The sequence below is a fragment of the Enterobacter cloacae complex sp. HYC042_NIDB genome (genome assembly GCF_056673315.1).
Genome location: NZ_CP109650.1, coordinates 3,257,748 through 3,488,433, shown reverse-complemented (window position 1 = coordinate 3,488,433; position 230,686 = coordinate 3,257,748). Strand labels below are relative to the sequence as shown.

The window sequence follows — 230,686 nt, the reverse complement described above, 5'->3', positions numbered from 1 at the left end:
CGAGCGCGGCGAAGGCCAGCCGGGCGATATCGAGACACTTGAGCAACTGTGTCGATTCTTAGGGCCAGGTAAAACCTTCTGCGCCCACGCACCGGGTGCCGTCGAGCCGCTGCAGAGCGCGATTAAATATTTCCGCGACGAATTCGAAGCAGGCATCAAGCAGCCGTTCAGCAATACCCATTCGATCAATGGTATTCAGCCGAACCTGCTGAAAGCGCGCTGGTAACGACAAGAATTTTGATTAACGCTCGGTTTCGACTGAGCCAACTGGAAGCATGCTAATGGCTACGATTCATGTAGACGGCAAAGAATACGAAGTCAACGGGGCGGACAACCTGCTGGAAGCTTGTCTGTCTCTTGGCCTCGATATTCCGTACTTTTGCTGGCATCCGGCGCTGGGCAGCGTCGGTGCTTGCCGCCAGTGTGCGGTGAAGCAATATCAAAACGCGGAAGACACGCGTGGTCGCCTGGTGATGTCCTGTATGACGCCAGCCACCGAAGGCACCTTTATTTCGATTGATGACGAAGAAGCCAAACAGTTCCGTGAAAGCGTGGTGGAGTGGTTGATGACCAACCACCCGCACGACTGTCCGGTTTGTGAAGAGGGCGGTAACTGCCACCTTCAGGATATGACCGTGATGACCGGTCACAGCTTCCGTCGCTATCGCTTTACCAAGCGTACCCACCGTAACCAGGATCTGGGGCCGTTCATCTCTCACGAAATGAACCGCTGCATCGCCTGCTACCGCTGCGTGCGTTACTACAAAGACTACGCGGATGGTCAGGATCTGGGCGTGTATGGCGCACACGACAACGTCTACTTCGGCCGTCCGGAAGACGGCGTGCTGGAGAGCGAATTCTCCGGTAACCTGGTAGAAATCTGTCCGACCGGCGTATTCACGGATAAAACCCACTCCGAGCGTTACAACCGTAAATGGGACATGCAGTTTGCACCAAGCATCTGCCAGCAGTGTTCCCTCGGCTGTAACACCAGCCCGGGTGAGCGCTACGGCGAACTGCGTCGTATCGAAAACCGTTACAACGGTACCGTTAACCACTACTTCCTGTGCGACCGCGGTCGTTTCGGCTATGGCTATGTGAACCTGAAAGACCGTCCGCGTCAGCCGGTTCAGCGCCGTGGCGACGACGTTATTACCCTGAACGCTGAACAGGCGATGCAGGGCGCGGCAGATATCCTGCGCCAGTCGAAGAAAGTGATCGGCATCGGCTCCCCGCGCGCCAGTATCGAAAGCAACTTCGCGCTGCGCGAGCTGGTCGGGGCGGAAAACTTCTATACCGGAATCGCCCAGGGCGAGCAGGAACGTCTGCAGCTGGTACTGAAAGTGCTGCGTGAAGGTGGTATCCATACCCCTGCGCTGCGCGAAATTGAATCCTATGATGCGGTTCTGGTGCTGGGTGAAGACCTGACGCAGACCGGCGCCCGCGCGGCCCTGGCGGTTCGTCAGGCGGTGAAGGGTAAAGCACGTGAAATGGCAGCGGCGCAGAAAGTGGCTGACTGGCAGATTGCGGCAATCCTGAACATCGGCCAGCGCGCGAAGCATCCTCTGTTTGTGACTAACGTCGACAATACCCGTCTGGATGATATCGCGGCGTGGACCTACTGCGCGCCGGTGGAAGACCAGGCGCGTCTTGGCTTTGCCATTGCCCACGCGCTGGACAACAGCTCACCGGCCGTTGAGCTGGATCGCGACCTGCAAAACAAGGTCGACGTGATTGTTCAGGCCCTCGCAGGTGCGAAGAAACCGCTGATTATCTCCGGAACCAACGCCGGTAGCGCTGAAATCATTCAGGCCGCCGCGAACGTTGCCAAAGCCCTGAAAGGCCGCGGTGCAGACGTCGGCGTGACCATGATTGCCCGTGCGGTAAACAGCATCGGTCTCGGCATGATTGGCGGCGGCTCGCTGGAAGAAGCGTTAAGCGAACTGGAATCCGGTGCCGCTGACGCCGTGGTGGTGCTGGAAAACGATCTGCATCGTCATGCGTCTGCCGCTCGCGTTGACGCCGCGCTCTCCAAAGCGCCGCTGGTAATGGTGATTGACCATCAGCGCACCGCGATCATGGACAAAGCGCACCTGGTGCTCTCTGCGGCAAGTTTCGCAGAAAGCGACGGTACCGTTATCAACAACGAAGGCCGCGCCCAGCGTTTCTTCCAGGTTTATGACCCGGCGTACTACGACAGCAACACCGTGATGCTGGAAAGCTGGCGCTGGTTGCACTCCCTGCACAGCACCGTGCAGAGCCGTGAAGTGGACTGGACGCAGCTCGACCACGTTATCGACGCGGTAGTCGAAAAACTGCCTCAGCTGGCAGGCATTAAAGATGCCGCACCTGAAGCAAGCTTCCGCATCCGCGGCCAGAAGCTGGCGCGTGAACCGCACCGCTACAGCGGCCGTACCGCCATGCGCGCCAATATCAGCGTGCACGAACCGCGCCAGCCGCAGGATAAAGACACCATGTTCGCCTTCTCCATGGAAGGGAACAACCAGCCGTCTGCCCCGCGTTCGCAAATCCCGTTCGCATGGGCTCCGGGCTGGAACTCCCCGCAGGCGTGGAACAAGTTCCAGGCTGAAGTGGGCGGCTCCCTGCGCCACGGCGATCCGGGCGTGCGTCTGATTGAAGCTTCCGAAACCGGTCTGGACTTCTTCACCACCGTACCGGCGAGCTTCCAGGCGCAGGACGGTAGCTGGCGTATTGCCCCGTACTACCACCTGTTCGGTAGCGACGAGCTGTCCCAGCGTTCACCGGTCTTCCAGACCCGTATGCCGCAGCCGTACATCAAGCTCAACCCGGCGGATGCCGCGAAGCTTGGCGTTAACGCGGGCGCGAACATCGCCTTTAGCTATGACGGCCAGACCATCAGCCTGCCGCTGATTATTTCTGAAAATCTGACAGCAGGGCAGGTCGGTCTGCCGATGGGTATGCCTGGCATCGCGCCGGTTCTGGCGGGTGCGCGTCTTGATAATCTGCAGGAGGCAAAAGCATGAGTTGGTTAACGCCGGATCTTATCGACATCCTGCTGAGCATTCTGAAAGCGATTGTTATCCTGCTGGTGGTGGTCACCTGCGGCGCGTTCATGAGCTTTGGTGAACGTCGTCTGCTCGGTCTGTTCCAGAACCGTTACGGACCGAACCGCGTGGGCTGGGGTGGTTCACTCCAGCTGGTCGCGGACATGATCAAGATGTTCTTTAAAGAGGACTGGATCCCTCGCTTCTCTGACCGCGTGATCTTTACTCTGGCACCGATGATCGCCTTCACCTCGCTGCTGCTGGCGTTTGCTATCGTTCCGGTCAGCCCGACCTGGGTGGTCGCTGACCTGAACATCGGCATTCTGTTCTTCCTGATGATGGCAGGTCTCGCGGTTTACGCGGTCCTGTTCGCAGGCTGGTCCAGTAACAACAAATACTCGCTGCTGGGTGCGATGCGTGCTTCCGCGCAGACCCTGAGCTACGAAGTGTTCCTGGGACTCTCCCTGATGGGCGTGGTGGCGCAGGCCGGTTCATTCAACATGACCGACATAGTCAACAATCAGGCCGACATCTGGAACGTTATCCCGCAGTTCTTTGGGTTTATTACCTTTGCTATCGCGGGCGTGGCCGTGTGTCACCGTCACCCGTTTGACCAGCCGGAAGCCGAACAGGAACTGGCCGACGGTTACCACATTGAATATTCCGGCATGAAGTTCGGTCTGTTCTTTGTGGGCGAGTACATCGGTATCGTCACCATTTCCGCGTTGATGGTAACGCTGTTCTTTGGTGGCTGGCATGGCCCGTTCTTACCGCCGTTCATCTGGTTCGCGCTGAAAACCGCGTTCTTCATGATGATGTTCATTTTGATTCGCGCAGCGTTACCGCGTCCACGTTATGACCAGGTAATGTCCTTCGGCTGGAAAGTGTGCCTGCCGCTGACGCTCGTCAACTTGTTGGTAACGGCAGCTGTCATTCTCTGGCAGCAGCCATAAGGGGCTATAGACCATGACCTTAAAAGAATTACTGGTAGGTTTCGGTACCCAGGTACGCAGTATCTGGATGATCGGCCTGCACGCGTTTGCTAAACGCGAAACCCGGATGTACCCGGAAGAGCCGGTATATCTGCCGCCGCGCTACCGTGGCCGTATCGTGCTGACGCGCGACCCGGACGGTTCCGAGCGCTGCGTTGCCTGTAACCTGTGTGCGGTAGCGTGTCCGGTCGGCTGTATCTCTCTGCAGAAAGCCGAGACGGTAGACGGCCGCTGGTACCCTGAGTTCTTCCGCATCAACTTCTCACGCTGCATCTTCTGCGGTCTGTGTGAAGAAGCGTGCCCAACCACGGCGATTCAGCTGACTCCAGACTTCGAGTTGGGTGAGTACAAGCGTCAGGACCTGGTGTACGAGAAAGAGGATCTGCTGATTTCCGGTCCGGGCAAATACCCGGAATATAACTTCTACCGGATGGCGGGTATGGCAATCGACGGCAAAGATAAGGGCGAAGCAGAGAACGAAGCTAAGCCTATCGACGTCAAGAGCCTGTTACCGTAAGGAGAGGGCAATGGAATTCGCTTTTTATATCTGTGGCCTTATCGCCATCCTGGCTACGCTGCGAGTGATTACGCACACCAATCCGGTGCATGCGCTGCTGTACTTAATCATTTCGCTGCTGGCTATTTCCGGGGTGTTCTTCGCACTGGGCGCGCACTTCGCCGGTGCGCTGGAGATCATCGTTTACGCCGGGGCCATCATGGTGCTGTTCGTGTTCGTCGTGATGATGCTGAACCTGGGCGGCTCTGAAATTGAGCAGGAACGTCAGTGGTTAAAACCGCAGGTGTGGATTGGCCCGGCAATTTTGTCGGCCATCATGCTGGTGGTGATCGTTTACGCCATTCTGGGCGTGAACGATCAGGGCATCGACGGCACGCCAATTGGTGCGAAAGAGGTGGGTATCACGCTCTTTGGCCCATACGTTCTGGCGGTGGAACTGGCCTCAATGCTGCTGCTGGCAGGCCTGGTTGTGGCTTTCCACGTTGGCCGCGAAGAGCGTGCTGGCGAGGTGCTGAGCAACCGCACTGACGACCGCGCGAAAAGAAAAACGGAGGAGCGCGCATGATCCCCTTAACACATGGACTGATCCTCGCTGCGATTTTATTCGTTCTGGGTCTGACCGGTCTGGTTATCCGCCGCAATCTGCTGTTTATGCTGATCGGCCTGGAAATCATGATTAACGCCTCCGCGCTGGCCTTCGTGGTCGCCGGAAGCTACTGGGGCCAGACCGATGGTCAGGTGATGTACATTCTCGCCATCAGCCTCGCGGCTGCTGAAGCGAGTATTGGCCTGGCGCTGTTGCTGCAGCTCCATCGTCGCCGCCAGAATCTGAACATCGATTCAGTAAGTGAGTTGCGTGGATGAACATGCTTGCCTTAACCATTATTTTTCCGCTGATTGGCTTCGTGCTGCTGGCGTTTTCTCGCGGCCGCTGGTCTGAGAATCTGTCCGCGACCGTTGGCATGGGCTCTGTCGGCCTGGCTGCGCTGGTCACGGCGTATGCGGGTATCGACTTCTTTAACAACGGACGCCAGCCTTTCAGCGTGCCGCTGTGGACCTGGATGTCGGTCGGTGATTTCAACATCGGTTTCAACCTGGTGCTGGACGGCCTCTCGCTGACCATGCTCTCCGTGGTCACCGGCGTCGGCTTCCTGATCCACATGTTTGCCTCCTGGTATATGCGCGGTGAAGAGGGTTACTCCCGCTTCTTCGCCTACACCAACCTGTTTATTGCCAGCATGGTGGTTCTGGTGCTGGCCGATAACCTGCTGCTGATGTATCTGGGCTGGGAAGGCGTGGGCCTGTGCTCTTACCTGCTGATCGGTTTCTACTATACCGATCCGAAGAATGGCGCAGCGGCCATGAAAGCGTTCGTCGTGACCCGCGTGGGTGACGTCTTCCTCGCGTTCGCGCTGTTCATTCTCTACAACGAACTGGGCACGCTGAACTTCCGCGAGATGGTGGAACTGGCGCCAGCACACTTCGCCGCAGGCAATAACATGCTGTGGTGGGCAACGCTGATGCTGCTGGGCGGTGCCGTGGGTAAATCCGCGCAGCTGCCGCTGCAGACATGGCTGGCCGACGCGATGGCGGGTCCAACCCCTGTCTCCGCGCTGATCCACGCCGCGACCATGGTTACCGCCGGTGTTTACCTGATTGCGCGTACCCATGGCCTGTTCCTGATGACCCCGGAAATTCTGCATCTGGTGGGTATCGTCGGTGCGGTCACGCTGGTGCTGGCAGGCTTTGCCGCGCTGGTTCAGACCGACATCAAGCGCGTTCTCGCGTACTCCACCATGAGCCAGATTGGTTACATGTTCCTGGCGCTGGGTGTTCAGGCGTGGGACGCGGCCATTTTCCACCTGATGACGCACGCGTTCTTCAAAGCGCTGCTGTTCCTCTCATCCGGTTCGGTGATTCTGGCCTGCCATCACGAGCAGAACATCTTCAAGATGGGCGGACTGCGTAAGTCCATCCCGCTGGTCTATGTCTGCTTCCTGGTGGGCGGCGCGGCGCTGGCGGCACTGCCGCTGATCACCGCGGGCTTCTTCAGTAAGGACGAAATCCTTGCGGGTGCCATGGCGAATGGTCATATCAATCTGATGGTTGCGGGTCTGGTCGGTGCGTTCATGACCTCCCTGTATACCTTCCGTATGATTTTCATCGTATTCCACGGTAAAGAACAAATTCACGCTCACGCAGGGAAGGGGATTACCCACCACCTGCCGCTGATTGTGCTGCTGGTACTGTCCACCTTCGTTGGCGCGATGATTGTGCCACCGCTGCAGGGCGTACTGCCAGACACCACCGAGCTTGAGCACGGTCGCGTTCTGACGCTTGAAATCACCTCCGGTGTGGTCGCTATCGCGGGTATCCTGATTGCGGCATGGCTGTGGCTGGGCAAACGTACGCTGGTCACTGCCGTGGCCAACAGTGCGCCGGGCCGCCTGCTGGGCACCTGGTGGTACAACGCGTGGGGCTTCGACTGGCTGTACGACATGATCTTCGTTAAGCCGTTCCTGGGCGTTGCGTGGCTGCTGAAGCGCGACCCGCTGAACAGCCTGATGAACATCCCGGCGATCCTCTCCCGCTTTGCAGGTAAAGGCCTGCTGTACAGCGAGAACGGTTACCTGCGCTGGTATGTGGCATCCATGAGCATCGGTGCGGTTGTGGTGCTGGCGCTGCTGATGGTATTGCGTTGATCGTTAAGTGAATTTTATTCGAATTCGTTGAAAATCAGGCCCCTGCTGGGGGCCTTAAAAAGGAATGTAAATCGCCATGTTACTACCCTGGCTAATATTAATTCCCTTCATCGGCGGCTTCCTGTGCTGGCAGACCGAACGCTTTGGCGTGAAGATGCCGCGCTGGATCGCGCTGATCACCATGGGATTGACGCTCGCGCTTGGCCTGCAACTGTGGTTGCAGGGCGGTTACTCACTGACCCAGTCTGCGGGCATTCCGCAGTGGCAGTCTGAGTTCATCCTGCCGTGGATCCCGCGTTTCGGCATTACGATCCACCTGGCGATTGACGGTCTGTCGCTGCTGATGGTGGTGCTGACCGGTCTGCTCGGCGTTCTGGCGGTACTCTGCTCCTGGCGAGAAATCGAAAAATACCAGGGCTTCTTCCACCTGAACCTGATGTGGATCCTGGGCGGCGTGATCGGCGTGTTCCTTGCTATCGACATGTTCCTGTTCTTCTTCTTCTGGGAGATGATGCTGGTGCCGATGTACTTCCTGATCGCGCTGTGGGGCCACAAGGCGTCCGACGGTAAAACGCGTATCACGGCGGCAACCAAGTTCTTCATCTATACCCAGGCGAGCGGTCTGGTAATGCTGATTGCCATTCTGGCGCTGGTGTTCGTTCATCACAACGCAACCGGCACCTGGACCTTCAACTACGAAGACCTGCTGAAGACCCCGATGTCACACGGCGTTGAATATCTGCTGATGCTGGGCTTCTTCATTGCCTTCGCGGTGAAAATGCCGGTGGTTCCTCTGCACGGCTGGCTGCCAGACGCGCACTCCCAGGCACCAACGGCGGGTTCCGTTGACCTGGCGGGCATCCTGCTGAAAACGGCGGCCTACGGTCTGCTGCGTTTCGCACTGCCGCTGTTCCCGAATGCCTCCGCGGAGTTCGCACCGATTGCCATGTGGCTGGGTGTGATCGGTATCTTCTACGGTGCCTGGATGGCCTTCACGCAATACGACATCAAGCGTCTGATTGCTTATACCTCCGTTTCCCATATGGGCTTCGTGCTGATTGCTATCTACACCGGCAGCCAGCTGGCGTACCAGGGCGCGGTGATCCAGATGATTGCGCACGGTCTGTCCGCAGCTGGTCTCTTCATCCTGTGCGGCCAGCTGTACGAACGTCTGCACACCCGCGACATGCGTATGATGGGTGGTCTGTGGAGCAAAATTAAATGGCTGCCAGCGCTCTCCATGTTCTTCGCGGTGGCTACTCTGGGGATGCCGGGTACCGGTAACTTCGTCGGCGAATTCATGATTCTGTTCGGCAGCTTCAAAGTGGTACCGGTGATTACCGTGATCTCCACCTTTGGTCTGGTGTTCGCTTCCGTGTACTCGCTGGCGATGCTGCACCGCGCTTACTTCGGTAAAGCGAAGAGCGAAATTGCTGCACAAGAACTGCCGGGGATGTCGCTGCGTGAGCTGTTCATCATCCTGCTGCTGGTCGTACTGCTGGTGCTGTTGGGCTTCTTCCCGCAGCCGATTCTGGATACCTCGCACAGCGCGATGGGCAATATCCAGCAGTGGTTTGTTAATTCTGTTTCTACTACAAGGCCGTAATTCGCCATGACAATAACTCCACAACAACTGATCGCGCTGCTACCGCTGCTGATCGTCGGATTGACGGTGGTGGTTGTGATGCTCTCCATTGCGTGGCGACGCAATCACTTCCTGAATGCCACGCTGTCGGTCATCGGCCTGAATGCCGCGTTAGTCTCACTCTGGTTTGTTGGCCAGGGCGGGGCGATGGACGTCACCCCGCTGATGCGCGTTGACGGTTACGCCATGCTGTATACCGGGCTGGTGCTGCTGGCGAGCCTGGCAACCTGTACCTTTGCTTACCCGTGGCTCGAAGGCTACAACGACAACAAAGAAGAGTTTTACCTGCTGGTACTGATTGCCGCGCTGGGCGGCATTCTGCTGGCGAATGCCAACCATCTGGCCGCGCTGTTCCTCGGTATTGAGCTGATCTCTCTGCCGCTGTTCGGCCTGATTGGTTACGCCTTCCGTCAGAAGCGCTCTCTGGAAGCGAGCATCAAGTACACCATTTTGTCTGCTGCCGCGTCGTCCTTCCTGCTGTTTGGTATTGCGCTGCTGTACGCACAGTCCGGTAACCTCTCCTTCATGGCGCTCGGCAAGAGCCTCGGCGACGGCATGCTCCATGAGCCGCTGCTGCTGGCGGGTCTGGGCATGATGATCGTTGGCCTCGGCTTCAAGCTCTCTCTGGTTCCATTCCACCTGTGGACACCAGACGTATACCAGGGGGCGCCTGCTCCGGTGTCGACCTTCCTGGCGACGGCGAGCAAAATCGCTATCTTCGGTGTGGTCATGCGTCTGTTCCTGTACGCGCCGGTGGGTGATAGTGAAGCCGTTCGCGTGGTGCTGGGCATCATCGCGTTCGTCTCCATCATCTTCGGTAACCTGATGGCGCTGAGCCAGACCAACATCAAGCGTCTGCTGGGTTACTCGTCCATCTCTCATCTGGGCTACCTGCTGGTGGCGCTGATTGCGCTGCAGAGCGGTGAGATGTCGATGGAAGCCGTAGGCGTGTATCTGGCCGGTTACCTGTTCAGCAGCCTCGGCGCCTTCGGCGTGGTGAGCCTGATGTCCAGCCCGTACCGTGGTCCGGATGCCGATTCACTGTTCTCCTACCGTGGTCTGTTCTGGCACCGTCCAATTCTGTCCGCGGTAATGACCGTGATGATGCTCTCTCTGGCGGGTATCCCGATGACGCTGGGCTTTATCGGTAAGTTCTACGTGCTGGCCGTTGGTGTGCAGGCGCACCTGTGGTGGCTGACTGCCGGTGTCGTTATCGGCTCCGCGATTGGCCTCTACTACTACCTGCGTGTGGCCGTGAGCCTGTACCTGAGCGCGCCTCAGCAGCTCAACCGTGATGCTCCAGGCAACTGGCAGTACAGCGCCGGTGGTATCGTGGTGCTTATCTCCGCGCTGCTGGTGCTGATCTTCGGTATCTATCCGCAGCCGCTGATTGATATCGTGCAGCGAGCGATGCCATTAATGTAAAAACAAAAAACCCGCCTCGGCGGGTTTTTTATGGTTTGCGCCCTCTCCCTGTGGGAGAGGGATGGGGTGAGGGCACCAGCTCGCACAGGACTTAAGCCAGCTGCTTCCTGCTTATAAGCGGCCCGCCAATCTTCTTCATCGAACGATCCAGCACTTCCTCAATCACCGACGACAGCTCGTTCAGCTCAAACTTCGCCACGTACCCGTCCGCCTTCACCTTGCGAATATGATCTTCGTTGGCGTTGCCGGAAAGGGAGGAGTGGATCACTACCGGAATATCCTTCAGAACCGGGTCGGTTTTGATTTTGCGCGTCAGCGTAAATCCGTCCATCTCCGGCATTTCGAGGTCGGTCAGCACCAGAGCGATCTTATCGGTGATCGGCACGCCCTCAGCCTGCGCCTGCGCGGCCAGAACGCCAATTTTTTCCCACGCGTCTTTGCCGGTGATGTGCAGCTGCGCTGGGATCTCCATCGCCTGCAGACCTTTCTCCAGCATCGAACGCGCCACTTTGGAATCTTCCGCCACAATCGCGACTGCGCCCGGCTTAATGTTGAACTTGGTGGTTTTCAGATTGGTGGCGTGCAGATCGTGGTTGGCCGGGGTGATGTCATACAGGATCTGCTCAACGTCCAGCACCATCGCCAGATCGTTGGTATCCGTTTTCTCATCCAGGCAGGCAATGCTGGTGATATAGCGGCCGCTGACGGCGGTTTCCGCGGCGTGCACCTGCTTCCAGTCCAGACGCATGATGTTCTCAACCGACTCCACGGCAAAGGCCTGCACGCTGCGGGCATATTCGGTGATAAGCAGGATGTTCAGCCCGGTGGTAGGCTTACAGCCCGCCACGGCGGCCAGGTCGATCACCGGGATCACCTGATCGCGAATATTCACCATCCCCATCAGCGGTGATTTCATCCCGGCGGGTTTTGTGAATTCCGGCATCGGCACAATTTCACGCAGCTTAAAGACGTTAATGCCAAACAGCTCGGATTTATTTTCGTTCAGAGAGGTGCCAAGACGGAACAGCAACAGTTCAAAACGGTTCGACAGGGTGAGATTCGCCCTGTCATCAATATCTTTCTGGAAATTATCCATTCTACCCTCGAGAGAAATGCTGACCTTTTAATCGTTATCGGCATTCTGAGAGAAAAATGAAGGGCTAAACGCTGACCTTAGCGAAATCTTCGGCCAGCTCGCACGCCGGGAACACCGCCAGGCACTCTGCCAGCAGGCTTGCACACCCCCGCGCGTCGTAGCGGGAACTGACGTGAGTGACGATCAGCCTCCCGACGCCCGCGTCGCGGGCAAGCTGCGCCGCCTGACGCGTTGAGCTATGGCCGCGGCCGTTGGCTTTCTCTTCCATCGCCGTTTCCAGTGTGGCTTCGTGCACCATCACGTCAACGCCCCGGGCAAGCTGAAGGGCGGCAGGGCACGGCGCCGTGTCGCCAAAGATAGCCAGCTTCTTGCCCGGCTCGGGCGCGGCGAGATAATCCTGACCGTTGATGACGCGACCGTCCTCCAGCGTGACGGTCTCGCCGTGCTTCAGGCGCTGGAACAGCGGTCCGGGTTTTACGCCCGCGGCCATCAGCGCGGCGGCGTCCAGCGCGCCGGGTTTGTCATGCGCTTCAATGCGATAGCCATAGCACTCAACGGGATGATTCAGCGGCTGAGCGCTCACCTTATAATCACCGTCATCGAAAACCAGGCCTTTGCTAATCTCAACGATCTCCAGCGGATAATCCGTCCATGATCCGCTCAGGCGCAGCGCGGTTTCAACAAATTCACGCACCCCCGCAGGCCCGTAAATCGTCAGCGGATTGGCGTTGCCGGCCATGGAGCGGCTGCACAGCAGGCCCGGCAGGCCAAACAGATGGTCGCCGTGCAGGTGAGTAATAAAAATTTTATCCAGCTTGCCGGGGTGATACGCGGTGTGCAGCAGCTGATGCTGCGTCCCTTCACCGCAGTCAAACAGCCACAGCCCGCCGCGGGTGGGGTGCTTAAGATCCAGCAGAATTGCCGTCACGTTTCGTGAGCGGGTTGGCACGCCAGCGGACGTACCCAGAAAAATCAGTTCCATAACGCAATCAGCCCTTTGCCGAACGGGGAGGGGTTTAGTATAACGTGATGAACCCCAGGAAGGAGAAAGAGATGATCCAGTGGCAAGATTTACATCATAGTGAGCTCACCGTTCATTCGCTCTACGCGCTGCTTAAACTGCGCTGCGAAGTGTTTGTGGTTGAACAGACGTGCCCGTATCAGGACATCGACGGCGAAGACCTCGTTGGCGAAAACCGCCATATCCTCGGCTGGAAGGATAACCAGCTGGTGGCGTATGCGAGGATTCTGAAAAGTGAGGACGATGTCGAGCCCGTGGTAATAGGCCGGGTCATTATCAGCGGTAACGCTCGGGGTGAAAAACTGGGCTATCAGCTGATGGAAAAAACGCTGGAGTCATGCCAGATACAGTGGCCGGACAAGGCGTTATACCTGGGCGCGCAGGCGCACCTGCAATCCTTCTACGGTCATTTCGGTTTTATGACGGTCACCGACATCTACGATGAAGACGGTATTCCGCACATCGGCATGGCGCGGGAAGCGAAACAGGCGTAATGGCGCGTCGTTGTCTATAGTTAGCGGACTGGTGTACTAACATGGAGAAAAATATGTCATTTCAATCCTGGGATACCCGTATCGACGACGACCTGACCTTACTGAGCGAAACGCTGGAAGAGGTATTACGTTCCTCGGGCGACCCTGCCGATCAGAAGTATATCGAGCTGAAAGCCCGTGCCGAGCAGGCGCTCCACGACGTTAAAAACCGCGTCAGCCATGCGTCTGATACTTACTACTACCGCGCCAAAAAAGCGGTTTATCGTGCCGATGATTACGTCCATGAAAAACCGTGGCAGGGCATTGGGGTGGGCGCAGCCGTAGGGCTGGTGCTGGGTCTGCTGCTGGCCCGTCGTTAAGCCGTTTAACCACTCCCTATACGTGGGTACTGATATTTCTTATGGTACCCCGTATAATATGAGGTTTTAACAGGGAGAGGTTCGCGTGAATTCGATTTTCCTCGCGCTGGAACAATTGCGTAGCCATCTTTCGCAAGCGTTACCTGCCACATCCGGCCTGCGTCATTTCGACGTCTCTTTCCCGTTAAACGATGCCTTCGATCCCCTTGCCTGGCTGGGCGAGCAGCAGTGCTATCCCCAGTTTTACTGGCAACAGCGTAACGGCGATGAAGAGCTGGCCGCGCTGGGAGCGGTGGTCCAATTCTCCTCTCTGGCGTTAGCCTCGCAGTTTTTAAGTGCGCAACACGCCCCTGAAGATACCCGAATCTGCGGCCTGAACGCGTTTAACCCGGAGCAGGGCAGCCTCTTTTTACCGCGTCTGCTGTGGCGACGTACCGCTGGCAACGCCACGTTGCGTCTGCAGCTGTGGAGCGACAGCTCGCTTGAGGACGATGCTGACACCGCGCGGGCGTTCTTACAGCAACTGCTTCCCGCCAGACCGATCCGTCCGCTCTCCGTGCAGGTTGAGCGCGAAACCAATCACCCGGAAAAACCGCAATGGCTTAGCCTTATCGGCAAAGCGACAGAGACGATTGCACGCGGTGATTTCGAAAAGGTCGTTCTCGCCCGAGCAACCGACCTGCAGTGTAAACAGCGCGTTAACCCCGTCGCGCTGATGGCCGCCAGCCGCGCCCTGAATTTAAACTGCTATCATTTCTGCATGATATTCGACGCCAGCAACGCGTTTCTCGGCTCCACGCCCGAGCGTCTCTGGCGGCGGCGCGGCAAGCTGCTGCGCACCGAAGCGCTGGCGGGCACCGTCGCCAGCCATACTGACGATAAACAGGCGCAGCGTCTGGGCGAGTGGCTGCTGAATGACGATAAAAACCAGCGCGAAAATATGCTGGTGGTGGAAGATATCTGCCAGCGTCTTCAACACCATACGCAGACGCTGGAGGTGTTGCCGGCTCAGGTCGTCCGCCTGCGCAAAGTGCAGCACTTACGCCGCTGTATCTGGACCGAGCTCAAGCAGGCCGACGATGAGCTGTGCCTGCACGTGCTACAGCCGACGGCGGCGGTTGCTGGGCTTCCGCGACAGCCAGCGCGCGAGTTTATTCAGCACGTTGAACCCTTTAACCGCGAGTGGTACGCCGGTTCGGCCGGGTATTTATCCCCCGAACAAAGCGAATTCTGCGTGGCGCTGCGCTCGGCGCGCGTACAGGAAGACGCTCTGCGGCTTTACGCCGGAGCGGGCATTGTCAGCGGTTCTGACCCGGAGCAGGAGTGGCAGGAGATCGAAAACAAAGCCGCCGGATTGCGCTCTCTGCTCCTAAGGGATTAATACTGATTCGCGCAATCCCGATTCATATCAAAATTCCAATTTTTTCTATTATTTATACTGTGTCGCATTCTTGATACCGGACAATCTCATGTCAGTAAGTTCTTTTAACCGACGCTGGGCGGCGGTGATCCTTGAAGCCCTGACGCGCCATGGCGTCAGGCACGTGTGTATTGCACCGGGTTCTCGCTCAACGCCGCTGACGCTGGCGGCGGCTGAAAACCGGGCGTTTGTTCACCACACCCACTTTGACGAGCGAGGTTTGGGACATCTCGCGCTCGGGCTGGCGAAGGTCAGCAAAGAACCCGTGGCGGTGATTGTCACTTCCGGTACCGCCGTGGCGAACCTCTATCCGGCCCTGATTGAAGCCGGGTTAACCGGTGAAAAACTGATCCTGCTGACGGCCGACCGTCCGCCTGAGCTAATCGACTGCGGCGCCAATCAGGCCATTCGCCAGCCCGGACTTTTTTCTACGCACCCTTCGCAGACGGTTTCGTTACCGCGTCCCACCCAGGATATTCCTGCAAGCTGGCTGGTCTCCACCGTCGATCACGCCATGGCGACATTGCGCAGCGGGGCGCTGCATATCAACTGCCCGTTTGCCGAGCCGCTGTACGGCGAGCTGGACGATACCGGCCTTGACTGGCAGCGGCCGCTCGGCGAATGGTGGCAGAGCGAAAAGCCGTGGCTGCGCGAGCAGACGCATCTTGAGAGCGCGAAACAGCGCGACTGGTTCTTCTGGCGGCAGAAGCGAGGCGTGGTCATCGCCGGGCGCATGAGCGCCGCCGAAGGCAGGCTGGTCGCCGAATGGGCGCAAACCCTCGGCTGGCCGCTGATTGGCGACGTGCTTTCCCAGACCGGCCAGCCGCTGCCGTGCGCCGATCTCTGGCTGGGTAACGCGAAAGCGGTTACTGAGCTTTCGCAGGCGCAGATTGTGGTCCAGATCGGCGCAAGCCTGACCGGAAAACGTCTGCTGCAGTGGCAGGCGACCTGCACGCCGGAAGAGTACTGGGTGGTGGACGCGCTGGAAGGGCGGCTCGACCCGGCGCACCATCGTGGCCGTCGTCTGGTGAGCAAAATTGATAGCTGGCTGGAACTGCACCCGGCGGAAAAACGTCAGCCCTGGGCGGTGGCGATCCCTGAGTTGTCGCGTCAGGCGTGGGAAATCACCAAAGCGCGCTGTGAGACATTCAGCGAGGCCGGGCTGGCGCACCGTATTCGCCAATACCTGCCAGAACAGGGGCAGCTGTTTGTCGGCAACAGCCTGGTCGTGCGGCTGATCGATGCCTTTTCGCAGCTGCCGGTGGGCTACCCGGTGTACAGCAACCGCGGTGCCAGCGGCATCGACGGGCTGATCTCGACGGCGGCGGGGGTGCAGCGCGCCAGCGCGAAATCGACGCTGGCGATCGTGGGCGATCTCTCCGCGCTCTACGATCTCAACGCGCTGGCGCTACTGCGTCAGGCGTCCGCGCCGTTTGTGCTGATTGTGGTCAACAACAACGGCGGGCAGATTTTCTCCCTGTTGCCAACGCCCCAGAGCGAGCGCGAGCGCTTCTACCTGATGCCGCAGAACGTGCAGTTTGAACACGCCGCGGCGATGTTCAGCCTGAAATACCATCGCCCGGAAAGCTGGGAACAGCTGGAAGCGGCGTTAAGCACCGCCTGGAAGCAGCCGGGCGCGACGCTGATTGAGCTGGTGGTGAACGAGGCCGATGGCGCGCAGACCCTGCAAAGCCTGCTGGCGCAGGTGAGCCAGCTGTGATCCTCTCGGGCGTGCAGCAGGCCGGAAAACCAGGCTATCCCTGGCTGGTCTTTTTGCACGGTTTTTCCGGCGACTGCCGCGAGTGGCAGGCTGTCGGGAAGCAACTCGGCGAGTATTCCCGGCTCTATCTTGACCTGCCGGGCCACGGTGCGTCCGGGGATATTGCCGTGACGGGGTTCGACGAAATGAGCACGTTACTTACCCGAACTCTGCTTAGTTACAACATACTGAACTACTGGCTGGTGGGGTACTCCCTCGGCGGCCGCATTGCGATGTTTCATGCCTGCCAGCAGCCAAAGGGGCTGCTGGGGGTGATCGTTGAAGGTGGACATCCGGGCCTTCCGGTTGAGGATGAGCGTCACGCGCGGTGGACATCCGACCGCCGCTGGGCGACGCGTTTTCGCACCGAACCGCTGGAAAAGGTCTTTACCGACTGGTATCAACAGCCGGTATTTGCTTCCCTCACTGACCACCAGCGCAAGGCGCTTATCGCCCTGCGCAGCCAGAACAACGGCGCGACGCTGGCGAAGATGCTCGAAGCAACGTCGCTGGCCGTGCAGCCCGATTTGCGTGCCGCGATTAGCGTATGCAATTTCCCTTTTGACTATATCTACGGTGAACGTGACCAGAAGTTCGCGGCCCTGGCCGCTGAACTGGACGCCGTTCGCCATGCGATTCCAAACGCCGGACACAACGCCCACCGGGAAAACCCCGACGCGGTTGCCGCGAGTCTGGCTCAGATACTGCGTCTTCGAATAAAGGACACTCTATGATCTATCCTGATGAACACATGCTTTATGCGCCGGTTGAATGGCAGGACTGCTCCGAAGGCTACACCGACATTCGTTACCACAAATCCGCCGACGGCATTGCCAAAATCACCATCAACCGTCCGCAGGTGCGTAACGCCTTCCGTCCGCTGACCGTCAAAGAGATGATTCAGGCCCTGGCGGATGCGCGCTACGACGACAGTATCGGCGTGATCGTGCTGACCGGTGAAGGCGAGAAGGCCTTCTGCTCCGGTGGCGATCAGAAGGTGCGCGGCGACTACGGCGGATACCAGGACGATACGGGCACGCACCACCTGAACGTCCTCGATTTCCAGCGCCAGATCCGCACCTGCCCGAAACCGGTGGTGGCGATGGTGGCGGGCTACTCCATCGGCGGCGGCCACGTGCTGCACATGATGTGCGACCTGACCATCGCTGCTGAAAACGCCATCTTCGGCCAGACCGGCCCGAAAGTGGGCTCCTTCGACGGCGGCTGGGGCGCTTCCTACATGGCGCGCATCGTCGGGCAGAAAAAAGCCCGCGAAATCTGGTTCCTGTGCCGCCAGTACAACGCACAGGAAGCGCTGGATATGGGCCTGGTGAATACCGTGGTGCCGCTTGCCGATCTCGAAAAAGAGACCGTGCGCTGGTGCCGCGAGATGCTGCAAAACAGCCCGATGGCGCTGCGCTGCCTGAAGGCGGCCCTGAACGCGGACTGTGACGGTCAGGCGGGTCTGCAGGAGCTGGCGGGTAACGCCACCATGCTGTTCTACATGACCGAAGAGGGTCAGGAAGGACGCAACGCGTTTAACGAAAAACGCCAGCCGGACTTCAGCAAATACAAACGGAACCCGTAATGCGTCGCGCGCAGGTTTACCGCTGGCAGATACCGATGGACGCGGGCGTGGTGCTGCGTGAACGGCGTTTAAAAACCCGTGACGGCTTCTTCGTGCATTTGCAGCAGGACGAGCAGGAAGGCTGGGGCGAGATTTCGCCTCTGCCGGGCTTTAGCCTGGAGTCGCTGGATGAGGCGCAGTCTGCATTGCTGACGTGGGTAAAGGCGTGGCGTGAGGGCGCAAACCCGGCATTACCGGACGCGCGTTCCGCCGCCTTTGGCATCAGCTGCGCGCTGGCGGAGCTGGACGGTAGCCTGCCGGAAGAGGCTAACTATCGCGCGGCACCGCTCTGCACGGGCGACCCGGACGAGCTCTTCGCGCTGCTCGCCGCCATGCCGGGCGAGAAAGTGGCGAAAATCAAAGTCGGTCTCTACGAAGCGGTGCGTGACGGCATGGTCGCCAACCTGCTGCTGGAAGCAATTCCCGATCTGCACCTGCGTCTGGATGCCAACCGCGCGTGGACGCCGCTTAAGGCGCTGCAGTTCGCGAAGTACGTTAACCCGGCGTACCGCAGCCGCATTGCCTTCCTCGAAGAACCGTGCAAAACCCGCGATGATTCGCGCGCCTTTGCCCGCGAAACGGGGATCGCCATCGCCTGGGATGAAAGCCTGCGCGAGGACGATTTTGAATTTGTCGCCGAGCCCGGCGTCAGCGCGGTGGTGATTAAGCCGACGCTAACCGGCAGCCTGGCGAAGGTGCGCGAGCAGGTCTCGGCGGCGCACGCGCTGGGGCTGACGGCGGTGATCAGCTCGTCGATAGAGTCCAGCCTGGGGCTGACCCAGCTGGCGCGCATTGCCGCCTGGTTAACGCCGGACACGGTTCCCGGCCTCGACACGCTGAACCTGATGCAGGCTCAGCTTCTCCGCGAGTGGCCTGCCAGCACGCTGCCGTGCCTCGACGCAGAGGCGCTGGAGCCGTTGCTATGAGTTTTACCGACTGGCCCTGGCGTCACTGGCGCGCGCTTTTTGCCGATAAACCGGCCCTGAGGCTGAATGATGAAGCGCTCACCTGGCAGCAGTTGTGTGTACGCGTCGACCGCCTTGCGGCAGGGTTTCACCAGCAGGGCGTGGCGGAGGGCGACGGCGTACTGCTGCTGGCCTATAACCACCCGCAAACGCTGCTGGCATGGCTGGCGCTGCTTCAGTGCGGGGCACGTATTCTTCCCGTTAATCCGCAGCTGCCGCGCCCGCTGCTCGACGTGCTGATCCCGCAGATGACGCTGCGCTTTGCGCTGGTGCTGGACGGCAGCTACGACGGCCTTCATGGCCTGAGCATGTGCGAGCCAGCGGATGCGTACTGCGCTGCGTGGCAGCCGGCGCGGCTGGCCACCATGACGCTCACCTCCGGATCCACCGGGCTGCCGAAGGCGGCGGTGCATACCTGCGCCGCCCATCTTGCCAGCGCCCGCGGCGTGCTGTCGCTGATGCCCTACGGGGATAACGACGACTGGCTGCTTTCGCTGCCGCTGTTTCACGTTTCCGGCCAGGGGATTTTATGGCGCTGGCTGCAGGCCGGTGCGCGCTTAACCGTGCGCGAGAAGCAGCCGCTGGAGCAGGCGCTACGCGGCTGCACCCACGCCTCGCTGGTGCCGACCCAGCTCTGGCGTCTCCTCAATAGCGAAAGCCACATCGCACTGAAAGCGGTGCTGCTCGGCGGGGCGGCCATTCCCGTGACGCTGACGCAAAAGGCCCGGGAACAGGGCGTTCGGACGTACTGCGGCTACGGCCTCACCGAGTTTGCCTCTACCGTCTGCGCAAAAGAGGCTGACGGCGATCCGGACGTGGGCCGTGCGCTGCCGGGCAGAGAGGTGCAGGTTGTTAACGGTGAAGTCTGGATCAAAGCGCAGAGCATGGCTTCCGGCTACTGGCGGGACGGCGCGCTGATACCGCTGACCAACGCGCAGGGCTGGTTTGCCACTCGCGATCGCGGGGAATGGCATGGCGACCGTCTGACGATTTTAGGCCGCATGGACAATCTCTTTTTCAGCGGTGGAGAGGGGATCCAGCCGGAATCGCTGGAGCGCGTTATCGCCGCGCATCCGCAGATTAACCAGGTGTTTATCGTCCCGCTGGATGACGCCGAGTTTGGACAGCGTCCGGTGGCGGTGGTGGAGTGCGAGCCGGGAACGGATATCACCCGTTTTCCGACCTGGGTACAGGGCAGGCTGGCGCGCTTTGAGCAGCCCGTTCACTGGCTGGTGCTGCCGGCTGAGCTAAAAAATGGCGGGATTAAGATCTCCCGCCAGGCGTTAAAGCAGTGGGTCAATGCCCAGCTGTCCGTATAGTTAGCCGATATCCGGCTCCGGTTTGCGCTGGCGACGACGCAGCAGGCGCAACACCGGCGGCACCACAATCACCATGACCGCGAGCGCTAACAGAACCTTCGCGACGCTGCTGTCCCACAGTATCGACACATTACCGTTGCTGATGGACAGGGCGCGGCGCAGGTTCTGCTCCAGCATCTCACCCAGCACAAAGCCCAAAATCAGCGGAGACATTGGGAAGTGCATTTTTCGCAGGATGTAGCCGAACACGCCGAGGACCACCATCAGCACGAGGTCAAACGTGGTGCTGTGCACCGCGTAAACCCCCACCGCAGAGACGGCGGCAATGGCGGGCACCAGGAACCACAGCGGAATCGTCAGCATGCGGGTGAACAGCCCAATCAGCGGGATATTCATCACCAGTAGCATGACGTTGGCGATCAGCAGCGCGGCAATCAGCCCCCAGACAATATCAGGCTGCTCGGTAAACATCGCCGGGCCGGGCGTAATGTTATAGAGCGTCAGCGCGCCCATCATCACCGCCGTGGTGCCGGATCCCGGCACGCCCAGGGTCAGCATCGGGATAAACGAGCCGCAGGCCGAGGCGTTATTGGCCGCCTCAGGCGCGGCGACGCCGCGAATATCGCCTTTACCAAAGCTGTCGCTATTGCCGCTGAGCTTCTTCTCGGTCATGTAGGTGATGGCGCTGGCGATAGTGGCCCCGGCGCCCGGCAGGATGCCGACGAAGAAGCCAATCACCGACGAGCGCAGCGTGGCGCCGATGCACTGCGCGCCCTCTTTAGCGCTAAAGAGCATCCGACCGGTTTTGCGCACCAGCGTCTGCCCGCTGCTGGTATGCTCCAGCATCAGTAAGATCTCAGAGACAGAGAACAGGCCGATCACGACGACAATGAACTGCACGCCATCGGACAGGTGAACGCTGTCGAAGGTAAAGCGATAGACCCCGGTGTTGGCATCCACGCCGACGGTGGCTAACCCTAAGCCAATCAGCGCGGATAAAAACGACTTCAGCGGATTTTGCGCCATCATGCTGCCGAGGCAGGCAATGGCGAACACCATCAGGGCAAAATATTCTGCCGGACCAAACGCCAGCGACCACTGGGCCAGCGCAGGAGCGAACAGAATGATGCCGCCAATGGCAATCAGTGAGCCAAAGAATGAACTGACCGCAGAGATGGAGAGCGCCACGCCGCCGCGTCCCTGCCGCGCCATTGGGTAGCCGTCCAGCGCAGTCATGATCGCCGCCGCATCCCCCGGCACGTTAAGCAGGATCGACGAAATGCGTCCGCCATATTCACAGCCGATGTAGACCGTTGCCAGCAGGATCAGTGCCGATTCCGCAGGCAGATGCAGGGCAAACGCCAGCGGGAGTAAAATCGCCACGCCGTTGATCGGCCCAAGGCCCGGCAGCAGGCCGACAATTGTGCCCACGAAACAGCCGATCAGGGCGATCACCAGGTTTTCCGGGGTCATCGCCACGGCGAACCCCTGCGAGAGGTAAATCCAGGTATCCATAGCGTGCTCCGTTAATTAAGCCAGGCGCCGAGCGGTAATGTCACGTCCAGCAGGCGGTCAAAGGCGTACCACAGTAAAATCCCCATCACCACGCCAGAGATCCCCGCCGCGGGGAGGGTGGCGTTAAACAGCATGCCGATGACCATCGTCAGAATGGCGGTCGCCACCGGGAAGCCGAGCCACTCAAAGCCCCAGGCATACATCAGCAGGACAATCACCATCACCAGCAGACGCTGCAGAATGCGACGCGGCGGCCACTCGACGGTATCCGGGTGGCGAAGCAGCAGCGCCACCGAGCAGAGCAGCATCAGGCCGACGATGCCCATCGGGAAAGGGCGGGGTCCCACGGGTTCATAGCTGTATTCGCTGTGGATCTGCCAGGCGACAAACATCCCGCCAACGCAGAGCAGCAGCCATATCCCGGCAAAAATACGATCGCTCATAGCGCCTCCGGTTATTTCGCCAGGCCAAAGGCTTTCGCCTGTTCGCGGTAGTCATTCACCTGTTTTTTTACGTACTCATCCAGTGGCTTACCGGTCAGGTTGAACTCAAACAGTCCGCGCAGATCGCGCTGTTTCTTAAACTCTTCGGTCTGCTGGAGTTTGTTGAACGCGTCGACCCACCACTGGTACTCGGCGTCGGTCACTTTTGGCCCGACGAAGAAGCCGCGGATGATCGGCCAGACCAGGTTATAACCCTGCTCTTTGGCGGTCGGGACGTTCGCCAGCTGGCCCGGCAGACGGTTTTCCGAGAAGACCGCCAGCACGCGGATTTTATCCCCGCTCAGGTACGGCACCATCTCGCTGAGATCGCCGGAAACGGCCTGAACGTGGTTGCCCATCAGCGCAGTGACCGGTTCGCCGCCACCCTCAAAGGCCACGTAGCGCATCTTGTGCGGGTCAACCTTCGCCTGCTGGGCGAGAAGGGCCGCTTTCATCCAGTCCTGGCTGCCGATAGACGCCCCTGCGCCAATCACCACGCTGTTCGGATCTTTTTCCATAGCGGTCAGCAGATCTTTCAGGGATTTCCACGGGGAATCGGCACGCACGGCAATCATTCCGTAGTCGGTGCCGACGGTCGCCAGCCAGCGCACGTCGTCCACACCGTAGCGGCCAAACTTGCCCTGCGACAGGTTCAGCAGCGAGCCGCCGGAGAAGGCCACCACCGTTCCCGCTTCCGCCGGACGTTGCGCGACAATCGCGTTATAGGCCACCGCGCCCACGCCGCCTGGCATGTAGGTGACGCGCATCGGTTTCTCAATGGCCTTCGTCTCCAGCAGGCTGACCTGAATAAGCTTGCAGGTGAGATCGAAACCGCCGCCCGGTTTGGCCGGGGCGATACATTCGGTACGGGACGGAGCGTCCTGGGCCTGAACGACAGAGGTACTTAACAGCAATACGCTTGCAGCAAGGGTAGAAAGTAATTGTTTTTTCATCGTTTATCCTCACGCCGGGGGTACGGGTCTTTTTTCTGATTATGTGAACCACCTTGTAGCGGTTCCGTTGCGTGATTGTTAAAACAATAACCTTTCATTTCCCTTTCAACGGGACACCAACTTTACAGGATGTGACATGCGTCTCTTACTCGCAGAAGATAATCGTGAGCTGGCTCACTGGCTGGAGAAAGCGCTGGTGCAGGAGGGCTTTGCCGTGGACTGCGTCTCCGACGGACGTGCCGCCGACCATCTGCTGCAGGGTGAAAACTACGCGGTCGCTATTCTGGACATCGGCATGCCCGGTTTTGACGGCCTGGAAGTGGTCCACCGCCTCAGAAAACGGGGGCAGACGCTGCCGGTGCTGTTTCTTACCGCCCGCAGCAACGTGGCGGATCGGGTGAAGGGACTGAACGCCGGGGCAGATGACTATCTGCCAAAACCATTTGAGCTGGAGGAGCTTGACGCGCGTTTGCGCGCTCTGTTGCGCCGAAGCGAGGGTCGAACGCAGGAGCGCCAGCGCCTTGGGGAGCTGGAGTATGACGACGAGGGCTTTTTCCTGCTGCGCGATGAACCGCTTTCCCTGACGCCGCGGGAGCTCTCCCTGCTGAAAGTGCTGATGCACCGCCGGACCCGTCCGGTTTCACGACAGCAGCTTTTCGACCAGGTGTTCAGCCTGAACGACGACGTCAGCCCTGAAAACATCGATCTCTATATTCACCGGCTGCGTAAGAAGCTGACCGGCAGCGGCGTGCGGATCACCACCCTTCGGGGGCTTGGGTACGTGCTGGAGTGCGGCGATGAGGTGGGTTAAGCCGCAGTCGCTCTATCTGCAGCTGTTGCTTTTCCTGGGTCTGCCGCTGCTGCTGCTGTGGGGATTGTCGGCCTTTAACAGCTACGTTAGCGCACTGCAGGCGGCCACGCAGGCCTACGATCGCACGCTGTTATCCTCTGCCCGCACCATCTCCGAGCGGCTGGAGGTGCGCAACGGCAGGCTGGCGGTGGACGTGCCCTGGGTGGTGCTCGACAGCTTTGAGCTCAACATGAACGACCGGCTCTACTATAAGGTGGTCGACCCCGACGGACGGGTGATCTCCGGCTATGACGATCTGCCGAAGATGCCGCCTGCGACGTCGCGCACCACGCTCTATCCGGCGCTGGCCTGGTTTTACCACACCGAATATCGCGGCCAGGCGATTCGGGTGGCGCGCCTGCTGCAGCCCGTAAATGAAGATAATGTTTTTGGCATGGCGGAGATTTACGTCGCCGAGACGCTCCAGTCCCGCCGCTATCTCGCCAGCCAGCTGCTCTTTTCATCCTGGGTTTCACAGGGGCTGCTGGTGCTGCTGACGCTGGTGCTGACCGCATGGCTGCTGCGCCGCGTGCTGCGCCCAATGCGCCAGCTTTCGTCACTGATGGTGCGGCGCGAGCCGGGCCTGCTCGCACCGCTGCCGGAGCTGCTGCCCTGGTCGGAGACCCGGTTGCTGATAGTCGCCTTTAACCGCTATATTGACCGGCTGCGCGGCGTGCTTTCGCGTCAGGAACGCTTTAACGCGGATGCGTCGCACCAGCTCAAAACGCCGCTGGCGGTGCTTAAAACCCAGGTCTCCGTCGCCCTCGCGCGTCAGGATCCCGCCCTGTGGCAGGAGAGCCTGCGGGCAATGAATGTCACCCTGGACGACACTATCGTGCTCACCGAGCGGCTGCTGCAGCTTTCAGCGGTGAAGGGAAAAGAGCAGGGGGATCGTCATTTTACGCCTGTGGATCTGGTTCAGGTGGTGCAGAACTGCTGCTTTTCCAGGCTGGCGCAGGCGCGGAGCAAGGCGATTGATTTAGGATATGACGGTGTACAGCAGCCGGTCACGATCGAAGGCGATGACGTTCTGCTGGGCGAGCTGTGTGCCAACCTGCTGGAGAACGCGATTAAATATACGCCTGCAGGCGGGACCGTGACCGTATTCCTGCGCGTGGATGGCGGCGCCGTTGAGCTGAGCGTTGAGGACAGCGGCCCCGGCATTGAAGAGGATCAGATCTACCAGGCGATGCAGCCTTTCCACCGTCTGGACAACGTCGGGAACGCCGCCGGTTCCGGGATTGGGCTGGCGCTGGCGGGGGATATCGCCCGGCTGCACCGCAGCCATTTGCAGCTGACTCGCAGCGAAACGCTGGGTGGCCTTTGCGTCAAAATGCGCTTTCTGCTGCTTACGTAAAAAAGCCGGGGGTTTCAAATCGTTACAATCTTCCTGTCCGCCGCACGCAGAGTGCTTGATCCCCCGCAGACTCAGGTTAAAATCTCGCGGTTTTGGGGACTTCTCTATAATTATGCAGGATCGCGATAATGAAAAAAGTGGCATTACTGGGCCTCGGCCTGATGGTTGTATCTGCGGCGGCTAACGCCATTAGCATTAATGGTTCGGCGGGTCAGGACTATACCCACCTCGGTTTTGGCATGGGTACTGACACCTCCGGTCTGGCAATGACCGGCGGCTGGACGCACAACGATGACGACGGCGACGCGGCAAGCCTCGGCCTCGGTCTGAATATTCCTCTTGGCCCATTCCTGGCCACCGTTGGCGGTAAAGGTATCTACACCAACCCAAATGACGGTGATGAAGGGTACGCAGCGGCAGTGGGCGGCGGCCTGCAGTGGAAAATTGGCGACAGCTTCGGCCTGTTTGGTGAGTACTACTACTCTCCGGATTCCCTCTCCAGCGGCATCGACAGCTATGAAGAAGCCAACGCCGGCGCGCGCTGGACCATCATGCGTCAGATTACCATCGAAGCGGGCTACCGTTATCTGAACCTGGCCGGTAAAGACGGCAACCGTGATAACGCGCTGGCTGACGGCCCGTATGTGGGCGTGAGCGCAGGCTTCTAATCGTTCCGGCGCGGCGTTCCGTCGCGCCAGTTTCTCTCATCTCCACCCCGCGTTTGCGCTATAGTGTTTTGACCAAATAAGCGGGAGAACACAATGATTAACGTGGAGATGTTATCCACCGGCGACGAAGTGCTGCACGGACAGATTATTGATACCAATGCTGCCTGGCTTGCCGATCTTTTCTTTGAGCAAGGATTACCGTTAACGCGCCGCAATACCGTGGGCGACAATCTGGAGTCACTGGTCGCTGTTCTGCGCGAGCGCAGTGAAAAGTGCGACGTGCTGATCGTGAACGGCGGGCTCGGCCCCACCGGTGACGATCTCAGCGCGCTGGCTGCCGCGACCGCAAAAGGCGAAGGGCTGGTGCTGCACGAGGCGTGGCTTTCGCAGATGGAACGCTTCTTCTCCGAACGTGGACGCGTTATGGCTCCCAGCAACCGCAAGCAGGCTGAAATTCCCGCCAGCGCCGAGCTGGTTGATAACCCGGTCGGTACCGCATGCGGGTTTGCCATGCAGCTGAACCGCTGCCTGATGTTCTTCACGCCGGGCGTGCCCTCCGAATTTAAGGTAATGGTCGAGCAGCAGATCCTGCCGCGCCTTCGCCAGCGTTTTACTCTGCCTGAACCTCCGCTGTGCCTGCGCCTGACCACCTTTGGCCGCTCGGAAAGCGATCTGGCCCAGAGCCTTGACCACCTTCCTCTGCCGCCGGGCGTCTCCATGGGCTATCGCTCCTCTATGCCGATCATTGAACTCAAATTAACAGGACCGGCCACGCAGAAAGAGGCGATGCTGGCCCTGTGGCCTGAGGTGCAGCGCGTGGCGGGCGAAAGCCTGATTTTTGAAGGGACGGAAGGGTTGCCTGAGCAGATTGCAAAACATCTGCAGACTCGCCAGCTCAGCGTGACCTTAAGCGAGCAGTTCACCGGTGGCCTGCTGGCGCTGCAATTGTCGCGCGTCAACGCGCCGCTGCTCGCCAGCGAAGTGGTGCCGTTTCAGCAGGAGACCCTGGCGCAAACCGCCCGCTGGGCTTCCGAAAGAAGGGTGAAGCATTTTGCCGGTCTGGCGCTGTTTGTCGGCGGGCTGGATGAGGATTACCTCAACTTCGCGCTGGCGACGCCGGAAGGCACCTGGGCGCTGCGGGTAAAAATGAGCATCACCCGCCACAGCCTGGCGGTGCGTCAGGAGGTGTGCGCCATGATGGCGCTGAATATGCTGCGCCGCTGGCTCAACGGCAAAGAGGTCGCCAGCGAGCACGGCTGGATTAACGTTGTCGAGTCGCTGTTCGTTGAGTAATGCCTGTGCCGGGGCCTTTCGCCCCGGCAACGTTCAGCCCAGCGCTTTCGCCAGCAGGGTAATCGGATGTTCGCAGCGCTTGCTGGTGGACATCTCAATCTGCCATTTACAGGTTTCGCAGTCCGTCACCACGATATCCGCGCCGCTCTCTTCAATCTGGCGGAACAGCGGGGCACCAATTGCCTGCGAGGTTTCGTAGTTTTCACGCTTAAAGCCGTAGGTGCCTGCGATGCCGCAGCAGCGCGAATCCAGTACCGTCAGCTCCAGCCCCGGAATTAACCGCAGCAGCTCCAGCGTATAGAGCGACCAGCCCATTTTCTCCATATGACACGGGGTGTGATAGACCACCTTCAGCGGCAATGTTCCCAGCGGCAACGTCTGCCCGCTGTCCAGCTTGCGCCAGAGGAAGCGTGTCGCCAGCTCGATGTGCTCGCGCAGTCCGGCGTTATCCACGTCCAGCAGGTGCGGGTACTCATCGCGCAGGGTGAAGGTGCAGGTGGACGACGTCGCCAGCACCGGCATGCCTTTATCGACAATCGCTTCGCGCAGGGAGGTGACGTTGCTTTTGGCCTGCCTGCGCGCTTTATCGGTAAACCCGTTGGCAATCAGCGGCACGCCGCAGCACTTCTCTTTGCTAAGCAGCTGTACGCCGGTTCCCATGGCGTTCAGCACCTTCAGCAGGTCTTTTCCCAACTGCGGGTGGTTGTAGTTCACATAGCAGCCGTGGAAAAAGGCTACCCGATCGTCGTACTGCGCCTGCTGCTCCGCGACGGTTTTATACCAGCGACGGAAGGTGCCGTGAGAATATTTTGGCAGGCTGCGGTGATGGTCTATTTTAAGCGTGGCATCCAGCAGCTGACGCACCGGCTTGAGTGAGGTTGCGGCATTCACCAGCGGGGCAAACGGCGTGGAGACGCAGCCCATCAGATCGGTATGGCTCAGGATCGCATCGCGCAGTGTCGGCTTTTGCGTGCTGTAGCGCGCCCGGGCGCGCTGGATGATGTCGCCGATTTTCACGTCCGACGGGCAGGCGACCTCGCAGCGCTTGCAGTTGATACAGTATTTCAGCGCCTCGTCGTACAGCCTGCCGTCCTTCAGGCGCAGGCGCTCGCCGTCCGGCCCGGCCTGCTTTGGCCCAGGGTAGCGCGGGTTTACGCCGCTGACCGGGCAGACGGTAGTACAGACCGTGCATTTAATGCAGCTTTCGAAACGGGTGTCGTTCATTGTTCAGCCTCCACGCGCTGGATAATCTGCTCGGCTACATACACCGCCGTGACGGCGCAAACCCCGCCGCCGCATCCCTGGGGGATCGGATCGTATCCGCCCAGCAGCGAGCCGATGGCAAAAAGATTACCGACGGGCATACCGGAAAGCTGCGGATGTAGCCGGTTATCGACAATTACGCCAAACTGCTGCCAGGGCTGCGGCGTGAAGAAATCACACTGATACCAGTCCGCGCGGGAAGCGGTTTGCCGCACATCCAGCCCCATAATCGCTTCCCGGATGCCCTCCCGGCTGCTCAGCAGCCCGTTGCTGAAGAAGCTCCCGCTCGCCAGCACCGTATAGCGGGCGTGAAGCGGAATATCCTCATGGTTGCGCGTCCAGATTTCGCTCACCGCGCCGTCGGTCAGGGTGATTTTTTTCACCTCGTCACCCGCCATCCATACGCCGCCCTGCGCAACAAACTGGCGCTGAAGCTGGGTGTGCAGACGAATGCCGGGTACGGAAGGGGGAAGCGTCGGCAGTAAACCGAGCGTGCAGGGCAGACGATCCGAGAGCCAGCGCCAGAGCCGGTTGTCGTTTAAACCAAAGCAGGCGGGCATTAACAGGGCATCGCAGGTTTCACCGAGCGGCCTGAGCGCCTCATACAGCAGCGGCCATTTGTCCTCGTTATCCAGAAAACGGGCGATATTCACCGCGCGAAACTCGCTCGGGTTATCGCGCAGGATATCCAGCTCGGGCAGCTCTATTTCTGCCGTGTCGGCGTTGATGCCCTGGCGACAGAGCGAGGCCGCCGCGAGATGGGGTTGAAAATCCAGAAAGCCGCTAATACCCACCACCCGCACTCGTCCTGCGCTGACGGGGGCCACGGGGACTTCCTCCGGGCTGAGCCACGCGGAGCGCAGGGTGCCGAGCGGCGTGATGCGCTGGTGATTTTGCCTGGCGCTTCCCTTCAGACGCGCGCCGCAGCCCGCCAGCAGCGCTTCGGCTTCCAGCGCAAAGCGGTCAATATGCTGCGCGCCAACCAGGTGATAGGGGTGCTCCGGCGGCAGCCTGTCGCGGTACGCTTCGTCCACCAGATCCAGCGATCCCGACGAGAAGTGCAGGGCGCTCTGGCCGCGGGTGATAATGGCGCAGCGCAGCCCCTGCTTCGTGAGTTTGATGCCGCAGAGCAAGCCTGCCAGCCCGCCGCCGACGATTACGGTATCAAATTTCATCGTGTTGCTCCTTCTCCAGGCCGCAAAGCCCCTGATAGACCCAGCGGGTAAATTCGCTTTCGCGCAGGGCATCGCCCCAGGCGACAGGCTGAATACCTTTCCAGCGCTCGTTCAAAAACGCGCTGAGCTGATCGAGCGACTGGGTGGCGGTGGTGGTATGAAAACGCTGCAGCAGCCCGGCGGCACGGCAGGCGCACAGCTCGCCCTGACAGGTCCCCATTCCGACGCGGGTGCGGCGGCGGAGATCCAACAGGCTGTTGACCGTCAGGTTCTCTACCGCGTACTGCACTTCGCCTGCGGTAACGGCTTCGCACTCGCACACCAGGCTGCGGCTCAGTCGTCCTTCACCGAGCCACTGCGGCGTCCTGTCGCCGTGGCGGTAGATGGCCGAACCGCGCAGCGGCGCGGGCAGGGAGATGATTTTTTGCAGCGTTTTTTCGGTAGACTGGCGCGATCCCGGCAACGGCTGTTCTGCGGTAACGCACGGTTCGGTATTTCCGAGCTTGCGGCAGACAGCATCGGTCGCCCACTCGGCCATCAGCCGGTAGGTCATCAGCTTGCCGCCGGTAATGGTGATAAACCCGTCCATGCCGTCGCGCCCGGCGTGATCGAGCAGCACGATGCCCCGGCTGACGTTACGTCCGCTCGGATCGTTATCGCTGGCGACAAGGGGACGCACGCCCGCGTAGGCGCGCAGGATACGCGTCTGCGCCATCACCGGCGCCAGCTTTTCCCCTTCGCGCAGCAGAATATCCACTTCTTCGGCGGTGACCCGGTTGACGTCAATGTCGCTGTAGTCAACGTGCGTTGACGTCGTACCGATGAGCGAAATGGTGTCGCCCGGCACCAGAATGTCGGCGTCAGACGGTTTGCGGCAGCGGTTGATGACGTGGTTATTGATGCGGTGGTCAAGGATCAGCAGCGAACCTTTGGCCGGGAACATGCGGATGGATAAATCGGCGTATTCCGCGATGCGCTGGCCCCAGATCCCCGCCGCGTTGACCACCACGGCGGCGTGCAGCTCGCTGTGCTCGTTATACTGCGTATTAAACACCCGCACGCCGCAGATGCGATGACCCTCGCGGATAAGCCCGGTCACTTCATGTCCGGTCAGAATGCGCGCGCCATGCTCGCGGGCGTCCAGCATGTTGGCGGCGGTCAGGCGGAACGGATCGACGGTGCCGTCAGGCACCTTCACCGCGCCGATCAGCGTCGGGTTCACCGATGGCTCCAGCCGCCGGGCCAGAGCCGGATCCATGGCCTCAGCCTGAATGCCCGCTGCAGTACAGGCGGTTATAAAGATTGACTGAAAGGCGAGGTCATCTTCAGGAAGGGTAATAAAGAGGCCGTCAGTTGGCTCTATGCAGTGTCGGGCGATACGCTTGAGGATCTGGTTTTCAGCGATGCATTCGCGCGCGGATTCACCGTCGGTGACCGCATACCGCGCGCCGCTGTGCAGCAGGCCGTGGTTACGCCCCGTCGCGCCGGTGGCGATATCGTGGCGCTCCAGAAGCGTGACGCTTAAGCCGCGAAGGGCGCAGTCGCGTGCGATGCCGGCGCCGGTTGCGCCACCGCCAATGATAATCACATCGCTGTAGCGTGGATCGTGAATTGTCATTGCCTTTCCTCTATGTTCGTTTTTTAGCATTTAGCCACATAGAACGTGTGGTTTGTTTGATTTCGAACATAAACGCGCGAAATTCGAAACTGAAACGTGATTTCATGCGCTTTTTTGCGCATTCTGTCATATTTCTGTAACAATTTGTGCGTTGATTCACAGTAACAAACCGCATGTTTTTTTAACATCCCCGCCTCTGTAACCGGGCGCGAGATGCCTGGTCATTTTTTGAAAGGCCACGGAGGCTGTTATGCTCAGTATCTTCAAACCTGCGCCGCATCGGGCGCGACTGCCAGAGGCAGAGATCGATCCTCTCTACCGCCGTCTGCGTTGGCAAATCTTCCTCGGGATCTTCTTCGGGTATGCGGCGTACTATCTTGTACGTAAAAACTTTGCGCTCGCCATGCCGTATCTGGTGGAGCAGGGCTTCTCTCGCGGCGACCTGGGCTTCGCGCTGTCGGGGATCTCCATCGCCTACGGTTTTTCTAAATTCATCATGGGTTCCGTGTCGGACCGTTCGAATCCGCGCGTGTTCCTGCCCGCCGGTCTGATCCTCGCGGCAGCGGTCATGCTGTTCATGGGCTTTGTGCCGTGGGCGACGTCCAGCATTGCCATCATGTTCGTGCTGTTGTTCCTCTGCGGCTGGTTCCAGGGGATGGGGTGGCCGCCGTGCGGACGTACCATGGTGCACTGGTGGTCGCAGAAGGAGCGTGGCGGCATTGTGTCGGTGTGGAACTGCGCGCATAACGTCGGGGGCGGGCTTCCACCTCTGCTGTTCCTGCTGGGGATGGCCTGGTTCAACGACTGGCACGCGGCGCTCTACATGCCTGCCTTTGGTGCTATTCTGGTGGCGATTATTGCCTTCGCCCTGATGCGCGACACGCCGCAGTCCTGCGGGCTGCCGCCAATCGAAGAGTACAAAAACGACTATCCGGATGACTACAGCGAGAAGCACGAAGAAGAGCTGACCGCGAAACAGATCTTCATGAAGTACGTGCTGCCGAACAAGCTGCTGTGGTACATCGCGGTGGCGAACGTGTTCGTATACCTGCTGCGCTACGGCATCCTCGACTGGTCCCCGACCTACCTGAAAGAGGTGAAGCACTTCGCGCTGGATAAATCCTCCTGGGCGTACTTCCTGTATGAATATGCCGGGATCCCGGGCACGCTGATTTGCGGCTGGATGTCGGACAAAGTGTTTAAAGGCAACCGCGGCGCAACGGGCGTGTTCTTTATGAGCCTGGTGACTATCGCGACTGTCGTTTACTGGCTTAACCCGCCGGGTAACCCATCAGTAGACATGGCCTGTATGATCGTTATCGGCTTCCTGATTTACGGCCCGGTGATGCTGATCGGTCTGCACGCGCTTGAGCTGGCGCCGAAAAAAGCGGCGGGCACTGCGGCAGGCTTTACCGGTCTGTTTGGCTACCTCGGCGGTTCCGTCGCGGCGAGCGCTATCGTGGGCTACACCGTTGACTTCTTCGGCTGGGACGGCGGCTTTATGGTGATGATCGGCGGCAGCGTGCTGGCGGTTCTGCTGCTGGTTGTTGTGATGATCGGCGAGAAACGTCACCACGCGGAAGTGCTGGCGCGTCGTCAGTAAGGAGCATTGCGATGAAATTAACTCCATTAACCACCGGCCTGCTGCTGGCAGGCCTGATGACAGGCTCTGCCCTGGCGGCGGATAAAATCGTTATCGCCCACCGCGGTGCCAGCGGCTATCTGCCGGAGCATACGCTGCCGGCGAAAGCGATGGCCTATGCCCAGGGCGCGGATTATCTGGAGCAGGATCTGGTGATGACGAAGGACGTCCAGCTGGTCGTCCTGCATGACCACTATCTTGACCGCGTCACGGACGTGGCGGAGCGTTTCCCGGACCGCGCGCGCAAAGACGGTCGTTACTACGCCATCGACTTTACCCTGGATGAAATTCGCTCTCTGAAGTTTACCGAAGGCTTTGAGATTGAAAACGGCAAGAAGGTGCAGGTCTACCCGGGACGCTTCCCGATGGGCAAATCTGACTTCCGGATCCATACCTTCCAGGAAGAGATTGAGTTTGTTCAGGGGCTGAACCACTCGACCGGTAAAAACATCGGTATCTACCCGGAAATCAAAGCGCCGTGGTTCCACCATCAGGAAGGGAAGGACATTGCCGCGAAGACGCTGGAGGTGCTGAAACAGTACGGCTACACCAGCAAGAAGGACAAAGTTTACCTGCAGTGTTTTGACGCAGCCGAGCTGAAGCGCATCAAAACCGAGCTGGAGCCGAAGATGGGGATGGATCTCAATCTGGTGCAGCTGATTGCCTACACCGACTGGAACGAAACCCAGGAGAAACAGCCGGACGGGAAGTGGGTGAACTACAGCTACGACTGGATGTTCAAGCCGGGCGCGATGAAGCAGATTGCGCAGTACGCTGACGGCATCGGGCCGGATTATCACATGCTGGTGGCGGAAGGCTCAACGCCTGGCCACGTGAAGCTGACGGCGATGGTGAAAGAGGCGCACGCCAGCAAGATGCAGGTGCATCCGTACACGGTGCGTGCCGACCAGCTGCCGCCATATGCCACCGATGTGAATCAGCTTTACGAGGTGTTGTATAAGCAGGCGGACGTGGACGGGCTGTTTACGGATTTCCCGGATAAAGCGGTGACGTTCTTAAAATAGAAAAAGGGCCGTAAGGCCCTTTTTTACATCTCGATCTCAATATCGCCTTTTGCCCGGCAGCAGCAGGGCAAAATTTCCCCTTCACTGATAAAGGCCAGCGGTTCGGTCAGCCAGTCCACCTGGCCTGCGACCAGACGGCAGCGGCAGGAGCCGCAATAGCCTTCACGACACTGGTACTCTACCTCCACCTGATGCGCTTCAAGCGCCACCAGAAGGGAAGGGTGCTCATCCTGGCACAGCACTTCGGTGCCAGAAAGGCTCAGCGTTACGCGCGTCATCAGAGCTGGAAGTCGCTCAGGTCGTCGGTGTTGACTTCAGAATCAATCTGACCGACCAGATAAGAGCTCACTTCCACTTCCTGCGGCGCAACCTGCACGTTATCGGATACCAGCCAGGTGTTGATCCACGGAATCGGGTTAGAGCGCGTCTGGAACGGCAGGTCCAGACCAACCGCCTGCATGCGGATGTTGGTGATGTACTCCACGTACTGGCACAGAATATCTTTGTTCAGGCCAATCATGGAGCCGTCGCGGAACAGGTAGTCTGCCCACTCTTTCTCCTGCTGAGCCGCCAGCACGAACAGGTCGTAGCACTCCTGCTTGCACTCTTCGGCGATTTCCGCCATCTCCGGGTCATCCGTACCGCTGCGCAGCAGGTTCAGCATGTGCTGGGTGCCGGTCAGGTGCAGGGCTTCGTCACGAGCGATCAGACGGATGATTTTGGCGTTGCCTTCCATCAGCTTGCGCTCGGCAAAGGCGAAGGAGCAGGCGAAGCTCACGTAGAAGCGGATCGCTTCCAGGGCGTTAACGCTCATCAGGCAGAGGTACAGCTGCTTTTTCAGCGCGCGCAGGTTCACGGTAACGGTTTTGCCGTTCACGCTGTGGGTGCCTTCGCCCAGCAGATGCCAGTAGCTGGTCATCTCGATCAGCTCGTCGTAGTAGTGCGCAATGCCTTCCGCGCGCTTCTGGATCTGCTCGTTAGTGACGATATCGTCAAACACCACCGCCGGATCGTTCACGATGTTGCGGATGATGTGGGTATAAGAGCGGGAGTGGATCGTCTCGGAGAACGCCCAGGTTTCCACCCAGGTTTCCAGTTCAGGAATCGAGATCAGCGGCAACAGCGCCACGTTCGGGCTACGGCCCTGAATGGAGTCCAGCAGCGTCTGGTACTTCAGATTGCTGATGAAAATATGCTTTTCGTGATCCGGCAGCGACTGGTAATCAATACGGTCGCGGGAAACGTCAACTTCTTCCGGACGCCAGAAGAAGGAGAGTTGCTTTTCAATCAGCTTTTCGAAGATGTCATATTTTTGCTGATCGTAGCGTGCCACGTTGACCGGCTGGCCGAAGAACATTGGCTCTTTGAGCTGGTCGTTTTTCGTCTGTGAAAAGGTGGTATATGCCATGAGTGTGTCCTGTCTTACGAAATAAAGGCGGGGATATCCCCGCCCTTCATTAGATCTTACATGCGCCGCTTTCGCAGCCATCGTCCTGAATTGACGGTACCAGGTCGTCCTGCGCGTCTTCTGCACCGTCACGGGTGTTGTGATAGTACAGCGTTTTCACGCCAAATTTGTAGGCGGTCAGCAGGTCTTTCAACAGCTGCTGCATTGGTACCTTGCCGGACGGGAAGCGCGTCGGGTCGTAGTTAGTATTGGCAGAGATCGACTGGTCGATAAACTTCTGCATGATACCCACCAGCTGCAGGTAGCCGTCGTTGTTTGGCATCTCCCACAGCAGCTCGTAGTTGTTGCCCAGCGTTTCGTAATCCGGCACCACCTGACGCAGCACGCCGTCTTTCGACGCTTTAATGCTGACGTGGCCGCGCGGTGGCTCAATACCGTTGGTGGCGTTGGAGATCTGCGAAGAGGTCTCGGACGGCATCAGGGCAGAGAGCGTGGAATTACGCAGGCCGTGCGTTTTGATGGACTCGCGCAGGCCTTCCCAGTCCAGGTGCAGCGGCTCGCTGACGATCGCATCCAGGTCTTTCTTATAGGTGTCGATCGGCAGAATGCCTTTTGCATAGGTGGTTTCGTTGAACCACGGGCACGCGCCTTGCTCTTTCGCCAGCTCGTTAGAGGCTTTCATCAGGTAGTACTGAATCGCTTCGAACGTCTGGTGCGTCAGGTTATTAGCGCTGCCGTCGGAGTAACGCTTGCCGTTTTTCGCCAGCCAGTAGGCGAAGTTGATCACGCCGATACCCAGGGTACGACGGCCCATTGCGCCGCGTTTAGCGGCCGGGATTGGGTAATCCTGGTAGTCCAGCAGGGCATCCAGCGCACGTACCGCCAGCACGGCCAGCTCTTCCAGCTCGTCCAGGCTCTTAATCGCACCCAGGTTGAACGCGGAGAGCGTACACAGGGCGATTTCGCCGTTTTCGTCGTTCACGTCTTCCAGCGGTTTGGTTGGCAGGGCGATCTCCAGGCACAGGTTAGACTGGCGCACTGGCGCAACCGCCGGATCAAACGGGCTGTGGGTATTGCAGTGGTCAACGTTCTGGATGTAGATACGGCCGGTAGAGGCGCGCTCCTGCATCATCAGGGAGAACAGGTCTACCGCCTTCAGGCGCTGTTTACGGATGCTGTCGTCTTTTTCATATTTGGTGTACAGACGCTCGAACTCGTCCTGATCGGCGAAGAACGCGTCGTACAGGCCCGGGACGTCGGACGGGCTGAACAGGGTGATGTCTTCCCCTTTCAGCAGACGGGTGTACATCAGCTTGTTGATCTGCACGCCGTAGTCCATGTGACGCACGCGGTTGCCTTCCACGCCGCGGTTGTTTTTCAGCACCAGCAGGCTTTCCACTTCCAGGTGCCACATTGGGTAGAACAGGGTCGCTGCGCCGCCGCGCACGCCGCCCTGAGAGCAGGATTTTACCGCCGTCTGGAAGTGCTTATAGAACGGGATACAGCCGGTGTGGAACGCTTCACCGCCGCGAATCGGGCTGCCCAGCGCGCGGATGCGACCGGCGTTGATGCCGATACCGGCACGCTGCGAGACGTATTTCACGATGGCGCTGGAGGTGGCGTTGATGGAATCCAGGCTGTCACCACACTCGATCAGTACGCAGGAGCTGAACTGACGGGTAGGGGTGCGCACGCCAGACATGATCGGCGTTGGCAGAGAAATTTTGAACGTCGATACCGCATCGTAGAAACGCTTCACGTAGTCCAGACGGGTGTCGCGCGGGTAGTTTGAGAACAGGCAGGCAGCCACCAGAATATAGAGGAACTGGGCGCTTTCGTAGATCTCACCGGTCACACGGTTCTGAACCAGGTATTTGCCTTCGAGCTGCTTCACCGCCGCGTAGGAGAAGTTCATGTCGCGCCAGTGATCGATAAACCCGTTCATCTGCTCGAACTCTTCTTCCGTATAGTCTTCCAGCAGATGCGTGTCGTATTTGCCCAGCTCAACCATTTTCACCACGTGATCGTAAAGCTTCGGCGGCTCGAACTGGCCGTAGGCTTTCTTACGCAGGTGGAAAATCGCCAGACGCGCAGCGAGGTACTGATAATCCGGTGCGTCGCGGGAGATCAGATCCGCCGCTGCTTTGATAATGGTTTCGTGGATATCAGACGTTTTGATGCCGTCGTAGAACTGAATGTGAGAACGCAGTTCAACCTGGGATATAGATACGTTATTCAGTCCTTCTGCTGCCCAGTCGAGAACTCGATGGATTTTGTCCAGATTGATACGCTCGGTAGTACCGTCGCGCTTTGTCACCAGCAGACTCTGATTCATGTGGGTTTTACCTGTCCGTGAAATAAAAAATATCCCCCGCTTATCCACAGATCCGTCTTGTGACTAACTCTGTGGATAAATACTACATATAGGGGGTTTGCGATAAGAAAAACGCTATATGGTGAGTATTCTAGTATCGAATCTTTTCAGCACAAGGGTTGATTTTGAGGTTAAATTGAGGTTGTGAAAGGGTAAAAAAGCGTAAGTCCTCGTACCGTAAGGCCTGGAAGAGATGTCAATAATTTAGAAAAAAAATTCAAAATTTGATCGAGTGCTGATTTCTTCAACGGGAGGTCAGAATTGCGCAACATGATGTCGCGCAATCATTATAAGAATAACGGATGACGTTAGTCGTTTTTGGCGGTTGTATGCAACATATAGTTAACATCCACGCCCGGGGCAAGTTTGAATTTATCCGTTAGCGGGTTGTAGTGCAGGCCCGTGATGTGCTGCTCCTTAAGCCACGTCTGGTCAACCCAGCCCAGCAGTTCGGCAGGCTTGATAAACTTCTTCACGTCGTGCGTCCCTTTCGGCACCATGCGCAGCACATATTCTGCGCCGACCACGGCCATCAGCCAGGCTTTACCGTTGCGGTTAATTGTCGAGAAGAAGACCTGGCCGCCCGGCTTCACAAGTTTTGCACAGGCGTTTACCACGGACTGCGGATCCGGAACGTGCTCCAGCATCTCCATGCAGGTCACCACGTCGTACTGGTGGGCATGTTTTGCCGCGTGCTCTTCCACGGTTTCCTGCACATATTCCACCTGTATACCGGACTCCAGCGCATGAAGACGGGCAACCTGTAGAGGCTCGAAGCCCATGTCCAGGCCGGTCACGGTGGCCCCTTCGCGCGCCATGCTCTCCGCCAGGATGCCGCCGCCGCAGCCGACGTCGAGCACTTTCTTACCGAACAGACCGCCGGAACGCTCCGCGATATAGCCCAGACGCAGCGGGTTAATGCGATGCAGCGGTTTGAACTCACCTTCGAGATCCCACCAGCGGGACGCCACCGCTTCAAATTTGGCAATCTCTTCGTGGTCAACGTTGTGTGCCACCGGGGATTTTTCGGCATTCATGGGCGCTTTTACTCCTTATTTAGCAAGACAAATGAGTATATCAGGCAATCCCTGTGAATAAAGCGTATAGGTTTACCTGTATCACCGCGGCTGTGTTATAATTTGCGACCTTTGAATCCGGGATACAGTAGAGGGATAGCGGTTAGATGAGCGACCTTGCGAGAGAAATTACACCGGTTAACATCGAGGAAGAGCTGAAAAGCTCCTATCTGGACTATGCGATGTCGGTCATTGTTGGCCGTGCGCTGCCGGACGTCCGCGATGGCCTGAAGCCGGTACACCGTCGCGTACTATACGCCATGAACGTATTGGGCAATGACTGGAATAAAGCCTACAAAAAATCTGCCCGTGTCGTTGGTGACGTAATCGGTAAATACCATCCCCATGGTGATTCCGCGGTGTACGACACCATTGTCCGTATGGCGCAGCCATTCTCGCTGCGTTACATGCTGGTAGATGGTCAGGGTAACTTTGGTTCTATCGACGGCGACTCCGCCGCGGCAATGCGTTATACGGAAATCCGTCTGGCGAAGATTGCCCATGAGCTGATGGCCGACCTGGAAAAAGAGACGGTTGATTTCGTTGATAACTACGACGGCACGGAAAAAATTCCTGACGTCATGCCAACGAAGATCCCTAACCTGCTGGTGAACGGCTCGTCCGGTATCGCCGTGGGTATGGCGACCAACATTCCGCCGCACAACATCACAGAAGTGATCAACGGCTGCCTGGCCTATATCGACGATGAAGACATCAGCATTGAAGGGCTGATGGAACACATCCCGGGCCCGGACTTCCCGACGGCGGCGATCATCAACGGTCGTCGCGGCATTGAAGAAGCGTACCGCACCGGTCGTGGCAAGATTTACATCCGTGCCCGCGCCGAAGTGGAAGCGGACGCCAAAACCGGCCGTGAAACTATCATTGTTCACGAGATACCGTATCAGGTGAACAAAGCGCGTCTGATTGAAAAAATCGCCGAGCTGGTAAAAGAGAAACGCGTTGAAGGCATCAGCGCGCTGCGTGACGAGTCTGACAAAGACGGTATGCGCATCGTGATTGAAATCAAGCGCGACGCGGTGGGTGAGGTTGTGCTGAACAACCTGTACTCCCAGACTCAGCTTCAGGTCTCCTTCGGTATCAACATGGTTGCGCTGCACCATGGTCAGCCGAAGATCATGAACCTGAAAGAGATCCTGAGCGCGTTCGTGCGTCACCGCCGCGAAGTGGTGACCCGTCGTACCATCTTCGAACTGCGCAAAGCGCGCGATCGCGCTCATATCCTTGAAGCACTGGCGGTTGCGCTGGCGAACATCGACCCGATCATCGAGCTGATCCGCCGTGCGCCGACGCCGGCAGAAGCGAAAGCGTCGCTGGTTGCGCGTCCGTGGGATCTGGGCAACGTGGCGGCGATGCTGGAACGTGCGGGCGACGACGCCGCGCGTCCTGAGTGGCTCGAGCCTGAATTCGGCGTGCGTGACGGTCAGTACTACCTGACTGAACAGCAGGCCCAGGCGATTCTGGATCTGCGCCTGCAGAAGCTGACCGGCCTTGAGCATGAAAAACTGCTCGACGAGTACAAAGAGCTGCTGGAGCAAATTGCTGAGCTGCTGCACATCCTGGGTAGCGCCGAGCGCCTGATGGAAGTGATCCGCGAAGAGCTGGAACTGGTCCGCGATCAGTTCGGCGACGAGCGCCGCACCGAAATCACCGCGAACAGCTCTGATATCAACATTGAAGATCTGATCAACCGCGAAGACGTGGTAGTGACCCTGTCTCACCAGGGCTACGTGAAGTATCAGCCTCTGACCGACTACGAAGCACAGCGTCGTGGCGGTAAAGGTAAATCTGCGGCACGTATTAAAGAAGAAGACTTCATTGACCGTCTGCTGGTGGCTAACACCCACGATACGATCCTCTGCTTCTCCAGCCGTGGCCGTCTGTACTGGATGAAGGTCTATCAGCTGCCGGAAGCGAGCCGCGGTGCGCGCGGTCGTCCAATCGTCAACCTGCTGCCGCTGGAAGCGAACGAACGTATCACCGCCATCCTGCCGGTACGCGAGTACGAAGAGGGCGTGAACGTCTTTATGGCGACCGCCAGCGGTACCGTGAAGAAAACCGCGCTGACCGAGTTCAGCCGTCCGCGTTCTGCCGGTATTATTGCGGTAAACCTGAACGAAGGCGACGAGCTGATCGGTGTGGATCTGACCTCTGGTTCTGATGAAGTGATGCTGTTCTCTGCGGCCGGTAAAGTGGTGCGCTTCAAAGAGAACGCCGTGCGCGCAATGGGTCGTACGGCGACCGGCGTGCGCGGTATCAAGCTGGCGGGTGAAGACTCCGTTGTTTCCCTGATCGTTCCACGTGGCGAAGGCGCAATCCTGACCGTCACCCAGAACGGCTACGGTAAACGTACGGCGGAAAGCGAATACCCGACCAAGTCACGCGGCACGCAGGGCGTTATCTCCATCAAGGTCACCGAGCGCAACGGTTCCGTTGTGGGCGCGGTGCAGGTGGACGATGCCGACCAGATCATGATGATCACCGATGCCGGTACGCTGGTGCGTACGCGCGTATCCGAGATCAGCGTGGTGGGCCGTAACACCCAGGGCGTTATCCTCATCCGTACGGCGGAAGATGAAAACGTGGTCGGTCTGCAGCGCGTTGCTGAGCCGGTGGACGACGAAGAGCTCGATTCCATCGACGGCAGCGTCGCGGAAGGTGATGATGAAATCGCACCGGAAGCAGAGAGCGACGACGACGCAGCGGATGACGCTGACGAGTAATCTCTTCTGACGCATAAAGGGCCGGATTCCGGCCCTTTTCTTTTGCAGATGCAGATACGTGAACGTTGCGACAAGCCGCGTTTACCGCTACCTTAACCACATTCTTTTGACCCCGATGGCGGAGCCTCGCCCCTTTGAAATACCTCGTCTCCTTTCGTACCACGCTGAAAGTTTCTCGCTATCTGTTCCGGGCGCTGGCGCTCCTGCTTTGGCTGCTGGTGGCCTTGCTGTCGGTGTTTTACATCGTCAATGCGTTGAACCAGAAAGAAGCGGAGATCCGCCAGGAGTTTAATTTAAGCTCCGATCAGGCCCAGCGCTACATTCAGCGAACGTCTGACGTGATGAAGGAGCTGAAGTATATTGCCGAAAATCGGCTGACGGCAGAAAACGGTATCCTTGCCCTGCGCGGGCGCAATGACAAAACCGAAGTGCCGGACTTCCAGCCGCTGTTCCCGGACTCGGATTGCTCCACCATGAGCAGCACCTGGCGCGGGTCGCTGGAATCCCTCGCCTGGTTTATGCGCTACTGGCGCGACAACTTCTCCGCCGCTTACGATCTCAACCGCGTATTCCTGATTGGCAGCGAGAATCTCTGCATGGCTGACTTTGGCCTGCGCGATGTGCCCGTCGAGCGCGATGATGCGCTGAAAAGCCTGCACGAGCGTATTGTGAAATATCGCAATGCGCCGCAGGACGAGCGCGGGAACAACATTTTCTGGATTAGCCAGGGGCCGCGCATGGGCGTAGGCTATTTCTACGCGCTGACGCCGGTCTACCTGGGCAATCGTCTGCAGGCGCTGCTGGGGATTGAACAGACCATCCGCATGGAAAACTTCTTCACGCCGGGCAGCCTGCCGATGGGCGTGACCATTCTGGATGAAAACGGGCATCAGCTGATCTCACTCGCCGGGCCGGATAAAAGTTTGAACGTCGATCCGCACTGGATGCAGGAACGCTCATGGTTTGGCTACACCTCCGGCTTCCGCGAGCTGGTGCTGAAAAAAAGCCTGCCGCCATCGTCGCTGAGCATTGTTTACTCGCTGCCGGTGGATATGGTCCTTGAGCGGATACGCATTCTTATTATGAATGCGATCCTGCTGAACCTGCTGGTGGGCGGGGCGCTGTTTACGCTGGCGCGGATGTATGAGCGAAGAATCTTTATTCCCGCCGAAAGTGACGCCCAGCGTCTGGAGGAGCACGAGCAGTTCAACCGCAAGATTGTCGCTTCGGCTCCGGTGGGGATCTGCATTCTTCGTACCCAGGACGGGACCAACATCCTGAGTAACGAGCTGGCGCACAACTACCTGAACATGCTGACGCACGAGGACCGGCAAAGGCTGACGCAAATCATCTGCGGCCAACAGGTGAACTTTGTCGACGTGCTCACCAGCACCCACACTAACCTGCAGATCAGCTTTGTTCATTCCCGCTATCGCAATGAAAACGTAGCGATTTGCGTGCTGGTGGATGTCTCCGCGCGCGTGAAGATGGAAGAGTCGCTGCAGGAGATGGCGCAGGCCGCGGAGCAGGCCAGCCAGTCGAAATCCATGTTCCTGGCTACCGTCAGTCACGAGCTGCGTACGCCGCTGTACGGGATTATCGGTAACCTCGATCTGCTGCAGACGAAGGAATTGCCGAAAGGCGTCGACCGGCTGGTAACGGCGATGAACAACTCCTCCAGCCTGCTGCTGAAGATCATCAGCGATATTCTCGACTTCTCTAAAATTGAGTCTGAACAGCTGAAAATCGAGCCGCGCGAGTTTTCGCCGCGTGAGGTCATGAACCACATCAGCGCCAACTATCTGCCGCTGGTGGTGCGTAAACAGCTGGGGCTCTACTGCTTCATTGAACCGGACGTGCCGCTGACGCTGCACGGCGACCCGATGCGCCTGCAGCAGGTCATCTCTAACCTGCTCAGCAATGCCATCAAATTCACCGATATCGGCTGCATTGTGCTACACGTCTGCCGGGCGGGAGATTACCTCAGCATCCGCGTGCGCGACACGGGGGTGGGCATACCGGCCAAAGAGGTGGTGCGTCTGTTCGATCCGTTCTTCCAGGTCGGCACCGGCGTGCAGCGTAACTTCCAGGGCACCGGTCTGGGGCTGGCGATTTGCGAGAAGCTCGTCAGCATGATGGACGGTGACATTTCCGTGGATACCGAGCCCGGCATGGGCAGCCAGTTCACCATCCGCATTCCGCTCTATTCGGCGCAGTATCCGACAAAAGCCACGGTTGACGGGCTGAACGATAAGCGCTGCTGGCTGGCGGTCAATAATGCCTCGCTGAATGACTATCTGACGGCGTTGCTCGCCCATAGCGGCGTGAGGGTCTGCCGCTATGAAGGCCAGACGCCGGACGTGGACGATGTGCTCATCGCCGACGAGATGCCGGAACAGCCGTGGCAGGGGAGAGGAACGGTGCTCTTCTGCCGTCGCCACATTGGCATACCGGTTGAACGTGCGCCGGGGGAATGGGTGCACAGCGTCGCAACGCCGCATGAGCTGTTGAGCCTGCTGGCCCGTATCTATAAAGTCGAGCTGGAAGAGAACGACGGTGCAGTCGCGCTGCCGTCACCGGAAGGTCTGGCGTCAGTGAATGACGATATGATGATTCTGGTGGTGGATGACCATCCGATTAACCGCCGCCTGCTGGCTGACCAGCTTGGATCGCTGGGCTACCAGTGCAAAACCGCCAATGACGGCGTGGATGCGCTGAATGTGCTGAGTAAAAATCATATTGATATCGTGCTGAGCGACGTCAACATGCCTAACATGGACGGCTACCGGCTGACGCAGCGCATCCGACAGCTTGGCCTGACGCTGCCTGTCGTGGGCGTAACGGCGAACGCGCTGGCGGAAGAGAAACAGCGCTGTCTGGAGTCGGGCATGGACAGCTGCCTGTCGAAACCGGTGACGCTGGACGTGCTCAAACAAACGCTGTCTGTTTATGCGGATCGCGTGAGAAAAACCAGAATATAAAAAAGGCCCGTAAGGGCCTTTTTAATTTGCCCGGCGGTGCTGCGCTTGCGAGTGCCTACGGGTTCTGTAGGCCGGGTAAGCGTGAGCGCCATCCGGCATTTACAGTGGGGGATCAATCCTTATCCGATGCGCTCAGCGTAACGGAGGAGAGATAGTTCAACAGGGCAATATCGTTGTCCACGCCCAGCTTCATCATTGCTGATTTTTTCTGGCTGCTAATGGTTTTAATGCTGCGGTTCAGCTTCTTGGCAATCTCGGTCACCAGGAAACCTTCGGCGAACAGGCGCAGAACTTCGCTCTCTTTCGGCGACAGGCGTTTGTCACCGTAGCCACCCGCGCTGATTTTTTCCAGCAGACGAGAGACGCTCTCAGGCGTGAACTTCTTGCCTTTCTGCAGCGCAGCCAGCGCTTTTGGCAGATCGGTCGGGGCGCCTTGCTTCAGCACAATTCCTTCGATATCCAGATCCAGCACGGCGCTCAGGATCGCCGGGTTGTTGTTCATGGTCAGAACAATAATCGAGATGTCAGGGAAGTGACGTTTAATATATTTGATGAGCGTGATCCCATCACCGTATTTGTCTCCAGGCATAGAGAGATCGGTAATGAGCACGTGCGCATCAAGCTTTGGGAGGTTATTGATCAGTGCTGTAGAGTCTTCAAATTCACCGACTACATTCACCCACTCGATCTGTTCAAGTGATTTGCGAATACCGAACAGTACAATCGGATGGTCATCGGCAATAATTACGTTCATATTGTTCATGTATAAGGCTACCTTGCTACAGCAAGCTTTTGACGTAGGCGTCAATGTCGCTGATGTATTTTTCAATGCCAGAGGCATCTTTCTCACGAATTAGATGTTCCAGCGTTTCACATAACTGCTTGCCGGGAACCAGATTAAGCATGGCAAACACCCCTTTAAGCCGGTGTGCTGTCTGTGCCAGCGCTGCAAAATCATTCGCAGCGGACTCAGTATACAACCGCTTCACATCATCTGGTACTGTATCAACAAAGAGGGAATAGTATCCGCTGGCGTGAAGCTCGGCATTTTCATTACCGCCTAACGGGGATTCCGTTATCTCTTCCTGCGCCAGCTGCTCTTCTATTAGTTGTAGTACAGCTTCCTGCATCGCATTGCTTATATTAAAGTTGACGCGCAGCTGGCCAGGGCCGATTTTCCGCACGCGTGACTCATCATCGCTTAAAAGCAAGCCCGAGGCAGTAAGATTAGACGGATTATCAGTTAAAAACAGATCAAATTCTTGACTTGCCAGCCTTTCATCCGGCGTGATGCAGGCCGCGCCCCAGTTTTCGAGCTGACGAACCACAATATTGCGGATCTCGTTTGAGGTCACATCCACCATCACCACAACGTCATCCAGCAGGCGTTCTTCATCTTCTTCCTGCGGATTGGCGGCCATTTTCACGTGGAGAGAGTAACGGGTGCCGAGCGATTCACGGGCCTTGATATTCAGATGGCCGCCGAGCTTACGCGCCAGCTGATCGCACAGCCAGAAGGTCAGGGCGTTAGCCTTGCCGTAATGATCGCTTTGCGTGTCATTCAGGAACGGGAAGTGCAGATTATCAATTTCACTCGCCGTCACGCCTTCCCCGGTGTCCAGAATGCGGAACGTCAGGCGATCTTCCGCCGACTCGTCGGTGCTCACTTCAAGGGTGATCTTGCCGATCTGCGTGGTGGTCACGGCGTACTGAATAATCATCAGCAGAATACGACGCAGCGCCTCGCGGTCGCCGTGACGTTCGTCATTGGCGGGTAAATGGTTATTGATTAGCAGCTGCAGCCCTTTGCGCTTAATTACGGGCAGGACTTCGGGAACCACTTCATCGATCAGATCCTGAATGGAGAAGAGAGAAGGGGTGCCTTTCCAGAAATCATTCTCCAGCATGTTTGCCAGTTGGATCTCATCCACCATGCGGACCAGCGAGTCGGCCTGGCAGGCGAGCTGGTGGCTTTCAGACGTGTTTAACGCTGCCGCCTGGGTCGCCAGCGTTTTTAACGGCTGCTTGAAGGCATCGCCAATATTCTGCATGAATGCCGCGCGCCCCTGCTGGTTCTTCTCATACAGCCTTTGCGCCTGCTTGAGCTTTTTATTCACCAGCACTTCGCGATCCTGATCGCGAATGATGAAGATTTGCGTACGCGGTGCCACCTGGCTGCGGAACTGACGGATCTCGTACAGTTCATTGTTAATCGTGGCCTGAATAACCCCCTGGTGCTGATCCGCCATAGTGGTGATGTTCTGCAGGTTAAGGTGCGGCAGCAGATGGTCAGCAATTTTATTGCTCATCACCGTGCGATTCGATTCCTGATCGTGAACTAACACCCCTAGCGGCAGCACGGAGACAATCTCTTCATTGAGCGCGCGCAATACGCGCAGCTCGTTGGTGTTGCCCGCGGAGACCGCAGACGCGTCGCTCTGGCGTCCCGGCTGGAAGCGGAAGGTGCTGTAGCCAAACAGGGCCAGCGCCAGCAGACCAATATTCAGCAGCAGCGGCAGCAGAATATTTTGCAGGGTATCAAGCAGCAGCGTGCCAAACGGTACCTGCCACACCAGACGCATGCCGGTTGAGTTCAGCGACGAGGCAATTTCAATTTTCGAGCCGTTAAAGGAAATGGTGACGCTCTCTGCGGCCTCTTTATCGGACGCCGCACGCATGTTCTGGGTGCTGCTGTCCGGCTCCAGACGGAAGCTGTCGAGCGGCATATCCGGCGGGATCAAATCATTAATGGGTAAATCGAAGGCCACGACCGTCGCCAGATGACCCGGCTGGTTAAAGGTGGTACGCAGTGTAAAATAGTGACCATTCTGCCAGGCCAATCGGCGCAGCGATGAGAAGCTCTCACGTTCATCAAGGGCGTTGGCCTGCTGCAGCATTTCTGCCCGGCGGGAGTCGACAATGCTGCCGACCGTCGTCTCTTTAAATCCGGAAGAGAGATCTTTCAACGGCAGCGTCGAGATCAGGATCATGCTGTTGTCCTGACCGTTCAGATAGTACATTGACCACGGCACCGTTTCGGCGCCCCAGAGGGTATCCAGGTAGGTCGAAATACGCTGCGTCATCTCAAGGGTCGCGCTGTCGTGAGAGCCAAAGATAAGCGCTTCAGTCTTACGCTGCGGTTTTTCGAGATAGTAGACATCCTGCTTCAGCCGCGTTTCCTGAAGCCCATCTCCGGATGAGCTGGCAGGTGCTGCCGCAATGTTGTCGTAAATCTGCCAGGTGGCGTAGCGCCAGGTATCAATGCGCTTGTGTACGGCGTGGGTAATATCCACCACCTGATAGCTCTTATCCTTCAGCCAGGCGTTAACCGCGCTCTGCACCATCACGCCCATTGTGACTAACAGCACCACGATCAAAAGAAGAAAGAAACGGGTGATGCTCCCGGGCAGAAGGGAGAATTTACTTTGGGCGGTAGTTTCAGTCTGACTCATTGATATCTTTAACCCGTGATGGTCGTGCTCTGTGGCGATAGGGCAGTATAAAGGGTAATAACTGAATTTCCAGCGCCACTGTCCTTGAACAAGCGACTTTTTCGATGACCCGTGCGAGAGAGGAAATACGCCTTAAATGTGTACAAGTACATAATGCATGTACAAATAAAAAATGCATTTCGTCAGAAAATAGCACGAATTAACAAGAAATTAAGTTTTGAGCGAATTTTCCCGCTATGCACAGGGGCGAGCGTGAATTTAGTTAATAGTCGTTACAATTACGCGGCGGTAGCACAAAAAAGGAAAAGTTACGTAAAGAAGGGTAAAAAAAAACCGAATGCGACGCATCCGGTTGAATTAGGGATAAACAGACATTCAAAGCTGAATGACGGTAATAAATAAAGTTAATGATGATAGCGAGAGTTATTTTAGAGACTGGAGTCGATCTTGTTTTGTCATTCAGTGCGGTAACGTTTTTTATTTTAACTCTTTGATATGTATTGGGTAATTTATCGTTTTGATTATAAGTGCTAAATTTCTAAGCTTTTTGTGCTTTGTAAAAGTTCCTTTTCATTTACATCTTGAAACATGTTGATGGATAAATGAAACATCTTCAAAGTTTTCGTATCATATTCGCATTGGATTATTCTGTAATTTTGCGGAGAATGAATTTGCCGACTGGTTAATGAGGGTTAACCAGTAAGCAGTGGCAATTATAAGGCATATAACAGAGGGTTAATAAAATGAAAGTTAAAGTACTGTCCCTCCTGGTACCAGCACTGCTGGTAGCAGGCGCAGCAAATGCGGCCGAAATTATAACAAAGATGGCAACAAATTAGATCTGTACGGCAAAGTTGATGGTCTGCACTATTTCTCTGACGACAAGAGTGCTGACGGCGACCAGACCTACATGCGTCTTGGCTTCAAAGGCGAAACTCAGGTTAACGATCAGCTGACCGGTTACGGCCAGTGGGAATACCAGATCCAGGGCAACACGACTGAAAGCGACAACCAGTCCTGGACGCGTGTGGCGTTTGCTGGTCTGAAATTCGCTGAAGCGGGCTCTTTCGATTACGGTCGTAACTACGGCGTGATCTACGACGTAACTTCCTGGACTGACGTTCTGCCAGAATTTGGCGGCGATACCTACGGCTCAGACAACTTCCTGCAGTCTCGTGCTAACGGCGTGGCGACCTATCGTAACCAGGACTTCTTTGGTCTGGTGGATGGCCTGAACTTTGCGCTGCAGTATCAGGGTAAAAACGGTAGCGTAAGCGGCGAAAACGTCGGTGGACGCAGCCTGCTGAAACAGAACGGCGACGGCTACGGTGCATCCGTAACCTATAACCTGGGCGAAGGCTTCAGTGTGGGTGGTGCGATGTCCTCCTCCAAACGTACCGCTGACCAGAACGCACCGGGCGTTTACGGTAACGGCGATCACGCAGAAGTCTATTCTGGCGGCCTGAAATATGATGCCAACAACATCTACCTGGCTGCGCAGTACTCTCAGACCTACAACGCAACCCGCTTCGGTACCTCTAACGGCAGCAGCCCGACTACCGCTTACGGTTTTGCTAACAAAGCGCAGAACTTCGAAGTGGTTGCTCAGTACCAGTTCGACTTCGGCCTGCGTCCATCCGTGGCTTACCTGCAGTCCAAAGGTAAAGACATCGAAGGTTACGGCGATCAGGATCTGCTGAAATATGTTGATGTGGGTGCGACATACTACTTCAACAAAAACATGTCCACCTACGTGGACTACAAAATCAACCTGGTTGATGAAAATGAGTTCACCCGTCAGGCCGGTATCGGCACTGATGATATCGTCGCGCTGGGTCTGGTTTACCAGTTCTAATCGCGTCATCGTGTGACTAAGGGGCCTGAAGGCCCCTTTTTTGTGCTTTTTTTTGGCCTCACAACGCAACCGTTTTGGTGTACTCTTGCCGCCCTGGCATGAGGATAATAATGAATGGACATGACTTTTTTACGCGCCAGCTTTCTGGCTATGCTTTTTTTCCTGACCGCGTGTGACGATTCCGCGCCCGTGGCGAAAACCGATGCACCCGCCGCGACGGTGCTCGAAGGCAAAACGATGGGCACCTTCTGGCGCGTCAGCGTGATGGGCCTGGATAAAACGCGCGCTGATGAACTTCGCGGTAAAATCCAGTCTCAGCTGGACGCCGACGACCAGTTGCTCTCAACCTATAAAAATGACTCGGCGCTGATGCGCTTCAATCTTTCCACCAGTACCTCCCTGTGGCCGGTGAGCGAAGCGATGGCCGATATCGTCACCGAATCAATGCGCGTGGGATATAAAACCAACGGCGCGATGGATGTCACCGTCGGGCCTCTGGTCAATCTCTGGGGGTTTGGCCCGAACAAACAGCCGGATACCACACCCGATCAGGCGGCTATTGATGATGCCCGCGCCCGGACAGGGCTAAAGCATCTGACGGTGATCAACCAGTACGGCCAGCAGTATCTGCAGAAAGATATCCCCGATCTGTTTGTCGATCTGTCGACGGTAGGTGAAGGTTACGCGGCGGATCACCTTGCCGCGCTGATGACGCAGGAAGGGATATCGCGCTACCTGGTCTCCGTGGGCGGCGCGTTAGTCAGCCGGGGCATGAACGCCAGCGGTAAACCGTGGCGCGTGGCGATTCAAAAACCGACCGATCGGCAAAACGCCGTACAGGCCATTGTGGATATTAACGGGCACGGCATCAGCACTTCCGGGAGCTACCGTAACTATTACGAGCTCGACGGGAAGCGTATTTCGCACGTGATCGATCCGCTGACCGGACGTCCCATCACGCATAACCTGGTCTCGGTGACCGTGATTGCGCCGACTGCGCTGGAAGCCGACGCCTGGGATACCGGATTAATGGTTCTCGGCCCGGAAAAAGCCAAAGAGGTGGTTCGTCAGGAAGGACTGGCGGTTTATATGATCACTAAAGAGGGCGACGGGTTCAAAACCTGGAGCTCGCCGCAGTTCAACAGCTTCCTGGTGAGCGACAAAAATTAAAAAGCAAGGTTGCGGGTTTTTTATCAGTGGCACTCGGGCACGCTAAAGGTATGCTTGTAAGAGGAGCTGATGATGAAAAATCCAACCTATATGAATGATGAGGATCGCTGGCAGGCCGTTCTGGCTCGCGATCTGCGCGCTGACGATCGGTTTGTCTTTGCCGTGCAGACGACGGGGATTTTCTGCCGCCCGTCATGCCGCGCCCGTCACGCGCTGCGTAAAAACGTCTGCTTTTATCCCGATGTCCAGCATGCCGTTCAGGCAGGGTTTCGCCCGTGCAAGCGCTGCATGCCGGACAAACGCGATCCGAATCAGCAAAAGCTGGCGAAAGTGGAGCACGCCTGTCGCCTTCTGGAGCAGGATCCCGCGCTGACGCTTGAAGGCCTGGCGCAGCAGGTCGCCATGAGTCCTTTCCATTTCCACCGGCTGTTTAAGTCCGTCACCGGGATGACGCCAAAAGCCTGGCAGCAGGCGGCGCGGGGGCAGCGTCTGCGCGCGGCGCTTGCGCAGGGAAACAAAATTACCGATGCCGTGCTGGCGGCAGGGTTTCCCGACAGCAGCAGCTATTACCGCAAAGCCAACGATGCGCTGGGCATGACGGCGAAGCAGTACCGCAAAGGCGAGGTGGCAGTGCGTTACGCCATCGGCGACTGTTCGCTGGGACGCTGCCTGGTTGCGGAAAGCGAGCGGGGGATTTGCGCGATACTGCTGGGCGACAACGATACCAAACTGGCAGAAGAATTTGCGACGCTGTTTCCAAACGCGGAGCATGCCCCGCAGGAAGATGCCTTTGCCCAGCGTATCAGCCAGGTCATTGCCAGTATTGATAACCACACGGTACCGCTGGCGCTGCCGCTGGATATACGCGGCACCGCGTTCCAGCAGCGGGTCTGGCAGGCCCTTCGTGACATCCCCTGCGGGAAAACGGCCAGCTATCAGCAGGTGGCGAAGGCGATTGGCCAGCCCAACGCGGTGCGTGCCGTCGCGGGTGCCTGTGCGGCAAACAGGCTGGCGATTGTGATCCCCTGTCACCGCGTGGTCCGCACCGACGGCGCGCTGTCGGGCTATCGCTGGGGGGCGGCGCGAAAAGCGCTATTACTGAAACGTGAGGCGAAACGCCGGGAGGGATAATGCTCGATCTTTTTGCGGATGCTGAACCGTGGCAGGAGCCGCTTGCGCCCGGGGCAGTGATCCTGCGCCGCTTTGCACTCTCCCGTGCGGCGGCATTGCTTGCCGGTATTGAAGAGGTCACGGCGGTTTCACCGTTTCGCCATATGGTGACGCCGGGCGGCTACACCATGTCGGTGGCCATGGCCAACTGCGGCGAACTGGGGTGGGCGACGAACGAACGTGGGTATGTGTATGCCCCGAACGATCCCACGACCGGCCGGCCGTGGCCTCCCATGCCTGCGGTGTTTCAGGCGCTTTGTCACGAGGCTGCCGTTGCAGCAGATTACCCTGACTTCCGGCCGGATGCCTGCCTGATTAACCGCTACGCCATCGGCGCGAAGCTCTCCCTGCATCAGGACAAGGATGAACCCGATCTGCGCGCGCCCATCGTCTCGGTATCGTTGGGTCTGCCCGCCGTCTTCCAGTTTGGCGGATTGCGCCGCAACGATCCGCTCAGGCGCATTATGCTGGAGCACGGCGACGTGGTGGTGTGGGGCAGGGAGTCACGGCTGTACTATCACGGCATTCAGCCCCTGAAGCCCGGGGTTCATCCCCTCACTGGCGAGTACCGCTATAATCTGACTTTCCGTCAGGCGGGATTGAGCAAACAAAAATAAGAATTATTCTTGATGTCCGCGCCGGGCAGTTTACACTGCTGGCTGATTTTTATTGTCCGGATTGCCTGCATGCAACTACTTCTTCTTGTCTGGCGTCAGTACCGCTGGCCCTTCATTGCCGTAATGGCCTTAAGCCTTGCCAGCGCGGCGCTGGGTATTGGCCTGATCGCGTTTATCAATGTGCGGCTGATCGAAATGGTCGATACCTCACTCTCGGTTCTGCCGGAGTTTCTCGGCCTGCTGCTGCTGTTGATGGCGGTTACGCTCGGCTCTCAGCTGGCGCTGACCGCGCTCGGCCACCATTTCGTTTTCCGCCTGCGCAGCGAGTTCATCAAGCGGATCCTCGACACGCAGGTTGAGCGCGTGGAGCAGCTCGGCAGCGCCTCCCTGCTGGCGGGGCTGACCAGCGACGTGCGCGCGATTACCATCGCGTTTGTCCGCCTGCCGGAGCTGGTGCAGGGGATCATCCTGACCTTTGGCTCGGCGGCCTATCTCGCCTGGCTTTCGACCAAAATGCTGGCGGTGACCGCGGTGTGGATTGCCATCACCATCTGGGGCGGTTTCGTGCTGGTGTCGCGCGTCTATAAACACATGGCGGTCCTGCGCGAAACGGAAGATAAGCTCTATAACGATTACCAGACGGTGCTGGAAGGGCGCAAAGAGCTCACCCTGAACCGCGAGCGCGCCGAGTACATCTTTAACCATCTCTATATTCCGGACGCGCGCGAATACCGGCACCACATCATTCGCGCCGATACCTTCCACCTGAGCGCGGTGAACTGGTCCAACATTATGATGCTGGGCGCCATTGGCCTGGTATTCTGGATGGCGAACAGCCTGGGCTGGGCGGATACCAACGTGGCGGCGACCTACTCGCTGACCCTGCTGTTCCTGCGTACGCCGCTGCTCTCGGCCGTCGGCGCATTGCCCACCTTGCTGAGCGCGCAGGTGGCGTTTAACAAGCTTAAGAAGTTCGATCTGGCGCCATTTAAGGCTGAATTCCCGCGCCCGCAGGCCTTCCCGAACTGGCAGACCCTGGAGTTGCGCGACGTGACGTTCCGCTATCAGGACAACGCCTTCTCCGTGGGACCGGTCAATCTGACGATTCACCGCGGCGAATTGCTGTTCCTCATCGGCGGCAACGGTAGCGGAAAATCCACGCTGGCGATGTTGCTCACCGGACTTTACCAGCCGCAGTCGGGCGAGATCCTGCTGGACGGTAAGGCGCTGAGCGCGGAGAAACCCGAGGATTACCGCAAGCTTTTCTCAGCGGTATTCACCGATGTCTGGCTGTTTGACCAACTGCTGGGGCCGGAAGGTCAGCAGGCCAATCCGGCGCTGGTTGAGAAATGGCTTGCGCAGCTGCAGATGTCGCACAAGCTGGAGCTCCAGGACGGCAAAATCCTGAACCTCAAGCTCTCTAAGGGGCAGAAGAAGCGCGTGGCGCTGCTGCTGGCGCTGGCGGAAGAGCGTGACATCATCCTGCTGGATGAATGGGCGGCGGATCAGGATCCGCACTTCCGTCGCGAGTTTTATCAGGTGCTGCTGCCGCTGATGCAGGAGATGGGCAAGACCATTTTCGCCATCAGCCACGACGATCATTACTTCATTCACGCCGACCGTCTGTTGGAGATGCGCGACGGCAGGCTGAGCGAGCTGACCGGCGACGAGCGCGATGCGGCGTCGCGTGACGCGGTGGCGCGCACGGCCTGATGCCCTCACTCTAACCCTCTCCCACGGGGCTGAGGGTTCCCCAGAAAAATGAAAAGCACGATGAAGTGTGATCTACTGGTTGCGCTAACAAATCAGAAGAGACCTCATCGTGCCTTTACAGACAGTCTGCCAGAAATTTTTCTCCGCGTCTTTATCTGACATTCACAGCTTCCGGGTTAATGTCCTTGTTTCCATGGCCGTCGCGCTCACCCACGGCGCATCCCTGACCCTGACCAGCCTGGGGCGAACCCTTCCCGGCAGGGCGCACGTCAAAAATAAAATTAAACGTGTTGACCGTGCCCTGGGTAATGCCGCCCTTCACCGTGATATTCCCCGCATTCAGCACCTGCTCACACATACCATCACCTCCCTGATGCCCTTCTGCGTTATCGCTGTCGACTGGACCGGCTGGCATGACAGGAACTGGCATCTTCTGCGGGCAAGCCTGGTCTGTAATGGTCGTTCACTTCCGCTTATGAGTGAGGTTGTCCCCGCAGAGCTGGCGCAGAACAGTGATGTCCAGTGCCGCTTCCTTGACCGCCTGCATGCTGCCATCCCGAAAGATAAAGCCATTACCATCCTTACGGATGCCGGCTTTCGGACAGACTGGTTCCGGCATGTAAGTCAGCTGGGCTGGAGCTTCACTGGCAGAGTCAGGGGCTGTATCAGCTTCCGGCTGGACGGAGATAAAAAGTGGATGAAAATCAGCGAGCTTGAGGCTACCGGGCAACCGGTCTGCGTGGGTTACGGTGTCCTGTCCCGTAAACACCGTATCCCCTGTTACGGCCGGTTTTATCTGCACAAACGCCCGGAGGCAGGGCGTCGCGGAAAGGGAGGCATGCCAAAAACACAGCGGGAACACCGCAGCAGTGCGCGGGAGCCCTGGCTGCTGTTCAGTAATGCAGAAGGGCTGGAACCGCACCAGATAATGGCCCTGTACAGCCGACGAATGCAGATAGAACAAAACTTCCGGGACGACAAAAGCCCACGCTTCGGGTTCGGTCTGAGGCTGAGCCGGAGCCAGGGAAAAGGGCGACTGGAAGTGCTGAATATGGTCGCGGCGATGGCAAGTCTGGTGATGTGGCTGGCAGGTTACAGGGCAGAAAGGCAGTGTTTACACTGGCATTATCAGGCAAGCAGTATCAGGCACAGGCGGGTGCTGTCTTACCTGAGTCTGGCAGAAGAAGTGCTCCGGCATGAACCTGGAAAAGTGAGGCGGCTGAATATAGGTAACGAGATGAAAAAGCTGGGAAAAGAGTACAGTAATATGGTCATGGAGGCATGACCATATTACTGGGGATCCCTCAGCCCACGGGGAGAGGGGATAATCGTGGCCTTAATGCCGCTTTTTTCTCCATCCCGCCTCGCTGTTTATTCTTATTTACATATCCTCGCGCTATGCTTAGTCTCAACTCATTTAATGGATTTATGATTGATGTCGGTATTAAAGAAAAACAGCGCCAGGCAGCGTGACCAGGAACGTGCGCGACTCATCTGGCTTCTCACGACCGATAAAGCGGTCACGTCTACGCTATTAGGCAAACTGACCCTGGCTGAGCAATATGATGTCGGCACCTTAGCCGACGATATTGCTGAGGTAGGTGCGCTGGTTGCTCATTTACCGCCGCCGGATCTGGCGGATACCCTGGAAGCGCTTCCTTCGGAAGAGCGTCACGCCCTATGGCGCCTGGTACAGGATCACGAGCGCGGCCAGGTTCTGCTTGAAGCCTCCGAAAACGTCTGGGATGACCTGATCGACGAGATGAGCGATCGGGATATCCTCGACGCCCTGCAAACCCTGGATATCGACGAGCAGATTTACCTTGTACAGCATCTGCCGCGTAACCTGACCGGCCGCCTGCTGGCCTCTCTGCCTGCCGATGAACGCGCGCGCGTGCGCCAGGTGATGCACTACGAGAAAAACAGCGTCGGCGCGATCATGGAGTTCGGCGTTATCACGGTACGTCCGGACGTCACGCTCGGTACCGTGCAGCGCTACCTGCGCCGCCTGGGCAAAATGCCGGACAACACCGATAAGCTGTTTGTCACTTCGCGGGATAAAACCCTGCTTGGCGAGCTGGAGCTGAAAACCATCCTGCTCAACAGCGCCCAGCAGCGGGTGAGCGAGGTGATGGAAAACGAGCCGATGGTCTTCTCCCCGGAAGACGATGCGGAAAAAGCGGCGCGTACCTTTGAACGTGATGACCTTGTGAGTGCGGCGGTCGTAGACTCCGTTGGCAAGCTGATGGGCCGTCTGACCATCGATGAAATCGTTGACGTGGTTTATGAAGAGACCGATAACGACCTGCGCGCGCTAGGCGGGATCAGCGCCGAAGATGACGTCCACGCCTCCGTCGGTAAGGCGGTGAAAACCCGCTGGGCCTGGCTGGCTATTAACCTGTGTACCGCCTTCATCGCCTCCCGTGTGATTGACGGCTTTGAACACACCATCTCGCAGCTGGTGGCGCTGGCCTCGCTGATGCCGATTGTGGCCGGAATTGGCGGCAACACCGGAAACCAGACCATCACCATGATCGTCCGCGCGCTGGCGCTGGAAAATATTCAGCCCGGTAACTTCGCCTTTCTGATCTTCAGGGAAATGGGCGTGGCGCTGATTAACGGCCTGGTATGGGGGGGCATTATGGGCGGCATCACGTGGTGGCTGTATGACGATATGGCCTTAGGCGGCGTGATGATGCTGGCGATGGTGCTGAATTTGCTGGTGGCATCGATGATGGGGGTCATTATCCCGCTGACGATGACCAAACTGGGGCGCGACCCCGCGGTGGGGTCGAGCGTGATGATCACCGCCATCACCGATACCGGCGGTTTCTTTATTTTTCTTGGGCTGGCAACGATTTTTCTGCTTTAACCCGACGCTTAATGCGGGCGGGGATCAGTGCCATGACGATAATCCCGCCCAGCACGCCAACCGCCAGATTGCCGGTTGATACCGTGGCGGCGACCGTCACCAGCATCACCACCGTTTCGGCAACCGGGGCATTTTTTATCGTGGCGGGCTGAAGGCTGTGCCAGCTGAAGGTTTTGACGGCAACAATCGCCATAATCCCCGCCAGCACCGCCATAGGGATTTTGGCCATCACTTCGCTGAGCGCCGTTACCAGGAGCAGCAGCACGATGCCCGCCGCAATGGTTGAAATGCGGCTTCGTCCTTTCCCCATCTCCACGTTAACGATGGTTTGTCCGATCATCGCGCAGCCCGCAATGCCACCGTAGAGCCCGGCCATGATATTCCCCACGCCCAGTCCGATGCTCTCGCGACGCTTGCTGGAGGGCGTAACCGTCAGTTCATCCACCAGTTTTGCCGTCAGCAGGGACTCCAGCAGACCGACGAAGGCAATACTCAACGCGCACGGCCAGATAATGTTCAGCGTCTGTAAATTAAGCGGCACCAGCAGCTCAGTAAATCCAGGCAGACCGCCAGTCATTGAGCCTTCATCACCGACAGTCGGCAGGATCTGACCGGTGGTGACGGTGAAAAGGGTTAACAGCACAATCGCAATCAGCGGGGAAGGGACGCTTTTAATATAGCGCGGCACCCACAGCACAATCAGCAGCGTCAGCACGAACAGGCCCACAATCAGCGGGCTTCGGCTCCAGAAATGCGGCACCTGAGCGAAGAAAATCAAAATGCCAAGGGCGTTAACAAATCCGGTCATCACCGACTGGGGAATAAAGCGCATCAGCCTTGCCATGCCCAGCACGCCAAACAGAATCTGGATCACGCCAGCCATCAGCACGGCGGGAAGAATGTATTGCACCCCGTGCTGATGCACCATCGGGCCAATCACCAGCGCTACGGAACCGGCCGCAGCCGTGACCATCGCCGGACGACCGCCCAGCACGGAGAGAGCAAGACACAGCACCACGGAGGCGATCAGGCTGACCTTCGGGTCAACGCCCGCCACCACGGAAAATGAGATCACTTCGGGGATCAGCGCCAGAGCGGTAATCACGCCCGCCAGCGTTTCACGCGCCAGTTGTTTAGGGGAGTGCAGCACGCTGGCTACACTGTCTTCAGGGGATACGGCAGAATGAGGTAAGGACATAACAGTTCGCTGGTTAGGGCAGGCTTCCGTGCGCGCGATCACAAAGTGCAGCATAGTAGCCATAAATTCCTCCTTATACCAGTTGCGCGCCGCAATCCCCTACAAACAATCCATCATTAAATTTCACAATTACAATAATTTCGTAACCTTTAAACAATATTTAAAAGTTGTTACCGTGCCCACGCAGCTTTTTTCACCTGCAATTTCCACGCATCAAGCACTTTTACACTAAGGCATAAATTATGAAAAAAATGACTGCCATGCTCTTTTCTCTGGCCGTCGGGCTCAACGCCGTCTCAATGGCAGCGAAAGCAGACGCACCAAAAGAGCAGGAAACGGACGTCCTTTTAATTGGTGGCGGCATCATGAGCGCCACGCTGGGAACCTATCTGCAAGAACTGCAGCCGGACTGGTCCATGACCATGGTCGAGCGCCTCGATGGCGTGGCGCAGGAGAGTTCGAACGGCTGGAATAACGCTGGTACGGGCCATTCGGCACTCATGGAACTGAACTATACGCCGCAGAAAAAGGACGGTTCCATTAGTATCGAGAAGGCGGTAGAGATCAATGAAGCGTTCCAGATCTCGCGTCAGTTCTGGTCTCACCAGGTCAACAGCGGCGTGATGCACGACCCGCACTCCTTCATCAATACCGTGCCGCACATGAGCTTTGTGTGGGGCGAGCAAAACGTGAATTTCCTGCGCGCGCGCTACGCTGCGCTGCAGCAGAGCACCCTGTTCCGCGGGATGAAATACTCCGAAGACCACGCGCAGATTAAAGAGTGGGCGCCGCTGGTCATGGAAGGCCGTGACCCGAACCAGAAAGTGGCGGCGACCCGTACCGAAATTGGCACCGACGTGAACTACGGCGAAATTACCCGTCAGCTGGTGGCGTCCCTGAAGAAGAAAGATAACTTCAATTTGCAGCTCAGCACCGAAGTGCGCGGCTTTAAGCGCAATGCGGACAACAGCTGGAGCGTGACGGTTGCCGATCTGAAAAACAATGAAGCCGAGCACGTCATTAAGGCTAAATTTGTCTTCATCGGTGCGGGCGGCGCGGCGCTGAAGCTGCTGCAGGAATCCGGTATTCCTGAAGCTGACGACTACGCGGGCTTCCCGGTCGGCGGCCAGTTCCTGGTGTCCGAGAACCCGGAAGTGGTGAACCGTCACCTGGCAAAAGTGTACGGTCAGGCTTCCGTCGGTGCGCCACCGATGTCCGTCCCGCATATCGATACCCGTATGCTTGACGGTAAACGCGTGGTGCTGTTCGGACCGTTCGCGACCTTCTCAACCAAGTTCCTGAAAAACGGCTCCCTCTGGGATCTGCTGAGCGCGACCACCACCTCTAACGTCAAACCGATGATGGACGTGGGCCTGGATAATTTCGACCTGGTGAAATACCTGATTAGCCAGGTGATGCTTTCTGATGAAGAACGCTTCGAGGCGCTGAAAGAGTACTATCCGCAGGCGAAGAAAGAAGACTGGCGTCTGTGGCAGGCGGGTCAGCGCGTGCAGATCATCAAGCGCGATCCGAAAGAGGGCGGCGTGCTGCGTCTGGGTACCGAAGTGGTGAGCGATAAGGATGGCACGATTGCCGCGCTGCTGGGTGCGTCACCGGGTGCATCTACCGCTGCGCCAATTATGCTGCACCTGATGGAAAAAGTGTTTAAAGACAAAGTTGCCAGCCCGGAATGGCAGGCGAAGCTGAAAACCATTATTCCATCCTACGGCACGAAGCTGAACGGTAACGTGGATGCGACGGAACAAGAGCTGGAGTACACCAGCCGCGTGCTGCAGCTGCAGTACGTGAAGCCGCAGGCTGCGGATGCTGCGCCGAAGGCGGAGCTGAAGCCTCAGCCGGAAAACAAGCCGGTTGCGGATATCGCGCTGTAAGGTAAAAGCAAAACGGTAACATCTGTTACCGTTTTTAGTTTAGCAGGTCGGGTAAGGCGAAGCCGCCACCCGACTTGTTTTTAACGTACTACCGCTTGTCCGACCGTCTCTTCTGCCTTCCAAACGCGATATTTTACTTCCACGTTTTCAGGCGTATATACCACGATCGGCAACTTGCTGTTGTAGCGCAGCAGGCTGTTGTCGCCCAGATAGGCCGTCACAAATTTCTTCTCTTTCTTGCCGTCCGGGCAGGCCATCATGGTAGAGACCGGAGAGGTCACTTTATCAAAGACGTAATAGTCATAACCCCAGCCTTCCAGGGTTTTGCTTTCCAGCTGGCCGCCCAGACGATGCTGATTGCAGTCCACTTCCAGCGTCTTGCCAATTAACAGTTCGACTTTGTAATTCGCTTCGTCCTGCTGAACCGGCAGTTGAATCACCTGACGCTTCATGCCTTTTTCCGCTTGCGGATAGGGTGCAACTTTTTCCAGCGGCTGCGCTTTTTGGGCGTCGCTGGCGAAAGCGCTGGTGCTGACGCACGCGGCGGCGAGAAGCGCGATGGCAAATTTAGGTGCGTTTTTCATTGTCATTCCTTTATGTCAAAACGGTCCTGAACAGACTAACATAACGAGTATGAATGATTGGTGTGATTTACTTACATTTTCATTATATGCAGCGTAATAAACTTAATATTAACCGTTTTGGCAGGTGTTTGTACTGGTGTGGAGTGTGACGGGCGTTCGTGTTATTTTAGTCCATCGATAATGTTATTCATCTGTGAAAGGGAAGAGAGATGGTTCGTGCAAAACTGAAAACACCTGAAGGCCGCAAGTTCCTCCTGGCGCTACTCGTCGTGTTTATGATTGCTGCCGCGTGCGTCGGGCGGGCCACCATTGTTGGCGTCATTGAACAGTACAACATTCCTCTCTCCGCCTGGACTACCAGCATGTATGTGCTGCAGTCGGCGATGATCTTCGTTTACAGCCTTGTCTTCACCGTTCTGCTGGCCATTCCGCTGGGCATTTTCTTCCTGGGCGGACGTGAAAAACACTGAGCATTCACCTGCTATAAGAAGCCAGCCTGCGGGCTGGCTTTTTTATATGTGATGATATTTATTCGCATTTCCAGGGTATTCTGTGTCGAACAAGGTCGTTCGACATAAAGCAGGAGATGTTCAATGTTATCCCGGTTTGCAACGCTCAGCCGGATCCCGAAAGGCGTCTGGGTTGTGGGTGGGGTCAGTATGCTGATGGATATCTCCTCGGAGATCATTCACAGCCTGCTGCCGCTGTTTATGGTCACGACGCTGGGAGCCAGCGTGATTTTCATTGGCTTGATTGAAGGCCTGGCTGAAGCCACCGCGCTGTTTATCAAAGTTTTTTCCGGTGCCATCAGTGACTACCTGGGTAAACGTAAAGGACTGGCGGTGCTGGGCTACGGTCTTGGCGCGCTGAGTAAGCCGCTGTTCGCTATCGCCTCTTCGTCGGGCATGATTCTGGGGGCACGCTTAATCGACCGGGTAGGGAAGGGGATCCGGGGCGCGCCGCGCGATGCGCTGGTCGCTGACGTGACGCCGCCGGAACTTCGCGGCGCGGCCTTTGGGCTGCGTCAGTCGATGGATACCGTCGGCGCATTTCTCGGGCCGCTGCTGGCCGTAGGCTTAATGCTGCTGTGGAACGATGATTTCCGCACGATTTTCTGGATTGCGGTGATCCCCGGCGTCCTCGCCGTGGCGCTGCTTTTCTTCGGCCTGCATGAACCGAAAACGCCCGTCGAACATAAACGCACGAACCCCATCAAAAAAGAGAACCTCAGGCGCCTCGGGAAAGGCTGCTGGTGGGTTATTGGCCTGGGCGCCATCTTCACGCTCGCACGTTTCAGTGAAGCCTTTCTTGTCCTGCGCGCACAGCAGTCGGGGGTGCCGCTGGCGCTGATCCCGCTGGTGATGGTGGCCATGAATTTGCTCTATTTCCTTTCAGCCTATCCGTTTGGCAAGTTATCGGACGGGATGAGCCACACCCGACTACTGCAGTGGGGCCTGATGATGCTGATTGGGGCAGATATTGTGCTGGCGCTAAGCACCCACTGGGCTGGAATGCTTCTGGGCGTTGCGCTTTGGGGAGTGCATATGGGGATGACGCAGGGGCTGCTGGCGGCAATGATCGCAAAAACGGCACCTGCGGATCTGCGCGGTACCGCCTACGGCATTTTTAGTCTGGTCAGCGGCGTGGGATTGTTAGTCGCCAGCCTGGGCGCCGGGGCCATCTGGGAAACGTTTGGCGCGGAATATACGTTTTATGCCGGAGCCGTGATTTGTCTGGTTACGCTGATGTACCTGCGCAAAACACCGGACGAGGCAAAATAAAAAACCAGCCGTAATAGGCTGGTTTTCAATGTGTTTTTGGTCGGCACGAGAGGATTTGAACCTCCGACCCCCGACACCCCATGACGGTGCGCTACCAGGCTGCGCTACGTGCCGACGCATAGAAAGAATACTACTCGATTCCGTTTCGAATGCAAGGGAATCCGTCGCTAACTGGTTTATTATTAATCAGTTAGCGATGAAGCGCTTCTCATCCGTCAGAACCTGTAACAGCAGGCTAAGCTGTGGTTTCTGGTCCTTCAGCCGTTCACCCTGCAGATTATAGGTCTGATAGTTCCCGTTGCTGTTCAGCACCAGCGTCAGCTTCGGCGTGGTCACCACCAGCGTGTTGCCGTCAGCTGCAGTGACCCAGTTATGGCGGCGCGTGGCGCTGAAGAGATCCTGCCCCTGCGAATACTCGTTTGCTGGCGTACTGACGTGCAGCAGGCGCTGCATCAGGGTCGTCATGACGTCTTTATGTTCTGTGAGCATATTGATGCGCTGCGCCGGCGTTCCCGGCCAGTGGATCACCAGCGGAACATGCAGGTTTGGACGTGACCAGCTCATGCTCTTCGTCTCGTCGCCTAACGGTACGCCATGCCCCGCGGTCACGATCACGACCGTGTTATCAAGCTTGCCTGATTCACGTAGCGCGTCCAGCACGCGGCCAATCTGTGCGTCAACATCGCTGGCCGCGCGGCCGTAGCGGCGAGCAAAGCCAGCCTGGTTGCTGTCGTTAAGCGTTGTGCCGTTAAAGGCCACCCACGAGAACCAGCGGTTATCTTCCTGCGCGTAGCGCTGCAGCCAGTTTATCCACTGGTTTGCGGTCTGGGCATCAGACTGGCTCTGCGCGGCAGGCAGTGAGAAATCAGAGAGCAGCGCCTGGCGGTACAGTGAACTGTTGAAGCCGTCCGATGAGAACAGCCCTAACTGATAGCCCTGCTGATTAAGCCCGGTGATCAGCGCCGCAGGAATGCGCGCAGACAGCACGCCGTCCATGTATCCGGCAGAAATGCCATAGAACAGGCCAAAGATACCCGCATCGGTTGAGTTACCTGAACTCATATGCTGGGTAAATGATACGTTCTGACTCGCGAAATCGGCCAGCGCAGGCATCTGCTTCTCGTAACGAGAATAGTTGAGGCCATCGACGGTAATCAGCAGGACGTTTTGCCCGCGACCCATATCGCGATAGCGCAGATCGCTCAGTGGATACTGTACGCTAACCGCTTCCGGATTACCCTGTTCGACCAGACGGCGCTGGTACTCCTGGGCATCAAGCAGGCCGTGTTTCTCAAGGAAACGACGGGCCGTCATCGGATAAGAGAGCGGCAGGTTAGCGCGCTGCATGGTAATAGGGCGATAGAAGTTCGCATCCGCCCAGATATACATGAGGTGCGAACTGATAAATGAGACGAAAAAGAGCGCGGCGACGGGCTTCGCGTAATGGCGGCGTCGGGTCAGGCTGCGGAGCTTTTGCCAGCTCCAGGTGGCAAACAGCATCTCGATCAACAGGATCACCGGAACGCTGATGAACATCAGCTGCCAGTCGCGGGCCGTTTCGTTCTGGTCGGGGTTGATCACCAGTTCCCAGACGATAGGGTTGAGATGCAGGTGGAACCGGGTGAACACTTCACTGTCGATAAGCAGCAGCGTCATCCCCACCGTCGCAAGGATTGCGGACAAGAACCGCATCAAACGCTGCGACATGACGATAAACGTCAGAGGAAACAGGATCAGCAGATAGGTGGCGAATACCAAAAAGCTAAAGTGACCAACAACGCTTATCCAGGAGTAGATACGCCCGGTTAGCGTTGTGGGCCAGTCTGCGACAAACAGATAACGACAGCCAATTACCGTCGCTAGCAGAATGTTGAACAGGGCAAACCAGTGTCCCCAGCTGACCATCTGGGAGACTTTTTCACGGTAGCGCTGACGATTCGTCACCATAAACTGTTGTTCGTTTCCCTTAATGGGCCTGGTCGTTGCTGACGGATGACTGTAACGCCTGGGCGAAAGATTTGGCGATCGCCTGACGCTGAGCCGGAGCAACGCTGGTGTTGATAAGGTTGGTGACCATATTTCCCAAAACCATCAGGGAGAGATCGGTCGGCGTTTTATGTTTTTCCAGTACGTTGACCAGCTCACTGAGCAGTTGTTCAACGTGTTCATCACTGTAGCGGGAATGTTGTGGCATAAATCAAAATCAGTTTGTTGATGAAAGGGCAACATATTACCGTAGCAACAGCTTTTTTTCCCCTTTTTTATCTGTTGTTGCACACATGTCCTGGTGGTGGTTGAATACCGCCCGGTCTAAAAGGAGAGTTTATCATGAGTCTGGAAATCAACCAGATTGCCTTGCACCAGCTTATCAAGCGTGATGAGCAAACCCTTGAAGTGGTGCTACGCGATTCGTTACTGGAACCCACGGCAACCGTTGTGGAAATGATGGCAGAGCTGCATCGCGTCTACAGCGCTAAAAATAAAGCCTATGGTCTGTTCAGCGAAGAGAGTGAGCTGGCCGATAGCCTGCGCCTGCAGCGTCAGGGCGAGGAGGATTTCCTGGCGTTTAGCCGCGCGGCAACCGGGCGTCTGTGCGACGAGCTGGCGAAATATCCGTTCGCCGACGGCGGTATTGTCCTGTTCTGCCACTATCGTTACCTGGCGGTCGAGTACCTGCTGGTTACCGTGCTGAATAACTTAAGCAGCATGCGCGTGAACGAGCAGCTGGACATCAGCTCAACGCACTATCTGGATATCAACCATGCGGATATTGTGGCGCGTATTGATTTGACCGAGTGGGAAACTAACCCGGAGTCGACCCGCTACCTTACCTTCCTGAAGGGGCGGGTGGGCCGCAAAGTGGCGGATTTCTTTATGGACTTCCTCGGTGCCAGCGAAGGCCTGAACGCCAAAGCGCAGAACAAAGGGCTGCTGCAGGCCGTTGATGACTTCACGGCGGAAGCGCAACTCGATAAATCTGAACGCCAGACCGTGCGTCAGCAGGTTTACAGCTACTGCAACGAGCAGCTGCAGGCGGGGGAAGAGATTGAACTGGAGTCCCTGTCAAAAGAGCTGGCGGGCGTCAGCGAAGTGAGCTTCCAGCAATTCACCGCGGAGAAGGGCTATGAGCTTGAGGAGAGCTTCCCGGCGGATCGCAGCACGCTGCGTCAGTTAACCAAATTTGCCGGCAGCGGCGGTGGGTTAACCATCAACTTTGACGCCATGCTGTTGGGGGAACGCATCTTCTGGGATCCGGCCACCGATACCCTGACCATCAAAGGTACGCCGCCGAACCTGCGCGATCAGCTTCAGCGCCGCACGTCTGGCGGTAAATAGCAGCCATAAAAAAACCCCGCCGAAGCGGGGTTTTCTCGACAGGTTTGCGATTACGCGCGAACGAAGTCGATGTGAGTCAGTTTTGGCTTGAACGCGTGACGCTGAACAGCCTGAACCTTCACTTTTTCTTCTTTACCGCCAACAACGATGGTCAGAACTTCGCTGTAGAACTCAGCTTTGGTCTGCATGTTCCACACTTTGTCGTGATCCAGTTCGATAGCAACTGGAGCAGCTTCGCCACCGTAAACGATAGCCGGGAACTTGTTAGCGTTACGCAGGCGGCGGCTCGCACCCTTACCCTGCACGTTACGTACTTCTGCTTCGATAGTGAACATTGATTTCTCTCTGTATTTAAAACCCTACTACAGGCGACCCAGCAGCAGGTGAGTGTTCTGCCCCACGGATGTGAAGCGGGCGGCATTTTATACTCAAATGCCCCGCACATCAATGAAAAGTCCCGTTAACCGCGCAATTCATTTGCCCGACGGAAGCGACCTTCATAGTCAAAGACCTTCTCGCGAACCTGCCAGAACTGGCCTTTCTTACGGGCGACCACGAAGTCGGGGTGGCGCAGCAGCACCTGCTGATGCACGATATCCGCCACGGTTATCCAGCGCAGCGGCACGCCAGGCGTGCGGGTATGCGGCCGGATAAACAGCTGCTCAAATGCCGTGCGCTGAGCAGGCGTCTGAACCCTGAACCGTTCGCTGACGTCAGCGCCATCCTCGTCGTAATAGGTGATTTTCAGCCACTCGCCTTTTTCATCCGCGCCGGGCTGCAGCGCCATGCCGGAGCAGCGCAGCACCAGCGCATCTTTCAGCTTCAGCGCCGCTTTCAGCATGTCGTCCGGGTCCACCAGCACCGTGTCGCACTCGCGGCAACGGCGGGCGGCGATGTCATTTTCGGCGTTGCACTGCGGGCAGTTTTTGAAGCGGAAGCGGAAATCGCACTGCTCGCGATGCCCCTCATCATCCTCAAACCAGCCCTGACAGCGGCGGCCAAAGTGTTCAATCAGCGTGCCGTCGGCGGTGGTTTTTCCCCAGAAGGTGTTGGCAAAGCCGCAGGCCGGGCAAAACACCTGTACCGGCACGTTGTCGCTTTTGCCTTTTGGCGCGCCCACTTCCGGGGAGTACAGATCGTGCGGGTTGCCGGCGTAATCCAGTATCAGGCAGTCGGTTTTGCCCGGCGCCAGGCGCAGGCCACGGCCGACAATCTGCTGATACAGGCTGACGGATTCCGTCGGGCGCAGAATCGCAATCAGGTCGACGTGCGGGGCGTCAAACCCGGTGGTTAATACGGAGACATTCACCAGGTAGCGGAACTGCTGGGCTTTGAAAGCCTCAATCAGCCTGTCGCGCTCCGGGCCGGGCGTTTCGCCAGTGATCAGCGCTGCGTCGTCAGCGGGTAGCAGTCCCGTGATTTCGCGCGCGTGTTCGACGGTGGCAGCAAAAATCATCACCCCTTTACGCGTTTGCGCGAACTCTTCAATCTGGCTGATGATATGCGGCGTGATCCGCTTCTGTTTTTTCAGCTCATGGTTAAGATCCGCCTCGCTGAACAGCCCGTTGCTCTGCGCCTGTAAGCGGCTGAAATCGTACTGCACGACCGGCATATCCAGCCGCTCGGGCGGCGTCAGGTAGCCGTGCTTAATCATGTAGCGCAGCGGAAGTTCATAGATACAGTCGCTGAACAGCGCTTTCTCGTCGCCGCGCACCATGCCGTGATAATGAAAGCGGTAGATCCAGCCTTTGCCCAGACGAAACGGGGTTGCCGTCAGGCCGAGCAGGCGTAAGTGAGGGTTCACCTCTTTAAGGTGAGTGAGGATTTGCTGATACTGGCTGTCGTCGTCATCGCTGATGCGGTGACATTCGTCGACAATCAGCAGCGAAAACTCGCTGCGGAACAGATCCAGGTTACGGGCCACCGACTGTACGCTGCCGAAAACCACTTTGCCGTGGCTCTCTTTGCGCTTCAGCCCGGCGGCGAAAATGTCGGCTTCCAGCCCCAGCGCACAATATTTGGCATGGTTTTGCGCCACCAGCTCTTTGACGTGGGCCAATACCAGCACGCGACCGCGCGCCAGGCGCGCCAGTTCGGCAATGACCAGGCTCTTGCCTGCACCGGTCGGGAGGACAATGGCCGCCGGTTCCCGGTGTTTACGGAACCAGGCGAGCGTCGCGTCAACGGCTTCCTGCTGATAGGGACGAAGTGTAAAAGTCATGGGGTCTCTGTTTCGTTAATCCGCATATAGTATGCCACGAAACTTTTTCCCTTGAGTGGCGCAACCAGACCATTATACTGAACCGTTCCTGACTGCTTCTTTTTTCGGACGCACGGTCCGACATCCAGCACCATTAAGGCTAAAAAGATTTCATGCGACTTGATAAGTTTATCGCTCAGCAACTCGGCGTAAGCCGCGCTATTGCCGGGCGCGAAATTCGCGCCAACCGCGTTACCGTGGATGGCGACATTGTGCGAGACAGCGCGTTCAAACTGCAGCCTGACCATCAGGTTGAGTACGACGGCAATCCGCTGACCCAGCAGCACGGTCCCCGCTATTTCATGCTCAATAAGCCGGAAGGCTATGTCTGCTCAACGGACGATCCGGATCACCCGACGGTGCTCTATTTCCTCGACGAGCCGGTGGCTCACAAGCTGCATGCCGCAGGCCGCCTCGACATCGACACCACCGGTCTGGTGCTGATGACCGACGACGGACAGTGGTCGCATCGCATCACTTCCCCGCGCCACCACTGCGAGAAAACCTATCTGGTCACGCTGGAGTCACCGGTTGCGGATGACACGGCAGAGCAATTCGCGAAAGGCGTTCAGCTGCATAATGAAAAGGATCTGACCAAACCCGCCGTGCTTGAGGTCATCACCCCGACGGAGGTCCGTTTGACCATCAGCGAAGGACGCTACCATCAGGTGAAACGCATGTTTGCCGCCGTGGGTAACCACGTTGTGGGCCTGCACCGTGAACGCATCGGTGCGATTGCGCTCGATCCCGACCTGGCGCCCGGTGAATATCGTCCGCTGACGGAAGAAGAGATTGCCAGCGTCGGTCTGCCTTCGCACTAATTTCAGGAGAACCCTGTGACCACCAGGCCACACTCGTCGTTCAAAATTGTCTTCATTCTTGGCCTGCTGGCGATGCTGATGCCGCTGTCTATCGACATGTATCTGCCTGCGCTGCCGGTGATTTCCGCCCAGTTTGGCGTACCGGCAGGCAGCGCGCAGATGACGCTCAGCACCTATATTCTCGGTTTCGCGCTCGGACAACTGCTGTATGGTCCAATGGCCGACAGCCTGGGGCGTAAGCCGGTTATTCTTGGCGGGACGCTGGTCTTTGCGGCTGCAGCGGTCGCCTGTGCGCTGGCGCAGAGTATCGATCAGCTGATTATCATGCGCTTCCTGCACGGGCTGGCCGCCGCTGCCGCGAGCGTGGTGATCAACGCCCTGATGCGTGATATCTACCCGAAAGAAGAGTTCTCCCGCATGATGTCGTTCGTCATGCTGGTGACGACGATTGCACCGCTGGTGGCACCGATGGCCGGTGGTGCGGTGCTGGTGTGGTTTAGCTGGCACGCGATTTTCTGGATCCTGGCGCTGGCCGCGCTGCTGGCCTCGGCGATGATTTTCTTCTTTATTGATGAAACGCTGCCCGTCGAGCGCCGCCAGAAATTTCATATTCGAACCACGATAGGCAACTTTGCCTCGCTGTTTCGCCACAAGCGGGTGCTGAGCTACATGCTGGCGAGCGGGTTCAGCTTCGCCGGAATGTTCTCCTTCCTGAGCGCCGGGCCGTTTGTCTATATCGAACTGAACCACGTTTCGCCGCAGCACTTTGGCTATTATTTTGCGCTCAATATCGTCTTCCTGTTTGTCCTGACCATCATTAACAGCCGCTTTGTCCGGCGGGTGGGCGCGCTGAACATGTTCCGCGCCGGGCTGTGGATCCAGTTTGTGATGGCGGTCTGGCTGGTGGTGAGCGCGTTTCTGGACGTGGGCTTCTGGGCGCTGGTGATCGGCGTGGCGGCCTTTGTCGGCTGCGTGTCGATGATCTCGTCCAATGCGATGGCGGTGATCCTCGACGAATTCCCGCACATGGCGGGAACCGCATCGTCACTGGCGGGAACCTTCCGCTTCGGGATTGGTGCCATCGTCGGGGCGTTACTCTCTATGGCGACCTTTACTACGGCCTGGCCTATGCTGTGGGCGATGGCTTTTTGCGCAACCAGCTCTGTGCTTTTCTGTCTTTACGCCAGCCGGCCGCGAAAAGCGGCGCACTAACGCGCAGATAAGGCCCGAAAGGGCCTTTTTTGTTGACGCATATCAACCAAACTCGCGTTCGTTTATTCCGTGTTTGTTTATTTTATGTAAAATCTATTTATGTAAAAAGTCACATCATTGTATTCAAAAAGGTTGAGTTAGATCGCAGAAACGGGTACATATAGCGCCGACGCGAGCCTCGATACCGATAAAAAAGCGCTGAATAGTGCAGGTTGGCGATGATGTGTTACTATAAATGTAAATAAATTGTGAAGTAAATTTTGCTTCCGGGGAACGAACGTGAATACATTACAACTCTCCATTGTCCATCGCTTGCCCCAGAGCTATCGCTGGTCGGCGGGTTTTGCAGGTTCGAAAGTTGAACCGATTCCGCAAAGCGTCGCGGGCTGTGAGAATTGCCTGGTGGCGCTCAAGCTGCTGAGCCCGAGCGACGAAAATGCGTGGCGGGTGATGGAGCGTCTCAGCCAGGCCCTGACGGATATCGAAGTGGACAGCTCCGTACTGGAGTGCGAAGGGGAGCCGTGCCTGTTTGTCAAAAGCCAGGACGAATTCGCCGCGACCTGCCGCCTGAAAAACTTTGGCGTTGCGATTGCTGAACCTTTCTCCGGCCAGTATCCGTTTTAAGCGCTAGTCTGCCGCGAGCAGCTGGCGCGTGTAGCTCTGCGTTGGCGCAGTAAATACGCGCTGGCAATCACCCTGTTCGACCACCTCACCCTGTCGTAGCACAATCACCTGATGGCATAGCGCCCGCACCACCTGTAGATCATGGCTGATGAAGATATAGGCCAGCCGGTGCTTTTCCTGTAGCCCTTTGAGCAGCGCCAGGATCTGCGCCTGTACGGTTCTGTCCAGAGACGAGGTCGGTTCATCCAGAATAATCAGCTCCGGTTTCAGGATCAGCGCGCGGGCGATGGCGATACGCTGGCGCTGTCCGCCGGAAAATTCCGCAGGGTAGCGGTGGCGAGTGTCGGGATCTAAGCCCACTTCCGCCATCACCCGCATGACCTCCTGTTCCCGCTGTTGCGCACTCAGGCCAGGCTGGTGAACGCGCAGGCCCTCTTCGATAATCTGCAACACGCTGAGGCGCGGGTTAAGCGAGGAGTTGGGATCCTGAAATACCACCTGCATGCGGGGCCGCACGGGCAGCATCTGGCGGCGGTTCCAGCGGTGCAGCGGCATATCGTCAAACAGGATCTCGCCCTGAGAGGCAATTAAGCGCAGCAGCGCCAGACCGGTAGTGCTTTTCCCCGAACCGGATTCGCCCACCAGCCCCAGGGATTCACCCGGTCGCAGCGAGAAGCGGATATTTTTCAGCACCGGGTTCTGGTCAACGATGCGCCGCAGAACGCCTTTGCGGATCGGGAACGAGACGGATAAATCATCGACGCGCAGCAGCGGTGTGCTGTCTGCCGTGAGAGGCACCGGGTCGCCGGAAGGTTCGCTGTCGAGCAGGCGCTGCGTATAGGGATGCTGCGGCGCGTTCAGCAGCGTGGACGCGGTATTCTGTTCAACGCAGCGCCCGTTTTGCATGACCGCGACGCTGTCGGCCAGCTTTTTCACGATGCTCAGGTTGTGCGTGATAAACAGCAGGCTCATGTCCAGCTCGTCACGCAGCTCCCTCAAGAGCGTCAGAATTTGCGCCTGCACCGTGACGTCCAGCGCTGTCGTCGGCTCGTCGGCAATCAACAGTTCGGGGCGCGTGAGCAGGGCCATGGCAATCATTACCCGCTGGCGTTCGCCGCCGGAGAGCTGATGCGGAAAATCATTCAGCCGTTTGGCCGCGTTGCGTATGCCTGTACGTTCCAGACAATCCAGAATTTCGCCCCGCGCGGCCTCTTTGCGCATCCCCCGATGAAGTGACAGCACTTCATAGAGCTGTTTTTCCAGCGTATGCAGTGGGTTGAGCGACACCATCGGCTCCTGGAAGATCATGGCAATCTTATTGCCGCGAATACCGCGCAGGGTATGTTCATCAGCGTGCAGCAGCGAACTGCCGTGGAACAGAATATCCCCTTGCGGATAGCTCACGGGCGGGGAGGGCAGCAGACGCAGGATGGAGAGCGCCGAGACGCTCTTGCCCGAACCGGATTCACCCACCAGCGCCAGCGTTTCACCGCGCTGGATCTGCAGCGACAGGTCGGTGACCACGGTACGGGTCTCGCCCTGCTTCGAGAAGGCAATCGACAGGCGATCAATACTGAGAAGAGGCTGCGTCATCTTATACCGCCTTGTTGGGATCGAAGGCATCGCGCACGGCTTCGCCAATAAAAATCAGCAGCGAAAGCAGCACGGCCACGGAAAGAAAGGCGGTGATGCCCAGCCACGGCGCCTGCAGGTTGTTCTTGCCCTGCAGCAGCAGTTCGCCGAGCGACGGCGACCCCAGCGGCAGGCCGAAGCCCAGAAAGTCCAGCGAGGTGAGGGTGGTGATGGAGCTGCACAGAATAAAGGGCAGGAAGGTGAGGGTCGCCACCACCGCATTGGGAAGCATATGGCGGAAGATGATTGCGCGATCGCTCACGCCTAACGCCTGCGCGGCGCGAATATAGTCGAAATTACGGGTGCGCAGAAACTCTGCCCGCACCACGCCCACCAGCGCCATCCAGCCAAACAGAACGGTGATGCCCAGCAGCCACCAGAAGCCCGGCTGTACCACGCTGGAAAGCAGAATGATCAGAAACAGCGTTGGCATACCGGACCAGACTTCGATGATACGCTGCCCCCACAGGTCAATTTTTCCGCCGTAGTAGCCCTGAACGGCGCCGGCCACTACGCCCATTACGCTGGAGAAGACGGTCAGCATCAGTCCAAAGAGAATAGAAATCCGCGTACCGTAGAGGATGCGCGCCAGCACGTCGCCGCCGTTGGCGTCTGTTCCCAGCCAGTTTTGCGCAGAGGGCGGAGAAGGGAAGGGGGTTGTGGTCGCGAAGTTAATGCTGTTGGCGCCAAAGCGTACCGGAGCCCAGATGGCCCAGCCGTGCTGTTCGATCTGCTGGCGCAGCCACGGATCCAGGTACTCCGCCGGGGTGGCAAACGGGCCGCCGAAGTCGCTCTCACTGTAGTTAGCCAGTACCGGCACGTACCAGCGGTCGTTAAAGTGCACCAGCAACGGTTTGTCGTTGGCGATCAGCTCCGAACACATGCTCAGGACAAACAGGACAGCAAAAATCCACAGCGACCAGTAGCCGCGGCGGTTATGGCGAAAACGGGCCCAGCGGGCCTGGTTAACGGGGCTTAAACGCGGCATCAGCGGCCCTCAAAATCAATTCGGGGATCGACCAGCGTATAGCTGATATCGCTGATGATATTCAGCAGCAGGCCAATCAGGGTGAAAATATAGAGCGTGCCAAACATTACCGGATAATCGCGCGATACGGTGGCTTCGTAGCCCAGCAGGCCGAGACCGTTGAGCGAGAACATCACCTCAATCAGCAGCGAGCCGGTAAAAAACATGCTGATGAACGTGGCTGGAAATCCGGCAATCACCAGCAGCATGGCGTTGCGGAAAACGTGTTTCCACATAATCTGCTTCTCGCTGACCCCTTTGGCGCGGGCGGTCACGACATACTGCTTGCGGATTTCATCGAGAAAGGCGTTTTTCGTTAACATGGTCAGGGCGGCAAACCCGCCGATCACCGTCGCCAGCACCGGCAGCGTGATATGCCAGAGATAGTCGGTGATTTTCTGGTACCACGGCAGCGTGCTGAAATCGGCGGAGACCAGCCCCCGCAGGGGGAAGATGTCGAAATAGCTGCCTCCGGCAAAGAAGACAATCAGCAGAACGGCAAACAGAAACGCCGGAATAGCATAGCCGATGATGATGAAGGTGCTGCTCCAGATATCGAAGCGGCTGCCGTTATGCACCGCTTTTCGGATCCCGAGCGGTATAGAGACCAGATAGATAATCAGCGTCCCCCACAGCCCCAGCGTGACCGAAACCGGCAGGCTTTGCTTGATCAACGTTAATACGGACGCACTGCGGAACAGGCTATCGCCAAAATCAAAGCGGATATAATCCCAGAGCATCTTGAAATAGCGCTCGTGTATCGGCTTATCAAAGCCGTAGCGATGGGTGATCTCGGCGATCACTTCAGGATCCAGCCCGCGCCCGCCGCGGTAGTGGCTTTCACTGATATTCCCCACGCCGGTTCGCGCATGGCTGGCGCCCATGCCTTCTCCGCCGCCGCCGGGCATGCCGCCGCTGTTGCCAAACTCAATGGCGGCAATGGCCTGGTCGACCGGCCCGCCCGGGGCAATTTGCACGATAAAAAAGTTAATGGTGATAATGGCCCACAGCGTGGGAATGACCAGCAGAAGTCGGCGGATTAAATAGGCACCCATGATAATTCCTTATCGCCGCTCGGCGGGCAGTCTGGCGGCTTTATTCACGTCATACCACCAGGTGTCAAAGCCCAGAGAATAGACAGGGCGCACGGCAGGCACGGAGAACTTGTCCCAGCGCGCAAGGCGGTCTTCGCCCATATACCACATGGGCAGCATGTAATAGTTCCAGGTTAACACCCTGTCGAGGGCGCGACCAAGCGGCAAGAGCTTATCTTTATCGCCCTGCGCCGCCACAATTTTCGCAATCAGGGCATCAATCGCCGGGCTTTTTACGCCTGGCGCATTGTACGAGGAGTCGATGTAGCTGGAGGCCCAGGAGATTTGCAGATCCGAGCTGGGCCACGGCTGCGCGGGCCACAGGCGCTGCATCATGTCGTAATCGCGGCTGCGCATGCGGTTGGTGATCTGCGCGTTATCGACCTGGCGAATGTTCATGGTGATCCCCAGCCGCGCAAGGTTGTGCTTAAACGGCAGCACCCACTGATCGTTGCCGCCAGAGGAGAGCAGCAGTTCAAAGCTTAAAGGCTTGCCGGTTTTCGCATTGACGCGTTTCTGGTTCTTCAGCTGCCAGCCTGCCTCATCCAGCAGCTTGCTGGCCTTTAGCAGGTTGTCGCGGTCGTAGCCGTCACCCTTTGAAGCGGGCGGCTGAAACACCATGGTAAACACCTCCGGCGGCACTTCCGCTTTCAGCGGCGCCAGCAGGAGCAGTTCGTCGGCTTTAGGGTAGTCGCGCGCGGCATATTCGGTGTTCTGGAAATAGCTGTTCGCGCGGCTGTACGCCCCGTAAAACAGGGCTTTGTTCATCCATTCAAAATCGAAGGCCAGGGAAATGGCTTCCCGAACGCGGCGGTCGGTAAATACCGGGCGCTGAATATTAAACGCCAGCCAGCGCGTGTCCTGGGCGGATTCGTTTTTGTGCTCGTCTTTGACGATGTAGCCTTTCGTGAAGTTTTTGCCGATATAGCGGGTCGCCCAGTTTTTGGCGCTGTTCTCCACGCGTAAATCGAAGGCGCCGGCCTTGAACGCTTCAAACGCCACGTTATCGTCGAGGTAGTAGTCATAGCGAAGGGTGTCGAAATTCCAGCGCCCGCGGTTTACCGGCAGGTTAGCCGCCCAGTAATCTTTCACGCGGGAATAGACCACGTACTGCCCCATGCGCCAGTCGGTAATGCGGTAAGGGCCACCGGCCAGCGGCGGCGTGGAGAGCGGGTCACTTAACTTATGGTTTTTCCAGAACGATTCAGGCATAACCGGCAGCGAGAACAGGCTAAGCATATTCTCTTTGTTCGGTTCGCTCAGCTCAATGCGTACGGTGAGGGGCGCAATGGCGCGCACCGTTGCGCCTTTATACACAATGCGGAACTGGGGAACGCCTTCGGTCATAAATTTATGAAACGTAAAAGCGACGTCGCTGGCCTTGACCGGCGTGCCGTCGTGAAAGCGGGCCCGGGGGTTTAGGGTAATTTCGGCCCAGGCGAAGTTATCCGCATAGCGCACGTTATCGGCAATCAGCGGGTAATAGCTGCCGGGTTCATCATCCGACGTGACAAAAAGCGTGTCATAGAGCGATTCCGTTCGCGCCGCGGCCACGCCGCGCAGGGCGAAGCGGTTAAAATTGTCGAACGTTCCCGTAGCCGAGAGCGTGACCTTTCCACCCTTAGGGGCGGCAGGATTGACGTAATCGAAGTGCGTAAAATTGACCGCGTATTTTGGCTCGCCAATCACGGCGAACGCGATGTTCTCTTTGATGGTTTGCGCCTGGCTGGACAGGCTCACGACTGCCAACCAAAGCAACATAAAGCGCATAAACATCTCGCGGCGGCTCCCTCTTTTACAGACCGGCTCAGTTAAGCTGAATAATAAGTGACGCCACGGGCAATGTGAAATTATTCCCCGTCAGGCGACACTGTATTTTGCCACGTGCGGAACTGCTCCAGCGGCATCGGGCGGCTAATCCAGTAACCCTGCAGATAATTAACCCCATGCTCGCGCAGCCAGGCCGCCTGTTCCGGTGTTTCCACCCCTTCCGCAACGGTCGACATATTCAGTCGTCTTGCCAGCGTCAGTACGGCATCCAGCACCGGGGAGGTCACGGTTTCTGTGCCAATGGCGTTGACAAAGCCACGGTCGATTTTCAGGTAGTCCATGGTGAAATGTTCAAGATAAATCAGCGCGCTGTGGCCGGTGCCGAAATCGTCGATGGCAATTTCAAACCCTTCGTTATGCAGCCATTCGAAGAGGCTGTTAGCTTCCCGATGGTTCAGCATATCGCGCTCGGTAATTTCCAGTACGATCTGGAAGTAATCAGGCGGCAGCAGGGCTTTGAAGGTGCGCATATCGTCTTTGAAACTTTCCGCATGCAGATGCCCCGGCGCGATATTAATGCCCACTTTGGCACCCGGCGGCAGCACGGTCTGTAGCACTGGCGCATCGTGAATAATCAGGTCAAAAAGATGCAGCGTGAGCGGAACAATCAGCTTCTGCGCTTCGGCAAAATTGATAAAGGCGTCCGGCGGGATCTCACCCATGGTCGGGTGCTTCCAGCGCATCAGCACTTCAAGCCCGGTCATCCTGAGCGATTTGGCGTCGACAACGGGCTGATAAACCACATAAAATTGGCCGCGCTTGATGGCGCTCAGAATCTCTTTGCCCGGATTGAGACGCGTCGTGAGGATGTAGAAGTTAAGCGACCCTGCCGCAATCCCGCACACCAGCCCGAAGAACAGGGCGTAAAGTATCTCATCGGTCGTCCACTCCTCGGCGTACAGGTTGATGGTCAGAGGAACGTCTTTGAGCGTCGCGGTGCGCGCCGGCTTTTCATGTAAATCCTTCGCTTTGACGAGGGCGCTTGAGGTAGTGGATAACGCATTGTCGCCGATGACGATCGCGATGCCTGCAAACTCGTCCTGGCGCGCGGTGTAAAGCAGGTACGGCGTCAGGTTGAGATTCACCGAGGTGAATACGCCGCCGTCCTTCACAAGCGGATTACGATACCAGATGGCAATCGCGGGCTTATTGGGCAGCATGGGCGTGCCGGGGAGCAGTGCGATATCAACCTGCTTGTTGATGTGCAGCTCGGGTATCAGCTCCTCCATCGGGGCATTCATTGGCCCTGTGGCTGACGAGCAGAACGCCATTTTGTCTCTGACCAGCAGGAAGGCGCGTACGTTGAGGCTGAAGGCCGCGCGTGAGGTCAGCTCCGCGTTAACGTCCTGGCAATTATTGAGCGTCAGCGGCTGCAGCACGTCGATGGAGGCTTTCAGCTCGTCAAAATAGCTCTCCATGTAGATGCGCACATCCATAATCAACGTATCGAATCGGATTTCCCGCTTGTGGTAGCTCCAGAAAAATTGCAATGAACCCAGGAGCAGGGCGGCGATCAGGCCGGTAATGATACTGAGGAACAGTATCTTTCGATGACTGGAGAAGTAGCGGGTGAGCATAAACGTCGTGGTTCCTGAATTGCCGCTGATTGTATTCATTGTAACGGGCAAAAAAAAACACCGCCGAAGCAGTGCTTTTTTTTATTGTATCGCCAGCCAAGGGATAACCAACGATACAATTATCATATTAACTGCGGGTCAGTACGCGGCGCGCTTCGTTGTAGCGCTTCTTCCAGTACGGTTCATTCATGCTGGAAATGGTCACACCGCTGCTGGTGGAGGCATGTACAAACTGGTCATTACCAATGTAGATGCCCACATGTCGACCGGTAGAACCTGCACGGAACAGCACTAAATCGCCGGTGCGCAGTTTGGTACGTGAAATCGACTTGCCCATCTCCTGCTGTTCGTAGGTCGAACGCGGAAGATCTAACCCAAATTGCTCGCGGAAGGTACGCTGTACAAAGCCGGAACAATCAATGCCTTTTTTAGTGCTGCCGCCAAGACGGTAACGCACGCCTTTCCAGTCAGCATACTGGTCCATAATGCGGGACTTCACGTCCAGATTACGTACCATATTTTCAAATTCATCCTGAGAGGCTTGCAGTGAAGAGGAATCTTCCATTCCCACAACACGCGTCTCAGGATGCATATTCTTTGCGGTGTTCGATGTACTACATGCAGATAACAGTACCGCGACTGCTATCGCCGGGATCCCCCGTAAGATATATCTCAGAAACGGTTGAGATTTGACCATTTTGTTTATTTTCCCTTGAAGTCCTTAACGACAAATATCGTTATAAAAATGCCAAACGTGACGAGACTAATTATCTGTTCACATTGAGACAATTGTTTCTGGTGACATTTGTGGTGCAGCGCACAAAATTATTCACCATCGAAATAATTATCTCCATGGGGCAAAACGAGTTCGAGATTAACCGATTGCCAGGGCTATTGCGAGTAAAAAGAGCCTTTTTTTTATAAGAAATTGTGATACAGAAAGTAAAAATTTGTCATTGCACAAAATAGCGGCAGATCCGCCGCATAATCGTGCAATTGATTCATTTTTATCACGAATGTGATGACAAGAATATGACAGCGCAGAAAGATCGCGGGAAGGGCATTATCAGGGATCGTGATGATCCCCGATAGTTTACGTTAAAAAACGGTAATTATTTGTTCAATTTTTGTTGCTTTCTACGCGGAAGATAGCGATCGAAAAGGGTAATTAGGCGATCGCTCAAAGGCGTCATCAGAACCCACGGCAGACCAATCAGCACCGCGGAAAGGGAACCCACGACAATATCCGTCAGCCAGTGCGCGCCAATCATCACGCGCGGGAAGGCAAATATCACCACAATAAGCAGGGCGATTGCGAACGCTTTCTTACCGAAATAGCGCAGCATGAAGCCAGAAAAAATAAGCAGCATCATGCCGTGATCGCCCGGGAAACTGTCCTTCGAGGCATCTTTTGTTGGAATATGCAGCAGTTCACTCACGCGATAAATATTCGGGAAAGAGAGCGAAGGACTTGCACGTTTTACCGGCATCAGATGTTGCGCCAGCTGATTAATGATCACCGCAGCCAGAAGCATCACCAGTCCGATAACCAGGATGCGGCGACGCCCCGAGTCATCCTCTTTAAGCCAGAAAGAGAGCATCAGGCAGCCCATGGCCAGCAGGGAAAAGCCGTCGAAGGCGCGGTTATTGGTAATTGCCACCAGCCACAGAAAGGCGTCACTCTTCACCAGCCCCTGGTTGAAGAAATGAAACAGGGATGAATCCAGCGGGAACCAGAAACCGTGATTCACCGGGATATACCAGGAGAAAAAGAGCGCCAGACCGGCGACATTAAGCAGTAGTATCTGGGGAATTCGAGTCGTCATAACGTTCTGCATTGAGTGAAAACTGGGGCAACGTTAGCCGCCCGAACTTAAACGAAGCTTCAACAGGCTGGACTGCAGGGCATTCCAGTCGGCGTTAACCGCACTAATTAACTCTATTCGGCTGTCAGGTGGCGCGACGTTTTGCGTTTCGATAAAGAAATCGTCGCCCTGGCGGTTGATCCGCACCAGTCCGTCTGGCGTGCGCATGATCCCTTTCACGCGGTCGACCGGCGCAAGCCTGGCCCACTCAAGGATGCCAATGGTATCGAAAACGGTATCGGCATCGAAAATCCATCCGCAGGCCTGATACCCCTGACCGCTGTTAAGGTTACGACGCCAGCGCTGGTGTTCCGGCAGGCTAAGCGCGGCCAGACCCTGCTTTGCAGAATGGTGATGCGCATGCTCTGCACTGGCCGGGAGTTGCGTCAGGTTCAGGCGGGGAAGATCCAGCAGGGCGCTATCAATATTCCCCTGCGTGGCCTGCACACGCGTCCGATTGCCGCCGAAATGCTGCCACCACACGTCCAGCGCGGCCCGGCTTTCCGCCGTGGCGCGATCTTCTTTATTGGCGACAATAACGTCTGCTGCGGCGAGCTGATCGCGAAAGTTCTCATTGGCCACCGCTTTTTCATCCAGAAGCTGACGCGGATCGAGCAGGCACAGCGTGGCGCGAAGATCGATCCACGGCTCGTAAACCGGGGCGGTCAGTAAATCGAGGATCTGCTTCGGGTGGCCCAGACCGGTAGGTTCAATCAGCAGGCGGTCCGGTTTGCCCTGACGCAGCAGCGTATTGAGGCCTACCTGCATCGGTAAGCCGTTTACGCAGCACATGCATCCGCCGGGGATCTCTTTAATCATTGCGCCGCTGGATGACAGCAACGCGCCATCAATGCCCACTTCGCCGAATTCATTGACCAGCACGGCCCATTTCTCGGCGGGATCTTTATTCGCCAGCAGATGAAGAATAGAGGTGGTTTTACCGCTGCCGAGAAAACCGGTGATGAGGTTGGTTTTGGTCACGTGCGCTCCGCAAGAGAATTGTGATGCTATAACACTATGCTCTTATCCTGGCGAAAAACGGGCGCAATGAGAAGGGGGAGGGCGAACGGAGGCAATGTCCGTTCGCATTAAGCGCAATAATCGCTAAAGATTTAACGTTTCAATAACAGCCTGGCGTGCGCCACGGCGGGTGATGCGCTGGTAGGCCTGGCTAACAGCCTCAGCGAAAACGCTATTTTGCGCGAGATCGTGACCGAAGACCTCGCTCAGCCCCAGCAGCGCATTGACGCGGTCGGCGTCGCTGCTGGCCTCGACAATCGTGCGGATTTTATCGCTGAGGGGATCGCGAACGTCAATCGCGTTGCCGCGTTCGTCGAACCCGCTGACGTAGCGTATCCAGCCAGCGACGCCCAGCGCCAGCAGCGGCCATTCTGTTTTACGCTCAAGGTGGACGCGGATGCCATCCAGCATTCGCTGCGGCAGCTTCTGGCTACCGTCCATCGCGATTTGCCAGGTACGGTGCTGCAGCGCCGGGTTAGCAAAGCGCTCAATCAGGCTGTCGGCATAGGCAGTCAGGTCGACATCCTTTATACGCAGCGTAGGCGCCTGTTCATCCAGCATTAGCCGCCGGGCGGCTTCGCGGAAGGTGGCGTCCTCCATGCATTCATTAATATGCGCGTACCCGGCGAGATACCCCAGATACGCCAGGAAAGAGTGGCTGCCGTTAAGCATGCGTAATTTCATCTGCTCCCACGGCAGAACGTCCTGCACCATCTGAACGCCCGCCACTTCCCACTCCGGACGCCCGGCGACAAAATTATCTTCCACTACCCACTGAATAAACGGCTCGCAGCTTATGGCGCACGGATCGTCAACGCCGAGCGCGTCGGCGATTTCTGCAAGCGAGGCCTCCGTCGCGGCGGGAACAATTCTGTCGACCATCGTTCCCGGAAAACTCACGTGGCCCTCGATCCACTCCGCCAATGCCGGGGAGCGCTTATGCGCCATGCCAAGCACCGCATTTTTCACCACGTGGCCGTTGTCCGGAATGTTGTCGCAGGAAAGCACGGTAAACGCAGGCAAGCCGCGCTCGCGGCGGCGATTAAGGGCTTCGACCAGGATCCCCGGCGCGGAATGCGGCTCAGCGGGATTTTCCAGATCGTGGACGATCCGGGCGTTTTGTAAATCCAGCTTACCGGTCGCGGGATCGATGCAGTAGCCTTTCTCCGTAATGGTGAGCGACACAATCGCCACCTGCGGCTCGCAAAACTTCTCTATTATCGCGGGCAGAGAGTCCAGCTTTGCATTCAGGCATTCATGTACGGCCCCGACAATAATCGGCTGATTTCCTTCAGCTCCTTTCTCCAGCACGGTAAACAGGTGATCCTGCGCGCGCAGCTGGCTCATCAGCACGTCGCCGCTGAACAGGCTAATCTCACAAATTCCCCAGTCGCCGCCTTTTTCATTCAGCACCCGGTTTGTTAACAATGCCTGATGCGCGCGGTGAAACGCACCGAAGCCGAAATGGACGATGCGGGAGCGCAGTTGATGACGATCGTAGCGCGGTTGTTGAACCTGGGGTGGAAGGGCGGTTGAGGCAATTGTCTTCATGAAATACACACCTGATTAACCATTAATTAACAATGCCAGTCTAAAGTTATATGACAGCAAATAAAATTGGTAAGCCGTAAATATCCCCGTTCTGTGAGTTTGATCAATCAATGTGTGGCGGCGTGTTGACCCTTCACAGTAAACATGTATGGTAGTCGTCATTGCAGTAACCCATATTGGTATAACAACTTGAGAGGATGAGGCAATGGAACAAACCTGGCGTTGGTACGGGCCGAACGATCCAGTTTCTCTTGATGATGTGCGTCAGGCTGGCGCAACGGGTGTCGTCACGGCGCTGCATCACATTCCTAACGGCCAGGTATGGCCGGTTGAGGAGATTCAACAGCGTCAGGCGCTGCTGGCTGAGAAGGGGTTAACCTGGTCTGTGGTAGAAAGCATTCCGGTTCACGAAGATATCAAAACCCATTCCGGGGAATACCGGACCTGGATTGCAAACTATCAGCAGAGCATTCGCAACCTGGCGGCCTGCGGCATTGATACGGTCTGCTATAACTTCATGCCGATTCTGGACTGGACGCGTACCGACCTGGAATATCAGATGCCGGACGGCTCGAAAGCGCTGCGTTTTGACCAGATTGCCTTTGCGGCGTTTGAGCTGCACATTCTGAAACGCCCGGGCGCCGAAGCGGATTACACCGCTGAAGAGCAGCAGCAGGCCCTTGAATGGTTCAATGCCGCCAGTGAAGCGGACGTTGAGAAGCTGACCCGCAATATCATTGCTGGCCTGCCGGGTGCGGAAGAGGGTTACACGCTGGATCAGTTCCGCGCGCGTCTGGCGGAATACGGCAATATTGATAAGCAGCAGCTGCGTGAAAACATGGCGTATTTCCTGCGCGCTATCGTTCCGGTTGCGGAAGAAGCCGGCGTGCGTCTGGCGGTACACCCGGACGATCCGCCGCGTCCTATCCTCGGCCTGCCGCGTATCGTGTCTACGATTGAAGATATGCAATGGCTGAAACAGACGGTCGACAGCATCTATAACGGCTTTACCATGTGTACCGGCTCCTACGGCGTGCGCGCTGATAACGACCTGGTACGGATGATTGAAACCTTTGGCGATCGCATTCACTTTACGCACCTGCGTGCGACCTGCCGTGAAGAGAACCCAAAAACCTTCCATGAGGCGGCGCACCTTGGCGGTGATGTGAATATGGTGGCGGTGGTCGACGCTATTCTGGCTGAAGAGGCGCGTCGCAAGCAGGCGGGCGATGTGCGTCCTATTCCGTTCCGTCCGGATCACGGACACCAGATGCTGGACGATCTGCGGAAGAAAACCAACCCGGGCTATTCGGCGATTGGCCGCCTGAAGGGGATGGCGGAAGTGCGAGGGGTCGAGCTGGCGCTCAAGATGACGAAATATCCGGAGCTTCTGTAACCGGAATTGTCGGGTGGCGAAGCCGCCACCCGACAAATGCCATAATCAGTCAGCACGACCCATATAGCGTTTTTCTTCAATATGGATGCGGATCTTCTCGCCAGCGGAGAGATATTCCGGCACCTGCACAACCAGACCGGTGGTCAGGGTCGCTGGTTTGTTGCGCGCACTTGCTGACGCGCCTTTGATGCCCGGCGCGGTTTCAACGATTTCCAGATCCACGGTCTGCGGCAGTTCAAGCGCCAGCAGCACGCCGTCCCAGGTCAGTACCTGCATGTCTGGCATACCGCCTTCAGGAATGAACAGCAGCTCTTCTTCGATCTGATCTTTGGTGAAGATGTACGGGGTGTAATCTTCTTTATCCATGAACACGTATTCGTTGCCGTCGATGTAGGAGAAATCAACGTAGCGGCGGGTCAGGGTCACGGTATCAACGATATCGTCACCTTTAAAACGTTCTTCCACCTTCAGGCCGGTACGCACATCGGCGAAACGCATTTTGTACAGCGTCGCTGCACCACGGGCGCTTGGTGCCTGAATGTCGATGTCTTTCACAATCAGCAATTTGCCGTTGTAATTCAGTACCATACCTTTCTTAATTTCGTTCGCTCTTGGCATTGCAGTAATCCTGTCTACGGGAGGTAAAAAATATCGCGCCAAATTACTCGCGCGCGGCCTTTCAGGCAAGTGGAATTCGTGGCTTTTGCTATCAATACGCAAAAGGTGTTACTGTGCGCCCGATGCCCGACTGTACGGGTGTTCGCCACCGAGAGAGCATGTATGGATTGTCGTCCAGATTGCGGCGCGTGCTGTACCGCTCCGTCCATTTCAAGCCCCATTCCAGGCATGCCTGAAGGCAAGCCTAACAGTCAATTATTCTCAGTATAAAAAATGACATAGCTAAGCAGAAATGACTTTTTTGCTAAGTGTTTCAATTGAATGTGAAAAGCTTTCTCCATAGCCAGTTTTAGACAGTTGTAATAACTCATTTAGTCCAGAATGACTTGTAAACGAAAGGTTTTCATAAAGACATATAGGAAGTTCTGAATTGTCTTTAAATCTTCTGTCTGGGCCTCCAGACTTGTTCACATACTTCCATGTCCTGCCAACGACTATGGCATCTCCAGGTACACCTTCGCTCTCAATGAATCGACTATCACCTACATTAACGAATAGCTGGTTATAACCAACAGCGCCTACACCTTCACGGTCATAAACCAGTACTCTATCTGGAAAAAAATGCAATGTTTGGCGACCGACATTGATAGCAATCGTCTCAATATTTGTTTTAACAAAGGGAGGCTTTGATTTGCTGATTGAGGTGACTTTTCTGCGTAGTAAGTTACCAGCTCCGGCATGATACTTGGGGTCATAAACGGCTCCAGAAGCTTCTATATGCCATACTTTTGAGCAGCTTGCGAGCTTGGCTCCACTATCATGAAGTTGCTGGTAACATGCCATCATTTGATCATCAAAGTCATAAAAAAGAACAGTAGTCTTTCTTAGCTGATCGTACATGTAAGCAAAAACAGAGATTGCTACCCCTACGATAAAGCCTATAGCGAGGCACCACTCAGGCCATGTCTGTGAAAAACCGTAAAGTAACAGCGCAATCGAAAGGCACATGACCAAGGGCCATATTTGTGACTTCTTACGTTTGTTGTTCAACTCTTCAAGCAGTTCTCGGGAACTTGAATCAACGATTTCCGAGATATGGGATGACTCGATTTCCTCGAGAGGTGCATGTGTAGTGTCATGTTCTATTGGGGATTCATTAGGTACACGTTGGACCTTTTTACCGTTCTCTGGGATCATGCTTGGTGAAAGCGAAGCACGATAATAGACTCCGCCAGCACCAACATGGATGTAATTTCCTCTTGGACCAGTACCGAATCTCAGCCCTTTTATGCCAATAGATGCGCCGACTCCAGATTTGGATAGGTTGAATCTTATCGGTCCAACGCGAATGCTTTTCCTAACGTAAATGCCCATAGTAACTCCATGTAATAGGTAGCATGAGAATGTGAGTCAACGAAAATCCTAACAAATTCTACATCAGAAAATGATGAGGCTAGATGTCTTAAAGACAGCACTGCGTATTTTTATATTTTTCAATTGGTTAGTAAGCATTTCCCATTTTGATTTAGTTGCCTCTAAACAGTGACCTGTCTGTGGAAGTGTCTTTCTGTTATTGTTGACGATTGAGCTAAATTTTGAACAGAAGGCTAAATGGACTGTCGTAGCGATTGTGGGGCTTGTTGTATTGCTCCTTCCATCTCATCTCCAATCCCAGGGATGCCACAGGGAAAGCCAGCAAATGTAAGATGTGTACAGTTATCGGAAGATAATCTATGCAACATCTTTGGGTCAATCCACCGCCCCACGGTGTGTAGCAGTCTGCGCCCTTCACTCGATATGTGCCATAAAAATCGCGAAGAGGCTATGGCTTACTTGATCCATCTTGAAAAACTAACCTCACCATAAAATCGTTGCCATAAATAATTTTGTGGTGTATAGTGAAAGAAATTTACTGTGGAAACTTTTCAGAGTTTCTATTTATCTACTAACACCGCATTTATGCCAGTAGCTGTTGGGCTTGGTCCTCCCCAAGAGTCTCTCCCTCATACTGGTTATTATTAATATCTGCTATGTGGTGTTAGTTGTATGTCCATAGATCTGCCTTTCCCTGCTGTTCAAAAAATAACCAATCATCGTGATGATGGTCGTTACTCACTTATCCATAGCTCTGAATATGTACTTGATGGGCTTGTATACCGTTTGAACTATGATTCGATGAAGAAGGGTTATCATCCGATCAGAAAAGAAATCATTGATGCGTTCATTAAGCAGATCCATGCAATGCAATCGCACTACAGCAAGGTTTTTGCTTTCCGGTTCGATTTGTCAGTACCGGAGGGAATGCCTGTTTCGGAAAGTAATGGATTAGTGAGTGATCTTTTTGAACGATTGAGAGGGCGCTTTAAAAAGAAGGCGTGGAATGGACAACCAATAAAAAAATTTGCTTACGGTTGGGTTCGAGAAAAGGAAAGGGCTATGCAGGTTCATTACCACTGCTGGATAGCATTACCTCATTTCCAAGTTCAAACCGCTGGCTTTGGTAACACAGGCATGATTGGGTTGATAAGTGAGCTTTGGAATGAATTGACAGACGATACCAGCCGTGTGCATTTAGCTGAGAATGGCCGATACTCTATCGTAAGGGGTCATCATGATTCCCTTGCTGATTTTGTTGAGCGTATTTCGTACCTTGCGAAAAACAGCGGTAAATTTTCATCTGGAGAAGGGCACAGGATCTTTTCAACATCCAAGCTCAGAATGAAAGCGGGAAATTAACAAAGACAGTCAAATCTTTCCTGTATCGCTTTAAGAGCCGTTTTTATGGGATGTGAATACATTTTATTGGTTTTCACCTAAAAGTTCTCCGTAGTGGTATTCAAGGCTTTTTTGAGGGGGTATGGAGCACTCTTGGTATAGATTCGGTAACAAACTAATTACGCGCTCTAGAATCTGCTACAAAGATAGATGAAACCCGGAAAATTGCTTTATGAGAGAAATATTTCCGGGTTTACATGTATTTATAGATTAAGTGTGTGAGTGCCTTTAGGATAATAAGGGCCAACACAATATGAAGTGTCGTTTAACTCTGGAGATATCATGGATGTTGTAAATATTAACTGATACTCATCATGTAAATTTTGGCATTCATTAATTATAACGTGTTGGAAATTATGGCTTCGTGCATCAACCATTCCTTTATCTTCAATATTATCCATAATAATGAAATTAGGTAGGCGTGACTCTGGATCGTCAACGCAGTGGAGGAAGATAGCAAGCCGAATACTGTTTTTGAAAATAACCATTGAACTAGCGGAAAATTTACTCATGCCGTCCAAATACATTCTGTCTCGAGCAAAGTCAATAATAACATCGCCAGGGTTATCGAATGCAGGCTCGTTGCCACCATCTGATATTAACAGTCTTTTGGTTATTTGCTCTATATCGGAGTATACAGCCACTTGTCTTTCTGCTTGAAGTTTGTCTAATGAAGCAAGTTTATCTTTAATTTCCAAAATTCTTTTTTGGGCTTGTTGCTTCTCCAGTAAGAGAGCATTTATTTTAGAAATGCCACCTCTGTTTTCTTCAAGAGAAAGAATGGCTCCCTCAATAAATCCGATGCTTTTTCCAATTTCAATAATCAAGCTTTCTTTTTCGGATGGAATCAATGAGAAAGTCTTAAGGCTACGAGATAGCTCATTTATTTTTAAGCTTGTCTTTTCTAGATTAACATTAAGGTCTCTGATCTCACTTTCAAGACTTGCAATAACTTGACTGCTTTCTTTTATTTGAAAGTTCAGGTTGTTGAGTTGTTTGACATAAGCATCATCAGACGAGTTTTTGCTATTTTTACTTTTGCATAATCCACAGCTTTCTAAATCGGTGCTTATCTCAATATGATTTAAACATGAGGGGCAATATTTGAATTCAATACTACCAAGTGAATTATTAACGGACTTAGAATGTAATAGTGCATCTTTCCTTGATTCTAGTGAAATTAAGAAAAGTTTCGTGTCGCTCATTTCTTTTGATAAAGAAATAATTTCTTCCTGTATTTTGAATCGGAAAGATATCAACTCAAGATTTTCATTTTGTAATTTTGCTAAAACGGATTTGTCTTCGCTGCTATCATCCGTGTTTCCACCAGAAAGCAACGTTTGCATCTCTTCATTAAGTTTATCAAGTTCAAGTGAGTATTTTTCAATGCGCTGATTTAATGAATGTTCACTTACTTTTACATCATCTCCGCCAATTATCTTAAATATTGAATTTGCTTCTGAATTGAATTTTTCGAAACGTTTTGTTTCTGATAACTGTTCTTGTCTTAAGTTGTGAGCTTCTAAGTCATCAATGCCAAGAAGGTATTCACCAATAGCTCTTCTTAAGTTAGGATTATCAAAGTTCTTCTCTTCTTTTAAAAGCTTGGTTGTTGCTGATAATTGGTCAACGTACATCAATCGCATTATCTGATGGAGAGTTAAATTTCGGTCATCATCAGTTTTATGTCTTGGAAGACTCAAAAGCTCAAAAAGCTGCTGAGAAAAGCTATGTAATGTATCACTTCTGCGATAAGGATAACCTGTCCAGTGAGAATTGAGTTTGATGGATGAGTCAATAGTACCTTCATGCAAGTACATCTTTGACAGTCCGTTTTCAACAATATCTCTTTTTAATGTGATCCTAATTCCGTTGAGTGAAACTTGAGCAAATACTTTATCACAATATGATTGATGTTGAGTCCAGTCAGTTATAACTGAACCTAAAGCATAAGACAATAAATCTACAATCGTTGATTTGCCCGTCCCATTCCAACCTCTTATTATATTAACGCCTTTGTGGAATTCTTGGTCATACACAAAAATGCCGTTCCTGGATACAGCGAATCTTTCAACAATCAAATGAGGCTTAATCATTTGTATCTACCTCGTCATATCTATATTCCATAAGACCTGTTCTTTTTTTTAGTCCGTTGGAGCCGTAAAATTCAATTTGCTGGAACCCTTTGGATATTAGGGCAAACCATTCACTCTTCCTGTAAGAAACTTCGCTCAAAGAATGTTTTAAATCTTCAGGTAAAACAGTTTTAGTCCTTTTTATCTTTCCATTTGTATAACTTTCCATATCAATTAAATTCTTGGACAAAAGATGATGGAACGCGATAGATTGAATTCGTCTTAGTTCAATGAAAATCCGATTAGGATTCTGAATGTTCTCGTAAGGTTCACTTATCTTTTGTATTGCTTTTTTATAACGTCTTAATTCATTCGGAAATGGTTTTATGAGTTTTAAAAGACTAGGGAAAAGTACATAAAAGTCCATTAGCCTGAATAGTTCAATATCAATTTCACAGTCATTTTGCTCTTCTAATAAAAGCAACGATCTATAGACGCAATGGCTGGTATCGAATATTGGGTGATATATTAACATTTAATCCCCCACGATACATGACATAAGCCAGTCAAAAAATAAAGCATTCCTGATACCAACTCAGTAGTAATCAAGCTATCGTAACGAACAATAGCTTTATGCACTGGTTGAATTATTTCAATATTAACTAGTCTATCGATTTCTACTTTACTTTGACCACTCATTATTGCTGGATAAATACACTGATGCCAGCTCGAACAAATGGCGGAAAGAATCTGAATGTATACTGTTTGTTCAACCAGAGACATTTGATCTTTAGCAACTCTCCGAGCAAATTTATTTTTTAGCCTTGTTGCTCTTTCCACTAAGTCAGATCTGTCACCGCGTAAAAGTTTACCTTCCAGTCCAATGATCTCTCTTCCTGGATAATCATCTAGATACTCTGCTAAATCTTCCATTATGGATATTAATTCGTCATGGCCTAAACAAGACTTTTTAACCTGATCAATGGTCGATTCTAAACTCGACAGTGTATAAAAATTGTTGTCGCCGTCATGCGATGCGCCGTCTTGATATTTAACTTGAGATATAGTCATGAGAAATTGTTATCTCCCTCATGTCTTGCATTATCTTTATATTCAACGGTCTGAATTTTCACATGGGGAGGTGTTGATGACGGCAGCTCTGCCTTGGTCTCATTATTAGTAGCATCTAGAGGACGGGTGTCATCATTTTCAACTGTAGGATAGGTTTTTGCTGTTTTTAATGTAGAATAAATGAAGAATATAGCCAAGAGAACAAGAATGATTAGGATTAAAATGAAGAACCTATTAATTCCTAAAAAATCTGTTATTTTTTCGTCGAAGATTTTATCAATAACAAAATAAAAAACGTAAAGTACGAGCCCGGGAAGACCAACTTTTTTTATTGATTTACTCCAAAAATCGCTCATAAATTTCCCTATACTATAGTTAGCACATTGAAAGTATTGACAATTTACCATTAACTAAGTCTAAAATCCATAAAAAATCAATCAAGATATGCTATAGGTTATTTTATGTTTTTCAATGGGTTATCGAATGAAAGATAGATAGAATACTAAATAGGAATCGATCTGATAGTCTTAGACTTTGCTCATCGCCCAAGCAGCATTGTCAATGCTTACTATAGTAATGGACAGACAGAGCAATGATGGTAAACGTGCCCAAAGCTACGCAGTACTATCCCGATCATTACGTCGTACATCGTGCTAATCCTACAACACTCGCAGGTCCGATATTCTGGCTTTCTTACCTAGCAAAAGAACGCAGGAAGTTGCAAACAGGGAAGGGAACGCGCTTATACTCAACATCAAAGTTGAGTCGTAAAGCACTGGATTCGTAAATATCGCACAGGAAGCCCGTAGAGCGTTTTTCTTTGCAAGGTATCAAATCGTATCAGCCATATCATAAAAATCGCTTACAGCCTCGCTCAGAGCGTTTTAAGGCATGATTTGTAACTGGTTAACTTTATGCTTCGGTCAGATGCATGATAGTTCAACTATAGTTGCTATGCTGATAGATTCATACATCACTTCAAAATTCCTCGCGAAGCGAGGGACACGAACGAAGTGAGTGTCTGTGTACGATGTACTGTTTATAATATTTATATTTTATATATAGAGAAAACAGTACATTTCCGTATGTTTTTTAACCAGCATTAACTATCCGTCTTCGCTTCGCTTGACGGAACTCGCTTCGCTCGCCATTCAGGATATAACTTCAGCGTTTGAAACGATTTTCGCAACCCTTAGAACGTTTTGTTCAATGTTCATTGTCCGGTCAGAATCGAAGATAAAATATTTGATTTGGCCTGACACAGCTTTGGCACAGATCCTCTCCCATTTTGACACTTCCGCCCTGTGACAGAAGCGGAAGTTGAACAACCATCTGTGCGATCAAAATATAACAATATTTTGAAGGTGCAGCGGGTATCACTATCTTAAAACATGATATGTAAGAAGATAGGGGGCTGTGAGGAACCCAGATGGGATTTATCGTTGATGGAGCCAAGCTGAGATATCCGTTATGAAGAGACCAATAGCGCACAAAAATGATCGTCTGCCAGTGCCGAAAACGAATCACTTTACGCTTGAAGCGAGGCAGCGTGTTATCAATGGACTTGTTGCGACGGCTAAAGCTGACTTCGTATCCTTAGTTAACTGGCTGAAAACAGGTAAACAGAATGGTGAACCTATTCCGTTAGATAAATGCGAAAGTCTTCGAACTGCTATTCTTAATCTTGGGACCCTTAAAGCTGGTGTACAAACCGACTGGAAGCAGGTAATCCAGTTGATGGAAAAAGAAATCAAAAAAAGCCATCAACTGAATGCCTCGGTTCCTGCATCCTCGCAGCTTGTTACTGGTGTTCTAAGAAGTCTTAATGATATCAGCGAGAAGATCGCTGCGGGCAAAGCTGTTCCCGAGATGCTTGGCAGGCTCGAGAATATGCAGCAAATGATTGCCAACCTCAAGGATAATGAGGGGCTCATTAAAAGTATCAGCATTCTAACCCGAAGCGCACAGGATGCTTTGCGTGGCTATAGCAAGAAGCAGCCAAAATCAAAAATTAGGAGGCCTGAAAAAGCAAATCCTCTCCTTCGTGAAGAACAATCCTTTCGTGCTGAGTGTGCCCCACTAATCGGGGAAAACGATATTTTCATAATCGCTAGTTGCCTTATTTCAATGTCGGCTCGGTTGGGGCAGTCCCCTGTTAGCCTGGCTAAAAGAGCAGCCGCGTTAAAAGGTGTCATCAAAACTGGGCTTTTGCCCGAACTGCTGGAGTTACTTCAGCAGGATGTGGAGTTGAATGCCTTAGTTCCGCTCAACATAGACAAAGATGACATTACTCGTAGTGATGGTGGTAAGCTTGTGGGATTGACAGGGGTCATTGAGGGGGGCTCCTCTATCGGTGTGGAAGCGCAGCGTATTATTACCGCAGAACTTAAAAAGCTCGCGTATATCTCCGCAGTTCAGCGCGTTTATCTGGATACAGCTCGTTTAGGACTGGCTTTGGTAAACGATACTTTTAAGGTTATCGAGGAGGTAAAACGTATTGCTGAGAAGCACAATTGGAGTCCATTATCGGTTGCGGTGTATGCGACTTCCAAAACGCCTGGCATAAGGCCGGATATCGCCGGAGATGTGATTACTTTACTGGCACAGGATGAGATCCTTTCAGCGACCGTCAAACGATAACTTTATTTGTATTAGCTCAGATTTGACCTGACATAGGTGTGGCCCAGGGCTGGACTTAATCTGACAGTCCGCTCCGTGCCAGGAGCAGATGTTGTTGATATCAGTTTGTGTTGAGTAACGGGGAACATATCAACTGCAAAATGAGGCCTGTGTTTTCTATAAGTTCAGGTGAAAGTACATACCTTAACTAATCACCCCGGTGGCTATCGGGCAAGAGGCAACAATGGCGAAGAAACGCAAGGCGAAAAACTACATAACACCTGAGAAGATTGCAGCACGCAAGCAGGAAGAACAGCGTCATAAGCAAGCCGATGAGGTTATGGCCAACCTCAAGATCGGGAAAAGTCAGTACTTGGGCGTTTCTATTTGGAAGAATATCACCATCCAGCTGGCACGCGGAAAAAACGTCGCTGAAATCACGTACGATATGGAACGAGATACGTTGGTCGGCCAGTGCCGTACTATAGAGGTTAAACGCCTTCGAGCCAAAGAACATCAACAGCAAAGCAGAGCCAGTGCGGAAAAGATTGTAGCATCGCGCGTCCCGCCGCTAGCCACACCGGCTACCGTGGATAACCGCCAGAAACCGGGCAAACTCAGAGCCAAAACTCTTCATCTGCTGAAAAAAAAGCCCGCTAGCAGCAAAGTGGATGCGTGGACGATTGCACGCGACGTGTCACGGTCATCCGCACCTCAAAAGAAATTGACCTTTGGAGCGGTATTACATCAGAACCCAGTAGCTAAGCCTGAAGTTATCAGCTTTAGCGGAAACGAGAAGCGGTTAGAGGGGGCTGACACGCCAGCGGCTGCCATTAAAAGATACGATCTTCCGCTGCCTAAGCCTAGAGAGGCCACCATGAGGCGCAAACTGACGGGTATTGAGAAGGCCATGAAGATGGTTCCCGTTGCAAGCCGTCACGAGTTTGCGATGTTCGTACATAAACACCATGAAAGTGGTTACACAGCAGAACAACTGCTCGCACAGTACTTGGCTGCTGCAATTACTGCACCTGGAGCAAATGATTCAGTTGTTGTCGTGCCGAAGATTATTAACGAAACGGCCGCCGTAGAGTTGACCGCACCATTACCGGTATCTCACGATCCATTTAAAGAAGCGCGCTTACCAAACCTCCGCCAGACGCTGGATATCAGCATCGAAACGCCGAAAGGTATGGACGAGCTGGGAGAGCAGGATATCACTACGGTCAACCCGCTGCGCGATGGCCGCGAGCTGAAAGGCGGCTCCTCCGAACGTCTGGTGCGTCAGCGCGATGCGGCAATCCAGACTGAGTTTAAAGCAGAGCTTTGCTACAACTTCGGTTACCGTTGTGCCGTTTCCGGTAAACATCTGGGCGGTGTACTGGATGCCGCTCACATTGAAAGCGCGGCCAAAGGGGATTACAGCGCGAGCAACGGCATTCTGCTGTCACCTACTCTGCACCGCCTGTTTGACGCGAACAAGATGGGAATTAATCCTGAGACAATGACTGTTCATTTCAAACCAGGCATTGAGTTTGAGGAATATGAAGGCCGTGTGATCACCCCAATGCATTACCGCCTGAACAAAGACAAACTGGCTGCTCGCTGGGGTGAATACCTGAGAGACGCAAATTGAGATACGCCATGCAGCGCTACCTTGAAGCAGGGCATAAAAAAACTGCCGCTGTTGATACCAGTGTAATTTCCGCCACTAATCACCCTTTCCTAGTACTTCCTATATGGCCAGAAGCGGGCGTTACGCACAAACTCTAATGGTTAATGGGCGAGGTATCTAATGCGCTTACAGGACGATGATAAAGTCTTGAGTGTTCTGGCTGCAAAGTAATCTCTTGAGTTACGATTTATAAAGTGGAGTATATTGTTGTTTTAAAGATATCAGATCCAGGGTTCGCAATAGGGATGTAATGTTAGTGGCAAAATATTCAATTGCACATGGTAACAGTCTGCTATTTGCTCAGAGCGGACAGTCAGATTTGATTGTACTTTGTCTACTGTAACTGTCACTTCGAGCTAATACACTTATTTTGAACTAGATTACCAATTCCTTTTTGATCCGGTAGAACGTTGCACGACTGATATCAGCAGCTTTCATTATGTGAGCTGGTTTAACGTTCTGTGCCAACATTTCACGTACCACTTCACGGGCTTCCATATCTTTCTCTTTTCCCGTATACAAACCTGCCTGTTTTGCTCTCTCGATCCCCTGTGCCTGACGTTTACGGCGGGTTTCATAATCTTGTCGTGCCATTGTCGCAAGGATATCGATCAGCATAGCATTGACTGCCCGAAGAATGCCGCTGGTAAGGTCGTTGCCGGACATTTCAACCATCTGCCAGCTTGTTGGCAAATCCATCGAAACAATAACCAGTCCTTTACTGTTCAGCGTAGCTTTGAGTTCAGCCCATTCTTCATGTTGAAGACGACTGAGACGGTCAATCGATTCGATGAGAAGCAGATCGCCGGGTTGTGCTTCCTCAAGGAGATGCATCAGTTCCACACGCTCCAGCTTCGCACCACTGGCATTTTCAATGTATTCTCCGGCTACTTGCCAGTTTTTGCTTTGCGCAAATTCGCGCAGGCTAACTAATGCACGATCAGCATGCTGGCCTTCGGTAGATGCACGGCAGTAAATACGGACATTCATCATGCATTCTCTTTTGAGTGTTAAATGGATACCTATATGATACAGTGCGTGTTTTTGTTGTCAATAGAGTCAAATTCAACCCTATTGAGACTTTGTATCATGGTCTTTATCAGGTATACCCTAAAGAGACCTACAAGATGGAGAAAAACATCGACAATTTTGAAAGGAAGGGGATACCCGATTAGCCTTAACGCAGTAAACCACCCGCACAACGCGCTGAGATATCACTCTCCGAGGGAACTCCGGCGGCAGCGGGCGTTGTTAACTTAAAATACAAAAATTGTCCGGGAATGGCGGATCAAGAGCATCCGCAATATTACTCTTCTGGCGTGCAATTAGGCCAAGAGGGAATTAATAGCCAATTGGGAGTTTCTTGCTTGGTTTGTTTATTTCTTCCCTCAATTTGTATTGATTGTAAGGCTTGTAGCCACGTTCCCAACGACCGTTCGTATATTTCTTGCAGCGTCGCTCAATAACATGCTCCATTTTTTCAAGAATATTTTGTTCTAATTTGAATAACTGGTCATATGTACCATCATGCTGACGGGCGTCTGCTGATGCAACAGTTAGAAGAAGGTCTCTGCTTGGTCCACCGTTTTGGCAAAGAGAGTCATCCGGTACTTTGGACAGGTCTTTTGCAGTTAGCATGAGACCTGGTGACATCGCCCAGGAACTAGCTGATAATGATGCTACTGAAAGAATGGTAGTTACTAATAGCTTCTTCATTATATTATCCTTCTTTGAATTATCATTCCTACTATTAGGAAGTTAAAATATCTATATTGCTTTGAATTTTTTGAATGATTCTGAACTGCCTACTTGAGATGGATGCAAGAAGGTATATCAAAAATGATGACTGAAATTTTAATACAACCTTCGTAAGGTGATTTTGTTTCATTCTTCCATGAGTTCTATTTTTGTTACATGAGTGCCATTGCAGTATATTTTCAAATCTTCAGGCGGGGACTTGACTGCGTTACGGATTTTATTCATTGTATCTATCGTTAAAATATCGCAGCCTTCCATATACATAACCTTGCGAGTATCAATATCTGATATGTTAGTGAAACAGCCACTGACCCATGAATCAGGTATTTCAATTCCATGTATCAGTTTCATATACTCAATGATGAACGACTCTGTCATGTGAAATCGCCCGATCGTGTATTTTCCGATATACGCATTACCAGAAGACGAAGGTACCCAATCATTTTTTAAAACTAGAGTCTGTGCATTATTTCTCATTTTCAGACTCCAGTTCATGAATGCGATTGTTTGTCATGTCAACAAGGCATTTCTGTTCGTTATTGCAGTCGGATTTTTTCTTTATCCATTCTCTTTGAGAAGGGAGTAAGCGTTTTCGTGTTTCAGGGCTAAGGTTTTTCCAGACCGAATTTAGTTTCTCATCGCTTGCTTTATAACTGTGTGTATCGACATTTGAGGTTACTGCATTGTTTTTGGTGGCTTCGCGGTTGTTATTATAGAAAATGGGTGCGCGAACTCCCTGAGCGTAGTCTTTAGCTGCTTTGTCCCACACACCTTGACCATTGGCAGTCAGTATCTTTCTGAATTCTGTAGTGTTGAAACTGTAATTGCGGATCTCGCCATTGAAATCTAGTTTCACGTTGACGATGGTAGACTTCGCAATGCCAGTCAAGAAATCCCCAGCTTCTGAACCAAGTGAACAGACTAATTCCTTCGTATCGTCGTTATTCTTTGGGCGTAGTCCGTGCATCGTGAATCTGCCGTTATCAGTTGTAGCAGTGATATCTACCAGCGGCACGATCGAGGATGATTGCTTTGTTATCGCGAAGCATATTCCCTTCAGATTTACATCCCTGTCCATTCCGAGAAACATCAGGGCGTTTTTGTCGTTGCTGGCGACACCTGCTGATTTCGCTTCTGGCAAGAAATAGACGGTACTGGAGGCGGCGGTTATAGCTGAAATGAGAACAACGCCTGATGCCATGATTTTTAAAGTTTTTATAAGGATAGTCATTCTGGATACCTTCTTTCTATTGCACTCCATCGGGGGCAGATCACCATCCCGTGAGTCTTGCTTGTGAGAAACACTACTCGAAGAATCATGATCTTACATTGATCTATAAAATCTATCAATAACGTAAAATTGATCTATAAAAGCGATCGATTGGGGTGTGTATAATTCCGAGATTGCTTTGATGTAACGGAAACGGAGACATGGCTATTGGGGGCGTTGGTAGGCTTCCCCTTGATAGGTATGCAAGGGGAGAGTGATTTACTGTAAAAGTTTTTCTAAGTCTTCCAGCGAGTTAATCTCGTATTTATTACCGTTGACAGTTGCATACGATTTATTTGTAGTGCTAGCTACCTTGATAGCCAATCCATTACCTTCGCTTTGGTTTACACCATCCTCCAGCTTGGTTATAAACGTCGGGTTTAGAATGCTGACTTCATGCTTGTCCTTAATATGCTGTGCAAATTTTTCAGGTGAAATCAGTTCATCAATGAAGGAGTGCAACACAAGCCCTTGCATTTTTAGTAAGTCATGATCATTAACTGTCTGTGCTTCTACATACGAAACACCAGGTGATCGGTTTCGATTGAACTTAATCACGATTCTCTGTTTTGTCTCGTCGGCGAAGGTTACTTCAAAATGACCATACCGCCCATCAATGTCATAGCAATCAATACGTTTGATAGCTTGCTTTATCTTCAACCTAATTCGCTTACGATCAGGGTTTTTAGTGTCATGAACATCGAAATTTCGGAATTGATCCCAGCCAGTTGTTTGAATTTCTGAGCGGCTGATTTTGTACTGTTGATATTCTCGCTCAAGCGTTATTTTTTTCTGTTTATTGGCATTAATCTGATCTGCCAATTCTTCGAGGTCATCTGTCAAAGTTGCCAGCTTTAGCAGCTTTTTAACAGCTTCAGATGCCTTTTCAATCTCAGATTCGTACCAAGCCGTTTTATCTTCTTGGTGGTTGTTCCAGACGTGATCAGCGATTAGTTGCAAAACAGTGTGCTCAAGCTGGTATGACGTAAAACCTTTTTTACCGCAAGGTTTACCCTGAACGATTTTTGAACCACATATATAACGGTACTTGTTTTCACTTGAACCAGATTTGAACATGAAAGAACCACATTTTCCGCAAAAAAGAATACCGATACCTGAGAGTAGCGGGATTTCTGGTTCAGGGTTACCTGCTGGATATTTTGATGAATTACGAGTGATGGCGCGGTGTCGATCTAATTTCGAAAGTGTCAAGTAGTCCACCTCCGACATAAGAGCAGGGTAGTAATCAGGGATAATGAATGTTTCTTTTAACGGTTCATCTGATTCGGAATCGTATATGATGACACCTGATTCATCGCGTTTATCCAGCTTAAAGGTTTTTTGTCCGTGAACAGTGGGGTTCAAAAATGTCCTGATCAAATGTTTACCCCATTGTTCAGTTTTGGGTGTCAGCGCTTGACCTGTCTGGTCTTTATAAACCCTCTTTTTAGGGGCAGGGTAATGTTCGTTAAGATATCGTTGGATTCCAAGAAGAGTTTCACCGTTTTGTTTAAGTTCGATAATCTTCTGAGCTGCGGTAAAATATAGAGGATGTGGAGTAACGTATCCTGATTTTGTATCTACCCACCAAACATTCTGACCGACGGATTCTATTGCTTTTGCTGGTGTTCCCGATTCTCTTGTCAGGTTGTGTCGTATCAACGAACGGGCCTGGGCTTCAACTCGATTCTTTTTTGTCAACGACTCGTCGTGGGCGCGTGTGAACATCAACAATGAAATGATTAAATCGGTTGGATTATTCTTTACGTCCGCGTACTTATAGACCTTTTCATCCATGCCAGTAACAACGACTATCCCCCTGCTAAGTATGTTCTTGAATATATCCAAAGCGCTCCAGGCATCATCACGACTAATGCGGTCAAGATTTTCGACGACTAGCCACGAGCCAACGGGAACCTTAGCCCCAATCTGCTTGATGAACTCCGATAGCTTCCCTTCATGAGCATTTTTTCCTTTGAACGCAGACATGCCGAGATCGTGGAAAGCCGTTGTATCAAGTTCGAGATTATAACGGGCCGCAATTTTTAGAGCGGTATCTTGCTGACGCTCCAGGGAGTTACCTTCCCGTTGTTTCACAGATGAAAAACGCACGTACGAATACAGCTTGGGTTTCATTGAGTGTGATTCCCTTCGGATGGTATTGATTGATCAGATAGACCTGATGCTAACAGCAGGAATGTGAATTTTAAACAGTGAATAATTATATGTTAGGCAAGCCTGCAAATGTAAGGTGTTTTCAGTTATCTAAAGATAATTTATGTAAGATTTTTGGATCCAACCTTCGTCCCAAAGTTTGCAGTAGTCTACAACCGTCTCTGGGAATGTGTTCAACGAATCGAACAGATGCAATGACCTACCTAATCAAACTTGAGAATGATACTTGCCCTGTAACTGTAAGCATCTCACATAATAGTTTCATTCACATTTAGAGAGCCTCCGGCATAATCAATCAGCTAACAAAGGAGATCGCCATGCGTATAGTCCGTTTTACTGAATAGCAGATCATCGCCATGATTAAGTCGGTTTAAGCTGGACTAAATGCCAAAGGTGTAGGGCTGAAGGCAGACCTTTCAGAAGACACCTGCTACAACAGGAAGCCTCATTATTGCGATATAGACGTTTCTGATACTAAAGATACGGGATCTTAAGGACGAGAACTGACATCTTAAACAGATGATTACCAGTCTTTAAGCCTGAGCTGGTCATTCATCTAGCCAAGACATCCGGACTCAGTATCCGTCAGCCCAGTAGTTGTATGAAAATAAGCTGAGGGGATTTACGATTACCGTCCGGATATCTTACGTGACGAACCCGTTATTGCTGCATTGCAGGCGGTAGTAGAATGATATCCACAATACGATTTTTGCTAGCTGTACTTGATTCTGCGACGACAGGGATACCCGTGGCATCTCAATAAAATCCGCCCTATTTATACTCTGATGAAGCTGAATTATCACCGACAGGGAAAACACTGTTATCGGTGTGTAATCCCTCACCACTGGTCCTTGCGGAAACACTAAACCAAAGATGGTCGATCGATTTTATGCATGATTCCTTAGTCCGTTGTCGCACGTTTAAAGTAGTTCAAGATTGTAACCGGGAGGAGTTGCCGATTTGAATTGGCCTTATTTACCCGCTCCATGAGTGGTCTAGGGATCCGATAGGATTACGGTAAAGTCCGGCTATCCGTCTATGTTGCGCATGGATAATGGTCCGGAGTGTATTTTGCTGGTAGTGACGAATGTGTATGAAACATACTGAAACTGGAGTTTTAACCAGGCGGGTAAATCGATGTAGATTGCTTTTATGAGCATTTTAGCCGGAGATACCATACAGGAGAACCCGATTATTATCTGTACAGAGCACTGAATGAAGCACGAGAAATGACGGAAAAAATTGTTGTCAGAATATAGCCGTGAACGCCCGCATTAATTGTTGAATGATATGATAACGTAGGAATACTGCAAAAAAAATTATCTGGTCGGGATCTCAAAAATGCATGGGACAAAAAGGATCTATTAACAAATTTTAATAGAAAATTCCGCAACGTTACTGACAATCATGTTAAAAGGTATAGAAATGTAAATACATTATCCTATTAAGAAATGTATACTAATTGTTGATGTTAAGCAATTGTCTTTGCATTTCTTCGCGTGTAAAATGTACTAACATATTAATGAAATGTTAGGTCGCTTAAAGGACATATCATTAATAGAAAGTATATTTGGATAATGATTTATAACAAACATGTTGCTAACAAGTAAAGGTTTTATGATCATTCGAGTATGCTTAATTATATTAAGTACACTATCAGTTGGTTGTTCTACAGAGGGGGTTCAATCACTTATTGTTGAGCTTCTTGATGAGTCTAATGTTTGTCCAAGAGGAATTGATAGTGTATCTCGCGAATGTCGATGATATATCAGGTGGAAAATTTTTAAGTATAAACTAACATGATGGCTTATATCCATGATATTAAGCATAGATTATTCATGTCGGTGATATAAACTATATAGAGAGAAATTGCATTCTGTTACAAAAATTGTACTCGAATCAAGGGTTAATTATTCTTATCTGAAGTAAGTTTATAGTTATATCAATAAAGATAATAAATACCAGCAGTTTATCTGCTGGTATTTTATAAAAACTATACAGGATTTACTAGTCCAACACAAACCGTGTAAATACTGCTTTGCTTATCTTTCTGAAAGTCTAAATCTATAATATGATCGATCTTTAGTTGTGGCCATTGAGTTATTGCTTTAGTAAAGCTTGAGTTTTCACATTGTCCTTCTGCATGACCGATAATCAAAGCACCAAATTTCTGAATGTCACTAAACTCGATGTCTTTGTTGTAAATATTAGGTTGGGTATTTTCATCCCAGCGAGTTATGACTTGTGGTCGTGAAGAAGCATAAAAAGTGACCCATTCAGAAAGATAATCGCCTCCAACATACTTGAAAGGAGAATTATAATGTTTCTGCCAAATTGCTTCAACTTTTTGGCTAAAAGTTATTACACCTTGCATTTTATGACCGGAATTGCTGATGTTCAGTGTTAATACTGATATATATCCTATTAGAAAAAGTAAAGCTGTTGCAAATAAAGCTAAAAATGCTTTGCGAAAAGATTGTCCATTATAATTTCTTACGCAAGCGACAACAATAGGAGGTGCTATAATGAAAAAAGGCTGTAGCCACTCTGTTAAACGCCCTCCGTGATGAAAAAGGAACCATAGCCAAATGAAGAATTGTGGTAAGAAAGCGACGTATATAATGACGAGTATAGAAATTTCTGTGGGCCATTTTAAATAGAGTTTATAATGATGTAGAATTAATAGCAAAAACAAAAGTGGGTAAAATATGCTAATTAGTTTTACAATAATTTTAGGATTGAATTGTCTCATGATCTGTGAGTCAACCCAATCTACAGCAGCAAAGTTATGATCCCAAAGCCATAAAATATTAGGAATCACAATGCATACACAGAGAACTATCGCGAGGTAGAAAAAAGTAGAACGATAGCAAGAACGAATTTTTGGCACAACAAGTGTGGCGATGAAAACGGCAAAGACAAATGCAAATGTAGAATATTTAGCCATCATTCCCAATCCAGCTACAAGCGAGAATAATAACCACCACGCCGGATGCCGAGTGATTGAAAAATAAAAAAATAAAAACATCCATGGCCACAGCATAATAAGTAAATAATTATCATTGTAACTTATTATGTCGAAATTTATAATACCAGATAGGTTTAAAGTTAATAATGCTAGCCATGCCAATTTTTCGTTACCACTTAGGTATTTTGCTAAATACCAACAACCAAGCATGCCTATAGCAATTGCAGCAAAATGCGTACTATACCAATATAGGCTCATAGGAAACTCAGTGAGCCATAAAGTCGGTCTCCATATCATACCAACTAACCATGGATTCTTAGGCGAACCCCAATGAGCATTTTGTGCCCAATTGAGAGCCTCAATCGCGTCATAAGGAACAGTTGGATCAAGCCAAGTAGTAGCAATTGTCCAAAAAATAGCATATAGGCTAACCCAAGAGAATAAATATAATCGTTTCATCACTTCTCTATATTTTTAAACAAAATGATAATATTGAATAAAATAACATCATTAGTTAAAGGTAAAATTATTGATAGTCTTAATAAGCTAATAGAATTAGTACGTAAACACTCAGCAGTTTTTTGTAATTCTTACAAGCGATGCTTTATGAATATGTTCTTCATCCGATGAAAATGAAACTACTCCTCTAATTGATTTTCCAAAAATAAGAACACCAGTGCTTAACACTTCGTCAACTGAATCAAGGTCATATTCGTTTTGATCCGTTGTATAAGCTTTAAAGCAGTGTTCAGATAAATCTATAGAGTCCTTACTGAGCTGTGTAACTATCAATTCAAAACTTTTTATAAATAAATGTTTATCTCCTACTGTTATAGCCCATCGGGACTTTTCAGTTGCATGAATAGCAACAGAGTCTAAGTTATTGGCTTGAATAGGCAAGCTGACCATGGATAACATATTTATAAATAGGAATGCATATAATTTCATCATTTTATTTAAGCATATAGTGATAGTGGGTTATGTACTGTTCTTGTTATTTTTTATAGTACAAGATCATAGTTAAACTAAAGTTAAATAGAATTCTTCTTGCAAAAAATAATCACGAGAAATATCTGAAGGATTTGCATATTTAGATTTTCGTAATTGAGCGGTGATAGATAGATTGAATGAAGAAAAAGGACACTGCTTTAAAAGTCATGTTGAAGGGAATATTGTGTTGCTCACATGTATTTTAACAATGAGATTTTAGTGCCACGATAAAATTTACTTTGTGTGGTCTATTTAGTAAACTATTTTGTTATAATGTCGATAATGATTTTTTGAGATTAAGTGCTATAATTATAATTGGTTTATAAAATTACTGTGTAATAAAAAGGTATACAAATGAATAAAATCCATTTTGAAGAAAAGCTTGAGAAATCATTGTCACTTATGAAGGAAAGGAACATGTGGGAGTTAAATTATGCACCACCATTATATAAAAGGTTATGGAAAAAAGGTTATCAAATCCCGCCACCTCCATTTGCATCCGTATGGCTAAATACATTAATATTTGGGATGTATTTTTCGATTGTATGGGGTGGGCTTTTGTTAGCCTTGCTATTATTACTTGATATCTTCGAGGTTAAAATATTTCTAATGTATTCTTTCTCGGCAGGTATTCTTTTTGGTATATCAATGAGTATTTACCATTTATGGCGCAGAGTGGTAAATCAATTGCCTGAATGGGACGATTTATAATGGGTTGTAGATAATATTTGGATATGCAGTTACTTAGGTAGCGAAAATACACTGCATATCCTTTTTTAAACCAATAACTTGTATTTGACTTTTTTATAATATTAAATCATCGTCGACCATTACATCTCTGACAAATCGAACAGGATAAGTCATTTCAATAGTATGGCCATCAATATAATGATTGATCATGTCAAATGTATAATACAAGTAAGGTATGCTTTGAATTTGCGTTGAACTCCAATAAGGCGATGCTCCTTCACCATTATCTTGGGGTATGTCAAAATATGATTTGAAAAGGTCATTTTTAAGACAGCTATTTGAAGATAGTAAAGATAATTCCTCGATATTTGGCAGTCTCCACCCATTCCCTTGTTTTGTTGCTTCTCCAAAAGCTGTACTCAAATTAAGGGGAGTTGGTTCTCCAGTACATCCATTCTCTTTATTCCATTGCATGCCGAAAGTGCAAGCCTGCCATTCTAGGTTGTTTTTAATATCTATCACTGTCGAATTCTCGGTGATGAAATCACACTGAGCATATGTAGACAAACTACTCATAGCTAATGATAAATAGATGAAGATTTTCATTGTTTTCATGATGAAATTTAAGCCATCACAATGAAGTGATGGCTACAGTTAAGTTTATTTAAGGTTATCAATTGCGATTCTTGAAGCTTCTGCGATTACTTTATCCTCATGCTTGGCTTCTTTTTCGTTTTTTGTAGTGTATACAGAAATTATAAGAGGAGCTCGGTTCTTTGGCCAGACTACCGCATAATCATTTGCCGTACCGTATGCACCGCAACTACCAGTTTTATCGCCAACTACCCAATCGCTTGGTACGCTAGCACGAATACGCGCTGCACCGGTTGTGTTACCCTTTAACCATGTCTGATAGGTTTCCTTTTCACGCTCATTGAGTATGTTACCCAGTGCAAGGGTTTTCAGGCTCTTAGCTACTGCTGCAGGTGTAGATGTGTCACGTTCATCGCCAGGAATAGCTGTGTTTAGATCTAACTCCCAACGATCGAGTCTAAAATCTTTATCTCCAATCGACCGCATGAATTTAGTCATACCCTCAGGACCACCGATATATCGTTCAAGGATAATATTAGTAGCACCATTGTCGCTATATTGTAAAGCTGCAGCAGCCATATCACCTAATGACATTCCATTATCTTTATATTTAGTTGTGATGGGTGAATGGAACTCTAAACTTCTTGTATTATAATTCACGATCTGATTAAGATTTAGTTGATTATCTTGAGAGCCTTTTAATACAGCAGCAGCTAAAAAACCTTTGAAAGAACTACATAATGGGAATCGTTCATTTGCTTTGTATGAAAATGATTTGCCTGAGCCAGTGTCTAAAGCGTAGACACCAATTCTACCATTGAAATCTGTTTCAAGGTCTTTAATCTCATCGATGCCCTTTGTATTGGCCTGTGAGAAAAATGATATTGAAACTAAACAAGAGCTAAACAAGATGGCTATTCTACTTGGTTTTACATTAAGTGACATGGTTTTACCTTATATACAATTTTCTATATTAACTAGGACATGGCGGGTATTAACTTTCAACAGAGGGCGATTATACAGTTGTTATTTTTTCTTTGAAGCAATATAATTTTTATACAGCCATAACTTTTTCTTTGGGTTACTATGCGTGCCAGATTACCTTTAAATGCATTACGAGCTTTTGAAGCTTCTGCAAGATATCTAAATTTTACTAAAGCCGGACTAGAGCTTCATGTAAGCCAGGCCGCCGTAAGCCAGCAGGTAAGAACACTTGAACAGATGCTTGGTGTGGCTCTTTTTACAAGAGTACCGCGTGGGTTACAGTTGACAGACGAAGGCCTGCATCTTTTGCCTTCGATTACAGAAGCTTTGCAGATGATGAGTTCTGCCATGGATAAATTCCATGAAGGTAAGATTAAAGAAGTGCTTACTATTGCTGTCGTTGGGACTTTTGCAATAGGTTGGCTTCTTCCTCGGATTACTGAGTTCCTTAATGAAAATCCATGGATTGATATTAGAATTTTAACGCATAATAACGTTGTCAATCTAGCTGCAGAAGGTATTGATGCATCTATTAGATTTGGATCAGGCGGCTGGATTAATACGGAAAATATTTTACTCTTTCAGGCGCCGCATACAGTATTATGTTCCCCGGAAACATCCAAGAAACTGTGCATTCCATCAGACTTAAAAAAAGTTTGCTTACTGCGCTCCTATCGAAAGGATGAATGGAATAATTGGTTTAAAGCTGCTGGGATCGACTCTTGGACTGTTAACGGGCCTATCTTTGATTCTACCAGACATATGATAGATGCTGTAAAATTAGGTGATTATGCAGCATTAGTTCCTTATCATATGTTTCAAAAAGAATTAAATGAGCGCTCCGTAGCAAAACCTTTTGAAATTTATGCCACGCTTGGCGGTTATTGGCTGACTTTACAGAAATCTCGGGTTAATCATAATAGTGAAGCACTTAATGTTTTTAAGGAATGGATTATCGAGCATAGCAGAGAGTTTGTACTTAAATCCTAATCTCTGCTAAAGATATATCAATGCTTATTATTTAAGTAATCGTACCAAAAACTTCTCTTACCTTTATAATTGACTGTTGTAAGACATCTGATGATATGCCGGCTAATTTTTTTTGAATCAATGTTTAAGATTTCACTAACTTGATAATAATCAAGCTGTAAATAAAAATAGTAATAAAGAACTTTTAATCCTAAGAAGTGATGTTTTTTAAATCTCATAAATGATTCAACATATAAACTTCTTAAAACGTTATCTATAGACAAGGTTTCACTTTGAAAGTGAAAAGTAGAGGTTTCATTAAACATTAATGAAATCAAGTCACGATATTTTTTATCATAAATTACAATTAGTTTATAGTGTTTTGAAATAGATAAAATATCTATAAAGTCAATAAACTCCTCTTTTGTATAAACTAATGCATCGCTACGCGATATTCCATCGTATATACCCAATGATAAATAGCTGTTATCACTAAAGATTAAAATTAAGTTTTGTTTATTGTTCATGTAAATTTGTAAGCTTATAAGATTATTTATAGGTTGTGTAAATTTTTTCAGTTTATGTAAATTACAAGTAAATTTTTTGCGAGAGAAATGCTCCTTATGAATTTTATAATTTTCGTTTTATGATGCTATCATTAAATTTATTATTCAAAACTATTAAATGTTAAACGCTTGCTAAACGAATGCATTATTGCATAAAAATTAATTGTAGTTTTTAACTTTTTGTTTATGATGCTTCAAGGGAAAATTGTTTTTAATAAAATGTGTATATCATAAACTTTTTAAAGATAATGCTATGTTAGAAAAGAAGAACGTTTTTTTTAATCATAAGAATTTAATTCTTATTACAGTTATTTTAATGTATCTACCCGTATCTTTAGATGCTACTATTCTACATGTTGCAACGCCATCATTAGCTTTAGATCTTAAAGCTTCTTCCAAGGAAGTTTTATGGATTATAGATATCTATTCGTTGGTTATGGCATGTCTTTTGCTGCCTATGGGGGTACTAGCAGATAAAATTGGTTTCAAAAAGATATCTCTGATTGGCGTGTTATTATTTTGTGTTGCATCATGTTTAGCATATATATCTTCTAATACCATCATGTTAATTTGCGCAAGAACTTTATTGGCCATTGGGGCTGCAATGATCATTCCAGCAACCCTCTTGGCATTAAGACTATCTTTCGTTAAGCCAAAAGAGCGTGCTGTTGCACTCGGCGTATGGTCCGCTATAGGCACTGGTGGAGCTGCATTCGGTCCATTTGTAGGTGGGCTTTTAATAGAAAATTATTCGTGGAACTCAGTCTTTTTTATCAATATTCCTATTTGCTTCATTGTTTTTTTTATGTTAGTGAGTCTTAGAGAATATAAAGTATTAAACACTTCTAAAATTATTAATTTACTAGATCCTTTGCTTTTGATGTTTTCTATATTAATGATTGTGTTAGGTGTTAAAAACTTAGGGGCTTCTGAAGAGTTTATTAAATATTTATCATTCATTATTTTGGGACTAGTTTTGCTATTGATATTTTGGAAAAGGCAGATAAAGCATGTTCATCCAATGATTGATATTGAGCTCTTCAAACATAAGCCTATATTAGCGGGGCTAATACTTGCGTTTATCGCTATGGCCACGCTGGTTGGATTCGAATTTTTTGTTTCTCAGGAATTACAATTAGCATTTGGGTTATCACCTTTTCAAGCTGGATTATTTCTATTTCCATTTATTATAGCGAGCTCTATATCTGGTCCTTTCGTTGGTTTCACACTTACATGGTTAGGAGTTAAAAAAATTGGATTTTATGGTGTTTTATTAAGCTCGTTATGTTTCTTTTTCATGGCGTTTATGGACTTTAGTTCTAATGGATGGGAGGTTTGGCTTACAATGATTATATTGGGGTTTTGCATAGAAGCAGCTCTAATCTCCTCTACATATGTAATTATGAATGCCGCAAAAAAAGAGAAAGCGGGGGAAGCTGGAGCAATTGAGGGAATGGCGTATGAACTTGGAGCAGGAACTGGTATCATATTATTCGGAATGATTATGTCGGCTTCATTCACAGCCAATCTGTCTGTTGATTTTCTTGCTGATATCAAACAAGCTCCTCCATTATCATTAAGTGAGGCGATCAGTATTGCAGATCTATTACCTAACTGGCAAGGACAAGAATTGATTCATGCTTCAAAAATTGCCTTTCTAAATTCTCACGGTAATGTAATGCTTGTTGCAGCGATTTTGTTAATTTTATTATCATTTATTATTTCACATTTACTTAAAGAGTATTCGGACACTCATGAATAGTTTTTTATGTACTACTTTAATCATTATGTGCGTACATTAGCTAAGAGATTGAAATGTTTTATTGAGAACTTCCAATGCATAGAGGTACATCTAATATCAAAGCCAATTTAGTTAGACATTCATCTCGACTTAGTTCTAAGAATATCGGTCTGATTAGTATTTTTATTGGTTTTTAGATGTTAATTATTAGCTGTTGTTGACTAACTTAAGCTATGCTTTATTTTTTTTATACGCTAATTATAAACTAAAGGTTTGGTATTACATAATGCATATTCTAGAACAATATCTCCGAACAGTGTTATTGCAGGAAGATAGAATCACAGATTATGAAAGGGAACAATACCCCTATAACATTCCAGCTTTGAAAAATTTTCATTGTATGGATCTGCATCCGCGGGTAACTTTTCTCATGGGAGAAAATGGTAGTGGAAAATCAACTTTGGTTGAAGCTATTGCAATAGCCGCAGGATATAATGCAGAAGGAGGGTCACGTAATTTTAACTTTCATTCAAATGAAAGTCATTCTTCACTTCATCATGCAATTCGACTAGTAAGAGGAGTAAGGCGACCAAAAGATGGATTCTTTTTCAGAGCTGAAAGTTTTTATAATGTTGCAACAGAGATTGATAGTTTAGGTGTGCAAGGAGCCTATGGTGGACGTTCCCTTCACGAACAATCGCACGGGGAATCTTTTATGTCATTATTATTGAACCGCTTTGCACCGAATGGCCTGTATATTTTAGATGAACCTGAGGCAGCTTTATCACCTACCAGACAAATGGCTGCGCTCGCTCATATCCATCGCTTGGCTCAGAGCAATTCACAATTTATAATAGCAACCCATTCTCCTATACTAATGTCATATCCAGATTCGAAAATATTGCATTTTAGTGAAAACGGGATTGAATCTATTAAATTAGAGAATACAGATCATTACATTGTGACTCGTCGGTTTGTAAATAATCCTCAAGCTATCTTAAATGAGCTCTTAGACTATGATTAAAAAGCGTTTGTTGAAAAGGAACATAAACAATTGCTTAGTACCTTTTAATGTGTTTTTTTTAAACGGTAAATTAACAATATAACATTGGTAAATAGAGATAATAACTCATTGAATACGATTGCTATTCTCGAATTCTTTTTTATCGTTAGTTATGATAGCTGTTTTCTTATGTTTTGAACACGGAATTAATTAACTATCATTTCTATTCCTATTTTTGTGTCGTTATTTTATTAATGATAAATTACGGGAGGGATATATTATCTTTATATCCAAAATAACCATTTTCATAATCATACAAAATGTCATATCTATTTAAAAAATTGAATCCTGTATTAACGAATATTTGTTGCCTTGTCGTGTTTAAAAATATCTCTTTGGGAGAAATGTTTGTTTTGTGTCCCCCGGTAATAATTTCATATTCTATTCCTTCTGCTAGTTTAATATTTAATGTTGTTCCGTTAGGTAATTGCCCACCATTAACACTATAGTTAGGTATTGTTAAAAACATACTTTTTACTCCTGTATCAATAAGGACAGTACCACATTGATACCCTTGCCAACCAGTTATTTTGATACAAGCTGGCGGTGCGATCCATTCGTGTTTATTTTCATTTGAAGGTTGTAATTTAATAAAGGAAAATCCTTTGGCTGTATCCTTATTAATTCCAACATATATGCCATTGCGCGTTAGTGTATATCCATTGTTGCTTCCTGATTTTGTATTTAAAAGGGGGTTTGTATTTGGAGTGCTTTCGCTCTGCAAGCTACTTTCTCGATCAAAACCGATGCCCATCATTGATACATGCTCAGGGTTTAGTTCAGGTTTACAATTTCTTGCCTTAGCAAGGCACTGGATTTCGTTAACAGCCAATACTGGGATAATATTCGTAGATACGAATTTTTCCCCATCACCAATTGTGAGAGTAGTATTGAGCCAAGAACCTATCATAATACGTCCGGAACTATTGTACGTGATTTTACCTGGTCTAGCTGATAAATTATTTGCATTTGGTATTGCTGAAGATGAAATCACTAAACCTGTAGAGCCAGTATCAACTACTACCTCTCGTTCAGCACCGTCAGGAAATGAGACAAACAACTTCGGCGCAGTCTCATCACCACTTAAATTGTCGTTGTTTATAAATTTTAAATATACTGAATCATTGTTTTCTGAAAAAATCGGCTTACTTATTTCTGCATCAGATACTGCAGCATAAGAAGCTATTCCAAACGGAAGAATTACACAAATAATGGCTAGGATGTTTACTTTTATCGCTACTGGGTGTATTTGCATGTTAACGGCCTATAAAGATTCAGAAAAAACGTGAAATTTGTACCATGTATTATGCATGATATATCGCGTCCTTTTTCAATATTCTTATCCTATACAAATATTCAAAGTAGCAGACATCTAATTTTTTTCAAGAGAAATTCAAAAAACAAAGTATGTGTGATCTCGATCTGATTTTTCGATTATACAATGTAATTTTTTAGGTGCGTCTTGACATAATAGTACTAATAACTAATATTTAATATTACTGAATCTAATACTGTGCAAGTGTTATTTTCTGTCGATTAAAAAATAGTTTGCTCTAACCCGTTACGCGTAAAGTTTAAAGTACCGATTTTTCTTCTATGAAATTATTACCTACTACTACAATACTTGGAGTAATCGAATGAAACTCGCAAAATATTTCTGCTGTTTTATGGTAATGTTTAATACTACTGTATTTGCTGCTGAGGAAATTGATGCGGAAAATGCAAGTAAATATACCAAAATTGGAACGTTATCAGTGACTGAAGATGGTTTTACAATGTCTGACGATGATCTTTCGCAAAAGGTTGATGAAAAGGGAGGAAAGTACTACGTTATTACTTCGAAGGAAGGAAAAGAAGAGCATAAGACTATTAACGCTGACATCTACAAGTGATGCCTTAGAAGGTGGCGATTGTTTTTGCCACCTTCATTGATAGTCTTAAAAAATGAATTAACCAATTCCAATTTTATATTTTTTTTCGTGGCGTGCGGCATTGTGTGAATGTTTGTATTTTATTTGTGCTTTCTATTCGTTTGTCAAATGATTAGATGATTCTTGTTGTTTTTGTTATTTTTTTTAGTTCTTAAATTGTTGCTTCCAATCAAACTGTTTTTCCTGTGTATGCTGAAAATACTAAGAATGTGGTACATGGTTTATGAAGTTTATGTTGTTTTGGAATTTAAGATTCAAACGGTGTTGATGTTCGATTAGGTTGACTTTATATATTTCGATAAATTAGTAAGTTACAGCCGAATAAAGGCTGGGAAACATATAATACGATCAACTTAGCGTGGCATAGAATAGATTAATTAAACCAGATATGAACTGCAGCAATGTTAATCATAAACTATGAATAATGGTTCATTAGGCAAGCCCGCCAATACCCGCTGCGTTCAGCTCTCTGAATCCAACCTGTGTATGATCTTTGAGTCTCCCCTGCGCCCGAAGGTCTGTTCCGGGCTTCAGCCATCAGCTGAAATGTGCGGCAGCACGCGCGCGCAGGCAATGACATGGCTGCTGGAGCTGGAAGCGCTCACCGCGCCTTAAACGTCTTTGATCCTCGCCAGACAGCCAATCGTCAGCGTACACATCACCAGTGCAATCCAGAACACCGTGTGGTAGTTCCAGATCTCGGCAACGATACCGGCCATCGAGCCCGCGATAATCCAGCCCACGCGGGTGGTATTAGTATAAAGGGTGGTGGCGGCACCTGCCTGCCCCGGCATCAAATCCTGGAAGTAGAGCATGCCAATCCCCGCCAGGATGCCGATATACACGGCGTTCAGCAGCTGTAAAGCAAGAAGCAGGGCTGGCGTATGGACCGTCAGCATGCCAACGTAGAATAGCAGCCCGGCGACGGCCGCGATGCGCATTAAAAAACGCTTTCCAAAACGCTTCGCATAATAGCCTGCAATCAGCATGGTTGGGATCTCAAGACCCGCGGCGGTGCCCATCATAATGCCGGCCAGCTTCTCCGGCAGGTGTAGCTCATCAATAATAAACAGCGGCATGTTAATGATATACAGGCTGTTGGTGCCCCACATCAGCGTGCAGATAACAAACAGGAGCAGGGCATCGCGGCGGTTACGACGCGGCGCTTCCAGCACGCCCGTTGCCACTTTGGGCTCTTTGCGCATTGACGGCAGAAAAAACCATACCATTGCGCCGCACGCCACAAACGCGACCGCCGCGCTCAGGTACATCACCGTAAAGCCAAACCCCATCGCCAGCGCGTAGGCCAGCGGCGGGCCAATTACCCATGCCAGCGACACCTGAGCGCGCAATATCGAGCTGAACATCACCGCTTCCCGCCCGGTATGGTCGGCATGTTCGCGGGCAAGGGCAAACAGCTGCGGGTTGGCGGTTGAGCCAAAGCTGCTCAGAAAAACGCCGATGAACAGCAGAATGAAATAGTTACGGTTCCAGGCAAACAGGACGCAGGCCAACACCCCCATCAGACAGCAGAAAACGATCAGGCTTTTACGATCGCCTTTGCGGTCGGAACGACCGGCGAGAAACTGGCTGACAAGAATGCCGATGATGGCGCTTCCGGTAAAAAAGAAGCCAACCATCGCCGGACGGGCGTGAACTTCGTTGGTCAGGAACAGGCTCAGCGTCGGGGTTTGCAACGCACCGGCGATGCCCGTAAAGAAGGCAACAATCAGGAACGCCGTTGACGTCAAATCAAAGGGCTTCGGCGCGGTGGCCGCAGGGGTGTTATGCATGTTTTATAATTAGCGAGTAACAGAGAGGGGCGGAGTTTACGCCGTCAGTTAAAAAATAAACAGAGGGTGAAGTCAATTACCCCACGAAAAATCAAAATGGCATTTCAACTTACTCCCCACCTGGCTGAACTTAGCTGAAACTGGTTTGCTGAAGTTCAGCAAAATTTAGCTGAACGCAGAAGAAATGTGCAGTATCTCTAAATTCTGATATCGGAAATACGACATTTCTTGCAAGCCAATGCAGAAAGCGCAAGACTTTTTGAAACGTTTCAGCGCTATCTTGTTTTAACAAACGGAGCAGGCTAGCGCATTTTTTCTCATGTAAGCTGAAACGATTCACTTTCAGCAGGAGAGGAGAACCATGTTCCAGTTATCTGTTCAGGATATTCACCCGGGCGCTCAGGCCGGGGATAAAGAAGAGGCTATTCGTCAGGTTGCCGCTGCCCTTGTGCAGGCGGGTAACGTTGCGGACGGCTACGTAAACGGTATGCTGGCGCGCGAGCAGCAGACATCCACCTTCCTCGGCAATGGCATTGCCATTCCGCACGGCACAACCGACACCCGCGACCAGGTGCTCAAAACCGGCGTTAAGGTCTATCAGTTCCCGCAGGGCGTGCTCTGGGGCGACGGCCAGGTGGCTTATGTTGCTATCGGTATCGCGGCGAGCAGCGACGAACATTTAGGCCTGCTGCGTCAGCTGACGCATGTCCTGAGCGATGACTCCGTGGCGGAACAGCTGAAGTCTGCAACAACCGCTGAAGAGCTGCGGGCGTTGCTGATGGGCGAAAAACAGAGTGAAGCGCTGAAGCTGGATAACGACACGCTGACGCTGGATGTTGTGGCCTCCAACCTGGTCACGCTGCAGGCGTTGAACGCGGGTCGCCTGAAAGAAGCGGGTGCCGCTGATGCCACCTTTGTGACGCGCGTGATTAACGATAAACCGCTGAATCTCGGCCAGGGCATCTGGCTGAACGACAGCGCTGAAGGCAACCTGCGCAGCGCAATTGCAGTGAGCCGCGCCGCCACCGCGTTCGACGTTGAGGGCGAGACAGCAGCCATGCTGGTGACCGTGGCGATGAACGATGAGCAGCCGGTTTCGGTGCTGAAGCGTCTGGGCGATCTGCTGCTGAACAATAAAGCTGAAAAACTGCTGAACGCCGATGCGGCGACCGTGCTGGCGCTGCTGACCAGCGACGACGCGCTAACGGACGACGTGCTGAACGCCGAGTTCGTGGTGCGCAACGAACACGGCCTGCATGCCCGTCCGGGCACCATGCTGGTCAACACCATTAAACAATTTGAAAGCGAGATTACCGTGACCAACCTGGATGGTTCGGGCAAACCGGCCAACGGCCGCAGCCTGATGAAAGTCGTCGCGCTGGGCGTGAAGAAAGGCCATCGCCTGCGCTTCACCGCGCAGGGCGCAGATGCTGAACAGGCGCTGAAAGCAATTGGCGACGCCATCGCGGCAGGTCTGGGGGAGGGCGCATAATGAGCAGACGTGTTGCGACTATTACGCTGAACCCGGCTTATGATCTGGTGGGGTTTTGCCCGGAAATTGAGCGCGGCGAAGTTAACCTCGTGCGTACCACTGGCCTGCATGCTGCGGGCAAAGGGATTAACGTCGCGAAGGTGCTCAAGGATCTCGGTATTGACGTCACCGTGGGCGGATTCCTCGGTAAAGATAACCAGGATGGCTTCCAGCAGCTGTTCAGCGAGCTGGGCATTGCCAACCGTTTCCAGGTTGTGCAGGGCCGTACCCGCATCAACGTTAAGCTGACGGAAAAAGACGGCGAAGTGACCGATCTTAACTTCTCCGGTTTCGAAGTGACGCCAGCTGACTGGGAGCGCTTTGTGACCGACTCCCTGACCTGGCTGGGCCAGTTCGATATGGTGTGCGTCAGCGGCAGCCTGCCGTCCGGCGTCAGCCCGGAAGCGTTTACCGACTGGATGACGCGTCTGCGCAGCCAGTGCCCGTGCATTATCTTCGACAGCAGCCGCGATGCGCTGGTGGCGGGTCTGAAAGCCTCTCCGTGGCTGGTGAAGCCAAACCGCCGCGAGCTGGAGATCTGGGCAGGCCGCAAGCTGCCGGAATTAAAAGATGTGATTGAGGCCGCCCATGCGCTGCGCGAGCAGGGTATTGCTCACGTGGTGATCTCGCTGGGTGCAGAAGGGGCGTTGTGGGTTAACGCTTCAGGTGAATGGATTGCCAAACCGCCGTCAATGGAAGTAGTGAGCACCGTTGGCGCAGGGGATTCTATGGTTGGCGGCCTGATTTACGGCCTGCTGATGCGTGAATCCAGTGAACATACGTTACGTCTTGCCACCGCCGTTGCAGCCCTGGCCGTGAGCCAGAGCAATGTCGGTATTACCGATCGTACCCAGTTAGCCGCGATGATGGCGCGCGTTGACTTAAAACCTTTTAACTAACAGCAGGAGAGGAATAATGAAAACGCTGCTGATCATTGACTCCGGTCTCGGACAGGCTCGCGCCTACATGGCGAAGACCCTGCTGGGCGCGGCGGCACAAAAAGCACACCTGGACATCATTGATAACCCAGGCGATGCCGAACTGGCGATTGTCCTGGGCGATAAAATTCCCGCTGACAGCGCGCTGAACGGCAAAAAAGTGTGGCTGGGCGATATTAATCGCGCGGTGGCACACCCGGAACTGTTCCTGAGCGAAGCGAAAGGTCACGCGACCGTCTACAGCGCGCCTGTCGCGGCGGCTCCTGCTGCGGCCTCGGGTCCGAAACGCGTTGTCGCGGTCACGGCCTGCCCGACGGGCGTGGCGCATACCTTTATGGCGGCTGAAGCCATTGAAACCGAAGCGAAAAAACGCGGCTGGTGGGTGAAGGTTGAAACCCGTGGCTCCGTGGGGGCGGGCAATGCCATTACGCCGGAAGAGGTCGCTGAGGCCGATCTGGTGATTGTGGCGGCAGATATCGAAGTGGATCTGGCGAAATTTGCCGGCAAACCGATGTACCGCACCTCTACCGGCCTGGCGCTGAAAAAGACCGCGCAGGAGTTTGATAAGGCCCTGGCAGAAGCCAAACCGTATCAGGCCACCGGCGCAGTAAAAACGCCGACCGAAGGCAAAAAAGAGTCTGCGGGCGCATACCGTCACCTGCTGACCGGCGTGTCCTACATGCTGCCGATGGTGGTTGCGGGCGGCCTGTGTATCGCACTGTCGTTCGCGTTTGGTATTACGGCATTTAAAGAAGAAGGGACGCTTGCGGCTGCGCTGATGCAGATCGGCGGCGGTTCAGCGTTCGCGCTGATGGTGCCGGTGCTGGCGGGCTTTATCGCCTTCTCCATCGCTGACCGTCCGGGTCTGACCCCGGGTCTTATCGGCGGTATGCTGGCGGTGAGCACCGGCTCCGGCTTTATTGGCGGTATCATCGCCGGTTTCCTCGCGGGTTACGTCGCGAAGCTGATTAGCTCGAAGCTGAAGCTGCCGCAGAGTATGGAGGCGCTGAAGCCAATCCTGATCATTCCGCTCATCTCCAGCCTGGTGGTCGGTCTGGCGATGATCTACCTGATTGGTAAGCCGGTTGCGGGTATCCTGGCGGGCCTGACCCACTGGCTGCAAACCATGGGCACGGCGAACGCGGTGCTGCTGGGCGCAATCCTCGGCGGCATGATGTGTACCGACATGGGTGGCCCGGTGAACAAAGCGGCATACGCCTTTGGCGTTGGCCTGCTGAGTACCCAGACTTACGCGCCGATGGCGGCGATCATGGCGGCCGGTATGGTGCCACCGCTGGCGCTTGGCCTGGCGACGATTATTGCCCGTCGTAAGTTCGACAAAGCGCAGCAGGAAGGCGGTAAAGCGGCGCTGGTGCTGGGCCTGTGCTTCATCACCGAAGGTGCGATTCCGTTCGCGGCGCGTGACCCAATGCGTGTTCTGCCGTGCTGTATCGTCGGCGGCGCGGTAACGGGCGCCATCTCCATGGCGATTGGCGCGAAGCTGATGGCACCGCACGGCGGTCTGTTCGTCCTGCTGATCCCTGGCGCCATCACCCCGGTACTGGGTTATCTGCTGGCGATTGTTGCCGGTACGCTGGTGGCAGGCCTGACTTACGCGGTGCTGAAGCGCCCGGAAGCGGAAGTTGTGGCAAAAGCAGCGTAAGCACTAAGAAATAAAAAAGCCGGGTGCTAATGCAACCCGGCTTTTTTTATGCCGCCTGTTCTGCGGTTTGCTGTGCCTTCAGCCAGGCAATCTCCTCCGCCCAGATATCCGGATTGATGGTTTCCAGCACCATCGGAATACCGTCGAAGCGGGCGTCCTGCATAATAAAGCGGAAGGCATCGTGACCGATATTGCCTTCGCCCAGGCTGTGGTGGCGGTCAACGCGGCTGCCGAACGCGCTTTTCGCATCGTTCAGGTGCATACCGCGAAGATATTTAAAGCCAACAACGCGCTCGAACTCCTCGAAAGTATTTTTCGTGGCCTCGGTTGTGCGCAGGTCATACCCGGCGGCAAACGCGTGGCAGGTATCAATGCACACGCCCACGCGAGACTTATCTTCCACGCCGTCAATGATTGCCGCCAGATGTTCAAACCTAAAGCCGAGGTTGCTGCCCTGACCAGCCGTGTTTTCAATCACTGCGGTGACGCCTTTGGTCTTATCCAGCGTCAAGTTGATGGATTCGGCAATGCGCGCCAGACAGGCATCTTCATCAATCTGCATCAGATGACTACCCGGATGGAAGTTCAGCAGCGTCAGCCCGAGCTGTTCGCAGCGCTGCACTTCATCAAGGAACGCCTCGCGGGACTTATCCAGCGCTTCCTGCACCGGATGCCCGAGGTTAATCAGATAGCTGTCGTGGGGAAGGATCTGGCCCGGCCCGTAATGGTATTTTTCACAGGCGGCTTTGAAATCATCAATCACGTCGGCGGTGAGCGGCGCGGCGCGCCACTGGCGCTGGTTTTTGGTGAACAGGGCGAAAGCGGTCGCCTCGATTTCGGCGGCGCGAATGGCTGCATTCGCCAGGCCACCTGCAGCGCTGACGTGCGCTCCAACGTATTTCATAAAAAAACTCCTGTTAACCCGAAACGCTTATGATAGCGGGTTAACAGGAGAAGGACGAGATGGTTTATGCCATCAGGCTGTGCACGGCGAGGTTAATCGCACCGCCGCCGACAATCAGCCAGATGAAGAGCACCAGCGCCATCAGCAGCGGCTTTGCACCGGCTTTTTTCAGCGCGCTGACGTGCGTGGTCACCCCCAGCGCCGCCATCGCCATCGCCAGCAGCACCGTATCCAGCGTCACCAGCATCTCCACTACCGCTTTTGGCAGCAGGTGGAAGGAGTTAAAGATAGCGACCACGATGAACAGGATCGCAAACCACGGAATGGTGATTTTGCTCTTCTCGCTGCCGCCAGCCGGTGCCAGCTGTTTAACACGGGCCGCGAGGATAATCAGGAACGGGGCCAGCATCATCACGCGCAGCATTTTGGCAATGACCGCCGCGTTTTCCGCTTCCGGGTTAATGGCGTGACCTGCCGCCACCACCTGCGCCACTTCGTGCATGGTTGAGCCAATATAGATGCCGTAGGTTTCCGGGCTAAACCAGTGCGCCACCAGCGGGTACATGGCTGGATACAGGAAGATCGCCAGCGTACCGAAGATAACCACCGTCGCGACCGCCACCGTCACTTTACTGGCTTCGGCCTTAACGACCGGCTCCGTCGCCAGCACTGCCGCCGCGCCGCAGATGCTGCTGCCTGCGCCGATTAACCAGCTGGTTTGCTTATCCAGGCCAAACACTTTCTGACCGATAAAGCACGCCAGTAAAAAGGTGCTGGTCAGCGTCAGGACGTCAATGGCAATCCCGCTGACGCCCACGTCGGCAATCTGCGAAAAGGTGAGACGGAAGCCGTAAAGGATAATCCCGAGACGTAATAAATGCTGCTTGGCGAAAATTACCCCGCCGTCGCAGGATTTCCAGATGTGGGGGTAAACGGTGTTTCCTACCACCATGCCGAGCAAAATGGCCAGCGTTAACGCGCTGAACCCTGCACCGGCCACTGCCGGAATACTGCCGCCCCATAAGGCCACGCCGGTGACGACGGCGCTGAGCGCAAGGCCGGGCACGAAGTGCCACACTGTACGATGATGTTGTAAGGTGATTTCTGACATAACCTTCTCCTTTGTCTGGCTAAAGGTTACGGCGCGCTGGCTTAAAAATAAAATTGATTATATATTTATAATCAATCTTTATAAGTGGTAAGCAACCATGCACATTACATTGCGTCAGCTGGAAGTGTTTGCCGAGGTGCTGAAAAGCGGCTCGACGACCCAGGCGTCACAAATGCTGGCGCTCTCGCAGTCTGCCGTCAGCGCGGCGTTGACCGATCTCGAAGGCCAGCTGGGCGTCCAGCTGTTTGACAGGGTAGGGAAGCGACTGGTGGTCAACGAACATGGCCGCCTGCTTTACCCGCGCGCGCTGGCGCTGCTGGAGCAGGCTATTGAAATTGAGCAGCTGTTCCGCGAGGACAACGGCGCGATCCGCGTATTTGCCAGCAGCACCATCGGCAACTACATCCTGCCGGAAGTGATTGCCCGCTACCGCCGGGATTTCCCGACCCTGCCGCTGGAGATGAGCGTGGGTAACAGCCAGGACGTGATCAACGCGGTGATTGATTTCCGCGTGGATATCGGACTTATCGAAGGTCCTTGCCACAACGTCGATATCATTGCCGAGCCCTGGCTGGAGGATGAGCTGGTGGTGTTTGCGTCTCCGGCCTCGTCGTTATTGCAGGGCGAGGTGACGCTGGAGCGGCTGGCGCAGGCACAATGGATCCTCCGCGAGCAGGGTTCCGGCACGCGCGAGATTGTCGACTACCTGCTGCTGTCGCATCTGCCGCATTTCCAGCTGGGAATGGAGCTGGGAAACTCAGAGGCGATTAAGCACGCGGTGCGTCATGGCCTGGGCATTAGCTGTCTTTCCCGGCGGGTGATTGCCGAACAGCTGGAGACCGGATCGCTGGTGGAAATCCCCGTTCCGCTGCCAAAACTGGTGCGCACGCTGTGGTGCATCCACCATCGTCAGAAACACCTGTCCAGTTCGCTGCAGCGTTTTCTGCGCTACTGCGAGATGTAAAAGCGCCCCTCACCCCAAAGGGGAGAGGGAAAAATAATGCGTTACTTATAATCCTGGACGCGTCATGAAGCTCTCTTATAACAGGGTATTTCTGCCGGAAGGAACGCAGATCGTCTGCTACAATCGCGCCTCATTTATTAAATGGACAGCATTTTCACATGGTTTCAGAAACTAAAACCACAGAAGCGCCCACGCTACGTCGTGAACTCAAGGCGCGTCACCTGACGATGATCGCCATTGGCGGCTCTATCGGTACAGGTCTTTTCGTTGCCTCTGGCGCAACGATTTCGGCAGCCGGCCCGGGTGGGGCATTATTCTCTTATATCCTGATTGGCCTGATGGTTTATTTCCTGATGACCAGCCTGGGCGAACTGGCGGCATACATGCCGGTGTCAGGTTCGTTTTCGACCTACGGACAAAAATACGTTGAGGAAGGCTTCGGCTTCGCGCTGGGCTGGAATTACTGGTACAACTGGGCCGTCACCATCGCCGTGGACCTCGTCGCCGCGCAGCTGGTGATGACCTGGTGGTTCCCGGACACGCCGGGCTGGATCTGGAGCGCCCTGTTCCTCGCCGTCATCTTCCTGCTGAACTACATCTCCGTGCGCGGCTTTGGCGAAGCGGAATACTGGTTCTCTTTGATCAAAGTGGCAACCGTCATCATCTTTATCGTCGTCGGCGTGGCGATGATCGTGGGTATTTTCAAAGGGGCTGAACCTGCGGGCTGGAGTAACTGGACCATCGGCGACGCGCCGTTTGCCGGGGGCTTCTCGGCGATGATTGGCGTGGCGATGATTGTCGGCTTCTCCTTCCAGGGCACGGAGCTGATTGGTATCGCGGCCGGTGAATCCGAAAACCCGGAGAAGAACATTCCGCGCGCGGTGCGTCAGGTGTTCTGGCGTATCCTGCTGTTCTACGTGTTCGCTATTTTGATTATCAGCCTGATCATTCCGTATACCGATCCAAGCCTGCTGCGTAACGACGTGAAAGACATCAGCGTCAGCCCGTTCACCCTGGTCTTCCAGCACGCGGGACTGCTCTCAGCGGCGGCGGTAATGAATGCGGTGATCCTGACGGCGGTGCTGTCGGCGGGTAACTCCGGCATGTACGCCTCCACCCGTATGCTTTATACCCTGGCCTGCGACGGCAAAGCGCCGCGCATTTTCTCGAAACTGTCCCGCGGCGGCGTACCGCGCAACGCGCTGTATGCCACCACGGTGATTGCCGGCCTGTGCTTCCTGACCTCCATGTTCGGCAACCAGACGGTGTACCTGTGGCTGCTTAACACCTCCGGGATGACGGGCTTTATCGCCTGGCTGGGCATTGCCATCAGCCACTACCGTTTCCGTCGCGGCTACGTCATGCAGGGTCATGACCTGAATAACCTGCCGTACCGTTCAGGGTTCTTCCCGCTGGGGCCGATTTTCGCCTTCGTTCTGTGCCTGATCATTACTCTGGGTCAGAACTATGAGGCCTTCCTTGCGGACACCATTGACTGGGGTGCCGTCACGGCGACCTATATTGGTATTCCGCTGTTCCTGATCATCTGGTTTGGCTACAAACTGACGAAAGGAACCCGCTTCGTTCGCTACAGTGAAATGGATTTCCCGGAACGATTTAAACAATAACCGCGCTTCCTCTCTTTCAGCCCGCTCACTCGAGCGGGCTTTTTTATGGGCAGATCAGAAGCTGTAGGTCATGCCAACCGTATAGCGACGCCCGTCCAGCACGGTGTCATACGTGTCGTAGTCAATCTGCTTATCCAGCACGTTATACACACCGGCGGTAACCAGCAGGTTTTTGTTCGCGTTGTAGCGCAGACCGACATCAACCTGAGTGTAGGACGGTGTGCCCTGGGACATTGACGTGCGGCTCAGGTACTCAGACGTTTTACCGCGAAGGTTCAGACGGCTCCAGAAACCTACGTCGGGCGTCGCCTGCCAGTCCAGGGTAGTGTTGAACATGTGCTTCGGCATCTTGTTCAGCGGCTTGCCTGAGAACTGACCGCTCTTCTGCTCAGATTCGGTATAGGTATAGTTTGCGGTCCAGTTTACATCGCGCGAGATTTTCCAGCCGAAGGAGGACTCCACGCCGCGCATGTTGGCTTTGTCCACGTTAACGCGGTCGCTCACGAAATCATAGCTGTGATCGCCAATCGTACAGGCGGGATCGGCGCTGCTGTTACAGCGGCGAACTTCCGTAATCTTGTCCTTGAAGTCGGTATTAAACAGCGTCACGCCGGCATTCAGGTTATCGTTGTTATCCCAGAGCAGGGCGAGCTCTTCGCTCAGGCTCTTCTCTGGTTTCAGATCCGGGTTGCCAACGATGATACCGTCAAGACGGCCGCCACCCGTTACCTGGCCCCAACTGGCAGACGACTGCCGCAGATCCGGCGCACGATAGCCAGCCGAAACCCCGCCTTTCAACGTCCAGTGATCGGCCAGGTGCCATACGCCGTAACCGCGCGGCGTCCAGTTCGTCCCGTAGTTTTGGTCTTTGTCCATACGCAGGCCGCCGGTCAACGTAAAACTTTCCGTCATTGACCATTCATCTTCGGCAAACAGGGCCCAGCTCCAGCGCGTCAGTTTATTCAGACCGTCCGCCGCTTCCAGCTGATTGCCCTTGTCGCGCAGTTTCTCATACCGATACTGTCCGCCGAGGGTCAATGTATGATCGCCGAGGAAAATCTGGTTCTGGTTGTTGAAGGTGGTGTTATAGGAGCGCATTTCGCGACCTGGATTATTGGTCTCTTCCTGCTGGATATAGCTGGTGGTATTGAAGTCGTCGTAATACCCGCTGTGGGTTAACGAGTAGGTCGTGTGCTCATAGCGCGAGTCGCTTTTGGTATTTGGCGTACAGGTTGTTCCCCGGCAGGTTTCAGCCGCTTTCGACATCCCTGGCGTGCTGTTTCTGTCCTGAAGCTCGCGAGCAAAGTCGAGGTCGAAATCGTTCTTCTCGTCCGGCGTGAAGTTCAGGGTAATACCACCGTTACGCATTTTCTGCTCGTTATACCCGTTAACGATTTTATCTTCGGCGCGGCGTGACAACAGCCCCGTCACTTTTGCGCCAAGCAGACCGTCAATCAGAGGACCAGAAGCGTAGGCGTTGGTCTGGAAGATATCGCCGGAATCATGGTTTTCCTGGAAGGTTGCATCGCCGTGCAACGAACCGGTCCAGGCTTTAGTGTTTGAGACTTTTTTGGTAATGACGTTGATGACGCCACCCATCGCATCGGAGCCGTAAAGTGAGGACATCGGGCCGCGGATAACCTCAATGCGCTCAATGGACTCCAGCGGCGGCAGCCAGCCTTGTTCTATACCCGAGTTGTCGCTGTTTGGGCGGGTGCTACGCGTACTGACGCGTTTGCCGTTCACGAGGAACAAGGTGTACTGAGATGCCATGCCGCGAATGCTGATATCACTGCTACTCCCGCCGCCGGTGACGACCACGCCCGGGACGTCTCTTAGGGCATCGGTAACATCACGGTAGGCTTTATCTTCAATCTGCTGTTTCGAAATAACAGAGATGGAGGCGGGGGCATTCTGGATCTTTTGTTCAAAACCCGTCGCGGTGACGACAACGGTGTCCTGATCGGCTGCGTGAACGAGAGGGGTGAATGTGGCAGCGCCAACGGCGACGGCCAGGAGCTTAATGCGGGGTATTGTCATTTGTACATTCCGTATAAAAATGAATAAAACTCCATCGGGATAACCCTGAGAACTGTATGATTTTGTCTTTTAAGAACTCTTTAAGATGGAGAAGAGCCTGGAATTGTACAAAAGAATGAATAATTGTAAACACAAATGATAATTGAAATCATTTGTGTTTGAGGAGAGTGAAAGGAAACCAGCCTGGATTCAAGCGGATAGAACTATGTAAATGAGGGGGAGGGGAAAGGCCCGGTATGCAGGAGGCTACCGGGCAAAAAGGCTGAACTTACCTGAACAGATGTTCCGCATGGAAGCGGAGATGATCTTCAATAAAGGACGCCATAAAGTAATAGCTGTGGTCATACCCGGGCTGAATGCGCAGCGTCAGCGGCCAGTCCTTCTGGCGCGCCGCTTCAGCCAGAACCGCAGGCTGTAACTGTCCGGCGAGGAACTGATCCGCATCACCCTGGTCGATAAGCATCGGAATCGCATCTTCCGTCCGGCTTGCCAGCATCAGCGCGCAGCTGTCCCATTCCTGCCATTTCTCTTCATCTTTACCCAGATAGTTTGTGAAAGCTTTTTGTCCCCACGGCACCTGCGTTGGGTTCACAATCGGCGCGAACGCAGAGACGCTGGTGTATTTCCCCGGGTTTTTCAGCGCCATGATTAACGCCCCGTGCCCGCCCATGGAATGCCCGCTGATGGCGCAGCGGTCGCTCACCGTAAATTCGGCCTTAATCAGCGCAGGCAGCTCGTCGCGAATGTAGTCATACATGCGGTAATGGCTCGCCCACGGCTGCTCGGTGGCGTTGAGATAAAATCCGGCACCTTTGCCCAGGTCGTACCCGGCATCGTCCGCCACATCATCGCCGCGCGGGCTGGTGTCGGGCATCACCAGCGCAATGCCCAGCTCGGCCGCAATACGCTGCGCGCCCGCTTTGGTAGTGAAGTTTTCGTCATTACACGTCAGGCCTGAAAGCCAGAACAGAACCGGCGGGTTTTCCGTCGGGGGCAGGAAAATGCTGAACGTCATGGCGCAGTTCAGCGTGGTGGAGTCGTGCCGCCAGCGCTGCTGTCGACCTTCAAAACAACGGTGCTCTTCGAGCAGTTCCATGCAGGGCTCCTTAATGAGAATAGCTATTCATTAGAGCCATAATACAGCGTTTTCATTTACCTGTGAGCAACTTTCACTTTCGCGGAGCGGCGAGATGCTGCATCATAAATTTACTTTTCTTTAACAATTGGAGCTGTCATGGCGCTGCGTATTGCGCTTAGTGGGTTTGTCGTTCTGGTGGTGGCGATGGGGATAGGGCGCTTCGCCTTTACGCCTCAGGTGCCGCTGATGATTGCCGCCGGGCAACTCACGCTCACCAGCGCAGGTCTGGTGGCGGCGATGAATTATCTGGGCTATCTGGTGGGCGCGTGGGATGCCATGCGGGCGCACCGCTTTGTTGAAACGCGACTCTGGCTTGGCATCACCGGTGCGGTTGCGCTGACTCTGCTCTCCGCCGCCGCGGATAACGCCGTTGTGCACGGTCTGCTGCGCTTTGTGATTGGCTGCATGAGCGGCTGGTCAATGGTGCTGATTGCCGCCTGGAGCAACGAGCGGCTGGGGCAGCTGGGTAAACCGGGGCTCAGTGCCGCCGTGTTTGCCGGTCCTGGCGCGGGCATCGCCCTGAGCGGCCTGCTCGCGGTCTATATTCAGGCTAAATCCCTTTCGGCCGGTGCGGCATGGCAAATCTACGGCGTGCTGGCGCTGGTATTGGTCGCGCTGGTGGCGCGCTATTTGCCGCGTTCCGGACAGCTTCATCGACCCGGCAGCGCGCCAGAGCCGCTGGTGCTGACGACGGATCTCAAGCGCCTGGTCTGGAGCTACAGCCTGGCGGGATTTGGCTATATCCTTCCGGCGACCTTTCTTTCGCAAATGGCGGCGGTGCGTTTTCCCGGCAGCCTGTTTGCCCAGTTTGTCTGGCCGATTTTTGGTGCCGCGGCCGTGGTGGGGATTGCGCTCAGCATTCTTTTGCGCCACACCTCAACGGCTAACCGCAGGCTGGCGATAGTGCTGTGGTTACAGGGGGCGGGCGTGCTGGCGGCCTGGCTGCTGCCGGGCATTGGCGGTTTGCTGACGGGCGGGCTGCTGGTGGGCGGCGGGTTCCTTTGCGCGGTGCAGCTCTCTCTTTTATACGGCCGCGAGCTGGCGCCACACCACACGCGCTATATGGCGGGGCTGCTCACCACCGGGTATGCCATCGGGCAATTGGTGGGGCCGGTGACCTCGGCGTTATCAACCTGGCTAACCCACCGGCTGGAGCCTGCGCTGGGGCTGGCTGGCGTTGCGCTGTTTGTCGCGGGTGCCCTGGTCTGGAATCGCCACGCTGAAAGGCAACAGCAATTGCAATAATTATCGTCGTGAATACTGGATTATGTGCGTCGCCTCACGCACAATGAGCGCATACTTTTGCCACAACGAGGGCGAAAGACGCCACACCTGCAGGAGAACAAAATGTCATCACTCAGTAAAGAAGCTGCCCTGGTCCACGAAGCCCTGCTCGCGCGCGGTCTTGAAACGCCACTGCGTCCGCCCGTTCAGGATATGGACAATGAAACCCGTAAAAGTCTGATTTCCGGGCATATGACCGAGATCATGCAACTGCTGAATCTCGATCTGAGCGATGACAGCCTGATGGAGACGCCCAAGCGTATCGCGAAAATGTACGTTGACGAAATTTTCTCCGGACTGGATTACGCCAACTTCCCGAAAATTACCGTCATCGAAAACAAGATGAAGGTGGATGAGATGGTGACGGTACGAGATATCACCCTGACCAGCACCTGCGAGCACCATTTCGTGACCATCGACGGTAAAGCGACCGTGGCGTATATCCCGAAAGACACGGTGATTGGCCTGTCGAAGATCAACCGTATTGTGCAGTTCTTCGCACAGCGCCCTCAGGTGCAGGAGCGTCTGACGCAGCAGATCCTGATCGCGCTGCAAACGCTGCTGGGTACCAATAACGTGGCGGTCTCTATTGATGCGGTGCACTACTGCGTGAAAGCGCGCGGCGTGCGTGATGCGACCAGTGCGACCACCACCACCTCGCTGGGCGGCCTGTTTAAATCGAGCCAGAACACCCGCCAGGAGTTCCTGCGCGCCGTGCGTCACCACAACTAATCAAACAGGGCAGGGACCATGGAGCGAAACGTCACGCTCGATTTTGTTCGCGGCGTCGCCATTCTGGGTATCCTGCTGCTGAATATCAGCGCCTTCGGTCTGCCGAAGGCCGCTTACCTCAATCCCGCCTGGTACGGCGACATCACCCGCAGTGATGCCTGGACGTGGGCGATCCTCGACCTGTTTGCTCAGGTTAAATTCCTCACGCTATTTGCACTGCTGTTTGGCGCGGGCCTGCAGCTTCTGCTCAAACGCGGCACGCGCTGGATCCAGTCGCGCTTAACGCTGCTGGCAATTCTCGGCTTTATCCACGGCCTGTTCTTCTGGGACGGTGATATTCTTCTCGCTTATGGGTTAGTCGGGCTAATCTGCTGGCGGCTGATTCGCGACGCGCACAGCGTGAAAAGCCTGTTTAACACCGGCGTGATGCTCTATCTCATGGGGCTCGGCGTCCTGCTTTTGCTGGGGCTGATCTCCGGTGACGCGACAAACCGTTCCTGGATCCCGGACGCCGCTAACCTCCAGTACGAGCAGTACTGGAAGCTGAAGGGCGGTACGGAAGCGATAAGCAACCGTGCGGATATGCTGGGCGACAATCTGCTTGCCCTGGGGGCGCAATACGGCTGGCAGCTGGCGGGCATGATGCTGATGGGCGCGTCACTGATGCGCACCGGCTGGCTGAAAGGGGAATTCAGCCTGCGTCACTACCGCCGCACCGGCGCGGGGCTGGTCCTGCTGGGCGTGCTGATTAACCTTCCGGCGGTGATGGCGCAGTGGCACCTTCACTGGGATTACCGCTGGTGCGCGTTCCTGCTGCAGGCGCCGCGTGAATTGAGCTCGCCGTTCCAGACCATCGGCTATGCGGCGCTGATCTATGGTTTCTGGCCGCAGCTTTCTCGCCTGTGGATCGTCAGCGCCGTAGCCTGCGTTGGGCGGATGGCGTTAAGCAATTACCTCCTGCAGACGCTGATCTGCACCACGCTTTTCTATCGCTTTGGCCTGTTTATGAAATTCGACCGCCTCGGACTACTGGCGTTTGTTATTCCGGTCTGGATAGTAAACCTGGCGTTTTCTGTCATCTGGCTGCGTTATTTCCGCCAGGGACCGCTGGAGTGGGTGTGGCGTCAGTTAACCGCACATGCTTCGGGGGTATCATTGAGTAATACATCCAGATAACGATCTGGATCACAATCATTAACAAAACGGATGTAAGCGTTTTCATGAGTGTGAGCTTCTTCACGTAGTCCCCTTTCTCTCGCTGCCAAAATAGCCACCTTGCTAAACACAGGGGGTGTCTGTGAGTTGCTGCAATTCTTTGAAGGATGGTGAATATGATCACCATTCGTGACGTCGCCCGTCTGGCGGGCGTTTCTGTGGCTACCGTCTCCCGCGTGCTGAACAACAGCGCGCTGGTCAGCCCTGAAACCCGTGAAACCGTAATGAAAGCCGTGACTCAACTCGGGTACCGGCCAAATGCCAACGCGCAGGCGCTGGCAACACAGGTCAGCGATACCATCGGCGTGGTGGTAATGGATGTCTCGGACGCCTTTTTCGGTGCGCTGGTGAAAGCGGTCGATGTGGTCGCCCAGCAGCATCAGAAATACGTGCTGATTGGCAACAGCTATCACGAGGCGGAAAAGGAGCGTTATGCCATTGAAGTGCTGATCCGCCAGCGCTGCAACGCCCTGATTGTTCACTCAAAAGCCTTAAGCGATGAAGAGCTGGTCGGGTTTATGGAGCAGATCCCGGGCATGGTGTTAATCAACCGCATCGTCCCGGGCTATGCCCACCGCTGTGTCGGGCTGGATAACGTCAGCGGCGCCATGATGGCCACCAAAATGCTCATCAATAACGGCCATCAGCGGATCGGCTATCTGGCCTCCAGCCATCACATTGAAGATGACGAGCTGCGGCGTGAGGGGTGGCAAAACGCCCTGAAAGAGCACGGTATTACGCCATCAGAAAGCTGGATTGGCACCGGCACGCCGGATATGCAGGGCGGTGAGGCGGCAATGGTGGAACTGCTGGGCCGCAATCTGCAGCTTTCTGCCGTGTTTGCCTATAACGACAGCATGGCGGCAGGTGCGCTGACTGCGCTGAAGGATAACGGCATTGCGGTGCCACAGCATTTGTCATTGATTGGTTTCGATGATATTCCGATTGCCCGTTACACCGACCCGCAGCTGACTACGGTGCGCTATCCCATTGCTTCTATGGCAAAACTGGCGACCGAGCTGGCGCTACAGGGAGCGGCAGGGCTGCTGGATCCGGGGGCAACTCACTGCTTCATGCCGACGCTGGTGCGTCGTCATTCCGTCGCCGCCCGGCAAATTGTGGTTCCGATCACTAACTGATTACACCAGGTGATGTAACCGTTTTCAATCTGTGAGTAAATTCACAGTATCTTAACAAGGCGCTGACTATGATGTCAGCGTTTTAGGGGCTGAAACGCTATGTAACGGTGATTATTCGCTTTCACTATAGCCAATGTGCCGCAAACAACGAATAAAACGCATTTCTGGAGCGTTACCGACCACGGAAGATAGAAATTTTATAAGTGAACGTCGGCTGTCAGTAACGTTTTATTAACACCTGCCTGCCGATCGTTATTCACAAGAACTACCCTGCATAAAAAAACCGGAGATACCATGAATAAGAAGGTGTTGACCCTGTCTGCTGTAATGGCAAGCATGCTTTTTGGTGCAGCAGCGCACGCTGCGGATACCCGTATTGGTGTGACCATCTATAAATACGACGACAACTTCATGTCTGTTGTGCGTAAAGCAATTGAGAAAGATGCGAAAGCAGCGCCAGACGTACAGCTGCTGATGAATGACTCCCAGAACGACCAGTCCAAACAGAACGATCAGATCGACGTTCTGCTGGCTAAAGGCGTTAAGGCCCTGGCGATCAACCTGGTTGACCCGGCTGCAGCAGGCACGGTTATTGAGAAAGCGCGCGGCCAGAACGTGCCAATCGTCTTCTTCAACAAAGAACCTTCCCGTAAAGCGCTGGACAGCTATGACAAAGCGTATTACGTCGGTACTGACTCTAAAGAGTCCGGCATTATTCAGGGCGATCTGATCGCGAAGCACTGGGCGGCGAACCCGAACTGGGACCTGAACAAAGACGGTCAGATCCAGTTCGTGCTGCTGAAAGGCGAGCCTGGCCACCCGGATGCTGAAGCGCGTACCACCTATGTTATCAAAGAGCTGAACGACAAGGGCCTGAAAACCCAGCAGCTGGCGTTAGATACCGCGATGTGGGACACCGCTCAGGCGAAAGATAAGATGGACGCGTGGCTGTCTGGCCCGAACGCGAACAAAATCGAAGTGGTCATTGCCAACAACGATGCGATGGCAATGGGCGCGGTTGAAGCGCTGAAAGCTCACAATAAATCGTCCATCCCGGTATTTGGCGTGGATGCCCTGCCGGAAGCGCTGGCGCTGGTTAAATCTGGCGCGATGGCCGGTACCGTTCTGAACGATGCCAACAACCAGGCGAAAGCGACCTTCGATCTGGCGAAAAACCTCGCCGACGGAAAAGGCGCGGCGGATGGCACCAACTGGAAAATTGACAACAAAATCGTTCGCGTGCCTTACGTGGGCGTAGACCAGTCCAACCTGGCTGAGTTTATCGGTAAATAAGATCTTTGTTTTGTCTTCACTGGGCGCAATTCGTTGCGCCCTTTTATAACGCGATATGCGAGGCCAACAAGGTATAATTATGGTCAGCACAACTACTCAGTCGTCCGGTGAATACTTGTTGGAAATGACAGGCGTCAACAAGTCCTTCCCCGGTGTTAAGGCACTCGATAATGTTAATTTAAAAGTCCGTCCTCACTCTATTCATGCATTAATGGGGGAGAACGGTGCGGGTAAATCAACGTTATTAAAATGTCTTTTTGGGATCTATCAAAAAGATTCTGGCAGCATTCTTTTTCAGGGGAAAGAGATCGATTTCCATTCAGCGAAAGAAGCGCTGGAAAACGGTATCTCGATGGTTCACCAGGAATTAAACCTGGTACTGCAACGCTCGGTAATGGATAACATGTGGTTGGGACGTTACCCAACTAAAGGTGTGTTTGTCGATCAGGATAAAATGTATCGCGACACCAAAGCGATTTTCGATGAGCTGGATATTGATATCGATCCTCGCGCCCGCGTGGGGACATTATCCGTTTCCCAGATGCAGATGATCGAAATTGCCAAAGCGTTCTCCTATGATGCGAAAATCGTCATCATGGATGAACCTACCTCGTCATTAACGGAAAAAGAGGTTAATCACCTTTTTACCATTATTCGTAAGCTGAAAGAACGCGGCTGCGGCATTGTGTACATCTCGCACAAAATGGAAGAGATCTTCCAGCTGTGCGATGAAATTACCATCCTGCGCGACGGCCAGTGGATTGCCACGCAGCCGCTTGAAGGGCTGGACATGGACAAGATCATCGCCATGATGGTCGGCCGTTCCCTGAACCAGCGCTTCCCGGACAAAGAGAACAAGCCAGGTGAAGTAATCCTGGAAGTGCGCAATCTGACCTCGCTGCGCCAGCCGTCCATCCGCGATGTTTCTTTCGACCTTCACAAAGGCGAAATTCTTGGCATTGCTGGCCTGGTAGGGGCAAAGCGTACCGACATCGTGGAAACCCTGTTTGGCATCCGCGAGAAGGCCGACGGCACCATCACGCTGCACGGGAAGAAAATTAACAACCATAATGCCAACGAAGCCATTAATAACGGTTTTGCGCTGGTGACGGAAGAACGTCGTTCGACCGGTATTTATGCTTATCTGGATATTAACTTTAACTCGTTAATCTCTAATATTCGCAATTACAAAAACAAAGTCGGGCTGCTGGATAACTCCCGCATGAAGAGCGATACCCAGTGGGTAATTGACTCCATGCGCGTGAAAACGCCAGGCCACCGTACCCAAATTGGTTCGCTTTCCGGTGGTAACCAGCAAAAAGTTATTATTGGCCGTTGGTTATTAACCCAGCCAGAAATTCTGATGCTGGATGAACCGACCCGCGGTATTGACGTCGGCGCGAAGTTTGAAATTTATCAGCTGATTGCCGAGCTGGCGAAAAAGAATAAAGGGATCATTATTATTTCTTCCGAAATGCCGGAACTGTTAGGGATCACGGACCGTATTCTGGTTATGAGCAATGGTCTCGTTGCCGGTATTGTTGACACCAAAACGACAACGCAAAACGAAATTTTGCGTCTTGCGTCTTTGCACCTTTAAGATCAGGGGCTCCTCATGAGTGCGTTAAATAAAAAAAGTTTTCTCACTTACCTGAAAGAAGGCGGTATTTACGTTGTTCTTTTAGTCCTGCTGGCCATTATTATTTTCCAGGACCCTACGTTCTTAAGCCTGCTGAACCTGAGTAATATTCTGACCCAGTCCTCCGTGCGTATCATCATTGCGCTTGGCGTGGCGGGCCTTATCGTCACCCAGGGGACGGACCTTTCTGCCGGTCGTCAGGTCGGCCTGGCGGCGGTTATTGCGGCAACCCTGCTGCAGTCGATGGAAAACGCCAACAAGGTATTCCCGGAGATGGCGACTATGCCGATTTTCGTGGTGATCCTGATTGTCTGCGCCATCGGGGCGGTGATTGGCCTGATCAACGGTATTATCATTGCTTACCTGAACGTGACGCCATTTATCACTACGCTGGGTACGATGATCATCGTTTACGGTATCAACTCCCTGTACTACGACTTTGTGGGCGCGTCGCCGATTTCGGGCTTTGACAGCGGCTTCTCCACCTTCACGCAGGGGTTTATCGCGCTGGGCAGCTTCCGCCTGTCGTACATTACCTTCTATGCGCTGATTGCGGTGGCGTTCGTCTGGATCCTGTGGAACAAAACGCGCTTCGGTAAAAACATCTTCGCTATCGGTGGTAACCCGGAAGCGGCGAAAGTGTCCGGGGTAAACGTTGCCCTGAACCTGCTGATGATTTACGCGCTGTCCGGTGTGTTCTACGCCTTCGGCGGGATGCTGGAAGCAGGCCGTATCGGCTCCGCAACGAACAACCTTGGCTTCATGTACGAGCTGGATGCGATTGCGGCCTGCGTGGTCGGCGGCGTCTCCTTCAGCGGCGGGGTGGGTACCGTGCTCGGCGTGGTCACCGGTGTGATCATCTTTACCGTCATCAACTACGGGTTGACCTACATCGGCGTGAACCCGTACTGGCAGTACATCATCAAGGGCGCCATCATTATCTTCGCGGTGGCGCTGGATTCACTGAAGTACGCCCGTAAGAAGTAATCGTCACTCGCGATACCCGGCCCGCTCACCGAGCGGGCTTTTTTATGGCCTATGCCAGATGGGACTCTTCTTGCGTCACAATGCGCTCAAACCACTCGAGTTCAGAAAGCTTGCAGGCGACCCACTGTTCGGAAAAGGCGTCGCCCAGGCTGTCGGTGAGATACTGACAGCGGGCGAAGGCCTCAATTGCCTCCTGCTGGAACAGCGGGAGTTCCGGTTGGTCCTGCTGTGGTTCCGGGAGTTCCCCCTCGTCGATATGTTCCAGTCCGTACAGCATGCCGGTCAGGATTGTGGCCGCCACCAGATACGGATTCGCATCGGCTCCGGCCAGTCGGTACTCGATACGACGGTTGCTCTCTTCCGAGCAGGGAATGCGCAGGGCAGCGGAGCGGGTGTTATAGCCCCATGAGTTAAAGACGGGTTCCGTCAGGTTTTTTCGCAGGCGACGAAACGCGTTGACCCCCGGCGCAAGAATGGCGACGGAGGCGGGCATCAGCGCCAGCTGGCCCGCGATGCACAAGCGCATCATGCTGCTCAGTGCGTTCACCGGCGAGGCAAAAACGTTCTCGCCACGGCTGTTGTTCAGGCTGAAATGGATGTGCAAACCGCTGCCGGAGAGCTGGCTGAAGGGCTTAGCCATAAAGTTAGCCTGAAGACCGTGCTTTTCAGCGACATAGCGGGTCAGGCGGCGCAGGGCCAGCACGTTATCACAGACCTCTACGACGCGCTGGCTGTGCTTCAGGTTTAATTCGTACTGTCCGGACTCGGCTTCCGCTACCACCCCTGACAGCGGAATGCGCTGAAGGTGCGCCAGCTGTTCCAGCTCGTCAAAAAGCGCCGCGTGCGCCGACGAGGTGTCCATGTGAAAACAGCCCTGATTTTGCGGATCGCGCTCGCCCTGTCCCGTCAGGTAAAACTCGATTTCCGGGGCAATGACCGGGAAAAGGCCGTGCTGGTGGAAGCGGGCCACGACGTTCTGCAGTATCGCGCGTGGCTCAAGAGGGCAGGGGTTACCGTCGCTGTCCTTCATCGTCAACAGGATCTGCGCGGTATGCTCCGGATCCTGCGGACAGGGACGCAGAGAACCGGCGACCGGGACGCACAGCCGGTCGGGTTCATCATAAAGCGGGGCGGCGATTTTTCCCTTCTGATCCATGGAGTAGACGGAAAGCGGAAAATAACAGCCTTTTTCCAGACTCAGCATGCTCTCCACCGTGAGGCGCTTGCCGCGCATCGTGCCGTTGATATCGTTCAGGTAAACGTCAACGTGTTTCGTCTGCGGGTAGCGTTCCAGATAGTCGGCCACTTCCACGGCAATATTGTGCTGCAGGGCGTCAATTTTTTCATCCAGCCAGAGACCAGAATTAAGTGCACCGGGGAGTGATAAACCGGGGAAATTAAAATACGGGCGAAGACTTTTGAGGAAAAACGCATTCATTATCGAGTTCATAGTCATTCTTCAATGAAGCCGTAGCGGCAGTGAACTCAGGTTAAAAGAGCTGGCGTAAAGGGGGGATAAAAAGCGTCAGTGCCGGCGTAAAGAAAGTATAAAGGCAGGCCTACTTTTTCTCTTTTTTCTGCATATCCAGCAGCTGCTCCGGCGTCACCGCCGGGTAACCCTGCGCGTCTTCCGGCACTTCGTGCATCGCCGGAATGGGCACCAGAGGGCCTAAAAAGCGCGGTTCGCGTTTGAAGATATACAGATCGGCCAGGGCGCCAAAGCGGGCACCAAACTCGCGGACGCGCACGCTCAGCATATCTTTCGGCGACGGCACCGCGTAGCACTGGGCCTGAATGCCCATGTGCAGGGCGATAAACAGCGCGCGCTCGCAGTGGAAGCGCTGGGTGATGATGATGAAGTCGTTGGTATCGAAGACTTTGCGCGTGCGCACGATGGAGTCCAGGGTGCGGAACCCGGCGTAGTCGAGCACGATATCGGCAGGGTCCACGCCTGCGGCAATCAAATCCTTCCGCATCGTCACCGGCTCGTTATAGCTTTGCAGCGCGTTATCGCCGCTCAGCAGCAGGTAGTTTACCTTGCCGCTGTTGTAGGCGTTCAGCGCGCCCTGAATACGGTAGCGGTAATACTGGTTGATCACCCCTGTGCGGTAATACTTGGCGGTGCCGAGCACCACGCCCACCTGACGATAGGGCAGGTCCTGCAGGTCATCAAAGATATAGGGGGCCGTTTTCCAGCTCATCCAGCGGTCGAGACCCAGCACGATAAACAGCAGTATGCCGACCAGGACAGACAGGCTGTAAAAAACGCGCTTTAACATGAAGATGGCTCGTTCGTGGATGAAATTTAACTCAGGCTACTTTACCCGCCTGGTTAGCGCAAGAAACAGCGACTCAACTGAGGGGTTTTTCAGCAACGTGGCGGACATTTCTGTCCGCCGGAAGGTTTACGCCAGCAGGACGCGGTCGATCGTCGTGCAGCCTAACGCCTTGAGCGTTGCGGCGGTGGCATCCCACTGAATCAGCGGCGCATCGGCCTTTTCGGCCAGAACGGCACGCTGAATGTCCGGATAATCGTAGCCGTTCAGGCTCAGCAGGTTGAGTGCGCCCTGCAGCGGCGGCAGCGTTGGGTTAAACGCGGCGTTTTCCGCATAGCTGCCGGTGAAGATACGGCCATCGCGGCACTGCAGTGCCACGCCGCTCGGGGAGTTGCTGTACGGGGTGTGGCTCTTGTTCGCCGCGCGTATGGCCGCCTGGTTCAGGTCATCGCCGGACAGGGCGAAACCGTGATCCTGCTCGTCCATCAGCAGCGTTTTAATCTCAAGATCTTTCGGGCCGAAGGCGTCAGGCAGGTAATCGCCCAGCGTGTGCGGCGCGCGGCCCGGCAGGTTAATGCGCAGCTGCAGCCCGCTGTTCAGCTCGTTCATAAACTGGCGGCAGTGGCCGCACGGGGTATAGTTTACGGTGATGGCGCTCAGGGCTTTCTCACCGCGCAGCCAGGCGTGGCTGATGGCGCTCTGCTCGGCGTGAACGGTCTGCTGCATGGTTGCGCCGAGGAACTCCATGTTCCCGCCGAAGTACCAGGTTCCGCTGACGCCGCGCGCGATGGCGCCGACGTTGAAGTGGGAAAGATCGGCCCGGGCGCAGGCGGCAGCCAGGGGCAGCAGTGCGAAAGCCAGCGCGTCTTCATCCAGCCCGGTTGCCTGTTTAAGCACCGTGACCTGCTCCGCCGTCAGCAGGGCGGGGAAATGTGCATCTGCCAGAATGGGAGCCAGGGCTGACTGCAAATTCTCTGCAAGCTGAGCGAAGGCAGCTTGAAAACGTGGGTGCATGGCGTTTGCCTCATAAAGGTTAATGGATCGGTAGTTTACGGAGCCGCAAGGCCTTTATATGTGATCCACATCTCATTATGTATGCAACTTATGAAATCAAAATGAAATTTGCGCGACGCATCGCAAATTTTAGCCCATCACCGCCAGAATCAGCGGGAAAATGAACGGGGCGAGCAGGGAGGTGATAATCCCGCAGATCACCAGCGCAAGCGAGCTAAACGCCCCTTCCTGATAGTCCAGCTCCGCGCAGCGGGCGGTACCCAGCGCGTGCGAGGCGGTGCCCATCGACAGCCCGCGCGCTGCTTTGGTGTGAATACGCATCCCGTTCAGCAGAGTGTGGCCAAACACCGCGCCGAGAATACCGACGAAAATCACGCACATCGCGCTGATGGCTGGAATACCGCCGAGGCTGCCGCCTACCGCCATCGCGATAGGCGTGGTCACTGATTTAGGCAGGATAGAGGCGGCAATTTGCGGGGAGGCCCCCATCAACAGCGCCACCGACGTGCCGGTGATCATCGCCACCAGGCTTCCCACAAAACAGATAGTAATGATGGACTTCCACCGTGCGCGGATCTGGTGCAGCTGCTCGTATAAAGGAAAGGCAAGCGCGACAACGGCGGGCTGCAGGAGGTCGTTTAAAATTTTGCTGCCTGCAAAGTAACGCTCATAAGGAATGCCGGTGAGCAGCAGGAAGGGAATAATCACCACCATCGCCACCAGCAGGGGGTTCAGCAAGGGCATTTTAAATCGTGCGGCAAGCTTGCGCGCGGCGAAGAATACCAGCAGGGTTAACGGCAGTGACCACCAGATATTAGCCATCATTTTTTTGTTTTCTCCCCGACCACGTTACGTTCTCCATGTACCAGATGAGAACTCCAGCTCACCACCAGGAAAACCACCAGCGTACTGACCGCGCAGGAAACGACAATCGGGCCGAACTGCGCCTTGAGCAAATCAAAATACTGCATGACGCCCACACCGATAGGCACGAACAGCAGCGCCATGTAGCGGATAAGAATGAAGCAGCCTGGATTGACCCACTTTGCAGGCAGAATTTGCAGCGCCAGTAAAACGAAGAGGATCAGCATACCGATAATGCTGCCGGGAATGGTGATGGGCAGCAGCGACGCGATGAAAATGCCGGCATACAGGCAGGCGTAAATCAGGACGAATGCGCGCAGATATTGCCAGATAATGTTCAATGATTTGCTCATGGTGATAGTCCTTGCTGAAACGCATTCATCATACAATTAAACCTAAAAATGTGCCACGGATCACATCATGAATTTTGAGCATACCAGACATTCCGGAATGGAACGTCCGGTATTACCTTACTGGTGCAGGCTACAGTTTAGAGGAAAGGGATTGCGCTGGCGAAGTCACGCGCCAGAGAAGGCATCAGCGTCAGGCGGTCAGTCTATCGAGAAAAGAAAACAGCACCTGGTTCATTTCGCGATAATCATGCGAGCGGAGTTTTTCCGCCGTTTCGACAAAACGGAATTCACCCGCACGGCGGAGGTCATTCTGCGAATGCTCAATCAGCAACTCTACCACCTCCGGCGTCAGCTCCATATGGCACTGGAAACCGTAAACCCGTTCGCTGTATTGCACGATCTGGCGGGGACAACCCTCGCTGTAAGCCAGAACCTTAGCCTGCGGCGTCAACCCAGGCATATCGTTATGCCAGTGACCGACGTTCAGCACGCTGCCAAAGTCCTCAAACAGCGGGTTCGCCTTGCCTGCATCTGTGAGCCTGACGGGAAATTTGCCGATCTCTTTTTCCGGGCTGTGGCAAAACGCTGCGCCCAGCGCTTCGCCGATAAGCTGTGAGCCCAGACAAACGCCTAACACCGTTTTACCTGCCTCTATCGCGCGGCTGATGAGTGCCTTTTCCGCCTGCGCATCAAACCAGGGGCATTCCTCAAGCGTGGTGGCGGGGGATTGCGGGCCTCCCATGATGATAAGCAGGTCTGTGCCCCCCAGTTCCTCAGGTAAAGGTTCGCCCTGATACACTCTGGTGTAGCTCAGACTGCAGCCGCGACTTTTCCCCCAGATTTCATAGGCGCCTGGCGCCTCGAAATGTTCATGAATAATAAAATGGATGTGCATTGCGTCTCTCTCTGGTTACGTGTACAAGCAGCATCATAAGAGGAAGGGGGGAATGTGAAATGCCAACCGTTATCGATAAAACGCCAATTCACGACGATGCTATCGGATGGTCAAGAGGGGCAATTCGCTATACGCGCGGCGAAGTCGATCCGCCTCACCAGCATTCGCAGGGACAACTTTTGTTTGCCATTAAGGGGGTTATGCTGGTTGAAACCGGCAGCAAACGCTGGGTCATACCGCCGCAGCGCGCGCTTTGGATCCCTCCCTTTCAGGAGCATACCTACAGCGTGTTATCCGCAACGGAGCTTCGCGCGGTCTGGTTTAGCCCGGCACTGATTTCGCAATGCGAACCTTTTAAGCGGAAAGACGAGGTTCACGTGATTATGGCCACAGCGTTGTTCAAAGAGCTGATTGCCGGGCTGTTCAGCGCGGAATACCGGCCGGCAAGCCAGCGCAGCATGGCCGTTTTGCTGCTCGACATCCTCAGCGAGACGCAGCAGATTTCTGCCGAACTGCCGATGCCCGTGGATGAGCGCTTACATCGCGTGGCCTGTGACATCATTGCCAACAATCTCTGGGATCTCTCTCTGGAAAGGCTGGCGGAACGGGCCGCGATGTCTGAACGCACATTTTCACGTGCGTTTATCAACGATACCGGCTTTAGCTTCCGGGCCTGGCGACAGCGCGCAAGGATTTGTGCCTCGCTGGATCTCCTCGCCAACGGATACCCGGTTAAGCAGGTGGCCTGGATGCTGGGGTTTTCCGGCCCGGCGGCATTTGCGGCGGCGTTTCGCGCTATTGTTGGGGCAACGCCGGGTGATTTTCTGCCTGAACAGAAGCGCTTCCCAGCGATATAGAGAGCGGCTACTATAGCGCGTCTTTTTTCACAGGTACTGCTATGCGTGTTTTACTGGCCCCAATGGAAGGCGTGCTCGACTCCCTCGTGCGCGAGCTTCTGACCGAGGTGAACGATTACGATCTCTGCGTGACGGAGTTCCTGCGCGTGGTCGATATGTTGCTGCCAGAAAAGTCATTCTATCGTCTCTGCCCTGAACTGCATCGCCAGAGCCGGACCCCTTCCGGCACGCTGGTACGTATTCAGCTGCTCGGCCAGTATCCTGAATGGCTGGCGGAAAATGCCGCCCGCGCGGTAGCGCTTGGCTCTTACGGGGTGGATCTCAACTGCGGCTGTCCGTCGAAGCTGGTGAACGGCAGCGGCGGCGGAGCGACGTTGCTGAAAGATCCTGAGCTGATTTACCGCGGCGCGAAAGCCATGCGTGAGGCCGTGCCCTCGCATTTGCCGGTGACGGTTAAGGTGCGCCTGGGGTGGGACAGCGGCGCCCGACAGTTTGAAATTGCCGATGCGGTGCAGCAGGCCGGGGCCACCGAGCTGGTGGTGCATGGCCGCACTAAAGAAGACGGCTACAAAGCCGAGCGCATTAACTGGCAGGCGATTGGTGAAATCCGCAAACGACTTACTATTCCGGTGATCGCCAACGGCGAAATCTGGGATTACGAGAGCGCGCAGGCGTGCCTGAAAGCCACCGGCTGCGATGCGGTGATGATTGGCCGCGGCGCGCTGAACGTGCCGAACCTCAGCCGGGTGGTGAAATATAACGAGCCGCGGATGCCGTGGGCAGACGTCGTCACGCTGCTGCAAAAATATAGCCGTCTGGAAAAGCAGGGCGACACCGGTTTGTATCACGTCGCGCGAATTAAACAGTGGCTGAGTTATTTACGCAAAGAGTACAGCGAAGCGCTGGGATTATTTCAGGAGATCCGCACGCTGCAAACGTCGGCTGATATTGCGCGAGTTATACAGTCAAAATAAACGGCAATTATATTTAAAAATAAATAATTCACTTGGTGAATATTTTGCCGAGTATGTAAGTGTATGACAATTTGCGGATTGCCACGCGTTACTAAAAAATAGCGCGTCATCAAGCGTAAGTTGCGCCTTTATTTTTTTGAGTGCATGGCGTAATGAAACGTTTTCTTATTTTATCTCTGAGTGCTCCCCTTGTTTTTATGCTGGCTGCCTGCGCACCGGAACATTCCACGGTGTCGCCAATTCAAACGCAAACGACAGTCGCGTCCGTTAATACCCAACTTCGTCATGCGGACTGGCCGAAAAATGAATGGTGGAAAGAATATAACGACCCGCAGTTAAATTCGCTTATTGCCAAAGCCATAGCGGATGCGCCCGATATGCAAATTGCCCGGCAGCGCATTACGCTTGCCGAAGCGCAGGCCAGAGCCGCTATCGCAGCCGATGGCCCACAAATGGATTTCTCAGCGGATGTTGAACGGCAAAAAATGTCGGCAGAGGGGCTGATGGGGCCGTTTGCCCTTACCGACCCGGCGGCGGGCACCACCGGCCCATGGTATACCAACGGCACCTTTGGCCTGACGGCGGGCTGGGATCTCGATCTGTGGGGAAAAAACCGCGCCCGGATTGCAGCGCGTATCGGTAAAGTGAATGCGCAAAAAGCGGAGCTGGAGCAGACCCGCCAGCTGCTTTCAACCAGCGTTGCGCGCCTTTACTGGGCGTGGCAGACCCAGGCCGAAGCAGGGGAAGTTCTTACCCGGATTAAACAGGAGCAGGAAAATATTATCGACGCCGATCGCGAACTGTATCAGCATGGTATTACCTCCTCGGTGGAGGGCGTCGAAACCGATATACACGCCAGTAAGACTAATGAACAGCTGGCCGACGTAAAGGGGAAAATGAAGGCCATTGAAGCGCGTCTGGATGCGCTGACCGGCACCCCGGCGACACACCTTACGCGCCACCCGTTGCCTGCAGCAGAAGCCTCGCTACCGTCAACGCTCGGCTATGAACTGCTGGCACGCCGTCCGGATCTGCAGGAGGCGCATTGGTATATCGAAGCCTCCATGAGCGAGGTGGAAGCCGCCAGAGCGGCGTTCTATCCTGACGTGAACCTGATGGCGTTCTTACAGCAGGATGCCCTGCACCTGAGCGATCTGTTCCGCTCTTCAGCCCAGCAGATGGGCGTGACTGCCGGACTGACGCTGCCGATCTTCGACAGCGGCAGGCTGAACGCTAATCTGGATATCGCCCAGGCGCAGAATAACCTCTCGGTCGCGAACTACAACAAAGCGGTGGTGGAGGCGGTCAATCAGGTGGCGCGTACGGCAAGTGAAGTTGAAACCCTGACGGCAAAAAATCGTCACCAGCAGCAGATCGAAAAAGACGCGGCGCGCGTGGTGGCGCTGGCGCAGGCGCGTTTTAGCGCAGGTATTATTGCCGGTTCGCGGGTCAGCGAAGCCAGAATCCCGGCACTGAAAGAGCATCTCGAAGGCGTCATGTTGAAAGGCCAGTATCTCGACGCCACGCTGCAGCTGACGTCAGCGCTGGGCGGCGGCTATCATCATGGCTAAACAGGGCCATTATCTATACTTACCTCTTTGCAGTTTTTCAGGAGGTGAGTATGAACAGAGTAGCGATTGTAACCGCATCGGATTCCGGGATCGGTAAAACCACGGCGCTGATGCTGGCAGAGCGCGGGTTTGATATTGGCGTCACCTGGCATTCTGATGAAAAAGGGGCGCTGGAAACTTGCCGTGAAGTTGAAGCGCGTGGGCAGCGTGCAGAGGCTATCCATCTTGATTTAAGCACGCTCCCGGACGGCGCTGAAGCCATTGAAACGCTGATTGCACGTTTCGGCCGGCTGGACGTGCTGGTTAACAATGCCGGAGCGATGACCAAAGCGCCATTTCTTGAGATGGCGTTTGACGACTGGCGGAACATTTTTACCGTCGACGTGGACGGCGCGTTTCTCTGCTCGCAGATTGCGGCACGGCAGATGGTGAAGCAGGGGAAAGGGGGGCGGATTGTGAACATCACCTCGGTGCATGAGCACACGCCGCTGCCTGATGCCAGCGCTTACACGGCTGCGAAACATGCGCTCGGTGGCTTAACCAAATCGATGGCGATGGAGCTGGTGAAGCACAAGATTCTGGTGAACGCCGTCGCGCCGGGGGCCATTGCCACGCCGATGAACGATATGGACGACAGCGAAGTGAAGGAAGGGTCAATGCCGGAAATCCCGCTGGCAAGGCCGGGCCACACCAAAGAAATCGCCAGCCTGGTGGCGTGGCTGTGTGACAGCGACGCCAGCTATACCACAGGGCAATCGTTTATCGTCGACGGGGGCTTTATGCTGGCGAACCCGCAGTTTAAGCCGGAAGGGTAACAGGTTTCCCCTCTCCCCAAAGGGGTGAGGGGCACCAGGCTGACTCACTCCTCATCCCGCTTCTTCTCTCTGTGCCGCATCCACAGCCTGACCCCAATCACCGCCACAACCACCAGAATCAACCACGCCCAGTGCTTCAGGTGTTGGTCAAGGTTATGCAGCCACGGGCCAATCACCTCGCCACCCACGTAACCAAGCGTGGTGAAGATCAGCGCCCAGGCTATCGCGCCAACAATATTCAGCGGCAGGAAAATTTTTGGCGGCAGGCGGCTGGCACCAATCAGTATCGGTCCGATAATCCTGAAGCCGTACATAAAGCGGGTGCCTATGACGAACAGATAAGGGTGACGCTGGATCAGGCGCTGCGCGCGGTTGATTTTCTTTTTGTGTTTAACGAAACGCTTGAGCAGCGTCGGGCCAAAGCGTAGCCCCAGGAAGTAGAGCAGCTGATCGCCAATCATGCCGCCCAGCGCGACCGCAGCGACGACCAGCGGAAACTTCAGTAAGCCCTGATGCGCGGCGACGCCGCCCAGCAGCGTGATGGTTTCACCTTCCGCCACGCTGCCGATGACCAGCGCGGCATATCCATATTGTTCAATGAGTGCATTAATATCCATTACGTAACGGTTATCTCCCTCTGCGTACCTCGTTTAATCATATACCTCATGAATCAACCGCGCGGCAATCAACGGAAATTTCCCACTGTACATAAAATAATCTAAAGCCTGCATTATACTTAAGGTATCGCTGACGGGCCGACAACAAGGGGGCGCTATGAACCATGTCTGGGGACTTTTCTCCCATCCCGATCGTGAAATGCATGTCATCAAAAGTGAGAACGAAACGGTCTCGCATCATTACACCCACCATGTGCTGCTGATGGCCGCGGTGCCGGTAATATGCGCGTTTATTGGCACAACACAAATCGGCTGGAACTTCGGTGACGGTACCGTGGTTCAGCTCTCCTGGTTTACCGGGCTTTATCTGGCCATTCTCTTTTATGGCCTGATGCTGGCAGGGGTGGCGGTCATGGGGCGCGTCATTCACTGGATGGCGCGTAACTACCCACAGCGCCCATCGCTGGCACACTGTATGGTCTTTGCCGGATACGTCGCGACCCCGCTGTTCTTAAGCGGTATTGTTGCGCTCTATCCACTGGTCTGGCTGTGCGCGCTGATCGGTACTGTTGCGCTCTTTTACACCGGTTATCTGCTTTATCTGGGCGTTCCAACCTTCCTGAATATCAATAAAGAAGAGGGCCTGAGCTTCTCCGGTTCCACGCTTGCCATCGGGGTGCTGGTACTGGAGGTGTTACTGGCACTGACGGTTATTCTCTGGGGTTATGGATACCGTCTCTTCTAAGCTCACTGCATTGCTGGCGTAAATGCCAGCAATGCAGCATCTGTTCACGATTATCCGCTGGCGACAAAGCACGGTGACCGCTATGATGCCGAAGCCAGCCTGTGTTTATCCGTCGACACAGGCGGTGTACGTCATTACGTGCGTGAATAATTATCAGAAGTCTCACCATGCTGAAATTTCGTGTCTCCTTACTTAGCCTGGCGCTGCTGCTGGGCGCGTCCGCTGCCGTGCCAGCTGTCGCCAAAACGCCCGCTGTGACCACCGCTGCTGCTCAGCCGCAAATTGCGTCCGGCAGCGCGATGATTGTTGATCTCAATACCAATAAGGTGATTTACGCCAGCCACCCGGACCTGGTGCGCCCGATCGCCTCAATAACCAAATTAATGACCGCGATGGTGGTGCTTGATGCTCGCCTGCCGCTGGACGAAAAGCTGAAAGTGGATATCAGCCACACGCCGGAGATGAAAGGGATCTACTCTCGCGTGCGCCTGAACAGTGAAATCAGCCGTAAAAATATGCTGCTGCTGGCGCTGATGTCGTCCGAAAACCGTGCGGCGGCAAGTCTGGCGCACCACTATCCTGGCGGTTACGATGCCTTTATCCGCGCGATGAACGCCAAAGCCAAAGCGCTGGGGATGAGCAATACTCATTTTGTTGAACCGACGGGTCTGTCGATTAACAACGTCTCCACGGCCCGCGATCTGACGAAACTGCTGATTGCCAGCAAGCAGTACCCGCTGCTCGGCCAGCTCAGCACCACGCGTGAGGACATGGCGACATTCTCGAATCCGTCTTACACGCTGCCGTTTCGCAACACGAACCATCTGGTGTACCGCGAGAACTGGAATATTCAGTTAACCAAAACCGGGTTTACCAATGCGGCAGGCCACTGCCTGGTGATGCGCACCGTGTTTAACGGTAAGCCGGTGGCGCTGGTGGTGATGGATGCCTTCGGGAAATATACCCACTTCGCGGATGCGAGCCGCCTGCGGACCTGGATTGAGACCGGGAAAGTGCAGCCCGTTCCGGCTGCGGCATTGACCTATAAAAAGCAGAAAGCGGAGCAGATGGCGACGGCGCAAAACGATTAATTCCCCTCTGCGCGTTGATGCCCTCACCCCGACCCTCTCCCACGGGAGAGGGAGAAAACACTAAAAACGGTAACCCAGGTTACCGTTTTACGTTTATTCCGGCAGCGTCCAGTCACCGTCATTGAGCGGGCGCTGCATTATCACCGTATCCCGCCAGTCGCCTTTCTTATACCCCACGCTGCGAAGCTGACCGACAATCTCAAAGCCGTGTTTTTTATGCAGCCGTAACGAGCCGGAATTATTATTGCCATCTCCCACAACGGCAATCATCTGCCGCCACGGGCCCTGCTCGCAGCGCGCGATCAGCGCGTTCATTAATGCGGTGCCAAAACCGCGTCCGGTGATGCTGGCATCCACGTAAATCGACTCTTCCAGAGTATAGCGATAGGCCTGACGCGGTCGGTAAGGGGTGGCGTAACAATAGCCCACCACGATGCCGCGATAGAGCGCGATTAGCCACGGTAAACCGTTCTCGGCCACGCTTTTCATGCGCTGACGCATTTCGTCGATGGTGGGGGGGACTTCTTCGAATGACGCGCGTCCGTGAAGCACATGCCAGGCATAGATGGCGGCGATGGCATGCACATCATCGGGAAGGGCGTCGCGCACTTTCAGTTCGGTTTCGGATAAAACATCAACAGCCGACATGATGCGCCTGCTCCTCGTTATAGAATGCCGGAGAAACATTTCTCCGGCGACAGACCGCTACTCTATTACGATTAAGGCGCGCGAAACAATCTCTCAAATTTGGCTGTAAGGTTTAATCAGACGCTTGCGTTATGCGCTGCTCCGCGTCTGCACTCTCTTTCCAGTATTTCTTCCGCGTTGTTTTCCCGATCCCGGGGTTCATGCTGTTTGTAGGGTCATTCTCGCGATAAAACTGCTTAAGGGCGTCAGGGGCTTTATAAAGATGCCCGACGTTGTGTTCCGCAGGATATTGTGCGCCACGCTCGCGCAGCAGGGCGAGCATCTGCTCCTTCAGTTCGTGAGCATCTACCCCTTTTTTGACGATGTAGTCCTGATGGAAGACGTAGCACATAAAGTGGCCGTAATAGAGCTTATGCACCAGCTTGCTGTCGATTTCCGGCGGCAGATGCTCAAACCATTCGGTGTCGTTGCGTCGCAGGGCGATATCCAGCGCCAGAATATCTTCCACCTCTTCGGAATGCACCGCCTGGTAACGGATAGCGGCACCCGCCGCGGCGAAGCGGTGCAGGAAGGCTTTGCTGCCTTCTTCCGGCGTGCAGGCAAAGAAATCACCCTCAGCCGTCCTGAAGAACTCGGTCAGCCAGCTCTGCGCTTCGGCGATCCCGTCCCCGGCCATTTTCAGCAGCAGGTGATGTTCGTACTTATCACGCCAGGTTTTCATTCGCTCTGGCAGATGCGCAGGGAAAACGTTGCCCAGCTTCTGCATAAAGCGGTCGGTAAAGTGGGGCTTGAACAGCGGCACTTTCTCCAGCATCGCGTCGGTGCGTCCCTTCATTGTGAAGAAGAACGGCATTTTGTCGGTGCCAAGCTTATCGATCATCAGGAAAGTGTCTTTCCCGTAGCGCTCCGCGATGTCGTAAATATCCCGATGCATGTACTCGCCCGCCACCGGCAGGTGGGTGAATTCGCCCAGAATATGGCGACGAATTTCGGTCAGGACCTCAGGCTGATTGGTGCCGATGTAAAATACCTGCTGCTTTTTCTCTGCCGGGAAGGTGTCGAGACGCACCGCAAAAACCGCCAGCTTGCCCGCGCAGCCGGACGATTCAAACAGGCGATCCGGATCGGCGTTGTAGCGCGCCGGGGTATCGGCCTCGATATCGCGCACGCGGGTGATGTAATCATGGTCGTGCGCGTGGCGACCATCGTGCTGCACGTCTTCGTCCCTCACGCGGTCGTCGTCGAGCTTGCTGAGGATCTGTTCCGGCGTCACGCCCAGATCGATGCCCAGGTGGTTCACCAGCGTCAGCTTGCCGTTTTCATCAATGCGGGCAAAAAGTGACATTTCGGTGTAGGCCGGGCCGCGCTGGACCAGCGAACCGCCGGAGTTATTGCAGATCCCACCGACCACCGAGGCGCCAATGCAGGAGGAGCCGATCACCGAGTGCGGCTCGCGGCCCAGCGGCTTAAGCGCTTTTTCCAGCGAGTAGAGCGTGGTGCCCGGGAACGCGAGCACCTGCTCGCCTTTGTCCAGCAGGTGCAGCTTGTCGAGGCGCAGGGTGCTGATAATCACGATATCGCGATCGTAATCGTTGCCGTTCGGCGTGGAACCTTCGGTCAGGCCGGTGTTGGCCGCCTGCATTAAAATAATCTTGTCCGCCGCAACGCAGGCGCTCAGCACGCGCCACAGCTCCAGCAGCGTGCCGGGGAAGACCACCGCCAGCGCGTTACCCTGGCCGGAGCGGAAACCCTTACGGTAGCGGGCGGTTTTGGCCGGGTCGGTAAGCAGGTGAGAGGAGCCAACCAGGCGCGACAGTTCGTTAATAAATGTTTTGTTATCGTCAGTTCGAACAGAAGTCATCTTCCACTCCTTGTGGTGGGGCAAATTTCTCGCTGTAAAGCATAGCGCGATTAACTGTTCAGCGGTCGAGTATTCACGAGAAAAATCAGAGAATAACCCTGCAACGTTCAGAGGGTTTATGGCACACTGCGCTTTTCGCACGGTCTGGCCGGGTGCTTCCCACGGTTATTGATGAGAGAGAATAACAACATGAAATGGCTATGTTCTGTAGGTGTCGCCGTCAGCCTGGCGCTGCAACCTGCGCTGGCAGAGGATTTGTTTGGTAATCACCCGCTCACGCCTGAAGCCCGCGACGCGTTTGTCACGGAGTTGCTTAAGAAGATGACGGTCGATGAAAAAATCGGCCAGCTGCGTCTGATCAGCGTTGGCCCGGATAACCCGAAAGAGGCCATCCGCGAGATGATTAAAGAGAACCAGGTGGGCGCGATTTTTAACACCGTCACCCGCCAGGATATCCGCGCCATGCAGGATCAGGTGATGCAGCTCAGCCGCCTGAAAATCCCGCTGTTCTTCGCCTATGACGTGGTGCACGGCCAGCGCACCGTCTTCCCGATCAGCCTCGGCTTAGCCTCCTCGTTTAACCTCGACACGGTGAAAACCGTCGGGCGCGTGTCGGCCTATGAAGCGGCGGACGACGGCCTGAACATGACCTGGGCACCGATGGTGGACGTCTCGCGCGATCCGCGCTGGGGCCGCGCCTCGGAAGGCTTCGGTGAAGACACCTATTTAACGGCCACGATGGGCAAAACCATGGTGGAAGCGATGCAGGGCAAGAGCCCGGCGGACCGCTACTCGGTGATGACCAGCGTTAAACACTTCGCGGCCTACGGCGCCGTGGAAGGCGGTAAAGAGTACAACACCGTCGACATGAGCCCACAGCGCCTGTTTAACGACTACATGCCGCCGTACAAGGCGGGGCTGGATGCGGGCAGCGGCGCGGTGATGGTGGCGCTGAACTCGCTGAACGGCACGCCTGCGACCTCCGATTCCTGGCTGCTGAAAGACGTCCTTCGCGACCAGTGGGGCTTTAAGGGCATCACCGTTTCCGACCACGGCGCGATTAAAGAGCTGATCAAGCACGGCACGGCGTCCGATCCGGAAGACGCGGTGCGCGTGGCGCTTAAGTCCGGCATCAACATGAGCATGAGCGACGAGTACTACAGCAAATACCTGCCGGGGCTGGTGAAGAGCGGCAAGGTAACGATGGCGGAGCTGGACGATGCCGCGCGCCACGTGCTGAACGTGAAATATGACATGGGGCTGTTTAACGATCCGTACAGCCACCTGGGGCCGAAAGATTCTGACCCGGCGGATACCAACGCCGAAAGTCGCCTGCACCGTAAAGAGGCGCGTGAAGTGGCGCGCGAAAGTCTGGTGCTGCTGAAGAACCGCCTTGACACGCTGCCGCTGAAAAAATCCGGCACTATTGCTGTGGTCGGCCCGCTGGCTGACAGCAAGCGCGACGTGATGGGCAGCTGGTCCGCCGCGGGCGTGGCCGATCAGTCCGTTACCGTCCTGACCGGTATCAAGAGCGCCGTCGGTGAAAACGCCAAAGTGGTGTACGCCAAAGGGGCGAACGTCACCGACGATAAAGACATCGTCACCTTCCTCAACCAGTACGAGGAAGCGGTGAAGGTCGATCCGCGCACGCCGAAGGAGATGATCGACGAAGCGGTCAACGCGGCGAAGCAGTCTGACGTCGTTGTCGCGGTCGTGGGGGAAGCGCAGGGTATGGCGCACGAAGCCTCCAGCCGTACTGACATCACCATCCCGCAGAGCCAGCGCGATCTGATCGCCGCCCTGAAAGCAACCGGCAAGCCGCTGGTGCTGGTGCTGATGAACGGTCGTCCGCTGGCGCTGGTGAAAGAGGACCAGCAGGCTGACGCCATTCTGGAAACCTGGTTCGCCGGCACCGAAGGCGGTAACGCCATCGCCGACGTATTGTTTGGCGATTACAACCCGTCGGGCAAGCTGCCGATGTCCTTCCCGCGCTCCGTCGGGCAGATCCCGGTTTACTACAGCCACCTGAACACCGGCCGCCCGTACAACGCCGACAAGCCGAACAAATACACGTCTCGTTACTTTGACGAAGCTAACGGCCCGCTCTACCCGTTTGGTTATGGCCTGAGCTACACCACCTTCAAGGTCTCTGAGGTGAAAATGTCGGCGCCGAGCCTGAAGCGTGACGGCAAGGTCACCGCCAGCGTCGAGGTGACCAACACCGGCAAGCGTGAAGGGGCAACGGTGATTCAGATGTACGTGCAGGATGTCACCGCCTCGATGAGCCGTCCTGTGAAGCAGCTGCGCGGCTTTGAGAAGGTCAATCTCAAGCCTGGCGAAACCAAAACCATTAGCTTCCCGATTGACGTGGATGCGCTGAAGTTCTGGAACCAGCAGATGAAATATGATGCGGAACCGGGCAAGTTTAACGTCTTTATCGGGGTGGATTCCGCCCGCGTAAATAAAGGCGAGTTCGAGCTGCTGTAACCTTTTCCTCCTTTGCATCCCCCGTTCATCGGGGGATGCGTCTTACCTTATGCTAAAAAGGCATTTTGCCGGGTAAATCCGCCGTTTTAAGCTACGCTTTTCTCTCAAGCCTCTGAAAAAGGCAGCAAAAAAATGAGGATAGCGGAATGACGATTAAATCGGGGATGGTAGTTTCTGCGGCGCTACTCGCGGCGCTAAGCCTGCCGTTACAGGCGGCGGAGCCGGTAAAAGTGGGCTCAAAGATCGATACCGAGGGCGCGCTGCTCGGGAATATTATTCTCCAGGTGCTGGAAAGCCACGGCGTGAAAACCGTCAATAAAGTTCAGCTGGGCACCACGCCCGTCGTGCGCGGCGCGATTACCTCCGGCGAGCTGGATATCTATCCTGAATATACCGGCAACGGCGCGTTCTTCTTTAAAGAAGAGAACGATCCAGCATGGAAAAACGCCAAAGCTGGCTATGAAAAAGTCAAAAAACTCGACGCGGAACAGAACAAGCTGGTCTGGCTGACCCCGGCCCCGGCCAACAATACCTGGACTATCGCCGTGCGTAAGGACGTGGCGGAGAAAGGGAAGCTCACCTCGCTTGCGGATCTCAGCCGCTACCTGAAAGAGAAGGGCGACTTCAAGCTCGCGGCGTCCGCGGAGTTTATCGAGCGTCCTGACGCGCTGCCTGCATTCGAAAAAGCGTACGATTTCAAGCTCGACCAGGCGCAACTGCTCTCGCTGGCGGGCGGAGATACGGCGGTAACCATTAAGGCGGCGGCGCAGCAAACCTCCGGCGTTAACGCGGCGATGGCCTACGGCACCGACGGCCCGGTCGCGGCGCTGGGTCTGCAAACCCTGACCGATCCAAAAGGCGTTCAGCCGATCTACGCTCCAACCCCGGTTGTGCGTGAGGCGGTGCTGAAAGCCTACCCGGATATTGCTGAATGGCTCAAACCGGTCTTCGAAAAGCTGGATGAAAAAACGCTGCAACAGCTGAATGCCAGCATTGCCGTCGAGGGACTGGATGCCAAAAAAGTGGCCGCCGACTTCCTGAAACAACAAGGGCTTGTGAAGTAACGGGAAAGGGCTGTGCCAATAAAATGTCATAACCGCGTACTGCTGCTGTTGGCCTGCGTGGCCATCGCGGCGGTCGCGTTACCGTTTGTGAACGTCGCGCCTAACCGCCTGATGTCGGGGGAAGGGCGTGCTCTCTGGGACGTATGGTCGTTCACGCCGTGGTGGCTGGCGGCTGCGCTGGCCGCGTGGGTTGCACTGTCGCTCTGGCAAGGGCGAACGGCGCAGTGGCTGACGCTGCTGCTCTCGGAAGGTCTCTTTATCACGCTGTTCTGGAGCGCGGGGCTGGCGGCAACGCATATGGCCTCGGCGGAAAGTCCGCTGGCGAGAACCACGCCAGGCAGCGGCCTGTGGCTCTGGCTGGCTTTGTGTTTACTGGCCAGCAGCGATGCGATTCGTCGTCTCATCGCCAGTTCTGTCTGGCGCTGGGTGCTTAATGCGCAGATATGGTCTATTCCGCTGCTGTTATTGTTCAGCGGTGAACTGAACAACCTCTCGCTGTTAAAAGAGTACGCCAACCGTCAGGAGGTGTTTGATGATGCCCTGGCGCAACATCTGACGATCCTTTTCGGCACGCTGATCCCGGCGCTGCTGATCGGGATACCGCTCGGCATGTGGTGTTATCGTCATCCCTCACGTCAGGGTAGCATCTTTGCTGTACTCAACGTCATCCAGACCATTCCCTCCGTTGCGCTGTTTGGCCTGCTGATTGCCCCTCTGGCCGGGCTGGTGAAGTCGTTTCCCGCGCTGGGCGCGGTGGGTATCGCCGGAACGGGGCTAACGCCCGCGCTGATTGCGCTGGTGCTGTACGCGCTGCTCCCGCTGGTGCGCGGCGTAGTCGCGGGCTTAAGCCAGGTTGCGCCGGATGTGCTGGAAAGCGCCCATGCGATGGGGATGAGCGCGCGACAGTGTTTCTGGAAGATTCAGCTCCCGCTGGCGCTGCCCCTGCTGCTGCGCAGCCTGCGTGTGGTGGCAGTTCAGACCGTTGGCATGGCGGTGATTGCCGCGCTGATTGGAGCGGGCGGCTTTGGCGCGCTGGTGTTCCAGGGGCTGCTGAGCAGCGCCCTCGATCTGGTGTTGTTAGGCGTAGTCCCTACCATTACGCTGGCGGTTGTCGTCGACGCCCTGTTTGCCTTATGGCTCGCGCTGCTCAGGAGAAGAGCCAATGATTGAATTTCATGATGTGAGTAAAACCTTTGCCGGCCGCCCGGCGGCAAGCCATCTGAACCTGAACTTTGCCGAGGGGGCATTTTCCGTGCTGATTGGCACTTCGGGCTCGGGAAAATCCACCACGCTGAAGATGATCAACCGGTTGGTGGAGCATGACAGCGGGTTAATTCGCTTTGCCGGGGAAGAGATCCGCAGCCTGCCGGTGCTGGAGCTGCGCCGCCGAATGGGCTATGCCATTCAATCTATCGGCCTGTTTCCGCACTGGACGGTGGCACAGAACATCGCCACCGTGCTGCAGCTGGAGAAATGGTCGCGGGCTAAAATCGCTGACCGCGTTGATGAACTGATGTCTCTGCTGGGGCTGGAGCCCGCGTTGCGCGACCGCTATCCTCACCAGCTCTCCGGTGGGCAACAGCAGCGCGTGGGCGTGGCGCGCGCGCTGGCGGCTAACCCGCAGGTGCTGCTGATGGATGAACCCTTTGGCGCGCTGGATCCCGTTACGCGCGGGGCGCTGCAAACGGAGATGACCCGCATTCACCGCATTCTTGGTCGAACCATCGTCCTTGTGACGCACGATATAGATGAAGCCCTGCGCCTGGCCGACCATCTGGTGCTGATGGACCACGGCGAGGTGGTGCAGCAGGGCGCGCCGCTTGCGCTGCTGACCAGCCCGAAGAATGACTTTGTACGCGAGTTTTTTGGCCGCAGCGAGCTGGGCGTCAGGCTGCTCTCCCTGCGGACGGTCGGAGACTATATGCGCCGTGAGAATGCACCGCCCGGCGGGGAACCGCTACAGGAGCAGATGAGCCTGCGGGATGCCCTCTCCGCGTTTGTCGCGCGCCGGTGCGAAGTCCTGCCCGTGGCGGATGTCCGGGGTGCGCCGTGCGGCAGCCTGCATTTTCGCGATCTGCTGGCCGGGGAGGTGACGCGTGAAGGCACTGCGTGATCCACTCCTCTGGCTGGTAGCGCTCTTTGTCGCCTTACTGTTTCTGATGCCTCACAGCGCGGCGCTGTTTAACACTCTTTTTCCGGGGCTACCGCGGCCGGTGTATCAGCAGGAGAGCTTTATTAACCTTGCCCTGGCGCATCTCTGGCTGGTGGCGCTCTCAAGCGTCATCGCGGTGGTGCTGGGAGTAGGAGCGGGCATCGCGGTCACGCGACCTGCGGGCCGGGAGTTTCGTCCGCTGGTGGAGACGGTGGCGGCCATTGGGCAGACGTTTCCGCCAGTGGCGGTGCTGGCGATAGCGGTGCCGGTGATGGGTTTTGGTCAGCAGCCCGCGATTATTGCGCTGATTCTGTACGGCGTGTTGCCCGTTCTGCAGGGCACGCTGGCGGGCGTTGCGGCGGTCCCGGCGTCTGTTTTAAGCGTGGCGGAAGGGATGGGGATGAGCCGATGGCAGCGGCTGCGCAAGATAGAACTGCCGCTTGCGGCACCGGTTATTATTGCCGGGATCCGCACGTCGGTGATCATTAACATCGGGACGGCGACCATTGCGTCTACGGTCGGTGCCAATACGCTGGGAACGCCGATCATCATCGGCTTAAGCGGGTTTAATACGGCTTATATTGTGCAGGGGGCGGTGCTGGTCGCGCTGGCGGCCATCGTTGTCGATCGCCTTTTTGAGCGGCTGGCGCTGTACCTCAGCCGACACCGCCACGAACGATAAACGAGTATCCTGCAAGCATCACGCCGCCGATACCGCTTACGGCCATCAGGACAAAAAGGGTAATAATGGCGAGTTTGGTTGCCTTCATCATGTGCTCCTGTTGTTAACGGAACAATTATACGGTGAAGCGCAGCTGTTAATGAACCATTAAATGCCGTTATGGCTCATCCGGGCCAAGGGAATAAACCGGATAACCATGCTCACGCCACTCCGTCAGCAGCTGTTGCTGCGTGGCGGACGGCACTTCGCCACACCAGACCAGCAGGGTCTGGCCGTCGAAAAACTCGGGTTTGAGCTGCCCCAGCGAGTGCGCAAGGACATCCACGCGCCAGCCCTTTTGGGTGGCGATCCACGCTTCCAGCCACAGACGGGTGGTATCGTGCACGTTCCAGCCGACCACCAGCGCATCTTTTCCTGCCTTGTTCTTCGCCGAGGCAAGACAGACGGCGATATAGTTGATCAGCACCCCGTCAAGCATGCTGAGCAGCGCCTGCAGGGTAGACTGTTGGCACTGCAGGCGCCGACGGAGCGGAATGAAAAGATGGGTGATAAGCGTTTTCGCCGGATAATCGCGACCCTGCTCTTTGATCCAGGCGCGCAGTCGCTGCAGGTTACCCGCCTGCAGGAGCCGCAGCAGCGTTTCCTGCTGCTCGCGCCAGAGGCGTTGCGTGTCCGGGTCGTCCTGGCTCAGCAGGGACTTTACTTTCCCGACCTGCACCCCGTTGTCGATCCAGCTTTTGATTTCGCGGATCCGGTCGATATCGGCATCGTTGAAAAGGCGATGACCACCGTCCGTCCTCTGCGGTTTGAGTAATCCATACCGTCGCTGCCACGCCCGTAGGGTAACGGGATTGATATCACAAAGGAGTGCCACTTCACCGATTGTGTAAAGCGCCATATTTGCCCCCTGGCTTACGCGTCCCCAGCTTAACTGTAGACCCACTTTGCCGAACCAGGAAGGATTGATTAATTTTTAAACAAATAATGCGAACCATGCACGATGTGCAGAAAAAGATGTGATAACGGACACGATTTTGCGCTTTTTTGGGGCGCTTCAAAGAAAGTTCAGCCGCATCCGTGTATGTTACGCGTTTTTTAGCGTGTGCGGTTTTGAGTATGTACGAGTTTAACCTGGTGCTGCTGTTGCTTCAGCAGATGTGCGTGTTTCTGGTCATTGCCTGGCTGATGAGCAAAACGCGTCTTTTCATTCCGCTGATGCAGGTCACCGTACGTCTGCCGCACAAGCTGCTCTGCTACGTCACCTTCTCTATTTTTTGCATCATGGGGACCTACTTCGGCCTCCACATCGAAGACTCTATTGCTAATACGCGCGCCATCGGCGCGGTGATGGGCGGGCTGCTGGGCGGCCCGGTCGTCGGTGGTCTTGTCGGTTTAACCGGTGGGCTGCATCGCTATTCCATGGGCGGGATGACGGCGCTCAGCTGCATGATCTCGACGATCGTCGAAGGGCTGCTTGGTGGCCTGGTGCACAGCTATATGATTAAGCGCGGTCGCCCGGACAAGGTGTTTAGCCCGCTTACCGCCGGGGCCATTACATTTGTGGCTGAAATGGCGCAGATGGCAATCATTCTGCTGATTGCCCGCCCGTTCGAGGATGCGCTGCACCTGGTCAGCAGTATTGCCGCCCCGATGATGGTGACCAACACCGTCGGCGCGGCGCTGTTTATGCGTATTCTGCTGGACAAGCGCGCCATGTTTGAGAAGTACACCTCGGCCTTTTCCGCCACGGCGTTGAAGGTTGCCGCCTCGACCGAAGGGATCCTGCGTCAGGGGTTTAACGAAGAGAACAGCATGAAGGTTGCGCAGGTGCTCTATAAAGAGCTGGATATCGGCGCGGTGGCCATTACCGATCGCGAAAAGCTGCTGGCGTTTACCGGCACCGGAGACGATCACCACCTGCCGGGCAAACCGATCTCGTCGACCTATACGCTGCGCGCCATTGAAACCGGCGAAGTAGTGTATGCCGACGGTAACGAAGTGCCTTACCGCTGCTCGCTGCATCCGCAGTGCAAGCTGGGCTCCACGCTCGTCATTCCGCTGCGCGGGGAAAATCAGCGAGTGATGGGCACCATCAAGCTGTATGAGGCGAAAAACCGTCTGTTCAGCTCCATCAACCGCACGCTGGGGGAGGGTATCGCCCAGCTTCTTTCCGCGCAAATTCTGGCCGGGCAGTATGAACGGCAGAAAGCCCTGCTGACGCAGTCTGAAATTAAGCTGCTGCACGCCCAGGTCAATCCGCATTTCCTGTTTAATGCCCTCAACACGCTCAAAGCAGTGATCCGCCGCGACAGCGATCAGGCCGCGCAGCTGGTGCAGTTTTTGTCGACCTTTTTCCGTAAAAACCTGAAGCGCCCGTCAGAGATCGTGACCCTCGCCGATGAAATTGAGCACGTGAATGCCTATCTGCAAATTGAGCAGGCGCGGTTTCAGTCCCGCCTGCAGGTGTCGCTCTCCGTTCCGGACGAGCTGGCGTATCAGCATCTTCCGGCCTTTACCCTGCAGCCTATCGTGGAGAACGCCATCAAGCACGGTACCTCGCAGCTGCTGGGGAGAGGGGAGATAACCATTGCTGCCAGCCGTTTTAACCACCATCTGGTGCTGGATATTGAAGATAACGCCGGGCTGTACCAGCCTTCCGCTTCGGGCGGATTAGGGATGAGCCTGGTTGATAAACGTCTGCGCGCCCATTTTGGCGACGACTGTGGCATTACCGTCGCCTGCGAGCCTGACCGTTTTACCCGTATTACCGTTCGACTGCCGCTGGAGGAAAACGCATGTTAAGAGTGCTGATCGTGGATGACGAGCCGCTGGCACGGGAAAACCTGCGCGTTCTGCTGCAGGAGCAGCCAGACATTGAGATTGTGGGGGAGTGCGCCAACGCCATTGAGGCCATCGGTGCGGTGCACAAGCTGCGCCCGGACGTGCTGTTCCTCGACATTCAGATGCCGCGCATCAGCGGGCTGGAGATGGTCGGCATGCTCGACCCGGCGCATCGTCCCTACATCGTGTTTCTGACGGCGTTCGACGAATATGCCGTTAAGGCTTTTGAGGAGCACGCGTTCGATTATTTACTCAAGCCGATTGAAGAGAAGCGGCTGGAAAAAACGCTCACCCGCTTACGCCAGGAGCGAACCGTCCAGGACGTTACGCTGTTGCCGGAGAACCAGCAGCCGCTGAAATTTATCCCCTGCACCGGGCACAGCCGGATTTATCTGCTGCAGATGGATGATGTGGCCTTTGTCAGCAGCCGCCTGAGCGGGGTGTTTGTCACCAGCGCGGAAGGGAACGAAGGGTTTACCGAGCTGACCCTGCGCACGCTGGAGAGCCGCACGCCGCTGATTCGCTGTCACCGTCAGTATCTGGTGAACATGGCGCACCTGAAGGAGATCCGTCTGGAAGATAACGGTCAGGCCGAGCTGGTGCTGCGCGCCGGGCAGACCGTCCCCGTCAGCCGCCGCTATCTGAAAAGTTTGAAAGAGGCGATTGGCCTGTAAAACTGGTACACTGCGCGCCATTGCATCATCGACATTCGAAGGCTCTATGCTAAGTAACGATATTCTTCGTAGCCTGCGCTACACCCTGAAAGCAAACAATAACGACATGGTGCGCATTCTTGCGCTGTCCGACATGGAATCCACGTCTGCAAATTTTGATACCTGGATGACCAAAGAGGACGAAGAGGGCTTCGTCCGCTGCCCGGACATCATTCTGTCGGGTTTTCTGAACGGGCTGATTTACGATAAACGTGGAAAAGATGACTCCGCGCCCGAGCTGGCGCTGGAGCGTCGCGTGAACAACAACACGGTGCTGAAAAAGCTGCGTATCGCCTTCTCGCTGAAAACGGACGATATCCAGGCGATCATGACCGAGCAGAAATACCGCGTGTCGATGCCGGAAATTACTGCCATGATGCGCGCGCCGGACCACAAAAATTACCGCGAGTGCGGCGACCAGTTTCTGCGTAATTTCCTGCGCGGGCTGACCCATCGGGTGCATCACCCGAAACCATAAAAAAAGCCGGAGATTATCTCCGGCTTTTTTGTTATTTCACCTGCTGACCCGGCTTCGCGCCTTCGTCTGGGCTTAACAGGAAGATATCCTTCCCGCCAGGGCCTGCTGCCATCACCATCCCCTCGGAAATGCCGAAGCGCATTTTGCGCGGCGCCAGGTTAGCGACCATCACGGTTTGACGGCCGATCAGCACCTGCGGGTCCGGGTAGGCAGAACGGATGCCGGAGAAGACGTTGCGCTTCTCGCCGCCGAGATCCAGCGTCAGGCGCAGCAGCTTGTCAGAGCCTTCCACGAATTCTGCGTTTTCAATCAGCGCCACGCGCAGGTCGACTTTAGCGAAGTCATCAAAGGTGATGGTTTCCTGAATCGGATCGTCCGCCAGCGGGCCGGTTACCGGTGCTGCAGCCGCTTTCACCTCTTCTTTAGAGGCTTCGACCAGCGCTTCAACCTGCTTCATCTCGATGCGGTTATACAGCGCCTTAAAGGTGTTCACCTTGTGGCCGAGCAGCGGCTGCGCCATTGCATCCCAGGTCAGTTCAGTGTTCAGGAACGCTTCAGCGCGGGCTGCCAGCTGCGGCAGAACCGGCTTCAGGTACGTCATCAGCACGCGGAACAGGTTGATGCCCATGGAGCAGATGGCCTGCAGATCGGCATCGCGGCCTTCCTGTTTAGCGACAACCCACGGCGCCTGCTCGTCCACATAGCGGTTAGCCAGGTCAGCCAGCGCCATGATTTCACGCACTGCTTTACCGAACTCGCGCGTTTCCCAGGCTTCGCCAATGGTGGCTGCCGCGTCGGTGAAGGTTTGGTACAGGGCAGGGTCCGCAAGTTCAGCGGCCATTACGCCGTCAAAGCGCCTGGCGATAAAGCCCGCGTTACGGGACGCCAGGTTCACCACCTTGTTGACGATGTCTGCGTTCACGCGCTGCACGAAATCTTCCAGGTTCAGGTCGATATCGTCGATGCGGGAAGAGAGCTTCGCGGTGTAGTAGTAGCGCAGGCTGTCCGCGTCGAAGTGGTTCAGCCAGGTGCTGGCCTTGATGAACGTCCCGCGGGACTTGGACATCTTGGCGCCGTTCACCGTGACGTAGCCGTGTACGAACAGGTTGGTCGGCTTGCGGAAGTTGCTGCCTTCCAGCATGGCCGGCCAGAACAGGCTGTGGAAGTAAACGATGTCTTTGCCGATGAAGTGGTACAGCTCGGCGGTAGAGTCTTTCTTCCAGTATTCGTCGAAGCTGACGGTGTCGCCCCGCTTGTCGCACAGGTTCTTGAAGGAGCCCATGTAGCCGATTGGCGCATCCAGCCAGACGTAGAAATATTTGCCCGGCGCATTCGGGATTTCGAAGCCAAAGTACGGCGCATCGCGGGAGATATCCCACTGCTGCAGGCCGGATTCGAACCACTCCTGCATCTTGTTCGCCACCTGCTCCTGCAGCGCGCCACTGCGGGTCCACGCCTGCAGCATTTCGCTGAAGGACGGCAGGTCGAAGAAGAAGTGCTCGGAATCACGCATCACAGGTGTGGCGCCGGATACCACGGATTTGGGCTCAATCAGTTCGGTCGGGCTGTAGGTCGCGCCGCAGACTTCGCAGTTATCGCCGTACTGATCCGGGGATTTACATTTTGGACAGGTGCCTTTGACGAAACGGTCCGGCAGGAACATGCCTTTTTCCGGATCGTACAGCTGAGAGATAGTGCGGTTTTTGATGAAACCGTTCTCTTTCAGACGGGTGTAGATCAGCTCAGACAGCTCGCGGTTTTCGTCGCTGTGAGTGGAGTGATAGTTGTCATAGCTGATGTCAAAGCCAGCAAAATCGGTCTGATGCTCCTGACTCATTTCGGCAATCATCTGCTCCGGGGAAATCCCCAGCTGCTGCGCTTTAAGCATGATCGGCGTGCCGTGGGCATCGTCCGCACAGATGAAGTTAACCTCGTGGCCGCGCATTCGCTGGTAACGGACCCAGACATCAGCCTGGATATGCTCCAGCATGTGGCCGAGGTGGATTGAGCCGTTGGCGTACGGCAGGGCGCACGTTACCAGAATTTTTTTCGCGACTTGAGTCATAGTAGGCATTACTTCTTTTAACTGTGAAAAGGGTTTTCGATATTACCAAAAGGGGCATTATTAAGTAAGCACAAACCACGGCCTTTCAGGTAAACTTGTTTGTCTAAGGTCTTATTCACAAGAACAAAGGAGTCGGGATGAGTTCTCAATCCCAGGCCAAATCACCGGAAGCCTTACGAGCAATGGTCGCCGGGACGCTGGCTAACTTTCAGCATCCAACCCTGAAACATAACCTCACTACGCTGAAAGCGTTGCACCACGTCGCGTGGCTGGACGATACGCTGCACGTTGAAGTGCAGATGCCGTTCGTCTGGACCAGCGCCTTTGACGCGCTGAAAGAGCAGACCAGCGCCGAGCTGTTGCGCATTACCGGTGCGAAAGCGATTGACTGGAAGCTGAGCCACAGCATTGCCACGCTGAAGCGTGTGAAAAATCAGCCGGGCGTCAACGGGGTGAAAAACATCATCGCCGTGAGTTCAGGTAAGGGTGGGGTGGGTAAATCCTCTACCGCCGTCAACCTCGCGCTCGCGCTGGCGGCGGAAGGGGCAAAGGTCGGTATTCTGGATGCCGATATCTACGGTCCGTCTATTCCAAACATGCTGGGTGCGGAAAATCAACGTCCAACCTCGCCGGACGGCACGCATATGGCGCCGATCGTGGCGCACGGTCTGGCGACCAACTCCATCGGTTACCTGGTGACCGACGATAACGCCATGGTCTGGCGCGGCCCGATGGCCAGCAAAGCGCTGCTGCAGATGCTGCAGGAAACGATGTGGCCGGATCTGGATTATCTGGTGCTGGACATGCCGCCGGGCACCGGTGACATTCAGCTGACGCTGGCGCAGAACATCCCGGTAACGGGGGCCGTTGTGGTCACCACGCCGCAGGATATCGCGCTGATCGACGCCAAAAAAGGCATCGTGATGTTTGAGAAAGTGGAAGTGCCGGTGCTCGGCATCGTCGAGAACATGAGCATGCACATCTGCAGCAACTGCGGACACCATGAGCCTATCTTTGGTACGGGCGGGGCGGAAAAACTGGCAGCGCAGTATCACACCCAGCTGCTGGGGCAGATGCCGCTGCATATTTCCTTGCGTGAAGATCTGGACAGCGGGAAGCCGACGGTCGTCAGCCGTCCGGACAGCGAGTTCGCTGAGAAGTATCGCCAGCTGGCGGGGCGCGTTGCGGCGCAGCTCTACTGGCAGGGTGAAGTGATCCCGGGTGAAATCGCCTTCCGCGCGGTGTAACCCCCCAGCGCTGGATTGCCGGGTGGCGGCTTCGCCTTACCCGGCCTACGAAATACGATTTTGTAGGTCAGGTAAGCGAAGCGCCACCTGACTTTACCCAAGCCGGTAATGCATAAGATAGTATTCTCCCTCAGGAGAATTCCCCGTCGCTTCAATGTGCCAGCCGTGCCGCTGGTAAAACGTAATAGCCCGCGCATTCTTCACTAGACACTTGAGTGAGCCCGTGCTGGTAAACGTCTTCTGTACGTGCTCAAGTAACACATGTCCGACGCCCAGGCTCTGATACTGCGGGTCGACAAACAGGTTGTGCAGAAAATTATCGTTCGTCCAGACTGAGGCGAAGCCAAGTCGGTGCCCATCCTGCTCCGCCACCCAAATCTCTTCGTCCAGGGTTGCCGCGTCAAAATCTTCAAGCTGCCACGCAGAACTGTCCAGCCACGGCCAGGCTTCACGCCGGGCGTGGAGGTAGAGCGTACGCAGGAAAGGGCGGTCGCTCTCCTGCCACGGACGGATTACGATCGTATCAGCGATGATAGAAAATATCTCCATTGTAGGCTTTGTAGATTTTGCCATCTGCATCGCCAATCAGGACGTAGTTTTCGCCCATGTAGGTCCAGTGGGTACCGGCATCCGGTGCCGGAAGGTTACGCAGCTGGTACTGTTTAATGGTGTACTCCGGCGTTTGATACTGCGCCGGTGCCGTATCGCCGATTTTAAACTTCGTGAAATCGGCGATGAACTCTTGTTCTTCATAGGCCTTGATGCCCGATGGCGCAGCGGCGGTTTGCGGGGCAGAAAACGCGGAGCCCGCCAGAGACAGTAATACACCCAGAAGCAGCAATTTACGCTTAGCCATTTTTTCTCCAGTGATATTGTTTCAGAGACTTTCGTCTGCAGGGCACCCAGCACAAGACAGACGGTCTATTTTAAGTATCAAAGCATGATGCGTTTGATAAAAAATGTAACAAAAGTGGAGGGGTTTGGGTAGTCGATAACGGTGTTGCTCATCATTGCGGTGAATGTTGATTGTGCGGAATATTTGTTATTTTTATTATTTTATTAATCTATTCTGAAAATAAGTTTATACGTCAAAATAGCACCGTTAAGCGAATGCTTTCGTAAGGGATAACATTTAATATCGCGGCGCATAAAGTATTATTACTCTCCGTTTTCTTGCGCAATTGTGCGCTGTTTTTTAACTTTTTAAACAACAGCGAACGTGTGTTTTACAGTGTCACGGGGAAATAATAAATAACGATATTTCAAGGTCTTGCTTGCTTTTTTTGCGAGTTAACTACCCAGCGCAACGATAAATCAACATTTTATATAAATGAAAAATACAACTGCTCTTTTACTGTCCTTTCTGACGCTCAGCCAGCTAACAGGATGTGTATTTTCACCAGGCCAGAACTTAAGTCTTTCCGGGAAAAAAGTCACTACCGGTGAGGAAATTAACGATCCGCTGGACAAACGCGTGGAAGTTTTTCCTTTAACCCCTGGATTGATTGAAAAACTGCGCCCACCCGTTTCTAAATCTCAGGCAAATCCTACTCTGGATGAGCAGCTCAAAAACTGGGAATACCGCATTGGCTCAGGGGACATTTTGACGGTCACCGTCTGGGATCACCCTGAACTCACGACGCCCGCAGGGCAGTACCGTAGCGCGAGCGACGCGGGTAACTGGGTTAACGCCGATGGTACGCTTTTCTACCCCTACGTCGGCAAGCTGAAAGTGGCGGGCAAAACGGTTTCGCAGGTACGTGAGGAGATCACCGCGCGGCTGGATGAGGTCATTGAGAGCCCTCAGGTGGACGTCAGCGTTGCCTCCTTCCGTTCTCAAAAAGCCTATATCACCGGAGAGGTTGAGAAATCGGGCCAGCAGCCAATAACCAATATTCCATTGACGGTAATGGATGCGGTGAACGCCGCGGGCGGTCTCTCTGCGGATGCGGACTGGCGTAACGTCGTGCTCACGCATGATGGCCAGGACTCACGCCTTTCCCTCTATGCTCTGATGCAACATGGCGATTTAACCCAAAATAAGCTGCTTTATCCGGGTGATATCCTGTTTGTTCCCCGGAACGACGCGCTGAAAGTGTTTGTGATGGGCGAGGTGGTTAAACAGAGCACCCTTAAGATGGATCGTAGCGGCATGACGCTGGCCGAAGCCCTGGGGAATGCAGGCGGGCTGAACCAGAATATGGCCGATGCAACCGGGATTTTTGTTATTCGCCCGGTTTCACGAAAAGGCGAGAAAGACAAAATCGCCAACATCTATCAACTCAATGCGGAAGATGCCTCAGCCATGGTGCTGAGCACAGAATTCGAGCTGGAACCGTACGACATTGTCTATGTCACGACGGCACCGCTTTCACGCTGGAATCGTGTGATCGCCCAGCTGGTACCCACCATCAGTGGCGTACATGACCTGACCGAAACCGTCCGTTACATCAGGTCGTGGCCGCAATAATGTTCAATTCAATTCTCGTGGTTTGCACCGGCAATATTTGCCGTTCACCGATTGGTGAGCGGCTGTTGCGCCAGCAGCTACCCGACGCGCAGGTGACCTCGGCAGGTATTTTCGGGCTTGAAGGACGCCCGGCGGATGCGACTGCAAAGGCAGTCGCCTTACGTCATGGCGTTTCGCTGGAAGGTCACGTGGCGCGTAAGGTCACACGTTTTCTGTTACAAAAATCCGATTTGATTCTGGTGATGGAGCCAGAGCATCTCCGTTTTATTGCCTCAGTGGCGCCGGAGAATCGGGGGAAATCGCTGTTGTTTGGTCAGTGGCTGGAAACAAAGGACATTCCCGACCCGTATCGCAAAAGCCGGGAAGCCTTCGAATATGTTTTCGAGCAGTTAGGAAAAGCCAGCCAGGAATGGGCTCGTCGTTTGCGTCAACAAGGAATGAAGCAGTAATGTCGTCTCATAAATCAGACAAATTTGGTGCTGCGACACCGCATGATAATGAAATTGATCTCATTCAGCTGTTAGCTGAGATGTTTGATCATCGGGTAATGATAGCGTGCATCACGCTCCTGTTCACCGTATGCGCCGGGATCTATGCGTATAGCGTCACACCGATCTATCAAGCTGATGCCCTTGTGCAGATAGAAGCGAAGCAGGACAACTCGTTGCTCAAAAGCTTAAGCCAGTTTGGTACCGATCTTTCACCTGATGTTGCGCCCGAACTCTTGCTGCTCAAGTCGCGGATGATTCTGGGAGAGACCGTTGATAAGCTTGGGCTAACATACAGCGTCAAACGGCGCGTGCTGCCCGTCATTGGGCCGCTGCTGGAACGAGGGCGTAAAGCCGGTGAACTGACAATTGGCGCGCTTACCCTTCCTCTTCTGGAAGACAAGCCACAGGAACTTTTACTGACCGTTCAGGAGCAGGGCCGGTATCACCTCGAAGGAAAAACGCTTGAGGCTGATGGCGTTGTTGGGAAAACGCTGGTTAAAAACGGAGTAACGCTGCTTGTCACCTCGCTCAGTGCGGCACCAGGCACCCGGTTTGCCCTCAAAACCGTCACAAAGCTTGAAGCAATTAACGCCCTTCAGCGCCGACTCATTGTTTCTGAGTCGGCGAAGCAGAGCGGAATTATTAGCTTAACGCTGACGGGCGAGGACCCTGACAAGATCGCCGTGGTGCTCAACACCATTGCTGAAAATTATCTCAGCCAGAATATTGCGCGCCAGGAAGCTAAAGATACCCGCAGCCTGACGTTTTTACAGGACCAATTACCTAAAATCAGGCGCGAACTGGATGAAGCCGAAGCACGATTGAACGCCTACAGAGAGCAGCGCGATTCTGTCGATCTATCCCTTGAGGCGAAGACGGTCCTCGATCAGGTTGTTAATGTGGAAAATCAGCTTAACGAGTTGACGTTCCGCGAAGCAGAAGTTTCTCAGCTATTCAAAAAGGATCACCCAACCTACCGCGCCTTACGGGAAAAAAAACAGACTCTGGAGCAGCAACGTACGCGTCTGAATAACCGTGTCTCATCCATGCCTTCTACACAGCAGGAAATTTTGCGTTTAAGCCGTGACGTTGAGTCCGGGCGCACCATCTACCTGCAGCTGCTGACGCGTCAGCAGGAGCTGAATATCTCGCGCTCCAGCGCCATCGGAAACGTGCGGATCATTGACCCTGCAGTAACGCAGCCTGGACCCGTCAAACCGCACAAAGTGATTATCATTGTGTTCGGTATGCTGGTGGGATTGATGCTCTCTGCAGGAACGGTGTTGGTGCGCTCTGCGTTTAAACGGGGCATCACCTCGTCTGAACAGCTGGAAGCGCAGGGAATGCCTCTTCTGGCTACGCTCCCGCGTTCAGTGTGGCTATGGAAAAAAACGCATTTGCGCAGAAGGACGCTGTTTGCTTCCCACTGGAAGCACAGGACGTCAAACGTACCTTTCCTGCCCGTTGACCGTCCGGCGGATATATTTGTCGAGGCGGTGCGCGGGTTACGCACCAGTCTGCATTTTACCATGATGAATGCCGTTAATCGGATAGTGGTGATTTCAGGCCCTTCGCAGGACTGCGGAAAGACTTTGGTGAGCACCTCGCTGGCGTCGATTGCCGCTCAGGCAGGTCAACGGGTACTGTTTATTGATGCGGATATGCGCAAGGGATATGTTCACAATATTTTCAAACTGAACAACCAGCATGGGTTGTCCGGCGTGCTGGGGGGAAGTGTAGAATGGCAGGATGCGATTCAACGCTTCGAGAAAGGTGGCTTTGATGTCTTGACCTGTGGACCTCAGCCTTCGCATCCTGTCGAGCTGCTTATGAATGAGCGCTTCCAGACGGTAATGTCACGAATAGACAAAGAGTACGACATCGTGATTGTCGACACGCCACCGGTGCTGGCCGTAACGGATGCGCTACTCGTCGCCAGAGCCGCGGCAACCACGTTGCTGGTTGCCCGTTTCGGTAAAACCAGCGTCAAAGAGATCGAAAACTGTCGGAAGCGTCTGCAGCAGATGGGCGTCCAGGTTGAAGGCGCGATTCTCAATGATATTGTGAAATCCGCTGCGTTCTATTACCACTCGGGTTATAGCCATTACAACTACGGCTATACCCCGGAATAAAGTGACGCGACACTTCTTTACAGCATGACGCCGAATAGCCCGCTAAGATGACCTCCGTTAAATCGAGAGGTCATAATGGATAACCGTAAATTGAGTCGCCTGCGCCGCTGGGCGCGGGAAGGGATCATTCTCATTCTGCTTACGCTGGCGGTTATGTGGGGCGTGGATCAATACCGAAAGCCGTCATTACCCGCCAGCTTTAGCGCAACGCCTATGCAGAGCATCGACGGTAACATTCACGATATCGCGGCGCTCAGCAAGGAGCGCCCCCTGCTGATTTACGTCTGGGCAACCTGGTGTAGCATCTGTCGTTATACGACACCTGCGGTCGATAAGCTGGCAAAAGAGGGCGGTAACGTCGTAAGCATTGCCATGCGCTCCGGTGACGATGCAAAGCTCGCTCGCTGGGCTGAAAAGAAAAACCTGAGTATGCCGGTGATTAACGATGCAAACGGTGCCGTGTCGCAGCAGTGGCAGGTGAGCGTAACGCCGACGCTGGTGATTGTGTCAAAGGGGAAAGTAGTCAGTACCACAACGGGCTGGACGAGCTACTGGGGATTGAAAATCAGAATGTAGTGGGCAGGCGTATAAAGATAACCCCTCTTCCGACGGAAGAGGGGTTTTGTATTACTTCGCGAGAACTTCCTGCGCGGTGCGCTCAACCAGCGACAGCAGGATTTTGATATCCTCCAGCGTCACGGTTGGGTTCAGCAGAGTCAGCTTCAGGCAGGTGATGCCGTTATGCTCGGTCACACCGACGTTTGCACGGCCGGATTCCAGCAGCGCATCACCAATTTTCTGGTTCAGCAGGGCGATGCCCGCGTCGTCCATCTGCACCTGGCCACGGAAGCGGAACAGCACGCTTGCCAGCTGTGGCTGCATAACCAGTTCCAGAGCAGGCTGCTCTTTCACGTAGGCCGCAACCTGCTGCGCCAGCGTTACGCCGTGATCGATGATCGCCGCGTATTGCTCCTGACCCAGCGCTTCCAGGCTCATCCACAGCTTCAGCGCGTCGAAACGACGGGTGGTCTGCAGAGATTTGGACACCAGGTTAGGCACGCCCGCTTCTTCGTCGAACTCAGAGTTCAGGTAGGCCGCCTGATAGCGCATCAGCTCATAGTGACGCGCTTCTTTCAGCAGGAACGCGCCGCAGCTGATGGTCTGGAAGAACTGCTTGTGGAAGTCCAGGGTGACGGAATCCACCAGCTCGATGCCGTCCAGGTAGTGACGATACTGATCAGACATCAGCAGCGCGCCGCCCCAGGCCGCGTCAACGTGTACCCAGATATTCTGCTTCGCCGCCAGTTCAGCAATGGCACGCAGCGGATCGATAGCACCGGCATCGGTAGTACCTGCCGTCGCGACGATGGCCAGAATCTGCTCCCCGTTCGCGTTGCACTGCTCGATTTTCGCCGCCAGATCGGTCAGATCCATGCGGGAGAACTCGTCGGTTTTCACCTGCACTACGGACTGGTAGCCCAGGCCCATCAGCGCCATGTTTTTCTGCACGGAGAAGTGCGCGTTTTCGGAGCACAGCACGCGAATTTTGCGCAGATCGCCCACCAGACCGTCCTGCTGAACGGAGTGGCCCTGACGCGCGAAGAATGCGTCACGCGCCAGCATCAGACCCATCAGGTTGCTCTGGGTACCGCCGCTGGTGAACACACCCGCGTCGCCAACCTGATAACCCACGCGGGTACGCAGCCACTCGATCAGTTTGATCTCAATAATGGTTGCGGACGGGCTTTGATCCCAGGAGTCCATACTCTGGTTAGTGGCGTTGATCAGCACTTCCGCCGCCTGGCTTACCACCAGGCTTGGGCAGTGCAGGTGCGCCACACACTGCGGGTGATGAACGGACAAGCTGTCTTTCAGGAAGAACTCCACGGCGCGTTCAATCGCCGCTTCGTTGCCCAGCCCTTTCGGGTTGAAATCCAGCTTAATACGGTCGCGCAGCTCCGCGACCGTTTTGCCCTGGTACATCTCAGGCTGCTTCAGCCACTGCATCACAGCCTGAGTGCTTTGTTCAATCGCCTGCTGGTAAGCTTCAATGCTCTGCGCAGAGGAGAACAAAATTGGGTTTGAATCTGACATCGTAATCAACTACTCCGGTTACGCCGGGCGAACGCCCGCAGCAAGCAGTGCCTGCTCGAATTTATCCAGGAAGATTTTCAGCTCTTCGTCGCTGATCAGCAGGGAAGGCAGCAGGCGCAGAACGATACCGTTACGACCACCACGCTCCAGAATCAGACCGGCTTCAAAGCACTTCTTCTGAATCAGCGCAGACAGCTCGCCGTCGCCAGGGAAGCAGCCCATATGGTCAGCAGCTTCGTGTGGCTTAACGATCTCGATACCGATCATCATGCCCAGACCGCGCACGTGACCGATGACCGGATAACGTTTTGCCATCTCTTTCAGCTGGCCTTTCAGCCATTCGCCCTGTGCAGCCACTTTGCCCGCGATGTTCTGGTCTTTCAGGATTTTCAGCGTCGTCAGGCCGGTTGCCATTGCCAGCTGGTTGCCGCGGAAAGTACCGGTGTGGTGGCCTGGCGCCCATGCGTCGAACTGCTTTTTGATACCGAGCACGGCCAGCGGCAGACCGCCACCAACCGCTTTAGACATCACGATGATGTCTGGCTCGATGCCCGCGTGTTCGAAGGCGAAGAATTTACCGGTACGGGCAAAGCCAGCCTGAACTTCGTCGAGGATCAGCAGAATGCCGTGTTCCTGAGTCACTTTACGAATGCGCTGCAACCACTCAGCCGGAGCCGGGTTCACGCCGCCTTCGCCCTGAACGGCTTCCAGGATCACCGCGGCAGGCTTACGCACGCCGCTTTCAACGTCGTTGATCAGGTTGTCGAAGTAGTAAGTCAGCGCTTTCACGCCCGCTTCACCACCGATACCCAGCGGGCAGCGGTACTCGTGCGGGTAAGGCATGAACTGCACTTCTGGCATCATACCGTCAACTGCTTCTTTCGGAGACAGGTTGCCGGTCACGGACAGTGCGCCGTGGGTCATGCCGTGGTAACCACCAGAGAAGCTGATGATACCGCTACGGCCGGTCACTTTTTTCGCCAGCTTCAGCGCCGCTTCAACGGCGTCGGCACCGGATGGACCGGTGAACTGCAGGCAGTACTCTTTGCCCTGACCAGGCAGCAGAGAGAGCAGATATTCAGAAAACGCGTCTTTCAGAGGCGTAGTCAGATCCAGAGTGTGTAACGGCAAGCCGCTGGTAATGACATTTTGGATGCTTTTCAGCACATCAGGATGGTTATGGCCAAGCGCAAGGGTCCCTGCGCCTGCTAAACAGTCAAGGTATTCTTTATTATCTGCATCGGTGATCCACACGCCTTCTGCTTTAGTAATCGCTAAAGGCAGTTTGCGGGGATAACTCCTGACGTTAGATTCAAACTCGGCCTGACGGGCCAGATAGGTTTCGTTGCTTTTGTGGGCATCTACGGTGTCAATACGGACTTTATCCGTCATCATATCACTCCTACAACCGCCGCTTCGCTATGAGCCACGATTGAATAAAAAGTTAAAAACAGATGGGGCCTGAAAAAAACGCCGCCAATATAGAGCCTTTTGTCACGGGGCTCAATGGTTAATTTGTTTACTGTTTTGTGACATGGAGCACAGGAGAGGCAATATCACCATTTTTAAAAAGAAAATTGCACTTTATTGGCAATAAAAACAATTGCTTATTCGGCATTTGTTCGGGTTGTTAAATGACAGAAAAGAGTGTGACAAATCGTGCCATTGGCTGACAAAAGAAGGGGGTATGCTGCCTTCATACCCCCTTATTTTTCCATCAACGACAAAAAGCGGTAGTCACATGGCGCGCGCAATGGAATCACGCATTAAAAATGGACTTTCAACGCGCGTCGTTTCCCGGTGTTGTGCTCCGTTAATAATGTGCAGGGCGCTCAGGCGACCAATTTCGTAGTGGGGCAACTGAACCGTTGAAAGAGGCGGCAAAAACAGCTCGCCAATGCCCACCATATTGTCATAGCCGATAACCGCGACATCTTCAGGGATGCGAAGCCCTTGCGCCAGCAGCGTCTGGTACACCATAAACGCGATACGATCGTTACCGCAGATAACAGAATCAAACCGCGGGATGCCGTTCCGGATACGCGCCAGCAATGCGGTCGGAATATCACGATAATGCTCATCCCCGTGCGCCATATACGCATGTTCCAGGCTGTCCGGGTCGATTCCGGCTTCACGGCAGGCGCGTTCAAGCCCCTGACGGCGCCGGGTTGTGGCCAGATGGCCCACAGGTAAATGCAGACACAGGGGCTGCCGATAGCCTTCCGCGAGTAATGCCCTGACGGCGGCGTACTGCCCCTGTTCATCATCCGGGATATAGCTGGCGACCTTTTCACCGACACTCTCACAGTTGGCCAGCACGCAGGGGAGGGTGAGCAGCTTGGCAGGAAGAGGAACCTGACGTAACCCCATCGTGGTGTAGATAATCCCGTCTGGCCGGTGGGAGAGCAGAAGATCGACAATGGCATCCGGATTGTCGTCAGCAAACATATTCATGACGAAGCTATTCCAGCCGTGCATCCTGGCCGTCTCTTCAATGGACAGCGTAATCTCCACCGAAAAAGGTGTCGTGACCGTATCGAGCGCCAGCACGCCTATGGTTTTAGGCGAAGCATTCGCGCCGCGTATTTTCTTGGCGGACAGATCGGGAACGTAGCTGGTTTGCTCAATAGCCCACTGTACGCGCGCCAGCGTTTCCGGTTTAAGGCGCTCCGGGCTGTTAAGCGCGCGGGAAACCGTCATCAGCGATACGTTAGCCAGCTTTGCGACGTCCTTCAGGGAAGCCATTTTCTTACTCCGTTAATGCTCTGTGAGAGGGTATACAACTAAGTCGCTGATGTAAAAGGAAGGCTGATGACCAGGTTAAGTCATGCTTACCTCAGTTATGAATTTATGATCGCGATCTCACTTCCATGATGTTAACGTTAACTTTCGTGATTAACATCTTAAATTTTCATCAGGCAGCATGAGAAAACATGGATGTTAACGTTACCATTGGGTCATTACTCCAACATGAGAATGCCATGATGAAAACGCATCACTCTCACAGCTATCCCTTACTGAGCGCATTACTGTTTTTCTTTTTTGTCACCTGGTCATCTTCCGGCTCGTTGCTCTCTATCTGGCTCCACCAGGATGTGGGGTTAAAAGCGGGGGATACGGGCGTTATCTATGCCGTGCTTTCCGTCTCCGCGCTGTTTGCTCAAATCTGCTATGGATTTATTCAGGACAAACTCGGCCTGCGCAAAAACCTGCTCTGGTTTCTGACCAGTCTGCTTATTCTTTCCGGTCCGGCCTTTTTGCTGTTTGGCTATCTGCTGCAAATTAACGTGTTGCTGGGCAGTATTTTCGGCGGGATTTTTATTGGCCTGACGTTTAACGGTGGGATTGGGGTGCTGGAATCCTATACCGAACGCGTGGCCCGTCAGAGCCAGTTTGAGTTTGGCAAGGCGAGAATGTGGGGATCGCTTGGCTGGGCGGCGGCAACCTTTTTTGCGGGGCTCCTGTTTAACATCAATCCGAAGCTGAATTTCGCTGTCGCGAGCTGCGCCGGGCTGGTGTTTTTTGTTTTGCTCGCGCGCCTGCGGGTCTCTTCCGCACCGCACGCCATGCAGGAAGCGGTGTCCGGTGGCAAGGTGACGCTGGAAGACGCATTGCGCCTGCTGACGCTGCCGCGTTTCTGGGCGCTGGTGTTTTTCGTTATCGGCACCTGCATTTACGGCGTTTACGATCAGCAGTTCCCGGTCTATTTCTCATCACAGTTCCCGACGTTGCAGGAAGGGAACGCCATGTACGGCTATCTCAACTCCTTCCAGGTTTTCCTTGAGGCGGCGGGCATGTTTTGCGCCCCGTGGCTGGTGAACCGCCTCGGCGCGAAAAACGGCCTGATATTCGCGGGAATGGTGATGGCAATGCGTATGGTGGCATCTGGTCTGGTTGAGGGGCCGGTGCTCATCTCCATTACCAAGCTGCTGCACGCGGTAGAACTGCCCGTATTGCTGGTCTCGGTATTTAAATACAACAGCTTACATTTTGATAAGCGACTCTCTTCCACGCTCTATCTGGTGGGCTTTGCCTGTACAAGCTCGGTGATTGCGTCTGTGCTGTCGCCGCTGGCGGGTTACAGCTATGAGAAATACGGCTTTGCCCAATCCTATCTCATTATGGGGCTGTTAGTGTTCAGCACCACGCTCATCTCCATCTTCCTGTTGCGCTCGGGTAAGTCTTCTTCTGACCCGCTCATGCCGCAACCCTCCACTATCTGACTGAAAAGAGTAAACAAATGATGTATTCCATTGCCAAAGCTGAACAATCATTACAGGCCAAACGCGGCGATCTTAACCTGCGCTGGTATCCGCGTTACCACCTCGCCGCGCGTGCCGGCTGGATGAACGACCCGAATGGTCTGGTGTGGTTTGACGGCTGGTATCACGCGTTTTACCAGCATCATCCGTACTCGACCCAGTGGGGGCCGATGCACTGGGGTCATGCGCGCAGCAAGGATTTAGTTCGCTGGGAACACCTCCCGGTGGCGCTGGCACCGGAAGGGCCAGAGGATAAGGACGGCTGTTTTTCCGGCTCGGCGGTGGTGGATGGCGATACGCTGGCGCTGATTTATACCGGCCACAAATTCCACGGCGATCCGGATGACGAGGCTAACCTTTACCAGGTGCAGTGCCTGGCAACCAGCCGTGATGGCGTCCATTTTACGCGGCAAGGAACGATCGTTGACACGCCGCCTGGGCTGCATCACTTTCGCGATCCAAAAGTGTGGCGGGAAGGGGATCGCTGGTACATGGTTGTCGGCGCGCGGGATGGCGAGACGGGCCAGGTGCGTGTTTACCGTTCTGACGACCTGCGCGAATGGCAGGATATGGGCGTGCTTGCGGTGGCTGAAAAAGAGATGGGTTATATGTGGGAATGCCCGGACTTTTTCACCCTCAATGGCAAACGCGTGCTGATGTTTTCACCTCAGGGGCTGGCTGCGGAGGGATTCAAAAATCGCAATCTTTTCCAGAGCGGTTACCTGCTGGGGGAGTGGCAGCCCGGCCAACCTTTCGTGCGTGAAGGTGAGTTTGTGGAGATGGATAGCGGGCATGATTTCTATGCGCCGCAAAGCTTCCTGACGCCTGACGGCCGCCGCATCGTTATCGGCTGGCTGGACATGTGGGAATCTCCCCTTCCGGAACAGCAGGACGGGTGGGCTGGCATGCTCTCCTTACCGCGCGAACTGACGCTAAGCGCGGATAACCGCCTGCAGATGCGGCCAGCCAGAGAAGTGGAAAGCTTGCGGGGAGCGTGGTTCCCCTGGCCGGTGAGCACGCTCAACAATCAGCAGATCGTTCAGGTGGAAAGCTGCGATGCGATGGAGGTCATTCTGCAGTGGGACTGTTCTAACAGCAGCGCGGAGCAGTACGGCATTCGTCTTGGCGACGGATTCCGTCTCTACGTTGATGCGCAGATGCAGCGCCTGGTGCTGGAGCGTTATTATCCGCAGTATGGCCTGTGCGGTACCCGAAGCGTCGCGCTGAATCTGAACGACACGCTAAGCCTGCGCCTGTTCGTTGACAGCTCGTCAGTGGAAGTGTTTGTCAATGAAGGGGAGGCGTGCCTGAGCAGCCGCATTTATCCTGATGAAGGGGCGCGCGAACTGGCAATGTTTGCCTGGACGGGAACCGCATCGCTTATTGATGCCGGGGCGTGGCAGCTAGAGTAATACGTTAAGGCCTGCGAATTAAAAAGGCGACAGGTGTCGCCTCTGTTTCTATTTAATCTTTGTTGCGTAGCCTTCGAACTTTCCTTCTTTACTTACCGCTAATTTGCCTTTAGCAGGATAATAAATGAAGGTGTATAGCCCTTGTGAATAAACTTTTGCCTGAGGCTCATTTTCATCCAGCGCGCCCAATACGCCATCGACATCCAGGATCTCGCCTTTAATTGTGATCTTCATTCCTTCCCATTTAAAGGCGTGTACCGCTTTGGCCGCCTGAGCATGTTGTTTCGCGTCTTTTTTAGCCCAGATACCCGTACCCGCTGCGGCATCACGCGCGTTCGCCCATGCTGCATTTTGTGCGGCTTCATTATAAGCATTCTGGCGATTTTGCTCAGCCAGGTAGCAGGTATCTTTGCTAATGCCCTGGCGCTCACATTCGGCCATGCGCTGAGCAGTTGAAGTACACGCAGAAAGCAGGATGGAAGCACCAGCTATTAATACCGCTAAGAGTGACTTTATCATTACGATGATACCTTTGGTGAAATATATTCTATAGAAGAAGGTTTAATAGCCGCAAATATAATAAGCCTGATACATAATACCTAACCATGCGCCAACGATAATAAGCATCAGGTACACTATTACAGAGATAACAATGTATTTTGTCATACTGGTTATTTATTAAAAGCCAATCCCTACGCCGACTGAAGCCCCCATATTATTTGCTGTGTCATCAGAGAAGCTCACTTTACCAACCATATGTTCGTTAAAGTTAACCGACGCCCCAACCTCTAACGCGCTTTCACCGTTGTAAGTCGCACCGCCAGCCGAGAACATCACGCGCTGATTTGTTTGCACCTGAGGTAAACCGGCCATCGCCATCGCGCCGCTGATACCTGCGTTTGCTTCTTTCTTGTTATTATCGACTTCCTCACGCAGCGATCTAAATTGCTGGCTAGTGTTGTTATTCAGAGCCTGTAATGTCTGTTTGGTCGCCTGCAGCTCCTGAGCCTCGGCCGTAACCGCATGACTATTAGTAGCGACTTTAGCCTGTGTTGCCGTGTCTACCTGCGTGCGTGTCACAGTGGTCATCACGCCATTTTTTCCATCTTTACCGTCTTTACCATTCGCTCCGTCATGTCCGTTAGTTCCGGCAACGCCCTGTGCGCCGGTATCGCCTTTCTCACCCTTAGCGCCGTCTTTTCCATCAACGCCATTAGTTGGTTTTGGTGCATTCTCAAGAGCTAAAAGGCGGCCATCTTGTATACCGTTAGTAGCTTCAACAGTTGCAAGGCGGCTATCCTGGACAGCGTTAACAGTTTCAATATTAGTAATTGCAGTTCCGTTAGTCAGCACGCCCTGTAACGCCGCATCACCTTTTTTATTAGCGGTGTCAGCAAGAGCGCCTGCTAATTTAGCTTCATGATCGACACCAGAGACAGAAGTCTGAAGAGAGGAAATATTATTGGCGTTAGTGCTGATATTACCATTACTTGCGTCAATCTCGTTTTGCATCCGCTCACGATCGCCTTGTAAGTTATAGATCTGCCCGTCTTGTTTTACATTTTCAGCTTTCATATTATCCAGATTATAAGCGGTATTGTCAGTCCCCTGGACCTGAATAAAAGAACCTGAATTGAATACGTTATCGTTAAGGTTTACGTTTACATCAGCTGCTTGAGTTACGTTCATAGAGCCAGTGAAAATAACACCAAATACAAAAGCAGTAACGGCATTTTTAACAACTTTCATTTGTAAAACACTCATCATTTAAAAAGTAAAAATGGGCAAGGCTGGCTATCCTGGCGTGTTGATGTAACGTCTGGTTACGCCCGATTAAAATAACGGAGTTACGTTAAATTTTGAATAAATCACTTAATTCGTAACGTGCAGTAACTATCAATTAATGCGAGCTTTTGGATATTGATCTAAATCATAAATGGCATGAATAGCCAAAGTGAATTTTTAAGAGGTGAAGGAAAATACCTCAATGTTTACATTAACTTATAAGATGAGAGGCCAAACGCGAGTTTCGCGGTAACCCCTTGATTGAGAGGCTAAATGTTTAGCGGGGTTAAACGGTTTGTGGATTACTTTATATTTCATTCGAAATAAGTTTTAATGATTAATGAAACGTAAAAGAGACTGACTGAAAGCGGAAAAAATTATGTTGTTCGAGCTATTTCTTATACGCTGAAAAAGTGGATGTTTTTTGGACGTTATGGAAATGTTATGGAGAATCGTTTCGGTTCAAAAGAGGGGCACGATAGCCCCTGTAATTATCAAGCTTGTTTCTTCTCGTTCCACGCATCTGAAAGCTGGATATTACCATCTCTGAATCGCCACGGATTTAACAGACAGCTCAGAGTCATTTATGGACTGACCCCACAACAGGACAAAGGCAATCTCACAAGCCAATAAACGCTTTATGGGAGTGTTGTTGATTGTCCTCGGTACAACAACTGATGTCACGACGATCACCAAACAGGACATTAAGCAGGTGATGGAAGTTGTTGAAAACCTGCCTAAGCGTGTTGTTCAGCCTTACCGTTCGATGACTGTCCAGCAATTGATTGAGTGCGATGATGTGCCGCCTGAAGACTCGGTTGGTGCGGAGTCAATCCACAAGCATCTGAAGATTTACCAATCGCTGTTCAAAACCTTCCTAACCGATAACAAAGACATCCTGGAGAAGTCTCCGACTGATGGTGCAGCGGCTGCGCCGTCCAAAGCGAGATTTGGCGCATATAGTGCAGCAGAAATGAGAAAATTTGTTGGCTGGGCGCTCAAGCAGCCTAACGGCAGGGAGAAATGGATCACGTTGCTGTTGGCATACACAGGAGCAAGAAGGGGAGAGATCGCCAAACTGGAGAAATCACAGATCAAGTATGACGAGGACAGCCAGCGGCATTATCTCCTGATAGCAGAAGGGGGCAGGGGAAAACCGAAAATGCAACGCGACAAGTTGCGATCCACCCCAAACTGATCGAGTGGGGTTCCTCGATTTCGTTAATCGTCAGTGGAAAGAGAAAATCTTCTCGCCTGTGTCGGGTAAGAACATGACGAAGATCGGCAGAGTGTTAGCTGACGTTCGCGATCAGCTTGGGATTCCGTGCCTTGATGATTATGGACAGAGGCGATTGGTGCATAGTTTCCGTCACACAATGATATCAACCTGTTTTGCTGGCTGGGTTGGTAACTTGTCGCACTTGCAACAGGTGGTTGGTCATGAGAAGAGCGGTTCAGGTATCATCCGGCGCTATCTGCATACATTTCCCTTATCTTCAGTCTGTTATGTAATTGACGGAATACAATGGGATTAGTGATACTACCTAAAATAAGAGCGCGGAGGGATCGCCTCCGCAACATTCATTCTTTTTCGCACTTATGCAATTTAATTACGCCATTGTTTGCATAAGATTGTACAAAATCAGGATCATTCACCCAATAATATTTGGATTTCTTTCTATCGTAAAATCCATTCCATCGCAATTCGCCATTTCGATTAACGATGTTTAATTCTGCCAGAGGCGTAGTTGAACTTACATTCTTCCAATCAAAATTCATTCCACCTCGGCCAAGATCAGCTACACTGTCGTAGAAAATATCAACTTTCTCTTTAGATATTTCGTTAGAATGAACATTGACAACAATCTGATTATCATTAACAACAAGTGGATTGATGTTTTTGTCAATAGTAATAGAAAAACCATCATCATCACAACTAGTACTCCACACTCCAAAGTTTGAGTCTGCATGGGTTGCTATTGAAATTAACAATAATGTAAAAGGCCAAGCTTTCATTATTCTGACTCCGCTGTTTTTGTAATATAACCAATGTCAAGGTGAAGATCTGTTTGTCCCTTAACTTCTTCATCCAGATAATAATTGTATAAAGAAAGTGCTTCAGACTTTGTTTTCGCTGGCTGACCATACCTTCCAGGCGGAAGACTTGCCCATTCATAACTTAAAATATCTAATGCACCATCAATGTCGCCGGACATGATTTTATCTAATGAATGTTTTCTTTTATATTTGAAAATTAGAACACAAAATTCATCCTGAGACTTTGGAGTGAAATCCGCAATACCGGCAACTGCACGGTGAGAGATCATTTTGGGATCATTCCAGGTGTACCCCATTACCTGATATGCACCTGCTGCTGATGAGGTTAAATTGCCCCTTGTAATCGAAATTTGCGGATGATTGCTAAAGTCTTTATGGTAGTCCTTAATAAAGGACTGTCCACCAAATAAAGTTTCATAGCCGGTTTCTCCAACAGTGCCTTCTCCGACTCGGAGCATACGCATGAATGCCCTTGCCCTTGCCTCTTCAAGGGATAATGAAGAAACACTTACTGCTTCAAGAAACACTATTGGGTGCATATGCCACAGAGCTTCATCGCTATGGATCTCTGGTACATCCTTCATCCACACCAGTTTATTGATGAAGTCACGGTTGAATAGTGCCAGATCAGGATATTTCTTCGCCTGTTCATCAAGCGCTGCCTGCCAAAGAGCTGATGTACCGTCTTCAAGCCATTCGCTGTGATGCTTCACCACCAGGCGTTGCACCTGATACTGGATATGTGGCTGACGGTTGTGCAGAAACCGCCACAGTTCACCTGCATCGATTACACCATCCTGGTTTGAATCCATCTGCTTTAGCAGCTTCTGATACTTTTCGGTGTAGCTGGAGGAATACATATCCCGTGTTTCGCCCCTGGCTAATTCTTCAAGACGTCCGAACGCTTGTCGTAGCCAGCTTTCTCTGGGAGTCTGGAAAATGCTCTGTGGGGCGTCCTCCTCTTCCAGAGGTATAAATCCCCGTTTTTCAAGATCAAATTGATTTGCCCTCTCCACATCTTCCGCCGCCATCCATGCCAGCTCGCCGGGAATGTAATACCAGGTTTTTCCGTCGGCCTCCAGTCGGCGGCACTGAGTTTCGGGAGTGTAACGCTCTGCTGTTGTTGGCGAAGGGTCATCGCCGACACCAGCCACGACAAAGGAATTATCTCTGTCACGATGCTGCCAGCGCATTTTATCCGCCAGAGTATGCAGTTCTGCGACTCCTTTTGTCACGCCAGCCTTATTTGTCAGAAAATCCTTCATTCTTGCATCCTGGCTGAATACTTCCAGATGACAGAAATACTGAGGATTGCCATACGGTTGTTCGTTCAGGCTAAGGTGACCTATAACATCCCCGGCCTTAATCGGAAGTGCATCTTCCACGGATACCGTTACGACCTCATTAAATACGCCATGTTTACGTGCTTCCTGCATCCACGCTGGTAATGTAATGTCTTGTCTCTTAACAAACTTATCCAACCCAGAAATCCAGCCAGACTCTCCGACAGATAATCCGGTTTTAGCTCCTTCGGGGACTGACACAACAGTAATGAAAATGAATGGAGCCGGTTTGCCGTTAAGAATAAAAGTCGCCTCTTGTTCAATCTCTACGACTGAACCGCGCGGTAATGTAGTATGCGTGTCCTGTGGAGCTTCATAGTGACGCAATGCATCGCGGGGAACGTTTATCCCCTGGGACATTCCGTTACGCATCCAGCCCGAAAATGTGTTGTCCTGACGGATTTTCAATGCGCTGGCGGTCACGGTGGCTGTCGGTGTGTCCGTAACCCCATACTCAGAAAGCGGAGCTATCTGCATCCACAGAGTGTAGAAATCCAGCGCGTTATTGGGTTTGTCCTTATCAGGGGTACAGGTTGACTTGATGAGAACAAAGGTGGTGCTGAACTTCAGCATCTTCTTTTTGAACGGTGCTGTCTGGTAATCATCATTTAATCGCCAGGCGACCACCTGACCATCAGCCATGCATTTCAGACCGTGGCTGTCGGGTTTAAATACAGCATTAGCCGCAAAACTGTCATAAATATGGATTCCACCATGCCAGTGTTCGGCCTTCTTCATCAACCAGTGAGTATCTCCCTCACTGCCCTGTAAGGCCTCCATGAACTCTGTTGCTGAACGATAGCCATCAACAGGCAATACCATTTTCATCCTTCTATCCCTAGGTTTATGATGGTTATTTGCTCATAATACACCGCTTATGACATAAGCCAAACGTTCAAAAGTGGACAAATTTGTTACTGAATAAAGCTGAAGTAAAAAGAAATATCCCCGGCTCTATTGATGATCTGTCAGGTATAATGGTTTGTACCCTAATTATTTCACGGGGTGTGTAGCGAATATCGTAAGGGCGACACTGACCTGCTCCCTGTTGATTAATACACCGCGCTGTTAGTAATGTCTTCATAAGCCACATGAGGACATCCCCATGAAGAAGCGTTTTTCCGACGAACAGATCATCAGTATCCTCCGCGAAGCTGAAGCAGGGGGTTCTGCCCGTGAGCTCTGCCGCTAGTACGCCATTTCCGACGCCACCTATTATACCTGGCGTAAGAAGTATGGCGGTATGGAGGTGCCCGAGGTTAAGCGCCTGAAATCGCTTGAGGAAGAGAACGCCAGACTCAAGAAGCAGCTTGCCGAAGCCATGCTGGATAAGGAGGCACTTCAGGTGGCCCTGGGGCGAAAGTACTGACGACAGACCAGAAGCGGGAAGCCGTGGTATTGATGTGTGATGCGACCGGTCTGTCGCAACGTCGTGCCTGCATGCTTACAGGCTTGTCCCTGTCGACCTGTCGCTATGAGGCTCAGCGTCCGGCGGCTGATGCGCATTTATCAGGGCGCATCAATGAGCTGGCACTGGAGCGCAGGCGTTTTGGTTACCGCCGCATCTGGCAGTTACTGCGCCGTGAGGGCCTTCATGTTAATCACAAGCGCGTGTACCGCCTTTATCATCTTAGAGGGCTGGGCGTAAAACGCAGACGGCGTCGTAAAGGACTGGCAACAGAACGTCTGCCTCTGCTCCGCCCGGCGGCGCCCAACCTGACCTGGTCGATGGATTTTGTCATGGACGCGCTCGCCACCGGTCGCAGGATCAAGTGCCTGACCTGTGTGGACCACTTCACGAAGGAGTGCCTGACAATTACCATCGCATTCTGGATTTCAGGCGTTCAGGTCACGCGTATTCTGGACAGCATTGCACTGTTTCGAGGCTATCCGGCGACGATAAGAACTGACCAGGGGCCGGAGTTCACCTTCCGCGCACTGGATCAATGGGCTTTTGAGCATGGTGTTGAGCTGCGCTTAATCCAGCCGGGCAAGCCAACGCAGAACGGATTTATTGAGAGCTTTAACGGACGATTTCGAGATGAATGTCTGAATGAGCACTGGTTCAGTGATATCGTTCACGCAGGGAAAGTCATTAATGACTGGCGGCAGGATTATAACGAATGTCGTCCACATTCAGCACTGAATTATCAGACGCCATCATAGTTTGCAGCACGGTGGCGGAATGGAAAATGTGAAGGTAAACAAACCGACATTACTAACTGATGGTTGTATCTAATACTGGGGGCAGGTCACAACCTCGTACGGGGTTCAAAGCTTTGACGCTACCTCTTCCAATCCTATATTCAGGCAAATTCTGAGCGTTAGGATAACCATCAATCTCAAATTTTAACCATTCGCTGAGGTCATTAAGTCCAGGCTTCACTGCTATCATCTTGGCTTTAAGAAGAACATCCACAATATCATTCGTTCTACTACTAGCAAGCTCCTGTAATTCTAGGACTGGTGAATTTGGCATAATGCTCTCTCGAGTTAATTTTCCATATTTTAATACTCGAGACGGCTTGAGTCTAAGGAATGGATGGATACTTGTGTCACACAAACTGTCACTCATCCTGTCACACACAGCCCAAAAGGGCCGCTTTTGCCGTTTACAAGACTTCCCGCTGGCATTACTATCCTGAACAGGGATTAATGAGGAGCATTAATCGCAAGCTTTTGATTTTGTTTTATTTGACTCGGGGTGCCCTTCTTTGTGAAGGCTGAGAAATACCCGTATTACCTGATCTGGATAATGCCAGCGTAGGGAAGTCAGATGCCCTCCCGGTCATCGCTTCTTCACGCAAGGCAGGAGCGAACCCATGCAGCCTGACCTGCTCGATTTACACGTTTTACACCACTTCCGTACCCGTTCTCCGCTGACCCACTGCATGACCAACGATGTCGTACAAACCTTTACAGCCAACGTTTTGCTGGCCCTTGGCGCATCCCCGGCGATGGTGATTGAGGCCGAAGAGGCCGAACAGTTTGCCGCGATAGCCGATGCGCTGTTAATCAACGTCGGCACGCTGACCGCACCGCGCGCCCAGTCGATGCGTCGGGCGATTGAAAGCGCGGTGGCGGCAGGCAAACCCTGGACGCTGGACCCGGTTGCGGTGGGTGGCCTGACGTTCCGCACCCGTTTTTGCCATCAAATTTTGGCCCTGAACCCGACCACCATTCGCGGCAACGCCTCCGAAATCCTGGCTCTGGCCGGAATGAGCGCGGGCGGGCGCGGCGTTGATACCACCGACACCGCCGCCAGCGCGTTGCCTGCCGCTCAGGCGTTGGCCCGCCAGACCCATGCCATTGTGGTGATCACCGGCGAGGTGGACTACATCACTGACGGAGAGCGGACCCGAACGGTAACGGGCGGAGACCCGTTAATGACGCGCGTAGTGGGAACCGGGTGCGCGCTTTCTGCCGTTGTGGCGGCGAGCTGCTCGCTGCCGGGGGACCGGCTGGATAACATTGCCGCCGCCTGCGGATGGATGAAGCGCGCCGGAACGGCAGCCGTTGCGCGCTCGCGCGGGCCAGGCAGTTTTACCAGCGCGTTCCTCGACGCGCTCTACACGCTGGAGGAGCAGGCATGAAGCGGATTAACGCCCTGACCATTGCCGGTACCGACCCCAGCGGCGGCGCGGGCATCCAGGCCGATCTGAAAACCTTCTCGGCCCTTGGCGCGTATGGCTGCTCGGTGATTACCGCGTTGGTGGCGCAAAACACGCGCGGCGTGCAGTCGGTCTACCGTATTGAGCCGGATTTTGTTGCCGCGCAGCTGGATTCGGTGTTCAGCGACGTGCGGATTGATACCACCAAGATCGGCATGCTGGCCGAGACGGATATTGTGGAGGCGGTGGCCGAGCGGCTTAAACGCTATCAGGTGCAAAACGTGGTGCTGGATACCGTCATGCTGGCAAAAAGCGGCGATCCGCTGCTCTCCGCCTCCGCCGTTGAGACGCTGCGCAATAAGCTGCTGCCGCAGGTGGCGCTTATCACGCCCAATCTGCCGGAAGCCGCCGCGCTGTTAGGCACGTCGCACGCACAAACTGAACGCGAAATGAAAGAGCAGGGGTATGCGCTGCTGGCGATGGGCTGCGGGGCGGTGCTGATGAAAGGCGGTCATCTGGATGACGCTGAAAGCCCGGACTGGCTCTTTACCCGCGACGGCGAGCAACGTTTTACGGCTCCGCGCGTACAGACCAAAAACACCCACGGCACGGGGTGCACCCTCTCCGCCGCGCTGGCGGCGCTGCGCCCGCGGCATGACGGCTGGGCTGATACGGTGCGAGAAGCGAAAATCTGGCTCTCGGCGGCGCTGGCAAAAGCCGATACTCTGGAAGTCGGTCACGGTATTGGGCCGGTTCATCATTTTCATGCGTGGTGGTAACCCAGTATACTGGCAAGAAACACCACGCCTGAGAAAACAGAGATGGAACAAGTGCATACCCGGTTAATCGCTCAACTGACTGAACGGATCGCCGCGCCTGACAACACGCCGCTGTACCTGAAATTTGCCGAAACGGTAAAAAACGCGGTGCGCAGCGGCGTGCTGGAGCACGGGAACATTTTGCCCGGCGAGCGCGATCTGAGCCAGTTAACCGGCGTGTCGCGGATCACCGTGCGCAAAGCGATGCAGGCGCTGGAAGCCGAGGGCGTTGTCACGCGTGCCCGGGGTTACGGCACACAAATTAACAACATCTTCGAATACTCGCTCAAGGAAGCGCGCGGGTTCTCTCAGCAGGTGGTGCTGCGCGGTAAAACGCCTAATACGCTGTGGGTCAATAAACGCGTGGTGAAATGCCCGGAAGAGGTGGCGGGCCACCTGTCGCTGGAGCCGAACAGCGACGTCTTTTTGCTGAAGCGTATTCGCTATGTGGATGACGATGCGGTGTCGATTGAAGAGTCCTGGGTGCCGGTTGGGCTCATTCCCGAACCGGATGCGATAGGAATTTCGCTGTACGACTACTTCCGCAGTCAGAATATCTTCCCGCAGCGCACCCGTTCACGGGTCAGCGCCCGCATGCCGGACAGCGAGTTTCAGGCGCACATTAAGATGGACGAAAAAATACCGGTGCTGGTGATCAAGCAGGTTGCGCTTGACCAGCAGCACCGGCCGATTGAGTACAGCATCAGCTACTGTCGCAGCGACCTATACGTCTTTGTGTGCGAGGAGTAATTCCTCACGAGTGGGCGCGCAGTCGCCGCCGCGATGGCTCACCACCCAGGACGCCACGGCATTGCCCAGCAGAACGGCGTCTGCCAGCGACCATCCCGCCGCCAGCCCGGCAAGCGTGCCGCCCGCGTGGCTGTCGCCAGCGCCAATGGTGTCCACTACCGTGGCGGGGAACGCCGGAACAACGCCCGATGCGTCGCCGTCATACCAGGCAGCACCGTCTTTATCATGCCGCACAATCAGCGCGGCGCCGAAGCGCTGCTGCCACTCCTCGCCCAGGTTTTCAGCCTCAACGCCCAGCCTTTCAGCAGCGAGCTCCGCTTCCTGACGATTAAGCGACACGATCGGCCTGCAGGTCATAATCCGCGCCATCAGCGCGTCGGGGATATCCGCGATGCGTGGGCCGAAATCGATAAGCGCCGTCACGTCCTCAAGCCCTTCAAGCCAGCCCGTCAACAGCTCGCCGCACGGCGAGGCCAACTGGTAGCCGGAGAGATAAACCAGGCTATTTTGCGGGACGTTTAGCTCGTCAAGCCAGCGCTGCTGCCACTGGTTCTCGACGCCGCTAAAGGACATAAAGGTGCGCTCGCCGTCAGGCTCCACCAGCGCCAGACACCAGCCGTTGTCGCCGGTTTCAGCCTCCACGGCGCTGTGCAGATCCTGCTTCGCCATCGCGTTACGAATAATATCCGCCCACACGCCGTGGCCGACGGGAAGGGCGTTTTGCGCCGCAATGCCGAGCCGTTTCAGGGCGATGGCGATATTCAGCGCGCAGCCGCCGATATTCACCCCCTGCTGTTTAAGCTCGATATCACACCCGCGCCAGGGCAGGGCGTAGGCGTCGGCGATGACGTCAATCACCGCCGCGCCCAGCACCGTCACCGGGCGCGTGGCGTGCAGGGTGTCGAGACGTTGGGCAAAAGAATTCATACGCCCTCCCTTTGCTCCCTGAAGTGCAGTAGTTTTTCACAGTAGTGACCGAAATCGAGCTGATTAACGGCGTCGAGTTCGGCTTTGAGCGCCGGGTCAATGGCCTGCACGCCGTGGAGCGCGCCGCAGATGGCCGTCGCCATCGCGCCAATGGTGTCGGTATCGCCACCCAGATTGGCGCATAAAATGGCGCAGCGGTTCGGGTCGGTTCCCGCCAGCTCCACCATCGCGATGGCTGCCGGAACGGACTCAATGGTGCTGGTACCCGCGCCAGTGAGCTGATAAATCTGCTCGCTGGCGGAGTCGATGCCGTTGGCGTCCCGCACGGTCTTAAGCGCCAGCTCAATGCGCGCTGCGAGCGACGCGCTGAAGGTGGTGGTTTTCGCCTCCTGCGCATAGCGGGCGATCCCCGGCAGGGCATCGACGATGTTCTGCCAGCGTTCCCCGTCGATGGCGCGGGAAACCGCCCAGGCAATCACCACCGCGCCGGCAATGGCGAGATCCGATTTATGTGTTGGGCTGGAGGCCTGCGCCACCTGGTCCACAAAGTGCTCCAGCCGCGTAGCCGGGAGCAGGCAGCCCAGCGGGGAGGCGCGCATCGCCGCCCCGTTAGTCACGCCGTTGTTGTCCAGTTCGCTGACCGGTTTCCCGTCACGAATCGCGTTAAGCGCGATTTTGGAGGTCGGGCCGAGCACGTTCTTGTTAAACGCGTCGAAGTCGAGCGCCCAGTTCAGGATATGCTTGCCGATAACGTCCGCGTTAATTTCCCCGTCGCACTCGATGATCGCATCGGCCAGGCACAGCGCCATCGAGGTGTCATCGGTGAACTCTGCCTGTTTGAAATAGCAGGCCGCGTTATTCTCTGCCGGGCCGGGTAAAAAGCGGTCGATCCAGCCGAAGTGCGCCTTGACGCGCTTTCTCGGCCACAGCTCCGACGGCATGCCCATCGCATCCCCTAACGCCTGGCCGTAAAGGGCCCCGAGAATACGGTCTTGTTTCATTTAACTTCCCCTTGTGTCAGCGCGGTATCGCCATCAACCACCTCAATTGCGGTGATCTCTTTATCCGATTCGCGGAAAAACAGCATAAACAGCACAGCAATCACGGCAATCATGACTGCACCAAATGTCCACATTCCGGCCCAGTTGAAGGTCAGCCCATTCACCGGCTCTTTGTAAGCGAACATTTTTTCCATCATCACGCCGCCCAGGCGGTAACCCAGCAGGCTACCAAACCCCTGACAGCACAGCGTAATCAGGCCTTGCGCGGCGGTGCGCATGTGCACCGGCGCTTTTTTATCCACGTAGATGTACGCGGTCACGTAGTAGAAGTCATAGCTCACGCCGTGCAGCAGGATGCCGAGGAACAGCAGGGCGTAGGTGAAGTACTGTTCAGCGCCACCGTAAACAAAGAAGCCGTAGCGGATGGCGGCGGTAATCAGGCCCAGCAGTAAGACCTTCTTAATACCAAAGCGTTTGGTAAAGAACGGCAGGGCGAGCATAAAGAAGATTTCAGAGAACTGGCCGAGCGTCATCCAGCCGGTGGCGTTTTTCATCCCCACTTCGGTGAGATAGCCGTTGGCGAAGATGTAGTAGAAGGCCAGCGGCATGGCGAACAGGAACGAGCAGAAGAAGAACACCAGGAAGTTTTTGTCGCGCAGCAGGACCAGCGCATCCAGCCGCAGCATCACTTTGAAATCCAGCTTGCCGGTACTTTTCGGCGGCGTGTTCGGCAGGAACAGGGCAAAGACGCCGAGCAGGGCGGAGCTGGCTGCGGTCATCAGCAGCGGAATATTGGTATCGGAAATATCGCTGTAGCCGAGCATCTGTGGCAGGAACCCGCACGCCAGCCCCGAGGCGATCCAGCCGATAGTGCCCATCACGCGGATACGCGGGAAATCGGCCTCAACGTCGTCCACGTTCGCGAAGGCAATGCTATTGGTCAGCGCGATGGTCGGCATATAGGTCAGGGAATAGACCAGCAGCAGCGGGAAGAAGGTGCTGAACTGGGTTTGCTGCGCGGCGAAGTACATCAGGATCGCGCCGGCGAACATCAGCACCGACAGTACTTTCTGCGCGGCGAAGAAACGGTCCGTCAGCGAGCCGACCAGGATAGGAGAGAGGATCGCGGCAATCGCGGTACAGGCGTAAGACCAGCCAATTTCCCCGGCGGTAAACCCGCTTTTGCTCAGCCACAGCCACAATGGCACAAACCACGCGCCCCAGATAAACCATTCAACAAACATCATGAATGACAGTTGGACTTTCGTTTTCATTTTTTAATCCTGCATGTCAGATAAGGTACGCCTTTAACATACCACTCAATAATACCTTTTAAATACCTTTGTGGCGATTGTTTGATCAATGTAACAGTTTTGTTGTACACGAATCGAGCCAGCAGATTGTGCTGAAAAAAAATGCATATGGTGGAAAATCTGTTAAGTCGGTACCAGGCTTAGTCTGCCCATAAAAGATGGGACTGGATAAACACACACCGACACGACGTCGGATTTACGGGAGTATCACATGACTGATATTGCGCAGTTGCTTGGCAAAGACGCCGACAGCCTTTTACAGCATCGTTGTATGACCATTCCAGCCGACCAGCTTTACCTGCCTGGTCACGACTACGTTGACCGCGTGATGGTGGATAACAACCGTCCGCCTGCGGTTCTGCGAAACATGCAGACCCTCTACAATACCGGACGGCTCGGCGGTACCGGGTATCTCTCTATTCTGCCGGTGGACCAGGGCGTTGAGCACTCGGCGGGCGCCTCTTTCGCGGCGAATCCGCTCTACTTCGATCCGAAGAATATTGTTGAGCTGGCGATTGAAGCGGGCTGTAACTGTGTAGCCTCCACCTACGGCGTGCTGGCTTCGGTTTCGCGTCGCTATGCCCACCGCATTCCGTTCCTCGTGAAGCTGAATCACAACGAAACTCTCAGCTACCCCACCGAGTATGACCAGACCCTCTACGCCAGCGTCGAGCAGGCGTTCAACATGGGGGCGGTGGCCGTCGGGGCGACGATTTACTTCGGCTCTGAACAGTCCCGTCGTCAGATTGAAGAGATCTCCGCAGCGTTTGAGCGCGCGCACGAGCTGGGCATGGTGACCGTGCTCTGGGCGTACCTGCGTAACTCGGCGTTCAAAAAAGACGGGGTGGATTATCACGTCTCCGCCGACCTGACCGGCCAGGCGAACCATCTGGCGGCCACCATCGGCGCGGACATTGTGAAGCAGAAAATGGCGGAGAATAACGGTGGCTATAAAGCGGTGAACTTTGGCTACACCGACGATCGCGTTTACAGCAAGCTGACCAGCGATAACCCGATCGACCTGGTGCGCTACCAGCTGGCGAACTGCTATATGGGTCGTGCAGGGCTGATTAACTCCGGCGGCGCGGCGGGCGGCGATACTGACCTGTCAGACGCGGTGCGTACGGCGGTTATCAACAAACGCGCGGGCGGCATGGGGCTGATCCTTGGCCGTAAGGCGTTCAAGAAATCAATGGCCGACGGTGTGAAGCTGATCAATGCGGTTCAGGACGTCTATCTGGACAGTAAAGTCACAATTGCCTGACGTCTCCATCTCCCTCTCCCTGTGGGAGAGGGTTGGGGTGAGGGCATCATCGCGCACCGTGTGAAACATCAGCGCAAAAGCACACAGTCCGGCGGCAGCCTGCACTGCAGCGCGCCGGGTAATACCTCAATGCGGAACTGCGTCCCGCTAAGAGGCTCTCCGTCGAGGTTAAACGTCATCCCGTGCGGCGCATTCACCTCGAACCACGCCGATTTACCGTCAATGATATTCGGGCTCTCTTCCGGCTGCGTCAGCGTGGTAAACAGCGCGGGCAGCAGACCGTCGCCGGTGAAAATGCGCAGCTGTAGCTGACCATCGTTAATCAGCGCCTCCGGGCAGAGCTGCTGTCCGCCGCCTGCCTGACGTCCGTTGCCAATCCCAATCACCAGCGCGTCACCCTGCCACTGAAAAGCCTCACCGCGAATTTCGCATCGGTCCGGCTTGAGGGTGTCCATACGCATCAAACCGTGGATCAGGTATGACACGCCGCCCAGCGCCGCCTTCAGTTTTTCCGGCGTTTCGCTGGTAATGCGCGTGCCGAATCCACCCGTCGCCATATTGATAAAGCAGGTTTTGTCATTCACCTGGGCGATATCCACGGCGGTGGCTTTGCCGAGGATCGCCAGCTGAAGCGCCTTCTCTAAATCTTCTGGGATCCCGGCGCTGGTGGCAAAATCATTGGCGGTGCCGAGCGGTAATATGCCCATCACCGGGCGATCTGCCGGTGGCAGGTCGATAAGCGCAGAGGCAATCTCATTGATGGTGCCATCGCCGCCGCCGGAAATGATGGTGCTGATACCTAACGCTAAGCCTTCGTTGATATAGCGTGCCGCGTCGCCTTTTTCCCACGTCACGCGCACGTGGATACGTGCGCCGTCGTCACGCAAACCCATAATCGCCTGACGCAACGGATCGTTGCCTGCACTTTTGCCATTGAGAATCAATAAACTGTCTGGATAGGTTGCCATCCTCGCTGCTCCCTTTTTTAGCGTTAGTAAGAGTGTATAGCAGAGAGGAAAAAAGCGGGTAAGAACTGGATGAAAGACAAAAATATGGCTGCGGAAAGGGGGGGATCCCCCTTTGAGGCGTTTACCTTTTATAGGCCGGTCTCTCAATTGACTCTTGCTGTCAACGTTTGAGCCCTGTCATGTTCCTGTTCTCAATTTTCAACTGCTTACGCCACACCCGATTATGTAGCGTTAGCGCAATTGAACGGTAAAAGACCGATGTGTTCATCCACACGATATTCAAGCAGAAAAATCCCAACCCTAATAATGAAGTTATTTGCGGTGTGTAATTCTCTACAGAGCTGAATAAAAGCGAAATCCACGTCCAGATAAAATAAACGATGCTCATCAAGCCAGTCAGTGTAATGACCGAAAGATGCAGTTTAAATCCCGTCAATGACCCTCTGGCAGTTAAAAACATCGTGCACATCACAACCATGCAATACACCACTGCTCCAAGGAATACACCCATCATTACTTGAAATTCAGGTAAGCCGATCAAGCGAAATAGCAACATCCAGACAGAAACTTGTAGCATAGCGTAGCAAAAAATACTGAGTAAGGTACTTATTGCTAAGGGTATGCCAGTCATATGTACACCCACAGGAACACCGTGCTGATCTTTTAAGCGATCTTTCAATGATTCAAGCCGTTGACAATCGTCAGTCGCCATTTCACCTGTTATCACAGTACTTAATGCAAGGCTCTTCTTGATGTAATTTATCATGTCCGGGTCAATAACTTCCTGTAAATGAAAAAGACTGAATCAGACCAAAAACGTATTTACCAGATTGTGTAATATTCTGAGGATTCCGGATTGTACCCGACAGAGCACTTCCAACAAATGCTGAGGAGTTTGAAATAGCATTCAACAGCTCTCGCTGTAAGAGCAACTGCAGCGCTTCCGATGGATAACGTTTAGGGTAAACCCCAGCTTTCATTGCCGCCTTAACCCCTGAATTCGAGATCCCGGGATTTCGGATACGAATGATCTCCTCCGTTAACCGCGTGCGGTCCGCTCGGCTCATTTTTTGTAATAACGAGAGTAAACTTTCAGACGTCGAGCGATTAAGAAGGCGGTAGGTTAATACAGCGCTTTTTAGACCTGCAGCTGCCCCGGCAAGTGAAATCGCATCCAGAGCAGTATTGGTTGCGGTATACCACTCCTGGGAGTCCATCCAGGCAACATAGTCATTATGATTCATGGCAATAAGTGACAAGCGGCCAAGCCCGTTTGCACACTGAATTCCTGTTGCTACACCGCCTGCGACAATCACAGCGGCAACAGCACCGGAAGAACCTGCGGTGAGAGGAATGGCCATACCTGCGCCTGCAGCAAGGACGACAGTAAGAATGGCGGCTCCGCAAGAAATCGCCGTAGAACCTATTTCAGTCGCTAATGACGGTGACTGAATCGTCGTCGTCGTTGCCTGGATGGGATTATTTAATGAGGCATTTACTTTAGTGATGACGACATGGCTTACAGAGCTTTCGTTTGGTGTCGCAATCCGCCTTGAGGGTCTTACTAACCACTGACGCGCACCGTCTGAGTAGATGATCCCAACCTGGCTAAAGTTACGGCAACAGTCCAACTGATTGGCAAGGGCGGTGAAATTTATATCCCCGCCGGAGGCAAGACCCAGACTACGTGCGAGTTCATAATCTGGAAAATCCTTTGAAATCTGGCCAGGAAATGTCATGTCGTCTCTCCATCCATGTGAAATCGTATATCGTCAAGAAATCAAGAGTAAAGGGCATGTTGTAGACCGGAATTAGGAATGATCCGAATAATGCGCCATCCCGCCAGATCCATTAAAAGTTGTGATGAATGTCGTATACCTGCCCGATTCTCGAAAAGATCTTCCAGCAGACGCTATTACGAATCAACACCCTTCAATTGGTGGGTCTACGCAATTTGATTTTTAATAAGTGGACTGAATGCGGCAAAAAAATAAGCCCGCGTAAGGGAGATTACGCAGGCTAAGGAGGTGGTTCCTGGTACAGCTAGCATTTATGGGTTATGTTTTTCAGCGGGGGGATAATACCCGTATTGAACGAAGCGGTATGTGATCCGATTCTAAGAATTATCCCAGCGCGAAAAAATTTCCCTGATTGACTATTTGCCGTGTGGGTTTCGGGTGCTTTCACCGTTGAAGTTACGCATCAGCAGCGCGAACTTCAGCTCCACCTCTTCCGGAACCGGCAGCCAGACGGTATGCCCGTCGCCCGGCGCAACCTCAATCGCTTCGCCTTTGCCGTTTTCCAGATGCTCCAGCGTGAAGTTCATGTTGCCCTGCGGGGTCATCAGCTCCAGGCTGTCGCCTTTGGTGAACTTGTTTTTCACCGCCACCGCCGCCAGCGCGCCTTTGCGCTCGCCGGTGAAGTCGCCGACAAACTGCTGGCGCTCGGAAACGGAGTAGCCGTGCTCGTAGTTCTGGTAGTCGTCGTGGGTATGGCGGCGCAGGAAGCCTTCGGTATAGCCGCGGTGCGCCAGGCCTTCCAGCGTTTCCAGCAGGCTGGTATCGAACGGTTTACCGGCCGCCGCATCGTCGATGGCTTTGCGGTACACCTGTGCGGTACGCGCGCAATAATAATAGGATTTGGTGCGGCCTTCGATCTTCAGGGAGTGCACGCCCATCTGCGTCAGGCGCTCAACGTGGGCGATGGCGCGCAGATCTTTTGAGTTCATGATGTAGGTGCCGTGCTCGTCTTCGAAGGCGGTCATGTACTCGCCCGGACGTTTGGCTTCTTCAATCATAAACACGCTGTCGGTTGGCGCGCCGATGCCCAGCGTTGGCTCAACGTTCGTCACCGGGATCGGCTCATGCTTGTGGACGATGTTGCCGATATCGTCCTCTTTGCCTTCCTGGACGTTATATTCCCAGCGGCAGGCGTTGGTGCAGGTGCCCTGGTTCGGGTCGCGCTTGTTGATATAGCCAGAGAGCAGGCAGCGGCCGGAGTAGGCCATGCACAGCGCGCCGTGAACGAAGATTTCAATTTCCATGTCCGGCACCTGAGTGCGGATTTCTTCAATCTCTTCCAGCGAAAGCTCGCGGGACAGAATGACGCGGGTCAGCCCCATCTGCTTCCAGAATTTTACCGTCGCCCAGTTGACGGCGTTAGCCTGTACGGAGAGGTGAATATCCATTTCCGGGAAGTTCTCCCGAACCAGCATGATTAAACCCGGGTCTGACATGATCAGCGCGTCCGGCCCCATATCCACCACCGGCTTCAGGTCACGGATGAACGTTTTCAGCTTGGCGTTGTGCGGCGCGATGTTGACCACCACGTAGAATTTTTTACCCAGGGCATGCGCTTCGTTGATGCCGAGCTGCAGGTTCTCGTGGTTGAATTCGTTGTTACGCACGCGCAGCGAGTAGCGCGGCTGGCCCGCATACACGGCGTCAGCGCCATAGGCGAAAGCGTAACGCATATTTTGCAGCGTTCCCGCCGGGGAAAGGAGTTCCGGTTTAAACATGTTTGTTCTCGTTCTGATGACAGGTCAGATCCGCATGCACCAGGTGCAGCGGTAAGGGGAGATCCCCCACTTTAAGGGCGGGCATTGTAGCGCTGCGGGGCAGGGAGGTAAAGTTATTGTGCCGGGTGACGGCTTCGCCTTACCCGGCCTGGATTAACCAGCGGCTAACTAGGCAATCCTGCACGCATCCGCTTCCCAGCGATACCCCACGCCGTACACCGCACGAATAAATGACTGCTCGGCGTCCAGCGCCTCCAGCTTGCGGCGCAGGTTTTTGATGTGGCTGTCGATGGTGCGATCGGTCACCACGCGGTAATCGTCGTACAGGTGGTTCAGCAGCTGTTCGCGTGAGAAGACTTTTCCCGGCTCGTGGGAGAGGGTTTTCAGCAGGCGGAACTCCGCAGGGGTGAGGTCCAGCAGCTTGCTGCGCCAGCTCGCCTGGAAGCGGCTCTCATCCACAATCAGCGGGCTTTCGGCGTCCAGCATCTGAAGCTCGCGCTTCGGCCTGCAGCGGCGCAGAATGGTTTTCACGCGGGCCACCACCTCACGCGGGCTGTAGGGCTTGCAGATGTAGTCGTCCGCGCCGATTTCGAGCCCCAGCAGGCGGTCAATCTCTTCAATTTTGGCGGTGACCATGACAATAGGCACGTCGGAGAAGCGACGAATCTCCCGGCACAGGGTCAGTCCGTCAACGCCCGGCAGCATTAAATCCAGCAGGATAAGATCCGGCGGAGTCTGGCGCACGTACGGCAGCACCTGGTCGCCGTGGCTGATCAGTGACGGGGCATAGCTGGCCGCGCGTAAATAGTCGATCAGCAGCTGTCCCAGCTTGGGTTCGTCTTCGACGATCAAAATGCGCGGCGTGTTTTCGTCAATCGGTAACTCGGTCATACTTCTCTCGATAAATCCCGTTCCAGAGGTAACTCTACTGTAATGCTAACCCCGCCAAAAGGCGAATGGGCGGCGCGAATGGTGCCATTATGCGCCTCGACGATGTTAACGCAAATCGCCAGCCCCAGGCCGGAACCGCCGCTGGCGCGGTTGCGGGAGCCTTCGGTGCGGTAAAAGCGCTCGAACAATTTTTCCAGTTGCGCGTCCTGCACGCCGGGGGCGGAATCCGCGAAGGTGAGGGCGAAGCGCCCGTTGTCCTGCCTGCCGGAGATATGCAGCCCGCCACCGCTGTCGGTGTAGCGCAGGCTGTTCTCCAGCAGGTTGTTAAACAGCTGCATCAGCCGGTCTTTGTCGCCAAACACCACCGCGCTGTCCGGCAGGGAGAGGTCGATTTTTAGGTTGCGGCTGGCAAACCGTTCCCGGAAGGCGCCGCTGGCAACTTCGAGCACGTTAATGACATCGACGGGCGCCTTCTGGTAGGCCAGCGCGCCTTCGTCGGACATGGAAAGCTGGTGGAGATCGTCCACCAGCTTGGTGAGCGTACCCACCTCCGCCTGCAGAGAGGCAACCGATTCGGGGGTAAACTGGCGTACGCCGTCCTGAATCGCCTCCAGCTCGCCGCGCAGCACCGCCAGCGGGGTGCGCAGCTCGTGGGAAATATCGGCCATAAAGTCGCGGCGCATCTGCTGGTTTTTCTCCAGCGTGCTGGCGAGCTGGTTAAAGTCCTGCGCCAGCTTGCCCAGTTCGTCCTGACTGCGGGTGTCGACGCGGGTGGTGAAATCCCCGGCTGCCAGCTTGTGCGTGCCTTCCACCAGCCGTTTCACCGGCGCGAGCAGACCGCGCGCCAGCGGGAAGGTGGCGAGCGCGGCGAGCAGGGTGGAGAGAGCGACGATCAGCCAGCTGGTCCGGCGCTGCTGGCGGTCAAAGTTGATGTCGGTGTTGCGCGTCAGGCGCTCCACCGGTGAGGCGATAACCCAGCCGACGGTCGCGTTATTCACCTTAATCGCCCGGCGGGTGCCGTCCGGCGGTATCGGTGCGCGCGGCCCAACCAGCGTGCGCATATCCTGATCGATTACCCAGAACTGGGTGCGCCAGCCGTGTGGCGGCATGCCCGGGCCAGGCCGATCGTCGCCGGCATCGTGCTCCAGCGAGCGCAGGATCTGGAAAATAAAGCGGTCATTGTTGCGCAGAAAACGCCAGTTGCCGTGCTGGGCGTACTGTTCACTCAGCGCATCGCTTAAGCCCTGTAAACGCTGTTCATTGCCATGCTTGATGTAATCAATAAAACCGCGCTCAAAGCTGATCCGCACCGCCCAGTGCATAGTGATCAGCAGGACGATACAGGTGGCAAAAATCGCCACAAAAAGCTTGCCGGTAATACCCGGACGCCAGAATTTCATGAGCCACTCCTTTTGCCGCGCCTAATCACGACGTTCTTGCTGGTATCATCCGGCACGCGGGCAAAGATGAAAGCGGGCAGGGCGATAATGACCGCCATGCTGATATAGGTATATAAAAAGACCTGATGCGCCACCGGCGTGTCGATGCTGAGGTGATGCTGGCCGTACATGCCGAGCAGTAAACCCGCGATGGTCACGCCGACGCTCATGGAGAGCTGCATCACCATCGACAGCAGGCTGTTGCCGCTGCTCGCCAGATCGTCCGGCAGGTCTTTCAGCGTCAGGGTATTCATCGACGAGAAGCGCATGGAGTTGACCATCCCCTGGCAGAACAGCACCAGCGGCAGGACGTAGTACCAGCCCATCAGCGCCACGGTCATAAATAGCAGACTGACCAGCGACAGCCCCAGCGTGGCGGCCACCAGCACGTGACGGTAGCCAAAGCGGTTCACCACCTGCACCACGATGCGCTTCATCCCCATGCTGCCGAGCACCATCGGGATCATCATCAGGCCCGCGTGAAACGGCGAAAACCCCATGCCAATTTGCAGAAACACGGGCGTCATAAACGGCAGCATGCCGCTGCCGATACGTCCGGCGAAGCTGCCGAACAGGCCAAGGCGGTAGGTGGGATTTTTAAATAAGTTCAGGCTGAACAGCGCCTGGTCATTCCCGCGAGCGTGCCACCAATACCATCCAATGGCGGTGATGCCGATAACCACCAGCACCCCGAGCGTCAGGGCGGAGATCCCCAGTCCCTTATGCCCGTCGAGCGCCAGGGTGAGCGTAGCCATGCCCGCCGCCAGCAGAATAAAGCCGAAGAAATCAAAGCGCCGCGTCTGCATTTTGTAGTTCGGCATCAGCGTCAGGGTGGCGATGGCGCCGATGATGCCCACCGGCAGATTGATCAAGAAGATCCAGTGCCAGGAGGCGTACTCCACCAGCATCCCGCCCAGCGCCGGGCCCAGCAGCGGCTCCACCTGGCCGGGCAGCGTGACGAAGGTCATCGCCGCCATGTACTGCTCGCGTGGCACAATCTTCATCACCGTTAACCGCCCGACGGGCACCATCATCGCGCCACCGACGCCCTGCAGCACGCGCGCCGTCACCAGCTGGTCGAGGGTGCTGGCCTGGGCGCAAAACAGCGAGCCAGCGGTAAACAGCACAATAGCCGTGAAAAAAATATTCCGCACGCCCACTTTGTCCGCCAGCCAGCCGCTGGCAGGCAGCATCACCGCAACCGTCAGCACGTAGGAGACAATCACCATGTGCATATGCAGCGGGCTCTCCCACAGGCTTTTCGCCATGGAGGGGAGGGCGGTGTTAACGATGGTCGTATCCAGCGACTGCATAAAGAAGCCGAAGGCGACTATCCACAATTGCCAGCGAACGTTGCTGGGAAGCTCAGTCATTTACCCGGTCACCGTGGTTCTGTTTTTACGCGAAAAGCGCAGCCGCAGGCGGTCGAAGAACAGATAGACCACCGGCGTGGTGTACAGCGTCAGCAGCTGGCTCATCACCAGGCCGCCGACGATGGTGATCCCCAGCGGCTGGCGCAGCTCTGAGCCGTCTCCGCCCGAGATAACCAGCGGCAGTGCGCCAAACAGCGCCGCCAGGGTGGTCATCATGATCGGACGAAAACGCAGCAGGCAGGCCTGGAAAATCGCCTCCTCCGGCGAGAGGTTGCCGTTGCGCTGGGCGTCCAGCGCGAAGTCCACCATCATGATGGCGTTTTTCTTCACGATGCCGATCAGCAGCATGATCCCGATGAGCGCGATAAGGCTAAACGGCGCGCCGAACAGCTCCAGCGCCAGCAACGCCCCCACGCCCGCCGACGGCAGCGTTGAGAGAATGGTCAGCGGGTGAACGTAGCTCTCATACAGGACGCCAAGCACAATATAGACCGTGGCGATGGCGGCCAGAATCAAAATCACCTGCGAATTCATCGTCTCCTGGAACACCTGTGCGGTCCCGGCAAAGCTGCCGCGCACGGTGGACGGCACGCCAAGCTGCGTCATCGCGCGGTTGATCGCGTCGCTGGCCTCGGAAAGCGATGAACCGGCGGGCAGGTTAAAGGAGATGGTCGACGCCGCCGACAGCCCCTGATGGTTCACCGACAGCGGCGCGTTGGCTGGTCGCCAGCTGGCAAAGTACGAGAGCGGTATCGCCTTGCCGTCGCTGTTAATCACAAACATTTTATCCAGCGCACTGATGTCCTGGGTGTAGCGCGGGTCGACCTCCATCACCACCTTGTACTGGTTCATCGGCTGATAGATGGTGGAGATCTCCCGCTGGCCGAAAGCGTTATTTAGCAGGCTGTTGGCGGCTTCAACGTTGATGCCCAGCCGCGACATGGTTTCGCGGTCGTAGGTGAGCGCCATCTCCGCGCCGTTGTCCTGCTGATCGGAGTTCACGTCCGCCAGCTCCGGCAGGGCGGCCAGCGCCTTACGGATCTTCGGCTCCCACTCGCGCAGGGCGGCTAAATCATCCGAGAGCAACGTGTACTGGTAGCTGGCGTTCGCCTGCCGCCCGCCGACGCGGATATCCTGAACGGCCATCAAAAACAGGTTTGCGCCCGGCTCTTTGGCGAGCTTCACCCGCAGGCGGTCAATCACCTGCTGCGCCGTTTCGTTGCGCTCGCCGCGCGGCTTAAGGGTAATGAACATCATCCCGCTGTTAACGCGCGAGCCGCCGGTAAAGCCAGTGACGTTGTCTACAGCCGGATCCTCACGAATGATCTTCATAAAGTCCTGCAGCTTGCCGCGCATCGCCTGGAATGAAATGCTCTGGTCCGCCTGAATGCCGCCCATCAGCACGCCGGTGTCCTGCTCCGGGAAGAAGGTTTTCGGGATGGTGATGTACATCCAGACGTTGAGCCCAATGGTGGCGATCAGCACCAGGCCGACCAGCCGCGTATGGTTCAGCACCCACTTCAGCGATTTGCCGTAGCCTTCCTGCATCGCCATCAGAAAACGACCAAAGCCTTTGCGGCGCGGCTGCGAGTGAGGCTTGCTGCGCTTGAGCATCCAGCCGCACATCATCGGCGTCAGCGTCAGGGAAATCACCAGCGAAATCCCGATGGCGACCGAGAGCGTGACGGCAAACTCCCGCAGCAGCCTGCCCGGCAGCCCGCCCATCAGCAGCAGTGGCAGGAATACCGCCACCAGTGACAGGCTCATGGAAAGTACCGTAAAGCCCACCTCGCGCGTGCCCTGCAGCGCGGCCTGCAGCGGTTTCACGCCCGCTTCAAGGTGGCGGGAAATGTTCTCCAGCACCACGATGGCGTCATCCACCACGAAGCCCGTCGCAATCGTCAGGGCCATCAGCGACAGGTTGTTAAGGCTAAAGCCACACAGGTACATGGCGGCAAAGGTCCCAATCAGCGACACCGGCACGGCCACCGCCGGGATCAGCGTCGCGCGGCCGGAGCGCAGGAACAGGAACACCACCAGGATCACCAGCGCGACGGAGATAATCAACGTTTGCTCCACCTCTTCAAGCGAGGCGCGGATGGTCGGGGAGCGATCCTGGGCAATCTGCAGATCGATTGCTGCCGGGATGGTCTCCTGCAGCTCCGGGAGGCGGGCGCGAATGCTGTTCACCGTCTCAATAATGTTCGCCTCCGGCAGCTTGCGGATCATCAGCAGGATGGCCGGTTTAGCGTTGGTCATCCCGGCGTTGCGCACGTCCTGCACCGAGTCGGTGACGCTGGCGACGTCGCTCAGGCGTACCGCCGCGCCGTTGTTGTAGTGAATAATCAGTGGCTGATACTCGGCGGCGGTTTTTAGCTCGTCGTTGGTCTGGATCTGCCAGCGGTGGCTGCCGTCCTCAATCGCCCCCTGCGGTTTACGCACGTTGGCGCTGCTGATGGCGGAGCGCACGTCGTCCAGCGACACGCCCTGGTTGAACAGCGCCTGCGGGTTCAGGCCCACGCGCACGGCGGGCAGAGAACTGCCGCCAACGCTCACGTCACCCACGCCGTTGATTTGTGAGATCGTCTGCGCCAGCTGGGTCGACGCAAAGTCGTAGAGCTGCCCCTGAGAATAGGTGTCCGAGGTCAGCGTCAGGATCATGATTGGCGCGTCGGACGGATTGGCCTTGCGGTAGGTCGGACGGCTCGGCATCCCGCTCGGCAGAAGGCTTTGCGCGGCGTTGATGGCCGCCTGCACGTCACGGGCGGCACCGTTAATATCCCGGTCGAAGCTGAATTCCAGAATGATGCGCGTGCTGCCCAGCGAGCTGCTGGAGGTCATCTCGTTGACCCCCGCAATCCGCCCAAGAGAACGCTCCAGCGGCGTGGCAACGGACGAGGCCATGGTCTCCGGTGACGCACCCGGCAGCGAGGCGCTGACCATGATCACCGGGAAATCCACCTGCGGCAGGGGGGCAACTGGCAGCAGCCGGAAGCCCAGCACGCCGCACAGGGTAATGGCGACGGAGAGTAAAATCGTCGCCACCGGACGGTAAATGAAGAGGGCGAAAAACTTCACTTACGCCTCCTCTTCACGTTTCGGGAAACGGCTTTTGGTCCACAGCGCCAGGCGGTCAAACAGCAGATAGATCACCGGCGTGGTGAAGAGCGTCAGCACCTGACTCACCAGCAGGCCCCCGACCATACCGATACCCAGCGGGCGGCGCAGCTCCGCGCCGACGCCGGTGCTGAGCATCAGCGGCAGCGCCCCCAACAGGGCGGCCAGCGTGGTCATCAGGATCGGGCGGAAACGCAGCAGGCAGGCCTGGAAGATGGCATCGCGCGGCGACATGCCCTGCTCGCGCTCGGCGGCCAGCGCAAAGTCGATCATCATGATGGCGTTTTTCTTCACGATCCCGATAAGCAGGATGATGCCGATGATGGCAATAACGTCCAGCTCGCTGCCCGCCAGCATCAATGCCAGCAGCGCCCCCACGCCCGCCGTTGGCAGGGTAGAGAGGATGGTGATTGGGTGGATAAAACTTTCGTACAGCACGCCAAGCACGATGTACATCGCCACGACCGCCGCGACGATCAGCCAGACGGTGTTGCCCAGCGCGGCCTGGAACGCCAGCGTGCTGCCCTGGAACTGGGTCTGAATGTCGGACGGGAAGCTGAGCGCTTTTTCAGCAGCCTGGATGGCTTCCACCGCCTCGCCCAGCGAGTAACCGTCCGGCACGTTGAAGGAAATGGTGGTGGACGGGAACTGATCCAGGTGGTTAATCGACAGTGGGGTATAGCGCTCCTCCACCGTGGCGATGGCGCTCAGCGGCACAATACCGCCGTCTTTGCTGGTCAGGCGCACCGAGTCCAGCGCGGCCAGGCCGGGGGTGTTCTCGGTGTTGTGTTCCAGCACCACGCGGTACTGGTTCGCCTGGGTGTAGATGGTGGAGATCAGGCGCTGACCGAAGGCATTATACAGGGCGTTGTCCACGTCCGACATGGTGATGCCCAGACGGCTGGCGGTGTCGCGGTTAACGTTGACGTAGGCCGCCAGCCCCTTGTCCTGCCAGTCGCTGCTGACGTCGGCGAGCTGCGGCAGGGTGTTAAGTTTTTCAACCAGCTGCGGCACCCAGGTGCTGAGGGCATCAAGCGACGTAGCCTGGAGCGTGAACTGATACTGCGTGCGGCTGACCTGGGTATCGATGGTCAAATCCTGAATCGGCTGCAGGTAAAGCTCAACGCCCGGCACGCGGGCCACGGCGCTTTGCAGGCGCTCGATGACGGCGTTCACGCGGTCGTCGCGCTCATCCAGCGGCTTGAGGTTGATCTGCAGACGCGCGCTGTTGAGCGACGGATTGGTGCCATCCACCCCCACGTAGGACGTCAGGCTCTCCACCGCCGGGTCTTTCATGATGATCTCAGACACCTGCTGCTGGCGCTGCGCCATGTTCGCGAAGGAGACCGACTGCGGAGCCTGAAGCGTGCCCTGAATAATGCCGTTATCCTGGATGGGGAAGAAACCTTTCGGAATAAAAATCCACAGCATTACGCTGAGCGCCAGCGTGCCCAGCGCCACGCCAAGCGTTGCCCACGGATGGTTCAGCACTTTCGCCAGCACGCGACCGTAGGCGGCAATAATTCGCTCGAACATCCGCTCGGAGGCGCGGGAGAAGCGGTTTTGCTTGCGCAGGGACTCGTGGCTTAGCATGCGGGCGCACATCATCGGCGTCAGGGTCAGCGACACCACGGCAGAGATCAAAATGGCGACCGCCAGCGTCACGGCAAACTCGCGGAACAGCCGCCCGACGATGTCGCCCATAAACAGTAGCGGGATCAGCACCGCAATCAGCGAGAAGGTCAACGAGATAATGGTAAAGCCGATTTCCCCTGCGCCCTTCAGCGCGGCGGCCAGCGGCTTTTCACCTTTCTCGATATAGCGCGAGATGTTCTCGATAACGACGATGGCGTCATCCACCACGAACCCGGTGGCGATGGTCAGCGCCATCAGCGTCAGATTGTTAATCGAAAAGTCGAGGAACACCATCACCGCAAAGGTCCCGACCAGCGAGAGCGGCACGGCGACGGCGGGGATAATGGTTGCCGGAACGTTGCGCAGGAACAGGTAAATGATCATTACCACCAGCGCAATCGCCAGCATCAGCTCGAACTGGGTATCGGTGACCGACGCGCGAATGTTGGTGGTGCGGTCGGAAAGGACTTTTACGCTGACCGATTTCGGCAGGCTTTCAATCAGCTGCGGCAGCATGGTGCGGATGCTGTCGGCGGTTTCGATGATGTTGGCGCCCGGCTGGCGCTGCACGTTCATCACGATCGCCTGCTGCTTGTTCGCCCACGCGCCGAGCCAGCTGTTTTCCGCGCCTTGTTCCACGGTGGCGACATCGCCCAGGCGGATCGGCGCGCCGTTCTGGTAGGCCACAATCAGCTGACGGTATTCGTCGGCGGACTGCATCTGGTCGTTTGCCGAGAGGGTGACCGCACGGGTCGGGCCGTCCAGCGAGCCTTTCGCCGAGTTGACGTTGGCACTGCTGATGGCGGTGCGGATGGTTTCGCTGGTCAGCCCCAGCGCGGCAATCGCCTGTGCGTTAAGCTTCACGCGCACGGCCGGGCGCTGGCCGCCCGCCAGCGTGACGAGGCCGACGCCGGAGACCTGAGAAATCTTCTGCGCCACGCGAGTTTCGACCATGTCTTCGACCTGGGTCATCGGCATGGCGGAGGAGGTGACGGCAAGCGTCATGATCGGCGGATCCGCCGGGTTCACCTTGCTGTAGACCGGCGGGTTAGGCAGGTCCGACGGCAGCAGGTTGGTGGCGGCGTTGATGGCGGCCTGCACTTCCTGCTCGGCGACGTCCAGCGATAGCGTTAGCTGGAACTGCAGCGTCACGACGGATGCCCCGCCGGAACTCTGGGAGGACATCTGTTTTAACCCGGACATCTGGCCAAACTGGCGCTCCAGCGGGGCGGTAATGGCGGACGTCACCACGTCCGGGCTGGCGCCAGGATAGAGAGTGACAACCTGAATCGTTGGATAATCCACCTCCGGCAGCGCCGACACGGGCAGGAAGCGGTAGCCAATAATCCCGGCCAGCAGGATCGCCACCATCAACAGCGTGGTGGCGACAGGGCGGAGGATAAACAGGCGTGACGGCCCACCTGTAGAGCTCGGGGGCATAACCTGCATCAGGAGGTCGCTCCCTGTTTCGCAGGTTCAACCACCTCAACTTTCGCGCCTTCGGTGAGACGGTCGATGCCGTCGGTGACCACGCGGTCGCCGGCGGAGAGCCCGGCGCTGATGACCACCGTCTGGCTGTCCTGGATCCCGGTTTTCACCAGATGCTTGCTCACTTTATTGTCGCTGTTCAGCACCCAGACAAAGCTTCCTTCGTTACCCATCTGCAGCGCTGCGGTGGGGATCACTACCGCGTTCTCTTCGGTAGCAACCAGCATTCGCGCGTTGACGAACTGGTTCGGGAAGAGGGCATCGTCCTGGTTGTTAAAGCGCGCCTTCAGCTTGATGGTGCCGGTGGTGGTATCGATCTGGTTGTCCAGACTGAGCAGGGAACCCTCGCTCAGCTTCTGCTTGTTGGTGCGGTCCCAGGCTTCCACCACCAGGCCTTTACCGGCTTTTTGCGCCTGCATGACGGTTGCGATATCGCTTTCCGGCAGGGTAAAGACTAAATCAATCGGGTGGGTCTGGGTGATCACCACGATGCCCGTGGTGTCGCCGCTGGAGATCTGGTTACCGATATCGACCTGCTTCAGGCCCACGCGTCCGTCAATCGGCGCGGTGATGCGGCTCCAGTCCAGCTGCAGCTGCGCGCTGGCGACGGCGGCCTCGTCGGCTTTGATGGTGCCCTGCGTTTCGCTGACCAGCGACTGCTGGGTGTCCAGCTCCTGACGAGAAACAAGGTTGGTTTTCACCAGCTGCTGGTAGCGCGCCAGATCGCGACGGGCGTTGGCGAGGGTGGCTTTGTCTTTCGCGAGCTGCCCCTGCGCCTGAGCGAGGGCGACTTTAAACTGGCTCGGGTCGATTTCCGCCAGCAGATCGCCCGCTTTGACCTGCTGACCTTCCTGGAAGTGGATCGCGATGAGCTGACCGTCAACGCGGCTACGCACCGTGGCGGTGTTGGCGGCGGTAATGGTTCCGAGCCCCGTCAGATAACGCGGAACGGCTTTGCTCACCGCCGTCGCCGCCTGAACCGGTGCCAGCGCGCCGCCGCGCATGCCGTGACGGCCGCCGCCAGCCGGGCGCTGGGCCTGGCTGCTGGCGCCAGCGGGAGCGGCGGAGTTCGCAGATTGACTGTGCCAGTACCAGGCGGCGGCAAGGACCACCACAATGATGCCAGCGGCGATTGCCCAGCGGGATTTGTTACTGCCTTTCATCGTTATACGTTCTCATCCTGGATACTTCGGGGAATGATACTAGTTTAGTCAGCTAACACAGCGGAAAAATGGAGGAAATATGGAAGACTGTCAGGAATGGTCTGAGTGTGGCGATCGTTTTAGCCGGGTAAGGCGAAGCCGCCACCCGGCACAACCGCATTAGCTAAACATCACCTGCGCCCAGCGCGCCAGCCCTGCGGTAACGGAGCCAAAGTCATCCCCACCGGCAATCGGAATGCCCGGCAGTTGTTCCGCCAGCGCTTTCTTGATCAGCGGCGAACGGGCGCTACCGCCGGTCAGGTAGATCACATCCGGCTTCTCTTTGCCGTTCTCCAGCGCAAGCTGGACCTGCTCCAGAATGCGCTGCAGCGGCTGAGCAAGCGCCGTCTCCAGCCCCTCCTGTGAAATCGCCGTGGCCAGATCCTCGCTGATAAACGGCAAGGAGACCGCATGTTCAGGACGGTCGGAAAGGGCGATTTTGCACTCCTCCGCAGTTCGCACCACGCGGTAGCTCAGGCGCTGACGCCACACTTTATACAGCAGGGCGACCTTCTCGGCATCCTGCGCGTCGCGCACCAGATCGTTGAGGAAGCGCCCGTTCGCGGTGCTGTAAAAATCACTCTGCGCCGGAACGTCGTTGATGGCAATCGCGTTCCACCACGGCAGGATCGGCAGGGCGATGCCTTTTTCCGTTTGACCGCCCATGCCCAGCAGCGGCATCAGGCTCTTAAAGGCCAGGGCGATATCCAGATCGTTGCCGCCTACGCGGCAGCCGCTGTGCCCGAGCAGGCTGTTTTCGCGGTCACGACGGTGATGCCACTGCGGTCCCATTAGCAGAAGCGAGCAGTCCGTTGTACCGCCCCCGATGTCGACGACCAGCACGCGCTTCTCTTCCGTCAGCGTGGCTTCAAAATCCAGCCCCGCCGCAACCGGCTCGTACTGAAACACCACGTCGCGGAATCCCGCCCGGTGCGCCGCACGCTCAAGTATCCCCTGCGCCTGCTGGTTGGCTTCGTCACCGCCCAGCCCCTGGAAGTTGATCGGGCGGCCAATCACCGCCTGGGTGATAGTATCCGGCACCTGCGACTGCGCCTGATTGCGGATATGCAGCATCATGGCGCACACCAGATCTTCAAACATCGCCACCTGCTGCGGCTTCAGGCCGCTCGCGCCGAGGAAGGACTTTGGCGATTTAACGAAGTAGACCTCTTCCGGGTCTTCAATGTAATGCCCGAGCGAGGAGAGGCCAAACTGCACGCTGGAAGGGGTAACGTCGATGTCTTCCTCGCGGTTAAAGCTGACCGCCCGACGCAGCAGCGCCTGGGTCTCCGCCGCGGTAGCCGGAACCTGATGGTGGCGGAACAGCCACTCGCTCACCGCTTCGCGCGTCGGCGCGCAGAGCATTGACGGCAGCAGCGTGCTCTCTTTTTCCATTTTCAGAAGCTGCGGTTGGCCGTTTTGCATGATCGCAACCGAGCAGTTTGCCGTACCGTAGTCAAATCCAATAAACACGATTAATCCCCATGCCGGTGAGAAGGGGCGAGACTTTAACGAAATGTCTGCATCGCGACAACAGGAATATGAAAGCAAGGCAAAACAAGGTCTTTCCGTTTATGCTGATAAAAATAAAAAAGGAGCAGCGATGTATACCCTGACGTGGCAACCCCCTTACGACTGGCAGTGGATGTTTGGCTTTCTCGGCGCTCGTGCGGTGACGGGCATTGAAACCGTCACGAGCGACTACTACGAGCGCAGCTTTGCCTGCGACGGCCATCAGGGGATATTTCGCGTGACGCCGGATATCGCTACCCATACGCTGATTGTGACGCTCAGCCCGGGGTTGGTTCCGGTTGCGCAGACGTGTCTTGAACGCATCGCGCGCCTGTTCGATCTCGCCTGTAACCCACAGCACATCGCAGATACGCTGGGGGATCTCGGCGCTGCCCGCCCCGGCTTGCGTCTGCCGGGGGCGATGGATGCGTACGAGCAGGGCGTACGGGCCATTCTCGGGCAGTTGGTCAGCGTGGCGATGGCGGCGAAACTGGCTTCCCGCGTTGTCGCCCTGTGCGGTGAGCCGGTGAAGGATGCACCGGGTTATGTCTGCTTTCCCTCCCCGCAAGCGCTGGCCGCTGCCGATCCGCTGGCGCTCAAGGCGCTCGGGATGCCGGTAAAACGCGCGGAGGCGCTGATTCATCTGGCGCAGTCGGTTGTTGACGGGATGTTTCCGCTGACGCCGCCCGAGGACGTTGAGGCAGGCATGAAGGCGCTACAGCAGCGGCCGGGCATCGGGCGCTGGACGGCAAATTACCTGGCCCTGAGAGGCTGGCAGGCGAAAGATGTGTTCCTGCCGGATGATTATCTGATTAAGCAACGCTTCGCCGGGATGACTCCCGCGCAGATCCGTCGTTACGCCGAGCGCTGGCAGCCGTGGCGCTCCTACGCGCTGCTGCACATCTGGTATACCGACGGCTGGACGCCGTCAGTTGATGGCGAAATAACTGGTGTTGAGCAGTAGATCCAGCGGCTGCGGCTCGGCGATGGTGTCGCCATAGATAAAATCAATGCCGATGCCGGAAAGCGTATCCATCATGATGGGCTGGTTGCAGGGGCCCGCGATGGTTTTCATCCCCAGACGCTGGGCGTGGCCCTGAACGATGGTCACCATCATCTCATCCATCAGATTACCATACACGTTGCTCACCACCTCGGCGTCGAGCATCAGATAATCGGCCATGTTCGGGCTCAGGTGGCTGAAGACGTTCATGTCGCGCCCTATCTGGCTGAAGATCACCCGGCAGCCCGCCTGGCGAAGCTTTTGCAGCCCTCGCTGCAGGTTCTCATCCGGATTACACACCACGTCGCTCGCGATAACCAGATGCAGCAGACGGCCCGGCATGGGGCTGCTATCGAGCAGGTCGAGGAGTTCATCGACCAGCGTTACGCTGGCTAAACCGGCGGCAGAAAGCGGCAGTGCTACCCCCATCCCTTTACGGGCGACCTGTGCGGCAGAGGTGCGGAAAAACTCACCAAAGATACGTCTGTCGAGGGCGTGCAGCAGTTCGGGCTCCGCCAGACCAGAACGGAAGGCGTGCTCCTCCTGGACTTCACCCTGGCTGGTCCACAGGCGTAGCGAAATCAGCCAGAAGTTACAGCTTTCCGGTATGCGCGGGGAGGCGACGCTGCGGGCTATCATCATCAGATGATTGTCTTTGATCATATGCCACTGTTCGTCCAGCGACATCATGCTGCGCGCGCTCCGATCCCGCTCCTGCTGCGGTTCGTACACCGTCACGATGCCGCGGCCGCTGTTTTTCGAGGCATAACAGGCAATATCCGCCTGCGACATCACTTCTGACGCCTGGTTATTATGCTCATCAATCAGCGTGATCCCTGCGCTGGCGCCAATCCGGTGCAGGCGACCTTCCCACATAAAGTGATAGTCATTGATGGTATGGATCAAACGACCGGTGATATAGCGCGCGCTCTCAATATTGCAGTCCGGCAGCAGCAGCCCAAATTCGTCGCCGCCCAGGCGCGCCAGCACGTCGCTGGAGCGAAGCATGGTTAGCATCATGGAAGAGAGTTCCCGCAGCAGGGCATCTCCCGCCGCATGACCTGCGCTATCATTGACGGCTTTGAAGCGGTCCAGATCGATAAAGACCAGCGCATGACGCTGACGCGTCTCGCGAACGGTTTGCAGAAGCCGTTTGAGATGGTTTTCGAAGCTGACCCGATTTGCCAGGTGGGTGAGGGCATCGTGCGACGCGCTGTAGCTTAGCTGACGCAGCATTTTGCGCGACTCGGTGACGTCCTGAATAACGATCACCGAGCCAATACTGTGCCCATCAAGGGTACTGAGTGGCGTAATGCTGTAATGGATATCAAACGATCCGCCGGTGCGGCAGTTCAGCACTACATCCTGGTCGATATCGGAGCGTGACATATCGCCGCTGTGAATATTCTCCATCAGCTGGCCCCGTTCCCCAAAGGTGATGTGTAACACCTTCAGGATCGGCTGGCCGATGGCCTCGGTCTGCAGCCAGCCGCTCATCTTCTCGGCGACCGGGTTCATAAAGGTGACGTTCATGTCGATATCGGTACAGAGCACCGCTTCGCCGATGGAGTCGAGCGTGATGTGCAGACGCTCTTTTTCCTGAAACAGCGCTTCGTTAAGCTCCTTCACCTCGGTCATGTCCATATTGATGCCGAGCAAACGTTCGACTTCACCCTCTTTATTCAGCACCCGGTTGGCCAGGGAGCGTATATGGCGCACGCCTTCCTTCACGCGGATACGGAATTCAAGCTTAAACGGCAGACGAGAAACCAGTGAATCCCGCAGTACCTGCTCCGCATGGGCGCGATCCTCCGGCAATATTCTTTCGTGCCAGAGCTGCCAGGTGGGCTTGATGTGCGGCGGAATTTCATACAGCTCAAACATCCGCTTATCCCAACTGATGATGTCTGGCTCCAGATCCCACTCCCAGATGCCGATGCCGCCCGCTTCGTTGGCCAGCGTAATGCGCTCCATCAGCCGTTTATTGACCCACTCGGTCTGCTTCAGATCGTTAATGTCTTCAATCTGGGCGATGAAATAGAGCGGCGAGCCATCGGCATGGCGCACGACGGAGACGGCCAGAAGCGCCCAGACGACCTCTCCGTTGCGCGTGTAATAGCGCTTTTCAAGGGTGTAGGTGTTGATCTCGCCGTTGACCAGCTGCTCCAGCTGTTCCAGGTCGGTATGCAAATCTTCCGGCCAGGTGAGCTGCTGGAAGGTGAGCGACTGTAGCTCGGTCTGGCTGTAACCGAGGAAATTGCACAGCGCCTTGTTGGCCTGAAGCCACTGGCCCTCCATGCTGACTAACGCCATACCGATAGCGGAATACTCCATCGCATTACGAAAGCGCTCTTCGCTCTCGGTGATGTGTTTGCGTTCGGCACGGAAAGCATACATCACCATGGTCATCACGTTAGCGGGGAGGAGGAGCATCAGGAACGGCAGCCACGGCGCGTTCATCATCGGCCCGGCATGTTGGGTGGTCAGCGCCGAAGGGTTATGGGCAATCATCAGTGAAACGACCATCACGGTAACCAGAAACACCATGAACGCTTCCATCCGCGGCAAGCGTACGGCGCTCCACATCAGCAGGACAATCACGCAGGTAAAGGGCCACGGCAGCCAGGTGATGGATGCCCAGCTGAGGGCCAGCGTTACGGCCATGGTAACCAGGGTTTCCAGCAGCAATCTCGGATCACGGTGGCGGAGCAGGTAATGGGATTTAAACAGCAGCCCCAGCGGCACCAGCGCCAGCGCGCCAATGGATTCAGATAGCACCCAGACGATGAAATTACGCAGCGGCTCAGGGCCGGGGATCAGAAGCGTCATCAGAATACCGCCCACCAGCGGCGGCACCAGCGCGCTGCCTATTGCCAGGCGGATCCAGTCGTTTAAATTTTGCAGCGGGTTGTACCACGGAAGCAGCTTGCGCAGTAACACGGCACCGATGATGGCCTCAATAACGTTTATTGCGGTGTAGGTGGGGTTTATCGACGCCCAGGAGAACAGCATCCACGAGGCCAGAATATTGCCAAATGAACAGGCCAGGGCTATCCCGGGCCACATTTTTCCTGCATGGCGGTAAAACGCCACCATCATAATGGCGGTAGGAAACCAGAGTGGCGCCAGCAGGGTACCGAAGCGGGTAAGCTCCAGCGAAAATAAGGTAAAGATAAAGGTGACCAGGCCCAGACAGACAAGTCGTAATAAAGGATGTGGGGTGGTAACCAAAACCCGCTGGTATTGTTTATTCATTACCGCTTTATCCAGAGACGCCATGCCGTCAGGAGAGAAGTGCGCACGAGTGAATTTGATAATTTGGTTTATGCTAGTACAAACAATTTACAATTCATATGGCGACTGCTCATAATTTGACATCATAGACTTATTAAATAGTTACTCGCTAAAAAATTCCTGTTAAACGCTGAAAAAACGGTCATTAAAATTTCTCTCAGGGAGCAATGCGCCACTTTTCAGCCTGTCTCGCAGAACCTGCGCATTCGACTGGTATCACGCCCGCGAAATCCCTATAATTGCCGCGTTTGACGCTCCGGCGTCGTCCTTCCTTAACATCCAGGTTATTCAGGTCGCTAAATTTATGACTGATAAGTCTCATCAGTGCGTCATTATAGGCATCGCCGGCGCATCGGCTTCAGGTAAAAGTCTAATTGCCAGTACGCTTTATCGCGAACTGCGTGAACAGGTAGGTGATGAGCATATCGGCGTCATTCCCGAAGACAGCTACTACAAAGATCAATCCCATCTGTCGATGGAAGAACGTGTAAAAACCAACTATGACCACCCGAATGCGATGGATCACAGTTTACTGTTCCAGCATTTAGAAGCGCTTAAGAGCGGCCAGGCGATCGAACTGCCCGTTTACAGTTACGTAGAACACACCCGTACCCAGGAAACGATCCGCATCGAGCCGAAGAAGGTCATTATCCTTGAAGGCATCCTGCTCCTGACCGATGCTCGCCTGCGTGAATCCATGAACTTCTCCATCTTTGTCGATACCCCGCTGGATATCTGCCTGATGCGCCGCATCAAACGTGACGTTAACGAGCGCGGCCGTTCGATGGACTCCGTCATGGCGCAATACCAGAAAACGGTCCGTCCGATGTTCCTGCAGTTTATTGAACCATCCAAACAATACGCCGATATCATCGTGCCTCGCGGGGGCAAAAACCGCATTGCTATTGATATCTTAAAAGCGAAAATCAGCCAGTTTTTTGAATAAGCCGCGCGAATTGTGTACCGTTCAGAGATAACCTGGTTTTACCCTGAGCGTTCAACGGCTCAGGGTACGATGCATGAAAGGAGAAAGTACCATGCGTCTTTGCGATCGTGATATTGAAGCCTGGCTGGATGAAGGCCGCTTGTCTATTACCCCACGTCCCCCCGTGGAGCGTATCAATGGGGTGACCGTTGATGTACGGTTGGGGAATAAATTCCGCACCTTTAGCGGCCATACTGCGCCGTTCATCGACCTCAGCGGGCCGAAGGATGAAGTCAGCGCCGCGCTCGATCGCGTCATGAGTGATGAAATCATCATTGACGAAGGTGAAGCTTTTTATCTGCACCCGGGTGAACTGGCGCTGGCGGTGACGTATGAATCCGTGACCCTGCCTGCGGATCTCGTCGGCTGGCTTGATGGCCGTTCTTCTCTGGCCCGCCTGGGGTTGATGGTTCACGTGACCGCGCACCGTATCGACCCAGGCTGGTCCGGCCGTATCGTGCTGGAGTTCTTCAACGCCGGTAAACTGCCGCTGGCGCTGCGCCCCGGAATGATGATCGGTGCGTTAAGCTTTGAACCGCTGACAGGCCCGGCAGACAGGCCTTATAACCGCCGCCAGGACGCAAAATACCGCGACCAGCAGGGTGCGGTTGCCAGCCGTATTGATAAAGACTAATCGTTAAGTCCATTGAGGATGCCATGAGAAGAGTTCTGACAACGCTGATGATTTTGCTGGTAGTGCTGGTTGCTGGCCTTTCGGCGTTGGTTCTGCTGGTTAACCCGAATGATTTCCGCGCTTACATGGTGCGGCAGGTCGAGGCACGCAGTGGTTACCAACTGAAGCTTGACGGGCCGCTGCGCTGGCACGTCTGGCCGCAGCTCAGCATTCTCTCTGGCCGCATGTCGTTAACCGCGCCGGGCGCGGCACAGCCGCTGGTCTCTGCGGACAACATGCGTCTCGATGTGGCGCTGATCCCGCTCCTCTCCCATCAGCTGCAGGTTAATCAGGTGATGCTGAAGGGCGCGGTCATTCAGCTTACCCCGCAGACCGAAGCCGTGCGCGACGCGAATGCGCCGGTTGCGCCGCGCGAGAATACCTTACCGGATGAACCGTCCGATACGGGCTGGTCCTTTGATATAGGCAAACTGAAAGTGGCCGATAGCGTGCTGGTGTTCCAGCACGAGGATCAGGAGCAGGTCACCGTTCGCAACATCAACCTGCAGATGGAACAGGATGAACACCATCTTGCGTCGCTGGAATTTAGCGGACGGATAAACCGCGACCAGCGCGATCTGTCCCTCTCGTTGAATGCAAACGTGAATGCGTCGGACTACCCGCATCAGCTGACGGCCGACATCCAGCAGCTTAGCTGGCAGCTGACGGGAGCGGATCTCCCGACCCAGGGGATCGCCGGGCAGGGGACGCTGCAGGCCGTATGGCGCGAAGAGCAAAAACAGCTGGCGCTGGATAACCTTAACCTGCAGGCCAACGACAGCAGCCTGAAAGGGCAGGCGAGCGTCACGCTCGACGATAAGCCGAAGTGGGTGCTGAACCTGCAGTTTGACAAGCTCAACCTGGAGAACATCCTGCCACCGGTACCGGCAAGCGCAACGGACAGCGATGCCGTGCAGACGGGGCAAAGCCAGTCACCGGTGTCGCGTCCGGTTATCTCATCCAACCTTGAACAGCCTGACTATAACGTGCTGCGCGGCTTCACGGCAGATATTCTGCTGAAAGCCAACAGCGTGCGCTGGCGCGGTATTGATTTTACCGACGTGAGCGGCCAGATGTTCAACCACAACGGGTTGCTGGTAATTTCAGAACTGAGCGGCAAAATGGGGGCGGGTCACCTGTCACTTCCGGGTACGCTGGACGTGCGTAAGGACGTTGCCAGCGCTGAATTCCAGCCGCGTCTCGACAACGTTGAGATTGGCAGCATCCTCAAAGCCTTTAACTATCCGATATCCCTGACGGGTCAGCTGACGCTGGCGGGCGATTTCTCAGGCACCAAAATTGATGCCAACGCCTTCCGCCGTGAGTGGCAGGGCGAGGCGCATGTTGACCTGAAAGATTCGCGAATGGAAGGGCTCAACTTCCAGCAGCTGGTTCAGCAGGCGGTGGAGCGCAGCAGCGATGTTAAAGCCCAGGAAAACTACGACAGCGCAACTCGCCTCGACAGCTTCACCACTGACCTGACGCTGGATAACGGGGTGCTGACGCTGGCCGGGATGCAGGGAACTTCATCTATGCTGTCGTTAACCGGAGAAGGCTCGCTGGATCTGGTCAAAGAGACGGCGGACACGCGCTTTAACGTCCGGGTGCTTTCCGGCTGGCAGGGCGAAAGTAAGCTGATTGACTTCCTCAAAGAGACGCCGGTTCCGCTTAGCGTATACGGCAAATGGCAGGCGCTGAACTACAGCCTTCAGGTAGATCAGATCCTGCGTAAGCATCTGCAGGATGAAGCGAAGCGCCGGCTCAACAGCTGGGCGGATCGTAATAAAGATTCCCAGAACGGCAAGGATGTGAAGAAGCTTCTGGATAAGCTTTGACGGCGGTGTGGCCTGATGGCCTCACCCCGACCCTCTCCCACGGGAGAGGGAGCAAACACCAAAACGGCAACGGGGTTGCCGTTTTGTTTTACCTAAACCTCAAAATCCAGCTCTTCCTCATCCCGCAGTGGAATAAGCTGCACTTTCTGCACGCGATGGTTTTCAATCTGCAGGGTTTTAAGCAGATAATCGCCCACCTGAACCTCTTCTCCCGGCTGCGGGATGCGCTGCAAATACTCCATCAGCAGACCGGCAATGGTGTGGTATTCCCGTTTTTCATCCAGCGGTAGCGGCACGTACTGCACAAGGTCTTCCAGCGGCATGTGGCCGTTGGCCGTCCACGAGCCGTCAGCGTTTTTCTGAATGTCGTGTCGGGCATCAATCTCATCCACCTCGTTTGGCAGATTACCGGCGATGGTTTCCATTACGTCGCTGAGCGTGACCAGCCCTTCCACCGAACCAAATTCATCCACCACAAACGCGAAGTGGGTGCGCGCGTTGCGGAACTGCTCCAGCGCGGAGAGCAGCGGAAGCGCTTCCGGGAAGACCAGCGGCTGGCGTACCAGCGCGCGCAGGTTGAGCGGCTCGCCGTGTAGCTGCTGCTGGAGCAGGTCAATCACGTGTACCACCCCCAGCAGCTCCTCTTCCTCTTCACCGCCGGTGACCACCACGCGGGTGTGCTGGTTTTTATCCAGCAGGGCGCGTATCTGCTCTTCCGGTGCCGTGAGGTCAATATGCTCAATGTCATGCCGGGAGGTCATGATGCTGCTGACCGTGCGCTGATTCAGGTTAAGCACGCGCTCGATCATCAGCCGCTCCTGCGGGTTAAAGATTTGCCCGTCGCTGTGATCGGCCAGCAGGGCAGAGGATTCGGCGTCCAGCTCGGCATCCTCTTTCCTGCCGCTCAACAGGCGCATCACGGTGTCGGCCGTGCGCTGGCGCAGGGTCTGATTCGCGGAGAGAAACCTGCGGCGGTTAAATATCGCCAGCTGGTTGAGCGCTTCAATCATGACGGAGAAGCCAATGGCGGCGTACAGGTAGCCTTTCGGAATGTGGAAGCCGAAACCGTCGGCGACCAGGCTAAAGCCAATCATCAGCAGGAAGCTGAGGCAGAGGATCACGATTGTCGGGTGGCTGTTCACAAAGCGGGTCAGTGCTTTGCTTGCCATCACCATCAGCGTGATGGCGATAATTACCGCAGCCATCATGACGGCGAGATGGTCCACCATCCCGACGGCGGTAATCACCGAATCCAGGGAGAAGACCGCATCGAGCACCACAATTTGCGCCACCACCGGCCAGAATCTCGCCCCGCGTCGCTGGGTCGGGTTCTCGCTGTCCTTGCCTTCGAGCCGCTCGTTAAGCTCCACCGTGGCTTTGAACAGCAGGAACAGCCCGCCGAAGAGCATGATCAGGTCGCGCGCGCTAAAGCTCAGGCCGAGAACGGAGAACAGAGGCTGAGTGAGCGTGACCATCCAGGAGATAGAGGCCAGCAGCAGTAAACGCATCACCATCGCCAGCAGCAGACCCGTCACGCGCGCGCGGTCGCGCTGGGAAGGGGGCAGTTTTTCAGCGAGGATGGCGATAAACACCAGATTATCAATACCGAGCACTAATTCGATGACGACCAGCGTCACCAGCCCGGCCCAGATTGATGGATCGGCAATCCATTCCATAGTAATAGCAATACCTTCTGTTATATGACGAATGTCACACTTCGATCATGGATAAAGCTGGGGGAAAATGCAATGTCGGGCTGAGATTTCTCTTAATACGATGCGTAAAAAAGAGAGCAGTCTCAGATGAGTGTAAATAAGCAAAATACGTATATTTTATTATTTTGAGTGCTTTTTAGGATATATCGCAGATAATGGTTTTTACTCTCTTTTTGTCAATATAAAGAAAATCCTAAAAGGTCAAAACTTTGCTCTTAATATTAATCTTAAAAACAGATATTAGGACAGTTGTCTCCTTGCCTGCTATTAGGTTAGCTGCAACAATTCTCCCAGCATCAAATGTTAAATCTTGTTGTTGCTATTATTGTTTTGGTCTTCGGAATGGTCATTCATTATCCGTTGTGTATTTCAAGCGGCTGATATATTTCCAGAAGACCTTACTCAAGAGGGTGTCTATCCATAACACATTGTTTAGTCAGTGGATTGGTAACTGAAAGCCAAGGGCGGTAGCGTGCCTGAAAGCGTGTGAATCAGCCTCGATTATTCTGTCAATAGCCAATGGATGAATAAGCTTTTTTTAGGACTGATGCCAGTTATATTTCTATTTGATTAACTGCATGCTGAAACCCAATACGTCTCAGGCTTATTTAAATTGCACAGGATAATTACTCTGCCAAAGTGATAAATAATCAATGATGAAATCCAAAATGAAATTGATGCCATTATTGGTGTCTGTGACCTTGATGAGTGGTTGCACGGTCTTTCCCGGCAGCAATATGTCAACAATGGGTAAGGATGTGATCAAGCAACAGGATGCCGATTTTGATCTCGACAAAATGGTGAATGTTTATCCACTAACGCCACGTCTGGTCGAACAATTACGTCCACGTCCGAATGTTGCCCAGCCGAATATGTCTCTGGACCAGGAAATTGCCTCCTATCAGTATCGCGTGGGGCCGGGCGACGTGATCAACGTGACCGTCTGGGACCACCCTGAACTGACCACGCCAGCGGGCCAGTACCGTAGCTCAAGCGACACCGGGAACTGGGTACAGTCAGATGGCACCATGTTCTATCCGTACATTGGTAAAGTACATGTCGCCGGAAAAACGCTTGCCGAGATCCGTAGTGATATTACCGGCCGCTTAGCGCAGTACATCGCCGACCCGCAGGTGGACGTTAATATCGCCGCATTCCGCTCGCAAAAAGCCTATATCTCCGGTCAGGTGAACAAATCCGGCCAGCAGGCCATCACCAACGTTCCGCTCACCGTTCTGGACGCCATTAACGCCGCGGGCGGCTTAACCGACGGCGCCGACTGGCGCAACGTGGTGCTGACCCACAACGGCAAAGAGCAGCGCATTTCGCTGCAGGCGCTGATGCAAAACGGCGACCTGACCCAGAACCGCCTGCTCTATCCGGGCGATATTCTCTACGTACCGCGCAACGACGATCTGAAAGTCTTCGTGATGGGTGAAGTGAAGAAACAGAGCACCCTCAAAATGGACTTCAGCGGCATGACCCTGACCGAAGCGCTGGGCAATGCTGAAGGTATCGATCTGACCACCTCTAACGCGACCGGTATCTTCGTCATCCGTCCGCTGAAGGGTGAAGGCAGCGCGAAGGGCAAGATTGCCAACATCTACCAGCTGGATATGTCCGATGCGACGTCTCTGGTGATGGCGACGGAGTTCCGTCTCCAGCCATACGATGTGGTTTATGTCACCACCGCGCCGGTTGCCCGCTGGAACCGTCTGATCAACCAGTTGCTGCCAACCATCAGTGGCGTTCGCTACATGACGGATACGGCGCGCGACATTCATACCTGGTAATCCGCGATGTTTAACAAAATTCTGGTGGTATGCGTGGGGAACATTTGCCGTTCCCCCACGGCTGAACGGCTGTTGAAACAGTACCAGCCCGAGTTAACGGTCGAGTCCGCAGGGCTGGGCGCGCTGGTGGGCAAAGGTGCCGACGAGCGCGCCACGAGCGTGGCCCGCGATCACAACCTCTCTCTTGACGGGCATATCGCCCGCCAGGTCACCGGCCGCATGTGCCGGGAGTATGACCTGATTCTGGCAATGGAAAAACGCCATATTCATGCGCTATGCGATATCGCTCCGGAGATGCGCGGCAAGGTGATGCTGTTTGGTCACTGGGACAACGAACGCGAAATCCCCGATCCGTATCGCAAGAGCCATGAAGCCTTCGAGGCGGTTTACACCTTACTTGACCAGTCTGCCCAACAGTGGGCGCAGGCACTGAAAGCTCAGCAGGGATAACAATGACAGAAAAAACAAGACCTTCTGCCGCCCCGACTTCGGGCAGTGATGAAATTGATATTGGTCGCCTGGTCGGCACGGTTATCGAGGCAAAGTGGTGGGTGCTTGGCATTACTGCCTTGTTTGCCGCAGCGGCCGTCGTGTATACGCTGTTCGCCACACCTATCTACAGCGCCGACGCGCTGGTGCAGATCGAGCAGAATACCGGCAACTCGCTGGTGCAGGATATCGGCTCCGCGCTGGCGAACAAACCGCCAGCATCCGACGCTGAAATTCAGCTGATCCAGTCGCGTCTGGTGCTGGGTAAAACGGTTCACGACCTCGGACTCGACATCTCCGTCACCAAAAATACGTTCCCGATCTTCGGTGCCGGCTGGGACCGTCTGATGGGGCGCAGCAATGACACCGTAAAGGTCACTGACTTTGTGCTGCCGAAAGGGGCGGGGGATCAAACCTTTACCCTGACGGTGCTGGGCCCGAAACAGTATCAGCTGACCAGCGATGCGGGCTTTAGCGCACGCGGCGAAGTGGGGCAGATGCTGAACAAAGACGGCGTTAGCATGATGGTTAGCGCGATCCACGCCCAGGAGGGCGGTGAATTCACCGTGACCAAATTCTCCACGCTGGGAATGATCAACAATCTGCAGAACAACCTGACCGTCACCGAAAACGGTAAGGACACCGGCGTGCTGAGCATGACCTTTACCGGTGAAGATAAGGATCAAATTCGCGACATCCTGAACAGCATTACCCGCAACTACCTTGAGCAGAACGTCGAGCGCAAGTCGGCGGAAGCGGCGAAAAGCCTGGCGTTCCTCGCTAAACAGCTCCCGGAAGTGCGTGCCCGTCTGGATGATGCCGAGAACAAGCTGAACGCCTACCGTCAGGATAAAGACTCCGTCGACCTGCCGCTGGAGGCGAAATCGGTTCTCGACTCGATGGTGAATATTGATGCGCAGCTCAACGAGTTGACCTTCAAAGAGGCGGAGATTTCCAAGCTTTACACCAAACGCCACCCGGCCTACCGCACGCTGCTGGAGAAGCGCCGCACTCTCGAAGAGGAGAAGGCGAAGCTGAACGACCGCGTGACCGCGATGCCGAAAACGCAGCAGGAGATCGTCCGTCTGACCCGCGACGTGGAATCCGGACAGCAGGTTTACATGCAGCTGCTGAACAAACAGCAGGAGCTGAAAATCACCGAGGCCAGCACCGTGGGCGACGTGCGCATCGTCGACCCGGCCATTACCCAGCCTGGCGTACTGAAGCCGAAGAAAGCGCTGATTATTCTTGGCAGCATCATTCTTGGCCTGATGCTCTCAATCGTTGGCGTCCTGCTGCGCTCGCTGTTCAACCGCGGCATCGAAAGCCCGCAGGTGCTGGAAGAGAGTGGTATCAACGTCTATGCCAGCATTCCGCTGTCTGAGTGGCAAAAATCCCGTGACAGCGTCAAGACCATCAAGGGCGTTAAGCGTTACAAACAGAGCCAGCTGCTGGCCGTGGGTAACCCAACCGACCTGGCGATTGAAGCGATCCGCAGCCTGCGTACCAGTCTGCATTTCGCCATGATGCAGGCTAAAAACAACGTCCTGATGTTAACCGGCGTCAGCCCGTCAATCGGTAAGACCTTTGTCTGTGCCAACCTGGCGGCCGTGGTGAGCCAAACCAACAAGCGCGTGCTGCTGATCGACTGCGATATGCGTAAGGGTTATACCCACGAACTGCTGGGCACCAACAACGTGAACGGTCTGTCGGAAATCCTGCTGGGTCAGGGAGAGATTAGCCAGAGCGCCAAGCCGACCTCGATTCCGAGATTCGACCTGATCCCGCGTGGTCAGGTGCCGCCGAACCCGTCTGAACTGCTGATGAGCGAACGCTTCACCCAGCTGATTGAGTGGGCAAGCAAAAACTATGACCTGGTGCTGATCGATACGCCGCCAATTCTGGCCGTGACCGATGCCGCCGTGGTTGGCCGTCATGCGGGTACCACGCTGATGGTGGCACGCTATGCGGTGAACACCCTGAAGGAAGTGGAAACCAGCCTGAGCCGCTTCGAGCAGAACGGCATTGAGGTGAAAGGGGTCATCCTGAACTCCATCTTCCGCCGCGCGACCGGGTACCAGGATTACGGCTATTACGAGTACGAATACAAGTCTGACAGCAAATAACAAAACACCCCCCCTCACCCTAACCCTCTCTCCTGAGGGGAGAGGGAACTGTCCGGTGCCGCCTTTCACCCTCTCCCCTCAGGGGAGAGGGCCGGGGTGAGGGGTAGGAGGAAAAGATGACCACACAACGCCCTTTAGTTTCTATCTATATGCCGACATGGAACCGTCAGCAGCTGGCGATCCGCGCTATTAAGTCGGTCTTACGTCAGGATTACGATAACTGGGAACTGATCATCGTGGATGACTGTTCTTCCTCGTATGAACAGCTGCAAAAATTTGTCACCGAACTCAACGATCCGCGCGTTATGTATACCCATAACCCGATTAACTCCGGGGCGTGCGCGGTGCGTAATCAGGCGATTATGCAGGCCAAAGGGCAGTATCTGACCGGCATCGACGATGACGACGAATGGACGCCGAACCGCCTGTCCGTCTTCCTTTCGCATAAAGAGCAGCTGGTCACGCACGCTTTTCTGTATGCCAACGACTATGTCTGCCAGGGCGAGGTTTACTCGCAGCCCGCGAGCCTGCCGCTGTACCCGAAATCACCGTACTCTCGTCGCCTGTTCTACAAGCGCAACATTATCGGTAATCAGGTCTTTACCTGGGCGTGGCGCTTTAAAGAGTGCCTGTTCGACACCGAACTGAAGGCCGCGCAGGATTACGACATCTTCTTGCGGATGGTGGTGGAGTACGGCGAGCCGTGGAAAGTGGAAGAGGCCACGCAGATCCTGCACATCAACCACGGGGAGATGCAGATCACCTCCTCACCGAAGAAGTTTTCAGGCTACTTCCATTTTTACCGCAAGCACAAGGACAAGTTTGACCGTGCCAGCCGCAAGTATCAGCTCTTTACCCTGTATCAGATCCGCAATAAGCGCATGAACTGGCGCACCCTGCTGACGCTGCTGTCGGTGCGTAACGGCAAGCGTCTGGCTGACGGGCTTCGGGGGAAATAATGTTTCTGGAAGATTGCCGCGCAAACAGCTGGAGCCTGCGCCCGTGCTGCATGGTTCTGGCGTACCGCATCGCACACTTTTGCTCGGTGTGGCGCAAGAAAAACGTACTGAACAATATCTGGGCGGCACCGATTCTGGTGCTGTACCGCATCATCACCGAATGCTTTTTTGGCTATGAAATCCAGGCCGCTGCCACCATTGGCCGCCGCTTTACCATCCACCACGGCTATGCGGTGGTGATCAACAAGTTCGTGGTTGCAGGCGATGATTTCACCATTCGCCACGGGGTGACGATCGGCAACCGCGGGCCGGACAGCCTGGCCTGCCCGGTGATCGGCAATAACGTCGAGCTGGGGGCGAACGTGGTGATGATTGGCGACATTACGATTGGTAACAACGTGACGATCGGGGCGGGCAGCGTGGTGCTGGACAGCATTCCGGATAACGCGCTGGTGGTGGGAGAAAAAGCCCGCGTGAAGGTGATTAAATGAACATTCTGCAATTTAACGTACGCCTCGCAGAAGGCGGAGCGGCAGGCGTGGCGCTGGATCTGCACCAGCGTGCCCTGCAAAAAGGACTTCAGTCCCGGTTTATTTACGGCTACGGCAAAGGCGGCAAGAAAAGCGTCAGCCATGATAACTTCCCGCAGGTGCACAAGCACACGCCGCGTCTGACCTCTGTTGCCAACATTGCGCTGTTCCGCCTGTTTAACCGCGATCTGTTTGGCAACCTGAACAGTCTTTATCGCACCGTGACCCGCACCAGCGGCCCGGTTGTGCTGCATTTTCACGTGCTGCACAGCTACTGGCTGAATCTGGAAGAGGTGGTGGCGTTTTGTCAGAAGGTGCAGGCCCACAAGCCCGACACCCGCTTCGTCTGGACGCTGCACGATCACTGGAGCGTAACCGGACGCTGCGCGTTTACCGACGGCTGCGAAGGCTGGAAAGATAGCTGCCAGAAATGCCCGACGTTGAGCAACTATCCGCCGGTGAAGGTGGATCGCGCGCATCAGTTGGTAGACGGAAAGCGTCAGTTGTTCCGCGACATGCTTTCGCTCGGCTGCACGTTTATCTCCCCGAGCCAGCACGTGGCCGACGCCTTCAACAGCCTGTATGGGGCAGGGCGCTGTCAGATTATCAACAACGGTATCGACGTGGCGACGGAAGCCATCCTGGCCGAGCTGACGCCGGTGGCGGAAACCGCGGGCAAACCGAAAATTGCCATCGTTGCGCACGATCTGCGCTACGACGGCAAAACCAATCAGCAGCTGGTGCGCGACATGATGGCGCTCGGCGACAAAATTGAACTGCATACCTTTGGCAAATTCTCGCCGTTCGAAGGCGCTAACGTGGTGAATCACGGGTTTGAAACCGACAAGCGCAAGCTGATGAGCGCCCTGAATGGTATGGACGCGCTGGTGTTCAGCTCCCGCGTGGATAACTACCCGCTGATCCTCTGCGAGGCGCTCTCCATCGGCGTGCCGGTGATTGCCACCCACAGCGATGCAGCGCGCGAAGTGCTGGAAAAATCTGGCGGAAAAACCTTCGCCGGGCACGAGGTCCTGCCTCTGGTGCAGCTGCCGAAGGCGCAGATCGCCGAGGCCGTTTTTGGCACTGACCTGGAATCGTTCCGCAACCGCAGCCGCAAGGCCTACAGTGGACAACAGATGCTGGAGGAGTATGTCTCGTTCTATCAGAATCTGTAGTTATCTGCTGCTGCCGCTGATCTACCTGCTGGTTAACGTTAAAATTGCCCAGCTCGGCGAAAGCTTCCCGATAACCATCGTAACTTTTTTGCCCGTTCTGCTTCTGCTGTATGTCGATAAAATCAACCTGAAGAAGCTGATGATTGCCCTGGGGCTGGGCACGGGCCTGACGCTGTTTAACTACATCTTTGGCCAGTCGCTGGATGCCAGTAAATACGTCACTTCAACCATGCTGTTTGTTTATATCGTAATTATTATTGGCATGGTCTGGAGTATTCGCTTCAAAACTATTTCACCGCACAATTATCGGAAAATCCTCAGGTTCTTTTATATTGCCGTTGCGTTAATTGTTGTGCTTGCCGCACTGGAAATGGCGCAGATTATTTTGACCGGTGGCAGCAGCCTGATGGAGATAATTTCGAAATATCTCATTTACAGTAACAGCTATGTACTGAACTTCATTAAGTTTGGTGGTAAGCGTACAACGGCGCTCTATTTTGAACCGGCGTTTTTCGCTCTGGCGTTAATCTCAATTTGGCTCAGCATCAAACAGTTTGGTATCAAAACGCCTAAGACCGATGCTATGATTCTTGCAGGAATCGTTCTGTCTGGATCGTTCTCAGGGGTAATGACATTTATCCTGTTTTATCTGCTGGAGTGGGCGTTCCAGTACCTGAACAAAGATGCGATTAAGAAAAAACTGCCGCTGGCGATAATCTCTCTGACGGTATTTTTAGTAGGCGTCATATTCGCGTTTCCGTACATTTCAGAACGTCTGGGTGATTTGGGAACGGAAGGGTCATCGTCCTATTATCGCATCATTGGTCCGCTGGTGATGGTGGGTTATTCCTTAACCCATATCGATGGTGTAGTAAGATTCGGCTCACTTTACGAATATGTTGCATCATTCGGAATCTTTAACGGTGCGGATGTCGGTAAAACCATAGACAATGGTCTGTATCTGTTAATTATTTATTTTTCATGGTTCGCCGTACTGTTGACGCTGTGGTATCTGTTTAAAGTTTTCAAAATGATGATCAACGCGTTTGGTGATAACCAGAACTTTCGCGTGCAGCTTTATCTTTTTACGCCGGTGTCGCTGTTTTTTACCGGGTCAATATTTAGCCCGGAATATGCTTTCTTGATTGTCTGTCCGTTTATTTTGCGTAAGGCGCTTAATATTACGAACGTATGACGAAATGAGGTGATTTATGTTTCTTAGCGTCATTACTGTCGCTTTTCGTAATTACGAAGGGGTGGTAAAAACCTGGCGCTCGCTGCGCAACCTGGCGCGCGATCCAAGCCTCACCTTTGAGTGGATCGTGGTCGACGGCGGCTCGAACGATGGCACGGCGGAGTTTCTGGAAAAACTCAACGGTGAGTTCAACTTACGCTACATCAGCGAGAAAGATAAAGGCATCTACGATGCGATGAACAAGGGCATTACTATGGCCCAGGGCCGTTATGCCATCTTCCTCAACTCGGGCGATATTTTCCACGACGACGTGGCGCTGTTTGCTCGTCAGCTGGCGCGCCAGAAAGAGGATGCCATGTATATTGGCGATGCGCTGCTCGATTTTGGCGACGGGCATAAAGTCTGCCGTAGCGCCAAGCCAGGCTGGTATATCTACCACAGCCTGCCGGCCAGCCATCAGGCCATTTTCTTCCCGGTAAACGGTCTGAAAAAACAGCCTTACGATTTGCAGTACAAGGTGTCATCCGATTATGCGCTGGCCGCCAGCCTGTATAAATCAGGTTACCCGTTCCGTCGAATTAAAGGGCTGGTGTCTGAATTTTCGATGGGCGGCGTGTCAACGTCTAATAATCTGGAATTATGCCAGGATGCAAAAAAGGTGCAGCGTCAAATATTACGCGTGCCGGGATTCTGGGCGGAATTGTCTTATTTATTACGCCTGCGTACGACAGGTAAAACGAAAACCTTATATAACAAAGCCTGAATATAAGGAAACGCAATGCAGGATTTAAAAGGTTTCTCCGTGCCGAAAGGTTTTCGGGGCGGGAACGGTATTAAGGTACAGCTATGGTGGGCGGTTCAGGCAACCTTATTTGCCTGGTCGCCGCAAATACTGTACCGCTGGCGAGCCTTTTTATTGCGCCTGTTTGGCGCAAAAATCGGAAAAAACGTAGTTATTCGACCTTCGGTAAAGATTACCTACCCCTGGAAATTAACCCTCGGGGATTACGCCTGGGTAGGGGATGACGCGGTGTTATATACCTTGGGCGAGATTACGATTGGCGCAAATTCGGTGGTTTCACAGAAGTGTTATTTGTGCACCGGCAGCCACGACTTTATGAGCCCGCATTTTGATATTACCGCTTCGCCTATTGTGATCGGTGAGAAGTGCTGGCTGGCAACGGATGTTTTTGTTGCACCAGGTATTTCTGTTGGCGATGGCACGGTAGTCGGTGCCCGCAGCAGCGTTTTTAAATCGCTACCGGCAAATAAAGTTTGCCGTGGCAACCCCGCAGTGGTGATACGCGAACGCGTTGAAACTGATTAAATTCATAAGTAGAGGAATATAAACATGTCTAAAGTCGCTCTCATCACCGGCGTTACCGGGCAGGATGGTTCTTACCTGGCAGAACTGCTGCTGGAGAAAGGGTATGAAGTGCACGGTATTAAACGTCGTGCGTCTTCTTTCAACACCGAACGTGTGGATCACATCTATCAGGATCCTCACGCGGCAAACCCGAAATTCCACCTGCACTACGGCGACCTGACCGATACCTCCAACCTGACCCGTATCCTGCAGGAAGTACAGCCGGATGAAGTGTACAACCTGGGGGCGATGAGCCACGTAGCGGTCTCCTTCGAGTCCCCGGAATACACCGCTGACGTTGACGCCATGGGTACCCTGCGTCTGCTGGAGGCGATTCGCTTCCTCGGTCTTGAGAAGAAAACTCGCTTCTACCAGGCATCTACCTCCGAGCTGTACGGCCTGGTGCAGGAAATTCCACAGAAAGAGACCACGCCGTTCTACCCGCGTTCCCCGTACGCTGTGGCGAAACTGTACGCCTACTGGATCACCGTGAACTACCGTGAATCCTACGGTATGTACGCCTGTAACGGCATTCTGTTCAACCACGAATCCCCGCGCCGCGGCGAAACCTTCGTGACTCGTAAAATCACCCGCGCGATCGCCAACATTGCTCAGGGTCTGGAATCTTGCCTGCACCTCGGCAACATGGACTCCCTGCGTGACTGGGGCCATGCCAAAGACTACGTGAAAATGCAGTGGATGATGCTGCAGCAGGAACAGCCAGAAGACTTCGTTATCGCGACCGGCGTGCAGTACTCCGTGCGTCAGTTCGTTGAGATGGCTGCGGCGCAGCTGGGCATCAAGCTGCGCTTCGAAGGCACCGGCGTGGAAGAGAAGGGTATCGTTGTGTCCGTGACCGGCCACGACGCGCCAGGCGTGAAGCCAGGCGACGTAATTGTGCAGGTTGACCCGCGTTACTTCCGTCCTGCTGAAGTAGAAACCCTGCTGGGCGACCCAACCAAAGCGCACGAGAAGCTGGGCTGGAAACCTGAAACCACTCTGCAGGAGATGGTTTCCGAGATGGTGGCCAAAGACCTTGAAGCAGCGAAAAAACACTCCCTGCTCAAGTCTCATGGCTACGAGGTTGCCATCGCGCTGGAGTCCTGAGAATGACAAAACAACGTATTTTTGTCGCCGGTCATCGCGGAATGGTGGGTTCCGCGATTGTCCGCCAGCTGGAACAGCGCGGTGACGTAGAGGTGATTGTCCGCACCCGTGACGAGCTGAACCTGCTCGACAGCCGTGCGGTACAGGACTTTTTTGCCAACGAACGCATTGACCAGGTGTATCTGGCGGCGGCGAAGGTGGGCGGCATTGTCGCTAATAACACCTACCCGGCGGATTTCATCTACGAGAACATGATGATCGAGAGCAACATCATTCACGCGGCGCATCTGCACAACGTGAACAAGCTGCTGTTCCTCGGTTCATCCTGTATCTACCCGAAGATGGCGAAGCAGCCGATTGCCGAGAGCGAACTGTTGCAGGGCACGCTTGAAGCCACTAACGAGCCGTATGCGATTGCCAAAATTGCCGGGATCAAGCTGTGCGAGTCCTACAACCGTCAGTACAACCGCGACTATCGCTCGGTGATGCCGACTAACCTGTACGGACCGCACGACAACTTCCACCCGAGCAACTCGCACGTGATCCCGGCGCTGCTGCGTCGCTTCCACGAGGCGACTGCCGAAAACGCCCCGGACGTGGTGGTGTGGGGCAGCGGAACACCAATGCGCGAGTTCCTGCACGTTGACGACATGGCGGCTGCCAGCATTCACGTGATGGAACTGGATCGCGAGGTGTGGCAGGAAAACACCGAGCCGATGCTGTCGCACATTAACGTGGGTACCGGCGTGGACTGCACCATTCGCGAGCTGGCGCAGACCATCGCGCAGGTGGTGGGCTACAAGGGCCGCGTGGTGTTTGACGCGACCAAACCGGACGGCACGCCGCGCAAGCTGCTGGACGTGACCCGTCTGCATCAGCTGGGCTGGTATCACGAGGTCTCACTGGAGCAGGGGCTGGCCAGCACCTACCAGTGGTTCCTGGAAAACCAGCACCGCTTCCGGGGGTAATGATGTTTTTAAGTCAGGAAGATTTTGCCACGGTAGTGCGTTCCACTCCGCTCATCTCGATTGATTTGATCGTGGAGAACGAACGCGGCGAGTTCTTGCTGGGGAAACGAACCAATCGTCCTGCACAGGGCTTCTGGTTCGTGCCCGGCGGGCGCGTGCAGAAGGATGAGACGCTGGTTGATGCGTTTGAGCGTCTCACTCTGGCGGAGCTGGGCCTGCAGCTGCCGATGGCAGCGGGCCAGTTTTACGGGGTCTGGCAGCACTTCTATGACGATAACTTTTCGGGCACCGGGTTCTCCACGCACTACATCGTGCTGGGGTTCCGCCTGAAGGTGAGTGAGGCAGACCTGCGTCTGCCTGATTCTCAGCATGACGATTACCGCTGGCTAACGCCAGAGGCGCTGCTGGCAAGCGACAACGTCCATGACAACAGTCGGGCGTACTTCCTCGCGGAACGTCAGGCCGAGGTGCCAGGACTATGAAAATCCTCGTCTACGGAATTAACTACTCGCCGGAATTAACCGGTATCGGGAAATACACCGGCGAGATGGTGGAGTGGATGGCGAGCCAGGGACATGACGTGCGGGTGATTACTGCCCCGCCGTACTACCCGGAGTGGAAGGTAGGCGAACGCTATTCCAGCTGGCGCTATCGCCGCGAAGAGGGGGCCGCGACCGTCTGGCGCTGCCCGCTCTACGTGCCGAAACAGCCCTCGACGCTGAAACGTTTAATTCATCTGGGCAGCTTTGCCCTCAGCAGTTTCTTCCCGCTGATGGCGCAGCGTCGCTGGAAGCCGGATCGTATTATCGGCGTGGTGCCGACGCTGTTCTGCACGCCGGGCATGCGCCTGCTGGGAAAACTCTCCGGCGCGCGCACCCTGCTGCACATTCAGGATTATGAAGTGGACGCCATGCTCGGTCTGGGTATGGCCGGAAAAGGCAAGGGCGGCAAGGTGGCGAAGCTCGCCAGCGCCTTTGAGCGCAGCGGCCTGCATAACGTGGATTACGTCTCAACGATCTCGCGCTCGATGATGAATAAGGCGCAGGAGAAGGGCGTCCCGGCGGAGAAGGTGATCTTCTTCCCGAACTGGTCCGAAGTGGCGCGTTTTCGCGACGTGACGGAGCAAGAGGCTCAGGCGCTGCGCGCCCGGCTCGGTTTGCCTGGAGACCAAAAAATCATTCTTTACTCAGGCAACATTGGCGAAAAGCAGGGGCTGGAGAGCGTTATTGAAGCGGCCCAGCTGCTGATCGAACAGCCGTGGACGTTTGTGATTGTCGGACAGGGCGGGGGAAAAGCGCGGCTGGAGAAGATGGCCAGTGAGCGCGGCCTGACCAACGTGAAGTTTTACCCGCTGCAATCGTACGACGCGCTGCCCGCGCTGCTGAAAATGGCGGATTGCCATCTGGTAGTGCAAAAACG

192 protein-coding genes, 1 tRNA gene, 6 pseudogenes and 1 riboswitch (2 of these 200 only partly in view) are annotated in these 230,686 nt (G+C 54.4%); of the genes and pseudogenes, 109 read left to right on the top strand and 90 right to left on the bottom strand.

All coding sequences use genetic code 11. From position 1 onward, the window contains the following. From nuoF to nuoN, 9 genes are all read left to right on the top strand, one after another. Nucleotides 1–226: the 3' end of an NADH-quinone oxidoreductase subunit NuoF gene (nuoF, locus tag OKF39_RS16655; protein WP_006811381.1), read on the top strand. Its footprint begins 1,112 nt before the window's first position; 226 of the gene's 1,338 nt are visible here — the last part of the coding sequence; its start codon lies beyond the left edge, outside the window; it ends in the stop codon at nucleotides 224–226. A 55-nt stretch (nucleotides 227–281) separates the two neighbouring features. Then, nucleotides 282–3,005 (top strand): NADH-quinone oxidoreductase subunit NuoG, encoded by a 2,724-nt coding sequence (gene nuoG / locus OKF39_RS16650; RefSeq protein ID WP_045259693.1) that lies wholly within the window; start codon nucleotides 282–284, stop codon nucleotides 3,003–3,005. Further along, nucleotides 3,002–3,979, top strand: coding sequence for an NADH-quinone oxidoreductase subunit NuoH (nuoH, locus tag OKF39_RS16645; protein WP_008500211.1), 978 nt, complete (start codon nucleotides 3,002–3,004; stop codon nucleotides 3,977–3,979). The genes nuoG and nuoH overlap by 4 nt, the downstream gene beginning before the upstream one ends. 13 nt (nucleotides 3,980–3,992) lie before the next feature. Then, nucleotides 3,993–4,535, top strand: a complete 543-nt coding sequence (nuoI, locus tag OKF39_RS16640) for an NADH-quinone oxidoreductase subunit NuoI (protein ID WP_003861491.1) — start codon at nucleotides 3,993–3,995, stop codon at nucleotides 4,533–4,535. A 10-nt stretch (nucleotides 4,536–4,545) separates the two neighbouring features. Beyond that, nucleotides 4,546–5,100 carry an NADH-quinone oxidoreductase subunit J gene (nuoJ, locus tag OKF39_RS16635; RefSeq protein WP_008500212.1) on the top strand — a complete coding sequence of 185 codons (555 nt, stop codon included), beginning with the start codon at nucleotides 4,546–4,548 and terminating at the stop codon, nucleotides 5,098–5,100. Further along, on the top strand, nucleotides 5,097–5,399 hold the full coding sequence (gene nuoK / locus OKF39_RS16630) for an NADH-quinone oxidoreductase subunit NuoK (RefSeq protein ID WP_003861496.1): 303 nt from the start codon (nucleotides 5,097–5,099) through the stop codon (nucleotides 5,397–5,399). Before nuoJ ends, nuoK begins: the two co-directional genes overlap by 4 nt. After that, nucleotides 5,396–7,237, top strand: a complete 1,842-nt coding sequence (nuoL, locus tag OKF39_RS16625) for an NADH-quinone oxidoreductase subunit L (protein ID WP_045629894.1) — start codon at nucleotides 5,396–5,398, stop codon at nucleotides 7,235–7,237. The genes nuoK and nuoL overlap by 4 nt, the downstream gene beginning before the upstream one ends. A 76-nt stretch (nucleotides 7,238–7,313) precedes the next feature. Then, on the top strand, nucleotides 7,314–8,843 hold the full coding sequence (gene nuoM / locus OKF39_RS16620) for an NADH-quinone oxidoreductase subunit M (protein WP_008500214.1): 1,530 nt from the start codon (nucleotides 7,314–7,316) through the stop codon (nucleotides 8,841–8,843). A 6-nt stretch (nucleotides 8,844–8,849) separates the two neighbouring features. Then, a complete protein-coding gene (gene nuoN / locus OKF39_RS16615) occupies nucleotides 8,850–10,307 on the top strand; it encodes an NADH-quinone oxidoreductase subunit NuoN (RefSeq protein WP_028013929.1) in 1,458 nt (485 codons plus the stop codon). Between the two features lie 91 nt (nucleotides 10,308–10,398). On the opposite strand, the gene OKF39_RS16610 is transcribed toward nuoN, so the two are convergent. After that, nucleotides 10,399–11,403 carry a chemotaxis protein gene (locus OKF39_RS16610; protein WP_028013927.1) on the bottom strand — a complete coding sequence of 335 codons (1,005 nt, stop codon included), beginning with the start codon at nucleotides 11,401–11,403 and terminating at the stop codon, nucleotides 10,399–10,401. A gap of 64 nt (nucleotides 11,404–11,467) precedes the next feature. Further along, complete coding sequence (rbn, locus tag OKF39_RS16605) at nucleotides 11,468–12,385, bottom strand: ribonuclease BN (RefSeq protein ID WP_479983163.1); 918 nt, start codon at nucleotides 12,383–12,385, stop codon at nucleotides 11,468–11,470. A 71-nt stretch (nucleotides 12,386–12,456) separates the two neighbouring features. Between rbn and OKF39_RS16600 the strand changes: the two genes are divergently transcribed. The 8 genes from OKF39_RS16600 to menE all read left to right on the top strand — a co-directional run bounded on the left by OKF39_RS16600 (nucleotide 12,457) and on the right by menE (nucleotide 20,367). Further along, the gene (locus tag OKF39_RS16600) at nucleotides 12,457–12,918 is read left to right on the top strand and encodes a GNAT family N-acetyltransferase (RefSeq protein WP_479983162.1); all 462 of its coding nucleotides are present in this window, start codon (nucleotides 12,457–12,459) and stop codon (nucleotides 12,916–12,918) included. A gap of 53 nt (nucleotides 12,919–12,971) precedes the next feature. Beyond that, the gene (gene elaB / locus OKF39_RS16595) at nucleotides 12,972–13,277 is read left to right on the top strand and encodes a stress response protein ElaB (protein WP_028013924.1); all 306 of its coding nucleotides are present in this window, start codon (nucleotides 12,972–12,974) and stop codon (nucleotides 13,275–13,277) included. Nucleotides 13,278–13,362: 85 nt separating this feature from the next. Continuing rightward, the gene (gene menF, locus OKF39_RS16590; RefSeq protein ID WP_479983161.1) at nucleotides 13,363–14,658 is read left to right on the top strand and encodes an isochorismate synthase MenF; all 1,296 of its coding nucleotides are present in this window, start codon (nucleotides 13,363–13,365) and stop codon (nucleotides 14,656–14,658) included. A gap of 88 nt (nucleotides 14,659–14,746) precedes the next feature. Then, a complete protein-coding gene (gene menD, locus OKF39_RS16585; protein WP_479983160.1) occupies nucleotides 14,747–16,417 on the top strand; it encodes a 2-succinyl-5-enolpyruvyl-6-hydroxy-3-cyclohexene-1-carboxylic-acid synthase in 1,671 nt (556 codons plus the stop codon). Further along, entirely contained in the window at nucleotides 16,414–17,190 is a 777-nt protein-coding gene (gene menH / locus OKF39_RS16580; protein WP_193532330.1) for a 2-succinyl-6-hydroxy-2,4-cyclohexadiene-1-carboxylate synthase, read from the top strand. The genes menD and menH overlap by 4 nt, the downstream gene beginning before the upstream one ends. Continuing rightward, nucleotides 17,187–18,044 carry a 1,4-dihydroxy-2-naphthoyl-CoA synthase gene (menB, locus tag OKF39_RS16575; RefSeq protein ID WP_088204772.1) on the top strand — a complete coding sequence of 286 codons (858 nt, stop codon included), beginning with the start codon at nucleotides 17,187–17,189 and terminating at the stop codon, nucleotides 18,042–18,044. Before menH ends, menB begins: the two co-directional genes overlap by 4 nt. Next, the gene (gene menC, locus OKF39_RS16570) at nucleotides 18,044–19,009 is read left to right on the top strand and encodes an o-succinylbenzoate synthase (RefSeq protein ID WP_479983159.1); all 966 of its coding nucleotides are present in this window, start codon (nucleotides 18,044–18,046) and stop codon (nucleotides 19,007–19,009) included. Before menB ends, menC begins: the two co-directional genes overlap by 1 nt. Continuing rightward, nucleotides 19,006–20,367 (top strand): o-succinylbenzoate--CoA ligase, encoded by a 1,362-nt coding sequence (gene menE / locus OKF39_RS16565; RefSeq protein ID WP_063437062.1) that lies wholly within the window; start codon nucleotides 19,006–19,008, stop codon nucleotides 20,365–20,367. Before menC ends, menE begins: the two co-directional genes overlap by 4 nt. Here menE and OKF39_RS16560 read toward each other — a convergent pair whose 3' ends face one another. Genes OKF39_RS16560 through OKF39_RS16550 form a run of 3 tightly spaced genes read right to left on the bottom strand, consistent with a single transcriptional unit; the run spans nucleotide 20,368 to nucleotide 23,317 of the window. Further along, nucleotides 20,368–21,882, bottom strand: coding sequence for a tripartite tricarboxylate transporter permease (locus OKF39_RS16560; RefSeq protein WP_041908947.1), 1,515 nt, complete (start codon nucleotides 21,880–21,882; stop codon nucleotides 20,368–20,370). Nucleotides 21,883–21,893: 11 nt separating this feature from the next. Further along, nucleotides 21,894–22,325 (bottom strand): tripartite tricarboxylate transporter TctB family protein, encoded by a 432-nt coding sequence (locus OKF39_RS16555; protein ID WP_014884622.1) that lies wholly within the window; start codon nucleotides 22,323–22,325, stop codon nucleotides 21,894–21,896. An 11-nt stretch (nucleotides 22,326–22,336) separates the two neighbouring features. After that, nucleotides 22,337–23,317 (bottom strand): Bug family tripartite tricarboxylate transporter substrate binding protein, encoded by a 981-nt coding sequence (locus OKF39_RS16550; RefSeq protein WP_047363034.1) that lies wholly within the window; start codon nucleotides 23,315–23,317, stop codon nucleotides 22,337–22,339. Between the two features lie 136 nt (nucleotides 23,318–23,453). Here OKF39_RS16550 and tctD point away from each other — a divergent pair, with 136 nt between their 5' ends. The 4 genes from tctD to OKF39_RS16530 all read left to right on the top strand — a co-directional run bounded on the left by tctD (nucleotide 23,454) and on the right by OKF39_RS16530 (nucleotide 27,485). Next, complete coding sequence (tctD, locus tag OKF39_RS16545) at nucleotides 23,454–24,128, top strand: transcriptional regulator TctD (protein WP_049137273.1); 675 nt, start codon at nucleotides 23,454–23,456, stop codon at nucleotides 24,126–24,128. Then, nucleotides 24,115–25,524, top strand: coding sequence for a sensor histidine kinase (locus OKF39_RS16540; protein WP_028013914.1), 1,410 nt, complete (start codon nucleotides 24,115–24,117; stop codon nucleotides 25,522–25,524). The genes tctD and OKF39_RS16540 overlap by 14 nt, the downstream gene beginning before the upstream one ends. A gap of 128 nt (nucleotides 25,525–25,652) precedes the next feature. Then, a complete protein-coding gene (locus tag OKF39_RS16535; protein WP_479983158.1) occupies nucleotides 25,653–26,192 on the top strand; it encodes a YfaZ family outer membrane protein in 540 nt (179 codons plus the stop codon). Between the two features lie 93 nt (nucleotides 26,193–26,285). Then, nucleotides 26,286–27,485: a nicotinamide mononucleotide deamidase-related protein YfaY gene (locus tag OKF39_RS16530; RefSeq protein WP_479983157.1), complete on the top strand. Its 1,200-nt coding sequence runs from the start codon at nucleotides 26,286–26,288 to the stop codon at nucleotides 27,483–27,485. Between the two features lie 33 nt (nucleotides 27,486–27,518). Here the strand turns inward: OKF39_RS16530 and glpC are convergent, their stop codons facing one another. Genes glpC through glpA form a run of 3 tightly spaced genes read right to left on the bottom strand, consistent with a single transcriptional unit; the run spans nucleotide 27,519 to nucleotide 31,541 of the window. After that, the gene (glpC, locus tag OKF39_RS16525) at nucleotides 27,519–28,709 is read right to left on the bottom strand and encodes an anaerobic glycerol-3-phosphate dehydrogenase subunit GlpC (RefSeq protein WP_479983156.1); all 1,191 of its coding nucleotides are present in this window, start codon (nucleotides 28,707–28,709) and stop codon (nucleotides 27,519–27,521) included. Beyond that, nucleotides 28,706–29,923, bottom strand: coding sequence for a glycerol-3-phosphate dehydrogenase subunit GlpB (glpB, locus tag OKF39_RS16520; protein WP_479983155.1), 1,218 nt, complete (start codon nucleotides 29,921–29,923; stop codon nucleotides 28,706–28,708). The genes glpC and glpB overlap by 4 nt, the downstream gene beginning before the upstream one ends. Then, nucleotides 29,913–31,541, bottom strand: coding sequence for an anaerobic glycerol-3-phosphate dehydrogenase subunit A (gene glpA / locus OKF39_RS16515; RefSeq protein WP_479983154.1), 1,629 nt, complete (start codon nucleotides 31,539–31,541; stop codon nucleotides 29,913–29,915). The genes glpB and glpA overlap by 11 nt, the downstream gene beginning before the upstream one ends. 250 nt (nucleotides 31,542–31,791) lie before the next feature. On the opposite strand from glpA, the gene glpT reads away from it, so the two are divergent. Then, nucleotides 31,792–33,144, top strand: a complete 1,353-nt coding sequence (glpT, locus tag OKF39_RS16510) for a glycerol-3-phosphate transporter (RefSeq protein ID WP_479983153.1) — start codon at nucleotides 31,792–31,794, stop codon at nucleotides 33,142–33,144. Between the two features lie 11 nt (nucleotides 33,145–33,155). Continuing rightward, nucleotides 33,156–34,208 carry a glycerophosphodiester phosphodiesterase gene (gene glpQ / locus OKF39_RS16505; RefSeq protein ID WP_479983152.1) on the top strand — a complete coding sequence of 351 codons (1,053 nt, stop codon included), beginning with the start codon at nucleotides 33,156–33,158 and terminating at the stop codon, nucleotides 34,206–34,208. 23 nt (nucleotides 34,209–34,231) lie between these two features. On the opposite strand, the gene yfaE is transcribed toward glpQ, so the two are convergent. The 4 genes from yfaE to ubiG form a co-directional block, all read right to left on the bottom strand. After that, entirely contained in the window at nucleotides 34,232–34,486 is a 255-nt protein-coding gene (gene yfaE / locus OKF39_RS16500) for a class I ribonucleotide reductase maintenance protein YfaE (RefSeq protein ID WP_047367977.1), read from the bottom strand. After that, entirely contained in the window at nucleotides 34,486–35,616 is a 1,131-nt protein-coding gene (nrdB, locus tag OKF39_RS16495) for a class Ia ribonucleoside-diphosphate reductase subunit beta (RefSeq protein ID WP_041908962.1), read from the bottom strand. The genes yfaE and nrdB overlap by 1 nt, the downstream gene beginning before the upstream one ends. A 49-nt stretch (nucleotides 35,617–35,665) precedes the next feature. Next, on the bottom strand, nucleotides 35,666–37,951 hold the full coding sequence (nrdA, locus tag OKF39_RS16490; RefSeq protein ID WP_028013905.1) for a class 1a ribonucleoside-diphosphate reductase subunit alpha: 2,286 nt from the start codon (nucleotides 37,949–37,951) through the stop codon (nucleotides 35,666–35,668). Nucleotides 37,952–38,298: 347 nt separating this feature from the next. Then, nucleotides 38,299–39,027, bottom strand: coding sequence for a bifunctional 2-polyprenyl-6-hydroxyphenol methylase/3-demethylubiquinol 3-O-methyltransferase UbiG (gene ubiG / locus OKF39_RS16485; protein WP_020690665.1), 729 nt, complete (start codon nucleotides 39,025–39,027; stop codon nucleotides 38,299–38,301). Nucleotides 39,028–39,173: 146 nt separating this feature from the next. On the opposite strand from ubiG, the gene gyrA reads away from it, so the two are divergent. Both gyrA and rcsC read left to right on the top strand, forming a co-directional pair. Next, nucleotides 39,174–41,810, top strand: coding sequence for a DNA topoisomerase (ATP-hydrolyzing) subunit A (gyrA, locus tag OKF39_RS16480; protein WP_028013903.1), 2,637 nt, complete (start codon nucleotides 39,174–39,176; stop codon nucleotides 41,808–41,810). Nucleotides 41,811–41,944: 134 nt separating this feature from the next. Next, on the top strand, nucleotides 41,945–44,791 hold the full coding sequence (rcsC, locus tag OKF39_RS16475; RefSeq protein ID WP_126326794.1) for a two-component system sensor histidine kinase RcsC: 2,847 nt from the start codon (nucleotides 41,945–41,947) through the stop codon (nucleotides 44,789–44,791). 112 nt (nucleotides 44,792–44,903) lie between these two features. Here the strand turns inward: rcsC and rcsB are convergent, their stop codons facing one another. After that, the gene (rcsB, locus tag OKF39_RS16470; protein ID WP_006176468.1) at nucleotides 44,904–45,554 is read right to left on the bottom strand and encodes a response regulator transcription factor RcsB; all 651 of its coding nucleotides are present in this window, start codon (nucleotides 45,552–45,554) and stop codon (nucleotides 44,904–44,906) included. 16 nt (nucleotides 45,555–45,570) lie between these two features. Next, entirely contained in the window at nucleotides 45,571–48,243 is a 2,673-nt protein-coding gene (gene rcsD / locus OKF39_RS16465) for a phosphotransferase RcsD (protein WP_028013900.1), read from the bottom strand. Nucleotides 48,244–48,986: 743 nt separating this feature from the next. Here rcsD and OKF39_RS16460 point away from each other — a divergent pair. From OKF39_RS16460 to mgtE, 7 genes and pseudogenes are all read left to right on the top strand, one after another. Continuing rightward, a pseudogene (locus OKF39_RS16460) lies at nucleotides 48,987–50,098 on the top strand (porin OmpC). A 114-nt stretch (nucleotides 50,099–50,212) separates the two neighbouring features. Then, nucleotides 50,213–51,268: an FAD:protein FMN transferase ApbE gene (gene apbE / locus OKF39_RS16455; protein WP_045629880.1), complete on the top strand. Its 1,056-nt coding sequence runs from the start codon at nucleotides 50,213–50,215 to the stop codon at nucleotides 51,266–51,268. 72 nt (nucleotides 51,269–51,340) lie between these two features. Further along, nucleotides 51,341–52,399 (top strand): bifunctional DNA-binding transcriptional regulator/O6-methylguanine-DNA methyltransferase Ada, encoded by a 1,059-nt coding sequence (gene ada, locus OKF39_RS16450; protein ID WP_479983815.1) that lies wholly within the window; start codon nucleotides 51,341–51,343, stop codon nucleotides 52,397–52,399. Beyond that, on the top strand, nucleotides 52,399–53,055 hold the full coding sequence (gene alkB, locus OKF39_RS16445; RefSeq protein ID WP_047363054.1) for a DNA oxidative demethylase AlkB: 657 nt from the start codon (nucleotides 52,399–52,401) through the stop codon (nucleotides 53,053–53,055). Before ada ends, alkB begins: the two co-directional genes overlap by 1 nt. Nucleotides 53,056–53,124: 69 nt before the next feature. Beyond that, complete coding sequence (locus tag OKF39_RS16440) at nucleotides 53,125–54,768, top strand: multidrug ABC transporter permease/ATP-binding protein (RefSeq protein ID WP_059357096.1); 1,644 nt, start codon at nucleotides 53,125–53,127, stop codon at nucleotides 54,766–54,768. A 109-nt stretch (nucleotides 54,769–54,877) separates the two neighbouring features. Further along, a complete protein-coding gene (locus OKF39_RS16435; protein ID WP_232929599.1) occupies nucleotides 54,878–56,053 on the top strand; it encodes an IS4 family transposase in 1,176 nt (391 codons plus the stop codon). A 150-nt stretch (nucleotides 56,054–56,203) separates the two neighbouring features. Further along, complete coding sequence (mgtE, locus tag OKF39_RS16430; protein ID WP_028013894.1) at nucleotides 56,204–57,640, top strand: magnesium transporter; 1,437 nt, start codon at nucleotides 56,204–56,206, stop codon at nucleotides 57,638–57,640. On the opposite strand, the gene OKF39_RS16425 is transcribed toward mgtE, so the two are convergent. Next, nucleotides 57,603–58,892, bottom strand: coding sequence for a SulP family inorganic anion transporter (locus OKF39_RS16425; protein ID WP_045259768.1), 1,290 nt, complete (start codon nucleotides 58,890–58,892; stop codon nucleotides 57,603–57,605). The genes mgtE and OKF39_RS16425 overlap by 38 nt on opposite strands. A gap of 188 nt (nucleotides 58,893–59,080) precedes the next feature. On the opposite strand from OKF39_RS16425, the gene mqo reads away from it, so the two are divergent. Beyond that, on the top strand, nucleotides 59,081–60,730 hold the full coding sequence (gene mqo / locus OKF39_RS16420; RefSeq protein WP_028013892.1) for a malate dehydrogenase (quinone): 1,650 nt from the start codon (nucleotides 59,081–59,083) through the stop codon (nucleotides 60,728–60,730). An 80-nt stretch (nucleotides 60,731–60,810) separates the two neighbouring features. Here the strand turns inward: mqo and eco are convergent, their stop codons facing one another. Next, nucleotides 60,811–61,314: a serine protease inhibitor ecotin gene (gene eco, locus OKF39_RS16415; protein WP_028013891.1), complete on the bottom strand. Its 504-nt coding sequence runs from the start codon at nucleotides 61,312–61,314 to the stop codon at nucleotides 60,811–60,813. Between the two features lie 209 nt (nucleotides 61,315–61,523). On the opposite strand from eco, the gene OKF39_RS16410 reads away from it, so the two are divergent. Both OKF39_RS16410 and OKF39_RS16405 read left to right on the top strand, forming a co-directional pair. Then, nucleotides 61,524–61,784 carry a DUF2534 family protein gene (locus tag OKF39_RS16410; RefSeq protein WP_008500962.1) on the top strand — a complete coding sequence of 87 codons (261 nt, stop codon included), beginning with the start codon at nucleotides 61,524–61,526 and terminating at the stop codon, nucleotides 61,782–61,784. A gap of 123 nt (nucleotides 61,785–61,907) precedes the next feature. Then, nucleotides 61,908–63,095 carry an MFS transporter gene (locus tag OKF39_RS16405; RefSeq protein ID WP_479983151.1) on the top strand — a complete coding sequence of 396 codons (1,188 nt, stop codon included), beginning with the start codon at nucleotides 61,908–61,910 and terminating at the stop codon, nucleotides 63,093–63,095. A 37-nt stretch (nucleotides 63,096–63,132) separates the two neighbouring features. On the opposite strand, the gene OKF39_RS16400 is transcribed toward OKF39_RS16405, so the two are convergent. The 3 genes from OKF39_RS16400 to OKF39_RS16390 all read right to left on the bottom strand — a co-directional run bounded on the left by OKF39_RS16400 (nucleotide 63,133) and on the right by OKF39_RS16390 (nucleotide 65,289). Further along, nucleotides 63,133–63,209: transfer RNA gene (locus OKF39_RS16400), tRNA-Pro, on the bottom strand. Between the two features lie 72 nt (nucleotides 63,210–63,281). Then, entirely contained in the window at nucleotides 63,282–65,042 is a 1,761-nt protein-coding gene (gene yejM, locus OKF39_RS16395) for an LPS biosynthesis-modulating metalloenzyme YejM (protein ID WP_028013888.1), read from the bottom strand. A 19-nt stretch (nucleotides 65,043–65,061) separates the two neighbouring features. Beyond that, the gene (locus OKF39_RS16390) at nucleotides 65,062–65,289 is read right to left on the bottom strand and encodes a YejL family protein (protein ID WP_014884596.1); all 228 of its coding nucleotides are present in this window, start codon (nucleotides 65,287–65,289) and stop codon (nucleotides 65,062–65,064) included. Nucleotides 65,290–65,423: 134 nt separating this feature from the next. Here OKF39_RS16390 and yejK point away from each other — a divergent pair, with 134 nt between their 5' ends. After that, on the top strand, nucleotides 65,424–66,431 hold the full coding sequence (gene yejK / locus OKF39_RS16385; RefSeq protein WP_479983150.1) for a nucleoid-associated protein YejK: 1,008 nt from the start codon (nucleotides 65,424–65,426) through the stop codon (nucleotides 66,429–66,431). A gap of 50 nt (nucleotides 66,432–66,481) precedes the next feature. On the opposite strand, the gene rplY is transcribed toward yejK, so the two are convergent. Both rplY and radD read right to left on the bottom strand, forming a co-directional pair. Beyond that, on the bottom strand, nucleotides 66,482–66,766 hold the full coding sequence (gene rplY / locus OKF39_RS16380; RefSeq protein ID WP_028013887.1) for a 50S ribosomal protein L25: 285 nt from the start codon (nucleotides 66,764–66,766) through the stop codon (nucleotides 66,482–66,484). 125 nt (nucleotides 66,767–66,891) lie between these two features. Continuing rightward, entirely contained in the window at nucleotides 66,892–68,652 is a 1,761-nt protein-coding gene (gene radD / locus OKF39_RS16375; RefSeq protein WP_048958749.1) for a DNA repair helicase RadD, read from the bottom strand. Nucleotides 68,653–68,804: 152 nt separating this feature from the next. Here radD and rsuA point away from each other — a divergent pair, with 152 nt between their 5' ends. The 3 genes from rsuA (at nucleotide 68,805) to OKF39_RS16360 (ending at nucleotide 71,348) form a co-directional block, all read left to right on the top strand. After that, nucleotides 68,805–69,512 carry a 16S rRNA pseudouridine(516) synthase RsuA gene (rsuA, locus tag OKF39_RS16370; protein WP_028013885.1) on the top strand — a complete coding sequence of 236 codons (708 nt, stop codon included), beginning with the start codon at nucleotides 68,805–68,807 and terminating at the stop codon, nucleotides 69,510–69,512. Nucleotides 69,513–69,527: 15 nt separating this feature from the next. Then, complete coding sequence (locus OKF39_RS16365; protein ID WP_041908984.1) at nucleotides 69,528–70,724, top strand: Bcr/CflA family multidrug efflux MFS transporter; 1,197 nt, start codon at nucleotides 69,528–69,530, stop codon at nucleotides 70,722–70,724. A gap of 279 nt (nucleotides 70,725–71,003) precedes the next feature. Continuing rightward, nucleotides 71,004–71,348, top strand: coding sequence for a YejG family protein (locus tag OKF39_RS16360; protein WP_028013883.1), 345 nt, complete (start codon nucleotides 71,004–71,006; stop codon nucleotides 71,346–71,348). 3 nt (nucleotides 71,349–71,351) lie between these two features. On the opposite strand, the gene yejF is transcribed toward OKF39_RS16360, so the two are convergent. The 9 genes from yejF to OKF39_RS16315 form a co-directional block, all read right to left on the bottom strand. After that, nucleotides 71,352–72,941, bottom strand: coding sequence for a microcin C ABC transporter ATP-binding protein YejF (gene yejF / locus OKF39_RS16355; RefSeq protein ID WP_028013882.1), 1,590 nt, complete (start codon nucleotides 72,939–72,941; stop codon nucleotides 71,352–71,354). A gap of 1 nt (nucleotide 72,942) precedes the next feature. Beyond that, nucleotides 72,943–73,968, bottom strand: coding sequence for an ABC transporter permease (locus OKF39_RS16350; RefSeq protein ID WP_479983149.1), 1,026 nt, complete (start codon nucleotides 73,966–73,968; stop codon nucleotides 72,943–72,945). Beyond that, nucleotides 73,968–75,062 carry a microcin C ABC transporter permease YejB gene (locus tag OKF39_RS16345; protein ID WP_028013880.1) on the bottom strand — a complete coding sequence of 365 codons (1,095 nt, stop codon included), beginning with the start codon at nucleotides 75,060–75,062 and terminating at the stop codon, nucleotides 73,968–73,970. Before OKF39_RS16345 ends, OKF39_RS16350 begins: the two co-directional genes overlap by 1 nt. 9 nt (nucleotides 75,063–75,071) lie before the next feature. Further along, nucleotides 75,072–76,877, bottom strand: a complete 1,806-nt coding sequence (locus tag OKF39_RS16340; RefSeq protein WP_063943437.1) for an extracellular solute-binding protein — start codon at nucleotides 76,875–76,877, stop codon at nucleotides 75,072–75,074. Nucleotides 76,878–76,951: 74 nt separating this feature from the next. Next, entirely contained in the window at nucleotides 76,952–78,508 is a 1,557-nt protein-coding gene (locus OKF39_RS16335) for a cyclic di-GMP phosphodiesterase (RefSeq protein WP_100169952.1), read from the bottom strand. A 127-nt stretch (nucleotides 78,509–78,635) separates the two neighbouring features. Further along, nucleotides 78,636–79,205: a bifunctional murein DD-endopeptidase/murein LD-carboxypeptidase gene (gene mepS, locus OKF39_RS16330; protein WP_028013877.1), complete on the bottom strand. Its 570-nt coding sequence runs from the start codon at nucleotides 79,203–79,205 to the stop codon at nucleotides 78,636–78,638. Nucleotides 79,206–79,620: 415 nt separating this feature from the next. Continuing rightward, on the bottom strand, nucleotides 79,621–80,334 hold the full coding sequence (locus tag OKF39_RS16325; RefSeq protein WP_080351173.1) for a phosphatase PAP2 family protein: 714 nt from the start codon (nucleotides 80,332–80,334) through the stop codon (nucleotides 79,621–79,623). Between the two features lie 33 nt (nucleotides 80,335–80,367). After that, nucleotides 80,368–81,354, bottom strand: coding sequence for a CobW family GTP-binding protein (locus tag OKF39_RS16320; RefSeq protein WP_100169953.1), 987 nt, complete (start codon nucleotides 81,352–81,354; stop codon nucleotides 80,368–80,370). Between the two features lie 123 nt (nucleotides 81,355–81,477). Beyond that, on the bottom strand, nucleotides 81,478–82,944 hold the full coding sequence (locus OKF39_RS16315) for a mannitol dehydrogenase family protein (RefSeq protein ID WP_479983148.1): 1,467 nt from the start codon (nucleotides 82,942–82,944) through the stop codon (nucleotides 81,478–81,480). 205 nt (nucleotides 82,945–83,149) lie between these two features. On the opposite strand from OKF39_RS16315, the gene uxuA reads away from it, so the two are divergent. Next, nucleotides 83,150–84,340, top strand: coding sequence for a mannonate dehydratase (uxuA, locus tag OKF39_RS16310; protein WP_479983147.1), 1,191 nt, complete (start codon nucleotides 83,150–83,152; stop codon nucleotides 84,338–84,340). Between the two features lie 45 nt (nucleotides 84,341–84,385). On the opposite strand, the gene yeiP is transcribed toward uxuA, so the two are convergent. Beyond that, nucleotides 84,386–84,958, bottom strand: a complete 573-nt coding sequence (gene yeiP / locus OKF39_RS16305; RefSeq protein WP_008500940.1) for an elongation factor P-like protein YeiP — start codon at nucleotides 84,956–84,958, stop codon at nucleotides 84,386–84,388. Between the two features lie 162 nt (nucleotides 84,959–85,120). Here yeiP and OKF39_RS16300 point away from each other — a divergent pair. Further along, nucleotides 85,121–85,204: pseudogene (locus OKF39_RS16300) on the top strand (YkgJ family cysteine cluster protein); the annotation flags it as partial. 36 nt (nucleotides 85,205–85,240) lie between these two features. On the opposite strand, the gene OKF39_RS16295 reads toward OKF39_RS16300, so the two are convergent. Then, on the bottom strand, nucleotides 85,241–86,332 hold the full coding sequence (locus OKF39_RS16295; RefSeq protein WP_048224170.1) for a DUF4236 domain-containing protein: 1,092 nt from the start codon (nucleotides 86,330–86,332) through the stop codon (nucleotides 85,241–85,243). Between the two features lie 237 nt (nucleotides 86,333–86,569). On the opposite strand from OKF39_RS16295, the gene OKF39_RS16290 reads away from it, so the two are divergent. Together OKF39_RS16290 and OKF39_RS16285 are read left to right on the top strand one after the other, a co-directional pair. After that, a complete protein-coding gene (locus OKF39_RS16290; protein WP_071841176.1) occupies nucleotides 86,570–86,824 on the top strand; it encodes a YkgJ family cysteine cluster protein in 255 nt (84 codons plus the stop codon). Between the two features lie 180 nt (nucleotides 86,825–87,004). Further along, entirely contained in the window at nucleotides 87,005–87,694 is a 690-nt protein-coding gene (locus OKF39_RS16285; RefSeq protein ID WP_048224167.1) for a YagK/YfjJ domain-containing protein, read from the top strand. A gap of 242 nt (nucleotides 87,695–87,936) precedes the next feature. Here the strand turns inward: OKF39_RS16285 and OKF39_RS16280 are convergent, their stop codons facing one another. Genes OKF39_RS16280 through OKF39_RS16265 form a run of 4 tightly spaced genes read right to left on the bottom strand, consistent with a single transcriptional unit; the run spans nucleotide 87,937 to nucleotide 91,235 of the window. Continuing rightward, complete coding sequence (locus tag OKF39_RS16280) at nucleotides 87,937–89,829, bottom strand: ATP-binding protein (protein WP_166720826.1); 1,893 nt, start codon at nucleotides 89,827–89,829, stop codon at nucleotides 87,937–87,939. Continuing rightward, nucleotides 89,822–90,343, bottom strand: a complete 522-nt coding sequence (locus OKF39_RS16275; RefSeq protein ID WP_048224162.1) for an ABC-three component system middle component 5 — start codon at nucleotides 90,341–90,343, stop codon at nucleotides 89,822–89,824. Before OKF39_RS16275 ends, OKF39_RS16280 begins: the two co-directional genes overlap by 8 nt. Further along, nucleotides 90,337–90,879 carry an ABC-three component system protein gene (locus OKF39_RS16270; protein WP_072061320.1) on the bottom strand — a complete coding sequence of 181 codons (543 nt, stop codon included), beginning with the start codon at nucleotides 90,877–90,879 and terminating at the stop codon, nucleotides 90,337–90,339. Before OKF39_RS16270 ends, OKF39_RS16275 begins: the two co-directional genes overlap by 7 nt. Next, a complete protein-coding gene (locus tag OKF39_RS16265) occupies nucleotides 90,876–91,235 on the bottom strand; it encodes a hypothetical protein (protein WP_090419463.1) in 360 nt (119 codons plus the stop codon). Before OKF39_RS16265 ends, OKF39_RS16270 begins: the two co-directional genes overlap by 4 nt. Nucleotides 91,236–92,349: 1,114 nt before the next feature. Between OKF39_RS16265 and OKF39_RS16260 the strand changes: the two genes are divergently transcribed. Continuing rightward, complete coding sequence (locus OKF39_RS16260; RefSeq protein WP_166720825.1) at nucleotides 92,350–93,519, top strand: hypothetical protein; 1,170 nt, start codon at nucleotides 92,350–92,352, stop codon at nucleotides 93,517–93,519. Between the two features lie 223 nt (nucleotides 93,520–93,742). Further along, a complete protein-coding gene (locus tag OKF39_RS16255; RefSeq protein WP_166720824.1) occupies nucleotides 93,743–95,134 on the top strand; it encodes an HNH endonuclease signature motif containing protein in 1,392 nt (463 codons plus the stop codon). A 414-nt stretch (nucleotides 95,135–95,548) separates the two neighbouring features. Here the strand turns inward: OKF39_RS16255 and OKF39_RS16250 are convergent, their stop codons facing one another. The 5 genes from OKF39_RS16250 to OKF39_RS16230 all read right to left on the bottom strand — a co-directional run bounded on the left by OKF39_RS16250 (nucleotide 95,549) and on the right by OKF39_RS16230 (nucleotide 100,337). Then, a complete protein-coding gene (locus OKF39_RS16250) occupies nucleotides 95,549–96,163 on the bottom strand; it encodes a recombinase family protein (protein ID WP_003846897.1) in 615 nt (204 codons plus the stop codon). Between the two features lie 351 nt (nucleotides 96,164–96,514). Continuing rightward, on the bottom strand, nucleotides 96,515–96,889 hold the full coding sequence (locus OKF39_RS16245) for a hypothetical protein (RefSeq protein WP_048224154.1): 375 nt from the start codon (nucleotides 96,887–96,889) through the stop codon (nucleotides 96,515–96,517). 168 nt (nucleotides 96,890–97,057) lie between these two features. Further along, nucleotides 97,058–97,408: a hypothetical protein gene (locus OKF39_RS16240; protein ID WP_479983146.1), complete on the bottom strand. Its 351-nt coding sequence runs from the start codon at nucleotides 97,406–97,408 to the stop codon at nucleotides 97,058–97,060. Beyond that, nucleotides 97,398–98,162, bottom strand: a complete 765-nt coding sequence (locus OKF39_RS16235; protein WP_175557804.1) for a lysozyme inhibitor LprI family protein — start codon at nucleotides 98,160–98,162, stop codon at nucleotides 97,398–97,400. Before OKF39_RS16235 ends, OKF39_RS16240 begins: the two co-directional genes overlap by 11 nt. Before the next feature lie 258 nt (nucleotides 98,163–98,420). Beyond that, nucleotides 98,421–100,337, bottom strand: a complete 1,917-nt coding sequence (locus OKF39_RS16230) for a recombinase family protein (protein WP_090419475.1) — start codon at nucleotides 100,335–100,337, stop codon at nucleotides 98,421–98,423. Nucleotides 100,338–100,432: 95 nt separating this feature from the next. Here OKF39_RS16230 and OKF39_RS16225 point away from each other — a divergent pair. Next, a pseudogene (locus OKF39_RS16225) lies at nucleotides 100,433–100,651 on the top strand (hypothetical protein); the annotation flags it as partial. Nucleotides 100,652–100,732: 81 nt separating this feature from the next. Beyond that, nucleotides 100,733–101,678: pseudogene (locus OKF39_RS16220) on the top strand (integrase core domain-containing protein). A gap of 691 nt (nucleotides 101,679–102,369) precedes the next feature. On the opposite strand, the gene OKF39_RS16215 reads toward OKF39_RS16220, so the two are convergent. Together OKF39_RS16215 and OKF39_RS16210 are read right to left on the bottom strand one after the other, a co-directional pair. Continuing rightward, complete coding sequence (locus OKF39_RS16215; RefSeq protein WP_210867454.1) at nucleotides 102,370–103,803, bottom strand: glycosyltransferase family 39 protein; 1,434 nt, start codon at nucleotides 103,801–103,803, stop codon at nucleotides 102,370–102,372. Between the two features lie 111 nt (nucleotides 103,804–103,914). Then, nucleotides 103,915–104,295, bottom strand: coding sequence for a DUF4354 family protein (locus OKF39_RS16210; protein ID WP_080347310.1), 381 nt, complete (start codon nucleotides 104,293–104,295; stop codon nucleotides 103,915–103,917). Between the two features lie 393 nt (nucleotides 104,296–104,688). Here OKF39_RS16210 and OKF39_RS16205 point away from each other — a divergent pair, with 393 nt between their 5' ends. Next, a complete protein-coding gene (locus OKF39_RS16205; RefSeq protein WP_053073499.1) occupies nucleotides 104,689–105,045 on the top strand; it encodes a DUF6404 family protein in 357 nt (118 codons plus the stop codon). A gap of 93 nt (nucleotides 105,046–105,138) precedes the next feature. Here the strand turns inward: OKF39_RS16205 and OKF39_RS16200 are convergent, their stop codons facing one another. Both OKF39_RS16200 and OKF39_RS16195 read right to left on the bottom strand, forming a co-directional pair. Next, a complete protein-coding gene (locus OKF39_RS16200) occupies nucleotides 105,139–105,639 on the bottom strand; it encodes an Lcl domain-containing protein (protein ID WP_166721057.1) in 501 nt (166 codons plus the stop codon). 45 nt (nucleotides 105,640–105,684) lie between these two features. Continuing rightward, nucleotides 105,685–106,563: a carbapenem-hydrolyzing class A beta-lactamase IMI-1 gene (locus tag OKF39_RS16195; RefSeq protein ID WP_053073497.1), complete on the bottom strand. Its 879-nt coding sequence runs from the start codon at nucleotides 106,561–106,563 to the stop codon at nucleotides 105,685–105,687. Nucleotides 106,564–106,704: 141 nt separating this feature from the next. On the opposite strand from OKF39_RS16195, the gene imiR reads away from it, so the two are divergent. Further along, nucleotides 106,705–107,592 (top strand): LysR family transcriptional regulator ImiR/NmcR, encoded by an 888-nt coding sequence (imiR, locus tag OKF39_RS16190; protein WP_048224141.1) that lies wholly within the window; start codon nucleotides 106,705–106,707, stop codon nucleotides 107,590–107,592. A 17-nt stretch (nucleotides 107,593–107,609) separates the two neighbouring features. On the opposite strand, the gene OKF39_RS16185 is transcribed toward imiR, so the two are convergent. Beyond that, nucleotides 107,610–108,098: a hypothetical protein gene (locus OKF39_RS16185; protein ID WP_127353396.1), complete on the bottom strand. Its 489-nt coding sequence runs from the start codon at nucleotides 108,096–108,098 to the stop codon at nucleotides 107,610–107,612. Nucleotides 108,099–108,390: 292 nt separating this feature from the next. Here OKF39_RS16185 and OKF39_RS16180 point away from each other — a divergent pair, with 292 nt between their 5' ends. Then, nucleotides 108,391–109,899 carry an MFS transporter gene (locus OKF39_RS16180; protein ID WP_095442728.1) on the top strand — a complete coding sequence of 503 codons (1,509 nt, stop codon included), beginning with the start codon at nucleotides 108,391–108,393 and terminating at the stop codon, nucleotides 109,897–109,899. Nucleotides 109,900–110,164: 265 nt separating this feature from the next. After that, nucleotides 110,165–110,902, top strand: coding sequence for an AAA family ATPase (locus OKF39_RS16175; protein WP_072061317.1), 738 nt, complete (start codon nucleotides 110,165–110,167; stop codon nucleotides 110,900–110,902). Between the two features lie 241 nt (nucleotides 110,903–111,143). Here OKF39_RS16175 and OKF39_RS16170 read toward each other — a convergent pair whose 3' ends face one another. Next, nucleotides 111,144–112,196, bottom strand: coding sequence for a hypothetical protein (locus OKF39_RS16170; RefSeq protein WP_141236903.1), 1,053 nt, complete (start codon nucleotides 112,194–112,196; stop codon nucleotides 111,144–111,146). Between the two features lie 382 nt (nucleotides 112,197–112,578). On the opposite strand from OKF39_RS16170, the gene OKF39_RS16165 reads away from it, so the two are divergent. Next, a complete protein-coding gene (locus OKF39_RS16165) occupies nucleotides 112,579–112,833 on the top strand; it encodes a YdgH/BhsA/McbA family protein (protein ID WP_048224133.1) in 255 nt (84 codons plus the stop codon). Between the two features lie 456 nt (nucleotides 112,834–113,289). Continuing rightward, entirely contained in the window at nucleotides 113,290–113,487 is a 198-nt protein-coding gene (locus OKF39_RS16160; protein ID WP_166720925.1) for a Fe-S-cluster oxidoreductase, read from the top strand. Here the strand turns inward: OKF39_RS16160 and setB are convergent. Further along, the gene (gene setB / locus OKF39_RS16155; protein WP_222563428.1) at nucleotides 113,484–114,665 is read right to left on the bottom strand and encodes a sugar efflux transporter SetB; all 1,182 of its coding nucleotides are present in this window, start codon (nucleotides 114,663–114,665) and stop codon (nucleotides 113,484–113,486) included. The two genes, OKF39_RS16160 and setB, sit on opposite strands and share 4 nt — an antisense overlap. Nucleotides 114,666–115,026: 361 nt before the next feature. Here setB and fruB point away from each other — a divergent pair, with 361 nt between their 5' ends. From fruB to fruA, 3 genes are read left to right on the top strand one after another with little or no spacing between them, the layout of a single operon-like run. After that, the gene (gene fruB, locus OKF39_RS16150; RefSeq protein ID WP_192978688.1) at nucleotides 115,027–116,157 is read left to right on the top strand and encodes a fused PTS fructose transporter subunit IIA/HPr protein; all 1,131 of its coding nucleotides are present in this window, start codon (nucleotides 115,027–115,029) and stop codon (nucleotides 116,155–116,157) included. Further along, complete coding sequence (gene fruK, locus OKF39_RS16145; RefSeq protein WP_010433510.1) at nucleotides 116,157–117,095, top strand: 1-phosphofructokinase; 939 nt, start codon at nucleotides 116,157–116,159, stop codon at nucleotides 117,093–117,095. The genes fruB and fruK overlap by 1 nt, the downstream gene beginning before the upstream one ends. Before the next feature lie 16 nt (nucleotides 117,096–117,111). Further along, a complete protein-coding gene (fruA, locus tag OKF39_RS16140) occupies nucleotides 117,112–118,797 on the top strand; it encodes a PTS fructose transporter subunit IIBC (protein ID WP_479983145.1) in 1,686 nt (561 codons plus the stop codon). A gap of 46 nt (nucleotides 118,798–118,843) precedes the next feature. Here fruA and nfo read toward each other — a convergent pair whose 3' ends face one another. Together nfo and OKF39_RS16130 are read right to left on the bottom strand one after the other, a co-directional pair. Continuing rightward, a complete protein-coding gene (gene nfo / locus OKF39_RS16135) occupies nucleotides 118,844–119,701 on the bottom strand; it encodes a deoxyribonuclease IV (protein ID WP_479983144.1) in 858 nt (285 codons plus the stop codon). 64 nt (nucleotides 119,702–119,765) lie between these two features. Then, the gene (locus OKF39_RS16130) at nucleotides 119,766–120,812 is read right to left on the bottom strand and encodes a YeiH family protein (protein WP_126345344.1); all 1,047 of its coding nucleotides are present in this window, start codon (nucleotides 120,810–120,812) and stop codon (nucleotides 119,766–119,768) included. A 97-nt stretch (nucleotides 120,813–120,909) separates the two neighbouring features. On the opposite strand from OKF39_RS16130, the gene yieE reads away from it, so the two are divergent. Further along, nucleotides 120,910–121,776 (top strand): DNA-binding transcriptional regulator YeiE, encoded by an 867-nt coding sequence (yieE, locus tag OKF39_RS16125; protein WP_045629869.1) that lies wholly within the window; start codon nucleotides 120,910–120,912, stop codon nucleotides 121,774–121,776. Nucleotides 121,777–121,934: 158 nt separating this feature from the next. Beyond that, a complete protein-coding gene (locus tag OKF39_RS16120; protein WP_028013865.1) occupies nucleotides 121,935–123,404 on the top strand; it encodes an amino acid permease in 1,470 nt (489 codons plus the stop codon). 54 nt (nucleotides 123,405–123,458) lie between these two features. Here OKF39_RS16120 and OKF39_RS16115 read toward each other — a convergent pair whose 3' ends face one another. Together OKF39_RS16115 and fghA are read right to left on the bottom strand one after the other, a co-directional pair. Further along, a complete protein-coding gene (locus OKF39_RS16115) occupies nucleotides 123,459–125,444 on the bottom strand; it encodes a ligand-gated channel protein (protein ID WP_088204792.1) in 1,986 nt (661 codons plus the stop codon). Between the two features lie 268 nt (nucleotides 125,445–125,712). Next, entirely contained in the window at nucleotides 125,713–126,540 is an 828-nt protein-coding gene (gene fghA, locus OKF39_RS16110; RefSeq protein WP_088204793.1) for an S-formylglutathione hydrolase, read from the bottom strand. Nucleotides 126,541–126,678: 138 nt separating this feature from the next. Here fghA and OKF39_RS16105 point away from each other — a divergent pair, with 138 nt between their 5' ends. From OKF39_RS16105 to mglC, 7 genes are all read left to right on the top strand, one after another. After that, nucleotides 126,679–127,827, top strand: coding sequence for a YbfB/YjiJ family MFS transporter (locus tag OKF39_RS16105; protein WP_193358811.1), 1,149 nt, complete (start codon nucleotides 126,679–126,681; stop codon nucleotides 127,825–127,827). A gap of 102 nt (nucleotides 127,828–127,929) precedes the next feature. Beyond that, complete coding sequence (gene folE, locus OKF39_RS16100) at nucleotides 127,930–128,598, top strand: GTP cyclohydrolase I FolE (protein WP_023330924.1); 669 nt, start codon at nucleotides 127,930–127,932, stop codon at nucleotides 128,596–128,598. Between the two features lie 18 nt (nucleotides 128,599–128,616). After that, nucleotides 128,617–129,774, top strand: coding sequence for a DUF418 domain-containing protein YeiB (yeiB, locus tag OKF39_RS16095; protein WP_047367961.1), 1,158 nt, complete (start codon nucleotides 128,617–128,619; stop codon nucleotides 129,772–129,774). Between the two features lie 155 nt (nucleotides 129,775–129,929). Further along, complete coding sequence (gene galS / locus OKF39_RS16090) at nucleotides 129,930–130,952, top strand: HTH-type transcriptional regulator GalS (RefSeq protein ID WP_048960194.1); 1,023 nt, start codon at nucleotides 129,930–129,932, stop codon at nucleotides 130,950–130,952. Nucleotides 130,953–131,246: 294 nt separating this feature from the next. Beyond that, the gene (gene mglB, locus OKF39_RS16085) at nucleotides 131,247–132,245 is read left to right on the top strand and encodes a galactose/glucose ABC transporter substrate-binding protein MglB (protein WP_008500923.1); all 999 of its coding nucleotides are present in this window, start codon (nucleotides 131,247–131,249) and stop codon (nucleotides 132,243–132,245) included. Between the two features lie 79 nt (nucleotides 132,246–132,324). Beyond that, the gene (mglA, locus tag OKF39_RS16080) at nucleotides 132,325–133,845 is read left to right on the top strand and encodes a galactose/methyl galactoside ABC transporter ATP-binding protein MglA (RefSeq protein WP_028013859.1); all 1,521 of its coding nucleotides are present in this window, start codon (nucleotides 132,325–132,327) and stop codon (nucleotides 133,843–133,845) included. A 15-nt stretch (nucleotides 133,846–133,860) separates the two neighbouring features. Beyond that, on the top strand, nucleotides 133,861–134,871 hold the full coding sequence (gene mglC, locus OKF39_RS16075) for a galactose/methyl galactoside ABC transporter permease MglC (protein ID WP_013097952.1): 1,011 nt from the start codon (nucleotides 133,861–133,863) through the stop codon (nucleotides 134,869–134,871). Between the two features lie 49 nt (nucleotides 134,872–134,920). On the opposite strand, the gene OKF39_RS16070 is transcribed toward mglC, so the two are convergent. The 6 genes from OKF39_RS16070 to OKF39_RS16045 all read right to left on the bottom strand — a co-directional run bounded on the left by OKF39_RS16070 (nucleotide 134,921) and on the right by OKF39_RS16045 (nucleotide 140,273). Beyond that, nucleotides 134,921–136,309: a glutamine synthetase family protein gene (locus OKF39_RS16070; RefSeq protein WP_193541992.1), complete on the bottom strand. Its 1,389-nt coding sequence runs from the start codon at nucleotides 136,307–136,309 to the stop codon at nucleotides 134,921–134,923. 121 nt (nucleotides 136,310–136,430) lie between these two features. Beyond that, the gene (gene sanA, locus OKF39_RS16065) at nucleotides 136,431–137,150 is read right to left on the bottom strand and encodes an outer membrane permeability protein SanA (protein WP_028013857.1); all 720 of its coding nucleotides are present in this window, start codon (nucleotides 137,148–137,150) and stop codon (nucleotides 136,431–136,433) included. Nucleotides 137,151–137,276: 126 nt separating this feature from the next. After that, nucleotides 137,277–138,161 (bottom strand): cytidine deaminase, encoded by an 885-nt coding sequence (cdd, locus tag OKF39_RS16060; RefSeq protein WP_100169962.1) that lies wholly within the window; start codon nucleotides 138,159–138,161, stop codon nucleotides 137,277–137,279. A gap of 129 nt (nucleotides 138,162–138,290) precedes the next feature. Further along, nucleotides 138,291–138,986, bottom strand: coding sequence for a CidB/LrgB family autolysis modulator (locus OKF39_RS16055; protein WP_041909023.1), 696 nt, complete (start codon nucleotides 138,984–138,986; stop codon nucleotides 138,291–138,293). Then, nucleotides 138,983–139,378 carry a CidA/LrgA family protein gene (locus OKF39_RS16050; protein WP_047363090.1) on the bottom strand — a complete coding sequence of 132 codons (396 nt, stop codon included), beginning with the start codon at nucleotides 139,376–139,378 and terminating at the stop codon, nucleotides 138,983–138,985. Before OKF39_RS16050 ends, OKF39_RS16055 begins: the two co-directional genes overlap by 4 nt. A 190-nt stretch (nucleotides 139,379–139,568) precedes the next feature. Further along, the gene (locus OKF39_RS16045; protein ID WP_479983143.1) at nucleotides 139,569–140,273 is read right to left on the bottom strand and encodes a type 1 glutamine amidotransferase; all 705 of its coding nucleotides are present in this window, start codon (nucleotides 140,271–140,273) and stop codon (nucleotides 139,569–139,571) included. Between the two features lie 59 nt (nucleotides 140,274–140,332). Here OKF39_RS16045 and OKF39_RS16040 point away from each other — a divergent pair, with 59 nt between their 5' ends. From OKF39_RS16040 to OKF39_RS16025, 4 genes are all read left to right on the top strand, one after another. Continuing rightward, nucleotides 140,333–141,130, top strand: coding sequence for an AraC family transcriptional regulator (locus OKF39_RS16040; RefSeq protein WP_045259735.1), 798 nt, complete (start codon nucleotides 140,333–140,335; stop codon nucleotides 141,128–141,130). 41 nt (nucleotides 141,131–141,171) lie between these two features. Next, entirely contained in the window at nucleotides 141,172–142,104 is a 933-nt protein-coding gene (dusC, locus tag OKF39_RS16035; RefSeq protein WP_047367958.1) for a tRNA dihydrouridine(16) synthase DusC, read from the top strand. Between the two features lie 152 nt (nucleotides 142,105–142,256). After that, nucleotides 142,257–143,675 (top strand): multidrug resistance outer membrane protein MdtQ, encoded by a 1,419-nt coding sequence (gene mdtQ / locus OKF39_RS16030; protein WP_193066392.1) that lies wholly within the window; start codon nucleotides 142,257–142,259, stop codon nucleotides 143,673–143,675. Nucleotides 143,676–143,725: 50 nt separating this feature from the next. Continuing rightward, nucleotides 143,726–144,490, top strand: coding sequence for an SDR family oxidoreductase (locus OKF39_RS16025; RefSeq protein ID WP_192986591.1), 765 nt, complete (start codon nucleotides 143,726–143,728; stop codon nucleotides 144,488–144,490). 44 nt (nucleotides 144,491–144,534) lie between these two features. Here OKF39_RS16025 and OKF39_RS16020 read toward each other — a convergent pair whose 3' ends face one another. Beyond that, nucleotides 144,535–145,107 (bottom strand): DedA family protein, encoded by a 573-nt coding sequence (locus tag OKF39_RS16020; RefSeq protein ID WP_028013848.1) that lies wholly within the window; start codon nucleotides 145,105–145,107, stop codon nucleotides 144,535–144,537. Nucleotides 145,108–145,264: 157 nt separating this feature from the next. On the opposite strand from OKF39_RS16020, the gene OKF39_RS16015 reads away from it, so the two are divergent. Continuing rightward, nucleotides 145,265–145,852, top strand: coding sequence for a Yip1 family protein (locus tag OKF39_RS16015; protein ID WP_028013847.1), 588 nt, complete (start codon nucleotides 145,265–145,267; stop codon nucleotides 145,850–145,852). Between the two features lie 167 nt (nucleotides 145,853–146,019). Beyond that, nucleotides 146,020–146,943, top strand: coding sequence for a D-alanyl-D-alanine endopeptidase (gene pbpG, locus OKF39_RS16010; RefSeq protein WP_028013846.1), 924 nt, complete (start codon nucleotides 146,020–146,022; stop codon nucleotides 146,941–146,943). A gap of 93 nt (nucleotides 146,944–147,036) precedes the next feature. Here the strand turns inward: pbpG and OKF39_RS16005 are convergent, their stop codons facing one another. Beyond that, a complete protein-coding gene (locus OKF39_RS16005) occupies nucleotides 147,037–147,591 on the bottom strand; it encodes an N-acetyltransferase family protein (protein ID WP_479983142.1) in 555 nt (184 codons plus the stop codon). Nucleotides 147,592–147,703: 112 nt separating this feature from the next. Then, nucleotides 147,704–149,452, bottom strand: coding sequence for a D-lactate dehydrogenase (gene dld, locus OKF39_RS16000; RefSeq protein ID WP_136343554.1), 1,749 nt, complete (start codon nucleotides 149,450–149,452; stop codon nucleotides 147,704–147,706). Between the two features lie 189 nt (nucleotides 149,453–149,641). On the opposite strand from dld, the gene bglX reads away from it, so the two are divergent. The 5 genes from bglX to OKF39_RS15975 all read left to right on the top strand — a co-directional run bounded on the left by bglX (nucleotide 149,642) and on the right by OKF39_RS15975 (nucleotide 155,837). Continuing rightward, complete coding sequence (gene bglX / locus OKF39_RS15995) at nucleotides 149,642–151,939, top strand: beta-glucosidase BglX (protein ID WP_136343553.1); 2,298 nt, start codon at nucleotides 149,642–149,644, stop codon at nucleotides 151,937–151,939. A gap of 146 nt (nucleotides 151,940–152,085) precedes the next feature. Beyond that, nucleotides 152,086–153,003, top strand: coding sequence for a glycine betaine ABC transporter substrate-binding protein OsmF (osmF, locus tag OKF39_RS15990; protein WP_041909045.1), 918 nt, complete (start codon nucleotides 152,086–152,088; stop codon nucleotides 153,001–153,003). Nucleotides 153,004–153,015: 12 nt separating this feature from the next. Then, nucleotides 153,016–154,173 (top strand): ABC transporter permease, encoded by a 1,158-nt coding sequence (locus tag OKF39_RS15985; RefSeq protein WP_479983141.1) that lies wholly within the window; start codon nucleotides 153,016–153,018, stop codon nucleotides 154,171–154,173. Further along, nucleotides 154,166–155,116 carry an ABC transporter ATP-binding protein gene (locus tag OKF39_RS15980; protein ID WP_048957518.1) on the top strand — a complete coding sequence of 317 codons (951 nt, stop codon included), beginning with the start codon at nucleotides 154,166–154,168 and terminating at the stop codon, nucleotides 155,114–155,116. The genes OKF39_RS15985 and OKF39_RS15980 overlap by 8 nt, the downstream gene beginning before the upstream one ends. Next, a complete protein-coding gene (locus OKF39_RS15975; RefSeq protein WP_045629854.1) occupies nucleotides 155,100–155,837 on the top strand; it encodes an ABC transporter permease in 738 nt (245 codons plus the stop codon). The genes OKF39_RS15980 and OKF39_RS15975 overlap by 17 nt, the downstream gene beginning before the upstream one ends. Here OKF39_RS15975 and OKF39_RS15970 read toward each other — a convergent pair. Together OKF39_RS15970 and mlrA are read right to left on the bottom strand one after the other, a co-directional pair. Next, nucleotides 155,812–155,925, bottom strand: a complete 114-nt coding sequence (locus OKF39_RS15970) for a protein YohO (RefSeq protein ID WP_008500895.1) — start codon at nucleotides 155,923–155,925, stop codon at nucleotides 155,812–155,814. The two genes, OKF39_RS15975 and OKF39_RS15970, sit on opposite strands and share 26 nt — an antisense overlap. A gap of 69 nt (nucleotides 155,926–155,994) precedes the next feature. Continuing rightward, nucleotides 155,995–156,735 carry an HTH-type transcriptional regulator MlrA gene (mlrA, locus tag OKF39_RS15965; protein WP_048959231.1) on the bottom strand — a complete coding sequence of 247 codons (741 nt, stop codon included), beginning with the start codon at nucleotides 156,733–156,735 and terminating at the stop codon, nucleotides 155,995–155,997. 218 nt (nucleotides 156,736–156,953) lie between these two features. On the opposite strand from mlrA, the gene OKF39_RS15960 reads away from it, so the two are divergent. From OKF39_RS15960 to OKF39_RS15950, 3 genes are read left to right on the top strand one after another with little or no spacing between them, the layout of a single operon-like run. Beyond that, nucleotides 156,954–158,639 carry a sensor histidine kinase gene (locus OKF39_RS15960; RefSeq protein ID WP_041909056.1) on the top strand — a complete coding sequence of 562 codons (1,686 nt, stop codon included), beginning with the start codon at nucleotides 156,954–156,956 and terminating at the stop codon, nucleotides 158,637–158,639. Further along, a complete protein-coding gene (btsR, locus tag OKF39_RS15955; RefSeq protein ID WP_023312443.1) occupies nucleotides 158,633–159,352 on the top strand; it encodes a two-component system response regulator BtsR in 720 nt (239 codons plus the stop codon). Before OKF39_RS15960 ends, btsR begins: the two co-directional genes overlap by 7 nt. A 46-nt stretch (nucleotides 159,353–159,398) precedes the next feature. Further along, complete coding sequence (locus OKF39_RS15950; RefSeq protein WP_045259745.1) at nucleotides 159,399–159,869, top strand: YehS family protein; 471 nt, start codon at nucleotides 159,399–159,401, stop codon at nucleotides 159,867–159,869. 31 nt (nucleotides 159,870–159,900) lie between these two features. On the opposite strand, the gene metG is transcribed toward OKF39_RS15950, so the two are convergent. Continuing rightward, nucleotides 159,901–161,934 (bottom strand): methionine--tRNA ligase, encoded by a 2,034-nt coding sequence (gene metG, locus OKF39_RS15945; RefSeq protein WP_059358525.1) that lies wholly within the window; start codon nucleotides 161,932–161,934, stop codon nucleotides 159,901–159,903. 137 nt (nucleotides 161,935–162,071) lie between these two features. Here metG and apbC point away from each other — a divergent pair, with 137 nt between their 5' ends. Continuing rightward, nucleotides 162,072–163,181, top strand: coding sequence for an iron-sulfur cluster carrier protein ApbC (gene apbC, locus OKF39_RS15940; RefSeq protein ID WP_479983140.1), 1,110 nt, complete (start codon nucleotides 162,072–162,074; stop codon nucleotides 163,179–163,181). Nucleotides 163,182–163,274: 93 nt separating this feature from the next. Here the strand turns inward: apbC and OKF39_RS15935 are convergent, their stop codons facing one another. Next, nucleotides 163,275–163,754 carry a GNAT family N-acetyltransferase gene (locus OKF39_RS15935; protein ID WP_045259769.1) on the bottom strand — a complete coding sequence of 160 codons (480 nt, stop codon included), beginning with the start codon at nucleotides 163,752–163,754 and terminating at the stop codon, nucleotides 163,275–163,277. After that, nucleotides 163,705–164,037, bottom strand: a complete 333-nt coding sequence (locus OKF39_RS15930; protein WP_008500887.1) for an RcnB family protein — start codon at nucleotides 164,035–164,037, stop codon at nucleotides 163,705–163,707. The genes OKF39_RS15935 and OKF39_RS15930 overlap by 50 nt, the downstream gene beginning before the upstream one ends. Before the next feature lie 474 nt (nucleotides 164,038–164,511). Between OKF39_RS15930 and OKF39_RS15925 the strand changes: the two genes are divergently transcribed. The 4 genes from OKF39_RS15925 (at nucleotide 164,512) to OKF39_RS15910 (ending at nucleotide 168,850) form a co-directional block, all read left to right on the top strand. Then, nucleotides 164,512–165,651, top strand: a complete 1,140-nt coding sequence (locus OKF39_RS15925; protein ID WP_028013832.1) for a polysaccharide export protein — start codon at nucleotides 164,512–164,514, stop codon at nucleotides 165,649–165,651. Then, nucleotides 165,651–166,100, top strand: coding sequence for an arsenate reductase/protein-tyrosine-phosphatase family protein (locus tag OKF39_RS15920; protein ID WP_028013831.1), 450 nt, complete (start codon nucleotides 165,651–165,653; stop codon nucleotides 166,098–166,100). Before OKF39_RS15925 ends, OKF39_RS15920 begins: the two co-directional genes overlap by 1 nt. Continuing rightward, nucleotides 166,100–168,274, top strand: a complete 2,175-nt coding sequence (locus tag OKF39_RS15915; protein ID WP_479983139.1) for a polysaccharide biosynthesis tyrosine autokinase — start codon at nucleotides 166,100–166,102, stop codon at nucleotides 168,272–168,274. The genes OKF39_RS15920 and OKF39_RS15915 overlap by 1 nt, the downstream gene beginning before the upstream one ends. Nucleotides 168,275–168,349: 75 nt before the next feature. Then, complete coding sequence (locus OKF39_RS15910) at nucleotides 168,350–168,850, top strand: protein disulfide oxidoreductase (RefSeq protein WP_479983138.1); 501 nt, start codon at nucleotides 168,350–168,352, stop codon at nucleotides 168,848–168,850. Between the two features lie 51 nt (nucleotides 168,851–168,901). Here OKF39_RS15910 and OKF39_RS15905 read toward each other — a convergent pair whose 3' ends face one another. The 3 genes from OKF39_RS15905 to OKF39_RS15895 all read right to left on the bottom strand — a co-directional run bounded on the left by OKF39_RS15905 (nucleotide 168,902) and on the right by OKF39_RS15895 (nucleotide 173,113). Next, complete coding sequence (locus OKF39_RS15905) at nucleotides 168,902–170,368, bottom strand: pyridoxal phosphate-dependent decarboxylase family protein (protein ID WP_479983137.1); 1,467 nt, start codon at nucleotides 170,366–170,368, stop codon at nucleotides 168,902–168,904. Nucleotides 170,369–170,386: 18 nt separating this feature from the next. Beyond that, nucleotides 170,387–171,763, bottom strand: coding sequence for a diaminobutyrate--2-oxoglutarate transaminase (locus OKF39_RS15900; RefSeq protein ID WP_014884533.1), 1,377 nt, complete (start codon nucleotides 171,761–171,763; stop codon nucleotides 170,387–170,389). Nucleotides 171,764–172,105: 342 nt separating this feature from the next. Further along, nucleotides 172,106–173,113 carry a LacI family DNA-binding transcriptional regulator gene (locus tag OKF39_RS15895; RefSeq protein WP_224065847.1) on the bottom strand — a complete coding sequence of 336 codons (1,008 nt, stop codon included), beginning with the start codon at nucleotides 173,111–173,113 and terminating at the stop codon, nucleotides 172,106–172,108. Between the two features lie 236 nt (nucleotides 173,114–173,349). On the opposite strand from OKF39_RS15895, the gene OKF39_RS15890 reads away from it, so the two are divergent. Both OKF39_RS15890 and OKF39_RS15885 read left to right on the top strand, forming a co-directional pair. After that, the gene (locus OKF39_RS15890) at nucleotides 173,350–174,591 is read left to right on the top strand and encodes an oligosaccharide MFS transporter (protein ID WP_479983136.1); all 1,242 of its coding nucleotides are present in this window, start codon (nucleotides 173,350–173,352) and stop codon (nucleotides 174,589–174,591) included. 17 nt (nucleotides 174,592–174,608) lie between these two features. Then, a complete protein-coding gene (locus tag OKF39_RS15885; RefSeq protein WP_479983135.1) occupies nucleotides 174,609–176,042 on the top strand; it encodes a glycoside hydrolase family 32 protein in 1,434 nt (477 codons plus the stop codon). A 48-nt stretch (nucleotides 176,043–176,090) separates the two neighbouring features. Here OKF39_RS15885 and OKF39_RS15880 read toward each other — a convergent pair whose 3' ends face one another. Both OKF39_RS15880 and OKF39_RS15875 read right to left on the bottom strand, forming a co-directional pair. Continuing rightward, complete coding sequence (locus OKF39_RS15880; RefSeq protein ID WP_479983134.1) at nucleotides 176,091–176,561, bottom strand: hypothetical protein; 471 nt, start codon at nucleotides 176,559–176,561, stop codon at nucleotides 176,091–176,093. Between the two features lie 159 nt (nucleotides 176,562–176,720). Next, nucleotides 176,721–177,791, bottom strand: a complete 1,071-nt coding sequence (locus OKF39_RS15875; RefSeq protein ID WP_479983133.1) for a YadA C-terminal domain-containing protein — start codon at nucleotides 177,789–177,791, stop codon at nucleotides 176,721–176,723. Between the two features lie 637 nt (nucleotides 177,792–178,428). Between OKF39_RS15875 and OKF39_RS15870 the strand changes: the two are divergent. Further along, a pseudogene (locus tag OKF39_RS15870) lies at nucleotides 178,429–179,362 on the top strand (site-specific integrase); the annotation flags it as partial. 46 nt (nucleotides 179,363–179,408) lie between these two features. Here OKF39_RS15870 and OKF39_RS15865 read toward each other — a convergent pair. Both OKF39_RS15865 and OKF39_RS15860 read right to left on the bottom strand, forming a co-directional pair. After that, complete coding sequence (locus OKF39_RS15865; protein ID WP_126818227.1) at nucleotides 179,409–179,843, bottom strand: hypothetical protein; 435 nt, start codon at nucleotides 179,841–179,843, stop codon at nucleotides 179,409–179,411. After that, nucleotides 179,843–182,056 (bottom strand): hypothetical protein, encoded by a 2,214-nt coding sequence (locus tag OKF39_RS15860; protein WP_479983132.1) that lies wholly within the window; start codon nucleotides 182,054–182,056, stop codon nucleotides 179,843–179,845. Before OKF39_RS15860 ends, OKF39_RS15865 begins: the two co-directional genes overlap by 1 nt. 277 nt (nucleotides 182,057–182,333) lie before the next feature. Here OKF39_RS15860 and OKF39_RS15855 point away from each other — a divergent pair. Beyond that, nucleotides 182,334–183,394 (top strand): annotated as a pseudogene (locus tag OKF39_RS15855) (IS3 family transposase). Nucleotides 183,395–183,446: 52 nt separating this feature from the next. On the opposite strand, the gene OKF39_RS15850 reads toward OKF39_RS15855, so the two are convergent. After that, a complete protein-coding gene (locus OKF39_RS15850) occupies nucleotides 183,447–183,803 on the bottom strand; it encodes an AbiTii domain-containing protein (RefSeq protein WP_306457967.1) in 357 nt (118 codons plus the stop codon). Between the two features lie 115 nt (nucleotides 183,804–183,918). Continuing rightward, nucleotides 183,919–184,015: riboswitch (TPP riboswitch) on the top strand. Nucleotides 184,016–184,050: 35 nt separating this feature from the next. Here OKF39_RS15850 and thiM point away from each other — a divergent pair. The 3 genes from thiM to OKF39_RS15835 are packed head-to-tail and all read left to right on the top strand — an operon-like array spanning nucleotide 184,051 to nucleotide 186,407. After that, nucleotides 184,051–184,821: a hydroxyethylthiazole kinase gene (thiM, locus tag OKF39_RS15845; RefSeq protein ID WP_248198708.1), complete on the top strand. Its 771-nt coding sequence runs from the start codon at nucleotides 184,051–184,053 to the stop codon at nucleotides 184,819–184,821. Further along, nucleotides 184,818–185,618: a bifunctional hydroxymethylpyrimidine kinase/phosphomethylpyrimidine kinase gene (gene thiD, locus OKF39_RS15840; RefSeq protein WP_028013822.1), complete on the top strand. Its 801-nt coding sequence runs from the start codon at nucleotides 184,818–184,820 to the stop codon at nucleotides 185,616–185,618. The genes thiM and thiD overlap by 4 nt, the downstream gene beginning before the upstream one ends. A 42-nt stretch (nucleotides 185,619–185,660) precedes the next feature. Continuing rightward, nucleotides 185,661–186,407 (top strand): GntR family transcriptional regulator, encoded by a 747-nt coding sequence (locus OKF39_RS15835; protein WP_479983131.1) that lies wholly within the window; start codon nucleotides 185,661–185,663, stop codon nucleotides 186,405–186,407. Here OKF39_RS15835 and OKF39_RS15830 read toward each other — a convergent pair. Genes OKF39_RS15830 through OKF39_RS15820 form a run of 3 tightly spaced genes read right to left on the bottom strand, consistent with a single transcriptional unit; the run spans nucleotide 186,381 to nucleotide 189,609 of the window. Continuing rightward, the gene (locus OKF39_RS15830; RefSeq protein ID WP_059354100.1) at nucleotides 186,381–187,334 is read right to left on the bottom strand and encodes a PfkB family carbohydrate kinase; all 954 of its coding nucleotides are present in this window, start codon (nucleotides 187,332–187,334) and stop codon (nucleotides 186,381–186,383) included. The two genes, OKF39_RS15835 and OKF39_RS15830, sit on opposite strands and share 27 nt — an antisense overlap. After that, a complete protein-coding gene (locus OKF39_RS15825; RefSeq protein ID WP_041909084.1) occupies nucleotides 187,331–188,335 on the bottom strand; it encodes an ADP-ribosylglycohydrolase family protein in 1,005 nt (334 codons plus the stop codon). The genes OKF39_RS15830 and OKF39_RS15825 overlap by 4 nt, the downstream gene beginning before the upstream one ends. Beyond that, nucleotides 188,332–189,609, bottom strand: coding sequence for a nucleoside permease (locus OKF39_RS15820; RefSeq protein WP_479983130.1), 1,278 nt, complete (start codon nucleotides 189,607–189,609; stop codon nucleotides 188,332–188,334). The genes OKF39_RS15825 and OKF39_RS15820 overlap by 4 nt, the downstream gene beginning before the upstream one ends. Before the next feature lie 250 nt (nucleotides 189,610–189,859). Between OKF39_RS15820 and fbaB the strand changes: the two genes are divergently transcribed. Then, on the top strand, nucleotides 189,860–190,912 hold the full coding sequence (fbaB, locus tag OKF39_RS15815; RefSeq protein ID WP_008500869.1) for a class I fructose-bisphosphate aldolase: 1,053 nt from the start codon (nucleotides 189,860–189,862) through the stop codon (nucleotides 190,910–190,912). A gap of 68 nt (nucleotides 190,913–190,980) precedes the next feature. Here fbaB and yegS read toward each other — a convergent pair whose 3' ends face one another. From yegS to yegD, 11 genes are all read right to left on the bottom strand, one after another. Further along, nucleotides 190,981–191,880: a lipid kinase YegS gene (gene yegS, locus OKF39_RS15810; protein ID WP_069733098.1), complete on the bottom strand. Its 900-nt coding sequence runs from the start codon at nucleotides 191,878–191,880 to the stop codon at nucleotides 190,981–190,983. Between the two features lie 160 nt (nucleotides 191,881–192,040). Further along, nucleotides 192,041–192,592, bottom strand: a complete 552-nt coding sequence (locus OKF39_RS15805; RefSeq protein ID WP_065421995.1) for a hypothetical protein — start codon at nucleotides 192,590–192,592, stop codon at nucleotides 192,041–192,043. Between the two features lie 61 nt (nucleotides 192,593–192,653). Beyond that, nucleotides 192,654–193,619: an Ssp4 family T6SS effector gene (locus tag OKF39_RS15800; protein WP_047367940.1), complete on the bottom strand. Its 966-nt coding sequence runs from the start codon at nucleotides 193,617–193,619 to the stop codon at nucleotides 192,654–192,656. A gap of 416 nt (nucleotides 193,620–194,035) precedes the next feature. Then, a complete protein-coding gene (trhP, locus tag OKF39_RS15795) occupies nucleotides 194,036–195,397 on the bottom strand; it encodes a prephenate-dependent tRNA uridine(34) hydroxylase TrhP (protein ID WP_008500866.1) in 1,362 nt (453 codons plus the stop codon). 168 nt (nucleotides 195,398–195,565) lie between these two features. Next, nucleotides 195,566–196,288: an envelope stress response regulator BaeR gene (baeR, locus tag OKF39_RS15790; RefSeq protein ID WP_047367938.1), complete on the bottom strand. Its 723-nt coding sequence runs from the start codon at nucleotides 196,286–196,288 to the stop codon at nucleotides 195,566–195,568. Beyond that, nucleotides 196,285–197,688, bottom strand: coding sequence for an envelope stress sensor histidine kinase BaeS (gene baeS / locus OKF39_RS15785; protein ID WP_028013813.1), 1,404 nt, complete (start codon nucleotides 197,686–197,688; stop codon nucleotides 196,285–196,287). Before baeS ends, baeR begins: the two co-directional genes overlap by 4 nt. Next, complete coding sequence (gene mdtD, locus OKF39_RS15780; protein WP_479983129.1) at nucleotides 197,685–199,100, bottom strand: multidrug transporter subunit MdtD; 1,416 nt, start codon at nucleotides 199,098–199,100, stop codon at nucleotides 197,685–197,687. The genes baeS and mdtD overlap by 4 nt, the downstream gene beginning before the upstream one ends. Then, on the bottom strand, nucleotides 199,101–202,178 hold the full coding sequence (mdtC, locus tag OKF39_RS15775; RefSeq protein WP_049137357.1) for a multidrug efflux RND transporter permease subunit MdtC: 3,078 nt from the start codon (nucleotides 202,176–202,178) through the stop codon (nucleotides 199,101–199,103). After that, entirely contained in the window at nucleotides 202,179–205,301 is a 3,123-nt protein-coding gene (locus OKF39_RS15770; RefSeq protein ID WP_028013810.1) for an MdtB/MuxB family multidrug efflux RND transporter permease subunit, read from the bottom strand. Further along, entirely contained in the window at nucleotides 205,301–206,503 is a 1,203-nt protein-coding gene (locus OKF39_RS15765) for an MdtA/MuxA family multidrug efflux RND transporter periplasmic adaptor subunit (protein WP_041909096.1), read from the bottom strand. The genes OKF39_RS15770 and OKF39_RS15765 overlap by 1 nt, the downstream gene beginning before the upstream one ends. Nucleotides 206,504–206,662: 159 nt before the next feature. Further along, a complete protein-coding gene (gene yegD, locus OKF39_RS15760; RefSeq protein ID WP_041909098.1) occupies nucleotides 206,663–208,015 on the bottom strand; it encodes a molecular chaperone in 1,353 nt (450 codons plus the stop codon). A gap of 130 nt (nucleotides 208,016–208,145) precedes the next feature. Here yegD and alkA point away from each other — a divergent pair, with 130 nt between their 5' ends. Further along, entirely contained in the window at nucleotides 208,146–209,018 is an 873-nt protein-coding gene (gene alkA / locus OKF39_RS15755) for a DNA-3-methyladenine glycosylase 2 (RefSeq protein WP_479983128.1), read from the top strand. Here the strand turns inward: alkA and OKF39_RS15750 are convergent. Then, a complete protein-coding gene (locus OKF39_RS15750; RefSeq protein WP_063437112.1) occupies nucleotides 208,983–212,312 on the bottom strand; it encodes a diguanylate cyclase in 3,330 nt (1,109 codons plus the stop codon). The two genes, alkA and OKF39_RS15750, sit on opposite strands and share 36 nt — an antisense overlap. A 343-nt stretch (nucleotides 212,313–212,655) precedes the next feature. Between OKF39_RS15750 and udk the strand changes: the two genes are divergently transcribed. The 3 genes from udk to asmA all read left to right on the top strand — a co-directional run bounded on the left by udk (nucleotide 212,656) and on the right by asmA (nucleotide 215,844). Continuing rightward, nucleotides 212,656–213,297: a uridine kinase gene (gene udk / locus OKF39_RS15745; RefSeq protein ID WP_008500855.1), complete on the top strand. Its 642-nt coding sequence runs from the start codon at nucleotides 212,656–212,658 to the stop codon at nucleotides 213,295–213,297. 91 nt (nucleotides 213,298–213,388) lie between these two features. After that, a complete protein-coding gene (gene dcd / locus OKF39_RS15740) occupies nucleotides 213,389–213,970 on the top strand; it encodes a dCTP deaminase (RefSeq protein ID WP_028013805.1) in 582 nt (193 codons plus the stop codon). A 23-nt stretch (nucleotides 213,971–213,993) separates the two neighbouring features. Then, nucleotides 213,994–215,844, top strand: a complete 1,851-nt coding sequence (gene asmA / locus OKF39_RS15735) for an outer membrane assembly protein AsmA (protein WP_047363151.1) — start codon at nucleotides 213,994–213,996, stop codon at nucleotides 215,842–215,844. A 92-nt stretch (nucleotides 215,845–215,936) separates the two neighbouring features. On the opposite strand, the gene OKF39_RS15730 is transcribed toward asmA, so the two are convergent. Continuing rightward, the gene (locus tag OKF39_RS15730; protein WP_447087506.1) at nucleotides 215,937–217,520 is read right to left on the bottom strand and encodes a TerC family protein; all 1,584 of its coding nucleotides are present in this window, start codon (nucleotides 217,518–217,520) and stop codon (nucleotides 215,937–215,939) included. Between the two features lie 692 nt (nucleotides 217,521–218,212). Between OKF39_RS15730 and OKF39_RS15725 the strand changes: the two genes are divergently transcribed. The 13 genes from OKF39_RS15725 to wcaI form a co-directional block, all read left to right on the top strand. Further along, nucleotides 218,213–219,352, top strand: coding sequence for a polysaccharide export protein (locus OKF39_RS15725; RefSeq protein ID WP_014170829.1), 1,140 nt, complete (start codon nucleotides 218,213–218,215; stop codon nucleotides 219,350–219,352). Between the two features lie 6 nt (nucleotides 219,353–219,358). Then, nucleotides 219,359–219,802: a low molecular weight protein-tyrosine-phosphatase Wzb gene (gene wzb, locus OKF39_RS15720; protein ID WP_045629833.1), complete on the top strand. Its 444-nt coding sequence runs from the start codon at nucleotides 219,359–219,361 to the stop codon at nucleotides 219,800–219,802. A 2-nt stretch (nucleotides 219,803–219,804) separates the two neighbouring features. Then, complete coding sequence (wzc, locus tag OKF39_RS15715) at nucleotides 219,805–221,967, top strand: tyrosine-protein kinase Wzc (RefSeq protein WP_288764625.1); 2,163 nt, start codon at nucleotides 219,805–219,807, stop codon at nucleotides 221,965–221,967. A 116-nt stretch (nucleotides 221,968–222,083) separates the two neighbouring features. Further along, nucleotides 222,084–222,926, top strand: coding sequence for a colanic acid biosynthesis glycosyltransferase WcaA (gene wcaA / locus OKF39_RS15710; protein ID WP_028013800.1), 843 nt, complete (start codon nucleotides 222,084–222,086; stop codon nucleotides 222,924–222,926). Beyond that, nucleotides 222,926–223,417 (top strand): colanic acid biosynthesis acetyltransferase WcaB, encoded by a 492-nt coding sequence (gene wcaB / locus OKF39_RS15705; protein WP_045260418.1) that lies wholly within the window; start codon nucleotides 222,926–222,928, stop codon nucleotides 223,415–223,417. The genes wcaA and wcaB overlap by 1 nt, the downstream gene beginning before the upstream one ends. After that, on the top strand, nucleotides 223,414–224,631 hold the full coding sequence (gene wcaC, locus OKF39_RS15700) for a colanic acid biosynthesis glycosyltransferase WcaC (protein WP_126345314.1): 1,218 nt from the start codon (nucleotides 223,414–223,416) through the stop codon (nucleotides 224,629–224,631). The genes wcaB and wcaC overlap by 4 nt, the downstream gene beginning before the upstream one ends. Then, nucleotides 224,606–225,826, top strand: a complete 1,221-nt coding sequence (gene wcaD, locus OKF39_RS15695; RefSeq protein ID WP_028013797.1) for a colanic acid polymerase WcaD — start codon at nucleotides 224,606–224,608, stop codon at nucleotides 225,824–225,826. The genes wcaC and wcaD overlap by 26 nt, the downstream gene beginning before the upstream one ends. 16 nt (nucleotides 225,827–225,842) lie before the next feature. After that, the gene (gene wcaE / locus OKF39_RS15690) at nucleotides 225,843–226,589 is read left to right on the top strand and encodes a colanic acid biosynthesis glycosyltransferase WcaE (RefSeq protein WP_028013796.1); all 747 of its coding nucleotides are present in this window, start codon (nucleotides 225,843–225,845) and stop codon (nucleotides 226,587–226,589) included. Nucleotides 226,590–226,604: 15 nt separating this feature from the next. Beyond that, nucleotides 226,605–227,153, top strand: a complete 549-nt coding sequence (wcaF, locus tag OKF39_RS15685; protein WP_045260414.1) for a colanic acid biosynthesis acetyltransferase WcaF — start codon at nucleotides 226,605–226,607, stop codon at nucleotides 227,151–227,153. 24 nt (nucleotides 227,154–227,177) lie between these two features. Next, the gene (gmd, locus tag OKF39_RS15680) at nucleotides 227,178–228,299 is read left to right on the top strand and encodes a GDP-mannose 4,6-dehydratase (RefSeq protein WP_003863514.1); all 1,122 of its coding nucleotides are present in this window, start codon (nucleotides 227,178–227,180) and stop codon (nucleotides 228,297–228,299) included. 2 nt (nucleotides 228,300–228,301) lie between these two features. Beyond that, nucleotides 228,302–229,267, top strand: coding sequence for a GDP-L-fucose synthase (gene fcl, locus OKF39_RS15675; protein ID WP_024908102.1), 966 nt, complete (start codon nucleotides 228,302–228,304; stop codon nucleotides 229,265–229,267). Between the two features lie 2 nt (nucleotides 229,268–229,269). After that, the gene (locus OKF39_RS15670; RefSeq protein ID WP_074135958.1) at nucleotides 229,270–229,749 is read left to right on the top strand and encodes a GDP-mannose mannosyl hydrolase; all 480 of its coding nucleotides are present in this window, start codon (nucleotides 229,270–229,272) and stop codon (nucleotides 229,747–229,749) included. After that, nucleotides 229,746–230,686, top strand: partial view of a colanic acid biosynthesis fucosyltransferase WcaI gene (wcaI, locus tag OKF39_RS15665; RefSeq protein ID WP_479983127.1) — the 5' portion only. It continues 283 nt past the right edge of the window; 941 of the gene's 1,224 nt are visible here — the first part of the coding sequence; the start codon lies at nucleotides 229,746–229,748; the stop codon falls past the right edge of the window. The genes OKF39_RS15670 and wcaI overlap by 4 nt, the downstream gene beginning before the upstream one ends.

Bases quoted from the DNA above. Each gene is read 5' to 3' on its own strand.
- nuoG (WP_045259693.1), top strand. From the start codon at position 282: ATGGCTACGATTCATGTAGACGGCAAAGAATACGAAGTCAACGGGGCG.
- nuoH (WP_008500211.1), top strand. From the start codon at position 3,002: ATGAGTTGGTTAACGCCGGATCTTATCGACATCCTGCTGAGCATTCTG.
- nuoI (WP_003861491.1), top strand. From the start codon at position 3,993: ATGACCTTAAAAGAATTACTGGTAGGTTTCGGTACCCAGGTACGCAGT.
- nuoJ (WP_008500212.1), top strand. From the start codon at position 4,546: ATGGAATTCGCTTTTTATATCTGTGGCCTTATCGCCATCCTGGCTACG.
- nuoK (WP_003861496.1), top strand. From the start codon at position 5,097: ATGATCCCCTTAACACATGGACTGATCCTCGCTGCGATTTTATTCGTT.
- nuoL (WP_045629894.1), top strand. From the start codon at position 5,396: ATGAACATGCTTGCCTTAACCATTATTTTTCCGCTGATTGGCTTCGTG.
- nuoM (WP_008500214.1), top strand. From the start codon at position 7,314: ATGTTACTACCCTGGCTAATATTAATTCCCTTCATCGGCGGCTTCCTG.
- nuoN (WP_028013929.1), top strand. From the start codon at position 8,850: ATGACAATAACTCCACAACAACTGATCGCGCTGCTACCGCTGCTGATC.
- OKF39_RS16610 (WP_028013927.1), bottom strand. From the start codon at position 11,403: ATGGATAATTTCCAGAAAGATATTGATGACAGGGCGAATCTCACCCTG.
- rbn (WP_479983163.1), bottom strand. From the start codon at position 12,385: ATGGAACTGATTTTTCTGGGTACGTCCGCTGGCGTGCCAACCCGCTCA.
- OKF39_RS16600 (WP_479983162.1), top strand. From the start codon at position 12,457: ATGATCCAGTGGCAAGATTTACATCATAGTGAGCTCACCGTTCATTCG.
- elaB (WP_028013924.1), top strand. From the start codon at position 12,972: ATGTCATTTCAATCCTGGGATACCCGTATCGACGACGACCTGACCTTA.
- menD (WP_479983160.1), top strand. From the start codon at position 14,747: ATGTCAGTAAGTTCTTTTAACCGACGCTGGGCGGCGGTGATCCTTGAA.
- menB (WP_088204772.1), top strand. From the start codon at position 17,187: ATGATCTATCCTGATGAACACATGCTTTATGCGCCGGTTGAATGGCAG.
- menC (WP_479983159.1), top strand. From the start codon at position 18,044: ATGCGTCGCGCGCAGGTTTACCGCTGGCAGATACCGATGGACGCGGGC.
- menE (WP_063437062.1), top strand. From the start codon at position 19,006: ATGAGTTTTACCGACTGGCCCTGGCGTCACTGGCGCGCGCTTTTTGCC.
- OKF39_RS16560 (WP_041908947.1), bottom strand. From the start codon at position 21,882: ATGGATACCTGGATTTACCTCTCGCAGGGGTTCGCCGTGGCGATGACC.
- OKF39_RS16555 (WP_014884622.1), bottom strand. From the start codon at position 22,325: ATGAGCGATCGTATTTTTGCCGGGATATGGCTGCTGCTCTGCGTTGGC.
- OKF39_RS16550 (WP_047363034.1), bottom strand. From the start codon at position 23,317: ATGAAAAAACAATTACTTTCTACCCTTGCTGCAAGCGTATTGCTGTTA.
- tctD (WP_049137273.1), top strand. From the start codon at position 23,454: ATGCGTCTCTTACTCGCAGAAGATAATCGTGAGCTGGCTCACTGGCTG.
- OKF39_RS16540 (WP_028013914.1), top strand. From the start codon at position 24,115: ATGAGGTGGGTTAAGCCGCAGTCGCTCTATCTGCAGCTGTTGCTTTTC.
- OKF39_RS16535 (WP_479983158.1), top strand. From the start codon at position 25,653: ATGAAAAAAGTGGCATTACTGGGCCTCGGCCTGATGGTTGTATCTGCG.
- OKF39_RS16530 (WP_479983157.1), top strand. From the start codon at position 26,286: ATGATTAACGTGGAGATGTTATCCACCGGCGACGAAGTGCTGCACGGA.
- glpC (WP_479983156.1), bottom strand. From the start codon at position 28,709: ATGAACGACACCCGTTTCGAAAGCTGCATTAAATGCACGGTCTGTACT.
- glpB (WP_479983155.1), bottom strand. From the start codon at position 29,923: ATGAAATTTGATACCGTAATCGTCGGCGGCGGGCTGGCAGGCTTGCTC.
- glpA (WP_479983154.1), bottom strand. From the start codon at position 31,541: ATGACAATTCACGATCCACGCTACAGCGATGTGATTATCATTGGCGGT.
- glpT (WP_479983153.1), top strand. From the start codon at position 31,792: ATGCTCAGTATCTTCAAACCTGCGCCGCATCGGGCGCGACTGCCAGAG.
- glpQ (WP_479983152.1), top strand. From the start codon at position 33,156: ATGAAATTAACTCCATTAACCACCGGCCTGCTGCTGGCAGGCCTGATG.
- yfaE (WP_047367977.1), bottom strand. From the start codon at position 34,486: ATGACGCGCGTAACGCTGAGCCTTTCTGGCACCGAAGTGCTGTGCCAG.
- nrdB (WP_041908962.1), bottom strand. From the start codon at position 35,616: ATGGCATATACCACCTTTTCACAGACGAAAAACGACCAGCTCAAAGAG.
- nrdA (WP_028013905.1), bottom strand. From the start codon at position 37,951: ATGAATCAGAGTCTGCTGGTGACAAAGCGCGACGGTACTACCGAGCGT.
- ubiG (WP_020690665.1), bottom strand. From the start codon at position 39,027: ATGAATGCCGAAAAATCCCCGGTGGCACACAACGTTGACCACGAAGAG.
- gyrA (WP_028013903.1), top strand. From the start codon at position 39,174: ATGAGCGACCTTGCGAGAGAAATTACACCGGTTAACATCGAGGAAGAG.
- rcsB (WP_006176468.1), bottom strand. From the start codon at position 45,554: ATGAACAATATGAACGTAATTATTGCCGATGACCATCCGATTGTACTG.
- rcsD (WP_028013900.1), bottom strand. From the start codon at position 48,243: ATGAGTCAGACTGAAACTACCGCCCAAAGTAAATTCTCCCTTCTGCCC.
- apbE (WP_045629880.1), top strand. From the start codon at position 50,213: ATGGACATGACTTTTTTACGCGCCAGCTTTCTGGCTATGCTTTTTTTC.
- ada (WP_479983815.1), top strand. From the start codon at position 51,341: ATGAAAAATCCAACCTATATGAATGATGAGGATCGCTGGCAGGCCGTT.
- alkB (WP_047363054.1), top strand. From the start codon at position 52,399: ATGCTCGATCTTTTTGCGGATGCTGAACCGTGGCAGGAGCCGCTTGCG.
- OKF39_RS16440 (WP_059357096.1), top strand. From the start codon at position 53,125: ATGCAACTACTTCTTCTTGTCTGGCGTCAGTACCGCTGGCCCTTCATT.
- mgtE (WP_028013894.1), top strand. From the start codon at position 56,204: ATGTCGGTATTAAAGAAAAACAGCGCCAGGCAGCGTGACCAGGAACGT.
- OKF39_RS16425 (WP_045259768.1), bottom strand. From the start codon at position 58,892: ATGCTGCACTTTGTGATCGCGCGCACGGAAGCCTGCCCTAACCAGCGA.
- mqo (WP_028013892.1), top strand. From the start codon at position 59,081: ATGAAAAAAATGACTGCCATGCTCTTTTCTCTGGCCGTCGGGCTCAAC.
- eco (WP_028013891.1), bottom strand. From the start codon at position 61,314: ATGAAAAACGCACCTAAATTTGCCATCGCGCTTCTCGCCGCCGCGTGC.
- OKF39_RS16410 (WP_008500962.1), top strand. From the start codon at position 61,524: ATGGTTCGTGCAAAACTGAAAACACCTGAAGGCCGCAAGTTCCTCCTG.
- OKF39_RS16405 (WP_479983151.1), top strand. From the start codon at position 61,908: ATGTTATCCCGGTTTGCAACGCTCAGCCGGATCCCGAAAGGCGTCTGG.
- yejM (WP_028013888.1), bottom strand. From the start codon at position 65,042: ATGGTGACGAATCGTCAGCGCTACCGTGAAAAAGTCTCCCAGATGGTC.
- OKF39_RS16390 (WP_014884596.1), bottom strand. From the start codon at position 65,289: ATGCCACAACATTCCCGCTACAGTGATGAACACGTTGAACAACTGCTC.
- yejK (WP_479983150.1), top strand. From the start codon at position 65,424: ATGAGTCTGGAAATCAACCAGATTGCCTTGCACCAGCTTATCAAGCGT.
- rplY (WP_028013887.1), bottom strand. From the start codon at position 66,766: ATGTTCACTATCGAAGCAGAAGTACGTAACGTGCAGGGTAAGGGTGCG.
- radD (WP_048958749.1), bottom strand. From the start codon at position 68,652: ATGACTTTTACACTTCGTCCCTATCAGCAGGAAGCCGTTGACGCGACG.
- rsuA (WP_028013885.1), top strand. From the start codon at position 68,805: ATGCGACTTGATAAGTTTATCGCTCAGCAACTCGGCGTAAGCCGCGCT.
- yejF (WP_028013882.1), bottom strand. From the start codon at position 72,941: ATGACGCAGCCTCTTCTCAGTATTGATCGCCTGTCGATTGCCTTCTCG.
- OKF39_RS16350 (WP_479983149.1), bottom strand. From the start codon at position 73,968: ATGCCGCGTTTAAGCCCCGTTAACCAGGCCCGCTGGGCCCGTTTTCGC.
- OKF39_RS16345 (WP_028013880.1), bottom strand. From the start codon at position 75,062: ATGGGTGCCTATTTAATCCGCCGACTTCTGCTGGTCATTCCCACGCTG.
- OKF39_RS16340 (WP_063943437.1), bottom strand. From the start codon at position 76,877: ATGTTTATGCGCTTTATGTTGCTTTGGTTGGCAGTCGTGAGCCTGTCC.
- OKF39_RS16335 (WP_100169952.1), bottom strand. From the start codon at position 78,508: ATGCTCACCCGCTACTTCTCCAGTCATCGAAAGATACTGTTCCTCAGT.
- mepS (WP_028013877.1), bottom strand. From the start codon at position 79,205: ATGGTCAAATCTCAACCGTTTCTGAGATATATCTTACGGGGGATCCCG.
- OKF39_RS16325 (WP_080351173.1), bottom strand. From the start codon at position 80,334: ATGACGACTCGAATTCCCCAGATACTACTGCTTAATGTCGCCGGTCTG.
- OKF39_RS16315 (WP_479983148.1), bottom strand. From the start codon at position 82,944: ATGAAGACAATTGCCTCAACCGCCCTTCCACCCCAGGTTCAACAACCG.
- uxuA (WP_479983147.1), top strand. From the start codon at position 83,150: ATGGAACAAACCTGGCGTTGGTACGGGCCGAACGATCCAGTTTCTCTT.
- yeiP (WP_008500940.1), bottom strand. From the start codon at position 84,958: ATGCCAAGAGCGAACGAAATTAAGAAAGGTATGGTACTGAATTACAAC.
- OKF39_RS16295 (WP_048224170.1), bottom strand. From the start codon at position 86,332: ATGGGCATTTACGTTAGGAAAAGCATTCGCGTTGGACCGATAAGATTC.
- OKF39_RS16290 (WP_071841176.1), top strand. From the start codon at position 86,570: ATGGACTGTCGTAGCGATTGTGGGGCTTGTTGTATTGCTCCTTCCATC.
- OKF39_RS16285 (WP_048224167.1), top strand. From the start codon at position 87,005: ATGTCCATAGATCTGCCTTTCCCTGCTGTTCAAAAAATAACCAATCAT.
- OKF39_RS16280 (WP_166720826.1), bottom strand. From the start codon at position 89,829: ATGATTAAGCCTCATTTGATTGTTGAAAGATTCGCTGTATCCAGGAAC.
- OKF39_RS16275 (WP_048224162.1), bottom strand. From the start codon at position 90,343: ATGTTAATATATCACCCAATATTCGATACCAGCCATTGCGTCTATAGA.
- OKF39_RS16270 (WP_072061320.1), bottom strand. From the start codon at position 90,879: ATGACTATATCTCAAGTTAAATATCAAGACGGCGCATCGCATGACGGC.
- OKF39_RS16265 (WP_090419463.1), bottom strand. From the start codon at position 91,235: ATGAGCGATTTTTGGAGTAAATCAATAAAAAAAGTTGGTCTTCCCGGG.
- OKF39_RS16260 (WP_166720825.1), top strand. From the start codon at position 92,350: ATGAAGAGACCAATAGCGCACAAAAATGATCGTCTGCCAGTGCCGAAA.
- OKF39_RS16255 (WP_166720824.1), top strand. From the start codon at position 93,743: ATGGCGAAGAAACGCAAGGCGAAAAACTACATAACACCTGAGAAGATT.
- OKF39_RS16250 (WP_003846897.1), bottom strand. From the start codon at position 96,163: ATGAATGTCCGTATTTACTGCCGTGCATCTACCGAAGGCCAGCATGCT.
- OKF39_RS16245 (WP_048224154.1), bottom strand. From the start codon at position 96,889: ATGAAGAAGCTATTAGTAACTACCATTCTTTCAGTAGCATCATTATCA.
- OKF39_RS16240 (WP_479983146.1), bottom strand. From the start codon at position 97,408: ATGAGAAATAATGCACAGACTCTAGTTTTAAAAAATGATTGGGTACCT.
- OKF39_RS16235 (WP_175557804.1), bottom strand. From the start codon at position 98,162: ATGACTATCCTTATAAAAACTTTAAAAATCATGGCATCAGGCGTTGTT.
- OKF39_RS16230 (WP_090419475.1), bottom strand. From the start codon at position 100,337: ATGAAACCCAAGCTGTATTCGTACGTGCGTTTTTCATCTGTGAAACAA.
- OKF39_RS16215 (WP_210867454.1), bottom strand. From the start codon at position 103,803: ATGAAACGATTATATTTATTCTCTTGGGTTAGCCTATATGCTATTTTT.
- OKF39_RS16210 (WP_080347310.1), bottom strand. From the start codon at position 104,295: ATGATGAAATTATATGCATTCCTATTTATAAATATGTTATCCATGGTC.
- OKF39_RS16205 (WP_053073499.1), top strand. From the start codon at position 104,689: ATGAATAAAATCCATTTTGAAGAAAAGCTTGAGAAATCATTGTCACTT.
- OKF39_RS16200 (WP_166721057.1), bottom strand. From the start codon at position 105,639: ATGAAAACAATGAAAATCTTCATCTATTTATCATTAGCTATGAGTAGT.
- OKF39_RS16195 (WP_053073497.1), bottom strand. From the start codon at position 106,563: ATGTCACTTAATGTAAAACCAAGTAGAATAGCCATCTTGTTTAGCTCT.
- imiR (WP_048224141.1), top strand. From the start codon at position 106,705: ATGCGTGCCAGATTACCTTTAAATGCATTACGAGCTTTTGAAGCTTCT.
- OKF39_RS16185 (WP_127353396.1), bottom strand. From the start codon at position 108,098: ATGAACAATAAACAAAACTTAATTTTAATCTTTAGTGATAACAGCTAT.
- OKF39_RS16180 (WP_095442728.1), top strand. From the start codon at position 108,391: ATGTTAGAAAAGAAGAACGTTTTTTTTAATCATAAGAATTTAATTCTT.
- OKF39_RS16175 (WP_072061317.1), top strand. From the start codon at position 110,165: ATGCATATTCTAGAACAATATCTCCGAACAGTGTTATTGCAGGAAGAT.
- OKF39_RS16170 (WP_141236903.1), bottom strand. From the start codon at position 112,196: ATGCAAATACACCCAGTAGCGATAAAAGTAAACATCCTAGCCATTATT.
- OKF39_RS16165 (WP_048224133.1), top strand. From the start codon at position 112,579: ATGAAACTCGCAAAATATTTCTGCTGTTTTATGGTAATGTTTAATACT.
- OKF39_RS16160 (WP_166720925.1), top strand. From the start codon at position 113,290: ATGAATAATGGTTCATTAGGCAAGCCCGCCAATACCCGCTGCGTTCAG.
- setB (WP_222563428.1), bottom strand. From the start codon at position 114,665: ATGCATAACACCCCTGCGGCCACCGCGCCGAAGCCCTTTGATTTGACG.
- fruB (WP_192978688.1), top strand. From the start codon at position 115,027: ATGTTCCAGTTATCTGTTCAGGATATTCACCCGGGCGCTCAGGCCGGG.
- fruK (WP_010433510.1), top strand. From the start codon at position 116,157: ATGAGCAGACGTGTTGCGACTATTACGCTGAACCCGGCTTATGATCTG.
- fruA (WP_479983145.1), top strand. From the start codon at position 117,112: ATGAAAACGCTGCTGATCATTGACTCCGGTCTCGGACAGGCTCGCGCC.
- nfo (WP_479983144.1), bottom strand. From the start codon at position 119,701: ATGAAATACGTTGGAGCGCACGTCAGCGCTGCAGGTGGCCTGGCGAAT.
- OKF39_RS16130 (WP_126345344.1), bottom strand. From the start codon at position 120,812: ATGTCAGAAATCACCTTACAACATCATCGTACAGTGTGGCACTTCGTG.
- yieE (WP_045629869.1), top strand. From the start codon at position 120,910: ATGCACATTACATTGCGTCAGCTGGAAGTGTTTGCCGAGGTGCTGAAA.
- OKF39_RS16120 (WP_028013865.1), top strand. From the start codon at position 121,935: ATGGTTTCAGAAACTAAAACCACAGAAGCGCCCACGCTACGTCGTGAA.
- OKF39_RS16115 (WP_088204792.1), bottom strand. From the start codon at position 125,444: ATGACAATACCCCGCATTAAGCTCCTGGCCGTCGCCGTTGGCGCTGCC.
- fghA (WP_088204793.1), bottom strand. From the start codon at position 126,540: ATGGAACTGCTCGAAGAGCACCGTTGTTTTGAAGGTCGACAGCAGCGC.
- OKF39_RS16105 (WP_193358811.1), top strand. From the start codon at position 126,679: ATGGCGCTGCGTATTGCGCTTAGTGGGTTTGTCGTTCTGGTGGTGGCG.
- folE (WP_023330924.1), top strand. From the start codon at position 127,930: ATGTCATCACTCAGTAAAGAAGCTGCCCTGGTCCACGAAGCCCTGCTC.
- yeiB (WP_047367961.1), top strand. From the start codon at position 128,617: ATGGAGCGAAACGTCACGCTCGATTTTGTTCGCGGCGTCGCCATTCTG.
- galS (WP_048960194.1), top strand. From the start codon at position 129,930: ATGATCACCATTCGTGACGTCGCCCGTCTGGCGGGCGTTTCTGTGGCT.
- mglB (WP_008500923.1), top strand. From the start codon at position 131,247: ATGAATAAGAAGGTGTTGACCCTGTCTGCTGTAATGGCAAGCATGCTT.
- mglA (WP_028013859.1), top strand. From the start codon at position 132,325: ATGGTCAGCACAACTACTCAGTCGTCCGGTGAATACTTGTTGGAAATG.
- mglC (WP_013097952.1), top strand. From the start codon at position 133,861: ATGAGTGCGTTAAATAAAAAAAGTTTTCTCACTTACCTGAAAGAAGGC.
- OKF39_RS16070 (WP_193541992.1), bottom strand. From the start codon at position 136,309: ATGAATGCGTTTTTCCTCAAAAGTCTTCGCCCGTATTTTAATTTCCCC.
- sanA (WP_028013857.1), bottom strand. From the start codon at position 137,150: ATGTTAAAGCGCGTTTTTTACAGCCTGTCTGTCCTGGTCGGCATACTG.
- cdd (WP_100169962.1), bottom strand. From the start codon at position 138,161: ATGCACCCACGTTTTCAAGCTGCCTTCGCTCAGCTTGCAGAGAATTTG.
- OKF39_RS16055 (WP_041909023.1), bottom strand. From the start codon at position 138,986: ATGATGGCTAATATCTGGTGGTCACTGCCGTTAACCCTGCTGGTATTC.
- OKF39_RS16050 (WP_047363090.1), bottom strand. From the start codon at position 139,378: ATGAGCAAATCATTGAACATTATCTGGCAATATCTGCGCGCATTCGTC.
- OKF39_RS16045 (WP_479983143.1), bottom strand. From the start codon at position 140,273: ATGCACATCCATTTTATTATTCATGAACATTTCGAGGCGCCAGGCGCC.
- OKF39_RS16040 (WP_045259735.1), top strand. From the start codon at position 140,333: ATGCCAACCGTTATCGATAAAACGCCAATTCACGACGATGCTATCGGA.
- dusC (WP_047367958.1), top strand. From the start codon at position 141,172: ATGCGTGTTTTACTGGCCCCAATGGAAGGCGTGCTCGACTCCCTCGTG.
- mdtQ (WP_193066392.1), top strand. From the start codon at position 142,257: ATGAAACGTTTTCTTATTTTATCTCTGAGTGCTCCCCTTGTTTTTATG.
- OKF39_RS16025 (WP_192986591.1), top strand. From the start codon at position 143,726: ATGAACAGAGTAGCGATTGTAACCGCATCGGATTCCGGGATCGGTAAA.
- OKF39_RS16020 (WP_028013848.1), bottom strand. From the start codon at position 145,107: ATGGATATTAATGCACTCATTGAACAATATGGATATGCCGCGCTGGTC.
- OKF39_RS16015 (WP_028013847.1), top strand. From the start codon at position 145,265: ATGAACCATGTCTGGGGACTTTTCTCCCATCCCGATCGTGAAATGCAT.
- pbpG (WP_028013846.1), top strand. From the start codon at position 146,020: ATGCTGAAATTTCGTGTCTCCTTACTTAGCCTGGCGCTGCTGCTGGGC.
- OKF39_RS16005 (WP_479983142.1), bottom strand. From the start codon at position 147,591: ATGTCGGCTGTTGATGTTTTATCCGAAACCGAACTGAAAGTGCGCGAC.
- dld (WP_136343554.1), bottom strand. From the start codon at position 149,452: ATGACTTCTGTTCGAACTGACGATAACAAAACATTTATTAACGAACTG.
- bglX (WP_136343553.1), top strand. From the start codon at position 149,642: ATGAAATGGCTATGTTCTGTAGGTGTCGCCGTCAGCCTGGCGCTGCAA.
- osmF (WP_041909045.1), top strand. From the start codon at position 152,086: ATGACGATTAAATCGGGGATGGTAGTTTCTGCGGCGCTACTCGCGGCG.
- OKF39_RS15980 (WP_048957518.1), top strand. From the start codon at position 154,166: ATGATTGAATTTCATGATGTGAGTAAAACCTTTGCCGGCCGCCCGGCG.
- OKF39_RS15970 (WP_008500895.1), bottom strand. From the start codon at position 155,925: ATGAAGGCAACCAAACTCGCCATTATTACCCTTTTTGTCCTGATGGCC.
- mlrA (WP_048959231.1), bottom strand. From the start codon at position 156,735: ATGGCGCTTTACACAATCGGTGAAGTGGCACTCCTTTGTGATATCAAT.
- OKF39_RS15960 (WP_041909056.1), top strand. From the start codon at position 156,954: ATGTACGAGTTTAACCTGGTGCTGCTGTTGCTTCAGCAGATGTGCGTG.
- btsR (WP_023312443.1), top strand. From the start codon at position 158,633: ATGTTAAGAGTGCTGATCGTGGATGACGAGCCGCTGGCACGGGAAAAC.
- OKF39_RS15950 (WP_045259745.1), top strand. From the start codon at position 159,399: ATGCTAAGTAACGATATTCTTCGTAGCCTGCGCTACACCCTGAAAGCA.
- metG (WP_059358525.1), bottom strand. From the start codon at position 161,934: ATGACTCAAGTCGCGAAAAAAATTCTGGTAACGTGCGCCCTGCCGTAC.
- apbC (WP_479983140.1), top strand. From the start codon at position 162,072: ATGAGTTCTCAATCCCAGGCCAAATCACCGGAAGCCTTACGAGCAATG.
- OKF39_RS15935 (WP_045259769.1), bottom strand. From the start codon at position 163,754: ATGGCAAAATCTACAAAGCCTACAATGGAGATATTTTCTATCATCGCT.
- OKF39_RS15930 (WP_008500887.1), bottom strand. From the start codon at position 164,037: ATGGCTAAGCGTAAATTGCTGCTTCTGGGTGTATTACTGTCTCTGGCG.
- OKF39_RS15925 (WP_028013832.1), top strand. From the start codon at position 164,512: ATGAAAAATACAACTGCTCTTTTACTGTCCTTTCTGACGCTCAGCCAG.
- OKF39_RS15920 (WP_028013831.1), top strand. From the start codon at position 165,651: ATGTTCAATTCAATTCTCGTGGTTTGCACCGGCAATATTTGCCGTTCA.
- OKF39_RS15915 (WP_479983139.1), top strand. From the start codon at position 166,100: ATGTCGTCTCATAAATCAGACAAATTTGGTGCTGCGACACCGCATGAT.
- OKF39_RS15910 (WP_479983138.1), top strand. From the start codon at position 168,350: ATGGATAACCGTAAATTGAGTCGCCTGCGCCGCTGGGCGCGGGAAGGG.
- OKF39_RS15905 (WP_479983137.1), bottom strand. From the start codon at position 170,368: ATGTCAGATTCAAACCCAATTTTGTTCTCCTCTGCGCAGAGCATTGAA.
- OKF39_RS15900 (WP_014884533.1), bottom strand. From the start codon at position 171,763: ATGATGACGGATAAAGTCCGTATTGACACCGTAGATGCCCACAAAAGC.
- OKF39_RS15895 (WP_224065847.1), bottom strand. From the start codon at position 173,113: ATGGCTTCCCTGAAGGACGTCGCAAAGCTGGCTAACGTATCGCTGATG.
- OKF39_RS15890 (WP_479983136.1), top strand. From the start codon at position 173,350: ATGATGAAAACGCATCACTCTCACAGCTATCCCTTACTGAGCGCATTA.
- OKF39_RS15885 (WP_479983135.1), top strand. From the start codon at position 174,609: ATGATGTATTCCATTGCCAAAGCTGAACAATCATTACAGGCCAAACGC.
- OKF39_RS15880 (WP_479983134.1), bottom strand. From the start codon at position 176,561: ATGATAAAGTCACTCTTAGCGGTATTAATAGCTGGTGCTTCCATCCTG.
- OKF39_RS15875 (WP_479983133.1), bottom strand. From the start codon at position 177,791: ATGAAAGTTGTTAAAAATGCCGTTACTGCTTTTGTATTTGGTGTTATT.
- OKF39_RS15865 (WP_126818227.1), bottom strand. From the start codon at position 179,843: ATGAAAGCTTGGCCTTTTACATTATTGTTAATTTCAATAGCAACCCAT.
- OKF39_RS15860 (WP_479983132.1), bottom strand. From the start codon at position 182,056: ATGAAAATGGTATTGCCTGTTGATGGCTATCGTTCAGCAACAGAGTTC.
- OKF39_RS15850 (WP_306457967.1), bottom strand. From the start codon at position 183,803: ATGAGTGACAGTTTGTGTGACACAAGTATCCATCCATTCCTTAGACTC.
- thiM (WP_248198708.1), top strand. From the start codon at position 184,051: ATGCAGCCTGACCTGCTCGATTTACACGTTTTACACCACTTCCGTACC.
- thiD (WP_028013822.1), top strand. From the start codon at position 184,818: ATGAAGCGGATTAACGCCCTGACCATTGCCGGTACCGACCCCAGCGGC.
- OKF39_RS15835 (WP_479983131.1), top strand. From the start codon at position 185,661: ATGGAACAAGTGCATACCCGGTTAATCGCTCAACTGACTGAACGGATC.
- OKF39_RS15830 (WP_059354100.1), bottom strand. From the start codon at position 187,334: ATGAATTCTTTTGCCCAACGTCTCGACACCCTGCACGCCACGCGCCCG.
- OKF39_RS15825 (WP_041909084.1), bottom strand. From the start codon at position 188,335: ATGAAACAAGACCGTATTCTCGGGGCCCTTTACGGCCAGGCGTTAGGG.
- OKF39_RS15820 (WP_479983130.1), bottom strand. From the start codon at position 189,609: ATGAAAACGAAAGTCCAACTGTCATTCATGATGTTTGTTGAATGGTTT.
- fbaB (WP_008500869.1), top strand. From the start codon at position 189,860: ATGACTGATATTGCGCAGTTGCTTGGCAAAGACGCCGACAGCCTTTTA.
- yegS (WP_069733098.1), bottom strand. From the start codon at position 191,880: ATGGCAACCTATCCAGACAGTTTATTGATTCTCAATGGCAAAAGTGCA.
- OKF39_RS15805 (WP_065421995.1), bottom strand. From the start codon at position 192,592: ATGGCGACTGACGATTGTCAACGGCTTGAATCATTGAAAGATCGCTTA.
- OKF39_RS15800 (WP_047367940.1), bottom strand. From the start codon at position 193,619: ATGACATTTCCTGGCCAGATTTCAAAGGATTTTCCAGATTATGAACTC.
- trhP (WP_008500866.1), bottom strand. From the start codon at position 195,397: ATGTTTAAACCGGAACTCCTTTCCCCGGCGGGAACGCTGCAAAATATG.
- baeR (WP_047367938.1), bottom strand. From the start codon at position 196,288: ATGACCGAGTTACCGATTGACGAAAACACGCCGCGCATTTTGATCGTC.
- baeS (WP_028013813.1), bottom strand. From the start codon at position 197,688: ATGAAATTCTGGCGTCCGGGTATTACCGGCAAGCTTTTTGTGGCGATT.
- mdtD (WP_479983129.1), bottom strand. From the start codon at position 199,100: ATGACTGAGCTTCCCAGCAACGTTCGCTGGCAATTGTGGATAGTCGCC.
- OKF39_RS15770 (WP_028013810.1), bottom strand. From the start codon at position 205,301: ATGCAGGTTATGCCCCCGAGCTCTACAGGTGGGCCGTCACGCCTGTTT.
- OKF39_RS15765 (WP_041909096.1), bottom strand. From the start codon at position 206,503: ATGAAAGGCAGTAACAAATCCCGCTGGGCAATCGCCGCTGGCATCATT.
- alkA (WP_479983128.1), top strand. From the start codon at position 208,146: ATGTATACCCTGACGTGGCAACCCCCTTACGACTGGCAGTGGATGTTT.
- OKF39_RS15750 (WP_063437112.1), bottom strand. From the start codon at position 212,312: ATGAATAAACAATACCAGCGGGTTTTGGTTACCACCCCACATCCTTTA.
- udk (WP_008500855.1), top strand. From the start codon at position 212,656: ATGACTGATAAGTCTCATCAGTGCGTCATTATAGGCATCGCCGGCGCA.
- dcd (WP_028013805.1), top strand. From the start codon at position 213,389: ATGCGTCTTTGCGATCGTGATATTGAAGCCTGGCTGGATGAAGGCCGC.
- asmA (WP_047363151.1), top strand. From the start codon at position 213,994: ATGAGAAGAGTTCTGACAACGCTGATGATTTTGCTGGTAGTGCTGGTT.
- OKF39_RS15730 (WP_447087506.1), bottom strand. From the start codon at position 217,520: ATGGAATGGATTGCCGATCCATCAATCTGGGCCGGGCTGGTGACGCTG.
- OKF39_RS15725 (WP_014170829.1), top strand. From the start codon at position 218,213: ATGATGAAATCCAAAATGAAATTGATGCCATTATTGGTGTCTGTGACC.
- wzb (WP_045629833.1), top strand. From the start codon at position 219,359: ATGTTTAACAAAATTCTGGTGGTATGCGTGGGGAACATTTGCCGTTCC.
- wzc (WP_288764625.1), top strand. From the start codon at position 219,805: ATGACAGAAAAAACAAGACCTTCTGCCGCCCCGACTTCGGGCAGTGAT.
- wcaA (WP_028013800.1), top strand. From the start codon at position 222,084: ATGACCACACAACGCCCTTTAGTTTCTATCTATATGCCGACATGGAAC.
- wcaB (WP_045260418.1), top strand. From the start codon at position 222,926: ATGTTTCTGGAAGATTGCCGCGCAAACAGCTGGAGCCTGCGCCCGTGC.
- wcaC (WP_126345314.1), top strand. From the start codon at position 223,414: ATGAACATTCTGCAATTTAACGTACGCCTCGCAGAAGGCGGAGCGGCA.
- wcaD (WP_028013797.1), top strand. From the start codon at position 224,606: ATGTCTCGTTCTATCAGAATCTGTAGTTATCTGCTGCTGCCGCTGATC.
- wcaE (WP_028013796.1), top strand. From the start codon at position 225,843: ATGTTTCTTAGCGTCATTACTGTCGCTTTTCGTAATTACGAAGGGGTG.
- wcaF (WP_045260414.1), top strand. From the start codon at position 226,605: ATGCAGGATTTAAAAGGTTTCTCCGTGCCGAAAGGTTTTCGGGGCGGG.
- gmd (WP_003863514.1), top strand. From the start codon at position 227,178: ATGTCTAAAGTCGCTCTCATCACCGGCGTTACCGGGCAGGATGGTTCT.
- fcl (WP_024908102.1), top strand. From the start codon at position 228,302: ATGACAAAACAACGTATTTTTGTCGCCGGTCATCGCGGAATGGTGGGT.
- OKF39_RS15670 (WP_074135958.1), top strand. From the start codon at position 229,270: ATGTTTTTAAGTCAGGAAGATTTTGCCACGGTAGTGCGTTCCACTCCG.